The organism is Serratia sp. CY44782, from assembly GCF_052168715.1.
Lineage (GTDB): Bacteria > Pseudomonadota > Gammaproteobacteria > Enterobacterales > Enterobacteriaceae > Serratia > Serratia nevei.
This window is the reverse complement of sequence record NZ_JBJNME010000011.1, coordinates 1-223981: the sequence shown is the minus strand read 5'-3', so window position 1 is coordinate 223981 and position 223981 is coordinate 1. Positions and strand designations below refer to the sequence as shown.

At 59.9% G+C, this 223981-nt stretch carries 205 protein-coding genes, 1 other RNA gene, 2 pseudogenes and 1 riboswitch; of the genes and pseudogenes, 94 read left to right on the top strand and 114 right to left on the bottom strand.

Translation table 11 applies throughout. From position 1 onward, the window contains the following. Positions 1–77: pseudogene (locus ACJ8HT_RS21095) on the top strand (transketolase-like TK C-terminal-containing protein); the annotation flags it as partial. Positions 78–127: 50 nt separating this feature from the next. On the opposite strand, the gene nudK reads toward ACJ8HT_RS21095, so the two are convergent. Further along, positions 128–703: a GDP-mannose pyrophosphatase NudK gene (gene nudK / locus ACJ8HT_RS21090; protein WP_049272608.1), complete on the bottom strand. Its 576-nt coding sequence runs from the start codon at positions 701–703 to the stop codon at positions 128–130. Between the two features lie 316 nt (positions 704–1019). On the opposite strand from nudK, the gene narQ reads away from it, so the two are divergent. Both narQ and ACJ8HT_RS21080 read left to right on the top strand, forming a co-directional pair. Continuing rightward, positions 1020–2696 (top strand): nitrate/nitrite two-component system sensor histidine kinase NarQ, encoded by a 1677-nt coding sequence (narQ, locus tag ACJ8HT_RS21085; RefSeq protein ID WP_197653253.1) that lies wholly within the window; start codon positions 1020–1022, stop codon positions 2694–2696. 161 nt (positions 2697–2857) lie between these two features. Beyond that, the gene (locus ACJ8HT_RS21080; RefSeq protein WP_049197963.1) at positions 2858–3490 is read left to right on the top strand and encodes a response regulator; all 633 of its coding nucleotides are present in this window, start codon (positions 2858–2860) and stop codon (positions 3488–3490) included. Positions 3491–3521: 31 nt separating this feature from the next. On the opposite strand, the gene ACJ8HT_RS21075 is transcribed toward ACJ8HT_RS21080, so the two are convergent. Then, entirely contained in the window at positions 3522–3800 is a 279-nt protein-coding gene (locus tag ACJ8HT_RS21075; protein WP_004941750.1) for a winged helix-turn-helix domain-containing protein, read from the bottom strand. Positions 3801–4093: 293 nt separating this feature from the next. On the opposite strand from ACJ8HT_RS21075, the gene acrD reads away from it, so the two are divergent. After that, positions 4094–7231 carry a multidrug efflux RND transporter permease AcrD gene (gene acrD, locus ACJ8HT_RS21070; protein ID WP_197653254.1) on the top strand — a complete coding sequence of 1046 codons (3138 nt, stop codon included), beginning with the start codon at positions 4094–4096 and terminating at the stop codon, positions 7229–7231. A 126-nt stretch (positions 7232–7357) separates the two neighbouring features. On the opposite strand, the gene ypfM is transcribed toward acrD, so the two are convergent. Continuing rightward, positions 7358–7417 (bottom strand): protein YpfM, encoded by a 60-nt coding sequence (ypfM, locus tag ACJ8HT_RS21065; protein ID WP_100396732.1) that lies wholly within the window; start codon positions 7415–7417, stop codon positions 7358–7360. Between the two features lie 216 nt (positions 7418–7633). On the opposite strand from ypfM, the pseudogene ACJ8HT_RS21060 reads away from it, so the two are divergent. Together ACJ8HT_RS21060 and ACJ8HT_RS21055 are read left to right on the top strand one after the other, a co-directional pair. Next, positions 7634–8114 (top strand): annotated as a pseudogene (locus ACJ8HT_RS21060) (tetratricopeptide repeat protein). Between the two features lie 9 nt (positions 8115–8123). Next, positions 8124–8555 carry a GNAT family N-acetyltransferase gene (locus ACJ8HT_RS21055; protein ID WP_197653255.1) on the top strand — a complete coding sequence of 144 codons (432 nt, stop codon included), beginning with the start codon at positions 8124–8126 and terminating at the stop codon, positions 8553–8555. Positions 8556–8562: 7 nt separating this feature from the next. On the opposite strand, the gene ACJ8HT_RS21050 is transcribed toward ACJ8HT_RS21055, so the two are convergent. Next, on the bottom strand, positions 8563–8988 hold the full coding sequence (locus ACJ8HT_RS21050) for a GNAT family N-acetyltransferase (RefSeq protein ID WP_194572592.1): 426 nt from the start codon (positions 8986–8988) through the stop codon (positions 8563–8565). A gap of 528 nt (positions 8989–9516) precedes the next feature. Between ACJ8HT_RS21050 and ACJ8HT_RS21045 the strand changes: the two genes are divergently transcribed. The 5 genes from ACJ8HT_RS21045 (at position 9517) to ACJ8HT_RS21025 (ending at position 12693) form a co-directional block, all read left to right on the top strand. Next, the gene (locus ACJ8HT_RS21045; RefSeq protein ID WP_123892316.1) at positions 9517–10068 is read left to right on the top strand and encodes a helix-turn-helix transcriptional regulator; all 552 of its coding nucleotides are present in this window, start codon (positions 9517–9519) and stop codon (positions 10066–10068) included. A 255-nt stretch (positions 10069–10323) separates the two neighbouring features. Continuing rightward, positions 10324–10710, top strand: a complete 387-nt coding sequence (locus ACJ8HT_RS21040; protein WP_197653256.1) for an ArsC family reductase — start codon at positions 10324–10326, stop codon at positions 10708–10710. Next, complete coding sequence (dapE, locus tag ACJ8HT_RS21035; protein ID WP_047730121.1) at positions 10707–11834, top strand: succinyl-diaminopimelate desuccinylase; 1128 nt, start codon at positions 10707–10709, stop codon at positions 11832–11834. Before ACJ8HT_RS21040 ends, dapE begins: the two co-directional genes overlap by 4 nt. Next, positions 11831–12505, top strand: a complete 675-nt coding sequence (locus ACJ8HT_RS21030) for a M15 family metallopeptidase (RefSeq protein ID WP_197653257.1) — start codon at positions 11831–11833, stop codon at positions 12503–12505. The genes dapE and ACJ8HT_RS21030 overlap by 4 nt, the downstream gene beginning before the upstream one ends. 2 nt (positions 12506–12507) lie before the next feature. Next, entirely contained in the window at positions 12508–12693 is a 186-nt protein-coding gene (locus tag ACJ8HT_RS21025) for a YpfN family protein (protein WP_004941720.1), read from the top strand. Between the two features lie 30 nt (positions 12694–12723). Here ACJ8HT_RS21025 and ypfH read toward each other — a convergent pair whose 3' ends face one another. From ypfH to dapA, 6 genes are all read right to left on the bottom strand, one after another. Continuing rightward, positions 12724–13413, bottom strand: coding sequence for an esterase (gene ypfH / locus ACJ8HT_RS21020; RefSeq protein ID WP_070914511.1), 690 nt, complete (start codon positions 13411–13413; stop codon positions 12724–12726). Between the two features lie 120 nt (positions 13414–13533). After that, a complete protein-coding gene (locus tag ACJ8HT_RS21015) occupies positions 13534–15546 on the bottom strand; it encodes a tRNA(Met) cytidine acetyltransferase TmcA (RefSeq protein ID WP_197653258.1) in 2013 nt (670 codons plus the stop codon). 56 nt (positions 15547–15602) lie between these two features. Then, positions 15603–16472 (bottom strand): KPN_02809 family neutral zinc metallopeptidase, encoded by an 870-nt coding sequence (gene ypfJ / locus ACJ8HT_RS21010; RefSeq protein WP_047730119.1) that lies wholly within the window; start codon positions 16470–16472, stop codon positions 15603–15605. Between the two features lie 209 nt (positions 16473–16681). After that, positions 16682–17395, bottom strand: coding sequence for a phosphoribosylaminoimidazolesuccinocarboxamide synthase (gene purC, locus ACJ8HT_RS21005; RefSeq protein ID WP_049200504.1), 714 nt, complete (start codon positions 17393–17395; stop codon positions 16682–16684). 170 nt (positions 17396–17565) lie between these two features. Further along, positions 17566–18618 (bottom strand): outer membrane protein assembly factor BamC, encoded by a 1053-nt coding sequence (gene bamC, locus ACJ8HT_RS21000; protein ID WP_019453890.1) that lies wholly within the window; start codon positions 18616–18618, stop codon positions 17566–17568. A 16-nt stretch (positions 18619–18634) separates the two neighbouring features. Beyond that, a complete protein-coding gene (gene dapA, locus ACJ8HT_RS20995) occupies positions 18635–19516 on the bottom strand; it encodes a 4-hydroxy-tetrahydrodipicolinate synthase (RefSeq protein ID WP_004941701.1) in 882 nt (293 codons plus the stop codon). A gap of 110 nt (positions 19517–19626) precedes the next feature. On the opposite strand from dapA, the gene ACJ8HT_RS20990 reads away from it, so the two are divergent. Both ACJ8HT_RS20990 and bcp read left to right on the top strand, forming a co-directional pair. Next, positions 19627–20232: a glycine cleavage system transcriptional repressor gene (locus tag ACJ8HT_RS20990; RefSeq protein WP_369783268.1), complete on the top strand. Its 606-nt coding sequence runs from the start codon at positions 19627–19629 to the stop codon at positions 20230–20232. A 2-nt stretch (positions 20233–20234) separates the two neighbouring features. After that, a complete protein-coding gene (bcp, locus tag ACJ8HT_RS20985) occupies positions 20235–20699 on the top strand; it encodes a thioredoxin-dependent thiol peroxidase (RefSeq protein WP_142110342.1) in 465 nt (154 codons plus the stop codon). 44 nt (positions 20700–20743) lie between these two features. Here bcp and ACJ8HT_RS20980 read toward each other — a convergent pair whose 3' ends face one another. Continuing rightward, positions 20744–21820, bottom strand: coding sequence for an AI-2E family transporter (locus ACJ8HT_RS20980; RefSeq protein ID WP_004941690.1), 1077 nt, complete (start codon positions 21818–21820; stop codon positions 20744–20746). An 855-nt stretch (positions 21821–22675) separates the two neighbouring features. Between ACJ8HT_RS20980 and ACJ8HT_RS20975 the strand changes: the two genes are divergently transcribed. Then, entirely contained in the window at positions 22676–22891 is a 216-nt protein-coding gene (locus tag ACJ8HT_RS20975; RefSeq protein ID WP_049200497.1) for a hypothetical protein, read from the top strand. A 6-nt stretch (positions 22892–22897) separates the two neighbouring features. Here ACJ8HT_RS20975 and ACJ8HT_RS20970 read toward each other — a convergent pair whose 3' ends face one another. After that, entirely contained in the window at positions 22898–23590 is a 693-nt protein-coding gene (locus tag ACJ8HT_RS20970) for a B3/B4 domain-containing protein (protein WP_194571741.1), read from the bottom strand. A gap of 43 nt (positions 23591–23633) precedes the next feature. Between ACJ8HT_RS20970 and ACJ8HT_RS20965 the strand changes: the two genes are divergently transcribed. The 3 genes from ACJ8HT_RS20965 (at position 23634) to ACJ8HT_RS20955 (ending at position 25275) form a co-directional block, all read left to right on the top strand. After that, on the top strand, positions 23634–24236 hold the full coding sequence (locus ACJ8HT_RS20965; RefSeq protein ID WP_197653259.1) for an XRE family transcriptional regulator: 603 nt from the start codon (positions 23634–23636) through the stop codon (positions 24234–24236). 43 nt (positions 24237–24279) lie between these two features. After that, the gene (locus ACJ8HT_RS20960; RefSeq protein WP_197653260.1) at positions 24280–24732 is read left to right on the top strand and encodes a GNAT family N-acetyltransferase; all 453 of its coding nucleotides are present in this window, start codon (positions 24280–24282) and stop codon (positions 24730–24732) included. A 114-nt stretch (positions 24733–24846) separates the two neighbouring features. Beyond that, complete coding sequence (locus tag ACJ8HT_RS20955) at positions 24847–25275, top strand: TOBE domain-containing protein (protein WP_038873689.1); 429 nt, start codon at positions 24847–24849, stop codon at positions 25273–25275. A gap of 36 nt (positions 25276–25311) precedes the next feature. On the opposite strand, the gene ACJ8HT_RS20950 is transcribed toward ACJ8HT_RS20955, so the two are convergent. After that, positions 25312–25929 carry a LysE family translocator gene (locus tag ACJ8HT_RS20950; RefSeq protein ID WP_004941674.1) on the bottom strand — a complete coding sequence of 206 codons (618 nt, stop codon included), beginning with the start codon at positions 25927–25929 and terminating at the stop codon, positions 25312–25314. Between the two features lie 194 nt (positions 25930–26123). On the opposite strand from ACJ8HT_RS20950, the gene ACJ8HT_RS20945 reads away from it, so the two are divergent. Further along, a complete protein-coding gene (locus ACJ8HT_RS20945) occupies positions 26124–26585 on the top strand; it encodes an Lrp/AsnC family transcriptional regulator (protein ID WP_033635506.1) in 462 nt (153 codons plus the stop codon). A 34-nt stretch (positions 26586–26619) separates the two neighbouring features. Here ACJ8HT_RS20945 and ACJ8HT_RS20940 read toward each other — a convergent pair whose 3' ends face one another. Further along, complete coding sequence (locus ACJ8HT_RS20940) at positions 26620–27828, bottom strand: NAD(P)/FAD-dependent oxidoreductase (protein ID WP_197653261.1); 1209 nt, start codon at positions 27826–27828, stop codon at positions 26620–26622. A 160-nt stretch (positions 27829–27988) separates the two neighbouring features. After that, entirely contained in the window at positions 27989–28528 is a 540-nt protein-coding gene (locus tag ACJ8HT_RS20935; protein ID WP_038873797.1) for an RrF2 family transcriptional regulator, read from the bottom strand. A 340-nt stretch (positions 28529–28868) separates the two neighbouring features. On the opposite strand from ACJ8HT_RS20935, the gene ACJ8HT_RS20930 reads away from it, so the two are divergent. From ACJ8HT_RS20930 to ACJ8HT_RS20915, 4 genes are all read left to right on the top strand, one after another. After that, entirely contained in the window at positions 28869–30338 is a 1470-nt protein-coding gene (locus ACJ8HT_RS20930) for a beta-barrel assembly-enhancing protease (RefSeq protein WP_197653262.1), read from the top strand. A 20-nt stretch (positions 30339–30358) separates the two neighbouring features. Continuing rightward, complete coding sequence (arsC, locus tag ACJ8HT_RS20925; RefSeq protein ID WP_194571323.1) at positions 30359–30712, top strand: arsenate reductase (glutaredoxin); 354 nt, start codon at positions 30359–30361, stop codon at positions 30710–30712. Between the two features lie 200 nt (positions 30713–30912). After that, a complete protein-coding gene (locus ACJ8HT_RS20920) occupies positions 30913–31143 on the top strand; it encodes a hypothetical protein (RefSeq protein WP_074181238.1) in 231 nt (76 codons plus the stop codon). A gap of 13 nt (positions 31144–31156) precedes the next feature. Then, entirely contained in the window at positions 31157–31702 is a 546-nt protein-coding gene (locus tag ACJ8HT_RS20915; protein ID WP_141967336.1) for a helix-turn-helix transcriptional regulator, read from the top strand. A gap of 7 nt (positions 31703–31709) precedes the next feature. On the opposite strand, the gene hda is transcribed toward ACJ8HT_RS20915, so the two are convergent. Next, entirely contained in the window at positions 31710–32411 is a 702-nt protein-coding gene (gene hda, locus ACJ8HT_RS20910) for a DnaA inactivator Hda (RefSeq protein ID WP_048325292.1), read from the bottom strand. A gap of 272 nt (positions 32412–32683) precedes the next feature. Here hda and ACJ8HT_RS20905 point away from each other — a divergent pair, with 272 nt between their 5' ends. Both ACJ8HT_RS20905 and ACJ8HT_RS20900 read left to right on the top strand, forming a co-directional pair. Next, complete coding sequence (locus ACJ8HT_RS20905) at positions 32684–33199, top strand: E3 ubiquitin--protein ligase (protein ID WP_197653263.1); 516 nt, start codon at positions 32684–32686, stop codon at positions 33197–33199. A gap of 33 nt (positions 33200–33232) precedes the next feature. Beyond that, positions 33233–33481 carry a GlsB/YeaQ/YmgE family stress response membrane protein gene (locus ACJ8HT_RS20900; protein WP_016926728.1) on the top strand — a complete coding sequence of 83 codons (249 nt, stop codon included), beginning with the start codon at positions 33233–33235 and terminating at the stop codon, positions 33479–33481. Between the two features lie 34 nt (positions 33482–33515). On the opposite strand, the gene ACJ8HT_RS20895 is transcribed toward ACJ8HT_RS20900, so the two are convergent. The 3 genes from ACJ8HT_RS20895 to upp all read right to left on the bottom strand — a co-directional run bounded on the left by ACJ8HT_RS20895 (position 33516) and on the right by upp (position 36267). After that, positions 33516–34166, bottom strand: coding sequence for a DUF421 domain-containing protein (locus ACJ8HT_RS20895; RefSeq protein ID WP_019452427.1), 651 nt, complete (start codon positions 34164–34166; stop codon positions 33516–33518). A gap of 108 nt (positions 34167–34274) precedes the next feature. Next, the gene (uraA, locus tag ACJ8HT_RS20890; RefSeq protein WP_187322664.1) at positions 34275–35564 is read right to left on the bottom strand and encodes a uracil permease; all 1290 of its coding nucleotides are present in this window, start codon (positions 35562–35564) and stop codon (positions 34275–34277) included. 76 nt (positions 35565–35640) lie between these two features. Next, complete coding sequence (gene upp / locus ACJ8HT_RS20885; RefSeq protein ID WP_004941642.1) at positions 35641–36267, bottom strand: uracil phosphoribosyltransferase; 627 nt, start codon at positions 36265–36267, stop codon at positions 35641–35643. A gap of 255 nt (positions 36268–36522) precedes the next feature. On the opposite strand from upp, the gene purM reads away from it, so the two are divergent. From purM to ACJ8HT_RS20865, 4 genes are all read left to right on the top strand, one after another. After that, positions 36523–37560: a phosphoribosylformylglycinamidine cyclo-ligase gene (gene purM / locus ACJ8HT_RS20880; RefSeq protein ID WP_194571199.1), complete on the top strand. Its 1038-nt coding sequence runs from the start codon at positions 36523–36525 to the stop codon at positions 37558–37560. Continuing rightward, complete coding sequence (purN, locus tag ACJ8HT_RS20875) at positions 37560–38198, top strand: phosphoribosylglycinamide formyltransferase (protein ID WP_197653264.1); 639 nt, start codon at positions 37560–37562, stop codon at positions 38196–38198. Before purM ends, purN begins: the two co-directional genes overlap by 1 nt. Before the next feature lie 113 nt (positions 38199–38311). After that, positions 38312–38863: a spermidine N1-acetyltransferase gene (gene speG / locus ACJ8HT_RS20870; protein ID WP_004941631.1), complete on the top strand. Its 552-nt coding sequence runs from the start codon at positions 38312–38314 to the stop codon at positions 38861–38863. Between the two features lie 201 nt (positions 38864–39064). After that, entirely contained in the window at positions 39065–39280 is a 216-nt protein-coding gene (locus ACJ8HT_RS20865) for a hypothetical protein (RefSeq protein WP_197653265.1), read from the top strand. Positions 39281–39365: 85 nt separating this feature from the next. Here the strand turns inward: ACJ8HT_RS20865 and ACJ8HT_RS20860 are convergent, their stop codons facing one another. From ACJ8HT_RS20860 to ACJ8HT_RS20835, 6 genes are all read right to left on the bottom strand, one after another. Continuing rightward, positions 39366–39665: a hypothetical protein gene (locus ACJ8HT_RS20860; protein WP_244664511.1), complete on the bottom strand. Its 300-nt coding sequence runs from the start codon at positions 39663–39665 to the stop codon at positions 39366–39368. Positions 39666–39673: 8 nt separating this feature from the next. Next, entirely contained in the window at positions 39674–45517 is a 5844-nt protein-coding gene (locus tag ACJ8HT_RS20855; protein WP_197653267.1) for a DUF637 domain-containing protein, read from the bottom strand. Positions 45518–45577: 60 nt separating this feature from the next. Then, a complete protein-coding gene (locus ACJ8HT_RS20850) occupies positions 45578–47245 on the bottom strand; it encodes a ShlB/FhaC/HecB family hemolysin secretion/activation protein (protein WP_194571878.1) in 1668 nt (555 codons plus the stop codon). Between the two features lie 190 nt (positions 47246–47435). Then, positions 47436–48248, bottom strand: a complete 813-nt coding sequence (gene pstB / locus ACJ8HT_RS20845; protein WP_004941613.1) for a phosphate ABC transporter ATP-binding protein PstB — start codon at positions 48246–48248, stop codon at positions 47436–47438. Positions 48249–48276: 28 nt separating this feature from the next. Then, positions 48277–49926 carry a phosphate ABC transporter permease PstA gene (pstA, locus tag ACJ8HT_RS20840; protein ID WP_197653268.1) on the bottom strand — a complete coding sequence of 550 codons (1650 nt, stop codon included), beginning with the start codon at positions 49924–49926 and terminating at the stop codon, positions 48277–48279. Then, a complete protein-coding gene (locus ACJ8HT_RS20835; protein WP_197653269.1) occupies positions 49923–52094 on the bottom strand; it encodes an ABC transporter permease subunit in 2172 nt (723 codons plus the stop codon). Before ACJ8HT_RS20835 ends, pstA begins: the two co-directional genes overlap by 4 nt. A gap of 396 nt (positions 52095–52490) precedes the next feature. On the opposite strand from ACJ8HT_RS20835, the gene ppk1 reads away from it, so the two are divergent. From ppk1 to ACJ8HT_RS20805, 6 genes are all read left to right on the top strand, one after another. Then, positions 52491–54554 carry a polyphosphate kinase 1 gene (gene ppk1 / locus ACJ8HT_RS20830; protein WP_048234529.1) on the top strand — a complete coding sequence of 688 codons (2064 nt, stop codon included), beginning with the start codon at positions 52491–52493 and terminating at the stop codon, positions 54552–54554. Positions 54555–54564: 10 nt separating this feature from the next. Then, on the top strand, positions 54565–56115 hold the full coding sequence (gene ppx, locus ACJ8HT_RS20825; RefSeq protein ID WP_049200673.1) for an exopolyphosphatase: 1551 nt from the start codon (positions 54565–54567) through the stop codon (positions 56113–56115). Between the two features lie 182 nt (positions 56116–56297). Beyond that, positions 56298–56480, top strand: a complete 183-nt coding sequence (locus ACJ8HT_RS20820) for a YfgG family protein (RefSeq protein WP_004941600.1) — start codon at positions 56298–56300, stop codon at positions 56478–56480. A gap of 103 nt (positions 56481–56583) precedes the next feature. Further along, positions 56584–58017 (top strand): magnesium transporter, encoded by a 1434-nt coding sequence (gene mgtE, locus ACJ8HT_RS20815; protein ID WP_194571876.1) that lies wholly within the window; start codon positions 56584–56586, stop codon positions 58015–58017. A 185-nt stretch (positions 58018–58202) separates the two neighbouring features. Further along, entirely contained in the window at positions 58203–61529 is a 3327-nt protein-coding gene (locus tag ACJ8HT_RS20810) for a diguanylate cyclase (protein WP_197653270.1), read from the top strand. A 193-nt stretch (positions 61530–61722) separates the two neighbouring features. Further along, positions 61723–62076, top strand: coding sequence for a DNA-binding protein (locus ACJ8HT_RS20805; RefSeq protein ID WP_049200678.1), 354 nt, complete (start codon positions 61723–61725; stop codon positions 62074–62076). Positions 62077–62088: 12 nt separating this feature from the next. On the opposite strand, the gene alkA is transcribed toward ACJ8HT_RS20805, so the two are convergent. Beyond that, on the bottom strand, positions 62089–63579 hold the full coding sequence (gene alkA, locus ACJ8HT_RS20800) for a DNA-3-methyladenine glycosylase 2 (protein ID WP_087762429.1): 1491 nt from the start codon (positions 63577–63579) through the stop codon (positions 62089–62091). A 164-nt stretch (positions 63580–63743) separates the two neighbouring features. Between alkA and yegD the strand changes: the two genes are divergently transcribed. Next, positions 63744–65096 (top strand): molecular chaperone, encoded by a 1353-nt coding sequence (gene yegD / locus ACJ8HT_RS20795; protein ID WP_194572040.1) that lies wholly within the window; start codon positions 63744–63746, stop codon positions 65094–65096. Between the two features lie 51 nt (positions 65097–65147). After that, positions 65148–65714, top strand: coding sequence for a GNAT family N-acetyltransferase (locus tag ACJ8HT_RS20790; protein WP_197653271.1), 567 nt, complete (start codon positions 65148–65150; stop codon positions 65712–65714). On the opposite strand, the gene ACJ8HT_RS20785 is transcribed toward ACJ8HT_RS20790, so the two are convergent. Beyond that, on the bottom strand, positions 65711–66328 hold the full coding sequence (locus ACJ8HT_RS20785) for a pyridoxamine 5'-phosphate oxidase family protein (protein ID WP_197653272.1): 618 nt from the start codon (positions 66326–66328) through the stop codon (positions 65711–65713). The genes ACJ8HT_RS20790 and ACJ8HT_RS20785 overlap by 4 nt on opposite strands. A gap of 68 nt (positions 66329–66396) precedes the next feature. After that, positions 66397–67350, bottom strand: a complete 954-nt coding sequence (locus tag ACJ8HT_RS20780) for an aldo/keto reductase (RefSeq protein ID WP_197653273.1) — start codon at positions 67348–67350, stop codon at positions 66397–66399. A 273-nt stretch (positions 67351–67623) separates the two neighbouring features. Here ACJ8HT_RS20780 and ACJ8HT_RS20775 point away from each other — a divergent pair, with 273 nt between their 5' ends. The 6 genes from ACJ8HT_RS20775 to baeR are packed head-to-tail and all read left to right on the top strand — an operon-like array spanning position 67624 to position 78597. Next, on the top strand, positions 67624–68865 hold the full coding sequence (locus tag ACJ8HT_RS20775) for an MdtA/MuxA family multidrug efflux RND transporter periplasmic adaptor subunit (RefSeq protein WP_197653274.1): 1242 nt from the start codon (positions 67624–67626) through the stop codon (positions 68863–68865). Beyond that, positions 68865–71984: an MdtB/MuxB family multidrug efflux RND transporter permease subunit gene (locus ACJ8HT_RS20770; RefSeq protein WP_197653275.1), complete on the top strand. Its 3120-nt coding sequence runs from the start codon at positions 68865–68867 to the stop codon at positions 71982–71984. The genes ACJ8HT_RS20775 and ACJ8HT_RS20770 overlap by 1 nt, the downstream gene beginning before the upstream one ends. After that, positions 71981–75061, top strand: coding sequence for a multidrug efflux RND transporter permease subunit MdtC (mdtC, locus tag ACJ8HT_RS20765; protein WP_197653276.1), 3081 nt, complete (start codon positions 71981–71983; stop codon positions 75059–75061). Before ACJ8HT_RS20770 ends, mdtC begins: the two co-directional genes overlap by 4 nt. A gap of 10 nt (positions 75062–75071) precedes the next feature. Beyond that, positions 75072–76502 (top strand): MFS transporter, encoded by a 1431-nt coding sequence (locus ACJ8HT_RS20760; protein ID WP_197653277.1) that lies wholly within the window; start codon positions 75072–75074, stop codon positions 76500–76502. Then, complete coding sequence (gene baeS, locus ACJ8HT_RS20755; RefSeq protein WP_049202687.1) at positions 76499–77881, top strand: two-component system sensor histidine kinase BaeS; 1383 nt, start codon at positions 76499–76501, stop codon at positions 77879–77881. Before ACJ8HT_RS20760 ends, baeS begins: the two co-directional genes overlap by 4 nt. Further along, positions 77881–78597, top strand: coding sequence for a two-component system response regulator BaeR (gene baeR, locus ACJ8HT_RS20750; protein WP_060441150.1), 717 nt, complete (start codon positions 77881–77883; stop codon positions 78595–78597). The genes baeS and baeR overlap by 1 nt, the downstream gene beginning before the upstream one ends. Before the next feature lie 7 nt (positions 78598–78604). On the opposite strand, the gene ACJ8HT_RS20745 is transcribed toward baeR, so the two are convergent. Beyond that, complete coding sequence (locus ACJ8HT_RS20745) at positions 78605–78994, bottom strand: type II toxin-antitoxin system VapC family toxin (protein ID WP_060441149.1); 390 nt, start codon at positions 78992–78994, stop codon at positions 78605–78607. Positions 78995–78997: 3 nt separating this feature from the next. Further along, positions 78998–79261 (bottom strand): antitoxin, encoded by a 264-nt coding sequence (locus ACJ8HT_RS20740; RefSeq protein WP_049204860.1) that lies wholly within the window; start codon positions 79259–79261, stop codon positions 78998–79000. A gap of 337 nt (positions 79262–79598) precedes the next feature. Here ACJ8HT_RS20740 and ACJ8HT_RS20735 point away from each other — a divergent pair, with 337 nt between their 5' ends. From ACJ8HT_RS20735 to gutQ, 17 genes are all read left to right on the top strand, one after another. After that, positions 79599–79937, top strand: a complete 339-nt coding sequence (locus ACJ8HT_RS20735; RefSeq protein ID WP_038873760.1) for a YegP family protein — start codon at positions 79599–79601, stop codon at positions 79935–79937. A 178-nt stretch (positions 79938–80115) separates the two neighbouring features. Then, entirely contained in the window at positions 80116–81468 is a 1353-nt protein-coding gene (gene trhP, locus ACJ8HT_RS20730) for a prephenate-dependent tRNA uridine(34) hydroxylase TrhP (RefSeq protein ID WP_060424878.1), read from the top strand. Positions 81469–81934: 466 nt separating this feature from the next. Next, positions 81935–82840 carry a lipid kinase YegS gene (gene yegS / locus ACJ8HT_RS20725; RefSeq protein WP_194572044.1) on the top strand — a complete coding sequence of 302 codons (906 nt, stop codon included), beginning with the start codon at positions 81935–81937 and terminating at the stop codon, positions 82838–82840. Between the two features lie 170 nt (positions 82841–83010). Continuing rightward, positions 83011–84225 (top strand): D-mannonate dehydratase ManD, encoded by a 1215-nt coding sequence (manD, locus tag ACJ8HT_RS20720; protein ID WP_033635547.1) that lies wholly within the window; start codon positions 83011–83013, stop codon positions 84223–84225. A gap of 5 nt (positions 84226–84230) precedes the next feature. Next, positions 84231–85247, top strand: coding sequence for a Zn-dependent oxidoreductase (locus ACJ8HT_RS20715; RefSeq protein ID WP_197653311.1), 1017 nt, complete (start codon positions 84231–84233; stop codon positions 85245–85247). A gap of 91 nt (positions 85248–85338) precedes the next feature. Beyond that, complete coding sequence (locus tag ACJ8HT_RS20710) at positions 85339–86628, top strand: MFS transporter (RefSeq protein WP_197653278.1); 1290 nt, start codon at positions 85339–85341, stop codon at positions 86626–86628. Between the two features lie 52 nt (positions 86629–86680). Next, positions 86681–88186, top strand: coding sequence for a mannitol dehydrogenase family protein (locus tag ACJ8HT_RS20705; RefSeq protein ID WP_197653279.1), 1506 nt, complete (start codon positions 86681–86683; stop codon positions 88184–88186). Beyond that, positions 88167–89498 (top strand): MFS transporter, encoded by a 1332-nt coding sequence (locus ACJ8HT_RS20700; RefSeq protein WP_197653280.1) that lies wholly within the window; start codon positions 88167–88169, stop codon positions 89496–89498. The genes ACJ8HT_RS20705 and ACJ8HT_RS20700 overlap by 20 nt, the downstream gene beginning before the upstream one ends. A gap of 98 nt (positions 89499–89596) precedes the next feature. After that, on the top strand, positions 89597–90283 hold the full coding sequence (locus ACJ8HT_RS20695) for a GntR family transcriptional regulator (RefSeq protein ID WP_025303872.1): 687 nt from the start codon (positions 89597–89599) through the stop codon (positions 90281–90283). 206 nt (positions 90284–90489) lie between these two features. Next, positions 90490–91539: a class I fructose-bisphosphate aldolase gene (gene fbaB, locus ACJ8HT_RS20690; RefSeq protein WP_033644067.1), complete on the top strand. Its 1050-nt coding sequence runs from the start codon at positions 90490–90492 to the stop codon at positions 91537–91539. Positions 91540–91774: 235 nt separating this feature from the next. After that, on the top strand, positions 91775–92323 hold the full coding sequence (gene srlA / locus ACJ8HT_RS20685; RefSeq protein ID WP_004941528.1) for a PTS glucitol/sorbitol transporter subunit IIC: 549 nt from the start codon (positions 91775–91777) through the stop codon (positions 92321–92323). A gap of 15 nt (positions 92324–92338) precedes the next feature. Then, positions 92339–93319: a PTS glucitol/sorbitol transporter subunit IIB gene (srlE, locus tag ACJ8HT_RS20680; RefSeq protein WP_159318410.1), complete on the top strand. Its 981-nt coding sequence runs from the start codon at positions 92339–92341 to the stop codon at positions 93317–93319. A gap of 22 nt (positions 93320–93341) precedes the next feature. Further along, complete coding sequence (gene srlB / locus ACJ8HT_RS20675; RefSeq protein WP_194571392.1) at positions 93342–93704, top strand: PTS glucitol/sorbitol transporter subunit IIA; 363 nt, start codon at positions 93342–93344, stop codon at positions 93702–93704. Positions 93705–93714: 10 nt separating this feature from the next. Next, positions 93715–94494, top strand: a complete 780-nt coding sequence (gene srlD / locus ACJ8HT_RS20670; RefSeq protein ID WP_060424894.1) for a sorbitol-6-phosphate dehydrogenase — start codon at positions 93715–93717, stop codon at positions 94492–94494. Between the two features lie 47 nt (positions 94495–94541). Beyond that, positions 94542–94898 (top strand): transcriptional regulator GutM, encoded by a 357-nt coding sequence (gene gutM, locus ACJ8HT_RS20665; protein ID WP_033648849.1) that lies wholly within the window; start codon positions 94542–94544, stop codon positions 94896–94898. A gap of 83 nt (positions 94899–94981) precedes the next feature. After that, positions 94982–95755, top strand: coding sequence for a glucitol operon DNA-binding transcriptional repressor SrlR (gene srlR, locus ACJ8HT_RS20660; RefSeq protein ID WP_033635559.1), 774 nt, complete (start codon positions 94982–94984; stop codon positions 95753–95755). Then, positions 95748–96719 carry an arabinose-5-phosphate isomerase GutQ gene (gutQ, locus tag ACJ8HT_RS20655; protein ID WP_049270680.1) on the top strand — a complete coding sequence of 324 codons (972 nt, stop codon included), beginning with the start codon at positions 95748–95750 and terminating at the stop codon, positions 96717–96719. The genes srlR and gutQ overlap by 8 nt, the downstream gene beginning before the upstream one ends. Before the next feature lie 39 nt (positions 96720–96758). Here gutQ and ACJ8HT_RS20650 read toward each other — a convergent pair whose 3' ends face one another. The 4 genes from ACJ8HT_RS20650 to ACJ8HT_RS20635 form a co-directional block, all read right to left on the bottom strand. Beyond that, a complete protein-coding gene (locus ACJ8HT_RS20650; protein WP_084827272.1) occupies positions 96759–97217 on the bottom strand; it encodes an inhibitor of vertebrate lysozyme family protein in 459 nt (152 codons plus the stop codon). Between the two features lie 84 nt (positions 97218–97301). Continuing rightward, on the bottom strand, positions 97302–98102 hold the full coding sequence (gene thiD / locus ACJ8HT_RS20645) for a bifunctional hydroxymethylpyrimidine kinase/phosphomethylpyrimidine kinase (RefSeq protein WP_033648851.1): 801 nt from the start codon (positions 98100–98102) through the stop codon (positions 97302–97304). Further along, entirely contained in the window at positions 98102–98893 is a 792-nt protein-coding gene (gene thiM, locus ACJ8HT_RS20640; RefSeq protein ID WP_060423150.1) for a hydroxyethylthiazole kinase, read from the bottom strand. The genes thiD and thiM overlap by 1 nt, the downstream gene beginning before the upstream one ends. A gap of 35 nt (positions 98894–98928) precedes the next feature. Beyond that, positions 98929–99025: riboswitch (TPP riboswitch) on the bottom strand. 91 nt (positions 99026–99116) lie between these two features. Next, entirely contained in the window at positions 99117–99731 is a 615-nt protein-coding gene (locus ACJ8HT_RS20635) for a TetR/AcrR family transcriptional regulator (protein WP_049194890.1), read from the bottom strand. Between the two features lie 217 nt (positions 99732–99948). On the opposite strand from ACJ8HT_RS20635, the gene ACJ8HT_RS20630 reads away from it, so the two are divergent. The 5 genes from ACJ8HT_RS20630 (at position 99949) to ACJ8HT_RS20610 (ending at position 104505) form a co-directional block, all read left to right on the top strand. Next, complete coding sequence (locus ACJ8HT_RS20630) at positions 99949–100212, top strand: YtcA family lipoprotein (RefSeq protein WP_060439440.1); 264 nt, start codon at positions 99949–99951, stop codon at positions 100210–100212. Positions 100213–100222: 10 nt separating this feature from the next. Then, positions 100223–101260 (top strand): multidrug transporter subunit MdtN, encoded by a 1038-nt coding sequence (gene mdtN, locus ACJ8HT_RS20625; protein ID WP_197653281.1) that lies wholly within the window; start codon positions 100223–100225, stop codon positions 101258–101260. Positions 101261–101264: 4 nt separating this feature from the next. Further along, on the top strand, positions 101265–103229 hold the full coding sequence (locus ACJ8HT_RS20620) for an FUSC family protein (protein WP_197653282.1): 1965 nt from the start codon (positions 101265–101267) through the stop codon (positions 103227–103229). A gap of 70 nt (positions 103230–103299) precedes the next feature. Beyond that, complete coding sequence (locus tag ACJ8HT_RS20615; protein ID WP_197653283.1) at positions 103300–103725, top strand: GNAT family N-acetyltransferase; 426 nt, start codon at positions 103300–103302, stop codon at positions 103723–103725. A 99-nt stretch (positions 103726–103824) separates the two neighbouring features. Next, the gene (locus ACJ8HT_RS20610; RefSeq protein WP_197653284.1) at positions 103825–104505 is read left to right on the top strand and encodes a methyltransferase; all 681 of its coding nucleotides are present in this window, start codon (positions 103825–103827) and stop codon (positions 104503–104505) included. Here ACJ8HT_RS20610 and ACJ8HT_RS20605 read toward each other — a convergent pair. Beyond that, positions 104482–105711 carry an MFS transporter gene (locus ACJ8HT_RS20605; protein ID WP_197653285.1) on the bottom strand — a complete coding sequence of 410 codons (1230 nt, stop codon included), beginning with the start codon at positions 105709–105711 and terminating at the stop codon, positions 104482–104484. The two genes, ACJ8HT_RS20610 and ACJ8HT_RS20605, sit on opposite strands and share 24 nt — an antisense overlap. 95 nt (positions 105712–105806) lie before the next feature. Here ACJ8HT_RS20605 and ACJ8HT_RS20600 point away from each other — a divergent pair, with 95 nt between their 5' ends. Further along, positions 105807–106265 carry a winged helix-turn-helix transcriptional regulator gene (locus ACJ8HT_RS20600; protein ID WP_142110374.1) on the top strand — a complete coding sequence of 153 codons (459 nt, stop codon included), beginning with the start codon at positions 105807–105809 and terminating at the stop codon, positions 106263–106265. Here ACJ8HT_RS20600 and ACJ8HT_RS20595 read toward each other — a convergent pair. From ACJ8HT_RS20595 to ACJ8HT_RS20585, 3 genes are read right to left on the bottom strand one after another with little or no spacing between them, the layout of a single operon-like run. Continuing rightward, positions 106262–106522 carry a DUF1158 family protein gene (locus tag ACJ8HT_RS20595; protein ID WP_033655345.1) on the bottom strand — a complete coding sequence of 87 codons (261 nt, stop codon included), beginning with the start codon at positions 106520–106522 and terminating at the stop codon, positions 106262–106264. The genes ACJ8HT_RS20600 and ACJ8HT_RS20595 overlap by 4 nt on opposite strands. 55 nt (positions 106523–106577) lie before the next feature. After that, a complete protein-coding gene (locus ACJ8HT_RS20590) occupies positions 106578–106958 on the bottom strand; it encodes a putative T6SS immunity periplasmic lipoprotein (protein ID WP_197653286.1) in 381 nt (126 codons plus the stop codon). A 7-nt stretch (positions 106959–106965) separates the two neighbouring features. Further along, entirely contained in the window at positions 106966–107499 is a 534-nt protein-coding gene (locus ACJ8HT_RS20585; protein ID WP_197653287.1) for a type IV secretion protein Rhs, read from the bottom strand. A gap of 274 nt (positions 107500–107773) precedes the next feature. Between ACJ8HT_RS20585 and rluF the strand changes: the two genes are divergently transcribed. Next, positions 107774–108643 carry a 23S rRNA pseudouridine(2604) synthase RluF gene (gene rluF / locus ACJ8HT_RS20580; protein WP_021504493.1) on the top strand — a complete coding sequence of 290 codons (870 nt, stop codon included), beginning with the start codon at positions 107774–107776 and terminating at the stop codon, positions 108641–108643. Positions 108644–108787: 144 nt separating this feature from the next. Here the strand turns inward: rluF and ACJ8HT_RS20575 are convergent, their stop codons facing one another. Continuing rightward, a complete protein-coding gene (locus ACJ8HT_RS20575) occupies positions 108788–111865 on the bottom strand; it encodes an autotransporter outer membrane beta-barrel domain-containing protein (protein WP_197819207.1) in 3078 nt (1025 codons plus the stop codon). A gap of 195 nt (positions 111866–112060) precedes the next feature. Next, a complete protein-coding gene (locus ACJ8HT_RS20570) occupies positions 112061–112375 on the bottom strand; it encodes a hypothetical protein (RefSeq protein WP_025303891.1) in 315 nt (104 codons plus the stop codon). A 175-nt stretch (positions 112376–112550) separates the two neighbouring features. Between ACJ8HT_RS20570 and ACJ8HT_RS20565 the strand changes: the two genes are divergently transcribed. Together ACJ8HT_RS20565 and ACJ8HT_RS20560 are read left to right on the top strand one after the other, a co-directional pair. Continuing rightward, positions 112551–113183, top strand: coding sequence for a response regulator transcription factor (locus ACJ8HT_RS20565; RefSeq protein ID WP_197653289.1), 633 nt, complete (start codon positions 112551–112553; stop codon positions 113181–113183). Continuing rightward, complete coding sequence (locus ACJ8HT_RS20560) at positions 113180–114964, top strand: hybrid sensor histidine kinase/response regulator (protein WP_197653290.1); 1785 nt, start codon at positions 113180–113182, stop codon at positions 114962–114964. Before ACJ8HT_RS20565 ends, ACJ8HT_RS20560 begins: the two co-directional genes overlap by 4 nt. Here the strand turns inward: ACJ8HT_RS20560 and ACJ8HT_RS20555 are convergent. Next, positions 114961–115794, bottom strand: a complete 834-nt coding sequence (locus ACJ8HT_RS20555) for an enoyl-CoA hydratase/isomerase family protein (RefSeq protein ID WP_197653291.1) — start codon at positions 115792–115794, stop codon at positions 114961–114963. The two genes, ACJ8HT_RS20560 and ACJ8HT_RS20555, sit on opposite strands and share 4 nt — an antisense overlap. A gap of 122 nt (positions 115795–115916) precedes the next feature. On the opposite strand from ACJ8HT_RS20555, the gene ACJ8HT_RS20550 reads away from it, so the two are divergent. Beyond that, the gene (locus ACJ8HT_RS20550; protein ID WP_195873743.1) at positions 115917–116291 is read left to right on the top strand and encodes a winged helix-turn-helix transcriptional regulator; all 375 of its coding nucleotides are present in this window, start codon (positions 115917–115919) and stop codon (positions 116289–116291) included. 10 nt (positions 116292–116301) lie between these two features. On the opposite strand, the gene ACJ8HT_RS20545 is transcribed toward ACJ8HT_RS20550, so the two are convergent. The 4 genes from ACJ8HT_RS20545 to ACJ8HT_RS20530 form a co-directional block, all read right to left on the bottom strand. After that, positions 116302–116580: a GNAT family N-acetyltransferase gene (locus ACJ8HT_RS20545; protein WP_341534901.1), complete on the bottom strand. Its 279-nt coding sequence runs from the start codon at positions 116578–116580 to the stop codon at positions 116302–116304. Between the two features lie 122 nt (positions 116581–116702). After that, entirely contained in the window at positions 116703–116897 is a 195-nt protein-coding gene (locus ACJ8HT_RS20540; RefSeq protein ID WP_126186674.1) for a hypothetical protein, read from the bottom strand. 159 nt (positions 116898–117056) lie between these two features. Then, complete coding sequence (locus tag ACJ8HT_RS20535; RefSeq protein WP_341534900.1) at positions 117057–119171, bottom strand: peptidase domain-containing ABC transporter; 2115 nt, start codon at positions 119169–119171, stop codon at positions 117057–117059. Then, complete coding sequence (locus tag ACJ8HT_RS20530; protein WP_197653293.1) at positions 119164–120441, bottom strand: HlyD family secretion protein; 1278 nt, start codon at positions 120439–120441, stop codon at positions 119164–119166. The genes ACJ8HT_RS20535 and ACJ8HT_RS20530 overlap by 8 nt, the downstream gene beginning before the upstream one ends. A gap of 318 nt (positions 120442–120759) precedes the next feature. Between ACJ8HT_RS20530 and ACJ8HT_RS20525 the strand changes: the two genes are divergently transcribed. Next, positions 120760–121077 (top strand): hypothetical protein, encoded by a 318-nt coding sequence (locus ACJ8HT_RS20525; protein WP_197653294.1) that lies wholly within the window; start codon positions 120760–120762, stop codon positions 121075–121077. A 77-nt stretch (positions 121078–121154) separates the two neighbouring features. Here ACJ8HT_RS20525 and ACJ8HT_RS20520 read toward each other — a convergent pair whose 3' ends face one another. The 4 genes from ACJ8HT_RS20520 to guaB all read right to left on the bottom strand — a co-directional run bounded on the left by ACJ8HT_RS20520 (position 121155) and on the right by guaB (position 127946). After that, positions 121155–122780, bottom strand: a complete 1626-nt coding sequence (locus tag ACJ8HT_RS20520; RefSeq protein WP_244664509.1) for a cholesterol oxidase substrate-binding domain-containing protein — start codon at positions 122778–122780, stop codon at positions 121155–121157. A 127-nt stretch (positions 122781–122907) separates the two neighbouring features. Then, on the bottom strand, positions 122908–123711 hold the full coding sequence (locus tag ACJ8HT_RS20515) for a helix-turn-helix domain-containing protein (protein WP_197653295.1): 804 nt from the start codon (positions 123709–123711) through the stop codon (positions 122908–122910). Between the two features lie 1092 nt (positions 123712–124803). After that, positions 124804–126381, bottom strand: coding sequence for a glutamine-hydrolyzing GMP synthase (gene guaA, locus ACJ8HT_RS20510; protein ID WP_025303899.1), 1578 nt, complete (start codon positions 126379–126381; stop codon positions 124804–124806). Positions 126382–126482: 101 nt separating this feature from the next. Next, the gene (guaB, locus tag ACJ8HT_RS20505) at positions 126483–127946 is read right to left on the bottom strand and encodes an IMP dehydrogenase (protein WP_004941460.1); all 1464 of its coding nucleotides are present in this window, start codon (positions 127944–127946) and stop codon (positions 126483–126485) included. 170 nt (positions 127947–128116) lie between these two features. Here guaB and xseA point away from each other — a divergent pair, with 170 nt between their 5' ends. Beyond that, the gene (gene xseA / locus ACJ8HT_RS20500; RefSeq protein ID WP_197653296.1) at positions 128117–129493 is read left to right on the top strand and encodes an exodeoxyribonuclease VII large subunit; all 1377 of its coding nucleotides are present in this window, start codon (positions 128117–128119) and stop codon (positions 129491–129493) included. Between the two features lie 3 nt (positions 129494–129496). Here xseA and ACJ8HT_RS20495 read toward each other — a convergent pair whose 3' ends face one another. Beyond that, positions 129497–131863: a glycoside hydrolase family 31 protein gene (locus tag ACJ8HT_RS20495; protein ID WP_197653297.1), complete on the bottom strand. Its 2367-nt coding sequence runs from the start codon at positions 131861–131863 to the stop codon at positions 129497–129499. Positions 131864–131874: 11 nt separating this feature from the next. Continuing rightward, on the bottom strand, positions 131875–133185 hold the full coding sequence (locus tag ACJ8HT_RS20490) for an MFS transporter (protein WP_197653298.1): 1311 nt from the start codon (positions 133183–133185) through the stop codon (positions 131875–131877). 358 nt (positions 133186–133543) lie between these two features. On the opposite strand from ACJ8HT_RS20490, the gene ACJ8HT_RS20485 reads away from it, so the two are divergent. From ACJ8HT_RS20485 to ACJ8HT_RS20475, 3 genes are all read left to right on the top strand, one after another. After that, a complete protein-coding gene (locus ACJ8HT_RS20485) occupies positions 133544–134626 on the top strand; it encodes a LacI family DNA-binding transcriptional regulator (protein ID WP_194573056.1) in 1083 nt (360 codons plus the stop codon). A 62-nt stretch (positions 134627–134688) separates the two neighbouring features. Then, positions 134689–135714, top strand: a complete 1026-nt coding sequence (locus ACJ8HT_RS20480; protein WP_142110383.1) for a M4 family metallopeptidase — start codon at positions 134689–134691, stop codon at positions 135712–135714. Next, on the top strand, positions 135714–136055 hold the full coding sequence (locus ACJ8HT_RS20475) for a protealysin inhibitor emfourin (RefSeq protein ID WP_033635587.1): 342 nt from the start codon (positions 135714–135716) through the stop codon (positions 136053–136055). The genes ACJ8HT_RS20480 and ACJ8HT_RS20475 overlap by 1 nt, the downstream gene beginning before the upstream one ends. 4 nt (positions 136056–136059) lie before the next feature. On the opposite strand, the gene ACJ8HT_RS20470 is transcribed toward ACJ8HT_RS20475, so the two are convergent. The 22 genes from ACJ8HT_RS20470 to trmJ all read right to left on the bottom strand — a co-directional run bounded on the left by ACJ8HT_RS20470 (position 136060) and on the right by trmJ (position 156033). After that, on the bottom strand, positions 136060–136281 hold the full coding sequence (locus ACJ8HT_RS20470) for a zinc ribbon domain-containing protein (protein WP_194573055.1): 222 nt from the start codon (positions 136279–136281) through the stop codon (positions 136060–136062). A 12-nt stretch (positions 136282–136293) separates the two neighbouring features. Beyond that, on the bottom strand, positions 136294–137250 hold the full coding sequence (locus ACJ8HT_RS20465) for an AEC family transporter (protein ID WP_047730075.1): 957 nt from the start codon (positions 137248–137250) through the stop codon (positions 136294–136296). 99 nt (positions 137251–137349) lie between these two features. After that, positions 137350–138840 carry a ribosome biogenesis GTPase Der gene (gene der, locus ACJ8HT_RS20460; protein ID WP_019452357.1) on the bottom strand — a complete coding sequence of 497 codons (1491 nt, stop codon included), beginning with the start codon at positions 138838–138840 and terminating at the stop codon, positions 137350–137352. Positions 138841–138971: 131 nt separating this feature from the next. After that, positions 138972–140153 (bottom strand): outer membrane protein assembly factor BamB, encoded by a 1182-nt coding sequence (gene bamB, locus ACJ8HT_RS20455; RefSeq protein ID WP_049288130.1) that lies wholly within the window; start codon positions 140151–140153, stop codon positions 138972–138974. Positions 140154–140164: 11 nt separating this feature from the next. Continuing rightward, positions 140165–140785: a YfgM family protein gene (locus ACJ8HT_RS20450; protein ID WP_033635592.1), complete on the bottom strand. Its 621-nt coding sequence runs from the start codon at positions 140783–140785 to the stop codon at positions 140165–140167. Between the two features lie 13 nt (positions 140786–140798). Next, complete coding sequence (hisS, locus tag ACJ8HT_RS20445) at positions 140799–142073, bottom strand: histidine--tRNA ligase (protein ID WP_060424931.1); 1275 nt, start codon at positions 142071–142073, stop codon at positions 140799–140801. Between the two features lie 139 nt (positions 142074–142212). Continuing rightward, positions 142213–143334 (bottom strand): flavodoxin-dependent (E)-4-hydroxy-3-methylbut-2-enyl-diphosphate synthase, encoded by a 1122-nt coding sequence (gene ispG, locus ACJ8HT_RS20440; protein ID WP_016929756.1) that lies wholly within the window; start codon positions 143332–143334, stop codon positions 142213–142215. A 47-nt stretch (positions 143335–143381) separates the two neighbouring features. After that, positions 143382–144356 carry a cytoskeleton protein RodZ gene (gene rodZ / locus ACJ8HT_RS20435; protein ID WP_038874539.1) on the bottom strand — a complete coding sequence of 325 codons (975 nt, stop codon included), beginning with the start codon at positions 144354–144356 and terminating at the stop codon, positions 143382–143384. Beyond that, on the bottom strand, positions 144346–145095 hold the full coding sequence (gene pilW, locus ACJ8HT_RS20430; protein ID WP_197653299.1) for a type IV pilus biogenesis/stability protein PilW: 750 nt from the start codon (positions 145093–145095) through the stop codon (positions 144346–144348). The genes rodZ and pilW overlap by 11 nt, the downstream gene beginning before the upstream one ends. A 98-nt stretch (positions 145096–145193) precedes the next feature. Then, positions 145194–146390, bottom strand: a complete 1197-nt coding sequence (locus tag ACJ8HT_RS20425) for a bifunctional tRNA (adenosine(37)-C2)-methyltransferase TrmG/ribosomal RNA large subunit methyltransferase RlmN (protein WP_004941426.1) — start codon at positions 146388–146390, stop codon at positions 145194–145196. Positions 146391–146627: 237 nt separating this feature from the next. Continuing rightward, complete coding sequence (gene ndk / locus ACJ8HT_RS20420) at positions 146628–147053, bottom strand: nucleoside-diphosphate kinase (RefSeq protein ID WP_004941424.1); 426 nt, start codon at positions 147051–147053, stop codon at positions 146628–146630. Between the two features lie 162 nt (positions 147054–147215). Continuing rightward, positions 147216–148046, bottom strand: coding sequence for an enhanced serine sensitivity protein SseB (gene sseB, locus ACJ8HT_RS20415; protein ID WP_038874537.1), 831 nt, complete (start codon positions 148044–148046; stop codon positions 147216–147218). Between the two features lie 89 nt (positions 148047–148135). Next, complete coding sequence (gene pepB, locus ACJ8HT_RS20410) at positions 148136–149431, bottom strand: aminopeptidase PepB (protein WP_033635597.1); 1296 nt, start codon at positions 149429–149431, stop codon at positions 148136–148138. Between the two features lie 83 nt (positions 149432–149514). Then, positions 149515–149715, bottom strand: a complete 201-nt coding sequence (iscX, locus tag ACJ8HT_RS20405) for a Fe-S cluster assembly protein IscX (RefSeq protein WP_006327336.1) — start codon at positions 149713–149715, stop codon at positions 149515–149517. A gap of 32 nt (positions 149716–149747) precedes the next feature. Beyond that, positions 149748–150083 carry an ISC system 2Fe-2S type ferredoxin gene (gene fdx / locus ACJ8HT_RS20400; protein WP_004941417.1) on the bottom strand — a complete coding sequence of 112 codons (336 nt, stop codon included), beginning with the start codon at positions 150081–150083 and terminating at the stop codon, positions 149748–149750. Between the two features lie 2 nt (positions 150084–150085). Next, entirely contained in the window at positions 150086–151936 is a 1851-nt protein-coding gene (gene hscA / locus ACJ8HT_RS20395) for a Fe-S protein assembly chaperone HscA (RefSeq protein WP_197653300.1), read from the bottom strand. Between the two features lie 32 nt (positions 151937–151968). After that, positions 151969–152490, bottom strand: coding sequence for a co-chaperone HscB (gene hscB, locus ACJ8HT_RS20390; protein WP_194573051.1), 522 nt, complete (start codon positions 152488–152490; stop codon positions 151969–151971). A 62-nt stretch (positions 152491–152552) separates the two neighbouring features. Next, entirely contained in the window at positions 152553–152876 is a 324-nt protein-coding gene (gene iscA / locus ACJ8HT_RS20385) for an iron-sulfur cluster assembly protein IscA (protein ID WP_004941410.1), read from the bottom strand. Positions 152877–152930: 54 nt separating this feature from the next. Further along, positions 152931–153317: a Fe-S cluster assembly scaffold IscU gene (gene iscU, locus ACJ8HT_RS20380; RefSeq protein ID WP_004941408.1), complete on the bottom strand. Its 387-nt coding sequence runs from the start codon at positions 153315–153317 to the stop codon at positions 152931–152933. Between the two features lie 24 nt (positions 153318–153341). Next, positions 153342–154556, bottom strand: coding sequence for a cysteine desulfurase (gene iscS, locus ACJ8HT_RS20375; protein WP_015378780.1), 1215 nt, complete (start codon positions 154554–154556; stop codon positions 153342–153344). A gap of 54 nt (positions 154557–154610) precedes the next feature. After that, positions 154611–155105, bottom strand: coding sequence for a Fe-S cluster assembly transcriptional regulator IscR (gene iscR / locus ACJ8HT_RS20370; protein ID WP_004941404.1), 495 nt, complete (start codon positions 155103–155105; stop codon positions 154611–154613). 193 nt (positions 155106–155298) lie between these two features. Then, a complete protein-coding gene (gene trmJ, locus ACJ8HT_RS20365) occupies positions 155299–156033 on the bottom strand; it encodes a tRNA (cytosine(32)/uridine(32)-2'-O)-methyltransferase TrmJ (protein ID WP_025303916.1) in 735 nt (244 codons plus the stop codon). A 119-nt stretch (positions 156034–156152) separates the two neighbouring features. Between trmJ and suhB the strand changes: the two genes are divergently transcribed. Further along, positions 156153–156956, top strand: coding sequence for an inositol-1-monophosphatase (suhB, locus tag ACJ8HT_RS20360; RefSeq protein WP_004941400.1), 804 nt, complete (start codon positions 156153–156155; stop codon positions 156954–156956). A gap of 57 nt (positions 156957–157013) precedes the next feature. Here suhB and ACJ8HT_RS20355 read toward each other — a convergent pair whose 3' ends face one another. Next, a complete protein-coding gene (locus tag ACJ8HT_RS20355; protein WP_060425023.1) occupies positions 157014–158036 on the bottom strand; it encodes a nickel/cobalt transporter in 1023 nt (340 codons plus the stop codon). Beyond that, the gene (locus ACJ8HT_RS20350; RefSeq protein WP_033651572.1) at positions 158027–158662 is read right to left on the bottom strand and encodes a DUF1007 family protein; all 636 of its coding nucleotides are present in this window, start codon (positions 158660–158662) and stop codon (positions 158027–158029) included. The genes ACJ8HT_RS20355 and ACJ8HT_RS20350 overlap by 10 nt, the downstream gene beginning before the upstream one ends. Positions 158663–158844: 182 nt before the next feature. Here ACJ8HT_RS20350 and csiE point away from each other — a divergent pair, with 182 nt between their 5' ends. Next, complete coding sequence (gene csiE / locus ACJ8HT_RS20345; protein ID WP_195873739.1) at positions 158845–160110, top strand: stationary phase inducible protein CsiE; 1266 nt, start codon at positions 158845–158847, stop codon at positions 160108–160110. Here the strand turns inward: csiE and ACJ8HT_RS20340 are convergent, their stop codons facing one another. Further along, the gene (locus tag ACJ8HT_RS20340) at positions 160111–161256 is read right to left on the bottom strand and encodes a 3-phenylpropionate MFS transporter (protein ID WP_038874523.1); all 1146 of its coding nucleotides are present in this window, start codon (positions 161254–161256) and stop codon (positions 160111–160113) included. A 156-nt stretch (positions 161257–161412) separates the two neighbouring features. Further along, positions 161413–162666 carry a serine hydroxymethyltransferase gene (glyA, locus tag ACJ8HT_RS20335; RefSeq protein WP_197653301.1) on the bottom strand — a complete coding sequence of 418 codons (1254 nt, stop codon included), beginning with the start codon at positions 162664–162666 and terminating at the stop codon, positions 161413–161415. A 357-nt stretch (positions 162667–163023) separates the two neighbouring features. Between glyA and hmpA the strand changes: the two genes are divergently transcribed. After that, the gene (hmpA, locus tag ACJ8HT_RS20330) at positions 163024–164214 is read left to right on the top strand and encodes an NO-inducible flavohemoprotein (protein WP_149571717.1); all 1191 of its coding nucleotides are present in this window, start codon (positions 163024–163026) and stop codon (positions 164212–164214) included. Positions 164215–164251: 37 nt separating this feature from the next. On the opposite strand, the gene ACJ8HT_RS20325 is transcribed toward hmpA, so the two are convergent. The 15 genes from ACJ8HT_RS20325 to purL form a co-directional block, all read right to left on the bottom strand. After that, complete coding sequence (locus tag ACJ8HT_RS20325; protein WP_197653302.1) at positions 164252–165436, bottom strand: c-type cytochrome; 1185 nt, start codon at positions 165434–165436, stop codon at positions 164252–164254. After that, the gene (locus ACJ8HT_RS20320; RefSeq protein ID WP_060425032.1) at positions 165433–167343 is read right to left on the bottom strand and encodes an NAD(P)/FAD-dependent oxidoreductase; all 1911 of its coding nucleotides are present in this window, start codon (positions 167341–167343) and stop codon (positions 165433–165435) included. Before ACJ8HT_RS20320 ends, ACJ8HT_RS20325 begins: the two co-directional genes overlap by 4 nt. A gap of 85 nt (positions 167344–167428) precedes the next feature. Next, on the bottom strand, positions 167429–168853 hold the full coding sequence (patD, locus tag ACJ8HT_RS20315) for an aminobutyraldehyde dehydrogenase (RefSeq protein WP_197653303.1): 1425 nt from the start codon (positions 168851–168853) through the stop codon (positions 167429–167431). Positions 168854–168888: 35 nt separating this feature from the next. After that, a complete protein-coding gene (locus ACJ8HT_RS20310) occupies positions 168889–169695 on the bottom strand; it encodes an ABC transporter permease (RefSeq protein WP_194573046.1) in 807 nt (268 codons plus the stop codon). Continuing rightward, positions 169685–170629 (bottom strand): ABC transporter permease, encoded by a 945-nt coding sequence (locus ACJ8HT_RS20305; RefSeq protein ID WP_033644105.1) that lies wholly within the window; start codon positions 170627–170629, stop codon positions 169685–169687. Before ACJ8HT_RS20305 ends, ACJ8HT_RS20310 begins: the two co-directional genes overlap by 11 nt. Before the next feature lies 1 nt (position 170630). Beyond that, positions 170631–171659: an ABC transporter ATP-binding protein gene (locus ACJ8HT_RS20300; RefSeq protein WP_033651579.1), complete on the bottom strand. Its 1029-nt coding sequence runs from the start codon at positions 171657–171659 to the stop codon at positions 170631–170633. A 53-nt stretch (positions 171660–171712) separates the two neighbouring features. Next, on the bottom strand, positions 171713–172867 hold the full coding sequence (gene ydcS / locus ACJ8HT_RS20295; protein ID WP_033644107.1) for a putative ABC transporter substrate-binding protein YdcS: 1155 nt from the start codon (positions 172865–172867) through the stop codon (positions 171713–171715). Positions 172868–172940: 73 nt separating this feature from the next. Beyond that, entirely contained in the window at positions 172941–174404 is a 1464-nt protein-coding gene (locus tag ACJ8HT_RS20290; RefSeq protein WP_047730064.1) for a gamma-aminobutyraldehyde dehydrogenase, read from the bottom strand. 115 nt (positions 174405–174519) lie between these two features. Further along, on the bottom strand, positions 174520–175443 hold the full coding sequence (locus ACJ8HT_RS20285; RefSeq protein WP_194573044.1) for a LysR substrate-binding domain-containing protein: 924 nt from the start codon (positions 175441–175443) through the stop codon (positions 174520–174522). Between the two features lie 215 nt (positions 175444–175658). Then, a complete protein-coding gene (glnB, locus tag ACJ8HT_RS20280) occupies positions 175659–175997 on the bottom strand; it encodes a nitrogen regulatory protein P-II (RefSeq protein WP_004847623.1) in 339 nt (112 codons plus the stop codon). Positions 175998–176008: 11 nt separating this feature from the next. After that, positions 176009–177631 carry an NAD+ synthase gene (locus ACJ8HT_RS20275; RefSeq protein WP_025303930.1) on the bottom strand — a complete coding sequence of 541 codons (1623 nt, stop codon included), beginning with the start codon at positions 177629–177631 and terminating at the stop codon, positions 176009–176011. Between the two features lie 130 nt (positions 177632–177761). Continuing rightward, a complete protein-coding gene (glrR, locus tag ACJ8HT_RS20270; protein ID WP_025303931.1) occupies positions 177762–179102 on the bottom strand; it encodes a two-component system response regulator GlrR in 1341 nt (446 codons plus the stop codon). Continuing rightward, entirely contained in the window at positions 179099–179971 is an 873-nt protein-coding gene (gene qseG, locus ACJ8HT_RS20265; RefSeq protein ID WP_197653304.1) for a two-component system QseEF-associated lipoprotein QseG, read from the bottom strand. The genes glrR and qseG overlap by 4 nt, the downstream gene beginning before the upstream one ends. A gap of 3 nt (positions 179972–179974) precedes the next feature. Further along, positions 179975–181411, bottom strand: coding sequence for a sensor histidine kinase (locus ACJ8HT_RS20260; RefSeq protein WP_049200747.1), 1437 nt, complete (start codon positions 181409–181411; stop codon positions 179975–179977). Between the two features lie 886 nt (positions 181412–182297). Beyond that, positions 182298–186191, bottom strand: a complete 3894-nt coding sequence (gene purL / locus ACJ8HT_RS20255; RefSeq protein ID WP_197653313.1) for a phosphoribosylformylglycinamidine synthase — start codon at positions 186189–186191, stop codon at positions 182298–182300. Between the two features lie 275 nt (positions 186192–186466). Here purL and mltF point away from each other — a divergent pair, with 275 nt between their 5' ends. Then, positions 186467–187927, top strand: coding sequence for a membrane-bound lytic murein transglycosylase MltF (gene mltF / locus ACJ8HT_RS20250; RefSeq protein WP_033644113.1), 1461 nt, complete (start codon positions 186467–186469; stop codon positions 187925–187927). Here mltF and tadA read toward each other — a convergent pair whose 3' ends face one another. Further along, positions 187928–188434, bottom strand: coding sequence for a tRNA adenosine(34) deaminase TadA (gene tadA, locus ACJ8HT_RS20245; protein ID WP_015378796.1), 507 nt, complete (start codon positions 188432–188434; stop codon positions 187928–187930). A gap of 117 nt (positions 188435–188551) precedes the next feature. Between tadA and ACJ8HT_RS20240 the strand changes: the two genes are divergently transcribed. Continuing rightward, positions 188552–189604, top strand: coding sequence for a DUF2157 domain-containing protein (locus tag ACJ8HT_RS20240; protein WP_100396633.1), 1053 nt, complete (start codon positions 188552–188554; stop codon positions 189602–189604). Between the two features lie 48 nt (positions 189605–189652). On the opposite strand, the gene yfhb is transcribed toward ACJ8HT_RS20240, so the two are convergent. From yfhb to murQ, 3 genes are read right to left on the bottom strand one after another with little or no spacing between them, the layout of a single operon-like run. Then, entirely contained in the window at positions 189653–190309 is a 657-nt protein-coding gene (gene yfhb, locus ACJ8HT_RS20235; protein ID WP_049272836.1) for a phosphatidylglycerophosphatase C, read from the bottom strand. Between the two features lie 3 nt (positions 190310–190312). Next, complete coding sequence (locus tag ACJ8HT_RS20230) at positions 190313–191680, bottom strand: PTS transporter subunit EIIC (RefSeq protein ID WP_197653305.1); 1368 nt, start codon at positions 191678–191680, stop codon at positions 190313–190315. 18 nt (positions 191681–191698) lie between these two features. Continuing rightward, a complete protein-coding gene (gene murQ, locus ACJ8HT_RS20225; protein ID WP_197653306.1) occupies positions 191699–192592 on the bottom strand; it encodes an N-acetylmuramic acid 6-phosphate etherase in 894 nt (297 codons plus the stop codon). Between the two features lie 167 nt (positions 192593–192759). On the opposite strand from murQ, the gene ACJ8HT_RS20220 reads away from it, so the two are divergent. From ACJ8HT_RS20220 to ACJ8HT_RS20210, 3 genes are all read left to right on the top strand, one after another. Then, positions 192760–193608: a MurR/RpiR family transcriptional regulator gene (locus ACJ8HT_RS20220; RefSeq protein WP_142110400.1), complete on the top strand. Its 849-nt coding sequence runs from the start codon at positions 192760–192762 to the stop codon at positions 193606–193608. Positions 193609–193751: 143 nt separating this feature from the next. After that, positions 193752–195296: a phosphoethanolamine transferase gene (locus ACJ8HT_RS20215; protein ID WP_197653307.1), complete on the top strand. Its 1545-nt coding sequence runs from the start codon at positions 193752–193754 to the stop codon at positions 195294–195296. A gap of 91 nt (positions 195297–195387) precedes the next feature. Then, positions 195388–195648 carry a YfhL family 4Fe-4S dicluster ferredoxin gene (locus ACJ8HT_RS20210; protein WP_025303942.1) on the top strand — a complete coding sequence of 87 codons (261 nt, stop codon included), beginning with the start codon at positions 195388–195390 and terminating at the stop codon, positions 195646–195648. A gap of 45 nt (positions 195649–195693) precedes the next feature. On the opposite strand, the gene acpS is transcribed toward ACJ8HT_RS20210, so the two are convergent. From acpS to lepA, 7 genes are all read right to left on the bottom strand, one after another. Continuing rightward, positions 195694–196074 (bottom strand): holo-ACP synthase, encoded by a 381-nt coding sequence (gene acpS / locus ACJ8HT_RS20205; protein WP_019452319.1) that lies wholly within the window; start codon positions 196072–196074, stop codon positions 195694–195696. Then, entirely contained in the window at positions 196074–196805 is a 732-nt protein-coding gene (gene pdxJ, locus ACJ8HT_RS20200) for a pyridoxine 5'-phosphate synthase (protein ID WP_025303943.1), read from the bottom strand. Before pdxJ ends, acpS begins: the two co-directional genes overlap by 1 nt. Positions 196806–196876: 71 nt before the next feature. Beyond that, entirely contained in the window at positions 196877–197608 is a 732-nt protein-coding gene (gene recO / locus ACJ8HT_RS20195) for a DNA repair protein RecO (protein ID WP_004929165.1), read from the bottom strand. A gap of 6 nt (positions 197609–197614) precedes the next feature. Next, complete coding sequence (gene era, locus ACJ8HT_RS20190; protein ID WP_004929162.1) at positions 197615–198523, bottom strand: GTPase Era; 909 nt, start codon at positions 198521–198523, stop codon at positions 197615–197617. Beyond that, complete coding sequence (gene rnc, locus ACJ8HT_RS20185) at positions 198520–199200, bottom strand: ribonuclease III (RefSeq protein WP_004929158.1); 681 nt, start codon at positions 199198–199200, stop codon at positions 198520–198522. The genes era and rnc overlap by 4 nt, the downstream gene beginning before the upstream one ends. Positions 199201–199435: 235 nt before the next feature. After that, on the bottom strand, positions 199436–200413 hold the full coding sequence (lepB, locus tag ACJ8HT_RS20180; protein WP_033644122.1) for a signal peptidase I: 978 nt from the start codon (positions 200411–200413) through the stop codon (positions 199436–199438). A 32-nt stretch (positions 200414–200445) separates the two neighbouring features. Continuing rightward, positions 200446–202245, bottom strand: a complete 1800-nt coding sequence (lepA, locus tag ACJ8HT_RS20175; protein ID WP_033635625.1) for a translation elongation factor 4 — start codon at positions 202243–202245, stop codon at positions 200446–200448. A gap of 518 nt (positions 202246–202763) precedes the next feature. Here lepA and ACJ8HT_RS20170 point away from each other — a divergent pair. Continuing rightward, a complete protein-coding gene (locus ACJ8HT_RS20170) occupies positions 202764–203600 on the top strand; it encodes a hypothetical protein (protein WP_087762397.1) in 837 nt (278 codons plus the stop codon). On the opposite strand, the gene rseC is transcribed toward ACJ8HT_RS20170, so the two are convergent. From rseC to rpoE, 4 genes are read right to left on the bottom strand one after another with little or no spacing between them, the layout of a single operon-like run. Further along, on the bottom strand, positions 203597–204073 hold the full coding sequence (gene rseC, locus ACJ8HT_RS20165) for a SoxR-reducing system protein RseC (protein ID WP_049200768.1): 477 nt from the start codon (positions 204071–204073) through the stop codon (positions 203597–203599). The genes ACJ8HT_RS20170 and rseC overlap by 4 nt on opposite strands. Next, positions 204073–205029 (bottom strand): sigma-E factor regulatory protein RseB, encoded by a 957-nt coding sequence (gene rseB / locus ACJ8HT_RS20160; RefSeq protein ID WP_194573034.1) that lies wholly within the window; start codon positions 205027–205029, stop codon positions 204073–204075. The genes rseC and rseB overlap by 1 nt, the downstream gene beginning before the upstream one ends. Next, entirely contained in the window at positions 205029–205682 is a 654-nt protein-coding gene (gene rseA / locus ACJ8HT_RS20155; RefSeq protein WP_060441113.1) for an anti-sigma-E factor RseA, read from the bottom strand. Before rseA ends, rseB begins: the two co-directional genes overlap by 1 nt. Positions 205683–205712: 30 nt before the next feature. After that, positions 205713–206288, bottom strand: coding sequence for an RNA polymerase sigma factor RpoE (rpoE, locus tag ACJ8HT_RS20150; protein WP_004929136.1), 576 nt, complete (start codon positions 206286–206288; stop codon positions 205713–205715). A 214-nt stretch (positions 206289–206502) separates the two neighbouring features. Here rpoE and nadB point away from each other — a divergent pair, with 214 nt between their 5' ends. Continuing rightward, positions 206503–208104 (top strand): L-aspartate oxidase, encoded by a 1602-nt coding sequence (gene nadB / locus ACJ8HT_RS20145; protein WP_197653308.1) that lies wholly within the window; start codon positions 206503–206505, stop codon positions 208102–208104. 38 nt (positions 208105–208142) lie between these two features. Here the strand turns inward: nadB and trmN are convergent, their stop codons facing one another. Next, a complete protein-coding gene (gene trmN, locus ACJ8HT_RS20140) occupies positions 208143–208922 on the bottom strand; it encodes a tRNA(1)(Val) (adenine(37)-N(6))-methyltransferase TrmN (protein WP_060441112.1) in 780 nt (259 codons plus the stop codon). A gap of 99 nt (positions 208923–209021) precedes the next feature. On the opposite strand from trmN, the gene srmB reads away from it, so the two are divergent. Continuing rightward, on the top strand, positions 209022–210344 hold the full coding sequence (gene srmB, locus ACJ8HT_RS20135; protein WP_016929798.1) for an ATP-dependent RNA helicase SrmB: 1323 nt from the start codon (positions 209022–209024) through the stop codon (positions 210342–210344). Between the two features lie 52 nt (positions 210345–210396). Here the strand turns inward: srmB and ACJ8HT_RS20130 are convergent, their stop codons facing one another. The 3 genes from ACJ8HT_RS20130 to grcA all read right to left on the bottom strand — a co-directional run bounded on the left by ACJ8HT_RS20130 (position 210397) and on the right by grcA (position 212674). Then, a complete protein-coding gene (locus ACJ8HT_RS20130) occupies positions 210397–211152 on the bottom strand; it encodes an ankyrin repeat domain-containing protein (RefSeq protein ID WP_194573032.1) in 756 nt (251 codons plus the stop codon). Further along, the gene (locus ACJ8HT_RS20125) at positions 211145–212107 is read right to left on the bottom strand and encodes a DUF2974 domain-containing protein (RefSeq protein WP_159318514.1); all 963 of its coding nucleotides are present in this window, start codon (positions 212105–212107) and stop codon (positions 211145–211147) included. Before ACJ8HT_RS20125 ends, ACJ8HT_RS20130 begins: the two co-directional genes overlap by 8 nt. A gap of 183 nt (positions 212108–212290) precedes the next feature. Beyond that, positions 212291–212674, bottom strand: a complete 384-nt coding sequence (grcA, locus tag ACJ8HT_RS20120; protein ID WP_004929114.1) for an autonomous glycyl radical cofactor GrcA — start codon at positions 212672–212674, stop codon at positions 212291–212293. A 346-nt stretch (positions 212675–213020) separates the two neighbouring features. Between grcA and ung the strand changes: the two genes are divergently transcribed. Then, on the top strand, positions 213021–213704 hold the full coding sequence (gene ung / locus ACJ8HT_RS20115; protein WP_033635636.1) for a uracil-DNA glycosylase: 684 nt from the start codon (positions 213021–213023) through the stop codon (positions 213702–213704). Between the two features lie 55 nt (positions 213705–213759). On the opposite strand, the gene grpE is transcribed toward ung, so the two are convergent. After that, a complete protein-coding gene (grpE, locus tag ACJ8HT_RS20110) occupies positions 213760–214344 on the bottom strand; it encodes a nucleotide exchange factor GrpE (protein ID WP_025303955.1) in 585 nt (194 codons plus the stop codon). A 125-nt stretch (positions 214345–214469) separates the two neighbouring features. On the opposite strand from grpE, the gene nadK reads away from it, so the two are divergent. The 3 genes from nadK (at position 214470) to bamE (ending at position 217675) form a co-directional block, all read left to right on the top strand. Further along, complete coding sequence (gene nadK, locus ACJ8HT_RS20105) at positions 214470–215348, top strand: NAD(+) kinase (protein ID WP_019452304.1); 879 nt, start codon at positions 214470–214472, stop codon at positions 215346–215348. 86 nt (positions 215349–215434) lie between these two features. After that, on the top strand, positions 215435–217096 hold the full coding sequence (gene recN, locus ACJ8HT_RS20100; RefSeq protein WP_060425057.1) for a DNA repair protein RecN: 1662 nt from the start codon (positions 215435–215437) through the stop codon (positions 217094–217096). A 240-nt stretch (positions 217097–217336) separates the two neighbouring features. Further along, positions 217337–217675: an outer membrane protein assembly factor BamE gene (gene bamE / locus ACJ8HT_RS20095; protein ID WP_004929101.1), complete on the top strand. Its 339-nt coding sequence runs from the start codon at positions 217337–217339 to the stop codon at positions 217673–217675. 115 nt (positions 217676–217790) lie between these two features. Here the strand turns inward: bamE and ACJ8HT_RS20090 are convergent, their stop codons facing one another. Then, entirely contained in the window at positions 217791–218075 is a 285-nt protein-coding gene (locus ACJ8HT_RS20090) for an RnfH family protein (protein WP_004929098.1), read from the bottom strand. Further along, complete coding sequence (locus ACJ8HT_RS20085) at positions 218068–218502, bottom strand: type II toxin-antitoxin system RatA family toxin (protein ID WP_004929096.1); 435 nt, start codon at positions 218500–218502, stop codon at positions 218068–218070. The genes ACJ8HT_RS20090 and ACJ8HT_RS20085 overlap by 8 nt, the downstream gene beginning before the upstream one ends. A 161-nt stretch (positions 218503–218663) precedes the next feature. Between ACJ8HT_RS20085 and smpB the strand changes: the two genes are divergently transcribed. The 5 genes from smpB (at position 218664) to ACJ8HT_RS20060 (ending at position 223331) form a co-directional block, all read left to right on the top strand. Next, positions 218664–219146 (top strand): SsrA-binding protein SmpB, encoded by a 483-nt coding sequence (gene smpB / locus ACJ8HT_RS20080; protein WP_016929804.1) that lies wholly within the window; start codon positions 218664–218666, stop codon positions 219144–219146. A gap of 49 nt (positions 219147–219195) precedes the next feature. Next, positions 219196–219559: a transfer-messenger RNA gene (gene ssrA, locus ACJ8HT_RS20075) on the top strand. 174 nt (positions 219560–219733) lie between these two features. Next, positions 219734–220948 carry an integrase domain-containing protein gene (locus tag ACJ8HT_RS20070; RefSeq protein WP_197653314.1) on the top strand — a complete coding sequence of 405 codons (1215 nt, stop codon included), beginning with the start codon at positions 219734–219736 and terminating at the stop codon, positions 220946–220948. Further along, on the top strand, positions 220945–222594 hold the full coding sequence (locus tag ACJ8HT_RS20065; protein ID WP_197653309.1) for an RNA-directed DNA polymerase: 1650 nt from the start codon (positions 220945–220947) through the stop codon (positions 222592–222594). Before ACJ8HT_RS20070 ends, ACJ8HT_RS20065 begins: the two co-directional genes overlap by 4 nt. Beyond that, the gene (locus ACJ8HT_RS20060) at positions 222591–223331 is read left to right on the top strand and encodes a hypothetical protein (protein WP_197653310.1); all 741 of its coding nucleotides are present in this window, start codon (positions 222591–222593) and stop codon (positions 223329–223331) included. The genes ACJ8HT_RS20065 and ACJ8HT_RS20060 overlap by 4 nt, the downstream gene beginning before the upstream one ends. The last annotated feature ends 650 nt before the right edge of the window (positions 223332–223981 follow it).

The window sequence follows — 223981 nt, the reverse complement described above, 5'->3', positions numbered from 1 at the left end:
CGGCGGAGCAGCTGTTCGCCGAGTTCGGCTTCACCGTGGACAACGTGGTGGCCAAGGCGCAGGCGCTGCTGAAGTAAGCGGCCTGGCGCAAGCCGATAAAAAAGCCGGTCATCGTGACCGGCTTTTTTTATGCCATCACCCGATGAATCTGCAAATATTGCAGCAGCATGATGGTCTTGCCGTCTTTAATGCGGCCGTCGGCGATCATCGCCACCGCTTCGCTGAACGGCAGTTCGATCACTTCAATATCTTCATCTTCAATGCCGCCGCCGGCCGCGCGCCGCTCATCGTCATGGTATTCGGCGATAAAGAAGTGCACGATCTCGGTCACGCCGCCCGGCGACATGTAGGCTTCGAAGATTTTCTTGACCTCGCCCACCTGAAAACCGGTCTCTTCCACCGCTTCGCGCCGCGCGCACTGCTCCGGCGAATCGGCGTCCAACAGGCCGGCGCAGGCCTCAAGCAGCATGCCGCTTTCGTTGCCGTTGACATAGGTCGGCATGCGGAACTGGTTGGTCAGCACCACCGTACCCTTGGCGCGGTTGTACAGCAAAATGGTGGCGCCGTTGCCGCGATCGTAGACCTCGCGCACCTGTTGCACCGAACCGCCGTTTTTGCGTTTCAGATCGAACGTGTACTTGTGCAGCACATACCAGTTGTCCGACAGCAGCTCTTTCTTCACATTCTCAATTTTCGACGACATGCCCTTTTCCCTTGAGTAGCAACCTGAAGATCATACCGCGATTGCACCGCGCCACGGCAGACGATTTGCAACAAAAATCACACGCACCCACCGGGCGAGCCAGAACGAAGCGCCCCCCAAAGGCAAATCGTCAGCGGAAATTAGCCTGCCGCTGAACATCGGCGGGCATTTCGCTATTCATTTGATTATACGACGACAATTGTTCCCGTTTTGTTGACAACTTGATACAAATCGCGGTGCATTTTAGTTGCAAAAGTTATAGTTTTGCTTTCGAATGAAACTGGCGAAGCGCCTCACCTGAGAGAAGGATCCGTGATTGCTTGTTAAACGTTCCGTGACCGGCAGCCTGGCCAGAGCGCTGTTCGGCATCGTGATACTGTCGGTGCTCGCCACCGGGTTGGCGTTGACCACCGTCGCCGGCAGCCAGAGCGACGCCGAAGCGATCAATATCGCCGGTTCGCTGCGCATGCAAAGCTACCGGCTGGCCTTCGATCTCGACCAGCAGAGCCCGGAGCTGGAGCTGCACCTGCAGCAGTACCGGCAATCTTTACAGGCGCCGGTGCTGCAAAAGCTGGCGCGGTTTTACGTACCGGCCGAGGTGCGGAATCACTATCTGGCGCTGCAACGGGCATGGCAAACGATGGAGCGCCAGATCCGCGGCGGGCAGGCGGCTGCCTACCGGGCGGAGGTCGCCGGCTACGTCAACCGCGTCGATCATTTCGTTTCTGCCCTGCAGCGCTATTCCGAGCTGAAACTCACCCTGGTGGCCGCCGTCAGCGTGATCGGTTACGCCGCCATCATTGGCCTGGTGCTGTTCTGCATTCGCTTTATGCGCCGCCAGGTGGTCACGCCGCTGCAGCATCTGGTCGACGCCAGCCAGCGCGTGCAGCAGCGCGACTTCAGCCACCCGCAGCTGGACGTGGCGCTGCCGAACGAGCTCGGCGTGCTGTCGCAAACCTTCAGCGCCATGTCGGACGAGCTGGCCCGGCTCTATCAGTCGCTGGAGCTGAAAGTGCAGGAAAAAACCCGGCGCCTGCAGCAGGCCAACGAAACGCTGGAGGTACTGTATCGCTGTTCGCAGGCGCTGAGCGTGCGCCAGATCGATCAGCAGGCGTTCGAGAATGTGCTGCGCATTGTGCGCCAAAGCGAACGGCTGCGCTGCATCCGGCTGAACGTGGCGGACGACCACGGCCAATGGCAACTGAACGAAGGGGAAGCGGCGCCGACGCAAGCCTGGAACACGCTGCCGATCACCCAGAGCGACAAACCGCTTGGCGAGCTGCGTTGGCAGCCCGAGGCGCACCCGCCGCATCCTCATCTTATGCAGAGCCTGGCCAACATGCTGGGCCGCGGCGTCTACTTCAACCGGGCGCAAAAGCAGCACCAATATTTGCTGTTGATGGAAGAGCGCGCGACCATCGCCCGCGAGCTGCACGATTCGCTGGCGCAGACGCTGTCGTTCCTGCGCATTCAGCTTACGCTGCTCAGGCGCGCCACCGATGCGCCGGCGGCGCAGGTGATTATCGACGATTTCGATCGCACGCTGGCCGATGCCTATCGCCAACTGAGAGAATTACTGGCCACCTTCCGTCTCAATATTCAGGAGGCGGACCTGAACGCCGCGCTGGAGCAGCTGTTGCAGCCATTAAAGGCTCTAACCCCCGCGCGGATTCAGTTACACTGTCGGCTACCTTCGCAGGCGCTCAATGCCCAGCAGCAGGTGCACGCGCTGCAGATCGTGCGCGAGGCGGTGCTCAATGCCGTCAAGCACGCCGGGGCGAACGAGATAACCCTGCGTTGCGAAGTCAACGCCGCAGGCGACAACGTATTCAGCATTATCGACGACGGTTGCGGCATCGCCAGTCTGGAGGAACCGGAAGGGCACTACGGCTTGACCATCATGAGCGAACGCGCGGCGCGATTGGGGGGAACGCTGCACATTCGGCGCAGAAACGGCGGCGGCACGGCGGTCTGCCTGACATTCCCGCCCTGACCTCGCCGCTGTTCACTTTGCGTTACGGCTGCCGCCGGGCAGAAGGCCGCCCGGGGAGGTTTGCGGCGAAGATTGCCGCTATTTTTGAAGAGACAGTCCCACTGTGAAGCACGCCCCAGGGCGCGTTTGAGTGGCTTTACTTGCTACAGGGAGCATATTTCATGGTGATGAAGCAATACCGAGTCATGATCGTTGACGATCATCCGTTGATGCGGCGCGGCATCAAACAACTGCTGGGACTGGATGCGCGATTTGGCGTGGTGGCAGAGGCCGGCAACGGCAGTGAGGCGGTTGCGCTGGCACTGCAGCACACGCCGGACGTGATCTTGTTGGATCTGAACATGAAGGGCATGTCCGGGCTGGACACGCTGCGGGCCCTGCGCGACGAAGGCGTGGATGCGCGCATCATCGTGCTGACGGTTTCCGACGCGCGCAGCGATCTGTATGCGCTGATCGACGCCGGCGCAGACGGCTACCTGCTGAAGGACAGCGAGCCGGAACAGCTGCTGGAACACATCAGCGCCGCCGCCGAAGGGCAGAACGTGATCAGCGACGCCATGGCCGACTATTTGTTGGCGCGCGGCGAGCAACGCGATCCCTTCGCCGCCTTGACCGAACGCGAGCTGGACGTCTTGCAAGAGGTGGCGCGCGGCCTGTCCAACAAGCAGGTGGCGGCGCAGTTGCATATCTCTGAAGAAACCGTGAAGGTGCACATCCGCAACATACTGCGCAAGCTGGACGTGCGTTCTCGCGTGGCGGCGACGGTGATGTACCTGGAGCACAAAAGTCAATGATCGCCCCGCCCCGGCAATGCGCCGGGGCAGCTTACTCGATGGCGCTGAGCAGCGCCTGATGATGCTGGTGCACCCAGCTCTTGTTGAACGGCCCCCAGCTTTCCAACTGATAAAAACCGTCGTTGTTGCGCACGCCCTGCTGCACGAACTGCAGCTCGACGCCCATGCCGGGCAGCGCCTTCAGCACATCCTGCAACGTGCGGCGCGGCCAGCCGGTCAGCGCCATCAACCGCGGCACATTGGGCCGCTCACTGTGGCTGATCAGCCAGCACAAATAAAGCCGACGGGCAAATACCGGGTTAATTCCCATGCCAAGCTCCTGCTGTAAGGTAAGTCCAGTTTTTACTTTCCGGTTCCCTGCGGCGAAGAGATGCGCAAGGCCTTTGATAGTAATAAAAATGTCTTAATAGCGTACAATTACCGACGCCAGTACACCCACGCCGTTTTCCGCTACCGTTATTTACACTATCTCCTTTTTTTCTCCACGCTTTCCTCGGCTATCCCGAGTAAAGTGCAATAGCGCCGGAATCCTTCCCTGCCGCTGAAATGCATAATTCTGATGCGTTTTAAAGATAGAACAAGTCATAACGAGGTTCGCGCTGCATGGCCAATTTTTTTATTAATCGCCCGATTTTTGCCTGGGTGCTGGCAATTATTCTTTGCCTGACCGGGGCGTTGGCGATTTCTTCCCTACCGGTAGAACAATACCCGAATTTGGCGCCGCCGAACGTGCGCATCAGCGCAACTTACCCAGGTGCTTCGGCGCAAACGCTGGAAAACACCGTTACCCAAATCATTGAACAGAATATGACCGGCCTCGACAACATGATGTATATGTCGTCGCAGAGCACCAATACCGGCCAGGCCACCGTCACGCTGACGTTCGAAGCCGGCACCGATCCCAACGAGGCGATGCAGCAGGTGCAAAACCAGCTGCAGGCGGCGATCAAACGTCTGCCGCAGGCGGTGCAGAATCAGGGAGTCACGGTGTCGAAATCCGGCGACACCACGCTGATGATGGTGGCGTTCGTCTCCACCGACAACAGCATGGACAAGCAGGACATTGCCGATTACATCGTCTCCAACCTGCAGGATCCGCTCAGCCGCATCAACGGCGTCGGCAGCATGGACGTGTACGGCTCGCAATACGCCATGCGCATCTGGCTCGATCCCAACAAGCTCAACAGCTACCAGCTCACGACCCAGGACGTGGTCAAGGCCATTCAGTCGCAGAACGCCCAGGTGGCGGTCGGCCAGCTGGGCGGCACGCCGTCGGTCGACAAGCAGGCGCTGAACGCCACCATTAACGCCCAGTCGCAGCTCCAGACGCCGGAACAGTTCCGCCAGATCACGCTGCGGGTCAATCAGGACGGCTCGCTGGTGACGCTGGGCAACGTCGCCACCGTCGAACTGGGCGGCGAGAACTACAACTACCTCAGCCGCTACAACGGCATGCAGGCCGCAGGCATGAACATCAAGCTGGCCTCCGGCGCCAACGAACTGCAGACCGACCAGCTGGTGAAGGACAAGATCGCCGAGCTGTCGCAGTACTTCCCGCATGGGCTGGAAGCCAAGGTGGCCTATGAAACCACCCCGTTCGTCAAAGCCTCGATCAAGGACGTGGTGAAAACGCTGCTGGAAGCCATCCTGCTGGTGTTCCTGGTGATGTACCTGTTCCTGCAGAACTTCCGCGCCACGCTGATCCCCACCATCGCCGTGCCGGTCGTGCTGATGGGCACCTTCGCCATCCTTTCCGCCTGCGGTTTCAGTATCAATACCCTCACCATGTTCGCCATGGTGCTGGCGATCGGCCTGCTGGTGGACGACGCCATCGTGGTGGTGGAAAACGTCGAACGCGTGATGAGCGAGGAAGGCCTGCCGCCGCGTGAGGCCACGCGCAAATCCATGGGGCAAATCCAGAGCGCGCTGGTCGGCATCGCGCTGGTGCTGTCGGCGGTGTTTGTACCGATGGCGTTCTTCGGTGGCACCACCGGCGCCATCTATCGCCAGTTCTCCATCACCATCGTTTCCGCCATGGTGCTGTCGGTGCTGGTGGCGATGATCCTGACCCCGGCCCTGTGCGCCACGCTGCTCAAACCGATCGCCAAGGGGCACCATCACGGCAAGCGCGGCTTCTTCGGCTGGTTCAACCGCATGTTCAACCGCAACGCCGAACGCTATGAGCGCGGCGTGGGGCGTATCCTGCACGCCAGCGGCCGCTACATGGTGATTTATCTACTGTTGCTCGGCGGCATGGCGCTGCTGTTCATCAAGCTGCCGACCTCGTTCCTGCCGCAGGAAGACCGCGGCATCTTCACCGTGCAGGTGCAGCTGCCGGCGGGCTCGACCCTGCAGCAAACCTCTAAAGTGGTGGAAAAGGTCGAGCAGTACTTCCTGACCGAAGAGAAACAGGACGTGGTGTCGGTGTTCGCCATCATCGGTTCCGGCCCGGGCGGCAACGGCCAAAACGTGGCGCGCCTGTTCGTCCGGCTGAAAGACTGGGATCTGCGCACCTCTGGCGCCAACAGTTCGTTCGACATCATCGATCGCGCCACGCTGGCATTCAACAAGATTAACGAAGCGCGGGTGATCGCCAGCAGCCCGCCGGCGATCACCGGCCTCGGCAACTCTTCCGGCTTCGATATGGAGTTGGAAGACCACGCCGGGCTCGGCCACGCCAAGCTGATGGCGGCGCGCGATCAGCTGCTGCAGCTGGCCGGGCAAAACCCGCTGCTGTCGCGCGTGCGCCACAACGGCCTGGACGACAGTCCACAGCTGCAAATCGACATCGATCAACGCAAGGCGCAAGCGCTGGGCGTGTCGATCGACGACATCAACAATACCCTCTCCACCGCCTGGGGCTCGACCTACGTCAACGATTTCGTCGACCGCGGCCGGGTGAAAAAAGTCTATGTGCAGGCCGCGGCGCCGTTCCGCATGCTGCCGGATGACATCAACAAATGGTATGTACGCAACAGCGCGGGTGGCATGGTGCCGTTCTCGGCCTTCGCCACCTCACACTGGGAGTACGGCTCGCCGCGGCTGGAGCGCTATAACGGCAGCTCGGCGCTGGAGATCGTCGGCGAGGCGGCCAACGGCGTCAGCACCGGCACCGCCATGGCGGAAATGGAGAAACTGGTCAGCCAACTGCCGACCGGCTTTGGCCTGGAATGGACCGCGATGTCCTATCAGGAACGGCTGTCCGGCTCGCAGGCGCCGGCGCTGTACGCCATCTCGCTGCTGGTGGTGTTCCTGTGCCTGGCGGCGCTGTATGAGAGCTGGTCGATCCCGTTCTCGGTGATGCTGGTGGTGCCGCTGGGGGTGATCGGCGCGGTCGCCGCCACCTGGATGCGCGGCCTGGAGAACGACGTCTATTTCCAGGTCGGCCTGTTGACCATCATTGGGCTGTCGGCGAAAAACGCCATTCTGATCGTCGAGTTCGCCAATGAGCTGAACCATAAAGGGCAGGATCTGATGTCCGCCACGCTCGATGCGTCACGCATGCGTCTGCGGCCAATCCTGATGACCTCGCTGGCGTTTATCTTCGGCGTGCTGCCGATGGCCACCAGCAGCGGCGCCGGTTCCGGCAGCCAGCATGCGGTCGGCACCGGGGTCATGGGCGGCATGATCTCCGCCACTCTGCTGGCTATTTTCTTCGTGCCGCTGTTCTTCGTGCTGGTACGGCGCCGTTTCCCGGGCAAAGCGCATCCTGCAGGCAATACGACGGCCGCCGGGGAGTGATCGACAGGGCATAAAAAAGCAGCGTCGGGTGAACCGATGCTGCTTTATTTCGAACGATAATCTCGTTCCCAAGGTGTTTCAGTGACGTTCCAATGACTCAACCTTGCCACCTGCTTCAACGCTGTGTCAGTTGCCCAACATCTCATCAATGAAGTCTTTCCAGTTTCCTAATTCACGATCAACCATAATACTTTACAACCTCAATTATTTGACGAAGCGGATTCTACGCCTGTTTTTTGACCATGTGAAGGGAAACGGGAACGATGCCGGGCCCGGAAACCGGGGTTAGCGCACATTTTCGTATTTATCTGATCAATACTCAGTGCAGCTATTCCCTTGTGATATCAATTTCTCCACGATAGCGTGTAAAAGGTATAAAAATACGCCAATGGAGCGCCGATCATGCCCACCTCTTTGTCTCTTTCACAGCTGAAAACGCAGGGCCGCTATCAGGAAGCTACTGCGCTGGCGTTACGGCAGCTGGCAGCAGAGCCGGAAGCGGCGATGCTACACTTTCAGCTGGCCTGCCTTTACGACGTACAGGGCCTGGAGCAGCAGGCTATTCCCTGCTACCTCGCGGCGTTGGCTCGCGATTTGCCGCCCGCACAGCGCCGCGAGGCCTGGCTGGGTCTCGGTAGCACTTACCGCGCCCTGGGAGAATATCCGGCGTCGCTGCGCGCTTTCGACGCGGGTCTTGACCGAGTTCCCGCAGGCCAATGAGCTAATGCTGTTTCGCGCCATGACGCTGTACAACCTGGGTGAAAGCAAACGGGCCGTATCCGATCTGTTGCTGCTGCTGGCGGAAACCTCGTCAGACCCCGACATCCGCGGCTATCAGCGCGCCATTCGGCACTATGCCGCCGATCTCAGTCTCATTGGTTAGAGGAAGACGATGGAAATTATCACCGACCTGACACGCCGCGCCATCGACTGGCAGCGGCTGTGTGAGTTGCTCGAGGCAGCCGGGCTGGGCAAACGCGATCCGCACACGCTGCAGCGCGTTTACCAACACAGTCAGTTTTGCTATTGGGGGTTTATCGGCGATGAGCTGATAGCGACCGCACATGCCATCAGCGATCTGACCTCGGTCGCCTATCTGGCCGACGTGGTGATCGATCCGCGTTATCAGGGGCAGGGATTGGGGCGCAGGTTGATGGATCGGGTGATGCAAGATTTGGCGCCGCTCGGCAAGATTTTCATCTATTCCGTGCCGGAAAAACTGGCCTTTTATAAAAAGTACGGCTTTCACGATTTAACCACCGGCATGGTGTATGCGGACGGTGCCTCACTGCTGCGCCTGCAACAGGGAGGCTACGTACGTTAATCGCACATCACAAGGTTTTGCTCATAAAGACGCGGCTGGTTCCCGGCGGCAAGCAAGGCACCTCCCCCATACGCTGCCAGCCATGCCGCTGATAAAAGTCCGGCGCCTGGAAGCTGATGGTATACAACACGGCGGAAAGGCAACCGCGTCGGCGCCCCTCCTGCTCAAAGCGGCGCAACAGCTCGCTGCCCAGCCCTGCGCCGCGCAGCGCTTCCGGCAGATAAAAAAGATCGAGAAACAGCAGCCCTAGTGATGAGCGCCCGGTAATTCCCCCCAGAACTTTCCCGCTGTCGAGATCTTTTACCACCACCGCCAGCGGCTGACGATCGCCATAGCCGATATGTTCATCATTAAAACGGTCCAACCCTTCCGCGATACAGGACGTTATTTCCGGTGTTACCCGATCGGAAATTTCGATATGACATTCTTTCACGCTAGCTCTCCGTATCAATCACCCACATTTATGCGCTGTTTGTAGCTAAAAACATCGCATTTTCTTTGTTTAGATTTATCTTTACATCCATTTCCACGCTAATTTCCACACCGCTTCATAACCGGTTCTATCACCGATTGAAATAAAACCGCCGAACGTAACAAAACTAAGAAATATCTTAATAATTAATTCATTAGCCCCAAAAGCCGCCAACAAACGATCGACAAAAACGATCGAACTTAAAAATTTAATAGCTATAAACTATGTTAATTCCTTTTAATAACCACGGTATTAATAGAGGATTTCTATTTTATCGATCTCACATTGCTTAGGGCGTCGGTTAAAAAAAATTTTACTCGTTATAAATCATGCTAGTATATGACTCCCCCGCGAAACTCGCGCCCAGCTACCGCTCATTGGCTTGCGGCGCAAGATAAGTTCAACATGAAATTATTTATATTATTTCTTTTTTTATGTTTTAAGATATCAATCCTCACCGGGAAATAGAAAGCAAAGGACTATAATAAAATGGAAATTGATATTTTCAGCGAGTGTGCCTATACCACTGTCGGCATCCGACAACTCATTAAGCAAACCTGGGCGGAAAAACGCGCACCGGCCGGTTTTAGCCGCAAAAGAGTCTGCTTTATCGATGTCACCATCGCCAATTTTGAAGCGCGTTATCGTGTTGAATATGCTAACCCCAATACCTACAAAATAGTCATTATCACCGACTGCCCGCATGAAATGGTGATTGTCGACAGCAAGACCATTATATTATCAAACCTTATATCATTGAGCCGTTTCAGCCGCCTTATCGACGATCTCTATAAGCGTTACAATCATTATACCGAACCGCCGCAACTGTCCCAGCGCGAGTCGCTTTTCCTCTCGGAATGGTCGACGGGGAAATCGCTGACCGACATCAGTAGTGCCATGAATATCAGAAATAAAACAGCCAATCATTACAAGTCAAGAATAATGAAAAAACTCGGCGCCAGCCGGATAAAACCGCTATTACACATTACCCGCGTGCGCTGTTTAACCGATCGTTTAAACATAAGAATAAATAAAGAGTAACGCCCTCTTCTTCAGATTCGCATTTGCGGCTGAACGCCTTCGCCGGCATCTCTTCGAGAGCACCGCCGGCGAAGGCCGCCGCTCAATCACGTCGCCTCTCCCTCTCTCTGGCACCCAATCGCGCCTCGCCCGCATCGTTGTCTGGATCTCGCCGCCGCTTTACTGGCATTATCTCTGCTATCGCCGGGCGGCGAGAGGGCCAAAGATCGCGCCCGCCGCTCAGTATCGACTCGACGAGACAGGTAGCTTTACGCCATGGCAAACAAACCGCAACAGACAACGCTGACGATGTACGGCATCAAAAACTGCGACACCATCAAAAAAGCCCGCCGCTGGCTGGAAGATCAGGGCGTGACCTATCATTTTCACGACTACCGCGCCGACGGCCTGACCGAACAGCAGTTGCGCGGTTTCATCGCGCAACTGGGTTGGGAGCCGCTGCTCAATACTCGCGGCACCACCTGGCGCAAGCTGGATGAAGCGCAACGCAACGCCTGCGATAACGCCGACGCCGCCATCGCGCTGATGCTGGCGCAGCCGGCGATCATCAAACGCCCGCTGCTGGACGACGGCAACGGCCACGCCCTGCTCGGTTTCAACGCCGACGCTTACCAGCAATTTATCGCCGAGGTCGCCGTATGACTTGCCCGGTTATCGAACTGGCCCAGCAGCTGATTAAACGCCCTTCCCTCAGCCCAAATGACGAAGGCTGCCAGCAGCTGATGATCGATCGCCTGCAGGCGATCGGCTTCACCGTCGAGGCGATGGACTTCGAAGATACCCAAAACTTCTGGGCCTGGCGCGGCGAAGGGCAAACCCTGGCGTTTGCCGGGCATACCGACGTGGTGCCGACCGGCGATGAAAAGCGTTGGGATAACCCGCCGTTTGAACCGGCGATCCGCGACGGCATGCTGTATGGCCGTGGTGCGGCAGACATGAAAGGCTCGTTGGCCGCGATGGTGGTGGCCGCAGAGCGCTTTGTCGCCGCCAACCCGAATCACCAGGGCCGCCTGGCTTTTCTGATCACCTCAGACGAAGAGGCCAGCGCCACCCACGGCACGGTTAAAGTGGTCGAAACGCTGATGGCGCGCAATGAGCGCCTGGATTACTGCCTGGTCGGCGAGCCGTCCAGCACCGAGCGCGTCGGCGACGTGGTGAAAAACGGCCGACGGGGCTCCATCACCGCCAACCTGCACATTCACGGCGTGCAGGGGCACGTCGCCTATCCGCACCTGGCGGACAACCCGGTGCACCGCGCCATGCCGGCGCTGAATGAACTGGTGGCGATCGAATGGGATCGCGGCAACGAGTTCTTCCCGCCGACCAGCATGCAGATCGCCAACGTGCAGGCCGGTACCGGCAGCAACAACGTGATCCCAGGCGATCTTTACGTGCAGTTCAACTTCCGTTTCAGCACCGAACTCACCGACGCGATGATCAAGCAGCGCGTGGAAGAGCTGCTGGAACGCCACCAGTTGAATTACAGCATCGAGTGGCGGCTGTCCGGCCAGCCGTTCCTCACCTCGCGCGGCGCACTGGTGGATGCGGTGGTCAACGCCGTCGAGCACTATTCTGAATTGACGCCGCAGCTGCTGACCACCGGCGGTACCTCCGACGGCCGCTTCATCGCGCAGATGGGCGCGCAGGTGGTGGAACTGGGGCCGGTCAACGCCACCATCCACAAGGTCAACGAATGTGTCAACGCCGCGGATCTGCAGCTGCTGAGCCGCATGTATCAACGCATCATGGAGCAATTGGTCGCATGATCAACGCAGAGATGCTCACCGGCCGCTCAACCGAACACCTGGCGCCGCTGAGCGGGAATCATCGGCTGCAGCCGCAGGCGGCCAACGCCTTCTTGGCGATGCAGCTGGCGGCGCGTGAGGCGGGATTCGATCTCCAGCCCGCCAGCACCTTCCGCGATTTTGACCGGCAGTTGGCTATCTGGAATGGCAAATTCTGCGGCCAGCGGCCAGTATTAGATAAGGACAGCCGCCCGATAGACGTTGCGCCGCTGTCCGCCGCCGAGCGCTGTGAAGCGATCCTGCGCTGGTCGGCCCTGCCGGGCGCCAGCCGCCATCACTGGGGCAGCGATCTCGACGTGTACGACCCGTCGCTGCTGCCGGAAGGGCAAAAGCTGCAGCTGGAGCCGTGGGAATACGAAGAAGGCGGTTACTTTGCGCCGCTCAACCAGTGGCTGACGGCACATATGGCCGAGTTCGGTTTCTATCGCCCCTTTACCGAAGACAGCGGTGGCGTGGCGGTAGAGCCGTGGCATCTGAGCTACCGGCCGCTGGCGCAAGAGGCCGAACATTTGCTGACCCCGGCGCTGTTGCTGGCGGCCTGGCAAGATAAGGAGGTCGCCGGTGCCGAATGGCTCGAACGCCATCTGCCATCGATTTTTTCGCGTTTTATACGCAGTGAAGGAAAGGAGTAGCTATGCAATGGTTAGCTGATTACTGGTGGATTATCCTGCTGGTTCTGGTGGGAATGGTCGTCAGCGGCATTAAGGAACTGCGCCGCGTCGACGTGAAAAGCTATCTGGCCAACAAGCCGGAGATACCGCCGCACCGCGACAACAACGCCCAGTGGGATGACGAAGACGACTGGCCGAAAAAGAAATAACATCAGGGCGCTCATCGGCGCCCTGAATTTTTAGCGGAAGGCGATCAGCTCGCCGCGCTTGCCGGACAATGCCTCGTCCCAGTAGCGCTGCGGCACATAATAATGCAGCCTTTCCAGCGCGGCGTTCATCATGCCCTGGTTGATCGCGTGCCCGACGTTTTCCTCCACGTCCAGCGTAAAATCGGCGCCGCCGGCCCGTAGGGCTTCTGCCGCCGCGTGAGCGTGCTGCACCGCGATCACCGCATCCTCTTCCCCGTGGATCAAATGCACCACGCTGTCGCCGAAAGCCTGCTCAGGCAGCTGGGCGAAACGCCCGCTGAACGCGACCACGCGCCCGGCCAGCCGGGTTTCCGCTTTTAGCGCCTCAAGCGCCATGATCGCCCCCTGCGAGAACCCCACCAGCGCCGTGCCGGCATAGCCTACGCCGCTCAGCTGCTGCCAATGGCGTACCACCGCCACAAACTGCGGCATCACGTCTGCGATACGGGCAGCGCGATTCTCTTCGGTCACGTCCTGCACCGAAAACCACTGGCGCCCGGCGCCGTTGCCGAACGCTTCTGGGCCACCGATGCTCACCACCTGCGCCTGAGGAAAGTCTTTGGCGAAGTAGCTGCCGATCTCCCCCATCGCCACCGGGTTGTCGCCGACACCGTGAAACAGCAAGATCAGCTGCGCCGCCGGGGTCGCCGGGCTTTGGACAACGAAATGCTCATGTTTCATCGATGACTCCTTAATAGTAACCCAACCTGATGCGGCGACAGTCGTCGCCTCACCGCTGACAGTGACTATACGCCGTTGAGAAATCGGGAAAATCGGGTTTTATTGAGCGAGTTATTCAATTTATTGCAATGACTGCGCCCAGTCGCGCCAGTAGCGGCAGTGCTGCGCATTCAGCTGTTCCAGCGCCTGCGCCGCTTCGTGCCGCCAGTGGCGCAGCAAGGCTTTCTGCCCGCTGACGCCCGCCAGCTCCGCGCAGGCCGCCGGGGATTGCCGCCGTTGCAGATGGCCGCGCAGCGCGGGCAGCGGCAGATTGCTGGCCAACAGCAAACGCTGCAGTGCCCCCAGGCTGGCCTCCAGCGGCCGATGGGCGAAAGCGAACCCGGCCAGCTCGCGCCAATCCTCTTCGCCCAGCGGCGTGTCGCCGTCGTCGCCCGGGATCGCCAGCGCGAGTTCAATGCGCTGCCGTAGCCAGGGCCAGTCGCGCGCCAGATGCTTGTGCGCCGCGTGCCGCAGCGCCTCTCCTTGCTCGCTCAGGGGCAAGATAGCCATCGCGGTATAGCAGCCGCTGCTGGCCTCCGGCTTGCTGCCGATGCGCACCAGCTCGAAACCGCAGGATTGCCAAAAGCGCCACAGCGGCTCGGTATAGCCAAAGCTGACGGACAGAAAATCCAGCCCCTGCGCCTGGCGGCGTTGCCGCTCGACCAGCTGACGCGCGATACCCTGCCGCCGCAACGCCGGCAGCGTCGCGATGCGGGTAATACGCCGTGACCGCAGCGTCGGCGCCCACCACTGGCCGCCATGCGCCGCCAGCGACTGCGCCACCAGGTTGCCGCGCGGCCGGCGGCGGCCGGCCCACACATCGTGCGCCAACTCGGCGCTCAAGCCGCCTTCGTCCACCAGCCACACGGCGCCGACCACCTCCTGCCCGGCCTGCGCCAGCCCGAAGTGCACGCCGGGCGCATCCATCAGCCTGCGCAAATCCAGCGGCGAAGTGCGGTAATGCGCGCTGCTCAGCAGAGCATAGAAACGCGCCAGCCGCTGCGGTTCGGCGCACAGTTCGCGCGGCTCCGCCTGGCTGTAATCGATCGTCTGGCCATCCGCCGGCCAGGCGGGCAGCTCGTTGAACAACAGCGCATTGTCCGTTATCCGCTCCAGCGCATCCCCCTGCGCCCAGCGCATCGGCTGCTGCAGACTCAACGCCTGATAGGAAGGCAGCCCGGCGCAAAACTTCAGCAGAAAACCGCGGCCGGTGCCCTCATAGCCCTGCACCGTGGTGGTCAGCAGCACGCGCGGGAAATAACCGATCAGCTGCTGCAGCAGCGGCGCGGGGATCGCCGCCGCTTCATCCACCAGCAGCCACCCCACGGCGCTGACGTCCCCCTCCCGGCACTGCGCCAGCAAGGCATCGGGCGCCCAAAACTGCGCGCGCCCCTGCGCCCATTCCCCGGCCACCTCAGTGGCGGCGCGGCTCGGCCCGGTGATCCAACAGGTCAGCGGCGACTGCGCCACCAGCATGCCGGCCAGCGTCGATTTGCCGCGGCCGCGGGCGGCGGTCAGCACCCACACGCCGGATTCGGCCTGCAGCAGCGCCGTCAAGATCGTCTGTTGTTCCTCGGTCGGCCGGCCATCCGGAGGTTGCCAATCCTCACGCGCCGGCAGCGCGGCCAGCGTCAGGGGCTCATCCTGCCGCCAGATCGTCACTTCTCGGTCATCGGCCAGATGCTGCTGCAGGTGGTGGATGAAATGCGGGGTGGTAATTGGCTGCGGGCAATCGCTCCAGCGCAGGCTGTCGCCGTCCGGCTGCTGCGGCCATTGCCGCCAGGGCGGCGTCAGCAACAGCAGCCAGCTGCCGGCACGCAATGCGCCGCTCAGCGCCGCCAACGCCTCCACGTCCAGCGACTGACCGGCGTCGAACACCGCGTGCAGCCGCTCCTGCCCCAGCAGTTGGCGCACTGCGCCGCTCGCCAATGCCGTCAGGCCGGACGGCGGGTTTTCTCCCACCCACGGCCAGTCGCCCGGCAGCGTCGCCGCCAGCCGCTGCGCCTGTTCGCGACACCAGTCGGGCTCACCGCTGAGCACCAGCAGGCGCCGGATGCCCTGCCGCCGCATGAGTTGTTGCGCTGCCTGTAACATAAGGCTGTACCTCAATCCGAAAAAAATGCCGGAGTCAGGCTCCGGCACTTGAGGCGTTAACGGGATGCGAAGGTGTTGCAGGTATTGGGATCGCCGCTGTCGAAGCCCTGTTTAAACCAGGTGTAGCGCTGCTGCGAGGTGCCGTGGGTGAAGCTGTCCGGCACGACGCGGCCCTGGCTCTGCTGCTGCAACCGATCGTCGCCAATCGCCTGCGCGGCGTTCAGCGCCGCCTGCAGGTCGCCCTCTTCCAGCATCTGCTGCTTCTCGGCGTATTTGCCCCACACGCCGGCGAAGCAGTCCGCCTGCAGCTCCATTTTCACCGACAGACGGTTCACTTCCGCCTGGCTGGCGCCCTGCTGCATCTGGCGCACCTTAGGCTCGATGCCCAGCAGGTTCTGCACGTGGTGGCCGACTTCATGCGCCACCACATAGGCCTGGGCGAAATCACCGCCGGCGCCCAGCTTGGTTTTCATGTCCTGATAGAAAGACAGATCGATATACACCGTTCTGTCACCCGGGCAGTAGAACGGCCCCATCGCCGCCTGGCCGGTGCCGCAGCTGGTGCGCGTGACGCCGCGATACATCACCAGCTTCGGCGGTTGATAGGTTTTGCCCATGCGCTGGAAAATCTCTTTCCAGTTATCCTCGGTGGAGGCCAGTACCACCGAAGTGAATTTGGCCAGCTCATCGTCTTTCGGACTGATGTTGGCGCTCTGCTGTTGACCCTGCGGTGCAACGTTACCGCCGTTCAATAGCGGCGACAGATCGATGCCGTAATAGCCGGCCACCAGCACCACCACTAAAATGACGATGCCGCCCTTGCCGCGCACCGGCACACGGAAACCGCCGCCACCGCCGCCCAAACCTGAAGACTGCCCGCGACGATCCTCAACATTGTCACTTTCCCGACGCCCTTGCCAACGCATAAATATACTCCAGATATTTCCCCTGCTCGTTGAAGTTGCGCCGCGATCGTAAGCGCAAAGGCAGCTTCAAGCCTGAGTGGGATAGGTTTTAGTCATCTCGCATCCATCATTATAAATGGTCTGCCGCGGAGGAAATGTAGAAATTTTCTGGAAAAACGCAGAATAGCGGGACGATCCGGCCGGATCGCCCCGAATGGCGGTGCCAATGCTTAGTCGAGCTTCACGCCGATGCGGCGCGCCACTTCTTCATAGGCTTCGATCAGGCCGCCCAGGCTTTGACGGAAACGGTCTTTGTCCATCTTGTCCAGGGTGTTTTTGTCCCACAGGCGGCTGCCGTCCGGCGAGAACTCATCGCCCAGCACCACTTCACCGTTGAACAGGCCGAACTCCAGCTTGAAGTCGACCAGGATCAGGCCCGCGTCGTCAAACAGCTTGGTCAACACGTCGTTGGCGCGGTAGCTCAGCTCGCGCATGCGCGCCAGATGCTCTTTGCTCACCCAGCCGAAGGTTTCGCAGTAGGATTCGTTGACCATCGGATCGTGCATGGCGTCGTTTTTCAGGAATAGATCGAACAGCGGCGGATTCAGCACCAGGCCTTCTTCGATGCCCAGACGCTTCACCAGCGAACCGGCGGCGCGGTTGCGGATCACGCACTCCACCGGCACCATGTCCAGCTTCTTCACCAGCACTTCGTTGTCGGACAGCAGACGCTCCATCTGGGTCGGGATGCCGGCTTCTTCCAGTTTGCTCATGATGAAATGGTTGAACTTGTTGTTCACCATGCCTTTGCGATCGAACTGCTCAATGCGCTGACCATCCAGTGCTGACGTATCGTTGCGGAACTCCAACACCAGTAGATCGGGATTCTCGGTGGTGTAAACGGTTTTTGCCTTTCCGCGATACAGCTCAGCTAGCTTTTGCATCTTACTTACTCCAGTGATGTATCCCCGTTGTCTCCCGAGCGCGGCCCGAAATTAGGGGGTATAGAATTGACCTAATGAATTCTTTGGCGTGCCGGACACTATTGTGCCAAACCTGCGACGCAAACGATACCGTATCGACAAAACAAAAAGGGGCCGAAGCCCCTTTTTGGTTATTTAACGCTGGTTTTACTGAAGGCAGACTGGAATGCCGCCACCAGCGCGTCGTTTTTCGACTGGGTCAGCGGTTTGCCTTTCGGATCGATAAATTGCAGGCTGGTGCGGTTGTTGAGATCGCCGACCTGCAGTTTGTAATCGCCTTCCGCCAGTTCAGGATCCTTGACGCCCAACGCATCCCAATCGCTGCTGCTCAGGGACTTGTAGGTCACGGCGACGGTGCCCTGCGGACGGCTGCGGTCACCCACTTTCATCCCCAGTTTTTCGAGCGCCGCCGGCAGGCGATCCCACACCACGGTGTACGGGCCGCGCACCACCAGCATCGGCAGGCCGGTGTCATCGGCACCGCTCTGCACGTCCAGCGCGCCGAAACGGCTGGCCGTCTGGCTGCTCGCCAGGTTGTCCTGTTTGTCCAGGCCTTCGATCAGGGTGTTGATCATCATGCCGTTGTAGCGCTGAATCTCAGACTGGTCGGTCACCTGCTCGGTCTTGCCCTGCTGCTGCAGGCCAACGCTTTTCACCACCAGCGCCTGCTGGTAGCCCTGCTGCTGCACGCTGATCTGATAGCGGCCTTCGTACTGGTTGTCTTCGTCCAGACGGTTCCACTTCACCCAGTCGGTGGTCAGGGTCTGACCGGCGTCCTGACGGGAAGCAATCGCGATGTTCTTCGCCTGCAGCAGGCTGACCACGCGTGACCACAGGTTCTGGTTCTGCGGGCTGTTTTCCAGCAGCAGCGTGCCGCTGTCGCCGGCGTACTGCGCGCGTGAACCGCTCAGCAGCGCCAACGGCTGCACCGGCGGACGAATGTCCAGTTGCTTGCCGACGTTGCCTTGCAGCGTCGTGGCGGGAACGTCATAGTTGCCGCTCTGGACCGGCAGGATCATGCCGGACGGTGCGTTCAGCGCCTTGAGCGGAGCCGCGTCGAGGTAAGCCTCGTCGCCGCTGACCTGGCGCTTGTAACGCTGATCGCTGCTGCAGGCTGCCAGCATCATCACCAAAGAGATGCCCACTACTTTTGCTACCGTCGACTTTTGCAATGAATAAGCCATCAAATTTCCCTTAGAGTTACAGCAAACCGACGCTTTTCAGCGCGCGCTCCACCACCGGGCGGGCGGCTTCGCTCAACGGCGTCATCGGCAGACGCAGCGTATCGGTTGCCATCAATCCCAACGCCTTACAGGCCCACTTCACCGGAATTGGGTTTGCTTCTACAAATAGATCCTGATGCAACGGCATCAAGCGCTGATTTAAGCGGCGCGCTTCGGCAAACTTGCCCTGCGCCGCCAGCGCGCAAAGTTCCGCCATCTCGCGCGCGGCCACGTTGGCCGTCACGGAAATCACCCCTTTGCCGCCCAGTTGCATGAAGTCCAGCCCGCTGGCGTCGTCGCCGCTCAGCAAAATGAAGTCTTCATCGTCAACCAGCACTTGGATCTGACTAACGCGACTTAAGTTCCCCGTCGCTTCTTTTACAGCAACAATATTCTTGATTTTCGCCAGCCGAGCGATGGTCGGCGGCAGCATGTCGCAGCCGGTGCGCGAAGGCACGTTATACAGGATCTGCGGCAGCTCGGTGCTCTCGGCGATCGCCTTGAAGTGCTGGTACAGCCCTTCCTGCGTCGGCTTATTGTAGTACGGCGTCACCGTCAGGCAGCCCACTACGCCGGTATTGGCGAAGCGGGTGGTGAGCGCGATGGCTTCGGCGGTGGCGTTGGCGCCGGTGCCGGCGATCACCGGGATGCGGCCGTCGGCCAGCTCCAGCGTCTGCAGCACCACGTCAACGTGCTCGTCATGGGCAAGCGTTGCGGACTCGCCGGTGGTCCCTACGGAAACGATCGCCGCGGTGCCACTGGCTACATGATAATCGATCAATTTTTTTAGGCTCGCGCGATCGACAGCACCTTTGTCGTCCATCGGCGTAACCAGTGCAACAATACTTCCCGTAAACATTGGCCGTCCCCTCCACAAACAGGTCACTCATGGTACTTTTGCTGCCTATCCAAAAGCAAGCGCACAACCGCGTTGTAAGCGCTTGGCAGGCGGTTTTTTTTATGTTTACCATGGTAACCCCATTAAGCACGACAGGAAGCGCTATTTTGCCTCAGTCAGACGAACACTATCTCGTGATTACCGCGCTCGGCGCCGACCGCCCCGGAATCGTCAATACCATCACCCGCCACGTCAGCAGTTGCGGATGCAATATCGAAGATAGCCGTCTGGCCATGCTGGGAGAGGAGTTCACGTTCATCATGCTGCTGTCCGGCAGCTGGAACGCCATCACCCTGATCGAATCCACCCTGCCGCAAAAAGGCGCGGAGCTGGATCTGCTGATCGTGATGAAGCGCACAAACTCGCACGAAAGGCCGCCGATGCCGGCCACGGTGTGGGTGCAGGTGGAAGTGAAGGACTCGCCGCACATCATCGAACGCTTTACCGATCTGTTCGACTCCAGCCAGATGAATATCGCCGAACTGGTCTCACGCACGCAGCCGGCGGACGGCGACCTGCCGCCGCAGCTGTATATCCAAATCACCGCCCATAGCTCCGGCGATCGGGACGCCTCAAATATTGAGCAAGCCTTCCATCGCCTATGTACAGAATTGAACGCGCAAGGCAGTATTAGCGTGGTGAACTATCCACAGCATGATGAGAAAGATGGAGAGTAGTGATGAGCCCATTGAAAGCCGGTGACACAGCGCCGAAATTTAGTTTGCCTGACCAGGACGGTGAGGAAATTAATTTGGCCGACTTCCAGGGACAGCGAGTATTAGTCTATTTCTATCCGAAGGCGATGACGCCGGGCTGCACCGTGCAAGCCTGCGGCCTGCGGGACAACATGGAAGAATTGAAAAAGGTCGGCGTCGAAGTGTTGGGCATCAGCACCGACAAACCGGAAAAACTGTCGCGCTTCGCTGAAAAGGAGCTGCTCAACTTCACGCTGTTGTCTGATGAAGATCATCAGGTAGCGCAACAGTTTGGCGTATGGGGCGAGAAAACCTTCATGGGCAAGACCTACGACGGTATTCACCGCATCAGTTTCCTGATCGATGGCAAAGGCAAGATTGAAAAAGTGTTTGATGATTTCAAAACCACCAATCACCACGACATCGTTCTGAGCTACCTGCAGCAGTAATTCTCACGAAGCGCAGCGGCCTGCTGCGCTTCGTTTCTTCCCTGTCAGTCGGCCTTGTCTTCCACTTCGACCCGCAGTTCATCCGGCCAGGCATGGATCACCGCCTTCACCAGCGTCGCCAGCGGTATGGCGAAAAACACGCCCCAAAAGCCCCACATCCCGCCGAATACGATCACCGACAGGATAATCACCAGCGGATGCAGGTTGACCGCTTCGGAGAACAAAATGGGCACCAGCAGGTTGCCGTCCAGCCCCTGCACCACCAGGTAGGCAACGATCAGCGTCCAGAAATCGGCGCCGACGCCCCACTGGAACAGCGCCACCACCACCACCGGTATGGTGACCAGCACCGCGCCAATGTAGGGGATCAACACCGAGAAGCCCACCAGCACCGCCAGCAACAGCGAGTAGCGCATGTCCAGCACGGCGAACACCAGGTAGGTCGCCACGCCGACAATCACCATCTCCAGCACCTTGCCGCGAATGTAGTTGGTGATCTGCTGATTCATCTCGTTCCAAACCTGCCCCGCCAGGCCACGATTGCGCGGCAGCACGCGGCGCACTGCGTTTAGCAGCTGCTCTTTGTCCTTCAACAGGAAGAACATCATCATCGGCACCAGGATCAGGTAGATGGCCAGCGTCAACAGGCCGACCAGCGACGCCAGTGAGAATTTCACCACCGACTCGCCCATGCCGGACAGCCGGCTGCGCAGGTTCTCCGCCATCATGTCGATGATGCCGGCATCCACCAGCGCCGGGTAACGCTTCGGCAGCGTCGCGGCAAAGTTATAGAACTGATTGAGCATGCCAGGCAGATCGCTCATCAGATTGATGCCCTGCTGCCAGGCGGTTGGCGCAACGACGAACACCAGCAGCATGGCGACGCCCGCGAACACCAGCAGCATGATGCTCGCCGCCCAGGTGCGCGAACAGCCGATGCGCTGCAGGCGCGCGGTCGGCCACTCCAGCAGATAGGCCAGCACGATGGCGACCAGCAACGGGGTCAGAATGCCGTGCAGAAAATAGAGAATGAGGAAGCCGGCGACCAGGATCACCAGCAGCGCGATAGCCTGCGGATCGGTGAAGCGGCGGCGGTACCACTGTAATAACATCTCCAGCATCAGAGCGGGCTCCTCGAGATTTGGCGGGCGGGCATGGCGATTCCTGTGATGGGCCTGATTAAAGCATAGATAGAACGGGCGCACGCGGGGTGTGCAACGCACTCAGAGTACTCAAAGTTGGCCATACATCAACAGCGATTTGGCTGAATTTATCGCGCCGGCGAGCGATTGGCGCAAAAACCCGCAGACGCGGCGACAGACTGGGTGAACGGCCCCGGATGGGGCCGCGGCAGATTACAGCGAGGCGCTGATGGAGAGGGGCGAACCGACCGCCAGTGCGAACAACAGCACACAGCCAATCGCGATCGCCGCCGCCAAATCATTTTTCATTGTCCCGTCCCCTGATGCTTAAAGTTGATTATCGTCACGAACTCTGTCGGTTCTACGTTGACGGCCTTTGCCGATGCACATCATTAAAAACCCCCGCCTAAGCGGGGGAGAAGACGTTCTGGTGCATCAAGTATTACAAGGAGGTCATGAGGGATTGCTAACCCTAAATGACTATTTCAAGCTAGGATTATTCCCAGAACATGGCAAGCGATCGCGTCGAGGTTATCCGCACTTTGAGATAAACCTCATAAAAAAATCCCGCACGGCAGCGGGATGAAGGGATGATAACGTCATAAATTTTTTATGCGGACAATGAGGCGGTATTGTCGTCATTTGGCGACAATACCGCGCCGCCACGGCGGTCACAAGGGAAATCTGACTGCCGTAAGGAAATCAGAATTTCCCCAATACACGCGATCGTACGCCCGTAAGCATCAACGAAAAGAAATGGGATTTTCGTCAGACCGTCGCCGGCCAAAAACCGGTAGCATAACCGGCATAATCCCAAACGCCGTAGGGGGAGAGATGAACAACAAGCCGTTTGAATTTGATGAAGCCATCTGCCTGGCCATTGGGCGCGGCGTCTGCGAAGTCGTGAAGATAGGAGACGAAATCAGCGTTTTCTCCCTGCTGGAAGCCATCGAGAGCTTTATCGAACGGCAGGCGCTCAGCGAGAGCGAAGTCGCGGCGGCGGACGACGCGCTGGATCTGATCACCGGTTTGGTCCGCCGCCAGTGCTGAGGCCGGTTACGAGGCGCAGCCGATGAGCCGTTGCTCTATCGCAACGCCGGGCATCATTTGTCGTAAACCGGCAGTCAATTCGTCGCCCGCCGCATGCAGCGCCACCAACGGCATTGCCGGCAGGCTCTCCAGGATGAACCACATCCGTTCGGCCTCGGCGCTCAGCCGGGTTCTGACGCCCTGACGCCAGTTCCAGCGGCGGCAGGTCACGCCGCGATCGTCGCGCCAGACCACCTCCCCCGCCTCCGGCGATTCATGGATCACCGCGCCCTCCTTGACGGTATCGAACAGCTCGCTGCCTTCCGCGACGATCAGCCGCGGCTCGCCGACATAAGCCGCGATATTCTCGCCCCCCACCGGCACCGCATAACGAATGCTGACGGCGTTGTAAAGATCGACCACCGGATCGATGCTGGGCATCGTGCCGTCGCGCAGCGCGCGCTTGCGCAAGGCATCGGCGGAACAGGGCGTACGCTTGGGTTTGGCGCCAAACCGCATGAAGACATCGCGCCAGGCCGAGAGATGCGCCTCAGCCCAGGGCGCGTCCTCCTCGCCGAGGGCGCGACAGGCCTGCGCCAACGCCAACGCCCCCACGTCCGGGTTGGTTATGGGAGCCGCAGCCACGGTAATGCTTAACGCCCGGAATCCGGGCGCCAGCGCAGCGACGGCCGGATCGATTGACGGATCGACTAAAATCATTGAATAATCCTATATTGACCATTTTATTCCATGATATTGACCGATGAGCGAAAAAGTCAACAGACCGACCGAGTTCGGCGCCGACGTGCAAACCGTCAGCGAAGCGGTGTCGCACCGCATCAAACAGCAGCGAAAAAGCCAAAAGCTGTCGCTGGACGAACTGTCGCGCCGGGCGGGCGTCAGCAAGGGCATGCTGGTGGAGATCGAGAAAGGCAGCGCCAATCCCAGCATCGCCATCCTGTGCAAGCTCGCGGCAGCGCTGGGCCTGTCGGTGGCGGACATCGTCAACGTGACCCGCGCCCCCGCAGCCTACCTGATTGAAAGCCAAGACATTCCCACGCTGTGGCACGGCGATCGCGGCGGTTCGGCCCGCTTGCTGGCAGGCACCCGCGGCCCAAACATGATAGAACTGTGGCACTGGGAAATGGCGCCGGGGGAAGCCTATGCATCGAGCGGCCATCCAGCGGGCACCTTCGAGCTGCTGCACGTTGAACAAGGCGTCTTGAGCCTTGCCGTCGAACAAACAGAGCTCAGGATTACGCCAGGCTGTTCGGCGGTCGCCAGAACGGACGGCCCTCACCGTTACGCCAACGAGGGCGAAGACACGCTGATTTTCACCATGACGGTCGCCGAACTGCACGCCTGAACGGCGGCCCAGACCTTAACGCTTGCACAGGAGAAGAACCCTCATGACAATCCCTGCCCCACGGGAGTGGCGGCGTGCTGACTATCTCGTCAGCACCGAGCCCAGCCTGCTGGATATTGACGCCATTCATGCATTTCTGACCCGTTCGTCATGGGCGGAGGGCATTGATAAAGAGACCGTTCGCCAGTCCCTCTCCCACAGCCTGTGCTTCGGCTTGTATCACGGCACCAGACAAATCGGTTTCGCCCGGCTGGTCACCGATTACGCCACCTTCGGCTATCTGTGCGACGTTTACGTGCTGGAGACGCATCAAAAAGGCGGGCTGGGCCTGTGGCTGGCGGAATGCTGCCAGGCCCATCCGCTGATGGCGACGCTGCGGCGAATCATGCTGGTCACCAGCACCGCCCCCTGGCTCTATGAAAAAGTGGGGTATAGTGCCATCAACTGCCCCGATTTTGTCTGGCAGATCGCCCGACCGGACATCTACCGACGTTAACTTTTCAGCAAGGCCGCCCCAGTTCACACTCTTCCCCCGCGACATTGGCAATCGCGGCGGTTAGGGCCCATGCTGGCGACAAATTTTACCGTTTGCCCCTTTCAAGGAGAATCTATGCCCGTTTCAGCCCGTAACCAGTTAGCCGGTACCGTGTCTGCCGTCGCCAAAGGCGCCGTCAATGACGAAGTGGAGATCACCCTGCAGGGCGGTGAAAAACTGGTGGCCATCGTCACGGTACAAAGCCAACAGTCGCTGGGGTTAACCATCGGTAAAGAGGCCGTCGCGCTGATTAAAGCGCCGTGGGTGATCCTGGCGACGGAGGATTGCGGTTTGCGTTTTTCCGCCCGCAACCAGTTTGCCGGGGAAGTGATTGCGGTTGAGCACGGCGCGGTCAACAGCACAGTGCACCTCAAAGCGGATGCCGGTTTTGTGCTGACGTCGGTGATCACCAATGAAAGCCTGCAGGAGATGGCGCTGAAGAACGGTTCGCGCGCCATCGCCCTGATTAAAGCCTCATCGGTGCTGCTCGCCGTCAAAGCCTGATACCGCCAGGCCCGCACCAGCGGGCCTTTCAAGGCGCTATTTCAGCGCCTGCTCGGCCAGCAGCCCGAGGGCGATGACGATCATCGCCGCGCCGGAGATGCGCCCCACCACCTTCGCAGCCTGCGGGCGCGTGCGCAGCACCGACTGCGAACCGAATCCCACCAGTAGGTACACCAGGCCGCAGCTGATCAAATGCACCACGCCCAACGCCAGCATCTGCATCGGCACCGACCATTCGGCCCGGGCGTCGGTAAACTGCGGCAGCAGCGCCAGAAACAGCAGAAACACCTTGGGGTTCAGCCCGCTGACGCACACGCCCTTGCCGGCCCAGCGCAGCCAGGAATCGGAACGCTGATCTTCACCGGCGCCGGGCACCGGCGGGTGCAGCAGCATGTTGAAACCGATCCACAACAGATAAGCCGCTCCCAGCAAGGTGAGCGCCGTCAGCGCCAACGGGTTGCCGACCAGCAGCGCACCGACGCCCGCCACCACGATCGCAATCATCAGCAGGTGGCCGAACAGCAAACCGGCGACGGCGGGCACCACGACCCGCCCGCGAATGCCCGCCGAGATCACATAGGCCCAATCCATACCCGGCGTGATCACCAACAAAATCGACACCGCCCAAAAAGCGGCGAACAGAGCGAGCGTCATGCCGGCGCCCTCTCAAACGCGCCGCGCCATTCCGAACAAAGAACCATTGCGCTTTCCTCTTGGAAGAAGAACGGCCTCCGCCTGCCGCGGCGGCCGTCAAAACCGTTCAACAGATGGCAAGAATATCCTCAAGGCGTTAAAATGTGCTTTCAATTACTTGCCTGAAACCGGCATAAGCGGGGAAATTTTTCCAAATGGATAAGATTGATCGCAAGATTCTTGCTGAACTGCAGGCCGACGGGCGTTTGTCGGTGACCGAGCTGGCCGAGCGGATCGGGTTGAGCGTCTCTCCCTGCCACCGCCGGGTGCGGGCGTTAGAGGAGTCCGGGGTGATCAGGGGTTACCGCGCCCAGCTCGATCCCGGCAGCCTGGGCTATAACTTTTCCGCCCTGGTGTTCGTCACCATGCGCGAAGGCGATCGCCGCGCCGTTGAAACCTTCGAAAACGCCATGATGGACATTCCACAGGTGGTGCAGGCGCAGCGGCTGTTTGGCGATCCGGACTATCTGCTGCACGTGATCGCCCGCGATCTGCCCGCCTTTCAACAGCTTTACGACGAGAAACTCTCCGCTCTGCCAGGCGTGCAGCGCCTGAGCTCCACGCTGGTGATGAAAACCGTGGTGCCGGAGCGTTCGTTCCTGCCGCTGGGAAAATGACGACGGGAGCGTTGCCGCTCCCGTTTTGACTTCCTTAAGGCACAATCACAAAATCCGGATTGGCGACGGCAAACAGCGCCTCGCGATCCGCCGCCGGTGGATAAATCCACTGCGTGTTGATCTCCTGCTTAATCTTTTTGCCTTCCTGACGGGTAAAGCGCACCTGGCGCTCCCAGCCTTCGGTATACAGCGCGCCCCAGGGCCCCAGGTCCAGGCAGGTCACATACTTCGGCTGGCTGTACGGGTGAGTCGGCAACCCCGCCAGCTCCGCCGCCGCATTGTGGCCGGCCACGCGGCCAAGGCTCATCGCATGCTGGCAGGTCATCAGGTTGTGATTGCCGAGATCGTCGGTCGCCGCCTTCACCGTATCGCCGGTCACGAAAATGCCCGCCGCCGCCGGTGCGCGCAGGAAGGCGTCGCCGATCACCCGACCGCTGCCGTCGCGCTCGCCGGGGATCTGCTCGGTCAGCGGATGCGCCCGCACGCCCGCTGCCAGGATCACCGTGTTGGCGGCGATACGCTCACCGTTAGACAGCATCACCCCCTCAGCGTCGATAGCCGAGACGCGCAGGCCGGCTCGTGCTTCCACGCCGCACTCCGCCAGCGCCTGGCGAATCACCGCCCCCGGCTCCGCGCCCATTCCGGCGCCCACTTCCGGGGCGCTATCGACGATCACCACACGCACGTTCTCGTCTTTGCCCAGCGCATCCCGCAGCCGCTGCGGCATCTCCGCCGCGCTCTCCAGCCCGGTCAGCCCCGCGCCCACCACCACGGCGGTGTTGCGCGCCGGCGTCGAGGGTTTGGCCGCCAGCGCTTTGATATGGGCATCCAAACGCTGCGCGCTTTCCAGCGTATCGACGTTGAAACCGTATTCGGCAAAGCCCGGCACCGCAGGCACGGAGAGCCGACTGCCGGTGGCCCACACCAGGCGGTCGTAGGCCAGCTCAAGGGATCCCCCCGTCGCCTGCGCCACCGTGAGCGTCTTGGCGGCGGCATCGATGCGCGCTACCGCCCCGGCCAGGTGGCGCACGCCGACGGCGGCGAGCTGCGCGGAAATATCCGGATTCATGTTTTCCAGCACCGCTTCATACAGGCGTGGCCGGATGGTGACCGTTGGCGTCGGCGAAACCATGAGCACCTCGATATCGTCATGCTTACCGGCGAGGGTAATGGCGCGCATGGCGGACACGGCGGCCCAAAAACCGGCAAAACCGGAACCGGCAATCACTATTTTCTGCGTCATGGGATGACTCCTTCATACAGGGTTAACCGGGCGATAAGGCCGCCCGCAGTTTTTTCGGATGAACGATGCCGTTCCGCTCCCGTAGCAGGGTGCAGAAGGCCCGCCCGCCCCTTCCGAAGAGGCGGGAAAAAGTGTGTTTGGCTTTAAGGAAAGGCGGTGGTTAGGTTTTGGCCCGCGCCGTTTTGCCGCTGCGCGCGGTGCGTTCCGTCATGCGCTCATCGAGCCAGAGGTTGACCTCACCAAAGAAGCCCTGCGGCGCCTTGCGGCCAAAGCGGGCCGCGACGGCGCCGAGGGTCTGCGCCGCCAGCGCATCGCGCATCGCCTTCTCCGCCTGCAGCATCACCGCGTGGATGGCGCATTTGCCGGAGACCGCCCAATCCGGCGGGGAATCGTCGAACACTGCGCAGCGCCCGCGCACCTCCTGGCAATCGAACAGCGGCTTGTGCCCTTCGATGGCGTCGATGATCGCCAGAAAACTGATCTCATCCGCCGGGCGCGCCAGCCGGTAGCCGCCGCGCACCCCTTCGCTGGCGACGACGATCCCCGCCTTTTCCAGCTTGGGGAAAATCTTGGCCAGAAAGCTGGGGGAGATGCCTTGCAGCTCGGCGAGTTCGCGGCTGCTGAGCGCGCGCTGGTTATCGCCGACCAGCCACAGCAGGCAGTGGATGCCATATTCAACGCTGGTTGTGATGTACGCCATATGTCTGTTTTCGACCGTCAATGAACTTTCAATAACGCAGACTATATGAGTCTGCGTTTATCTTGTCAATAAAACACGGATCAACTTTGTCCGCGTTTTATTGACAATGCACGCCGCCGGCGACGCAGAAAGCGCCCTTCAAAATGAAAAATAAAACTTTTTTGCCCGATTCGCGCCCGGCTAACGTTTCCTTGTCGCCTGCGGCTGACTATGATGTGATGGGTGCCGCCGCCGCGGTTTGTGAGCCGCCGCACTTTCGCGCGGATTGCGCCGTGGGAATAAAGAACTCTTGTCTGCTGCTGACGTCTTAGAAATGATTATTTAAGGGAAACGCCTGACTATGACCAACCGGTTGACCAAAACCGCGTTAGCGGTGCTGCTGCTCGGCACGCTGAACGCCACCGCCCTGGCTCCAGCACAGGCGGAAAGCCAGGACCAGTTGCCGGATATGGGCACCTCCGCCGGCGGCACCCTGAGCATCGGACAAGAGCTGGCGATGGGTGATTTCTACGTGCGCCAACTGCGCGCCAGCGCCCCGCTGATCAACGATCCGCTGCTGAGCCAGTACATCAACCAACTGGGCAACCGGCTGGTGGCCAGCGCCTATTCAGTGCGCACGCCGTTCCATTTCTATCTGGTGCGCAACGACGAGATCAACGCCTTCGCCTTCTTCGGCGGCAACGTGGTGCTGCATTCCGCGCTGTTTCGCGTCAGCGACAACGAAAGCCAACTGGCTTCGGTGCTGGCGCACGAAATCTCGCACGTCACCCAGCGCCACCTGGCGCGCGCAATGGAAGATCAGCAGCGCAACGCTCCGCTGACCTGGGTGGGCGCACTCGGCTCCATCCTGCTGGCGATGGCCAACCCGACCATGGGCATGGCGGCGCTGAGCGGCACCCTGGCCGGCACCCAGCAGGGCATGATCAGCTTTACCCAGTCGAACGAACAGGAAGCCGACCGTATCGGCATTCAGGTGCTGCAGCGCGCCGGTTTCGATCCCGAAGCGATGCCCGACTTCCTGCAAAAACTCTCGGATCAGTCGCGCTACGCCTCCAAGCCGCCGGAAATGCTGCTGACGCACCCGTTGCCGGACAGCCGCCTTTCCGATGCGCGCAACCGCGCCAACCAGATGCCGAAACACATCGTGCAGTCTTCGCAGGACTACCTGATGGCCAAGGTGCGCGCACTGGGCATGTACAGTTCGGAAGGCTATGGCCTGAACGAAGAGCTGCTCGGCTCACTCAGCAAGGGCAACGTGCGCGAACAGGCGGCCGCCAAATACGGTCGCGCCATCCTGTTCTATGAAGCGAAAAAATACGACGACGCACGCAACATCATTCAACCAATGCTGGCGCAGGATGCGAAAAACGTCTGGCTGATTGACCTGATGACCGACATCGATCTCGGCCAGAAACGCGCGCCGCAGGCCATCGCCCGCCTGCAGGCGGCCAACGCGGCCCAGAACAACAACTCGGTGCTGCAGCTCAATCTGGCCAACGCCTATGTCGAAGGCAACCAGCCGGCGCAGGCCTCGAAGATCCTGAACCGCTACACCTTTGCCCATCCGGACGATCCGAACGGCTGGGATCTGCTGGCGCAGGCCAGCGCCGCCCAGGGGCTGCGCGATGAAGAGCTGTCGGCCCGCGCCGAAAGCCTGGCGCTGACCGGCCGGCTCGATCAGGCCATCGGCCTGCTCAGCAATGCCAGCTCGCTGCAGAAACTCGGCAGCCTGAAACAGGCGCGCTACGATGCGCGCATCGACCAACTGCGCCAACTGCAACAGCGCTTCCGCCAATACCAGCGCAGCTGATTCAACAAGGAATGAACGCCATGAAAAACGTCACGATTTACCACAACCCGCGCTGCTCCAAGAGCCGTGAAACCCTGGCTCTGCTGGAGCAGCACGGTGTCGCTCCCAAGGTGGTGCTGTACCTTGAAACGCCCCCGTCGGCCGATGAGCTGAAAAAGCTGTTGAAAGAATTAGGCTTCACATCCGCGCGCGATCTGATGCGCAAAAAAGAAGATCTGTACAAGGAATTGAAGCTGGCGGACGACAGCCTGAGCGAAGAACAGCTGCTGGCAGCGATGACGGCGAACCCGAAACTGATCGAACGCCCGATCGTGGTGAAAGGCAGCAAGGCGCGTATCGGCCGGCCGCCGGAGCAGGTGCTGGAGATTTTGTAATCGTCCGGCAAGTCTCTTATTGAACCGCAAAATACCAATAGCCCTGAACAGGGCTATTTTTAATTGTTTGTTATATAAATACTTTTCATCATCCCCCGCTTCTCCTGTTGCTATGCTGCACAAATGCCGAGCCTTACGGCAAGACAAGCGTTGACAACCATCAACACCCCATCTACTCTGATCGCATCACTGGACGAGCGATGAAAAAACACCCAGACAAGCACATCCAGGCGGCGTTAGATTACGCCCTTTCTCAGGGCTGGCATTTTCGTCCCAGCAAGGGGCATGCTTTTGGCCGACTTCATTGCGCCTTTGTCGGTCATCAAGAACATATGATGAGCATCTGGAGCACGCCGAAAAATCCCGAGCTGCATGCCAAACAGATCCGGCGCAAAGTCGATCACTGCCTGGCGCTGTCGCAGAAAAAATAACCGGAGAATCACCATGACGCTCTATCATTTCGCATTGACGCTGGGCGGGGTCACCGCCGATACCACCGGATTGGAGGATGCGCTGTATGCGGCGGGATGCGATGACGCACTGATCTGTTTCTACGGTAAAGCCGTCTACCTCGAGTTTGATCGAGAAAGCGAAAACTTTGCCCACGCAATTTGCAGCGCCATCAGCGATATCGAGTCTGCAAATATTGGCGCCAAGGTGATATCGGTAGACTCCAGCCTGGTGGGATTAAGCGATATTGCCGAGCTCACTGAACTGTCGCGTCAGGCGATCGCCATGCTAAAAGACGGGACTCGCGGCCCCGGCGGCTTCCCTTCCCCTATTCAGCGGCTCGGCGGCACCTCACCGTTATGGCGCTGGGCTGACGTGGCGGCCTGGTTGGCACAGCAGGGGAAAATCGACCCACGTCTTGCAGACAATGCGCAGTGTCTGGAACATATCAATCTCGCTTTGCAACTGCGAAGCGATCGGCAACGCCAGCAGGTTGAGCACTACTGCTCCCTGCTGGAACACGCGGAAAAACAGACTTGATGGCTCGCTACAGCCCCAGAATCTCTTTAACGAACGGGATGGTCAGCTTGCGCTGGGCGGTGATCGAGGCGCGATCGAGCTGATCGAGGGTCATAAACAGCGTGCGCATCTCGCGATCCAGCCGTTTCAACAGGAAGCGGCCCACGTCTTCCGGCAGCTCGAAGCCGCGCAGTTTGCCGCGCAGCTGCAGCGCCAGCAGTTTCTCTTCGTCCGACAGCGGCTGCAGCTTGTAGATCTGCCCCCAGTCCAGGCGCGAAGCCAGATCCGGTAAGCGCAGGTTCAGCTGGCGCGGCGGACGATCCCCGGTGATGAACAAGCGGGTGCGGCCGGTCTCCAGGATGCGGTTGTAGAGGTTGAAGATCGCCATCTCCCACTCTTCGTCGCCGGCGATGCATTCGATATTGTCGATGCAAACCAGCGCCAGCTGCTCCATGCCGTCCAACACTTCAGGCACGAAGTAAGCGCGTTTGTCGAGCGGCACATAGCCCACCGCTTCCCCCTGCTGCGAAAGCTCGGCGCAGGCCGCATGCAGCAGATGGCTGCGCCCGCCGCCTTCACGCGACCAAAAATAGATATAGCTGCCATGTTCCTGACGGACGGCGGATTGGATCGCGGCTAATAGGGATGGGTTCTCGCCCGGATAAAAACTGGCGAAAGTTTCATCATCGGGAAGATAAAGTGGCAGTGAAAGCTGTGCCGGCGTATTCAGAGAAGCACCTCAACCAAAACTGGCAGAAAAACGCGGGCAGTTTAACACAGAAAACGGGCGCTGTTGAACCGGCAGGATCTTATGCCGCAATAGTGAGCAATGCCTTAGCGCCGTTTAATCGATTGCGGCCTCCTCACCGGCAAGAATAGTCTGATATCAAACCCTAACCCCATGCCTACGCAGGTTAAATTTGTAATTTAAGTAAAACCTGACCTAGTATAGGTAGGCAAAACGCAATCACCATCAACAAGGTTTCTGCAAGGATATAGACGATGAAAGTATGGAATAAAGTGCTGTTAGCCTCCTTTATCGGGTTGTTGGTTGCCGGCTGTGATGACTCTTCCAAGGTTGACGCCAACCTGGATAACGCCAAAGACAGCGCCGAGCAAATGAAAGACGCCGCCCAGAAAAAAGCGGACGATCTGACGGACAAAGCGAAAGCGACGGCGGATGAAATCAAAAAAGAGGCCGCCACGCAGGCTGACCAGCTGAAGGACAAAGCCTCGGCGATTAAAGATGAAGCCGCCAAGCAGGCCGACGCCATCACCAACGACGCCAAGGCCAAGGCCGCCGCGATCAAGGATGACGCCGGCAAACAAAGCCAGCAGCTGGTGGATCAGGCCAAGGCAATCAAAAACGACGCCATCAACGGCGCTAACGATCTGACCGAGCAGGCCAAGGCGAAGACCGAAGCCATCAAGAACAGCGCCGAAAACAAAGCGCAAGAGTTGAAACAAGAGACCGATGCGGCGGTGAACGGCAATACGCAGCCGGCCACCCAGCAGTAAGCTATTCTCAGCCACAAAAGAAAGGAGCAGTAAATGGGGATTATTTCCTGGATTATCTTCGGCCTGATCGCCGGTATTTTGGCTAAGTGGATCATGCCCGGCAAAGACGGCGGCGGCTTTATCCTGACCGTTGTGCTGGGGATCATCGGCGCCGTAGTCGGCGGCTATATCAGCACCTTCTTCGGCTACGGCAAGGTTGACGGCTTCAACTTCGGCAGCTTCGTGGTAGCGGTTATCGGCGCCATCGTGGTGCTGTTCGTGTACCGCAAAATTCGCAGCTAATATGACATTGGGGAGCTGAGGCTCCCCTTTTTCACTATTTAACTATACGTCCGTCATTAAGAATGAATGCTGTCCTACCGTCCCAAAACTCAGCAATAAAAATATCTTTCGGCTCTATGCCATGTTCACGGATAGTTTGGTTCAACCACTCCTCATCTTTACTAATCTCCTGCAGCTCATAAGGCCTGGCCCTGCCATTTTTCATAATGATAACTGAAGGCAGTTCATTTCCCTCGCATACCGCAGTTATCTGACCGCCCGGCTCAATTTGCGCATAGACAATCTCCTGAAAGGCGTGAATCCCCTGCGCATGCAGCTGTGAGGAAACGTTCAAGATGTCGATTTTATTTTTCTTGGCTAAAATATTTTCCATCAAAAAGCGGCCGTTTTTTATAATTGGTATCGGGTTGCCTATAGTGACCGAACGAAAGAAGTTGCAATGTTTACTGATTGCATTCAACAGAGAAATTAGCCCTACACCGATAAGTAATACAACGACATACTGGTACAAAGGGATGCTGTCGCTATAGATAACGCCCCCAATAATGCCCCCGAGCACAAAGTTACCGATAAAATCCACTGGGGTCATCTGCGATAGCTGGGTCTTTCCCGACAGGTTCAGGTGGGTGATAACAATGACAAAGCCAATCACAAATTTGAGCAAAATATATCCGTAGTACTCCATACCCTCTTTCCTTTTAACCGATGTTGTTAATGCTATCAGCTACTTTATCCCAACGGATATAATGCAGAAACACGAATAAAAAGGGCAGCCCCTGGGCTGCCCTTTTCGTTACTTCTGCCCCGCCGGTTCGTCCGGCGCGTCGAGCACCTCTTCTTCCTTGCGGAACAGGCTGATGACCTTGAACAGCAGGCTCAGGCCAATGCCGACGATGGTCGCCAGCGCCATGCCTTTCAGCTCCGCCGCGCCGATATGCACCTTGGCGCCGCTCACGCCGATGATCAGGATCACCGAGGTCAGAATCAGGTTTTGCGCCTTGTTGTAATCCACTTTGGACTCGATCAGCACGCGAATGCCCGAGGCGCCGATCACGCCGTACAGCAGCAGCGAAACGCCGCCCATCACCGGCACCGGCACCGCCTGGATCGCCGCCGCCAGCTTGCCGATGCAGGACAGCAGGATAGCCAGCACCGCCGCGCCACCGATCACCCAGGTGCTGTAGACCTTGGTGATGGCCATCACGCCGATGTTCTCGCCGTAGGTGGTGTTCGGCGTAGAGCCGAAGAAGCCGGAGAACACCGTCGAGATGCCGTTGGCGAACATTGAACGGTGCAGCCCCGGATCGCGGATCAGGTCTTTTTTCACGATGTTGGCGGTCACCACCAGGTGGCCGACGTGCTCGGCGATCACCACCAGCGCCGCCGGCAGAATGGTGAAGATGGCGAACCACTCAAAACGCGGGGTGTAGAAGGTCGGCAGCGCGAACCAGTGCGCCTCGCGGATCGGGGTCAAATCCACCACGCCCATGAAGAACGACAGCGCATAGCCCACCAGCACGCCGATCAGGATCGGGATAATTGCCAGAAAGCCGCGGAACAGCACCGAGCCGAGCACCGTGACCGCCAGCGTCACCAGCGAAATGGTGATGGTGGTCGAGTCGGCGCTGGTACCTTCCGCCGGCAGTAGCCCCGCCATGTTGGCCGCCACGCCCGCCAGCTCCAGCCCGATGACGGCGACGATCGCCCCCATCGCCGCCGGCGGGAACATCACGTCCAGCCAGCCGGTGCCGGCCTTTTTCACGATCAGCGCCACCAGGCAGAACAGCACGCCGCACATGATGAAACCGCCCAACGCCACTTCATAACCGAGCGGCAACAGCAGCAGCACCGGCGAGATAAACGCGAAGCTGGAACCGAGATAGGCCGGGATCTTGCCTTTACAGATGAACAGATACAGCAGCGTGCCGATGCCGTTGAACAGCAGCACGGTCGCCGGGTTGATCTTGAACAGAATAGGCACCAGCACGGTGGCGCCGAACATGGCGAACAGGTGCTGGAAGCTGAGCGGAATGGTCTGGAGCAGCGGCGGGCGCTCGCTGACGCCGATGGCGCGACGGGTCATGTGTGCTTTTCCTCGGTTTATTGGTTTTATAGGTTTTAGTCAAAAAAAAGCCGACTCGTTAAGTCGGCTCAAATGTTTACTTAGTACCAAATATCTTGTCGCCCGCATCACCCAGGCCAGGCACGATGTAGCCCTTGTCGTTCAGGCACTGATCGATGGAGGCGGTGTACAGCTCAACGTCCGGGTGCGCTTTCTCCAGCGCGGCGATGCCTTCCGGCGCCGCCACCAGGACCAGCACCTTGATGCTGTGGCAGCCGGCTTTCTTCAGCAGATCGATAGTGGCGATCATCGAACCGCCGGTGGCCAGCATCGGGTCAACGACCAACGCCATGCGCTCTTCGATGTTGGAAACCAGCTTCTGGAAGTACGGCACCGGCTCCAGGGTTTCTTCATCACGGTAAACGCCCACCACGCTGATGCGTGCGCTCGGCACGTGCTCCAGCACCCCTTCCATCATGCCCAGGCCAGCGCGCAGGATAGGCACTACGGTAATCTTTTTCCCTTTGATCTGATCCACTTCAACTGGCCCGCACCAGCCTTCGATGGTGACTTTTTCCGTCTCCAGATCGGCGGTCGCTTCATAGGTCAGTAAACTACCCACTTCTGAGGCCAGCTCACGGAAGCGTTTGGTGCTGATGTCATTTTCGCGCATCAGGCCAAGCTTGTGTTTTACCAGCGGGTGTTTCACCTCAACGATCTTCATCATTTTTCTCCTATTAAGGTGGTTGCGGCCAAAAAAATCGCGGGATTATACCTCCTTTTTTTCGCCGCGCCACCCACAATAGCCCGATCGGGATCAACAAAAGTTTGAATATCAGTATAGATGACGAAAAAGCGGAGCCGGTTCACAAGCCGCTCGCAAACGTTTGCCTGCGCTGTTAGAATTGCCGCGCCTTATTCCGGAATCAACATCGGAAGCACAGTTTTCAAACCGCAAACCGTCGTGGGGAATCGCGCAGTGACCGACAAAACCTCTCTCAGCTATAAAGACGCAGGTGTCGATATCGATGCAGGCAACGCATTGGTAGACCGCATCAAAGGTGTAGTTAAACAGACCCGTCGCCCGGAAGTGATGGGCGGTCTGGGCGGGTTTGGCGCCCTGTGTGCGTTGCCGCAGAAATACCGCGAGCCGGTGCTGGTTTCCGGTACCGACGGCGTGGGCACCAAGCTGCGTCTGGCGATGGATCTGAAACGCCACGACACCATCGGCATCGATCTGGTGGCGATGTGCGTCAACGATCTGGTGGTTCAGGGCGCCGAGCCGCTGTTCTTCCTCGACTACTACGCCACCGGCAAGCTGGATGTGGACACCGCGGCCAGCGTGATCACCGGCATCGCCGAGGGCTGCAAACAGTCCGGCTGTGCGCTGGTGGGCGGCGAAACCGCTGAAATGCCGGGTATGTACCACGGCGAAGACTACGACGTGGCCGGTTTCTGCGTCGGCGTGGTCGAAAAATCCGAGATCATCGACGGCAGCAAAGTGCAGTCCGGCGACGCGCTGATCGCCCTGGGCGCTTCCGGCCCGCACTCCAACGGCTACTCGCTGGTGCGTAAAATCCTGGAAGTGAGCGACACCGATCCGACCGCCACCCAGCTGGAAGGCAAACCGCTGGCCGACCACCTGCTGGCGCCGACCAAGATTTACGTGAAGTCCGTGCTGGAGCTGATCGAGAAGGCGGACGTACACGCCATCGCTCACCTCACCGGCGGCGGCTTCTGGGAAAACATTCCACGCGTGCTGCCGGAAGGCATGCAGGCGGTGATCGACGAAGCCAGCTGGCAGTGGCCGGCGGTGTTCACCTGGCTGCAGCAGGCTGGCAACGTCAGCCGTCATGAAATGTACCGCACCTTCAACTGCGGCGTAGGCATGGTCATCGCCCTGCCGGAAGCCGAAGTGGAAGCGGCCATCGCGCTGCTGACCGCGGCAGGTGAAAAAGCGTGGAAAATCGGTAAACTGACCGCCTCTTCCGACGAACAACAAGTGGTCATCAACTGATGAAAAAGATCGTGGTGTTGGTCTCCGGCCAGGGGAGCAATCTCCAGGCGCTGATTGACGCCTGCCAGCAGGGCCGCATCGCCGCCGAGATCGTGGCGGTGTTCAGCAACAAGGCGCAGGCTTACGGCCTGCAACGCGCCGAGGCCGCGGGCATCGCCGCTCAGGCGCTGGATGCCAAGGCTTACGCCGATCGCGCGGCGTTCGACGCCGCGTTGGCGGACGCTATCGACCAGTACCAGCCCGATCTGGTGGTGCTGGCCGGCTACATGCGCATACTCAGCCCGCAGTTCGTACAGCGTTATGCCGGCCGCCTGCTGAACATCCACCCTTCCCTGCTGCCGAAATACCCGGGGCTGCATACTCACCGTCAGGCCATCGACAACGGCGACAGCGAACACGGCACCTCGGTGCACTTCGTGACCGAACAGCTCGACGGCGGCCCGGTGATTTTGCAGGCCAAGGTGCCGATTTTCGCTGACGACGAAGAGGATGACGTGGTTGAACGGGTGCAAACCCAGGAACACACGATCTATCCGCTGGTGGTGAGCTGGTTCATCGACGGCCGCCTGGCAATGCGCGATGGCGCCGCCTGGCTGGACGGCGAACGCCTGCCTGAGCAGGGTCACGCCGCCGACTGATGCGCGCAGCCTGAACCTTGCCTAAACGGTGCCCATGCGGCGCCGTTTTTTTTCGCCTTCATCCATTCTGTGAAGTTATACTTTGCACAATTTCACGGCACAGAGGAGCCCACATGTCCAGCACTGCCAGCGTCAGGTTACGCCCATTGGAACGGGACGATCTGTCGTTCGTCCACCAGATGGACAACAACGCCAGCGTTATGCGCTATTGGTTTGAAGAACCCTACGAAGCCTTTGTCGAGCTTTCCGATCTCTACGATAAACACATCCACGATCAGAGCGAGCGCCGCTTTATCATCGAGCACGAAGGCGCCAAGGTCGGCCTGGTGGAGCTGGTGGAGATCGATCACATCCACCGCCGCGCAGAGTTCCAGATCATCATCGATCCCGCCCACCAGGGCAAAGGCTACGCCAGCACCGCCGCCCGTCTGGCAATGGACTATGGCTTCTCGGTGCTGAACCTGTACAAGCTGTACCTGATCGTCGACAAGGAGAACCCGAAGGCGATCCACATCTACAGCAAGCTGGGATTCAACGTGGAAGGCGAGCTGATCGACGAGTTCTTCGTCAACGGCGAATACCGTACCGTGCTGCGCATGTGCATCTTCCAGCCGCAATATCTGGCGAAGTTCAAAACGCCCAATGATAAGCCGCTGGTGAAGTGACGATCAGCAAGAAAAAGAGAAAACCCGCGAAAGCGGGTTTTTTATTGGGAAATAAGTGGCTAGTATTAAGGCATGCTATTTTATCGCCAGGAAATAGCCTGATGAATACGGAAATAAATAATATTCCCCGAGATAATTAATCGAACAATAATTAATAGTGATAGTAAGAGTTACCCTCTGCCTCTACAAAGGAAAAATACCATGACAACCGTTTCAAACCTGCTGCTTTTTATCGGCCTGGCGATGCTCGCCATCGCCGCCGGCCTGAATACCTATAGCGGCTACGCGCCTGCAGATCCCAATAACACCCCGCTGTTTTCCCCACTCTGGTGGACGCGCTGGTTCCCGCTCTACGCCTCGGGTGCTGCATTGTTGTTGGTAGGGCTGGTATTGCGGGTTTCGGGGCGGGGACGATAAAAACAGAAAACGGCTCCGAAGAGCCGTTCTCATTAAATTTCACATTTTCACCGAAAAATCTGTAGCCTGACAAAGGTGGTTTTTCTCAGTAAAAATCTTGGTCTATAAGCCCTTCTGATTTCAAAATAGATAAGAACCGAACATATGCTTTCTCATCATATTCAAGCACATCATCCAATAGACTCTCGTCAATAAGAGAATGATGAAAAACCCCATGATCATAATAAACAAACTGCCCCTCCAATCGAGGATCAACAACAGTTACTGAATCCATATTAATTGCCGTCAACCCACCACTATTTCTCGGCAAACCCAAAACTACTGTTTGTGAGTTGAACTCGACCCAGTAAATAGCAAACACATTGATCTCTTTACCATCTTTCATTTGAACTATCATGGCTTTTTACCTTCATTCAATGAGGGGCCGGGTTGAATAGTACTACGTTTGGGTGAGGTTATCTTCATATCATACGCCTTGCCTGTGTTCGAGTTGAACTGATAATGAATGCTTATTGTACTTCCATCAGGCAAATAATGTGTTGCATCCATTTTCTGGAATCCTGCTTCAACCGGGAAACGAGAGTCATTATTCAATCCTTTCAGTGGGGTTCCGTGCTCTGGGTTGTTTCTCACTATATTCCAAAGAACTTGCTCATTTAAATCGCGTGGTGAAGTAACTTGTATCCCTTTCGCCGTAGATATCCCCTCAGCATCTTTGATTAACTTCTGCGTCTGTTGGCTTAGACCAACGAGATTGGGCGATTTAAATGCAGCCTTCTCAGCTGCCTTAATGGTGTTGGTGGTCACCTTAACACCCAGCTTACCTGCGCCGGCGGCCCCAGCAAACAGCTCTAGCCCAGCCATCGTCAGTTTACCGAACTCTAGACCTGCACCATAAGCGCCATCCACGCCCGCGTTTTCATATTTTGTCTTGAATGCTTCGACCCGCCCCAGGTATTCCTGTTTTACACTTTCGCCGATAATCGAGAAGCGGTCATCGTTCTTTATCAGAGTTATTAATGCATCCGCGGCCTCACGTGGATTGCTGGCCACGGCGACTAAACCATCCACCGTATCGCTGATTTCAACCGGGATCCCCGAGACTACACCCGCCGCAAAGGCGCCATCCTGGGTATGGCTCGTTATTCCCCAACTAGCCAACACCACCGCTTTATCAAGCGGCGATTTCGCGGCCGCCAAATCCTTCTCCATCAATTCTTGCTGTTTGTGGCTGAGATAGTTGTATCGGAACGCATTCTCACCACCGGTGGCACCGCTGTAAGCACCATCAGACTTGCTGGTGAAGACTGCGCCTGCGGCAGCGCCCAGCACTCGTGCCATCTGTGCCTGCTGTTCCGATTTCTTCTGCCACTCCTCCGGCTTGATGATATTGTCGCCCAATATCACCCCGGCCAGCTCCGCCGCCAGCGCCCCGGCCGCCGCCCCCTTGGCATTGCCTTTGCCGATTTCTGCGGCCACGCCCGCCAGAACGGCATGGCTTACGGCCCGGCCCGGTATATCGAGAACCTGACCGTTATCCCCAATCAGGTTGGCGCCCTCGGCCTGAACCTGGCTGCCGATGTTCGCCAGCAGCGCATTGGTCAAGTTGTCTTTGAAGCTGCCACCATTGATGGCGGTATTCAGGCTGGAGCTGATAACCGATTGCCCGGCCACCCGCTGCGCCACCTTGCTCCAGTCACCGTTGCTCAGCTGCGGCAGTTTGATGTTGTTCGGGTTAAGCGGTTTGCCTGCCGCATCCTTGCTCCAGCCCATAGCGCTGTCGAAGCCGTTGAGCGCGCCGCCGATCGCCATCGCCGTGGCGGTCGCCTTGACGTTTTCATTGCTGCCCAGCGCCTGCAGGGTTTTTGACAGGTTGCCCTGGTTCTCCACCAACGCCACCGCCGCTTGGGAGGCCAGCGAAGACATCCCGGCCGTGACCGCGCCGCTGGTTATCGCCCCGCCGCCCACGGCGCCGGAAACGCTGGAAGCCGCCGTAGCCGCCAGTGAACTGCCTGCGGTCACCGCCGCGGCCGCAATGGCGATCACCGCCGCCACCGCCGGGTTCAGGTGCTGGCTCTTGTAATCCCAGCTGTCGTAAGCGTCTTTGACCTTGCTCCACTGCACGTCGTTGCGCTTGTTCAGATCTTTGACCCAGGTGGTGCCCGGCGTATTGCCCAGGGCGTCGATGGCGCTTTGCAACGCCTGGCCGTTTTTCACCTTCACATCGGCGCTGACGCCCTTGGCGGCCTCTACGGTCAAGGCGCCACCGGTATGGATGCTCGGCAGCACCCACTTATTGTCTTCGTACCCTTTATTGGCCTGCTTGATAAAGAAGCCTTTCGAATTGCTGACGGTCTGTTCGAAAGAGGTGTTTTTCACCGCGCGGAAGTTAACCTGTCCACGGGAGCTGGTCAGGCGCGCGTTTTGCCCGGCGGCGATTTTGCTGGCTTCATAGGTGCTGTCGTCGCGGCTCATCAGCGTGATATTGCCGGCGGCGGTAAACTCGGTAACCTTGTTGGTCACGTCATGGCGGGTCTGCTTAACCTCGGTTTTCTTGCCCCACCATTTGCGCTTGGTTTCCTTTTTCTCGTAGTGGCTGGACTCCTCCATCGCCTGGGCGTAGAGATAGCCACCCTTGGCGGCAATATCCATATTGCCGACACGCATAGCTTCGGCCTGATTATGGGCGTCGACCTGAGCTTTTTGTTTGGCTTCGTTCGCATTTTGGGTTTGAGCTTGCTGACGAATAGCAGCTAACTCTCGCTCTGCGTTTGCTTTTTCACCTGACGCAGAAGATAGCGCTTGCTGTGCTGCAGTTATCTCATTATTTTTGTTAATTATACGTTGTCTCAGGTTTTCGTATGCTTCTATCTGCTTTTTCTGAAGAGCCAGGGCAATTTCATAGCCATCACCGGAGGTCTCGGCCGGATCGACGCCGTCAGGGAATGGGTCAAATGCCTTCCCTCCCCCATTAATTAATTTTTCCAAATCTGCACGGTTGTTTACTTCAATATTTCCCCAGTCATAATGGAAAGACGTGTTGCCCGCTACCGTCATCACGCCAGCAAGTTTCTCTGACAGAGGATGCCTAGCCGGATCGTCTAACAATAAACCTTCTGGGGAACTTTTAACGTTGTTCAGTGCACCCTGTCTTTGATTAACATTTTGCTCTGCATTTCTAACCGCCTGCTCCGCCGCCGCAATACGACTGCCCCAGTCCGTCACCGCTACCGGCGGTTTCCAGTTAGCTCCCAACCCTTTAACCACCAGCTTGGTCGCCTGGAACAGAATGCTGCCGCCGGAAATCACCGTCATCAGGCCACCGGCATTCAGCTCGGTACCTTGCTGGGTACGGGTTTCGGTGAACTCGTTGCCGCCCTCGCGGTAGGTGTGGTTCTGCACCGCCTCAAAGCGCATGTCGCCACCGGAGGTCAGCGCCATGTTGGCGCCGGAAGTCAACCTGGCACCGTAAGTCAGCAGTTGGTTATTCGCCGCCGCGGTCAGGTTTTTCCCGGCGCTGAGGGTAGTGACCACATGGCGATCGTCTTTGTTGTTGTCGTTGCCGGCATCGATGGCGGAATAGGCCACGTTCGACAGCCACAGGTTCTGCCCGGCCAGTAGCGTGATGTTGCCGTTGGCGGACAGCGTGCCTCCCTGGGTGCCGATGTCGCGGGCCGAGTTAATCAGTAAATTGCCGCCGGCGTGCACCCGGCTACCCAGCTCAGGCGTGCGAGAAGAGGGGAAGAAGCGACTAAATTGCCCCCCCAATTCGCGATAGTTCAGATCGGCATTATGGCCGGCCAACAGCGTGACATCTTTGCCTGCTTTAATGTGCGTCCCGCGCAGCGCCAGATAACCGCCGCTGTTGAGCAGCACTGAACCACTGGCGTTCAACTGTCCAGCATTTAGCAGTTGGTTGAACTGCGTTTGTCGTTGTTCAGGAGATAAATTCTGCGCTAAACGATCGTTATTCAACGCCTCGTCATTTCTGACAATCGAAACCGTGCCGTTCGCCGTCATTGCAATATTTTGGCTTTGCGGCGCGAAGTGCGTGTTACGTAGATAAATGCCTTGCCCGGCATTTAAGGTTAAGTCCCCGGCAGCATTCAATTGGCTCAGCCAGCGGGCACCATCGACGCCGAAATAGCGCGGGCTAGGTACAGTGTGCACTTTGACGTTGCCGTTGCGGCTGGTCAAAGTGACATTATGCCCCTTCAGATAGCTTTGACGGGCATCCAGCTCATTCACTGCTGCAACGTTCAGACTCTTGCCAGCAGTCAGCTCAGCACCGTCGGTGTAAAACAGATCGTCGGCAACCACAGTCAGGTCGTTACGCGCGTTTATTTTATCGGTACTGATGACGCGTCCCGCATGCAGCACAATATTGTGAGCTGCCAGCGAGTCAGGCCGCCCCGAAGCCACCACTTCACTAAGCTGATTTTCCACCGGCGTCGAAGTTTTAATTTCTATCTGATTTTTAAAATCCGCGACCAAACTGCCACCGGCCAACATGGCTGAGAAAGGATAGCCAGAAGCCGACCAGCTCTTTTGCCCACCTTTTCTGACATAAATGACATATTCCGGGATCGACGATTTCTGATCCTGCCATTTATGTCCCAGAACAACTTTAGGATTCGGCACCTTCGGTTCGAACAGTGCATAGTCGTTCATGTCCCCCGTCATTTCACTGCGCACGCCCAGATTATTGCCAGTTAAAATCAGGTCGTTAGTCGCTTTTATTGTGCTGACGTGATTCCAAAGCTCCGACGCATTAATGTAGGCATTCTTCCCTGAAATGATTTCTGCGGGACGGCTGTCGGTCACTACGGTAAAACGCACGCGTTCACTGTTAACCCAGGGCGTTTTTTTGAAATCAACATGTCCCAACCAGGTGAAATTTTTATCTTCAAAGTCCGCCAAATAATCAAAAAATTGGTAATCGAATTGCCCCTCGTACACACCATCAGCCAACCAACGATCGATATCCTTGTTGTCCTTCGGCGCGTTAGTAGAGGAAATGGCGAACTGCTGGCGAACGTTATTTAAACTCTCCGTGCGTATCACCAAATCGCCACTGTTGGTCAGGATTTTCGCCGAACGGTTCTCGACGGATTTAGCCTTGTTGCCCTGCGCATCCTTTTGGATCCACATATTTTTATTGGCGTGCAACTTGGCGTTTTCCCCCGCGTTACGGATATGGTCGCCAAAGATACGCATATCGCCGCTGGTGCTGGTTTGCCCGTCATTCACCAGCGTCGTCGTCGCCAACGTGGCGTTGCCGTCCGCCTGCACGACAGCGCCCGGCGTAATGTGCAATCCCTTGGCGCTGACATTAAGATCACCCTTGCTGTGCGTGGTGCCGTTAAGCACCAGGTTACCGTTAACGCTCAGCGTAATATCCCGCTGTTTGCTGGTGAGGTCTTTCAGGTTCACCCCCACCCCATCCTCGTTGGCCACCAGGCGGATTTTGTTGGCGTACATGCCGCCCAGCGCTTTGGTATCCACCGCCAGCACAGGTTTTGCGCCTTCACCGGCGATCGGTTTGATGCTGCCGTCTTTGAAGCTAATGCGGTTGGCGCCCTGGGTCAGCGACAGATTTTGCGCGTTGATTTTGCCGTTCAGCTCGGTGGCGCGGCTGATGATATCGACATAGTCGGCGCCGCTGCCGTCCAGCCCTTTGCCGCCGATGGTGACGCCGCCTTTTTTCACTTCCAGCGCTTCCAGCGCGCCCTGCTTGTCGAACTGCGGTTTGCCGGTGGTCAGCGTTACGCCCGGCGCATTGATAAAGCCGCAGCCGTCGCAGGTGATGCCATTCGGGTTGGCGATCATCACGTTGGCCTTGTTGCCGAACACCTCGAGCTTGCCCTGAAGCTCGGAACGACTGCCGCCGATCACCTCATTGATGATCAACTCCGCCGGTTTTCCCTTCAGGTAGGTGTTGCCCTGCGCGCTGGAGATCTCCACGCCCAGCTGCGTTTTGCCGCCGTGTGTGGCGTTATTCAACACGGCGCCCTGTGGCCCAACGTTGAAATCTTTATAGGTGTTGTGCGAGATGCCTGCACCGTTCGGCGTGGCGATATTCACCACCGGCACGTCGCCCGGCTTGATAACCACCTGCGTATTGCCGTTGGCGGCGGTAATGCCGGCGGCGAACGCCGGGTGCAACGGCTGGAAAGCCGTCAGGTAGATCAGCAAATAGCTGGCACCGCGCGCCAACGGAGGGTTGAGCTTATCCATATTCATTCCTTCGAAAGGATGTTGTTTTGAACGCCGAGGCGCTCCTGCTGTGTGCTGGCGTTATAAGGTGACGGTGGCTTGCCAGTAGGCCACCCAACGATCCGGTTGCAGGCTGTCTGGGTGCGTCAGCGGTTTACCGACGGTGATCGCCTGATTGAACCAACGGCCGCTTAACGTGGCGCCCAGCGCCGCGCCGGCGACGTTGCCACCGTCGATCTGCCCGGCGCGCCCCTGCAGCCAGCCGGCGTCTAACGCACCGGTCAAAGAGAGCGCCCCCAGCCCCGGCAACGTCCGCCATTGCCAGTTGAGTTCATTGCGCCAGTACGCACCGCGATTACCGGTCAGGTACTGCTCCTTGAAGCCGCGCACCGAGTATTGCCCGCCGATGGAAATGCGCTCGCCGGAATACAGGTTGTCTGCGCTGGTTTGCCCGTAGGCCGAGGTCAGGTAATAGAGGGAGGGTGCGAGCGGATAGAAATAGCTGGCACTGAGGCCAAGCTTACGGAACTCGCTGCGCGGCGCCCCGTTGCGCTCAGGATCGTCGACGGTAGCGCCCAGCATGCGCAGCCCGCGGCTTACCGTCGGGTTCAGCGTCATATAGCCGCCGCCCGTAACCGCACTGTAATTAAGGCCCAGGCTGGCGATGCTGAGCGTCGGGCTGCTGACGCCCAACCGTTCCCCCGCCAGCTTATTTTCCGTGGTGCGTCGCGCCAGCCCGATATCGACGGCCAGCTTGCGTTTGCCATCCCGCAGCAACGTGCGGTTGGCGCCCAGACGCTGGGTCTGGTTATTGCCCTGATAGCGGTAAGCGGCACCGTTGAACGGCACCTGCTGGAAAAAATCGTTCCAGGCGTACTGGTAGCTGAACAGCCAATAGCCATAGGGCAAGGTGACGCTGCCGTTCAGGCTGCGGCTGCGATGATGCGGGCTGAAATCGTTATTGCGCGCTGCGGAAAGCGACCATTGATCGGCGAGACGCAGCGGATTATCCAGCGAGAAGGCGGCGTTCATCTGCCCGGTGCCGGTGCTTTTCTGGCCGCTGTTATCGGCGCCGAAAGAGAAAGAGACCGGTGCACGCGTGGCGCCACGCAGCAAAACCACTTTGGAAAAGCCGGGTTGCTCGCCAGGTTGAATATCGATAGTCACCTGTTGCGACGGCAGGCGGTTGAGCTGCTCCATGCCCTGCTCAATATCGCGCAGATTCAATACGTCACCAACCAGACCGGGAAACGCCATCTTCAACGCCAGCGTCTGCTCACCGTTTTGCGTGATGGACTCGATTCGCCCTTCGCTGGCGCTGACGGTCAACACGCCGCGGGAGATATCCTGCTCCTGCAGCCAGGCCTGCGAAGTGACATAGCCGCGTTGCAGATAAGCATTGGTGGTTTCGCGCACCAGACGGTTGATGTGTTCCAGCGTCAGGCAGCGCCCCTGATACGGGCGGGCCAGGCTTTCTTTTACCGACCAGGAAAGATGTTCGGCGCCCTGAAAAACGATCTGCCGCACCGGTTGGCAAACCGCCCCTGCGCTGGCCGGCTCAGGCAGCGGTAGCGCCGGCAGTTCAACGTTATTTTGCAGCGCCTCGCGTTGCTGCTGCGCCTGTTCCAGCAACGATTTCTGCTGTTGGGTAATGCTGTCGCGATCGGCAGGGCTGGTGATTTCCGCGCACCACGCCGAGCTGCAAAACGCTAATAATAGCGACCAGGCGCCAAGCCTCCATGCACACATTAAAACACATCCATTTACACTGATTTACACAGATTGGCGAATTATAAACAATTCCCTGGCTCCGTCCATGCAAATGAGAATTATTTTTATTAATGTAGCCAGTGAAAAGACGTGCTTGGCGTGTTAGCGAGAATAATCGGAGGAAACACAAAGACGGGAAAAGGGGCGCCGTATGCAACGCCCCCAGAACTCAACCATACCGCCCGGTAATATAATCCTCGGTGCGGCGCTGGCGCGGCGAGGTGAAAATGGCGTCGGTGTCGTTGTACTCCACCAGCCGGCCTTGATGAATAAAGGCGGTGTAGTCGGAGACGCGCGCCGCCTGCTGCATATTGTGCGTCACCAGCACCACGCTATAGCGCTGTTTCAGTGCGGAAATCAGCTCTTCGATAGTCAGCGTAGAGATCGGATCCAGCGCCGAGGTCGGCTCGTCGAGCAGCAATACCTCAGGCTCGATGGCGATGGCGCGCGCGATCACCAGGCGCTGCTGCTGGCCGCTGGACAAGCGGAACGCATTTTCGCGCAGCCGGTCCTTCACCTCATGCCACAGCGCGGCGGCGCGCAGCGAGCGCTCCACCGCCTCATCCAGCAAACGCCGGTCGCGCACGCCCTGCAGCCGCAGGCCGTACACCACGTTTTCATAGATCGATTTCGGGAACGGGTTCGGCCGCTGGAATACCATGCCCACCCGCCGCCGCAGCGCCGCCACGTCGATCTGCGCGCCGGAGATCGCCGCGCCGTTCAGCTGCAGCTCGCCCTCGATGCGGCAGTTGTCCACCAGATCGTTCATGCGGTTGAAACAGCGCAGCAGCGTCGATTTACCGCAGCCCGAAGGGCCGATCAGGGCCGTCACCCGGTGCTTCGGGATACGCAGCGAAATATCGTGCAGCACCTGTTTGTCGCCATAAAACAGGTTCAGGCCGTTGACCGCCAGCGCGGTCTGTTCATCGTCGAGATGCTGGACATCCAGCCGGGGCAAACTGCCTGGCGTCATCAAACCCATTACGCACTCCCCAAAAATAGCGTCATTGTTACTGCGACCATGCTCGGTACCGCTCCCTCAACGAATGGCGGATACCCATCGCCGCCAGATTCAAACTCACCACGATCGTCACCAGCAGGAAGGCGGTGGCGAACACCAGCGGCCGCGCCGCCTCTACGCTCGGGCTCTGGAATGCCATATCGTAGATCTGGAAGCTCAAATGCATAAACTTCCGCTCCAGGTGCAGATACGGGAAAATCTCGTCCACCGGCAGTACCGGCACCGATTTCACTACCCCCACCAGCATCAGCGGCGCGGTCTCCCCGGCGGCGCGCGCCACCGCCAGAATCAGGCCGGTCATCATCGCCGGCGCCGCCATCGGCAGCACGATGCGCCACAGCGTCTCGGCCCGGCTGGCACCCAGCGCCATCGAGCCCTGCCGCAGTGAGGTGGGAATGCGCGACAGCCCTTCCTCGGTGGCGACTATCACCACCGGCAGCGTCAGCAGCGCCAGCGTCAGCGCCGCCCACAGCACGCCGGGCGTGCCGAAGGTCGGGTTGGGCAAGGATTCAGGATAGAACAGCTGGTCGAGCGTGCCGCCTATCATATAAACGAAAAAGCCGAGGCCGAAGACGCCATAGACGATCGAGGGCACGCCGGCCAGGTTGACCACCGCAATGCGGATCACCCGCGTCAGCAGATTGTTGCCGGCATACTCGTGCAGATATACCGCCGCGATCACGCCAAACGGCATCACTACGATCGACATCAGGATCACCATCAACACCGTGCCAAAAATGGCCGGGAACACCCCGCCTTCGGTGTTCGCCTCACGCGGGCTGTCGGTGAGGAACTTCTTCACCTGCTCGCCCCAGTGCGCCAGCTTCTCGCTGGTGTTCATGGCGTTCGGGTACCAGGCATCGCGCACCTGGCTAAGCGGAATGGTCAACGTCTGGCCGTGCATGTCGCGCAGCAGCAGCGCATCGCGCTGGCGATCGCGGTTCAGCCCCGCCAGGCGTTCGGACAGCAGCTGGTATTGCCGCTGTAACTCCAGCCGCTCGGCCTTGATGGCATCCTGCGCACGGGCGTCCAGCTTATCGTCGCGCTGCAGGCGCTTTTCCCTCAGCCGCAGCGCGTCAAACTGCTGATTGATGCGCGCCATATCGCGGAATTGAATATCGTGCGCCTGGCGCGAGAGCGCGGCGATTTGCGGCAGCCGCTGCTGCAACGCCTGCCCCAGATTGCGGCCGGTCAGCGGTTGCCCATCCTCCAGCAGCCCCGCCAGATAACCGTAGGCGGTACCGTGGCTGTCGCGCTCCAGCACCAGCAGGCCGCGTGGCGTGCTTTGGCTGCGGATGTCGCTGGCCAGCAGCGTGCGAAAATCCTGCCCCTCGCGCTCGCGGTTACCGACCTTGATCAGATAGCGTTCGACGCTTTGCGCCTCGCCCGGCGGCGTCACGCCCGCTTCCGTCAGCTGGCGGCGCGAAATGCTTTGCTGCTGATACAGCTCGCCGATCACCGTCACTGGCCCGGCGCCGTTCTGATTCAGCTCAAACTGATAAACCGGGCTCGGCCAGAAATAACGCATCCCTTGCCCAGCCAGCAGCAACAGAATGCCGATCAGCGCCAACAGGCTGACGGCCACCGAACCGGCGGTCAGCCAAATCCACGGCGAGCCGCTCTTCACCCAGTTCTTCATGGTGCCTCCTGATTCGGCGTGTAGCGCTTGCGCAGCCGCAGGCGCACCGCCTCCGCCAGCGTGTTGAACACGAAGGTGAAGACAAACAGCACCAGCGCGGTCAGGAACAGCACGCGGTAATGGCTGCTGCCGGAGACCGCCTCCGGCATCTCGATGGCGATGTTGGCCGCCAGCGCCCGCAGCCCCTGGAACAGGCTGCCGTCGATAATCGGCGTATTGCCGGTGGCCATCAGCACGATCATGGTTTCCCCCACCGCGCGGCCAAAGCCGATCATCAGCGCGGAGAAAATGCCGGCGCTGGCGGAAGGCAGCACCACCTTGATCACCGTCTGCCATTGGGTGGCGCCCAGCGCCAAAGAGCCCTGGCTCAGGGTGGCCGGCACGCTGAACAACGCGTCCTCCGCCAGCGAGAAGATGATCGGCACCAGCGCGAAGCCCATCGCCACGCCCACCACCAGCGCATTGCGCTGGTCGTAATTATCCCCCAGCCAGAAATGCAGCGGCTCACCGAACAGCGCCACCTCCAGCCGCGGCCCCAGGCTGAGCGCCAGCCACACCGTCAACGCCAGCAGCGGCAGCAGCAACAGCAGATCGACACCCGGCCGGCAACGCGGCATAAAGCGATGGGTCAACGCGCCGCACAGCAGTACCGCCGCCGCCAGCAGCAGCGGCAACGCCAGCACCGCCAACAGATACTGCTCGATGATCGGCGCCAGCCAAATGCCGGCCACCAGCCCGATCACCACCGTCGGCAGCGCGCCCATCACTTCGATAGCCGGTTTGATCACCCGCCGTAGCCCCGGCGTCATAAAGTAAGCGGTATAGATGGCGCCGGCCAGCGCCAGGGGAATGGCGAACAGCATCGCGTAAGCCGCCGCCTTGAAGGTGCCGAAGATCACCGGCATCAGGCTGAATTTGGGTTGGTAACTGTCTTCGCCGGAGGTGGACTGCCAAACATAGGCCGGCTGCGGGTAGTTCTCATACCACACCTTGCCCCACAGTGAACGCCAGGTAACGTCCGGATACGGGTTGTCGAGCGCATAGCGCTGCCAGCCCTGTGCGCTCTCCAGCAGCAGGCCATCGCCGCGCGGCGCGAACGCCATCTGTTGCACCTCGGCGCCCAAACGGGTATTCAGCAGCGGCTGCGGTTGAATGGTGGAGAACAGCGAGAAGCCGCCATCGGGCCGCAGGGTGGCGAACACCCGGCGATAGGGCTCAGCCACCGTCAGCTCCTGCCCGTCGGCGCCATGGTCGAAATGCTGCACCGGCGTCAGGCGCCAGCGCTGCTCTTTTTCTACTTCGAACCACTCGCGCAGATTGCCGTCGGCGCCCTTGATCAGCAGCGCGCTGCCGCCGGGCAGCGCCGTCATCTGATACGGGGTATGTTCGCCAAGGGTGCGCGTTTCACGCAGCTGCAGCTGCGCGCCGTCGATCTGATAACGCGCCAGCCGGTTACCGGTCAGCAGGTAAAGCTGGCGGCCATCCGGCGTCAGCACCAGTTGTTCTGCATCCTGTTCCAGCGGCCGCTCGCTGAACTGCGGCGGCCGGTCAGGGCTGAAGCGGCCGAACACCAGCCGCCGATCGTCAGTCACCCCAGCCAGCAGATACTGTTCGCGATGGGCATCCGCCAGCGACAGCAGTTTCAGCGGCTTGCGCTGCGGATCCAGCGCCAACGGCTGCTGCCCGAGCGGGAACAACCACTGCGGCCGGCCGTTTTCCGCCGTCGCGAAATCCGCGCGCGCCACCACCAACCGGCCGTCGGCCTGCGCCAGCGCAAACAGATCGCGCTCTCCGGCGGCCTGGGCAAGCAGCGCCGGTTTGGCCAGCAGCGTCTGCTGCGCCAGCGGCGCCTGGGGCTGGCCGTTCGGTGCCGGCGTCAGGCGATAAAACTGCCCCGCGCCCTGCGCGTCGATGCGGTAACCGACGCGCTGCTGCACGTCCATGCCCAGCGCCAGCGCCGGGGCCGACGCCGCGATCGGCAGCGGCTGCGCCTGGCCGAGCGAGGCCGGTTTAAACAGCGGCAGCACGGCAAACAGCAAATAGACGAAGATCAGCATCAACGTCATCAGCACCATCAGCCCGCTGGCGGTTACTGCCGCCTGCACGCCGCGGTCGATGCGCCCGCGCATGCGATCTCGGGGATGTTGATTGGCCGTCGTCTGTGTCATGTGTCTCGCTGTCGCTGATGTAATCGGGCTTGCGCCGTAAGATAACCGGGCATCTTATGTCAGTTTTATGACGTTTGCATGACAAAGTTACCCGCCACACTCCAGGTTTTTTACATTGCAGACAGACAATATGGCGTTGATATATTGCTGAAAAATGAACGCAAATACGTCTAATACCACCAAGAATAAGCCTGCTAACCTTCATTTCATGCTGCTCATTCCACCACCCTGCGCCCTGCATCGGCGAAAATTTATTGCCGCCAAAAAACGCCGCGTGCCAACGCAATGGATATGTTGGACTTTCCTGTCAATCTCTCGCAATAATGATGAAGGACACTAGAGCGGCATCCGGGCGCTGCGTCCCGGATCCTATTCTAAATTTGAACTGGAGTGGCAATGGGTCAGGAAAAGCTCTACATCGAAAAAGAACTAAGCTGGTTATCCTTTAATGAACGCGTGTTGCAGGAAGCCGCAGATAAGAGCAATCCCCTGATTGAACGTATGCGTTTTCTGGGCATTTACTCCAACAACCTCGACGAGTTCTATAAAGTCCGCTTCGCCGATCTCAAACGGCGCATCCTGATCAGCGAAGAGCAAGGCTCCGCCGGCGCCTCGCGCCACCTTCTGAAAAAGATCCAGGCCAAGGTGCTGAAAACCGATCAGGAGTTCGACGGCCTGTACAACGATCTGCTGCTGGAAATGGCGCGCAATCAGATCTTCCTGATCAACGAACGCCAGGTGTCCGAGAACCAGCAAATCTGGCTGCGGCAATATTTCAAACAGCATCTGCGCCAGCACATCACGCCGATCCTGATCAACCACGACACCAACCTGGTGCAGTTCCTGAAAGACGATTACACCTACCTGGCGGTGGAGATCATTCGCGGCGCGCGCATCGACTATGCGCTGCTGGAGATCCCGTCCGACAAGGTGCCGCGCTTCGTCAATCTGCCGCCGGAAGCGCCTCGCCGCCGTAAGCCGATGATCCTGCTGGACAACATTCTGCGCTACTGCCTGGACGATATCTTCAAGGGCTTCTTCGACTACGACGCGCTCAACGCCTACTCGATGAAAATGACCCGCGACGCGGAGTACGATCTGGTCACCGAAATGGAATCCAGCCTGCTGGAACTGATGTCCTCCAGCCTGAAACAGCGCCTGACCGCCGAACCGGTGCGCTTCGTGTATCAGCGCGACATGCCGAACGAAATGGTGGAACTGCTGCGCGGCAAGCTGGGCATCTCCAACTACGATTCGGTGATCGCTGGCGGCCGCTACCACAACTTCAAAGATTTCATCAGTTTCCCGAACGTCGGCAAGGCCAACCTGGTCAACAAGCCGCTGCCGCGCCTGCGCCACATCTGGTTCGACGGTTTCCGCAACGGCTTCGACGCCATTCGCGAAAAAGACGTGCTGCTCTACTACCCGTACCACACCTTCGAGCACGTGCTGGAGCTGCTGCGCCAGGCGTCGTTCGATCCGAGCGTGCTGGCTATCAAGATCAACATCTACCGGGTGGCGAAAGATTCGCGCATCATCGAATCGATGATCCACGCCGCGCACAACGGCAAGAAGGTCACGGTGGTGGTCGAGCTGCAGGCGCGCTTCGACGAAGAGGCCAACATTCACTGGGCGAAGCGCCTGACCGAAGCCGGCGTGCACGTGATCTTCTCGGCGCCGGGCCTGAAAATCCACGCCAAGCTGTTCCTGATTTCGCGCCGTGAAGGCGATGACATTGTGCGCTATGCTCATATCGGTACCGGCAACTTTAACGAAAAAACCGCGCGCATCTACACCGACTATTCGCTGTTGACCGCCGACTCACGCATCACCAACGAGGTGCGCCGGGTATTCAACTTTATCGAGAACCCCTACCGGCCGGTCACCTTCGACAACCTGATGGTATCGCCGCAGAACTCGCGCCTGAAGCTGTATGAGCTGATCGACAACGAAATCGCCAACGCCCAGGCCGGGGAACAGGCCGGCATTATGTTGAAAATAAATAATCTGGTGGATAAAGGGCTGGTAGATCGGTTATATACCGCGTCCGGCGCCGGCGTGAAAATCCGCCTGCTGGTGCGGGGCATGTGTTCCCTGATTCCCAACCTGCCGGGGATCAGCGACAATATTCAGGTGATCAGCATCGTCGATCGCTTTTTGGAACACGATCGGGTTTACGTTTTCGACAATAAAGGTGACAAACGGGTATATCTGTCCTCCGCCGACTGGATGACCCGCAACATAGATTACCGTATCGAAGTGGCGGTATCGCTGCTGGATCCGGCGCTGAAACAGCGCGTTCTGGACATCCTGGAGATCCTGTTCAGCGATACGGTCAAGGCCCGTTATGTGGATAAAGAACTGAGCAACCAGTACGTGCCGCGCGGCAACCGCCGCAAAGTGCGTGCTCAGGTGGCTATTTACGAGTATTTAAAAGCTCTGGAACAACCAGGACAGTAGGCCAGCAACTATGCCGCTAAAAAACACTGCAACGAACAAACCGCAGGAAATCGCCGCCATCGACCTCGGGTCGAACAGTTTCCACATGGTGATCGCCCGCGTCGTCAACGGCGCCTTACAGGTATTGGGCCGTTTAAAACAGCGGGTGCATCTCGCCGACGGATTGGACAGCAACAACGTACTCAGTGAAGAGGCGATAGAGCGCGGCCTGGCCTGCCTGGCCTTGTTTGCCGAACGGCTGCAGGGCTTTCCGGCGGATAACGTCACCATCGTCGGGACTCACACCCTGCGTCAGGCGGTGAACGCCGAAGTGTTCCTCAAGCGCGCCGCCAAAGTGATTCCCTACCCGATCGAAATCATCGCCGGTCAGGAAGAAGCGCGCCTGATTTTCATGGGCGTGGAGCACACTCAGCCGGAGAAAGGCCGCAAGCTGGTGATCGACATCGGCGGCGGATCCACCGAGCTGGTGATCGGCGAAGACTTCGAGCCGCTGCTGGCGGAAAGCCGCCGCATGGGCTGCGTCAGCTTCGCCCAGCTGTTCTTCCCGGGCGGCGAGATCAGCAAAAACAACTTCCGCCGCGCGCGGCTGGCGGCGGCGCAGAAGCTGGAAACGCTGGCCTGGCAGTACCGCATTCAGGGCTGGCAGTATGCGCTGGGCGCTTCGGGCACCATCAAGGCCGCCCACGAAGTGCTGGTGGCGATGGGGGAAAAAGACGGTCTCATCACCTTGGATCGCCTGGAAATGCTCGCCGAGCAGGTGCTGCAGTTCAAAAGCTTCAGTTCACTGAGCCTGCCGGGGCTGTCGGAAGATCGCCAATCGGTGTTCGTGCCGGGGCTGGCTATCCTGTGCGGCGTGTTCGATGCGCTGGCGATCCGCGATCTGCGCCTGTCCGACGGCGCGCTGCGCGAAGGCGTGCTGTATGAAATGGAAGGCCGTTTCCGCCACCAGGACATCCGCAGCCGCACCGCCAAGAGCCTGGCCGATCACTACAACATCGATCGCGAGCAGGCCAAGCGGGTGCTGGAAACCACCGAGCTGCTCTATTCGCAGTGGATGGCGCAGAACACCAAGCTGGCGCATCCGCAGCTGGAAGCCCTGCTGAAATGGGCCGCCATGCTGCACGAGGTGGGGCTGAGCATCAACCACAGCGGCATGCACCGCCATTCGGCCTACATTCTGCAAAACTCCAACCTGCCTGGCTTCAACCAGGAACAGCAACTGCTGCTGGCGGCGCTGGTGCGCTTCCACCGCAAGGCGATCAAGCTGGAAGAGCTGCCTCGCCTCAACCTGTTCAAGAAGAAACACTACCTGCCGCTGATCCAGCTGCTGCGTCTGAGCACCCTGCTCAACAACCAGCGTCAGTCGACCACCACGCCGGAAACGCTGCGCCTGACCACCGACGACAACCACTGGACGCTGCGCTTCCCGGCCGGCTACCTGGCGCAGAACAACCTGGTGCAGCTCGATTTCGAACGCGAGCAGGCCTACTGGAACGACGTCGTCGGCTGGAAGCTGCTGATCGACGAAGAAGGCTCGCAAGACGAACAGCGCTCCGCCTGATCCCCCCGCCCCCTGCCAGACAGGGGGTTTTTCTTTCCGCCCTCGCCCCGACAACCTAAACGAAACCCTAATGCGCCGTGCCGCACGCCGGAAAAAAATGGACAACTTTTGTCATCAGCGCCTAAAATCCGGTTACAAATTCTCGAGCGAATAACACAGGATACCGGCATACCGGGTGATATATGCGCAAGAAAACCACCGGACAGATGACGAAGATAGTGTTGTTTATCAGCTTTATCATTTTAGTCGGCCGACTGCTGTACGCCGCCGTGGTGGCGGTGCCTCATCATCAGGAAAAAAAGCAGGCCGCTGCGCAAAACGCCGCCGAAGTCAGCGCGCCGCAACAGGACGCCTCCTCTGAATAACCGCCGCGCCCCGTCCGTTTCATAAAAATGACTCCGGCACTCGCTATGCTCTATCTTTTAATGAGCCTGCGTCAGGAACGCCGAGCGCCCGTTAAGGAACACCATGTCAGCCGCAACCCATAACGTCAAAAAAGTCGCTGAACACCGCCAGCGCATTCTCACTCTGTTGTTGAACAATAAGGAATTGGTCGACGGCATTCTCGGCCGGCCAGGGGATGAGCACGCCCTCAGCCAAAGCGAACTGCTGAACCAGACGGCGGAAATCACCGGCCTGTTGGACGACATGCACGCCGCCGACCTGGCGGACCTGCTGGAAGCGCTGCCGCAGGATGAACGTATGGCGCTGTGGCGGCTGGTGGGCAACAGCAAGCGCGGCCAGACGCTGGTGGAGGTCGCCGAGCCAGTCTGGGACAGCCTGATCGAGGAAATGAGCGACAAAGACCTGCTCAAAGCGATCAAAACGCTGGACGTCGACGAACAGGCCTACCTGGCACAATACCTGCCGCGTAACCTGATGGGCCGGTTGCTGACCTCGCTGGAGCCGGAGCAGCGCGCCCAGGTGCGCGAGATGAGCCAGTACGCCAAAGACAGCGTCGGCTGGATGATGGATTTCGAACTGGTGACGGTGCGGCCGGACGTCACGCTCGGCGCAGTGCACCGCTTTTTGCGCATGCGCAAAACCATTCCCGATGCCACCGATAAACTGTTCGTCACCGACCGCAAAAACACCCTGCTGGGCGAGCTGCCGCTGACCGCGGTGCTGCTGAACGATCCGGAGATCCCGGTGCGCGACGTGATGGACAGCGATCCCGCCACCTTTCAGCCCGAAGACAAGGCCGATGAAGCGGCCGGCGCGTTCGAGCGTTACGACCTGATCAGCGCCCCGGTGGTTGACGCCAAGGGCAAACTGATGGGCCGCCTGACCATCGAAGAGATCGTCGACGCCGTCAACGAAGAGAGCGACACCAACCTGCGCCGCATGGGCGGTTTAAGCCCGGAAGAAGACGTGTTCGCCCCGGTCAGCAAGGCGGTCAAGACCCGCTGGGCCTGGTTGGCGATCAACCTCTGCACCGCGTTCGTCGCCTCGCGCGTGATCGGCCTGTTCGAACACACCATTTCCCAGCTGGTGGCGCTGGCGGCGCTGATGCCGATCGTCGCCGGTATCGGCGGCAACACCGGCAACCAGACCATCACCATGATCGTGCGCGCGCTGGCGCTGCACCAGATCGAAGTCGGCAACATCTCGCGCCTGATGCTCAGAGAGCTGGGGGTGGCCATCATCAACGGCGTGGTGTGGGGCGGCATCATGGGCGTGATCACCTGGCTGCTGTACGGCGACGCGGCGATGGGCGGCGTGATGACGCTGGCGATGCTGCTCAACCTGCTGCTGGCGGCACTGATGGGCGTGGTGATCCCGATGACCATGCTCAAAATGGGCCGCGATCCGGCGGTCGGCTCGAGCGTGCTCATCACCGCGCTGACCGACACCGGCGGCTTTTTCATCTTCCTCGGCCTCGCCACCCTGTTCCTGCTGTAATACGCCAAAAGCCGGCCCCGCGCCGGCTTTTTCGTCATTCTGTCGCCGGGCTTGCGTTAACGCAGCAAAGTCGGCCTTCCCGGTAGGTTTTCCTCTCGCGCTGTACTACCCTTTGCCAATAAATCGTCTTAATTCATCCACGTCATGAATCCAATCACTGACAGAGGCCATCGGTAAGGGTGTCTATGGAGATCAGCGCGCCGAACACGTTCGGCACCCACAAAGGCGTCATGCTGACGCATTCCCTGTTAGTGGCGTTGGCGACGTTTCTGCTCGCCTTGCTGAGCCTGTCGCTGTCCAGCGAAGCCCGCCACTTCACGCCACTGTGGTTCCCGACCGCCGCCGCGATCGCCGTGCTGTACCGCCACGCCCCGCGCCACTGGGGCCTGCCGCTGCTGGCCAGCGGCCTCGGCATCGTGCTCGCCAGCTTCTTGCTGTTCGGCGTCAGCGCCACTCCCGTCAAGCTGGCCGCCATCAACCTGCTGGAAGCGGCGGTTTGCGCCCTGCTGCTGCGCCGCACGCTGCCGGCGAACGATCCGCTGAGCGATCTGGGCTGCTGGCTGCGCTTTGTGGTGTGCGCGGTGATCTTCACCCCGCTGTTCAGCGCGCTGCTGGCCGCCGGGCTCTCGCCCACGCCGGATCAAACGTTCTGGCAATCGTTCGGCATCTGGTTCATCTCCGAAGCGATAGGGGTGCTGTCGCTGGCACCGCTCGGCCTCACCTATCACCGCCGCACCTTGGCGGCGCTGAACCCCTACCCGCTGCTACTCACGCTGATGGGCTCCCTGGCCTTCAGCTACCTGGCGCTGACCTATCTGCCGTTCCCGTTCACCTTCGTCATCCTGCCGCTGCTGTGGGCCGCCATCGCGCTGCCGCGCTTCGAAGCCTTCGCCGTCTGTTTCTGCACCCTGCTGCTGATCACGGTGCTGATCTCGCTGGGCGTGCTGCATCTGCAGGCCTCTGCACACGTCTTCGGTGAGCTTGGCCTGTACTTACCGATGCTGCTGATCCTGATCCCGGCACACGCGATGGCGATGGTGATGCACACCTTTCGGGTGGAGAAACAGCACATCGTCGAGAGCGAAAGCCGCTTTCGCAGCGCGCTGGAGTATTCCGCCATCGGCATGGCGCTGGTGTCGCCGGAGGGCAAATGGCTGCAGGTCAATCAGGCGCTGTGTAAACTGCTAGGCTATACGCCAGAAGGGCTGCACCGCCTGACGTTCCAGGCCATCACCCACCCGGACGACCTCAACGCCGATCTCAGCCAGTTGCACGATCTGCTCGACGGCCACATCAGCAGCTACACCATGGAGAAACGCTATATCCGCAGCGACGGCCAGACCGTTTGGGCGCTGTTGGCCGTCTCGCTGGTGCGCGACGCCGAAGGGCAACCGCTGTACTTCATCTCTCAGGTCGAGGACATCAGCGGCCTCAAACACAGCGAGGCGGAGAACAACCGGCTGGTGGAGCGCATTACGCTGGCCAACCAGGTGGGCGGCGTCGGCATTTGGGAATGGGTGATGAGCCAGGAAAACTTCACCTGGGATCAGCGCATGTTCGAACTCTACGATCTCAACCCCGACCAAACGCCGACGCTGGCGCTGTGGCGCACCCTGCTGGTGCCGGAAGATCGCGAGCGCACCGATCGCGAGCTGGCTGCGCTGCTGGCCGATCCCAAGCCTTTCGTTATGGAATTTCGCATTACCACGCGCGGCGGCAAGCTGCGCCATATTCGCGGCCAGGGCAACGTGATCCTCGACGACCACGGCCAGCCACTGCGCATGATCGGCACCAATATCGACATGACCGAGCTCAAGATCCTCGCCGAGGCGCTGCACGAAGAAAAAGAGCGCCTGCACATCACCCTCGACGCCATCGGCGAAGGGGTGATCTCCACCGACAGCCACCTGCGCATCACCTTTATGAACCCGGTGGCCGAGCAGATGTGCGGCTGGCCGCTCGAGCTAGCGATCGGCATGCCGGTCGCCGGAGTGGTGCGCCTGACCAATGGCAAAGACGGCCCGGAAATCGAAAACCTCACGCAATACCCGCGGCAGTGGCCGGCGGATTACGCGCTGGTGCTGCACAGCCGCGACGGACGTTATTTCGACGTGCAGCAGTCGGTCTCACCGCTGAAAACCCTCGATGGCGAAACCATGGGCGCGGTGATGGTGCTGCAGGACGTCACCGCCTCGCGCGAACTGATGAAAAAACTCAGCTATAGCGCCTCGCACGACGCGCTAACCGGCCTGCCGAACCGCACCCGCTTCGAGAAGCAGCTGAAGGCGGCGATCGCCGCCGGCGGGGAACTATCGTCGCCGCATTCGCTGGTGTTCCTCGATCTGGATCGGTTCAAAGCGGTAAACGACACCGCCGGCCACGCGGCGGGTGATGCCTTGCTGCGGGACATCGCCCAGCTGATGCGGCACCAGCTGCGCAACAGCGACTGCCTGGCTCGGCTGGGTGGCGACGAGTTCGGTTTGATCCTGTTCGACTGCCGGCTGGAGCAGGCGAAATCGCTGATGCAGCAGGTAGTCAACCAAATCAGCCAGCATCCGTTCTACTGGGAAGGGAAAATTTATCGCGTCGGCGCCAGCGCCGGCATCACGCGCATCGGCGGCGACGCCAAAAGCAGCGAACTGCTGGCCCAGGCCGACATCGCCTGCTACACCGCCAAGCACCACGGCCGCGGCCAGGTTTATCTGTACGAAACGCGGCAAAAACAGCTGCTGGAACGGCAGCATGAATTGCTGAACCCACAGGAGGTACAGACGATCATCAGCGAGGGGCAGCTGCGGCTGCTGACCCGCGCGGTCGCGCCGCCGGCGACGCCGCTGTCGGCCGCGTTCCACCAGGTGAAACTGCAGGTGATGGCACCGGACGATCGGCCGCTGCCGCACGAGGCGTTCATCGCCGCAGCGCAGCTGTACGGCCTGATGCCGGATATCGACCGCTGGGCGGTGACGCAGCTACTGGTATCGTGCGCCGACGATATCAAGCGCAAGGGGCTGTCGCTCGCGTTGCCGCTGGCTACCGACAGCCTGCTGAACAACGACTTCCAACGCTTCCTGACGGAAACGGTGCGCGCTTCCTCGCTGCCGCCGCGGGCACTGCTGTTCAGCGTTGATGAAGCCGTAGTGCTGGAACACGCCGCGCAGTGCCGAGCGTGTCTGCGCGAACTGCAGCAGCTGGGTTGCCGACTGATCGTCAATGGCTTTGGGCATAACATCAATGCCTTCGATGAGCTGGGCGATCAGAAGATAGACATCATTCGCATCGATGAACGCTTTATCACCAACGTGCACTGCAACCAGATGGATGAGCTGATGGTCTCGATGCTCAACGGCGCGGCGCATCGGATCAAGGCGCAAACGCTCGCCGGGCCGGCCCACCAGCCGGTGACGCTGCAGGCGCTGCGCGATGTCGGCATCGATCTGGCAGACGGCGATCAGGTGGCGCTGGAGCAGCCGTTGGCGGTTCTGCTCAGCGACGGCTACTTCGGCATCCGCTAACGCCTTCCCTCGCCGGCGCCGTCTCACGGGCGGCGCCGCACCTCTCGTCTTTCACATTATGTTAACCAATACGAGATTAGTGATATAAATAACACCTGAAGCTTAAACGATTAAGTAAGATGAAGCTCCCATGCGGACATCGACGTATCCGTTGATTTTCCTCGACATGTGTATAGCTCAGGGATTAGGGACTATGGAAAAGAAATGGTTTTCCGCCAGGGAACTGATGGGGAAGGCGGGGTTGCCCTCAACCCCGCAAGGGGTCAATCTGATGGCCCGGCGCGAAGGCTGGGTCAGCCGCCGCCGTAGCGGCGTACAGGGTAAAGCGCTGGAATACCATATCGACAGCCTGCCGTTCGGCGCGCGCAGCCTGTCGGCCTTGCGCGAGGCCGACCATCCGGACTACGACATCAAACGCCAGGATCCGATTCGGGTCTGGATCGAATATTACTACCATCTGACGCCGGCCGAGCGGGAAAAGCTGCTGGCGTTCCTGATGCGCGAAGGCATGAGCCGCCTGCTGCAGCTGATCGACGCCCCGCGCTAGCCCGAATGCGCCTCACTCCTCCCCTTCCGGCGCCCAACCGTCGTTGTGCCACAGGTGCAGCGTGGCGTAAGAACGCCACGGGCGCCAACGTTCGGCATAGCGTTCGATCTGGCGCGGCGTCATGCCGGGGAAACGCTGTTTGATCAGGTAGTCGCCGGCCAGAAACACGTCCGGCCAAGACCAGGCGCGCATCGCGATATAGCTGGCGGTCCAGCTGCCGATGCCCGGCAGCGCGGTCAGCGCCTTGATGCCCTGTTCGATATCCAGCACATTGTCGAGCTGCAGCCGCCCTTCGCCCAGCGCGCGGGCGATCTCGATCAGCGCCGCCGCGCGCTTCAGCTGTACCCCGAGCGGACGCAGTGCTTCGGGCTGCAGCTGCGCCACCCGTTCGGCGCTAGGGAAAACGTGGGTGATGCCCTCGTGCGGCGCTGCCAGCGGTTCTCCCCAACGTTCGGCCATCCGTCCGGCGAAGGTTGCCGCCATTTTCACGCTGACCAATTGCCCCAGCACCGCACGCGCCGCCTGCTCGAAGCTGTTTACGCAGCCCGGCAAGCGCAGCCCCGGCGCATCGGCCGCCAGCGAACCCAGCGCCTCATTGATGCGATCCGGCGCGGCGTCCAAATCGAACAGCAAGCGTACGCGGCGCAGCACCTCCGTCGTCACCAAACTGAGCGCCGGCGCGATCTCTACCCTGACCCGGTTGCGCGCTTCTTCCGGCTGCACGCTGAGCCAGCCGCAATACTCCGTACCGCCCTGGCTGACGGCGATCGAACGCAGATAGCGGCGGCCCTCGACCCGCTCGACGCCCTGCACGGCGCGCGCCTGCAAGAAGTTCAACATGCGATCCCAGTCATAGGGCGGCCGATAGCCCAGGTGGAACACCAGGCCGCTGGCGGCGGCCCGTTCACCGCGCGCGCCGCCGCTGCGCAGCGCCGACGGAATCAGGCGATAGCGCGCCTTGAACAGCTCGTTGAAACGCCGCAGGCTGCCGAAACCGGCGGCGAACGCCACCTCGCTGAGCGGCAGATCGGTGTCCGCCAACAGGCGTTTGGCCTGCAGCAGCCGGTGCGACTGCGCGTAATCGATCGGCGAAGCGCCAAACTGCTCGGCGAAGATACGCCGCAGGTGGCGATCGGAAATGCCGAGCCGCGCCGCCAACGCTTCGCAGCTGTGTTCGGACAGATAGCCCTGCTCGATGAGCTGCACCGCCACCTGCGCATAGCGGTTGCCCAGATCGATCAGCGCCAGACCGGGCGCCAGTTCCGGCCGGCATTTAAGACAGGGGCGAAAGCCCGCCAGCTCGGCCGCCGCCGCGCTCGGATAGAAGGTGCAATTTTCCAGCTTCGGCGTGCGGGCGCTGCACACCGGGCGGCAATAAATGCCGGTGGAAGAGACGCCGACGAAAAAGCGGCCGTCGAATTTGCGGTCACGCGCGCGCAGCGCGTCGTACAACGCTTGCTGTTGGGTATTCATGGCAACGCTCGGGTTCGGTTTTTTCTGCATTATGGGGCTCGGCTGGCGCGCTGACGTGCGGAATTCGGACATTAAGTTAAGCATGCCGATGCCGCGCCCGCTAAATTTTTCAACACTCGCGCATCAGCGCATTGCCCACCGGCCCCGTCTCGGGTAAAGTCGCCCCCCTTCATTGGCATGGGGACAAAAAAGAGATGTTTATTGGATTCGACTATGGGACAGCCAACTGTTCCGTCGCGGTGATGCGCGACCACGGCCCCGAGCTGCTGACGCTGGAAAACAACGAGCCGTATCTGCCTTCAATGCTGTGCGCGCCGACCCGCGAAGCGGTGAGCGAGTGCCTGCATCGCCACTGGCAGGTGCCGACCGGCAGCGAAGAAAGCCAGCAGCTGCTGCGCCGCGCCATCAGTTACAACCGCGAAGAGGACATTCCGGTCGGCGGCGACAGCGTGCTGTTCGGCCTGCAGGCGCTGGCGCACTACATGGAAGATCCGGAAGAGGTGTACTTCGTGCGCTCGCCGAAGTCCTTCCTCGGCGCCAACGGCCTGAAGCCACAGCAGATCGCCCTGTTCGAAGACCTGGTCTGCGCCATGATGTTCCACATCAAACGCCAGGCGGAAAACGTGCTGCAGGCCGGTATCGATCAGGCGGTGATCGGCCGACCGATCAACTTCCAGGGCATCGGCGGCGAAGAGGCCAACCGGCAGGCGCAGGGCATTTTGCAGCGCGCCGCCGAACGCGCCGGTTTCAAAGAGATTGAATTCCAGTTCGAGCCGGTGGCGGCGGGGCTGGACTTCGAAGCGACGCTGAGCGAAGAGCAAACCGTGCTGGTAGTGGACATCGGCGGCGGCACCACCGACTGCTCGGTGCTGCTGATGGGGCCGCAGTGGCGCGACCGCGCCGATCGTCAGCAGAGCCTGCTGGGCCACAGCGGCTGCCGGGTCGGCGGTAACGATCTGGACATCATGCTGGCCTTCAAACAGCTGATGCCGCTGTTCGGCCTGGGCGGCGAAACCGGGAAAGGCATCGCCCTGCCGGCACTGCCTTACTGGAATGCGGTGGCGACCAACGACGTACCGGCGCAAAACGACTTCTACAGCGCCGCCAACGGCCGCGTGCTGCGCGATCTGATCCTCGACGCGGCGGAGCCGGAAAAGGTCAAACGCCTGCTGAAAGTGTACCAGCAGCGCCTGAGCTACCGGCTGGTGCGCGCGGCCGAAGAGAGTAAGATAGCCCTGTCCGGCCAAACGGCCATCAGCGCGCCGCTCAGCTTCGTGCAGGCCGATCTGGCGGAAAGCATCAGCCAGGATCAGCTCGCCGACGCCATCTCGCAGCCGTTGATGCGCATCCAGGAGCAGGTCAGCGCCGCGTTGGCCAGCAGCCAGACCGCGCCGCAGGTGATCTACCTGACCGGCGGCAGCGCGCGTTCGCCGCTGCTGCGCGCCGCGCTGCAACAGCAGCTGCCGGGCATTCCGATCGTCGGCGGCAACGACTTCGGCTCGGTCACCGCCGGGCTGGCGCGCTGGGCGCAAACGCTGTTCCGTTGACGGCCCAAGGGCGCGGCTCGCCGCGCCCTTGCTCATTGGAGGCTATGCATCATGTCCACCATCCTTACCCTCGACAGCGACAGGCTGCGGCTGCGCCCCTGGCGCGACGACGATCTGCCGGCCTTCGCCGCGCTTAACGCCGATCCGCAGGTGATGCGCTATTTCCCGGCGACGATGACGGCCGAGGAAAGCCGCGCGCAGGCCGAACGTATCCGCGCCTTTCTGCAGCAACACGGCTGGGGGCTGTGGGCGGTAGAAGTGAAAAACGGTGCGCCCTTTATCGGGTTTGTCGGGCTGGCGCGGCCGGGCGACGATCTACCTTGCTCCCCCTGCGTGGAGATTGGCTGGCGGCTGGCGGCGGCCCACTGGGGCAACGGCTACGCCGCTGAAGCGGCGCGCGCGGCGCTGGCGTGTGCCTTCGACACGCTGCAATTGCCGGAAGTGGTGTCCTTCACCGCCGAAGATAACCAGCCGTCGCGCCGGGTGATGGCGCGCATCGGCATGCACTTTGACGGCGAAACCTTCCTGCACCCGCGCCTGCCGGCGGGGCACCCGCTGCAAAAACATGTCTTGTACCGGCTGAACCGGCAAACGTGGCGCGAACGCCGCGGCGATTAATACAGCGTATCCTTCAGCCGCTGCGGCAGCGCCTGGTCGTACTCCTCACCGTCGAAGCGCGTTTGGCTCACCGCGGCCAAAATATGGCCGGGGCTGGGCAGCGCCGAACGTTCGAGGCGGCTGCCCTCTTCCCAAAGTCCCGAACGCAAGATCGCCCGGCTGCACTGGAAGAACACCGCCTCCACCCGAATGCGCAACACCGAACGCGGCAGCTGATTGCGGTGGGCGAAGCGCTGCAGCACCGCCGGCGCCACCACGATCTCCGCCCGCCCGTTAATCCGCAGCGTTTCGCCGATGCCAGGGATCAGCAGCAGCAGCGCCACCCGGTTGTCGTGCAGAATATTGCGCAGGCTATCGATACGGTTATTGCCGCGCCTATCCGGCAGCAGCAGGGTTTTCTCGTCTTCGATGTGGAGAAAACCGGCCGGATCGCCGCGCGCCGAGACATCCATGCCGTCCGGCCCGACCGTCGAGAGGGCGGCAAACGGCGCCGCCTCGATAAACGGGCGGTACGCCGGGTGGATATAGCTGACTTCTTTAAAAACCGAGGGGGCGCCGGGTTTGCCGTACAGCTGTTCCAGCGTCGCGAGGTCGTTGATGGTATCACCAGACATTGCGGTTTCCTGAATGGGCCATGTTGACCCCTTCAGCATAGAGCAAAATCGCCGCCGGGTAACGCGTCTTACCCGGCGCTGGCGTGGTTCAGCGCCTGGATGTCGTCCGCATCCAGCGTCAGGTGCGTGGCGCTGACCAACTCATCCAGCTGCGGCAACGAGGTGGCGCTGACGATCGGCGCGGTGATGCTCGGGCGCGCAATCAGCCAGGCCAGCGAGACCTGCGCCGGGGAGGTGCCATGCTTGCCGGCCACCTGATCCAGCGCCGCCAGAATGCGGAAGCCGCGCGAGTTAAGATAGCGTTCGACGATGCGATCGCCGCGCTGGCTTTTGCCCTCATCCGCTTTGCTGCGGTATTTGCCGGTCAGGAAGCCGCTGGCCAGCGCGAAGAAGTTGATCACCCCGAGACCATGGCGCTGCGCCACGCCTTCCAGCTCGGCTTCATACCCTTCGCGCGCATACAGATTGTATTCCGGCTGCAGGGTTTCGTAGCGCGCCAATCCGTTGCTTTCGCTCACCCGCAGCGCTTCTTCCAGGCGATCCGCCTGATAGTTGGAGGCGCCAATCGCCCTCACCTTGCCGGCCTTGATCAGCGCATCGAACGCCGCCAGCGTCTCTTCCAACGGCGTATCGCGGTCATCGTCGTGCGATTGGTAAAGATCGATATAATCGGTTTGCAGGCGGCGCAGCGAATCCTCCACCGCCTGCTGAATATAGCGCGGCGATAGCCCCTGTTTGCCTTCGCCCATCGGTTTGCCCACCTTGGTGGCGATGATCACCTGGTCGCGCTTGCCGCTCTTCTTGAGCCATTCGCCGATGACGGTTTCCGATTCGCCGCCCCGATTGCCCGGTGCCCAGCTGGAATAGACGTCGGCGGTGTCGATAAAGTTAAGCTGATTGTCCACCAGCGCATCCAACAGGCTGAAAGAGGTCGCTTGATCCGCCGTCCAGCCGAACACGTTGCCGCCGAAGGTCAACGCCGGCACCTGAATGCCCGAACGGCCCAGTTGTTTTTTGCTCATTGATAGAGGCTCCATGGGTTAAATAATTCGCTCGTTAATTATTAGCGCCAAATACAGAAAGTCGTTAAAACGCATTGGCTATAAGTTAAAACCCAACGCTTATAAACAGAGTAGGCAACAATCGTTAACTTATTCGGAAAATGCTGACGGTTCCTCCTTATTTCCTTCATTTTTATGCCGCTTTGGCTGGCTAAACTAGTATTCTGTAAGGAGTGTCACTTTTGTGGCAATGCGTGCCCGCACGGTTGTCCTCTGGAGAGAATTTTCGCCGCCATGAATGCAAAACCCCAACGTCGTTCCCTGATGCTGCGCCTGCTGGTTGCCGCCATCGTGGCCATTGTCGCCGTGCTGATTTGGCGTCATTTCAACGCCGCGCCGCCGGCCGCTGAAACACAGGCGGCAGCCCGCCCTGCCGGCGGTGCCAAAGGTGCGGCCGCCGGTGGCAAACGCCGCGGCAATCTGTCGCCGGTTCAGGTGGCTACGGCCACGCAGCAATCCGTGCCGAGCTATCTGATCGGGCTGGGCACCGTCACCGCCGCCAATACCGTTACCGTCACCAGCCGGGTCGACGGCCAGCTGATGACGTTACACTTCACCGAAGGGCAGCAGGTGAAAGCCGGCGATCTGCTGGCGGAAATCGACCCCCGGCCATTCCAGGTCCAGTTGACCCAGGCTCAGGGGCAGCTGGCGAAGGATCAAGCGACGCTGGCCAACGCCCGGCGCGATCTGGCCCGCTACCAGCAACTGGTGAAAACCAATCTGGTCTCTCGCCAGGAGCTGGACACGCAGGCCTCGCTGGTGCAGCAGACCGAAGGGTCCATCAAGGCCGATCAGGGCGCGGTGGACAGCGCTCAGCTGCAGCTGACCTACAGCAAAATCATCGCCCCGATCTCCGGCCGCGTGGGCCTCAAACAGGTCGATATGGGCAACTACATCACCAGCGGCTCCACCGCCATCGTGGTGATCACGCAAACGCATCCGATCGACGTGGTGTTCACGCTGCCGGAAAGCACCATCAGCGACATCATGAAGGCGCAAAAGGCCGGCCCGGTCAGCGTCGAAGCCTGGGGGCGCACCAACAAGACCCTGTTGGCGCAGGGCAATCTGCTCAGCCTGGATAACCAGATAGACACCACCACCGGCACCATCAAGCTGAAGGCGCAGTACGCCAACCAGGACGACGCGCTGTTCCCCAATCAGTTCGTCAATGCGCGGCTGAAAGTCGCCACGTTGCAAAACGCCATCGTGGTGCCGACCGCCGCCGTGCAGATGGGCTACGAAGGCAACTTCGTCTGGACGATGGACGATGAGAATAAAGTCAGCAAACGCCTGGTCACCGTCGGCATTGAAGACAGCCAGAACGTGGTCATCGCCAGCGGCCTGAACGCCGGGCAACGCGTGGTGACTGACGGCATCGACCAACTGACGGAGGGCATGAAGGTTGAGGTGGTGACGCCGCAAACCAAAGCGGCCGGCGGCAACGCCGCACCGCACGCCAAGCGGGAGAAAGCCTGATGCAGGTGATGACGCCGACCCCCGGCGGCGGCCCGTCCCGCCTGTTTATTCTGCGCCCGGTCGCCACCACGCTGCTGATGGTGGCGATCCTGCTGGCGGGGATCATCGGCTACCGCGCGCTGCCGGTTTCCGCCTTGCCGGAAGTGGACTACCCGACCATTCAGGTGGTGACGCTGTACCCCGGCGCCAGCCCGGACGTGGTGACCTCTGCCATCACCGCGCCGCTGGAGCGCCAGTTCGGCCAGATGTCCGGCCTCAAACAGATGCTGTCACAGAACTCCGGCGGCGCCTCGGTGATCACCCTGCAGTTCCAGCTGGCGCTGTCGCTGGATATTGCCGAGCAGGAGGTGCAGGCGGCGATCAACTCCGCCACCAACCTGCTGCCGACCGATCTGCCCTATCCGCCAATCTACAGCAAGGTTAACCCCGCCGATCCGCCGATCCTGACGCTGGCCGTCACCTCCACCGCCATGCCGATGACGCAGGTGGAAGACATGGTGGAAACCCGCGTGGCGCAAAAAATTTCCCAGGTGACCGGCGTCGGTCTGGTCACCCTTTCCGGCGGCCAGCGCCCGGCGGTACGCGTGAAGCTCAACGCGCCGGCCATGGCGGCCAACGGGCTCGACAGCGAAACCGTGCGCACCGCCATCACGGCCGCCAACGTCAACTCAGCCAAAGGCAGCCTGGACGGCCCGACCCGCTCGGTCACCCTGTCCGCTAACGATCAGATGAAGTCCGCCGATGAGTACCGGCGGCTGATCGTCGCCTACAAAAACGGCGCGCCGATCCGCCTGCAGGACATCGCCACCGTCGAACAGGGTGCGGAAAACACCCGGCTGGCGGCCTGGGCCAACAAGCAGCCGGCGATCGTGCTGAACATTCAGCGCCAGCCCGGCGTCAACGTCATCACCACCGCCGACAGCATTCGCGAAATGCTGCCGACGCTGATTAAAAGCCTGCCCAAGTCGGTCGACGTCAAAGTGCTGACCGATCGCACCACCACCATTCGCGCCTCGGTCAGCGACGTGCAGTTCGAGCTGCTGCTGGCGATCGCGCTGGTGGTGATGGTGATTTACGTGTTCCTGCGCAACGTGCCGGCAACCATTATCCCCAGCGTGGCGGTGCCGCTGTCGCTGGTCGGCACCTTCGCCGCCATGTACTTCCTCGGTTTCTCCATCAACAACCTGACGCTGATGGCGCTGACCATCGCCACCGGCTTCGTGGTGGACGACGCCATCGTGGTGATCGAGAACATCTCGCGCTACATCGAGAAAGGCGAAAAACCGCTCGACGCCGCGCTGAAAGGGGCCGGCGAAATCGGCTTCACCATCATCTCGCTGACCTTCTCGCTGGTGGCGGTGCTGATCCCGCTGCTGTTCATGGGCGACATCGTCGGCCGCCTGTTCCGCGAGTTCGCCGTGACGCTGGCGGTGGCGATTCTGATCTCCGCCGTGGTGTCGCTGACGCTGACGCCGATGATGTGCGCCCGCTTGTTGAGCCATGAGTCGCTGCGCAAGCAGAACCGTTTCTCCGCTGCCTCGGAACGTTTCTTCGAACGCGTGATCGCCGGCTACGGCCGCTGGCTGAAAGTCGTACTCGCCCACCAGTGGCTGACGCTGTGCGTGGCGTTGAGCACCCTGGCCGTCACCGTGCTGCTCTACCTGTTCATCCCCAAAGGCTTCTTCCCGATTCAGGACAACGGCCTGATCCAGGGCACGCTGGAAGCGCCGCAGTCGGTGTCGTTCAGCAAAATGGCGGTGTTGCAACAACAGGTCGCCGCGCAGGTGCTGCAAGATCCGGCAGTAGAGAGCCTGACCTCGTTTATCGGCGTCGACGGCACCAACGCCGCCCTCAACAGCGGCCGGCTGCAGATCAACCTGAAGCCGCTGAGCGAACGCAGCGACAGCCTGCAGACCATCATCGACCGGATGCAGGAGAAGGCGGCAGCGCTGCCCGGCCTGAAGCTCTATCTGCAACCGGTGCAGGATCTGACCATCGACACCCAGGTCAGCCGCACGCAGTACCAGTTCACCCTGCAGGCGATGTCCCTTGAGCAGCTCAGCCAATGGGTGCCGCAGCTGATCGACGAACTGCGGCAGACGCCCGAGCTGCAGGACGTCAGCAGCGACTGGCAGGATCAGGGGCTGGAGGCCTATATCAACGTCGATCGCGACTCGGCGTCGCGCCTCGGCATCCAGATGAGCGACGTGGACAGCGCGCTGTACAACGCCTTCGGCCAGCGCCTGATCTCCACCATCTACACCCAGGCCAACCAGTACCGCGTGGTACTGGAGCATGACGTGCAGGCGACGCCGGGGCTGGCGGCGCTGAACGATATCCGCCTCACCAGCAGTACCGGCGCCGTGGTGCCGCTGAATACCCTCGCCAAAATCGAACAGCGCAACGGGCCGCTGGCGATCAACCACCTCGATCAGTTCCCGGCGACCACCGTCTCCTTCAACGTGGCGGAGGGCTACTCGCTGGAAGAAGCGGTCAACGCCATTACCCAGGTCGAGAAGACTCTGGCGATGCCGAAAGACATCACCACCAAGTTCCAGGGCGCGACCCTGGCCTTCCAGGCGGCGCTCGGCAGCACGCTGTGGCTGATCCTGGCGGCGGTGGTGGCGATGTATATCGTGCTGGGCGTGCTGTATGAAAGCTTCATCCATCCGGTCACCATCCTCTCCACCCTGCCGACCGCCGGGGTCGGCGCGCTGCTGGCGCTGATGCTGGCGGGCAGCGAGCTGGACGTGATCGCCATCATCGGTATTATCCTGCTGATCGGCATCGTGAAGAAAAACGCCATCATGATGATCGACTTCGCCCTGGCCGCCGAACGCGAGCAGGGCATGAAGCCCTATGACGCCATCTATCAGGCCTGCCTGCTGCGTTTTAGGCCGATCCTGATGACCACGCTCGCCGCCCTACTCGGCGCGCTGCCGCTGATGCTCAGCACCGGCGTCGGCGCGGAGCTGCGCCGGCCGCTCGGCATCTGCATGGTCGGCGGCCTGATCATGAGCCAGATCCTGACGCTGTTCACCACCCCGGTGATTTACCTGCTGTTTGATAAACTGGCGCGCAACACCCACGCCAAAGAAGAAGCGCGGGAGACACCGTGAAATTCTTCTCGCTGTTTATCTTCCGGCCGGTGGCCACCACCCTGCTGACGCTGGCTATCGCGCTGGCGGGCGCGCTGGGCTTCAGCCTGCTGCCCGTCGCGCCGCTGCCGCAGGTGGACTACCCGGTGATCTCCGTCACCGCAACCTTGCCGGGCGCCGATCCGGAAACCATGGCGACCTCGGTCGCCACCCCACTGGAGCGCGCACTCAGCCGCATCGCCGGGGTTAACGAAATGACCTCGATGAGCTCGCTCGGCAGCACCCGCGTAATCCTGCAGTTCGATCTCAGCCGCGACATCAACGGCGCGGCGCGCGACGTGCAGGCGGCGATCAACGCCGCGCAAAGCCTGCTGCCCTCCGGCATGCCGAGCCGCCCAACCTATCGGCAGATGAACCCGTCGGACGCGCCGATCATGATCCTGACGCTCACCTCAGACACCTACAGCCAGGGGCAACTTTACGACTTCGCCTCCACCCAGCTGGCGCAGAAAATCGCCCAGACCGAGGGCGTCGGCGACGTCACCGTCGGCGGCAGCTCGCTGCCTGCGGTGCGGGTGGAGCTGAATCCTTCCGCGCTGTTTAACCAGGGCGTATCGCTGGACAGCGTGCGCCAGGCCATCAGCAACGCCAACCTGCGCACGCCGCTCGGCTCGGCCGAAAGCCAGGACAAGCGCTGGCAGATCCAGAGCAACGACCAGATCAAGAAGGCCGAGGGCTACAAGCCGCTGATCGTGCATTACAACAACGGCTCCGCCGTCCGGCTGAGCGACGTCGCCAACGTCATCGACTCGGTGCAGGACGTGCGCAACGCCGGGATGACCAACGCCCAACCGGCGATCCTGCTGGTGGTCAGCCGCTCGCCGGACGCCAACATCATCGCCACCGTCGATCGCATCCGCGCCGAGCTGCCCGATCTGCAGGCCAGCATTCCGGCCTCGATCAAGCTGAACATCGCGCAGGATCGCTCGCCGACCATTCGCGCCTCGCTGGCGGAAGTGGAGCAATCGCTGGTCATCGCCATCGCGCTGGTGATCCTGGTGGTGTTCGCCTTCCTGCGCTCCGGCCGCGCCACGCTGATCCCCGCCGTCGCGGTGCCGGTGTCGTTGATCGGCACCTTCGCCGCCATGTATCTGTGCGGTTTCAGCCTCAACAACCTGTCGTTGATGGCGCTGACCATCGCCACCGGCTTCGTGGTGGACGACGCCATCGTGGTGCTGGAAAACATTTCCCGCCACGTGGAAGCCGGTATCAAGCCGCTGCAGGCGGCGCTGCAAGGGATACGCGAGGTCGGTTTTACCGTGCTTTCGATGAGCATGTCGCTGGTGGCGGTATTCATTCCGCTGCTGCTGATGGAGGGGCTGCCGGGGCGCCTGTTCCGCGAGTTCGCCGTTACCCTGTCGGTGTCTATCGGGCTGTCGCTCATCATCTCGCTGACGCTCACGCCGATGATGTGCGCCTACCTGCTGCGCCCGCAAACGGAACGCGCGCAGCAGCGCGTGCGCGGCTTCGGCAAGCTGCTGCTGAAACTGCAGCAGGGCTACGGCCGCTCGCTGCACTGGGTGCTCGACCATGCCCGCTGGGTGCTGGCGATCCTGCTGGCGACGGTGGCGCTCAACGTCTGGCTGTATATCAGCATCCCGAAAACCTTCTTCCCGGAACAGGATACCGGCCGTCTGATGGGCTCCATTCAGGCCGATCAGAGCATTTCGTTCCAGGCGATGCGCCAAAAACTGCAGGATTTCATGACCATCGTGCGCGACGATCCGGCAGTGGATAACGTCACCGGCTTTACCGGCGGTTCGCGCACCAACAGCGGCTCGATGTTCATCTCGCTCAAACCGCTGTCCGAACGTAAGGACAGCGCGCAACAGGTGATCGCCCGCCTGCGCACCAAGCTGGCCAAAGAGCCCGGCGCCAGTCTGTTCCTGATGGCGGTGCAGGATATCCGCGTCGGCGGCCGGCAGGCCAACGCCAGCTACCAGTACACGCTGCTGTCGGACGATTTGAGCGCCCTGCGCACCTGGGAGCCGAAAATCCGCACCGCGCTGGCCGCCCTGCCGGAGCTGGCGGACGTCAACTCGGATCAGCAGGATAAAGGCTCGGAGATGGATCTGATTTACGATCGCGACACCATGTCGCGCCTCGGCATCTCGGTGTCCGACGCCAACAACCTGTTGAACAACGCCTTCGGCCAACGGCAGATCTCGACCATCTATCAGCCGCTCAACCAATACAAGGTGGTGATGGAAGTGGCGCCACCCTACACCCAGGACGTGAGTTCGCTGGACAAAATGTTCATCATCAACAGCGAAGGCAAGGCGATACCGCTCTCCTACTTCGCGCACTGGCAGCCGGCCAATACGCCGCTGGCGGTCAACCACCAGGGGCTGTCCGCCGCCTCCACCATCTCGTTCAACCTGCCGCTCGGGGCCAGCCTGGGCGACGCCACCGACGCCGTCACCCGCGCCATGACCCAGCTCGGCGTACCGCCTACGGTGCGCGGCGCCTTCGCCGGCACCGCCCAAGTGTTCCAGGACACCCTGAAATCGCAGGTGATCCTGATCCTGGCGGCGATCGCCACGGTGTACATCGTGCTCGGCGTGCTGTACGAGAGCTATATCCATCCGCTGACCATCCTCTCCACGCTGCCTTCCGCCGGCGTGGGCGCGCTGCTGGCGCTCGAGCTGTTCGGCGCGCCGTTCAGCCTGATTGCGCTGATCGGCATCATGCTGCTGATCGGCATCGTGAAGAAAAACGCTATCATGATGGTCGACTTCGCGCTCGAGGCGCAGCGCAACGGCGGCATCAGCGCCCGAGAGGCGATTTTCCAGGCCAGCCTGCTGCGTTTCCGGCCGATCATGATGACCACGCTGGCGGCGCTGTTCGGCGCGCTGCCGCTGGTGCTGGCCAGCGGCGACGGCGCGGAGCTGCGCCAGCCGCTCGGCATCACCATCGCCGGCGGCCTGGTGATGAGCCAGTTGCTGACGCTGTACACCACGCCGGTGGTCTATCTTTACTTCGACCGGCTGCAGGCGAAGTTCCGCCGCAACAAGCAACTGGCCCCGCTGCCACACTAATGGCCGACCGATGCTGATGAAACACGCCGCCACGGTACGCTGGCAACTCTGGATAGTGGCATTCGGCTTCTTTATGCAGACGCTGGATACCACTATCGTCAACACCGCCCTGCCCTCGATGGCCGCCAGTCTGGGGGAGAACCCGCTGCGCATGCAGTCGGTGATCGTCTCCTATGTGCTGACGGTGGCGGTAACGCTGCCGGCCAGCGGCTGGCTGGCGGACAAGGTCGGCGTACAGCGGGTGTTTTTCAGCGCTATCGTGCTGTTCACACTCGGCTCCATTCTCTGCGCCCGCTCGGAAACCCTGAACGAACTAATCGCCTCGCGCGTGATTCAGGGCATCGGCGGCGCGATGATGGTGCCGGTCGGCCGCCTGACGGTGATGAAGATCGTGCCGCGCGAGCAGTACATGGCGGCGATGACCTTCGTGACGCTGCCGGGCCAGATCGGCCCGCTGATGGGGCCGGCGCTGGGCGGCTTTCTGGTGCAATACGCCAGCTGGCACTGGATTTTCCTGATCAATATTCCGGTAGGCATCGTGGGCGCCATCGCCACGCTGCTGCTGATGCCCAACTACCAAATGCAAACCCGACGCTTCGACCTCAGCGGCTTTATCCTGCTGGCGATCGGCATGGCGTCGCTGACGCTGGCGCTCGACGGCCACAAGGGCATGGGGCTCTCCGGCAGCGCCATCGCCGGCCTGGTGGCGCTGGGCGTAGCGGCGCTGTTGGGGTATGTTTGGCATGCCTACGGCAATAGCCGCGCCCTGTTCTCGCTGCGGCTGCTGCGCACCCCGACTTACAAGATCGGGCTGCTGGCCAGCCTGCTGGGGCGCATCGGCAGCGGCATGCTGCCGTTCATGACGCCGCTGTTCCTGCAGGTGGGCATGGGTTTCACGCCGTTCCACGCCGGGCTGATGATGATCCCGATGATCATCGGCAGCATGGGCATGAAACGCATCGTGGTGCAGGTGGTCAACCGCTTCGGCTACCGCAACGTGCTGGTGGCCGCCACGCTGCTGCTGTCGCTGGTCAGCCTGAGCTTCCTGTTGGCGGCGATGCTCGGCTGGCTGTGGCTGCTGCCGGTGGTACTGTTCTTCCAGGGGATGGTCAACTCGCTGCGCTTCTCGGCGATGAACACCCTGACGCTGAAAGATCTGCCGGATCGGCTGGCCAGCAGCGGCAATAGCCTGTTGTCGATGGTCATGCAGCTGTCGATGAGCCTTGGCGTCAGCGTCGCCGGCATCTTGATCGGCAGCTTCGCCCATCACCAGGTGGTGGCCGACAGCCCGGCTATCCACAGCGCATTTATTTACAGCTACTGCTGTATGGCGTTGATTATCGCTCTGCCCGCGCTGGCCTTCGCGCGCGTGCCGGCCGATAGCACGCCCAACCGCACGCTGACCAAAGAGCCGGGTACCGGTTCAACGAGGTTGCAATGAAGATAGGCATTACCGGGAAACTGTTCCTGGCCATTTTCGCCACCTGCATGCTGGTGCTGATCACCATGCATTGGGGGGTGCGCGTCAGCTTTGAACGCGGCTTTATCGACTACATCAAGCACAGCAACGAGCAGCGCATCAATATGCTGAGCGAAGCGCTGGAGGAACAGTACAGCCACCACGGCAACTGGGTGTTCCTGCGCAACAACGATCAGGTGATCTACCAGATCATGCGCTCGTTCGAACAGAACAGCGACAGCAGCCACAACCTGCCGCCCAAGGGCTGGCGCACCCAGTTTTGGGTGGTGGACAGCCAGTTCAATCGCCTGGTTGGCCACTCCGGGCCGGTACCGAAAGAGGGCCCGCGCCACCCGATCCGCTACAACAACGAGATCGTCGGCTGGGTGATCACCACCCCGGTCGAGCGCCTGACGCGCAACACCGACATCAACTTCGATCGCCAGCAGCGGCGCACCAGCTGGATCATCGTCGCGCTCTCTACCCTGCTGGCGGCGGCGGTGACCTGGCTGCTGTCGCGCGGCATGCTAGCCCCGGTCAAGCGCCTGGTGGCGGGCACCCATCGCCTGGCGGCGGGCGATTTCACCACCCGCGTGGCGGTCAGCAGCCAGGATGAACTGGGCCGGCTGGCGCACGACTTCAACCAGTTGGCCACCTCGCTGGAGAAAAACGAACAGATGCGCCGCGCTTTTATGGCCGACGTCTCGCACGAGCTGCGCACGCCGCTGGCGGTGCTGCGCGGCGAGCTGGAGGCGCTGCAGGACGGCGTGCGGCAGCCGACGCCGGCGTCGCTCAGTTCGCTGCAGGCCGAGGTGTCTACCCTGACCAAACTGGTCGACGATCTGCACCAGCTGTCGCTCTCCGATCTTGGCGCGCTGGCCTATCGCAAATCGTCGGTGGACTGCGTGCACCTGCTGCAGATCGCCGTCGCCGCCTTCCGCGAACGCTTCCGCGCCAAAGGACTGGAGATCGTCACCCATCTGCCGGCCCAGGCGCCGCTGTTCGGCGATCCCGACCGTTTGAACCAGTTGTTCAATAACCTGCTGGAAAACAGCCTGCGCTACACCGACGCCGGTGGCCGATTGGAAATCAGCGCCGAGCTGCAGCCGGGGCGGCTGTTCCTCTACTGGCAGGACAGCGCGCCGGGCATCAGCGATCAGCAGCTGACGCGCATTTTCGAACGTTTCTACCGGGCGGAAGGTTCACGCAACCGTGCCAGCGGCGGTTCCGGGCTGGGGCTGGCGATCTGCCACAACATCGTGGAAGCCCACGACGGGAAAATCCGCGCCGAGCATTCGCCTTTAGGCGGCGTGCGCATTACAGTAGAATTTGCTACCCCGATAAAAAATAAGGCGCCCTGATGGACATCCAGAATCACCCCGTGCAGATCATGATTGTTGAAGATGAGCCCAAGCTGGGCCAGCTGCTGGTGGACTATCTGCAGGCGGCGGGTTACGCCACCCGCTGGCTGACCAACGGCAACGAAGTGGTGCCGACCGTGCACCAGCATCCGCCGGCGCTGATTTTGCTCGACCTGATGTTGCCGGGCGCCGACGGCCTGACGGTGTGCCGCGAGCTGCGCCGCTTCAGCGACGTGCCTATCGTGATGGTGACGGCGAAAATCGAAGAGATCGATCGCCTGCTGGGGCTGGAGATCGGCGCCGACGATTACATCTGCAAACCCTACAGCCCGCGCGAAGTGGTGGCGCGGGTGAAAACCATTCTGCGCCGCAGCTATCGGCCGCAGGAGAGCGCGCGGGAAGATGACCTGCTGCACATCGATGAGCCGCGTTTCCAGGCCAGCTATCAGGGGCAGTTGCTGGATCTGACGCCGGCGGAATTCCGCCTGCTGAAAACGCTGGCCAGCCAGCCGGGCAACGTGTTTTCACGCGAGCAGCTGCTGAACAACCTGTATGACGACTATCGGGTGGTCACCGATCGCACCATCGACAGCCACATCAAAAACCTGCGCCGCAAGCTGGAACTGATCGACGGGGAAAAATCCTTTATTCGCTCGGTATACGGCGTGGGCTACCGCTGGGAAGCCGAGCCCTGCCGGCTGGTGAATGGGGTTTAGGGGGAAATCAGCGCGTCCAGTCTTCAACCGCCAACCCGGGCACCATGGCGAATGCGCGATCGTTGGTCACCAGCGTCGCGCCACGGCTCTGCGCGTGAGCGGCGATCAGTTGATCCAGCGCGCCCATGATTTTTCCCTTTCTCTCCATGTTCGCGCGCATTTCACCGTAGCAGCGGGCGGCCTCGCTATCCCATGCATAGACCGTCACTGCGGCAAGAAAGGCCTCGACACTGCTTTGCAACGCCTTGTTCCGCCGCTTAGCGACACCGTAAAGCAGTTCCGCCTCCGTGACGCTGGAAATGCACACGGCAGAAGGCGGCAGCTTTTCCATGATGCTTAGCACCTGCGGATGCTGCCGAAACAGGTGGCTGACGGTATTGGTATCAAACATGTACATCGCCTACTCTTCCTCTGAGAAAGGATCGCGCTCTGCAACCCCTTGCTGACGATCTTCCGCGCCAAGAAACTCTTGCGGCACTGGCGTTTGGGCGATAATGCTCAGCAGCGGTGCCCAGCTGTCCGGCTTTGCCGGATATTTGGATAAAATCACGTTTCCCTCCCGATCGCGACGGATATACACACGATCCGTATCAAATTCAAATTCCACCGGTAACCTCACCGCCTGATTTCTACCGTTTTTAAACAGCTTTGCGATTCTTTCCATCTCAACACTCCACAGCAGGCATAGGCCAAAGCATATGCCTGCAGCGCGTCGATGCCAAGATCTATCGCTCACTTTTCACTCACCTTTACGTAGCGGGCAAACGGTAACGCGCAATGCTGCTCGATGAAACCACGTAATTGTCATTATGCGGCGCGCTGCGCAATCACCGCGCCTTCCCTTAGCTTCCCGTGCGGCGGCGTGATTTTCGGATGAAAACTCCGCGCCGGCGCAAGAAAGCTGCGCATTTTTTAGACTAATCTGCTGTGAGGTTTAGCCGCCGATTTTCAAGCGATTGGCTACACTTACATCACGAATCGGAACCTACAGGAGAAGAACCATGGCAATCGGTCATTACGAGCTGAAAAAAGCAAAGAACGGACAGTACCACTTCAACCTGAAAGCCAGTAACGGCGAGATCATTCTGGCCAGCGAGATGTATGCCAGCAAAGCGTCGGCGGAGAACGGCATCGCCTCGGTGCAGACCAATGCGCCGCACGAAGCGCAGTTTGAACTGAAGCACAGCACCAGCAATCAGCCCTATTTTGTGCTGAAGGCCAAGAACCATCAGGTGATCGGCGTCAGCGAAATGTACAGCTCCGAAAGCGCAGCCAAAAACGGTATCCAGTCGGTGATGAAAAACGGCCCAACCACCGATATCCGCGATTTGAGTGCCTGATCCCCCGTGTCGCCCGCGCGGTGGCCGCCATCGCGCGTTTTCCGTTTGACCGGGATCAATCTCCCTTGAATAAATCCGGTTAACTGCTGATTTCTTGCCGCGCTGCGGCTACAATCCCCCGCTTTTACTGCGCCATCAGGTGGCGCGGTGCTGACCTGAAATCAGACCGAGACACACTATGTTTACACCGGAACTTCTCTCCCCGGCCGGAACGCTGAAAAACATGCGTTACGCCTTCGCCTATGGCGCCGATGCGGTTTACGCCGGCCAGCCGCGCTACAGCCTGCGGGTGCGCAACAACGAGTTCAACCACGAGAATCTGGCGCAGGGCATCAACGAAGCCCATGCGCTGGGCAAAAAATTCTACGTGGTGGTGAACATCGCCCCGCACAACGCCAAGTTGAAAACCTTCCTGCGCGATCTGAAGCCGGTTATCGATATGGGCCCGGATGCGCTGATCATGTCCGATCCCGGCCTTATCATGATGGTGCGCGAAGCCTTCCCGCAGATGGACATCCACCTGTCGGTGCAGGCCAACGCCGTTAACTGGGCGACGGTGAAGTTCTGGAAACAAATGGGCCTGACCCGCGTGATCCTCTCGCGCGAGCTGTCGCTGGAAGAGATCGCTGAGATCCGCGCCGAAGTGCCGGACATGGAGCTGGAAATCTTCGTCCACGGCGCGCTGTGCATGGCCTACTCCGGCCGCTGCCTGCTGTCCGGCTATATCAACAAGCGCGATCCTAACCAGGGCACCTGCACCAACGCCTGCCGCTGGCAGTATAAGGCTGAAGAAGGCAAAGAGGACGACACCGGCAATATCGTGCACCTGCACGAGCCGATCCCGGTGCAAACCGTCGAGCCGACGCTGGGCATCGGCGCGCCGACCGACAAGGTGTTCATGCTGTCTGAAGCGCAAAAACCAGGCGAATATATGAGCGCTTTCGAAGACGAGCACGGCACCTATATCATGAACTCCAAGGATCTGCGCGCCATCCAGCACGTGGAGCGTCTGACGCAGCTCGGCGTGCACTCGCTGAAGATCGAAGGCCGCACCAAGTCCTTCTACTACTGCGCCCGCACCGCCCAGGTCTACCGCCGCGCCATCGACGACGCGGCCGCCGGCAAACCCTTCGATCCGACCCTGCTTACCACGCTGGAAGGCCTGGCGCACCGCGGCTACACCGAAGGCTTCCTGCGCCGCCACGTGCACGAAGCGCAACAGAATTACGACTACGGCTCCTCGCTCTCTGAGCGCCAGCAGTTCGTCGGCGAATTCACCGGCGTGCGCCGCGATGGCTGGGCGGAGGTCGACGTGAAGAATAAGTTCTCACTCGGCGACAGCGTCGAGATGATGACGCCGGGCGGCAACGTGGTCTTCACCCTCGAAAGCATGCAAAATAAGAAAGGCGAACCGATTGAGGTGGCGCCGGGCAACGGCCATATCGTTTATTTACCGATCCCGCAGGATATCGATCTCAATTATGCTTTGCTGATCCGCAATTTGGCGGAAGAAAATAGCGCCGGCGCATAAAAACAAATCGCCGTCATTCGGCGGCGATTTTTAGCAAATATTAGAATTGGATCACATCAATGTGCGTGCAGCTTGGTTACTATCACGCTGCTTAAAACGAACAACGAAAATATTTGCATAGCAATACTAGGAACCACCTCCTTAGCCGGCCCAATCTCCCTTGGGCTGGCTTTTTCTTTATGGGCTCGCCTATTTTTTTCGCTACGCCTATTTCCACAACTTATTCCCGTTATCCGTTTTAATAATAATAATCACGCCGCTTCGATATATAAATAACACTACAGCGATTAATCCTCTCGTCTTTAAAACCTGGCTTATTTCCGCGTAAAATTCAGATAAATTCGCCTTGCTTCATATTCACTGAACGCCGGGGAATAACCAGAATTAGCTGAATATTCTGATGGCCTGGTGGCGGCAGCTGGTTTATCTTGAGGCATTCTTGGTTTTCCGCCGGAGGAGATCGGCAATGCCTCAACACTCACATGCGCCTGCCCTGCTTATTCTCAACGGCAAAGGCGCCGGTAACGAAGAGCTGCGTCAGGCGGTCAAACGCCTGCGCGAAGAACGCATCACGCTGCACGTGCGCGTCACCTGGGAACACGGCGACGCCGCGCGCTACGTCGCGGAAGCCGCGCAGCTCGGCGTCGGCACCGTCGTCGCCGGCGGCGGTGACGGCACCATCAACGAAGTGGCCGCCGCGCTGGTGCAACTGCCGGCGCACAACCGACCGGTGCTGGGCATCCTGCCGCTCGGCACCGCCAACGATTTCGCCATGGCCTGCAATATTCCCCCGTCGCCGGAACAGGCGCTGCAGCTGGCAATCAAGGGCCGCTCGGTGCCGATCGATCTGGCCAAGGTCAACGGCGAGCGCTACTTCATCAACATGGCCACCGGCGGCTTCGGCACCCGCATCACCACCGAAACGCCGGAGAAACTGAAGGCGGCGTTGGGCGGCGTGTCCTACTTCGTGCACGGCTTGCTGCGCATGGATACGCTGCAGGCCGACCGCTGTGAAATTCGCGGGCCGGACTTCCGTTGGGCCGGCGAGGCGCTGGTGATCGGCATCGGCAACGGCAAACAGGCCGGCGGCGGCCAGGAGCTGTGCCCCAGCGCGCTGATCAACGACGGCCTGCTGCAGCTGCGCCTGCTGATCGCCGATGAACTGCTACCGGCGCTGGTCGCCGCCCTGTTCAACGACGAAGAGAGCAACAGCATCCTCAGCGCAGCGCTGCCGTGGCTCGAGATCGACGCGCCGCATGAGATGACTTTCAACCTCGACGGCGAGCCGCTCAAAGGCCGTCATTTCCGCATCGAAGTGTTGCCACAGGCCATCGAATGCCGCCTGCCGCCTAACTGCGCCCTGCTGGGCTGACCTTGTCGGGCGCAGCCGCTGCGCCCCGCTTCTTCCCCCCTCCGCTTACCCGCTTCCGCTCGCGATCAAATGTGATCCTCTCCGGCAAATTCATTAATTCATACTTGTATGGTAGTTAGTTCATGGCGTATTTTCGCGCTATCTCTCCGTAGCTACAGGATGTGAAGGTTATGAAAATCGTCAACGCCGAGGTGTTCGTCACCTGCCCGGGGCGCAACTTTGTCACGCTGAAGATCACCACCGATGACGGCATCATCGGCCTCGGTGACGCCACGCTGAATGGGCGTGAACTGTCGGTGGCCTCTTACCTGAAAGATCACCTCTGCCCGCAGCTGATCGGCCGCGACGCGCAGCGGATCGAAGACCTCTGGCAATTCTTCTACAAAGGCGCTTACTGGCGGCGCGGCCCGGTGACCATGTCAGCCATTTCCGCCGTCGACATGGCGCTGTGGGACATCAAGGCCAAGGCCGCCAACATGCCGCTGTATCAGCTGTTGGGCGGCGCGTCGCGCTCGGGGGTGATGGTGTATTGCCACACCACCGGCCACTCGATCGACGAGGTACTCGACGACTACGCCAAGCACAAAGAACAAGGCTTCAAGGCGATCCGCGTCCAATGCGGCGTGCCGGGCATGAAAACCACCTACGGCATGGCCAAAGGCAAAGGCCAGGCCTATGAGCCGGCCACCAAGGGCGACTGGCCAGAAGAGCAGCTGTGGTCGACGGAAAAATACCTCGATTTCACCCCCAAACTGTTCGACGCGGTGCGCAACAGGTTCGGTTTCAACGAGCACCTGCTGCACGACATGCACCACCGCCTGACGCCGATCGAAGCGGCGCGCTTCGGCAAAAGCGCCGAGCCGTATCGCCTGTTCTGGATGGAAGATCCGACGCCGGCGGAAAACCAGGCCTGTTTCCGCCTGATCCGCCAGCATACCGTCACGCCGATCGCCGTCGGCGAGGTGTTCAACAGCATCTGGGATTGCAAACAGCTGATTGAAGAGCAGCTGATCGACTACATCCGCACCACCCTGACGCACGCGGGCGGCATTACCGGCATGCGGCGCATCGCCGACTTCGCCTCGCTGTATCAGGTGCGCACCGGCTCCCACGGCCCTTCCGATCTGTCGCCGATCTGCATGGCGGCGGCGCTGCATTTCGATCTGTGGGTGCCGAATTTCGGCGTGCAGGAATACATGGGCTATTCCGAGCAGATGCTCGAGGTGTTCCCGCACAGCTGGACGTTCGACGACGGCTATATGCATCCGGGCGACAAGCCGGGCATCGGCATCGAGTTCGATGAGAAGCTGGCGGCCCGTTACCCGTATGAACCGGCCTACCTGCCGGTCGCACGTCTGGAGGATGGCACCTTATGGAACTGGTAAACACCATGCGCAGCGTTGTGATCGAACAGCCCGGGCGCCTGGCGCTCCAGACGCGCGCGCTGCCGCAGCCGGCGGCCGGCGAGGTGCGGGTCAAGGTGAAATTCGCCGGCATCTGCGGCTCCGACGTCCATATCTATCACGGCCATAACCCGTTCGCCCGCTATCCGCGGGTGATCGGCCACGAGTTCTTCGGCCTGATCGATGCGCTGGGCGAAGGCGTCGATCCGGCGCGCCTCGGCGAACGCGTCTCGGTAGATCCGGTGGTGAGCTGCGGCCACTGCTATCCCTGTTCGGTCGGCCGGCCCAACGTCTGCACCTCGCTGCAGGTGATCGGCGTGCACCGCGACGGCGGCTTCAGCGACTACGCCTGCGTACCGGCGCGCAACGCCTATCCGGTTCCGCCCGCCATCAGCGATCGCCACGCCGCGATGATCGAACCCTTCAGCATCGCCGCCAACATCACCGCCCATCTGCAACCGCGCCCTGACGACATCGCGCTGATCTACGGCGCCGGGCCGATGGGGCTCACGGTGATCCAGACGCTGAAAGGCGTGTACGGCGTCAAGCAGGTGTGGGTCGTCGATCGCATCGCCGAGCGGCTGGACATGGCGCGCGTCAACGGCGCCGACGAAGTGTTCAACAACGCCGAGGCCGCATTGCCGCAGGCGCTGCAGCAGCGCGGCATTCAGCCGACGCTGATCGTCGATGCCGCCTGCCACCCCGCCATTTTGCCGGAGGCGATCGCGCTGGCCTCGCCGGCGGCGCGCATCGGCATCATGGGCTTTTCCGGCGACGCCTGCACCCTGACCCAGCAGAGCATCACCAGCAAGGAGCTGTCGATCTTCTCCTCGCGCCTGAACAGCGCGCGCTTCCCGCAGGTGATCGCCTGGATGGCGGACGGCAAGCTAGACCCGCAGCGGCTGCTCACCCACTGCATGCCCGCCGGCGACGTCGAACGGGCGATGCTGATGTTCGAGCGGGATCAGCGCACCTGCTGCAAGGTGCTGCTGCAGTTCGAGTAACGCCAAGGCCGCATCGGGGCATTGGGCGGCCCCCGCCGCCCGTGCAAACAACGAAGCATCACGATTAAAACGACACCCAGTGGAGTGCTTTATGTTTAAAAACCTGCGTTGGACCATCGTGTTCCTGCTGTTCATGGTCTACATGATCAACTACCTCGATCGCGTGGCGCTGTCGATCACCGTGCCGATGATCGAACAGAATCTGATGCTGAACGCCGAACAGTTCGGCCTGATCTTCGGCAGCTTCTTCTTCGGCTACGCCATCTTCAACTTCGTCGGCGGGCTGGCGGTCGACCGTTTCGGCCCGACGCTGGTGCTGGGCGTGGCGGTCGGCCTGTGGTCCATTTTCTGCGGCATGACGGCAATCGCCACCGGTTTTTACTCGATGCTGATCCTGCGCGTCCTGTTCGGCATGGCCGAAGGGCCGATCTGCGCCTCGGCCAACAAGATGATCAACGGCTGGTTCCCGAAGAAGCAGGCGGCGACCGCCATGGGCCTGCTCAGCGCCGGTTCGCCGTTGGGCGGCGCGGTGGCCGGGCCGATCGTCGGCTATCTGGCGCTGGCGTTCGGCTGGCGGCCGGCGTTTATGATCATCTGCGCTATCGGCATCGTCTGGATGCTGCTGTGGTTCTTCGTGGTGGCGGATAATCCGGCGAAAAGCCAGCGCGTCAGCGCCGAAGAACGGGCGCTGATCGCGCGGTTGAAACAGGAAAACCTCGGCGAGGAAAGCGCGCTGAGCGACGCCGCGCACGGGCTGGGTTACTACCTGAAGCAGCCGATCATTCTGGTCACCGCCTTCGCCTTCTTCTGCTACAACTACATTCTGTTCTTCTTCCTGAGCTGGTTCCCCTCATATCTGGTGCAGGCGCACAACCTGAACATCAAGGAGATGAGCCTGACCACGATGATCCCGTGGATCGTCGGCTTCGTCGGGCTGGCGCTCGGCGGCTATATTTCCGACAAAATCTTCAACATCACCGGCAAATTGCTGCTGTCGCGCAAGATCGTGTTGGTCACCAGCCTGCTGGCGGCGGCGGTGTGTGTGGCGTTGGCAGGCACCGTCAGCAGCGTGGTGCCGGCGGTGATGCTAATGTCGGTGTCAATCTTCTTCCTTTACATCACCGGCGCCCTCTACTGGGCGATCATCCAGGACGTGGTGCATAAATCCCGGGTCGGCGGCGCCAGTGGGTTCATTCATTTGATCGGCAGCGTCTCCGGCATCATCGGGCCGATCGTCACCGGCTACATCGTGCAGAACACCGGCAAATTCGACAGCGCCTTTATGCTGGCGGGCGGCGTCGCCGCGCTGGGCGCGCTGCTGGTGCTGCTGGTGATCAAGGCACCGCGCGCAACGGCGGGCGTGCAAATCTTAAAACCATAACGCCAGGCGGGGCGGCTTCGCCCCTTTGCTTACCTCTCCAGGGACATTGAACATGAGACTTTCCGACCACCGCGTGCTGCCGGCCGCCATTATTCGGCCCGGCTACGCACGTGAGCGCGTGAAACCGCGCATGGTGCATATCGGCTTCGGCGCGTTTCACCGCGCGCACCAGGCGATGTACGCCGACAGGCTGGCCAGCGAGCACGGCAGCGACTGGGGCTACTGCGAAATCAGCATGCAGCACGGCCAGCAAAAGATCGCCGACCTACGGCAACAAGATCTGCTGTTCTCGGTGGCGGAGATGGACGACGACGGCTGGCGGGGCCGGGTCATCGGCGTGGTGCGCCAGGCGCTGCACCTGCAAACCGACGGGCTGGCGGCGGTGCTGGCGGCCCTGACGCAGCCTGAGATCGCCATCGTCTCGCTGACCATCAGCGAAAAGGGCTATTGCCACCATCCCGCCAGCGGTCGGCTGATGGCGGAACACCCGGCAATCGCGCATGATATCGCCCACCCGGCACAGCCGCAGTCGGCGCCGGGGCTGCTGCTGGCGGCGCTGCGCCTGCGCCGTGAACGCGGGTTGCCGCCGTTCGCCGTGATGTCCTGCGACAATATGCCGGCCAACGGCCGGGTCACGCGCCAGGTGCTGCTCGACCTGGCGCAGCGGCAGGATCCGGCGCTGGCCGACTGGGTGCGTCAAGAGGTCGCCTTCCCTTCCACCATGGTGGATCGCATCGTGCCGGCGATGACGCAGGAAGCCCGCGGGCAGCTGCTTGCCTGGCTGGGCGGCGTCGAGGATAAGGTCGGCGTGGCCTGCGAGCCGTTCAGCCAGTGGGTCATTGAGGACCGCTTTCCCCAGGGGCGACCGGCTTGGGAAAAGGTCGGCGCCGAACTGGTGAGCGACGTGCTGCCGTTTGAGGAGATGAAGCTGCGCATGCTGAACGGCAGCCATTCGTTCCTCGCCTACCTCGGCTATCTGGCCGGTTATCAGCACGTCGGTGACTGCATGCAGGACGCGGATTTTGTCCGCGCCGCCCGTCACCTGATGCTGGCGGAACAGGCACCGACCCTGCAGGTGCCGAACGTCGATTTGGCGCAGTATGCCGACTCGCTGCTGCGGCGTTTCCGCAACCGCGCGCTGAAGCACCGCACCGCGCAGATCGCCATGGACGGCACGCAAAAGCTGCCGCAGCGGCTGCTGGACGCGATCCGCTGGCATCTGGCGCGCGGCAGCCGCTTCGACTGCCTGGCACTGGGCGTCGCCGGCTGGATGCGCTACGTCGGCGGCCGCGATGAGCAAGGCGCGCCGATCGACATCAGCGATCCGCTGCGCGACCCCATCGCCGCGTTGGTCGCCGGCAGCGAGGAAGGCCAGCCCCGCGTCCTGGCGCTGCTGCAGCTCGACAGCGTCTTCGGCCAGGATCTGCCCGACTCGCCTGACTTCGTCCGCGCCGTCAGCCACGCTTATCATCAACTGCTGAGCCTGGGGGCCAAAGCCGCCGTCGCCGCTCTGCCGCTTACCGACCGGGAGGTTTCCGATGACCGTCACCACGCATAACGCCGTCAATACCGGCAATCAACCGCTGCTGCGGCGCGTCGCCAGCGCTTCGGCCATCGGCACCGCCGCCGAATATTATGATTTCTTCGCTTACGGCACCGCTGCGGTGCTGTTCTTCGGCCAGCTGTTTTTCCCCAGCGCCGATCCGCTGATCAGCACGCTGGCGGCCTTCGCCACCTACGCGGTCGGTTTCCTGGCACGCCCGCTGGGCGGCATCGTGTTCGGCCACATCGGCGACAAGGTCGGCCGCAAGAAGGCGCTGGTGATCACCATCCTGATCGTCGGCCTCGGCACCTTCTGCATCGGCCTGCTGCCCACCTATGAGCAGATCGGCATCTGGGCGCCGCTCGCGCTGATCTTTATCCGCGTGCTGCAGGGCTTCGGCGTCGGCGGCGAACAGGCCGGCGCGGTGCTGATGACCGCCGAATACGCGCCGCCGCTGCGGCGCGGTTTCTACGCCAGCTGGGTACAGATCGGCGCGCCCGCCGGTTTCCTGCTGCCATCGGGGCTGTTCGCGCTGCTGACCGCCGTGCTGTCGCCGGCGCAAATGCTGGACTGGGGCTGGCGCATTCCATTCCTGCTCAGCCTGCTGCTGGTGATCGTCGGGCTGTTTATTCGCCTGAAGATCGACGAGTCGCCGGTGTTTACCCAGATCCGCGCCACCAAGGCGGTGGAGAGCCGGCCGGTGGTGGAAGTGGCCCGCCGCTACCCCGGCCTTATCGGCAAAGGGGTGTGCGCCAAGCTGATTGAAGCCTGCGCCTTCGCCATGTTCACGGTGATCGTGCTGGCCTACGGCAAGGCCAACCACCTCAACGAGACCATTCTGCTGGAGGCGATGATCGTGGCGGTGCTGCTGGAGATTTTCGCCATTCCGCTGATGGGCCGCCTCTCCGATCGGCTGGGGCGAAAACCGGTGTACATCGCCGGCGCGCTGCTGCAGGTGGTGTGCATCGTGCCGTTCTTTATGGCGATCAACCTCGATAGTTTCTGGGTGACGCAGATCGCCATGATCGTGGTGCTGACCTTCGGCCACAGCATGTGCTACGCGCCGCAGGCCTCCTACTTCCCGGAGCTGTTCCCCACCCGCGTACGCTGCAGCGGCATCGCGCTGATCTGGCAGATAGGATCGCTGATCGGCAGCGGCATTCTGGGGCTGCTGGCGGTGAAGATCCTGCAGGTGACCGGCGGCCACTACTACGGGCTGGCGGGTTACATGATGGTGCTGGGCGTGGTGTCGGCCATCGGCCTGAGCCTGATGCCGGAAACCGCGCCGGGGCGGCGCAAGCAGGAATATCAGGATTGGCATCACTGAGTTACCCTACCCGGCGGGTGGATTTATCCCCCCGCCCTCAATCAATAATCTGCTAGTATGGTGGCATTCGAATTCCAGCCAGATGCCTGATTGTCGCCATGTCTGAAACGTACAGTCTCACCAACAACGTCCCGGTCAACCAGCAGATCTATCGCTTCCTGCGCAAGGATATCGTCGACTGCACCATCCCCCCCGGCACCCTGTTGTCCGAGAAAGAGATTTCCACGCGCTTTTGCGTTTCGCGCCAGCCGGTGCGCGAAGCCTTCATCAAGCTGGCGGAGGCCGGTCTGGTGCAGATCCTGCCGCAGCGCGGCACTTTCGTGATGAAAATCTCCGCCAAGCGCGTGGCCGACGGGCGCTTTATTCGTCAGGCGGTGGAATGTGCCATCGTGCGCCGTGCGGCCGAGCGCGCCACCCCGGCGCAGCTGATGACGCTGGAGCATAACCTGCACCGTCAGGCGCTGGCGGCGCAGAACGGGCAGACGCGCGAGTTTCTGGCGCTGGACGATGAATTCCACCAGCTGCTGACCCAGTTCGCCGACTGCCCGCTGGCGTGGGAGACCATCGAAACCATCAAGGCCACCATGGATCGGGTGCGTTTCCTCAGCCTGAGCGAAGTCTCGCCGCCGGAGAGCCTGATCAAGCAGCACTACCGCATCTACGAGGCGCTGAAAGCGCGCGATGCCGAGGCGGCGGAACGCGCCATCCACGATCACCTGCAGGAGATGATCTACTCCATCACCCCGATCGCCCTGCAGAACACCGAGTGGTTCGAGATCGAATAATCAATCGCTTAGCGCGCCGGGGGCGATCGTCCCCGCGTATTTGGCCTCGCAAATGGCATTTCCTCTCAATCGCATCTATTGTTTGTCCTTGCCGGATCAAGTTCGGTAGTATCGCTTTACAGCTTCAATCACCGCTTTTTTACTTCGCCGGTGGTCAAAAACCCTTGCATTGCCGGTGTATGAAGAAGCTTAATCGGGAGTGAATCATGACTGATATTGTGCAGTTGCTAGGAAAGGAAGCGGAAGATCTGCTGCAACACCGCTGTACCACTATCCCCGCCGAGAATCTCTACCTGCCGGGCGCCGACTTCGTCGACCGCGTAATGATCGATAACAACCGTCCCAACAGCGTGCTGCGTTCGATGCAAACCCTGTTCAACCACGGCCGCCTGGCCGGCACCGGCTACCTATCGATCCTGCCGGTCGATCAGGGCATCGAGCACTCCGCCGCCGCCTCGTTCGCCGCCAACCCGCTGTATTTCGATCCGAAGAACATCGTCGAGCTGGCGATTGAAGCCGGCTGTAACTGCGTCGCCTCCACTTACGGCGTGCTGGCGTCGGTATCGCGCCGCTACGCGCACAAGATCCCGTTCCTGGTCAAACTCAACCACAACGAAACGCTGAGCTACCCGACCCAGTACGACCAGACCCTATACGCCAGCGTCGAGCAGGCGTTCAACATGGGCGCGGTGGCGGTCGGTGCCACCATTTACTTCGGCTCCGAGCAGTCGCGCCGCCAGATCGAAGAGATCTCGATCGCCTTCGAGCGCGCGCATGAGCTGGGCATGGTCACCGTGTTGTGGGCCTATCTGCGCAACCCGGCGTTCAACAAGGATGGCGTGGACTACCACTCCAGCGCCGATCTGACCGGCCAGGCCAACCACATCGCCGCCACCATCGGCGCCGACATCGTCAAACAGAAAATGGCGGAAAACAACGGCGGCTACCGCGCGGTGAAATTCGGCTATACCGACGATCGCGTCTACACCAAGCTGACCACCGATCACCCGATCGATCTGGTGCGCTACCAGCTGGCCAACTGCTACATGGGCCGCGCCGGGCTGATCAACTCCGGCGGCGCCGCCGGTGAGAACGACCTGCAGGAGTCGGTGCGCACCGCGGTGATCAACAAACGCGCCGGCGGCATGGGCCTGATCCTGGGGCGCAAGGCGTTCAAGAAATCGATGAAAGACGGCGTGGCGCTGATCAACGCCGTGCAAGACGCCTACCTGGACAAGAAGGTCACCATCGCCTGATGTGACGGACCACCTGTCCTCAAGCCCGGCTAGCCGGGCTTTTTTGTGCCCGCTTTCTCCCCCTCATGCCACAGACCTTCTCTTTCTTTCACTTTAAACTTTCATAATAAAATATTTATCTTTCAAATTGTGATCTATTTAAAACAAATAGCCCAACAAAGTGACTACTGTAAGGCCCATGGCGACAGAGCCGCCGTTCGCTCCAGGCCATATCAGTCCATTACAGGAGAACATAATGATTGAGCTAATCACCCACGGCGCCGAGTGGTTTATCGGCCTGTTTCAGAAAGGCGGTGAAGTGTTTGTCGGCATGGTGACCGGCATTTTACCTTTGTTGATCAGCCTGTTGGTTATCATGAACGCGCTGATCAAATTTGTTGGCCAGGAACGTATCGAACGATTGGCGCAGCGCTGCGCGGGCAACCCCGTCTCGCGTTATCTGCTGCTGCCGCTGATCGGCACCTTTGTCTTCTGCAACCCGATGACCCTCAGCCTGGGGCGCTTCATGCCGGAGAAATACAAGCCGAGCTACTACGCGGCGGCCTCCTACAGCTGCCACTCGATGAACGGCCTGTTCCCGCACATCAACCCCGGCGAGCTGTTCGTTTACCTCGGCATCGCCAGCGGCCTGACCACCCTCGGCCTGCCGCTCGGCCCGCTGGCGGTGAGCTATTTCCTGGTGGGGCTGTTCACCAACTTCTTCCGCGGCTGGGTCACCGATCTGACCACCAGCCTGTTCGAACGCAAGATGGGCATCCGTCTGGATCGCCAGGTGCAACTTTAATTCGTGGAGTGCAGCATGAGTGCTTATATCCGTATTGAAAAAGGCGCCAGCGGCTGGGGTGGCCCCCTGGAGCTGCCGATAGAGCCCGGCAAGAAAGTGGTGTACATCACCGCCGGCACCCGGCCTTCGATCGTCGATCGCCTCAGCGAATTGACCGGCTGGCCGGCCGTCGACGGTTTCAAAGAGGGCGAGCCGCCGGCGGAAGAGATCGGTGTGGCGGTGATCGACTGCGGCGGCACCCTGCGCTGCGGCCTGTACCCGAAACGCCGCATTCCGACGGTCAACATCCACGCCACCGGCCAGTCCGGCCCGCTGGCGCAGTTTATCCTCGAAGACATCTATGTCTCCGGCGTGCGCGACCACAACATCAGCCGAATCGAAGCGGCAGATAGCCAGCCCGCCACCGCCGTTGCAGCGTCGCCCAAGGCGCGCGACTACGACACCAGCAAGAAGATCACCGAGCAAAGCGACGGGCTGCTGGCGAAGGTCGGCATGGGCATGGGATCGGTGGTGGCGGTGTTCTTCCAGGCCGGGCGCGACACCATCGACACCGTGCTGAAGACCATCCTGCCGTTTATGGCGTTCGTCTCGGCCTTGATCGGCATCATCATGGCCTCCGGCCTCGGGGACTTTATCGCTCACGGCCTGACGCCGCTCGCCAACAGCCCGATCGGCCTGGTGACGCTGGCGCTGATCTGCTCATTCCCGCTGCTGTCGCCGTTCCTCGGCCCCGGCGCGGTCATCGCCCAGGTGATCGGCGTGCTGGTCGGGGTACAGATCGGCCTCGGCCATATTCCGCCGCAGCTGGCGCTGCCCGCGCTGTTCGCCATCAACGCGCAGGCCGCCTGCGACTTCATTCCGGTCGGCCTGTCGCTGGCGGAAGCCAAACAGGACACCGTGCGGGTCGGCGTGCCTTCAGTACTGGTCGGCCGCTTCCTGACCGGCGCGCCGACGGTGTTGATCGCCTGGGCCGCCTCGGCCTTCATTTATCAATAAGCTGATTTCCAGGGAGACGTTTATGCACACCATTTTTCATACCACCATCACGCAGATCGGTGGCTGCGCCCGCGACGCGTTGCTGGACAACATGCTGATCACCTTCCGTGAAGGCGCGCCGGCGGATATCGAAGAGTTCTGCTTCATCCACCGCCACGGCGCGACCGCCGGTGAGCTGCAGGTCGGCGGCGTGATGGAGCTGGCGCAGCAGCGCTACGCCATCACCGCCGTCGGCAGCGTTGCCACGCAGAACCTGCGCGAACTGGGCCACATCACCGTGCGCTTCGACGGCGAAGCCGAAGCCGAATTCCCCGGCTCGATCCACGTATCCGGCCCGACGCCGACCGAGATCCCGTTGGGCAGCACGCTGTCATTTATCGCATAAGGAGTAGACCATGTCTGAAGTAGCTGTAGTGATTGGCGGCGGCCAAACGTTAGGCGCCTTTTTGTCCCACGGGCTGGCGCAGGCCGGTTATCGGGTGGCGGTGGCCGATCTGAACGCCGACAACGCCAATCTGGTGGCACAGCAGATCAACGAAGCGTTTGGCGCAGGCAGCGCCTGCGGTTTTCAGGCCGACGCCACCGACGAGCAGAGCGTGATCGCGCTGGCGGCGGCGGTTGACCGGGCATTCGGCCAGGCCAACCTGCTGGTGTACAGCGCCGGCATCGCCAAGGCGGCGCCGATCACCGATTTCCCGCTGGGCGACTTCGATCGCTCGCTGCAGGTGAACCTGGTGGGTTATTTCCTCTGCGCCCGCGAGTTCTCGCGCCTGATGATCCGCGACGGCATCGCCGGGCGCATCATTCAGATCAACTCCAAGTCCGGCAAGGTCGGCAGCAAGCACAACTCCGGCTACAGCGCCGCCAAGTTCGGCGGCGTGGGGCTGACGCAGTCGCTGGCGCTCGATCTGGCGGAGTACGGCATTACCGTGCATTCGCTGATGCTCGGCAACCTGCTGAAGTCGCCGATGTTCCAGTCGCTGCTGCCGCAGTACGCGCAAAAACTGGGCATCGCGCCGGACCAGGTGGAACAGTACTACATCGACAAAGTGCCGCTGAAGCGCGGCTGCGACTACCAGGACGTGCTGAACACCCTGCTGTTCTATGCCAGCGACAAGGCCTCTTACTGCACCGGCCAATCGATCAACATCACCGGCGGCCAGGTGATGTTCTGACGCCATCGACGCCCCCCTTCCGCGGAAGGGGGCCTAAGGAGAACCCCATGACTCAAGCTCTGATCGCCTTCGCGCTGCTGGCCTGGCTGCTGCAAATCGCCTTCGGCTGGTGGCAACTGCAGCGCTTCAACCGCGCCTTCGACGGCCTGTGCCGGCTGGGCGCCGTCGGCGTCGGCCGTTCCGGCGGCCGCTTCCGCCCGCGAGTGGTGCTGGCGCTGGCCTTCGACGCCGATCGGCGGGTGTGCGGCAGTCTGTTGCTGCGCGGCCTGACCGTTTTCGCCCGGCCCCGCCCGCTGCCTCGATTGCACGGTTTGCATCAGCGGGATTTGCGCCCGGATGTGATCTTCCCCGAGGATCGCGCATGCCAGTCTGCACTATCGTTAGCGATTGAACCCAAATCGTGATATTTTCACATTAAAAGACATTACCTTTCATAGTGAATTATTCAGCGAGGGGAAATGCCCAACTCTTGTGAACGGGAATCGCGATGAAACCAAAGCAGCGGCAGGCCGCTATCCTTGAATATCTGCAGCGGCATGGCAAAACGGCAGTGGACGCCCTGGCCGAGCATTTCTCCACCACCGGCACCACCATCCGCAAGGATCTCACCCTGCTGGAAGAAGAAGGCGAGGTGATCCGTACCTACGGCGGCGTAGTGCTCAGCCGCGACGACGGCGATCAGCCGATCGACCGCAAAACCCATATCAATACCGAGAAAAAACGCCACATTGCCAGCGCCGCCGTGGCGCTGATCGCCGACGGCGACTCGCTGATCTTCGATGCCGGCAGCACGGTGCTGCAGATGGTGCCGCACCTGGCGCAGTTCAATAACATCACGGTGATGACCAACAGCCTGACTATCGTCAACGCGCTGGTGGAGCTGGACAACGATCAGACCATCCTGATGCCCGGCGGCACCTACCGCAAGAAATCGGCCTCGTTCCACGGCAGCCTGGCCGAATCGGCGTTCCAGCAGTTCAGCTTCGACAAGCTGTTTATCGGCGCGGACGGCGTCGATCTCAACGCCGGCGTCACCACCTTCAACGAAGTGCACAACGTCAGCAAAGCGATGTGCGAAGCCGCCGGCCGCATTATTCTGTTGGTAGACTCCTCGAAATTCGGCCGCAAGAGCCCGAACGTGGTGTGCGAACTCAGCGCCGTCGACACGCTGATCACCGACCGAGACATCAACCCCGATTACCTCGCCGCCCTGCAGGCGAAAGGCATCAATATCCTTCTGGTAGGAGACCCCGATGAGTAACGCCAACGCCCTGCTCGCCTTCGCCCGCGAAACGCTGGAGATCGAGCTGACCGAAGCGCAACGCCTGCTGGCGCGCCTGGACGACAACTTCGTCTGCGCCTGCGAACTGCTGCTGAACTGCCGTGGCAAAGCGGTGATTTCCGGCATCGGCAAATCCGGCCACATCGGCAAGAAAATCGCCGCCTCGCTGGCCAGCACCGGCACGCCGTCGTTCTTCGTGCATCCGGCGGAAGCGCTGCACGGCGATCTCGGCATGATCGGCGCCGACGACGTGGTGGTGTTTATCTCCTACTCCGGCCGCGCCAAAGAGCTGGATCTGATCCTGCCGCTGCTGGCGGAGAACGGCATTCCGGTGATCGCCATCACCGGCGGCAAAGAGTCGCCGCTGGCGCAGGCCGCGGCTTGCGTGCTGGATATCGGCGTCGAGCGCGAAGCCTGCCCGATGGGGCTGGCGCCGACCTCCAGCGCGGTCAACACGCTGATGATGGGCGATGCCCTGGCGATGGCGCTGATGCGCCAGCGCGGTTTCAACGCGGAAGATTTCGCCCGCTCGCACCCGGGCGGCAGCCTGGGGGCGCGCCTGTTGAACCGCGTGCATCACCTGATGCGCACCGGCGATCGCCTGCCGCGCGTGAGCGAAAGCGCCAACGTGATGGAAGCGATGCTGGAGCTGAGCCGCACCGGGCTCGGGTTAGTGGCGGTCTGCGACGCGCAGCAGCGGGTGGTGGGCGTGTTTACCGACGGCGACCTGCGCCGCTGGCTGGTGAAGGGCAACAGCCTGCAGGATCCGCTCAGCCCGGCGATCACCCGCCCCGGCTATCGGCTGCCGGAGCAGTGGCGCGCCGGCGAGGCGCTGGAAGCGCTGCACGAACAGCACATCAGCGCGGCCCCGGTGGTCGATATGGACGGCGTGCTGGTGGGGGCGCTCAACCTGCACGATCTGCATCAGGCCGGCATCGGCTGATCAACGCCGGGGGCGCCATCACCGGCGCCCCCAGTCTGATCATTTCCAATCAGGATTGTTCTCGAACTGCTGCTTCAGCAGCGCCTTCATGTCGTCATTCGGCTTGCCGAGCCACTGGTACTTGGCATACTTCTTCGGATGATCGACGGCTTCCGGCCGATCTTCCACTGCCACCCGCACGCCCCAGGCCTGGGATTTGTCCGCGCTGAACGCCACGATCAAAAAGTTGTTGCCGCAGTCGTGCGGCTTGCACAGGTTGCCGACCAGATACTCTTTGCCCTTCCAGTTCAGATTCTGCGCCGGCGTAGAGGTGCCGACGCCCTTGCGCGCCCAGCCCGGCATCCGCGCCTGGCCTTTCACCATGTTTTGCCAGCTGGCCTGATACCCCGGCTGCTGAATCAAATCCGACGTGGTGACGATCTGCTGGGCAAAGCTGCCCGCGCTGAAGCTGAGCAGTGCGCCGAAGAGGGCGCAACGCAGCGCCTGGTGTCCCGTCATAGTCCTTCTCCCTAGGTTAAATCAGGTTTCGCCCGTCAAACCGGGCCTGAACTAGTCAGACCACGGTTGCGGCAAAAAGTTGACTCACCACCAGGCATGGAAATGATGCACCGGCCCGATGCCGTGCCCCACCTCCAGCGTGTCCGCCTGTTGCAGCGCTTGTTGCAGGTAGTCCTTGGCGGCGGCCACCGTCGCCGCCCAGTCGGCATGGCGCGGGCGCAGCGCCGCCAGCGCGGCCGAGAGCGTGCAACCGGTGCCGTGGGTGTGGCGGGTGGCGACGCGCGGCGCGGTAAAGCGCTGCTCGCCTTCAGCGGTAAACAGCCAGTCCGGGCTCTCGCTCTCGCTCAGGTGGCCGCCCTTCATCAGCACCGCCCGGCAGCCCATCGCGAGCAGCGCCCGCCCCTGCTCGCGCATCTGCGCTTCATCTTCCGCCGGCGCGCACGCCAGCAGCGCCGCCGCTTCCGGCAGGTTCGGCGTAATGATCGACACCAGCGGCAACAGCTCGCGCCGAATAGACGCCACCGCCTCCGGTGCCAGCAACGGATCGCCGCTTTTCGCCAGCATCACGGTGTCCAGCACCACGAACTCCGGCCGGTAATGGCGCAGCCGTTCGGCCACCGCCTGCACAATGTCGGCGTTGGCCAGCATGCCGATCTTGACGCTGTCGATGCGCACGTCGCTGAACACCGAGTCCAGCTGCGCGGCGACGAACGCCGGATCGATGTAATACACCGACTGCACGCCGCGAGTATTCTGCGCCACCAGCGCGGTGATCACCGAGGTGCCGTAGGCGCCGAGCGCCGAGAAGGCCTTCAAATCGGCCTGAATACCGGCGCCGCCGCTGGGATCGGTGCCGGCGATGGTCAGCGCGTTAATGCGTTTCATCACAGATCCTCCCCGCGCAGTTGATACAGGGCGTCGAGGAACGCCGGCGTAAAGCTGCCCGGCCCGCCGGCCTGTCTGGCCGCGAGACCGCCGCAGTGGGACATCACCCGGCAGGCGGTCGCCACGTTGTCCAGGCGATCGCCCGGCAGGGCGCAAAACGCCGCCACGACCGCCGACAGCGCGCAGCCGGTGCCCACCACCCGCGTCATCAGCGGGGAACCGCCTTCGATCGCCCAATCGCGTTGGCCGTCGGTGACGTAATCCACCGCGCCGGTGACCGCCACCACAGCGCCGCTGCGCTGCGCCAGCTCACGCGCGGCGGGCAAGGCCGCCAGCGAATCGTCGCCGCTGTCCACGCCGCGGCCGCTGGCCAGCAACCCGCTGAGTGCCATGATTTCCGAGGCGTTGCCGCGTATCGCCGCCGGTTTCTCGTCCAGCAGCTGTTTAGCAAAGGCGGTCCGGTAGGAGAGCGCGCCGACCGCCACCGGATCCAGCGTCCAGGGCTTGCCGGCCTGATTGGCGGCGGCCACCGCCGCCCGCATCGATTCAGCGCGCAGCGCATTGAGGGTACCGACGTTGATCAGCAGGCCGTCGGCCAGCGCGCTGAACTGCGCCGCCTCTTGCGGCTCCACCACCATCGCCGGGGAGGCGCCGAGCGCCAATAGCACGTTGGCGGTCAGCGATTGCACCACTTCGTTGGTCAGGCAGTGGATCAGCGGAGGCCGCTGTTGGAATTGGGTCAGACAGGCCGCGGCGCGCGCGCCGGGTAGTGCATCAGGTCGAGCGATCATATTCCTCCCAACCGGCGTTCAAGAAGGCGGCGCCGGCTGGGCGGCCGTGACTTCCCTACGCTGGCATTATCCAGATCAGGTAATACGGGTATTTCTCAGCCTTCATGTAGAAGGGCACCCCGAGTCATGAAAATCAATAGGTTGTGATCAACGTTGCGTTAATCCCTGCAGGGGATCATGCCAGTGGCGGCGCGGACAAACAAGCGAATAAATTGGCTCGCGCCTAAGCGATGTTCCCCTCTTTCCCCGCCAGATACAGGCTCAGCACGCCGGGCAGCTCCGCCAGCGTGAACGCCACGCTCTGCGGCGCCGTCTTGAAGATATGGTGCAACGTGCCGGCCACCAGGCTTTGCAACAGCCGGGTTTGCTGCAAGATCTCCGCTTCGGCGGTCTCGGGGCGACGCAGCTGCAGCACTCTGGCGATCAGCGCCAGGAAGCTGGACTTTTCGTCCGGGAGGTTCATCTCCCGCATTACCGGCAGGTAATCGGTGTGCTCGCGCAAATATTGCGCATAGGGTGAAAACAGCCGCTGGATCACCTCTTCAGCGGAGAGGCGCCGCCACTCGTCGTCACTGGCCAACGCCATGTCACGGATCAGCGCCTCGACCGACTCGGTATGCCGATCCGCCAGCGCCTTGATCACTGCGTGACGATCGGGAAAGAAGTGATACATCGAGCCGATGGAGGTTTTGGCGTGCTTGGCGAGCCGCTGCATGCTGAGCGCCGCCAGCCCGTCCTGCGCCACGATTGCCGCCGCCGAATCCAGAATGGTTTGTACGCGTTGCCGCCCTCTTTCCTGCTGCGGCTCTCGCCCGGTGATGTGTTCGTCGATTTGCATATTCGTTTCTGCCCGCTGTCATCAACGCATTATACCCATTTGCCGCCGCGAAGGCAGGGCGACACAAAAAACTAGATTAACCCCTCTAGTTTAGAGTAGAGTATTTATTCTAGTTTACCCTGACGCAAGCGTGGGGAAGACAAACAGTGACCTCACTCACTGAAAAAGAGTCATTTCATTCGGCCCGTCGCCCAAGCCAATCGCCAGAGAACGCCCTATGCCCGACAAAAAACTGCTTATCACCTGCCTGACCGCGCTATTGCTCACCGGGTGCTCGCCGGCACCGTCGATAGTGGTCTTCGGCGCTTCGTTTCCCGACTGGCTGTTTTGCCTGTGCGGCGGCGTGGCGGGCATGGTGGCGATCCACCTGCTGCTGCGCACCCCGGAAAAACGCGTCTGGCTGGCGCCGCAGCTGCTGACGTATCCGGCGCTGACCGCGCTGATCGCCATGCTGATCTGGTTACTGGTTTTCCCCCACTGAGACTGACGCCATGACCCAACCACAAATCTCCAACAAGCGCAGACTGCTGGTGCTTGCCATCCTGGCGTTGACGCTCATCGTGGCCGCCGTCGTCGTCTGGCGGGTGGAAAACGCCCCCACTACCGACGATGCCTACGCCTATGCCGACACCATCGACGTAGTACCGGAGGTGAACGGCCGCATCGTCGAGATGCCGATCCGCGACAACCAGGAAGTGCAGCAAGGCGATCTGCTGTTCCGCATCGATCCGCGCCCTTACCAGGATGCGCTGGCGGCCAGCGAGGCGCGCCTGATCACGCTAAATGAGCAGATCAAGCTGACGCAGCGCTCGGTCAACGCGCAGCAGTACAACGCCGAATCGATGAACGCCATCGTCAAACGCTCGCAGGCGCTGGTGGCGCAGGCGACCGACACCCTTAACCGCCGGCAGAAGCTGCTCGGCAAGAACTACGTTTCGGCGGAAGAAGTGGAAACCGCCCGCACCTCCCAGCGCTCGGCGCAGGCGGAGCTGCAGGCCGCATTGCTGCAGGCGAAACAGGCGGAAGCCGCCGTCAGCGGCGTCGAAGCCCTGGTCGCGCAGCGCGCCGAAGTGCAGGCCGACATCGCCATCGCCAAGCTGAATCTGGAATTTACCGAGGTGCGAGCGCCGTTCGACGGCCGCATCGCCTCGCTGAAAACCACCGTCGGCCAATATGCCTCCAGTGCCAAACCGGTGTTCACGCTGATCGACACCCGCCGCTGGTACGTAATCGCCAACTTCCGCGAAACCGATCTGAAAGGCGTGCATCCCGGCGTGCCGGCCACGCTGTATTTAATGAGCGACGCCGGCCAGACATTCAGCGGCAAGGTAGAGTCGGTCAGCTACGGCGTACAGCCCGACGACGGCGGCACCGTGCTGGGCGGGCTGCCCAACGTGTCGCGCAACATCAACTGGGTGCACGTTTCGCAGCGCTTCCCGGTCAAGATCGCGGTAGAGGCCCCCAACCCGGCGCTGTTCCGCGTGGGCGCTTCGGCAGTGGCGAAGCTGAACCTGCGCCATGAAGAATAAAACGATGTCTCGCGGCTGGTTGTCTCAGTTGATCGACGAGCTGCGCCCCTCGGACAGCCGCATCAACCTGGTGATCCGCGCCCTGCTCTCCAGCGCGATCGCCATCGTGATCTCGCAGACGCTGCAGGTGCCGTGGCTGGCGCTATCGCTGATCGCTGTCTTCTTTATCACGCAGTCCAATATCGTGATCACCCGCGCGATCGGTATCCTGTTTTTCGTCAGCTCCACGCTGGCAATCGGCGCCGCTATCCTGGTGCTGAAGTTCACCTACGACTACCCGATGCTGCGCATTCTGCTCTCCAGCGCGCTGTTTTTCCTCAGCGTGTTCCTGATGCGGGTGACCAAGGTCGGAGTGCTGTTCTTTCTGATGGCGCTGGTGGTGATCTACACGCAAAGCTTTGTCGATCTCACTCCGCAGGCGGAAGTGGTGATACGGCTGGTGCTGTGGGTATGGGTGGCGATCAACTACGCCATTCTGCTCACCCTGATCGTCAATACCCTACTGCTGCCGGCCGAACCGCTGAAGCAGCTAAAGGGCCGGATGATCGCGGTGTTGGACGAAACCCGCGCTATGTTGGCCCACGGCGGCGAGACGCGCGATCTGAGCGCCATCTCGCAGCACGCCACCGAGCTGCATAAGCTACTGCGCTTCTCGGTGATGCGCAGCGATCGCTGCCGCGCCAACGAGCCCGGTTATCTGGCGCTGATCACCCTGGTATTGCAGCTCAATATCCTGGCCTACCAGCTGCCGCCGGCTTTCGGCACGGCCGCACGTAAATTGGCGCAAGAGATAGATGCCGCCTGCCGAGCACTGCAAACCGCGATAAGCCACGACAGCGCGCTGCGATTTTCCGTCGCGATCGCCGGCAGTGACGATCCGCAGGTGCCGGCGCCGCTCAATGAAATGGCCGGCCTCCTGCAGGTCTACGCCAACCGCAGCGACTACGCCGACGCCCTGCAGGCCGCGCCGCCGCCGAAAGTGCCCTTCTTTACCCCCGACGCCCTGACCAACCCGGTTTACATCCAGTTTTCGTTGAAGACGCTGCTGACCGTGCTGGTGGCCTACGTGTTTTATACCGCCGTCGATTGGTCCGGCATTCATACCATCATGCTGAGCTGCCTGATCGTGGCGCAGCCCAGCCTCGGAGCCACGCAGCGGCGGGCGCGGCTGCGTCTCGGCGGCGCGGCGATCGGCAGCCTGCTGGCGCTGATCTCGGTGGTGTGGATCATGCCTCACCTCGACAGCCTCGTCGGGCTGCTGCTGCTGACGCTGCCGGTGATCGCCCTCTCCGCCTGGATCGCCGCCGGTTCCGAGAAGATAAGCTATGCCGGGGTACAGATCCTGTTCACCTTTTCCCTGGCACTGCTGGAAAGCTTCGGCCCGGTCACCGAGTTGACCGAGATCCGCGATCGCCTGATCGGCATCGTGCTGGGGGTGGGGTTCGCCACCTTCATTCACGCCACGCTGTGGCCGGAATACGAAGGGGAGTCGCTGCGGCAGCAGGTCGCTAACCTGCTGCGGGAATTGTCGCGCTTCCTCGGCGGCAAGAACACAAACGCCATCGGCATCTGGCAAAAGATCGAGGGCTGCGAAGCGGTGGTGGCCCGGGTGACGCTGGAGCCTACCTGGCAGTTGGCGGATGATAACCATGAAAGCTTCACCCGGCATATCCAACTGATCTTCAACCAGACGCGCAGCCTGTTGCTGACCAGCGAAAAGCTCAACACCTATCTGGCAGGCAGCGGCGCCGCGCTGTCCGTGCAGGAACACGAGGCGCTGCTAGAGGTCCAACGCCAGGGCGGGCACGTTCTCGCCGAGTATGCGGCGCAGCTTGCCAGCGCACCGCAAGCGCTGCGGGCGCCCGACTTTCATCCACCGCTGGCCGCCCTGCATGCCGACACCGTGCGCCACCTGGCTCAGGAGTTAAGCGACGGGCTCAATCGCCTGCCCGCCTGGGGTGACGCCTAGCATTTTCCGTTTGTGGCCGTGCACGCCCGGCGCAATGCGCTATAGTGAGCACAAACCACCGGGAGATGCCATGCAGATAAGACCCTACCAAGAGACCGATCGCCCCTTCCTGCGCACGCTGTACCTGGCGTCGCGCAAGGCGGCGTTCGGCTGGCGCGATACCTCAAACTATCAGTTGGAAGATTTCGACGGCGCGACGCTGGGCGAAGCGATTTGGGTGGCGGAAGACGGCGGCGTGCTGCTGGGATTCGTCTCCGTCTACCGCGAAGACAACTTCATTCATAACCTGTATGTCGATCCCCATCAGCCGCCGCGCGGCGTCGGCAGTGCGCTGCTGCAGGCGGCGGAAGCTACCTTCACCGCCACCGGCTCGCTGAAATGCCTGGCGAAGAATGAAAAGGCGCTGGCGTTCTACCGCAAACACGGCTGGCGCATCATCTCTACCGGCAACGACGGCGAAGAAGATTATTACCTGATGCATTCGCCGGCCCGCTAACGCCGCCTTTCCCGTCACAGAACCCATTACTGATAATGGATTTCATTATCATTTAAGCATACCCTTCCTTGTCTCTCAATGAACTCTGCAAGGAAGGTTATGCAACACCAAACGGATACTCGCTTCCCCGATGCCGCGGCGGCGGACTACGATCGCCGTATTCTGACCCTGGTGCCCGGCTATCAGTTTGCCCAGGCGCTGCTGACGGCGACGCTCGCGCAGACGCTGCCGAATGACGCCACGCTGTTGCTGGCCGGCTGCGGCACCGGCAGTGAACTGGAGGCGCTGGCCGCCGCCAACGCCAGCTGGCATTTCAGCGCCGTGGAACCCTCCGCCGGCATGCTGGCGGCCGCGCGCGCCAAGGCCGAAGCCGCGGGTTACGCACAACGGGTGAGCTTCCAGCCCACCTTGCTGCAACAAGCGCCGCAAACCCGCCACGACGCGGCGGTGTGTTCATTGGTGCTGCACTTTATCGCCGACGATGGCGCCAAACTGGATTTCCTGCAGCAGTTGGCGCAGCGCCTCTCCCCCGCAGCACCGCTGCTGCTATTCGACTATCAGCCGGAGGGTCTGCCCGTCAGCCACTACCAACATTGGCTGCAAAGCGCCGGGCACTCGGCGGCGCAAGCGCAGGAGGTGATCGAACGCACCCGCCGCAACTGGCACCCGATGGCGGCGGCGCGCAGCCGTCTCCTCTTGGCGGAAAGCGGCTTCACCGCGCCTCAGCAGTTGTGCGGTGCGCTGGGCTTCCAGCTTTCACTGCTCCACCGCCGTCGCTGAGGGCGGCATGCCGCGCAGCGTCAGCCGCCAAAACAGCAACGCGCTCAGGCTGACGCCCGCCCCCAGCCAGCAGACGCCGCTCCAGCCCGCCCAGGCGTACATATGGGTGCCCGCCCAGGCGCCCAGCCCGCTGCCGACGGCGTAAAACAGCATGTAGCAGCCCACCAGCCGGCTGTGCGACTGCGGGTGCGCGCTGAAGATCATGCTCTGGTTCAGCACGTGGATCGCCTGACCCGCCAGATCCAGCAGCACGATGCCCGCCACCAGCCAAACCAGGCCGCTGCCGAGCAAACCGAGCGGCAGCCAGGCCAGCGTCAACAGCAGCAGACACACGCCGCTGGCCGCCTGCCCCAGCCCGCGATCCGCCAGATGCCCGGCGCGCACCGCCGCCAGCGCGCCCACCGTGCCGACCAGGCCGAACACCCCCACCGCAGCATGGCTGAAGTTGAACGGCGCCTGGCTCAGCGGCAACACCAGCGAACTCCAAAAGAGGCTGAAAGCGCCGAACATCAGCAACGCCAACATGCCGCGAATTTGCAGCGTGCGGTCATGCAGCAACAGGCTCAGCATCGAACGCAGCAGCGCGGGATAGCTCAGCGTACTGAGAGCGGTGCGCGGCGCAGGCAGCAGGCGCGACAGGATCGGCAGCAATATCAGCGTCACTCCGGCAGAGAAGAAATACACCGTGCGCCAGCCGCCAACGTCAGCCAGCGTGCCGGACAGGGTGCGCGCCAGCAGCAATCCCAGCACCACTCCGCCCTGCGCCGCACCAACCACCCGCCCGCGCTCCTGCGGCGCCGCCAGGGCTGCGGCGTAAGCGATCAGCCCCTGCGTCATGGCAGTGCCCAATAAGCCTACCAGCAACATCCCTACCAGCAGCCAGGGCGCGCTGTGCGCCCAGCCCACCAATAGCAGCGCGCCGATCAGCCCCAGCTGTTGCCCCGCCAGCAACCGATGCCGATTCAGCCGATCCCCCAGCGGCACCACCAACAGCAGCGCCAGCGCGCAGCCCAGCTGAGTCACGCTGATCACCATGCCGACCGCCGCCAGGCTGATGGAAAAATCATGGGCGATGGCGTCCAGCAGCGGCTGCGCATAGTAAACGTTGGCCACGCTGAAGGCGCTGGCGGCGGCCAACAGCAGCACCAGGGGGGCCGGCAGGCGCCCCTGCACCGCACAGGGGGGATCCAGCAGTTTGTCGCTCATTGCACACCTCAATCTGGTTTCATTATTAAACCCAATGAACTTTAGGCGTGGAGGTTTTATAATGCAACCAGAATATGCCGCTGGAGATAACCGTCGTGAAACGTAAAAGCCTGGAAGACGCGCCGTGCCCGGTGGCGCGCACGCTGGATGTGATTGGCGACTGGTGGTCGCTGCTGATCGTGCGCGACGCCTTCGACGGCGTCACCCGCTTCAGCGAATTTCAAAAAGGGCTGGGAATGGCGAAGAACATCCTTGCCACCCGCCTGCGCGCGCTGGTGACGCACGGCGTGCTGGAGATCGTGCCCGCCGCAGACGGCAGCGCGTATCAGGAATATGTGCTGACCGAGAAAGGCCGCGCGCTGTTTCCGGTGATCGTCGGCCTGCGCCAGTGGGGGGAAGATCATCTGTTCGCCGAGGGAGAGGCGCACTCAACGCTGGTGGAAAGCGACAGCGGCCGCCCCGTCCCGCGCCTGACGCCGATCGGCAGCGCCGGGCAGACGCTCACCCCGCTGAATACCCGGGTGGTGAAGGTGGGGAACGGTGATGAGAGTTAGTGGCGGTGCCCGCAGCTCACCCGCTGAAAAACCTGGCGGATAAAGAGCCATTCCAGACACCCGGCCAGCAGATAAACCGCGCCAAAAACGAGCGCACCAAACCATTCCGTATCGTTAAAATGGAAAAACCCACTGGCGTCAATCAGCCAAGCGGTTTGATTCTGGTTTAGCCTGGGTACAGGAAAAAGCTTTATTGTCAGCACAGCCAGCCCAACAACAGCCAATGCGTTAGCGAGCAACAAGGCAAGTTTTTTCATAGCCTTTCATTCTACAACCTAACGCAGTCCAACAAACTAAACCTAAGAACATGCGTTAATGGTTAACCCTCAGGTTGCCCCGTTCGTCGGAGACAACCATGAATGCGGCGGTAATCAAATGCGAACCTTCGGGTGTCTGTATATCGTAGGCGACGGAATAACGCTTCCCTGGCCGAAAAGCATAGTCGAATACCGGCATGCACTTCCCCGGCTCAACGAAGAAAACGTCATTATCGATAGCTTTAATGAGCTTATCGCCTGATTCGCTATAAATCTGAACGAAGCGAATATTATCTCCCGCCTTCATAGAAGAAAGAATGCAGACATGGTTATCTTTGGCAGTGACGACGGCGGGGAAGCGTGGAGTCAGCTTATCGCCAGGCCCCGGACAGCCGACCAGGAGGCAGGCCGTGAATAGAACCAAATATTTTTTCATGCTCCTCTCATCCCTTAATAATTTTTTGATAAAGTGCATGAATGTCACGCAAACTATCGGTTCCCCTGTACTTGCCCACTCGTCCAGGACGTTGATAATAACGCCACGTTTCAATACCATAAACCAACAGCAGCCAGTAATCAGCAAAAATCGAAGCTTGTTGCTCCAGCGAGTAATCAGTAATTTTATTCTTATCAAGACGATAGTTGTACTCAGCCGCCCAACTAAACAACCCACGCATTCTTACCCATTGTCCATGCTGATGCTGCCATACATGCCCCAACTCATGGATGAAAAGATGTTTTTCTTCTATCAGAACCGTGTTATCAGAAAAATCGTCTTTATAGAGTTCCCTCCGTAACCATAACTCGCCATTAGGTGCCATGGCATAACTTCTGTTTTGTAAGCCAAACGGGAAATAGCTATCACAGTGTATCCATACACGACCATATATAATTGAGCTTCCATATATATGGCGAGCCAATTTAATTTCCCCCATGGTCATACGTCGTAACGTCCCTTCCTCGGCTAATGCGCTCATTTATCCCTCCTTGAATTTATCAATATCCTAATGCTTTTCTAAAATGAATCTATACATGAACGCTTAAATGGTTTAATTTGGCACAATCCATTTATAACTTGAATAAGTTGCAGAAAAACCCTCATCGATTTTCTATAATTAATTAAACGAAAAAAACATATTGCAAATACCTTTGTAGTAGCCGCGGTCAGGATACCCTTATCCAGCTCCCCCTGCATGATTCGCTTCGCAGCGTCATCCGGGTAATGTATAGTCCGCGTTTTACGGAGATCCCATGCTGACCAACTCATCCATTCGTCTGAACAAATACATTAGCGAGAGCGGTATCTGCTCACGCCGCGATGCCGATCGATACATCGAACAGGGCAACGTTTTCATCAACGGTAAGCGCGCCACCGTTGGCGCTCAGGTATTTGCCGGGGATGTCGTGAAGGTTAACGGTCAGCTGATCGAACCGCGCAATGAAGAAGATCTGGTGCTGATCGCGCTGAACAAGCCGGTCGGCATCGTCACCACCACTGAAGACGGCGAACGCGATAACATCGCCGACTTCGTCAACCACAGCAAACGCATCTTCCCGATCGGCCGTTTGGACAAGGATTCGCAGGGGCTAATCTTTCTGACCAACCACGGTGACCTGGTCAACAAGATCCTGCGCGCCGGCAATAATCACGAGAAAGAGTATCTGGTGACGGTCAACAAGCCAGTGACCGACGAGTTTATTCGCGGCATGGGCGCCGGCGTGCCGATGCTGGGCACGGTGACCAAAAAGTGCAAGGTAAAAAAAGAGGCGCCGTTCGTGTTCCGCATCACGCTGGTGCAGGGGCTGAACCGCCAGATCCGCCGCATGTGCGAACACTTCGGCTACGAGGTCACCAAGCTGGAACGCACGCGCATCATGAACGTCAGCCTGAAAGGCTTGCCGCTGGGCGAATGGCGCGATCTGACCGATGACGAGCTGATCGAGCTGTTCAAACTGATTGAAGGCTCCTCGTCCGAGGCCAAGCCGGCGAAGAAGGCCCCGGCCAAATCCGCCGCGGCGAAAAAACCGAGCGCCGGCGGCCCCAAAAGCGCCGACAAAGCCGCTGCGCCGGCCGGCCGCAAGCGCTTTACCCAGCCAGGGCGCAAGAAAAAAGGGCGTTAACCCCCGCTAGCGCTTCTCGCCAAGCCCGCCGTTGCGCGGGTTTTTTCATCATAAAAGTCAGCCACAGGCCGCCACTGAGCCCTCACCATAAAAAAGGCCCGCATCAAGCGGGCCTGCAAGTACCAGAGAAGTCTAGAGGAAAAATCAGAACGACCAGCGCAGGTTGGCGTTGACCGAATTCACGCGGGTATCGGCGCCGAATTGCCCCTGATAGCCGACATCCAGCGTCGCGGCGCGCGACAGTTTCACGCTCACGCCGATATCGCCCACCATCACGTTGTCATCCACGGCCTGGCCCTGAGTGACGAACGCGTCACTGCCGGCAAACGCCATGCGCGATGAGGTGTTCTTATCGCCGTAGGCATGCTGCCAACCGAGCGAGCCATAGAGGCTGACGTTCTTCGGCAGCTCGGTCACGCCGCGCACCCCGAGCGTGGAGTAGAAGGTGTTCATCGTTTCATTGCGCACGCTCAGCGCCGCCGCGCCACCCGACTCCTGGAAGCTGTCGGTATGCAGGCGGATGTAGCTCAGGTTGATGAACGGTTCGACGTTCATCTCCGGCTGGCCGAAACGGTAACCCGCTTCGGTGAACGCCAGCAATGAGTTGGCATCGTAGTCCGACTTCAGCCGATCCGAGAAGCCGCTGAAATCGACGTTGCGCTTGCCTTCAATCTTGTGCCAGGTGTAACCCAGCGCGCCGCGCAGCGAGAACGCATCCTGCTGCCCCGCCGCATACAGGCCGAGGTGGTAGTTGTCGGTATCGGCCTTGGAACGGCGGCTGTCGACATCGTAGTCGCCGCGGCTGTAACCGAAGTAGCCGCCGATGCGCACGTTATGGTCCGCCAGCTTGCGATCCGCCCCCAACAGGAAGCCGGTGGTGTTACCATCCAGCTTGCCCACGTTACCGTTGCCGCTGTTTCTGCCCCAGGAACTGAAGGTCTGCCCCCAGACGCCGCTGTTTTGCGCCTGCGCCGGTTGCACCAGCGACATCGCCAACGGCGGTATCGGCAGGCTGTCGTTGTCGAACAGGCGCAGCATGCGCTGGTTCAGCACGTTGAACAGCTGGGTGCTGCCGGCGATCAGGTTAGACTGCATCGACGGATAGACTTCGCCGGACAGCTGGTTGAACGCCTCGCGCGCTTCCGGCGCACTCAGCAGCAGCAGCGAGTTGTACAGCGCCAGCGAAGGGCCGCTCTGCACCAACGTCGAGAGCGCACCGGCGGTATTCCACTGGTTGCCGCTCTCGGCCACCGTTTGGAAAATGCCCGGCTTGCCGCTGCCTGGGTTCTCGCCCCCCGGATTTTCACCGCCTGGGTTTTCCCCACCCGGATTCTCGCCCCCCGGATTTTCACCACCTGGGTTTTCACCGCCCGGATTCTCGCCCCCTGGATTCTCACCGCCTGGATTCTCACCGCCTGGGTTTTCCCCACCCGGATTCTCGCCCCCTGGATTTTCACCGCCCGTGTCTTTCTGCGCGATGGTCAGATCCACGGCGTTGGGGCTGTGGTTCAACGCCACATCGAGGAAGGCAGACTTAGAGACCGCCGCCGCGAATTGGCCGTCAATGCCGCCGTCCGAGGTCAGAATGCGGTAGCTTTGGCCGGTTTTATAGCTGGTTTGCGGATCCAGCGCCGTGACCTGCACCTTGGCCTGATCGCTAATGGTGGTTTTGCCCGCCACCAGCAACTGGTCGCTGCGGCCGTCACCGGCGATATCGACGTCATAGAAGGATTCGCCGATAAAATTCAGGTAGCGTTTCAGCGTCAGCGTGCCGATATTGCCGTCGCCGGGCGAGATATGGCCGCCGGACTGGATCTCGGTCTGGCCCAGCGTGCCGTTGCCGCCCAGCGTGCCGCCGGCCTTGATCGAAGCGGCGCTGCTGTAGCCCTGCCCGTTATTGACGTCGGAACCCGCCGTCGCGTTGAGGATCAGCGTGCCGCCGTTTTCGGCGCTGAGGGTTTGGATCTCGAAGATATCGTCTTCTTTCTGGGTATTGATGTCGCTGGCGATGATGAGCTTACCGCCGCGCGCGGTGACGTTGGCCTGCAGCCCAGTGAGATCGCCGTTTAGCGTCGTGTGCCCGGCGCTGTTGATCACCTCGCCTTCGCCGCTCATCTTGTTGCTGAAGACGTAATTGCCGTCGGTATGGTTAAAGTACACATAGCTGCGGAACAGCCCGCCCCGCAGGGCGATCGCCGTCTGAGCATCGATAGTGCCTGCGGCGCCCGCCGCGCCGAGCGTCGGCTCGGTCAACCCGGTGCCGGTATCCATATTGCCGCGGCTGCCGATAATCAGCGCGCCGCGGTTAGAACCGGAACCGGTCTTGCCCAGCACCACTTCGTTGCCGCCGGCGGAGAATGTCCCGCCGTCCATGACCGCCAACACGCCATTGCCGTAATCGCCGACGTTGACGCTGCTGCCGCTGGTAAACCGTGAGCCGTTGCCGGCGATCGTCAGCTCGGCGGTTTTACGCGCGCCGGAGACGCCCGCCACCTGAATATTACCGACGTTGACCGCGCCGCCGTTCAGCACGTCCAGATCGCCGTAAAGCGTGAGCGCGCGGCCAACGTTCCATTGGGAATTGGCCCCCGTGACCGTGGCCTTCGGGCTCAGCGTATCGGTCTCGCCCGGCCCGCTGCCATTGCCGATGCGCGCGTCAAAGGCGGTGTTCAGCACCGCGCCGTCTTCAATCGCCAGCGTGGATCGTGCCCCTAAGTCGGTGCCGACGCTGAGAAAATTGCTGGTGACGCGAGAACCAGCGCCGGTGGCGATCAGGTGGCTGTCGTAGCCGCGGGTGGTGCCGACCACGATCTCTTTCGCGCTGGCCAACGCGCCGTCTTCAACCCGCAAGGTGCCCCGCCCCAGATTCAGGCCGCCGCGCAGCACGAACTGATCGTTCACCGCGTTCAGCTCAGCGTTCGGCCCGCGAACCGTGACCAGGCTGTCATGAATTTGGCCGTTGAACATCCGGCCGATATTGATGTTATAGGCGCTGATCTTGCCATTCTCGATCAGCAGGTTGCCGCTTTGATTGCGGCCGACGTAAACGTCCCCGGTGTAGGCCAATGATTCGGTAATTTTTGAGTCGCCGTCAAAAATAGCATCGTCTGCGCGAGCGATATCGGCGGGCGCCAGCATCAACAGCGGCGCGGAAAATAGAGCGAGGTAAAGTTTGGAAAGCGGTGTTTTAACCGCTAAAGGGTGCGATGTCTTGTCATTCACGGGCTATCTCCGTACTCGTTGGCATGATGGCGCGAAATTTATTGTTATGGGTAAACTCACTGCGCTAGAGGAAGTGTGAGGCGTTATTTCGCGCACGCCGGTTTAATGATCGTCGAAGCAAAAGCTTATTGCCCCCCGGCGCTGACGCTCCGACGATGGAAAACCAGGAAGCGGAAATACCGCCCCCAAAGCGAATTATTTATGCGTGACCACCGGCGTACAGGTCGGCGCGCTCAGCGACGGCGACGAACCTAAAATTCCCGGCATCATCAGCGACGAGCAATCGAAAATACGGCCTTTTTCCGTGGTGGCGCGATATGAAAGTTTTTGGCCGCCCAGCGCATCCGGCTGCGCGCCATTGACGTTGGTCACGGTAATTTCGTCCGATGAGCCCAGGCCCAGCATTTTGGCGGTTTCCGCCTGCAGCAATGGAATGGCCTGATCGGTTTTCAGGGTGGAACAACCGGCTATCATCATCGTCACGGTTAAAGCGATAAGTGGTTTCTTCATAAATTATCCTTTATAACCAATCAGTTAAAATTATAGATTGGCTTTATGTTTTCTCTTATCCAAATCCTCGAATAATATATTTCCCTTTCCTAAACGAAAAAACCCTCCTAAAGTAGGGAGGGTTGATAATAATTCATCAGACCTATCTGAACTGTGAAAGAGAAAGGAGAATCCTTTGGGGCAGGATTATGCGTTGGTCGTTGATGACCATCCATTGGTAGCAAGCGGCATCGCTAATTTTCTCAGCACGCATTGCCGATTCAAACAGGCGCATGTGGTGACCAATGAAGAGAATTGCTACCGTCATATTAGGGAAAATGGCCCACCGCGTTTACTGGTGATTGATTTTTGGCTCTCTTCCGGTACGGCGTTGAAATTACTCAAAGAAGTAAAACAACGTTATCCGCAGGTACGGATTTTAGTGGTCAGCGGCGACGAGAATAATGATATCTGGCAGAAAGTACACAATGCCGGCGGGCACGGATTCGTATTAAAAAACGAGCCACCTGAATTATTCGCCAGGGCGGTTTTTGCGCTAAATAATAATCAAGAGTGGTTCCCGGAAGGAAATGAACCCGCTATTAAAAGCAGCCATGACCATTTAAATAAATTCAATTTAACGCCGAGGCAAATCGACGTATTAACCATGATGTTGCGCGGCCTGCCAAATAAAAGAATCGCGACGCAGCTTTCTATTTCCGAACCTACCGTCAAAGAGCATATCAGCAATATATTGAAAAAGATCGGCGTCAACAGCCGGGTGGAAGCCATCACGCTGTTGCACGGCAAACGGGATCCGTCGTCATGAGGTTTTTCCAGAATTTACAAAATGATGGTATCTCCCCACGCGCACAGATCCGCCTGCTGGACAACACCTTCATGCGGCTGGTATTCAGTTTCACCGCCGTACCTTTCGTCGGCATCCCGTTCGCCATCTGGATTTATTTGCTGGGTGATGAACTCGGCCCAACCATTACCTGGATCATCGTTTACCTGCTATGCGCCGTGGCGATCCGAATATGGCACCGCCGTTACCTGCATGAGGCCAAAGAAAATGATGAAGACGCCGTGCTGCGCCGCTGGCTGCCGCGCATTAATAAGGTGGCGTTTATTCACGGGTTGGGGATCTCATCACTCTATTTAATTACGCCGCAGACCCATAACTTTGACTTTTTTCTGCTGCTCAATATCAGCATCGCCGCGATCGTCGCCGCCAACGCAACGCATCTGACGCCGGTTATCAGCACCTTTACCCGCTTTTTCTTCGCTTCCTGGGGGCTGCTGAACCTCGGCATCATCTGGCGGCTGGAAGACGTGATGTTCATCGTGCTGATGCTGAACTTGCTGTACGGCTTCGCCATTTACCGCCACGCCTTAACCTCGCATGCGTTCTTTATCCAGCAGGCGTTGCTCGAGGAACAAAGCTCGCGCCTGGCGGAGCAGTTCCGCCAGGCTAAAGAGGAGGCGGAACAGGCGCTGCTGGACAAGAACCAGTTCCTGACCACCGCCAGCCACGATCTGCGCCAGCCGGTGCACGCCATGGGCTTTCTGATCGAAGCCATCATCCACAAAAACCGCGACGACAGCCTGACGCCGCAGCTGCTGGATCTGCAGCAGAGCGTGCGTTCGGTGCATTTGATGTTTAATTCGCTGCTCGATCTCAGCAAGATCGAATCAGGCAACGTGCGCACCGCCGCCACCCATGTGGATATCGGCGCCCTGCTCGACTCGGTGATCACCCTATTCCGCGAAGAGGCCAACAGCCGCGCCCTGGCGCTGCGCACCTGGCGGCCCAAACGGCGCATCAGCGTGATGGGCGATCCGCTGCTGGTGCGGCAATCGCTGATTAACCTGATCCAAAACGCCCTGCGCTACACGCAGCAGGGCGGCGTGTTGATCGCTATCCGCCCGCGCGGCGCCGAGTGCCTGGTGGAAGTGTGGGACACCGGCGTGGGCATCGCCGACGAAGAGAAAAGCAAAATCTTCTCCCCTTACTACCGCCCCGAGCTGGCGTGGAAAATCGACAGCGCCGGCCACGGGCTGGGGCTGGCGGTGGTGGCGCGCTGCGCCAAGCTGATGAAGGTGAAGTACGGCATGCACTCCGTCGAAGGCAAAGGCTCGCGCTTCTGGATGCGCTTCACGCAATACATCGGCGAAGACAAAGCGCCGGAAACCCCGGCCGCCTACGACAACACCACAACGCCTACCCGCTATGCGCCGCTGCGCGGCGCCTGCCTGGTGGTGGACGACGATCCCTTGGTGACCTCCGCCTGGGAGAGCCTGATGAGCACCTGGGGCATCACCGTGCGCTGCGCGGCCTCCGCCGAGGAAGCCTTCGCCATTGTCGACGACGGTTTTACGCCGTTCGCCGTGCTGTGCGACCAGCGCCTGCGCTCCGGCGAGAGCGGTTTTGACATCCTGAAAGCGCTGTTCGAACGCCTGCCGGACGTGAGCGGCGCGATGGTCAGCGGCGAGTTTAACTCGCAGATATTGCAAGAGGCTGAGCAGGAAGGCTATCTGGTGCTGCGCAAACCGCTGGAGCCGGCCAGGCTGCATGCGCTGCTGACGCAGTGGGGGGCGGCATCTTAGCGGGCAAGATGACGCAGCAGGCCTTCAAGGTTACGCTCCCCCTTCGGGGTTTGCGCACCGGCCTTCAGCCCGCCGCGAATCAACCGCTCCGCGGCCGGGCGTGCGCACAATCCCGCCCAGGCGTCGTGCTCGCGATAAAAACCGGCCTGCAGATCCGGCGCAGGCATCGCCTGTTTGGCCGCCGCAATCACGCCCTCTGGCAATGCCGCGATGTTGCGCGCTAACCGATCGACGAAATCATCAAGTTCGGCGGCAGGCAAGGCGCGGTTAATCCAGCCGTAGCGTTCTGCGGTAGCGGCATCAATGAGATCGGCACCCAGGATCGCCTCCAGAGCGCGGCCGCGCGTCATTCGGCTCGTCAGATACTGCGTCGCGCCACCGCCGGGCGTAATGCCCATCAAGGCTTCGCACTGTGCCAACCCCGCCGCTTCCCGTGCAGCGAAAGCCATATCGGCCGCCGCCACAAACTCGGCGCCGCCGCCGCGCGCCAGCCCAGCCAGTTTAACGAGAGTGACCTGCGGCTGGCTGCGCAGCAGTTCGCCAAACGCCTGGAACGGATTAAGCCCCTCCGGCGCGTTGCTCCCCAGTTCGTCGAAAGCGTGCGGCTCATCGATCAAGGTCATGTCGACGTGAGCAATGAAAAACTCTGGGTTCGCGCTCTGGAACACCAACACGCGCGTATCCGGATCGTCACGCACCGCGAGCAATAAACGGCTGATTTCCGACATCAGCGCCACATCAAGCACGTTTACCGGTGGGTTATCGATAGCGATCGTCATCACGCCGTGCGCATGAGACAGCCGGAGTTTGCTGAAATTTGTATCTGTCATCTCAATGTCCTTTTACCTGGGGTACAAGTGCGGGTTATTCGCGCCGTGTTTCGAATGGTATACTTTGCATACCTGGCGTCAATTACGCACCTTAAGCATCCCAGGGATGCAGGAGGATACCGATGGATAAGACCGATGTTGTTTACCGCGCTGACTGCCCTAGCCGCATCGTGCTCGATCAGATTGCCGATAAATGGTCCATGATGGTGCTGGAAGTGCTGCGCGAGCCGCAGCGTTTCAACGCCATCAAGCGCCGTCTGGATGGCGTTACGCAACGCGTGCTGACCCAGACCCTGCGCAAGCTGGAACGCAACGGTATGGTGCATCGCAAAGTCTTGGATGGGCGGGTGCTTGGCGTCGAGTATTCGCTGACGCCGCTCGGCAAATCCCTGCAGGGGCCGTTCTCGATACTGTTCGACTGGACGTTAGGGAATATTGAGGCGATTCAGGAATGTCAAAAAAGATACGACGAGCAAAACCTACAGGGTGAAAATTGAGGCTCGCGCCTCAATGCTCTGCGCGCAAAATGGCCGCGTACATCCAGTAATCACGGGCCTGACCACGCACTCGGCGATATTGACGGATTAAGCCCTCACGCTGCATGCCTACGTGCTCCAGGACGGCAATCGACAGGAGATTGCTATCAAGAACCGTAGCCTGAACGCGTTGCAGGCCCTGCGCAGTCTGCGCCCAGTGTACGACGGCCCTTGCCGCGGCCGTCGCCAGCCCTCTGCCGCAGTGGCGCGGGTCAAGATCGTAAGCAAGAACCAGCCAGGCTGCATACACTGCTGACACAGTGGGGGCAAGTTGACTACGTCGATGGCGCACGTTATCCGCCAGCAATAAGACAGGCTTAATAAATAAAATATTAAGCCTGCCGCATATTACGCTGCGTTATCTAAATACGATTAATCGCATTTAGGCGGTTTTGGTTTGCAGACCGGCGGCTCAGGTTTACATACCGGCGGTTTTGGCGTGCAACCACCCCAGGCATTATTCCACGCGTTGCCCCAGCTATTAACAACCTTGCCGATAATAGCCAGACCCAGGCCAATCGTTGCGCCGTTCACCTGCTGAACCTCTGTTGAGTTTAATTCTCTCATTTTTCATCTCCATTCACTAAAAATAATAAATTAAAAAGGACTGCTTTTTATGAACCGTCGGTTCACGCTTTAGATATAAGACGCCAAACACATTAACTCAATAATGAAAATCTTAATTAACGGTAAAATAAATATAAAATTTTATATTTCATCAAGAAATTACACCATTGCATTTACGGGTCGCAATGTAATTACACGATCTGCCGATGCAATCGTCGATGGCCGATGCGCAATGATAACGCGGGTCATTTTCAACGAGGATATAGCTTCGTTCACCCTCTTTTCATTGTCCAGATCCAAATGACTGGTCGCTTCGTCCATAAACAGAATGCTGGGTCTTCGGTATAACGCGCGGGCGATAAGAACCCGTTGTTTTTGCCCGCCGGAAAGGCTGCCTCCCAATTCGCCCACCAACGTTTCATATCCCATCGGCATTTTCATAATATCGTCGTGAATATTGCAATGTTTGGCGCATTCAACGATAAGTTCCGTATCGGGATGAGCGTCAAAACTGCATATGTTCTCGGCAATTGAACCGGCAAGCAGTTTATCTTCTTGCAATACACACGCTATGCACTCCCGATAATTATTAATGCCGATGTCATGAATGTTAATGCCGTTGATAAACAAGCGCCCTTCCGTCGGTTCCAACAACCCGCACATCAGCTTCATCAACGTGGTTTTGCCAACGCCTGAAGGCCCGACGATCGCCACGCTTTCTCCCGCCGCGATCTGCAGGCTGAGCCCAGGGATCACTGGGCGTGAAAGGCTGTCATATTGATAAAGCAGATCGCGCACTTCAAAAGTCACCGCCTCGTTGGGATTGCATATCTTACGATAGGGCTTTTCTTCTTCTGTCGTAGAAAGCACGATGTCCGCCAGCCTTTCATTATGCAAATTCAGCATTCGCAGCCGAATTACCATATCGATAAGATTTGACGCGCGATCGGAGAATTGTCCCCGATAGGCATTAAAGGCGACAAACATGCCTAATGTCATTTGACTGTCGATCACTAAAGACGCGCCTAACCACAAGATAACGATTTGATCGCAGGCAGCAAGAAACGCATTCACGCCGCCAAAGAACATATCGAGCTTCGTCACCCGAATATTGGCGTTTGCCGTATCGATATTTAGATTTAGCCAGAACTGCGAACGCGTTCCCGCCAACCCCAACGACTTCAGCGTCGCGATGCTGTACAGCGTCTCCATAAAATGTGAACTGGCTTTCGCCGACTTCACCAATTGCTCCTCGGACGCTTGCCGATAATAGCGATAGGTCGAAAGGCGCAGCAGAACATATAAGACCGTAAAGCCGGAGGCTACCCACACCAGCCAGCCGCCGTACATGAACATCATGATAAATACGCCGACCGACATGATGCCATCAATGATGCTGGAAACGATACTGGTAGTAAACGTGGTGCGAATGGCATCTAACGAGCCAAAGCGCGATTGAATATCCCCCAACTTGCGCTTTTCAAAATAGGCGAGAGGGAGCTTCATCAGATGATCAAACAGCCCTGATTTCCACTGTATATCGATCAACGCGCCCATCACGATGGAGATCCACGAGCGAAACATCGAAACACAGGTGCGGAACAAGATAAAAAACAGTAAACCGACGCAAATAATGACCAATAAATTATGGTCGCCAGCCTGGATGACGTGGTCCATCACCAACTGAGTCCCGACGGGCATCAGCAGGTTGACGGCCTCAATGACCAGCGACAGAGCGAAAATTTTTACCAGCGCGCTTTTAAGACCGGTGACATTGTTGAGCAGTTTTCTAAAGTGCAGGCGGTTTTTCTGCACCACAGGCGTGAATTCACTGCTTGGCCATACCTCTAAAGCTATTCCGGTAAAATGAAGGGAAAACTCCTGCAGGCCGATAACGCGGCGGCCAAATGCCGGATCGTGCAAGGTTATCCGCCCACCGCGAATGTTGACCAGGACCACAAAATGATTCATATCCCAGTGCAAAATGCAGGGCCTTTTCACCTGGTGAATCTCATCCAGGCTCAAGGATAAAGCCCGCGTTTTCAAATTGAGATTCTCGGCGATCGCGATCAGCGAGCTCAGGGTGGCACCGCGGGCCGAGATATCAAACTTCTGGCGCATCGACAGCATATCGATGTGCATGCCGTAATAGCCGCACACCATCGCTAAACTGGCCAGCCCGCATTCGGCGGCCTCCGTTTGCAAGACCTGCGGCACTTTTCTTCTGAGCGACAGATTCAGCTTGCCAACGATATTCTCATAAACTTTATTCACGAAGTGGCCCCGACACACTGTTTTTCATGTCATAAAATGGCGCGAACATCCATTGGTAGATGGGTCTTTTCTCGAGGAAAAGCGTGGCTTGCGCCTTCATGCCGCTTGAAAGGTTCAGCTTCTTTCCCTGATAGCCGAACTGCGTGTTATCGATAGCCACCAGCACTTTGTAGTACGACTCAACCAGTTCAGCCGATTGTCGAGTTGGCGAACTGCTGTAAGTGGACATTTCCTGAATCGATGCGGGAACATAAGCGATGCTTTCGATCACACCGGGAAACTGACCGAATTTTTCATACGGAAAGGCGTCATAACGAACGTTAATATGATCGCCTCGGCTCACGTAAGGCACGCTGCTGTTGGGCAGCCATAAAACCAAATAATAGATGGCATGATTACTGGGGATTAATTGCGCCAGGCTGTCCCCCGTATTGACCATTTGCCCAGGCGTCACACTGAGCGATTCAACGCGCCCGTCCGCCGGCGCATTGACAATCAACGAGCCGCTGGCGTCCGCTTCGGCCAGCTGCCGCAGGAGATCATTGCGCTGAAATTGATATTGCGAGATTTGATTATCGAAATCGGACGCTCTTGTCGCGAGATCGCTATTCAGGTTAGTTATCTGCAAAGACTCTTGAATGCTTTGGTTGTAGAGACTGTGGAACGTGCTCTGCTGCTGATAGTAAAGGTAAACCTGGTTATTTAGCTGATCCCGATTAATGAGTCCCTTACTGCGATACTCATCGTAATTTTTCATGGTTTCGCGCATGAAGTTAACGCCGTTGCGTGAATTCTCGACCATCTGTTTGGACTGGCTGTTCGCCAGTTTATATTGGTCAATCTGCGCTTGCAGATTGACCAAGGTCGTTTTCTTGTTCGCCTCCAATTTGGCGATGATGCTATCGACCTGCGCCAGTTGATTCTCTATCGCCTGCCGCGTGCTTGCGCTGACGGTGCCGGAATCCGTCACCCTGCTGACGTCTATCTGATAAAGATGCTGCCCTTTTTTTACCTGATCGCCCACATTGACAAAGCGTTGTGCAATAAATCCCTGCTGAGTAGCAAATATGTTGACCGATCTTGGCAGCGTCGTGACCTCTCCGCCCACGCTGATACGCCGGGTATAACCACCATAGGTCACGAAAATGATCAGCACAGAAACGAATGAAAGTGAAATGCCCGCGATGACCCAGGCCGGCAACCCTGCAATTAACAATGCTTTTCCAGCCCATTTAGAACGACTGTGCGATAAGGCCTCTTCCCTAAACAAATTCTGACCTCTCCATATATAGCGACACCGTTCATTCTTATCTATCCATGGCCCAACACCGCGCTTATTTAGATTTAGTCTTTGTTGGTAAAATCCACAAGTAATAATAATCTTAAAAAATCACAAAACTGCTAAAACATCACAAAAAGTGCGACCCTAATTTAGCAACGGCGTTATGAGTTGCATATTCCAACGCCGACCTCTTTAATCTAAGCGTATTCTCATCAAGCCGTCACTCACAGAGGCTGCGAGAATTAAGCGGCGAAACGCTTTACGTTTCGCTCCTGAGGTATAGGGATAGAGTTGAAAGGATTTACTATGAAAGAGCTAAATATTGCAGAGATCGAAATCGTTTCTGGTGCGGGGATTATTTCCGATACGGCAAGCTTTGTATCAGGATTTGCCGGCGATGTTATCATTGATACCGTAAAATTGGCCAATGATGCGCTTAATACCCGATTGATCTCTTCCGTAGGCCAAGGATTCAACGCGATCGGTTTTGGCTTGGGCGCCGTTCATAATGTCGCGGACTCGCTTGGCTATGCGGCATTTAAAAGCGTGGCAGCCGTAGGCTCCCTGCTGGGCGGGGATGCAAGCCGTATCGAATATCATTACGAGAAAGAATGGGGGGCTTGAAAACAAGCGGCTCCTTCTGAAAGGTTAATGATGCTAACCACCTGCCCAATCAGGTGGTTATTTTAATTACGCACTCACTAACTCTTCTGTTTGAAAACCGCTTTGGTCAATGGAGAGGAGAACACGTTGTGCGGATCGTACTTATTCAGCACGTTGCAGGCATGATTCCAGCTGTCATTTTTCCCTGCCCCGGCATTAAAGCTGCGCGGAATGTTTTCTTCGAGTACGGTTTTATCCTGCCATGCTGCCTGTGAAGTATAACCCCAGCCTTTACTCCACTCTACGCGAACCGTCGCATAGTCGCCCGCATAGTGGCTAAAAATCCATTTTTCCATTTCACTGTAGAATTTATTGGCATCCGGCGTATCGGGCATGGTCAGAATATCCAACCAGATCGCGACATCCCATTCCGGATGCGATTCAACGGGGCGAATGGCCGAAAGATCGGGAACAATAGCATTGGCCACTGCGCTCTCTTTTGCACTGTCCAATCCGGTGACGCGAATTTCAATCGGGCCATTCATCGGAAATGAATTCTTGCGCTGGTAATCGGCCACCATTTCTTCATATTTTTTCGTGAAATCGTGCAATACGTTTTGAATATTGCTCCGTTTCGTAATTATTGCGTAACCATTGGCCGTCACGCGCAGCGTTGTCGGCTTCACATACAACAGCAGATCCTTGCTCCACCCCCACAGATCCGCCGACACGGTGGCCCCTAAACCAATGCTGACCAACTCCATCTGCGCCTTGCCGAGTGTCGGGGTCAGCTCCGGGTGGCCATTATTGATTTTTTTAATGATATCGGAAATTTTAACCGGCAAATTATCCGAGAACGGATAGTTAAATGGACCGTTAACCGGTTTTGACACTTTTGGGAAGCTGTCTTCTTGCTTCCACACTTTCAGCCATGGTTTTTCCGTGAACGGAAACCAGATGACTTCAACGCGCCCGCACAGATCCAAGAAATGGCTGAAGGTATTTTTTGTCGTGCTCGCAGTGGAAAAAAGATCCGCCGCGGTGACATTGACATAACTTTGACAGCGTAAACGCCTGTTGCGCGGCACCTGCAGCGTCACTTCGCTGATAAAAGCCCGCCCGACATGCACCAGAAATGCCGAGCTCTCCGCATTATCACGCGTAAACTCCTTTAATTCATACTTCGACCGCGCCAGATCCCAGACGACAGCTTTTAGCGACACCACGCTATTGCTCACGGAACCAAAGCTGGCAAACTCAGCCAGACGCTCATCTTTTGCCGGGATGCAGGTTCCATGGCCGCCGATGGCAAGCACGCCACCCAGGGTCAGATCGCCAGGCGCCGGCGTCGCGTAAAAGCCGAGTTTCTTTTTTTCTAATTCAGTGAGCAAAGCCTGCATTGTCACTCCCGTTTGCGCGGTGACGTATCCATGCTCTCCCACTTTATTGATTGAGATGTTTTTGAATTTCCTAGTGAGGTCGATCAGCACGACATTGCTGTTATCCTCCCCGTTTGCAATAACGAGCGGGGACCAGTTGTGCTTGATGCCAACCGGACGCACGCAATATTTATTCTCATGCGCCCAGTTAATCACGGCCAAGAGCTCATCCGTATTTTGTGGATAGCAGGTCAGAATATGATTGCCGGAGATTTCTTTTGACCAATTAACAAAATTGACATACTCATAGCCTACAGGGAACGTGTTCAAACTAGAACTAGTCATAACTGACTTCCTTTAAAATTAAAATCGATAGAGATAAAAACGACAACAGCCCGAGCGCTAATTAATCACCCTGATAAGCACCTCCTTTTCCTTGGGATAACCCCTATTTTTTACTGCCCGAATAACGTCAAGACTTGCCGATATAAATCAACACCTTGACGTTAAGTTCCGCGTATTTAAAATTCTTTTCTTTATGCAATTCAATTAAAAAGCCGTTTCTTATTCGCACACCGAGCAAAGGAAGATAGGCATCATAGATGCTGTCAAAAAAAATCAGGTATTCGTTTAACCTGCCGTTAAACTCGAACAACAAATACTGCCCTCTTATCAACGTCAGATTGCGTGTCTCGTAGTACCCTTTGCTGAGCGTGACTTCCCAACCGGATGAAGCCAACTTTACCGTGCGCATTGACGTATCGGTATTTTTCCCTGTGCGACTGCTGTATTTCTGTCGTTCCTCTCCTCCAGAACTGGAAGCATTCATCGAATGATAGAGAAAAAACTTATATCCCTTAAGCAGGTATATGTTCTTGGGCATTTCGATAAAATGATATGCTGACGGATTTTGTATTAAAAAGGGAGGGAGATGTTTGGAAAAGTCCCATTCCTGGCTCGCTCTAAAGTCCTTTGGGCTTTCACCGAAAAAGCGTTGAAAGGCGCGACTAAAAGCCTGCTGGGAGCTAAAGCCGATAGCAGTAGCCACTTCCAATACTTTTAAATCAGACTGTTTGAGCATGACGGCAGACTTGCTCAGACGCCTATTTCTGATATACGTCGCTATTTTCATTCCCGTATAACGCTGAAACATTCTTTGCAAGTGCCATTTCGAATAACCAGACAAATCCGATAACTTTTCTATCGAGAGATCATGCTGTATATTCATCTCGATCAAATTAACTAGCTCGACTACGATACTATGCTGGTAACTCATAATGACATCCATGCCCTAACAAAACCCGCCCTCAGACAACCTGCTCATTGGGCTTTTATCCATTAAAATGAAAAACAAAGCGCTGCCGCAATCATGCAATTAGGATTAGAATGTGAAAAACGATGAACCTTTCATAGTTGATTGACAGAGAGACACTTCTTTTTGGGTAGGCGTCCTCCTTGTGACGTTATTGGTATAATTCTTATAAACCTTTTCCCTGGTGAAGGTTTTTCCTGTCTCTTTCATCTTGACCAAGATCCATCCTGAAGTTGTGCAACTAGACAGTCAAAAGAAAGCATCTCCTAGCATCCGTTGATAAATCGCTTGCCTCCCTCTCGGCGGTGCATTTTAATACCATTACATTTAGAGTAGCCTATGTAGATAGCTTAGAAAATATCAAATACCAGATAATTACATAGTTCGCACTTTATGTTACGATGAAAATTAAAAGATAAGAAAAATCATATAATTAGAATTTCAATTCCAAGCAATGAATGCCGATAAAACTTAGAGCTCGCCATTTAGAAGGGCTATTAAATACAATGAAACCGCTGATTTCCCTAATAAAAACAGAAAGAAAGATTTATAAAATAAGAAATAGACTAATTCACCGCATCCTTCTGATATATTTATTCGCCAGACCAAGTCTTTCAGAAAAATCCCATAAAAAGGCTCACGAAGCCCTTTAATTTTCGCAGAGGATTAATTAGTCACACCATAACTCGATGCCAATGAGTCGACGCTCCTCAATACGACACGGCAATTCATTTTAGTGCCGGCAGCCCAGCAGATACGGTGAATAAAGACCCGTTATCAGTCGATTTCGTCGCGCCGGTTAAGTGCGCGTGGTTGCAGAATACCGTTCTGCGGATAGGAGCAAAGCCGAGATGAAAAACGCCGCGTCTAAGGAAATGAGCCGTAAGCAAAGCGCATGCGGCTCCGCGCGGGCTGTCCTCTCCGTTCGCCCCTCTCTCAACCCACCCCTTCTTTCGGATCGGATTCCGCCAAACATCAGGCATAAAAAAACCCGCCGTTAAGCGGGTTTGGTTCTCATGTGCGGTTCACTGACGCCAGCCTACGCCGGACGCGGGATCATTCCCACTCGATCGTCGCCGGCGGCTTGCCGCTGATGTCGTACACCACGCGGGAGATGCCGTCCACTTCGTTGATGATGCGGTTGGAGACGCGGCCGAGGAAGTCATACGGCAGGTGCGCCCAGTGCGCGGTCATGAAGTCGATGGTTTCTACCGCACGCAGGGAGACCACCCAGTCGTATTTGCGGCCGTCGCCCATCACGCCGACCGAACGCACCGGCAGGAACACGGTGAACGCCTGGCTGACTTTGTTGTACAGGTCGGCTTTGTGCAGCTCTTCGATGAAGATGGCGTCGGCGCGGCGCAGCAGATCGCAGTACTCTTTCTTCACTTCGCCCAGCACGCGCACGCCCAGACCCGGGCCCGGGAACGGGTGACGGAACAGCATGTCGTACGGCAGGCCCAGCTCCAGGCCGATCTTGCGCACTTCGTCTTTGAACAGCTCTTTCAGCGGCTCGACCAGGCCCAGCTTCATCTCTTTCGGCAGGCCGCCCACGTTGTGGTGCGATTTGATCACGTGCGCTTTGCCGGTGGCGGAAGCGGCGGATTCGATCACGTCCGGGTAGATGGTGCCCTGTGCCAGCCATTTCACCTGCTCTTGCTTGCAGGCTTCTTCGTCGAACACTTCAACGAACACGCGGCCGATGATTTTACGCTTGGCTTCCGGCTCGTCCACGCCCGCCAGCGCGGTCAGGAAGCGATTTTCCGCTTCGACGTGCACGATGTTCAGGCCGAAGTGGTCGCCGAACATTTCCATCACCTGCTTGGCTTCGTTCAGGCGCAGCAGGCCGTTGTCGACGAATACGCAGGTCAGGCGTTTGCCGATGGCGCGGTGCAGCAGCATCGCGGTCACGGAGGAGTCTACGCCGCCGGACAGGCCGAGGATCACGTGGTCTTCACCCACCTGCTCGCGGATGCGCTCGACCGCATCTTCGATGATGGTGGCCGGGGTCCACAGGGCTTCACACTGGCAGATGTCCAGTACGAAACGCTCCAGCATGCGCTGGCCCTGACGGGTGTGGGTCACTTCCGGGTGGAACTGCACGCCGTAGAAGCGTTTTTCTTCGTTGGCCATAATGGCGAACGGACAGGTGTCGGTGCTGGCGATGGTCACGAAGTCGGACGGGATCGCGGTCACTTTGTCGCCGTGGCTCATCCACACGTCCAGCAGCGGTTTGCCGGCCGGGCTGATGGCGTCTTCGATGTCGCGCAGCAGCGCGCTCTCTTTGACGATTTCCACCTGCGCGTAGCCGAACTCGCGCTCGTTGGAACCCTGCACATGGCCACCCAGCTGCATCGCCATGGTCTGCATGCCGTAGCACACGCCCAGCACCGGCACGCCGGCGTTGAACACGTAGTCCGGGGCGCGCGGGCTGCCGGCTTCGGTGGTGCTTTCCGGGCCGCCGGACAGGATGATGCCGCTTGGGTTGAATTCGCGGATCTGCTCTTCGCTAACGTCCCAGGCCCACAGTTCGCAGTAAACGCCGATTTCGCGCACGCGGCGGGCGACCAGTTGGGTGTATTGCGAACCGAAGTCCAGTATGAGGATGCGATGCTTATGGATATTTTGTGTCATTGAGGCGAATTCCAGCAACAAGAGAAAAAGAGCGAAAATGTGTGTTTCGGGATGGGGCTTGGCGCCCCACCCCGGCCTCTCACTCAGGAGAGGTTAAGGCATTAGCCCATGCGGTAGTTCGGCGACTCTTTGGTGATGGTCACGTCGTGCACGTGGCTTTCCTGAATGCCGGCGCCGCTGATGCGCACGAACTCCGCCTTGGTGCGCAGATCGTCGATGGTGGCGCAGCCGGTCAGGCCCATGCAGGAGCGCAGGCCGCCCATCTGCTGGTGCACGATGGCTTTCAGCATGCCTTTATAGGCCACGCGGCCTTCGATACCTTCCGGCACCAGTTTGTCGGCGGCGTTATCGGTCTGGAAGTAACGGTCGGAGGAGCCTTTGGACATCGCGCCCAGCGAGCCCATGCCGCGATAAGATTTGAACGAACGGCCCTGATACAGCTCGATTTCGCCCGGGGATTCTTCGGTGCCCGCCAGCATGGAGCCGACCATCACGCAGGATGCGCCCGCGGCGATCGCTTTGGCGATGTCGCCGGAGAAGCGGATGCCGCCGTCGGCGATAACCGGGATGCCGGTGCCTTCCAGCGCTTCCACCGCGTCGGCGATGGCGGTGATCTGCGGTACGCCCACGCCGGTCACGATGCGGGTGGTACAGATAGAGCCAGGGCCGATACCGACTTTCACCGCGCTCACGCCAGCTTCAGCCAGCGCTTTGGCGCCCGCTGCGGTCGCGACGTTGCCGCCGACGATCTGCAGATCCGGGTATTTGGCGCGGGTTTCGCGGATGCGCTGCAGCACGCCCTCGGAGTGGCCGTGCGAGGAGTCGATCAGCAGGACGTCAACGCCTGCCGCCACCAGCGCGTCAACGCGCTCTTCGTTGCCGGCGCCGGCGCCGACCGCCGCGCCCACGCGCAGACGGCCGTGCTCGTCTTTACAGGCGTTCGGTTTACGTTCCGCTTTCTGGAAGTCTTTAACGGTGATCATGCCCAGCAGGTGGAAGCTGTCGTCCACCACCAGCGCTTTTTCTACGCGCTTTTCGTGCATCTTCTGCAGCACCACGTCGCGCGCTTCACCTTCTTTCACGGTGACCAGGCGATCTTTCGGCGTCATGACCGCGGTGACCGGCTGGGTCAGATCGGTCACGAAGCGCACGTCGCGGCCGGTGATGATGCCGACCAGCTCGTTGTCTTCGGTGACGACCGGGTAACCGGCGAAGCCGTTGCGCGCGGTCAGCTCTTTCACTTCCTGCAGCGTGGTGGCCGGGGTAACGGTCTGCGGGTCGGTAACTACGCCGCTTTCATGCTTCTTCACGCGGCTGACTTCTTCAGCCTGGCGCTCGATAGACATGTTTTTGTGGATGAAGCCCAGGCCGCCTTCCTGCGCCAGCGCGATGGCCAGGCCGGATTCGGTAACGGTATCCATGGCTGCGGACAGCATAGGGATGTTCAGGCGGATGGTTTTGGTCAGTTGAGTGCCGAGCTCTGCGGTGTTAGGCAGAACCGTGGAGTGGGCTGGAACCAGGAGGACGTCGTCAAACGTCAGAGCTTCTTTAGCGATACGTAGCATGGGCAATATCTCACCAGGGTGGGCTGTGAAAAAGATAAAATATTGCCGCGGCATTATACAGAGCGGAATCGGTTGCCTCCAGCACTTTCTTGCAAAAAGTCTTGATTACCTTTTTCAGCCATGTAGTATCGACCAATTAAGTGATTGTTTTGAAATTTGATCTGGGTCACATGTCGCTACCTGTTTCGCCTTCCATTTTTACCGTAAGCCGCCTCAATCAGACGGTTCGCCAACTGCTGGAAATGGAAATGGGGCAGATTTGGCTCTCCGCCGAGATCTCCAACCTCTCCCAGCCCGCCTCCGGCCACTGGTATTTCACGCTGAAAGACGACCGCGCCCAGGTGCGCTGCGCGATGTTCCGCAACAGCAACCGCCGCGTCACCTTCCGGCCGCAAAACGGCCAGCAGGTCCTGGTGCGCGCCAGCATCACGCTGTATGAACCGCGCGGCGACTACCAGCTGATCGCCGAGAGCATGCAGCCCGCCGGCGACGGCCTGCTGCAGCAACAGTTCGAGCAGCTGAAACAGCGCCTGAGCGCCGAAGGGCTGTTCGATCAGCAATTCAAGCAGCCGCTGCCCGCCCCGGCCAAACGCGTCGGGGTGATCACCTCCGCCAGCGGCGCGGCGCTGCACGATATTCTGCAGGTATTGCAGCGGCGCGATCCGTCGCTGCCGATCGTCATCTACCCCACCTCGGTGCAGGGCGCAGAAGCGCCGATGCAGATCGTGCGCGCCATCGAGACCGCCAACCGCCGCGACGAATGCGACGTGCTGATCGTCGGCCGCGGTGGCGGTTCGCTGGAAGATCTGTGGAGCTTCAACGACGAACGCGTGGCACGGGCGATCTTCGCCAGCCGCATTCCGATCGTCAGCGCCGTCGGCCATGAAACCGACGTCACCATCGCCGATTTCGTCGCCGATCTGCGCGCGCCGACCCCTTCCGCCGCCGCCGAACAGGTCAGCCGCAATCAGCTTGAACTGTTGCGCCAGCTGCAGTCGCAGCAGCAGCGGCTGGAGATGGCGATGGATTACTATCTGGCGCAGCGCCAGCAGCAGTTCACCCGCATTCACCACCGTTTACAGCAGCAGCATCCGCATCTGCGCCTGGCGCGCCAGCAGACGCTGCTGTTCAAGCTGCAGCGCCGGATGGAAGACGGCATGCAGCAACAGCTGCGCCTGGCCGCCCGCCGCAGCGAACGCGCCCAGCAGCGGCTGGCGCAGGTGCAGCCGCAGGGCCGCATTCACCGCTACCAACAGCGCGTACAGCAGCAGGAATACCGCCTGCAGCAGGCGATGGAGCGGCAGCTCAACGCCTACCGCCAGCGCTTCGGCGTGGCCTGCAGCCAACTGGAAACCGTCAGCCCGCTGGCGACGCTGGCGCGCGGCTACAGCGTGACGCAAACCCCGCGCGGCGAGCTGCTGAAAACCACCAAGCAGGCGCAGGTCGGCGAACTGCTGAAAACCCGCCTGCAGGACGGCTGGGTGGAAAGCGAGGTGAAAACCATCACCGTCGCCAAGAAGCCGCGCAAGAAACGCGCGGCCGAGTAACCCCTACTCCAGCGTAAAACGCTCGCCCGGTTCGCCGTTCACCCACAGTGCGCGCGTTTCGCCTTCCGGCAGGCTGAGCGCCAACGTGCGCCAGGCCGGGCGGAAACGCCCTTCCGTCGTGATATCCAGCATGATGCGCTGATTGTCGCAGCGCATTTCCCAGCGCAGCCACAGCGCATCGCCCTGCCGCCAGCCGTCGCTTTCACCGTCGTCCTCAAACAGCAGCCCGCCGCTTGCGCCGCGGCCCTTGAGCGGAAACAGCCGCAGCTCGCGCCGATCGTCGGCAGCCACGTCCACATGCGCCAACCGCTGCGACAGCGGCAACGCCGCCCCGGCGCGCACCAGCAGCGGCAGACGCTCCAGCGGCGCCGCCAACGTCACCGCTTGGCCGCCGCCGAACCACTGGCCGCTGTAGAAGCAGTACCAGCCTTCGCCGTTGTCCGGCAGATACACCGAACGCCGGCGCTGCCCCGGCTCCACCACGCTGGCCACCAGCAGATCGCGGCCGATCAGAAAATCGTCGTTCTCGCCGAAGGTGCGCGCATCCTGTTCATGATCGAGAAAGGTCGGGCGCAGCATCGGCTCATCGTCGGCGCAGGCCTGCCACAACAGGGTGTAGAAATACGGCAGCAGCCGGTAACGCAGGTTGATCGCCTCGCGCACCGCCGGGGTGGCGGCCGGGTACATCCAGGGCTCGTTGACCGTGGCGTCGTCGTTCCAGGAGTGGATAGTGAAACGCGGATGCATCACGCCGTTTTGCACCCAGCGCACCAGCAGCTCCGCGTCCGGCTTGTCGCCGGAGAAGCCGCCGACGTCGTGGCCGAGGTTATACAGCCCGGACAGGCTCATGCCCAGCCCCATGCGGATGTTGTAGCGCAGCGTCTGCCAGCTGGTGCGGTTGTCGCCGCTCCAGGTCTGCACGTAGCGCTGCATGCCGGCGCAGCCGGAGCGCGAGATCAGGTACGGCCGCTTCTGCGGCGCGAAGCGCTGCTGGGCCTCCATCGAGGCGCGCATCATCAGCAGCGGCATCACCGGGCGGATGTGCTTGATGGCGATCGGCCGCCCGAAGCCGTGGCAGCGCGCTTCGCCGTCCCACACTTCGTACTCGTTGTTGTCGTTCCAGGTCGAGTCGATGCCCATCTCCAGCAGCTGCTGCGTGACGCCCTGCTGCCACCAGCGCACCGCCGCCGGGTTGGTGAAGTCGAGGTGCGATCCCTCATCGTCCCAGAAGCTGGAGCGCTCGGGCGCGTCGCTTTGCGAATCGCGGATAAACAGCCCCTGCTGCGCCACCGCCTGATACTGCGGGTGATCCTGCAGCAGGCACGGCTTGATGTTGGCCGCCAGCCTGAGACCGGCGTCGTGAAACGCCTGGCTCAACTGCCTGGGCTGCGGCACCTTGTCGTAATTCCAGTTGAACACGTAGCGCTTGTTGTTGATCGAGGTGTAGCCCGACGACAGCTGGAAGGAGTCGCAGGGAATGGCGTGTTGACGGCACAACGCGATGAACTGCTGCAGCTGCTGCTGGGCGTCCGGCGCGTCGGTGTAGTGCATGGTCGAACCGCTGTAGCCGAGGCTCCACTTCGGCCCGAAGTGAGTGCGGCCGGTCAGGCGCACGAAGGCCTTGGTGACGTCCACTACCTTCGGCCCGAGGAACAGGTAGTAATCCAGATCGCCCGCTTCGGCCTGATAGCGGCGATAGGCCGCGTGGTAGTTGTCGATCTCGTTGCCCAGATCCAGCCAGCAGCTGCTCAGGTTGTCGTAGAACAGGCCGAAGCTCGCCTCCGGCCCGCGGGTGATGGTAAACGGAATGTGCTTGTACAGCGGATCGGTGCTCGCGGCGTTGTAGCCCATCGCGTCCAGATTGCGCATCTCGAAGCGGCGGCCGGTGCGCTCCAGATCGCCGGTTTTTTCCCCCAGGCCGTAATAGCGCTCATCGGCGAAACGGCGCTGGTAGTGCGCCACGCCGTCGCCGTGCGCATTGAGCAGGTAGGCGCTGGTCGGCCGGTCCGCCGCCAGCGGCCGCCACTCGCCGGCGGCGTTGCAGTACTCCCATTCCAGCCACAGCGGCTGATGCACCGTCACGCGCAGCCGCGGCGTGCTGACCACCAGCCGATCGCCCTCCTGGCGCAGCTGATAGCCCGGCAGGCTGAAGCCGGCGACGCTGAGCCGATCGCGCCCCTCCCAGGGCACATCCTCCTGCGGCGTGATGCTCCAGGTGCGATCCAGCGCCAGCCCGCCCTCACGTTTGATCAACACGCGGAACAGATCGTTTTCCAGCACGTACAGGCAGAAACGGTGGCGTTCATCGACCAGCAGCTCAACGTGGTCGGCATGCTGCGCCGCCAACGTCCAGTTTTTCAAGGTTTTCATAAGCATTCCACTTAGCTGTGTGAAGGTGTTTTCTTACCGCCGCGTTCGGCGATCAGGGCAATCAGGAACAGGGCGCCGATCAGGTCGAAGAAACCCATGGCGATGAACAGCGGGTTGAAGCCGATGGTGTCGGATACCGCGCCGATCAGCAGCGTGAACAGGAAGCTGGCGATCCAGGCGCTGGAGCCGCGCATACCGTTGACCGTCGCCATCTGGTTTTTATCGAACGACTCCACCACCAGCGCACTGAGCATGCAGGAGATCACCTGGTGGCCGAAGCCGCCGATCGAGATCAGCGCGATCGCCACATAGGGATCTTGAGCGATCGCCACGAACGCCAGCGACACCATCAGGAAAGCACCGGTCACCGAGCTGGCGACCACCGAGTTGACGCGGCTGCAGCCGAACCATTTGCGGTACAGGGTGGTGAGATAGCCGCTGGCGACGCTGCCGATATCCGCCGCCAGGAACGGCAGCCAGGCAAACATCGCGATCTGTTTCAGATCCATGCCGCGTTCGGTAGCCAGGTACAGCGGCACCCAGAAGCTGAAGACCGCCCAGGCCGGTTCGGCGAGAAAGGCCGGGATGGCGATGCCGTAGAACTTCTTGTTCTTGCACAGGCTGGCCAGCGAGGTGAGGAACGGCAGCTTCGGCAGCACCGGCTCGTTGTCTTCGCGGATCAGATCCAGCTCTTGCTGGCTGAGGTTCGGGTGCTGCTGCGGCGAGTGGTAGAACAGCCACCACAGCACCACCCAGATCAGCGCCAGCCCGCCGGAGAACAGGAAGGCGCCCTGCCAGCCGAAGGAGACGTGAGCGATGACGATGATCGGCGGGGCCAGCATGGCGCCGATGGAGAAACCGACGCCCGCCCAGCCGGCGGCGATCGGCCGCTCCTTCTTCGGGAACCAGTCGGAGATCGCCTTGGCGTTGGCCGGGGTGGCCGCCGCCTCCGCGCCCCCCATGAAGAAGCGCAGAATGGCCAGTTGCAGCCAGCTGCCGGCGCCGGCGTGCAGCATGCATACCACCGCCCAAATGCCGGCGCAGATCAGAAAGCCCATCTTCAGGCCGATAACGTCGATCAGCCAGCCGCAGATCGGCTGAAACACCGTGTAGGCCAGCTGGAACGACGCCACCACCCAGGCATATTGCTCGGTGCTCATGTTCAGGCTGGTTTTCAGCTCCGGCGCCAAAATGCCCAGCGAGTTGCGGGTGATGTAGTTGACAGTGACGCCCAGCAAGAACAGCGCCAGCATCCACCAGCGCAGCGATTTGAACTTGCGCCGGCCGCGCTGCGCGACCGCCTGATTGATCTCCACACTCATCGGTTCTCTCCCCGCGGCCGCCGGCGACGGCAACGCGCGTTTTGGTAGGGTACGTTGTGCTATCAAACAAGGGACGGTGAAAACGGGTCGGCGCCGTATCATTGGCCGACAGACAATCACAACCCCATGATTTATTTTTGTTTTATTTTTCGCACACCGTTAAAATTGGACTGACAGGTCACTAAAATTGGTGTACCAATGCAGACTACTCAGCGAGAGCGCGTAGCGAAACGGGGTTTTTTGCAAAGATTTTCACAGGTGGGTGAAAAAATAGTCATAATGGGCATGAAAGCCGGTCAATACGCTGAAAATCCGCGGTGAAAATATTCTCATGGACGAATTTGAAGGAGATCACAGAATGAACGGAAAGCTGAAAATTCAGGAGATCGCTCGCCAAACCGGGTTGTCGATCAGCACCGTTTCCCGCGTGCTGGCGGGCAAGGCCAACACCAGCGCCGAGGCGCGCCGCAAGGTGCTGGACTGTGCGCAGCAAAACGGCATTCTGCAGGGTATTTCCAGCGGCCGGCTGATGCTGAACAACGTGATGGTGTTCGCGCCGCAGCGCGCGTTCGACGTGCGCACCGACATCTTCTACTACAAGGTCATTCAGGGTATCGCCGCCGCGCTGATGGAGCACGAGGTGCGCATCCGCTACTGCGGGCTGGAAGAGCAACACAGCGACGGCGCGCTGTTTCTGGAAAAGATGAGCGACCCGCACACCGAAGCGGCGCTGATCATCGGCATCGACGACGAGCATATCCACACCCTGGCCGCCGATCTGCACAAGCCCTGCGTGCTGATCAACTGCAGCGATCGGCAGATGCGGCTGGACAGCGTCTCACCGGATCATCAGCTGATCGGGGATTACTCCGCCAGCTACCTGTTCCAGCAGGGGCACAGCCATATCCTCAATCTGCAGTGTCTGCGCCGCCACACCATGGAGCTGCGGCTGGCGGGCATCCGGCAGGCCTACGCCCGGCATCATTTGTCGTTCGACGACGGCCGCCATCTGGTCACCACCTCGGGCTTCGGCGGCGAAGAGGCCGAGCAGGCGCTGACCACCTATCTCGACGGCCTCCTCGGCCACTCCCCGCTGCCGACGGCGATCCTGGCCGGCGGCGACTACATGGCGGTCGGGGCGGTCAAGGCGCTCAACAAGCGGGGCCTGAGCGTGCCGGGCGACGTCTCGGTGATGAGCACCGACGGCTTCAACCTGGCGGAAATCCACGATGTGCCGCTGACCTCGGTGCAGGTTCCGCGCGATGAGCTGGGCTACGAGGCGATCCAACTGCTGCAGCGGCGCATGCTGCGCGCCGACGCGCCGCCGTGCAATCTGCTGCTGCACGGCCGGCTGGCGGTGCGCGCCTCGGTGCGGCGCATCAGCCCGCACAAGACCGCGCCGGCGGTGAGCACGCATGACCACAGGCTTTATGACGAGTAGGCTACACTTAGGCACAGTGCATTCATTCGATGAGGTAAAATTTTTGCCTAAGGAGAGCCACTATGCCAGCCCAGCGCATGCGTTCCGTCATTCCTCCCTACATGCTGCGCCGCATCATTGAACACGGCAACGCCCCGCAGCGCGACTGCGCGCTGCACACGCTGAACCACGTGCAAAGCCTGCTCGGCAACAAGCCGCTGCGTTCGCCGACCGAGAAAAACGCCCGAGCCGGCGAAGCGCTCCGCGATATCTACGATGCCCAGAACGGTACCCAGCTGCCCGGCAAACAGGTGCGCAAAGAGGGCCAGCCCAGCAACCACGACGTGGCGGTGGACGAGGCCTACGACTATCTCGGCGTCACCTACGATTTCTTCTGGCAGGCCTACCGCCGCAATTCACTGGATAACCAGGGGCTGCCGCTGGTTGGCAGCGTGCACTACGGCAAGGAGTACCAGAACGCCTTCTGGAACGGCCAGCAGATGGTGTTCGGCGACGGCGACGGCGAGATCTTCAACCGCTTCACCATCGCCATCGACGTGGTCGGCCACGAGCTGGCGCACGGCGTGACCGAGAGCGAAGCCGGGCTGATCTACTACCAGCAGTCCGGGGCGCTCAACGAGTCGTTGTCCGACGTATTCGGCTCGTTGGTCAAGCAGTTCCACCTGCAGCAAACCGCCGATAAAGCCGACTGGCTGATAGGCGCCGGGCTGCTCGCCAAGGGCATCAAAGGCAAAGGGCTGCGCTCGATGTCGGCACCCGGCACCGCCTACGACGATCCACTGCTGGGTAAAGACCCGCAGCCCGCCAACATGAAAGATTATATCCAGACCAAGGAAGACAACGGCGGCGTGCACCTCAATTCCGGCATCCCCAACCGCGCCTTCTACCTGGCGGCGACGGCGCTGGGCGGCTTCGCCTGGGAGAAAGCCGGCTACGTCTGGTATGACACGGTGTGCGACAAAGCGCTGCCGCAAAACGCCGACTTCGCCACCTTCGCCCGCGCCACGGTGAAACATGCGCTAGCGCGTTTCGACCAGAGCGTGGCGGACAAGGTGCAGCAAGCCTGGCATCAGGTGGGGGTGGAATAATGAAACCGCTGCCGACGCTCAATCAGGATACGGTCATTGAGCTGGCGCGCGAGGGGGGCTTCGCCTACATTCCCAAACTGGCGGGCCAGCGCCGCATCGCGCTGGCCGATATCACGCCGGAGCAGCGGCAGCGCCTGAATCAGTTGCTGAACCAGACGCTGCCCTATGCGCAGGAAGAAGGCCAGCCCACCTCCCCCGGCTGCGGCGACCAGCGCTACTACCGCGTGCAAATCAACTACACCAGCCCCACCCTGAGCACTGAGATCGTGCTGTTAATCCCGGAAAGCAGCGCGCCGCAGGCGCTGGTGGATCTGTGGAAAACCGGCCAGGTGGATGAGTGAGGGCTTACAGCGGCTGATAGCTGAAATTCACCCGTTTTTTGGAGATCAGCCCGTGCCCATTCTGGCACAGGTAATCCACCGCCCCGCAGGCTTTCAATTCTTGCAGCGGCTGCCCGCACTCCGGGCAGCTCGCCAGCTGCCGATAATCGTGCTGACAGGCTTCACAATGGTAGTGACCCGCTACCCACTTCATGGTCTGACTGCATTGCGGACAGTGCGCTTCCATAACGACTCCTGGTTAAATCGCGCCCCATGAGCGCAAGAAATAGATCCCCAACGCGGTGGTGAAGAACGAACCGACGGTGGTGATGGCGATAATGTTGGCCGCCAGCGTGGCGTTGCCGCCCATCGCGCGCGTCATCACATAGCTGCCCGAAGCGGTCGGCGTGGCGGAAAACAGGAAGATAATGCCCAGCGCCGCCCCCTGAAACCCGCACAGCCAGCCGGCCAGCGTCATCAGGCACGGCACCAGAAACAGCTTGGCCGCCGACGACAGCGCCGCCACGTTGGACGAGCGGAACATGGCGCGAAAATCCAGGCTGGCGCCGGTGCACAGCAGCGCCAGCGGCAACGACAGCGCGGAGATATAGCTGCCGGTCTGGCGGATCACGGTCGGGATGCCCAGTCCGGTTTGCGCATACAGCAGCCCGCACACCAGGCCAATGATCAGCGGGTTGGTAACGATGCTGCGCAGCAAAGACAGGTGGCTGATTTTCTTGCCCTGCCCGCCCTGCAGGCTGCGCGTGAGGGTGATGACCGACAGCACGTTGAACAGGATCACCGTCACCGTCAGGTACAGCGAGGCGAGCGCAATGCCTTCGCTGCCGTAGGCGGTCATGGCGTAGGCCAGGCCGACGATGGCGGTATTGGCGCGGAAACCGCCCTGTACGAACACCCCGCGCTCACGCGGCTCTTTCACCAGCCACTTGGCGGCCAGCTCCAAGAGCAGGAAGGTCGCCAGCGTGCCGACCGCGCCAAACAGCACTAGCGGCAGGTTGCCGAGCAGCTGCGGGTGGTTGGTGGCGATGCTGAAAAACAGCAGGCACGGCAGCGCCAGATTGAACACCAGGCGGGTCGCGCCGTCGACAAAGCGGTCATCCATCAGGCGCCAATGGCGCAGCAGGATCCCCAGCAGCATCATCAACAGATTCGGCACGGTGACGTTAAACGCAAAACTCCAGGTTTCCCAGGACATGGTGTTCCTTCAGGCAGGCGAGGTAATCTTCAGATAATAAAACGATTTCGGGCCAATAAAAAAGGGGCGCGGCATCACTGCCGCGCCCCACACGAGCGATTACTTGCTCTTTTTCAGGTGGCTCATCAGGCGCTTGCGCTTACGCATCTGGGTCGGCGTCAGCAGGTTGCGTTTGCCGGCGAACGGGTTGTCCCCCTCTTTGAACTGGATGCGGATCGGCGTCCCCATCACGTTCAGCGAGCGGCGGAAGTAGTTCATCAGATAGCGTTTGTACGAATCGGCCAGATCGCTGACCTGGTTGCCGTGGATCACCACGATCGGCGGGTTGTAACCGCCGGCGTGGGCATATTTCAGCTTCACGCGGCGGCCGCGCACCAACGGCGGCTGGTGATCGTCAACCGCCATCTGCATGATTTTGGTCAGCATCGAGGTATTTACGCGGCGGGTTGCGCACTCGTAGGCTTCCTGCACCGATTCGAACAGGTTGCCGACGCCGCTGCCGTGCAGCGCGGAAATGAAGTGCACGCGCGCGAAGTCGACGAAGCCCAGACGCAGGTCGAGCATCTCTTTCACGTGCTCGCGATCTTCTTCGCTCATACCGTCCCACTTGTTGACCGCAATCACCAGTGAGCGCCCACTATTGAGGATAAAGCCGAGCAGCGAGAGATCCTGATCGGAGATGCCTTCACGCGCGTCGATCACCAGCAGCACCACGTTGGCGTCTTCAATCGCCTGCAGGGTTTTGATCACCGAGAACTTCTCGACGGTTTCGGTCACCTTGCCGCGTTTACGCACCCCGGCGGTGTCGATCAGCACGTATTCGCGTTCGTCGCGCACCATCGGAATGTAGATGCTGTCGCGGGTGGTGCCCGGCATGTCGTACACCACCACGCGCTCCTCGCCGAGGATGCGGTTAGTCAGCGTAGACTTACCAACGTTCGGACGACCGACGATCGCCAGTTTGATCGGCAGATCCTGCGGGTTGAACTCTTCTTCCGGCTCTTCGTCTTCTTCGCCTTCCAGCGTTTCGCCGTTTTGCTCGGCCCAGTAAGCGGCGTTGGCCTCTTCCTCGGTCAGCTCGACGTCTTCCGGTTTTTCCGGCACGAACGGCACCAGCACGTGTTCGATCAGTTGGGTCACGCCACGGCCGTGGGAAGCGGCGATAGCGAACACTTCACCCAGGCCGAGCGAGTAGAAATCGGCGGTGGCTGTGTCCGGATCCAGACCGTCGGTCTTGTTGGCCACCAGGAAGGTCGCCTTCTGGCGGCTGCGCAGGTGCTGGGCGATGCCCTGATCCGCCGGCATCAGGCCGGCGCGGGCGTCGACCATGAACAGCACGATGTCCGCTTCTTCGATCGCCAGCAGCGACTGACCGGCCATGCGCGTTTCGACGCCGTCTTCGGTGCCGTCGATACCGCCGGTATCGACGATGATGAATTCATTGCCTTCGATTTCAGCACGACCATACTTGCGGTCACGCGTCAGCCCCGGGAAATCCGCCACCAGCGCATCGCGCGTATGGGTTAAACGGTTGAACAAGGTGGATTTACCCACATTCGGGCGCCCGACCAGCGCGACGACAGGTATCATTGTTGAAGCCTCATTACTTAATAATCAATGCGTTACTGCACTGTGGATAGACACCAGCGGTGCAGCTTGTAAAAATACGAAACGGCCCCTGAACATTCAGGAGCCGTTTTCAAGCCTTGCGACGAGCGGCGTTAGCGGGTGAAAGCGTAAACTTTCCCACCGCGGGCCTGGATGATCAGCTTGTCGCCGGCCACCATCGGCGCAGACAGGAAGCCGGAGCTGTCCACTTCCTGCTGGGCGACAAAACGGCCATCGGTGGTGTTGATCCAGTGCAGATAGCCTTCGGCGTCACCGGTCACCAGATAACCATTATACATCACCGGCGGCGTCAGGTTACGGTGCAGCAGATCGCTCTGCGTCCACACGGTCACGCCGCCTTCGGTGCTGAGCGCGACTACGCGATCGTTCTGGTCGATCAGGTAGATGCGGCCCGCGTCGACGATGAAATCGTTCACCGACCCCAGCTCGCGTTTCCAGATGATCTGGCCGGAACGCAGATCCAGCGCCGTCAGGTTACCGTTGTAACCCAACGCGTAGACCACGCCATCAACGATCACCGGCGTGGTGTCCACGTCGTTCAGGCGATCGATTTCGGTTGCGCCGCTCGGCTGAGAAATACGCTGTTGCCAGATAATCTGGCCCTGCTGCATCAGCACTGCACTGACGCGGCCGTTGTCACCGCCGACGATGGCGGCGCCAAAAGCGACGGCCGGCGCGGATTCACCGCGCAGCGACAGCGAAGGCATATCCAGGTTAACCGTCCACTTCACCGCGCCGTCGGCTTCGTTCAGCGCCTGCAGCATGCCGTTAGAGGTGTGCACCAACACCATGCCGTCGCTGACAACCGGACGAGAGATCGCTTCGCCGGCCACTTTGGTCTGCCAGGCGATAGCGCCGTCGGCGGTGTTCAATGCGTAAACCACCGCTTTTTCGCTGCCGACGTAAACCTTGTCACCCGCGACAGTCAGGCCGCCCGACAGCAGCGCAGACAGGTTGCTGGAGAAGAAGCCGGTCTTCTCAGAGAGATTGACCTTCCACTTCTCGTTGCCGCTGTCGGCATCCATCGCTTTCACGATGCCAAAGCGATCGGCGGCGTAAATGGTGCTGTCTTGATAGGCCGGACGCAGGTGGGAGTAATACTCACCGATACCGTCGCCCACCGAGGTGCTCCACGCCTTGCTCGGCGTAAACTGATTTTCAACTTTCGGCAACGGCGACATGGTAACCACGTCTTCTTCGCTGTTAAACAGCGAGCAACCACTCAGCAAGGCAGCGGAAACCAGTCCGACCAAGAGTGTTTTACGCAATTGCATGGGAATTCCCCTTAGCTGGACAAGTTATTCAATTTCATGCGCAGCAGAACCTGCAGCGCCTGAGAAGCGTTGGACTCAATGCCTTTGCTGTAAGCTTCGCGCGCGCCCTTGGCGTCGCCCTTGGCCAGCAGCACATCGCCGCGCACATCCTGCATCATCGCCGCCCAGCCTTCGCCTTTCACGCCATCCAGCGTTTTCAGCGCTTCATCCAGCTTTTTCTCCTGCAGCTGAACGCGCGCCAGACGCAGATCGATCATCGCCAACAGGTTGTCGTCTTTGGTCTGGCCCTGCGCCAGCGCCAGTTGTTGTTCCGCCTTGGCGAAATCATTCTGTTCGACAAAGTGCTTGGCCAACTGCAGCGCGGCCAATACGCCGTAGCTGTTACCGTTAGCCTGGACAAATTTCTCCGCGGCGGCCACGTCATCCGGCTTGCCGGCCGCCAGACGATCGCTGGCTTCCTGATAGGATTGCGACGCAGCCATCATGTTGGAGTTTTCATGGCTCTGCCAGTAACGCCAGCCAACCAGGGCACCAATTCCGAGCACCACGCCCACCGCCAGCGCTTTGCCGTTCTCGGCAAAGAACCGACGCAGTGCGTCGACTTGTTCGTTTTCAGTGGTATAGACTTCCACGGTGTCCTTCTCCTTAACCTAACATCAAAGCCAGACGCGCAGCGACTTCGCCTTGCGCCAGCGTTTCTTGTTCACCACTGCGCAGGTCTTTCACCACCACCTGCTGCGCCGCCACTTCGCTCTCACCCAGGATCAGCGCGATGCGCGCGCCCCATTTGTCCGCACGGGTGATCTGCTTCTTGAAGTTGCCGCCGCCGTAATTGGTCATCAGCTTCAGCTGCGGCGCCGCGTCGCGCACCTGTTCAGCCAGCTGCATCGCCGCGCTCTGGGTGCCCGCGCCGGAAGAGATGACGTACACGTCGATAGCCGACGGCGCCTTGAATTCCGGGTTAACCGCCTGCACCAGCAACACCAGGCGCTCGAGGCCCATGGCGAAACCGACCGCCGGGGTGGCACGGCCGCCCAATTGCTCGACCAAGCCGTCGTAACGGCCGCCCGCGCAGACGGTGCCCTGCGCGCCCAGGCTGGTGGTTACCCACTCAAACACGGTGCGGTTGTAGTAATCCAGACCGCGCACCAGGCGCTCGTTAACGGTATATGGGATACCTGCCTGCGCCAAAAGTTCACACAGACCGGCGAAGTGAGCACGGGATTCTTCGTCCAGGTACTCGGACAGGCGCGGCGCGTCGTTCAACAGCGCCTGCACCTCAGGATTCTTGGAGTCCAGCACGCGCAGCGGGTTGCTATACATGCGGCGTTTGCAGTCTTCGTCCAGCACCTCGACGTGCTGCTCCAGGAATGCCACCAGCGCGTCGCGGTAGTTGGCGCGCGCCTCCAGCGAACCGATGGAGTTCAGCTCCAGCTTGACGTGCTCGGCGATGCCCAGCGCTTTCCACCAGCGGGCCGTCAGCAAGATCAGCTCGGCGTCGATGTCCGGGCCTTGCAGGCCGAACACTTCCGCGCCCAGCTGATGGAACTGACGGTAGCGGCCCTTCTGCGGGCGCTCATAGCGGAACATCGGGCCGATGTACCACAGACGCTGTTCCTGATTGTACAGCAGACCATGTTCGATGCCGGCGCGCACGCAGCCAGCCGTCCCTTCCGGACGCAGCGTCAGGCTTTCGCCGTTGCGGTCTTCGAAGGTATACATCTCTTTTTCCACGACGTCGGTCACTTCGCCGATCGCGCGTTTGAATAACGGGGTCTGCTCTACAATCGGCAACCGGATTTCGCTGTAACCGTAGCTGCCCAGCACCTGCTTGAGGGTGCCTTCAATACGCTGCCATAATGCCGTTTCTTCCGGCAGGTAGTCGTTCATGCCGCGAATGGCTTGAATGTTCTTTGCCACGTGAGTTCTCTGTCCGTTGTCTGTAAAAATGAACCCGATTATAGGGACTTTGCCGCCCGGTATTCAACGCGGATGCGGTTTTCTGCCCTTCAGGTTCATAAACAAGCGGGCCAACAGGCCCGCCGTGTAGCGATAACGCTTATTTTTCCAGCAGGTTGACCGTGATGCGGTTGCTTTCGTCCATCATCGCGGCCTTGGCGCGAATTTTCGCTTCCAGCTGGTCGATCATCTGTTCGTTGTCGAAACGCTCTTTCTGGCGCACGCCGTCTTCATAGAAGCCGCTCTTCTTGTGGCCGCCGGTCACGCCCATGGTGGACACCAGCGCTTCGCCCGGGCCGTTTACCACGCAGCCGATAATCGAAACGTCCATCGGCGTGATGATGTCTTCCAGGCGCTGCTCCAGCGCGTTCACCGTGCCGATCACGTCGAACTCCTGACGAGAACAGGTCGGGCAGGCGATGAAGTTGATGCCGCGCGCGCGGATGCGCAGCGACTTCAGGATATCGAAACCGACCTTCACCTCTTCAACCGGGTCTGCCGCCAGCGAGATGCGCAGGGTGTCGCCGATGCCTTCAGACAGCAGCATGCCCAGGCCGATGGCCGATTTGACCGACCCGCTGCGCGCGCCGCCGGCTTCGGTGATGCCCAGGTGCAGCGGCTGATCGATGCGCGACGCCAGCAGACGGTAGGATTGCACCGCCAGGAACACGTCCGACGCCTTGACGCTGACCTTGAACTGGTCGAAGTTGAGGCGATCGAGAATGTCCACGTGGCGCATGGCAGATTCCAGCAGCGCTTCCGGCGTAGGTTCGCCGTACTTTTCCTGCAGATCTTTCTCCAGCGAGCCGCCGTTGACGCCGATGCGAATCGGGATGTTCTTGTCGCGGGCGCAGTCCACCACCGAGCGAATGCGCGATTCGTTACCGATGTTGCCCGGGTTGATGCGCAGGCAGTCTACGCCGTATTCGGCAACCTGCAGCGCGATGCGATAATCGAAGTGGATATCAGCGACCAGCGGCACGTTGACCTGCTGCTTGATCAGCTTGAACGCCTCGGCAGCGTCCATGGTAGGAACCGAAACGCGGACGATGTCGACGCCCACGCGCTCCAGCGCTTTGATCTGATTAACCGTTGCTTCAACATCGGTGGTACGGGTGTTGGTCATCGACTGCACGGCAATCGGCGCGCCATCACCAATAGGCACCTTGCCGACGTAAATGCGTGTAGATTTTCGACGGTTGATGGGCGCTTGGTTATGCATTACTTACTCTCCATTGCTGCTCTGACATCACGACCGGGGCCGCGCGATTACTGCGCGGCGACGGTCAGGCGAGCAACACGGTTTGACTTAACGAACCGGCTTAAATCAACCGGTTTACCCTGATACTGGATCTGTACTGCCGCCGGCGCGCCGATGGTCAGTTTATACGGCGCAGTGCCGGCCAGGTTCAGCTTGCCGCCCTTCTTCTGGGTGCCGCTGAACAGCGTTTTACCGCTCGCGTCGCTCACCTGCAGCCAGCAGTCGGCGGAGAAGTCCATTACCAGCGCGTTCGGATCGGCTGCCGGCGCAGCCACGCCCGCATCGGCGGTCGGCAGCGGCGCTTGTGCCGCCGGGGTGGTTTCCGGCAGGGTAGTCTGGCTTGGCGACACCACGGCAGGCTGCTGCTGAGCCGTACCCGGCACCTGAGCGGTAGCCGCCGGTGCCTGAGCCGCTGCGCCGGCATCGGCCGGCGCAGCGCTGTTGTCGGTCAACGGCACGTTGGTGCCGGCGTCGGCGTTGCCGTCGGTCAGCGGCACGGACTGCCCTTCGTTATTCTGTGAAAGCTGCGCGGAGGACTGATCGGCCATGGTGGCGATCTCTTCCTGCTGGGCCTTGTGGTTTTGCCACCACCAGGCGCCGGTCAGGCCGATCACCACGAACACGATAAGCCAGGTGAAGCTCATCAGCCAGCCGTCGCGTTTCTTGCGGCGCTTGCCCAGCGAGAAGCTTTGCATCGGCGCCACTTTCGCCATCTTCAACGGCGCCTGCTTGGCCAGCATCGGCAGCAGTTCGTCTTCCGGCAAATGCACCAGCTTGGCGTAGGAACGGATGTAGCCGCGCACGAAGGTGGACGCGAGGTCAGCAGACACGCTGTCTTCCTCGATATCGCGCACGGTGGACATTTTGAGACACAGGCGTTCTGCAACGGTCTGTTGGCTCAGCCCGAGTTGCTCACGGGCCTGACGCAGGCGCTGGCCCGTCGTCATGGATACGGTTTTATCTTGGGAGGCTTCAGTATTCATTAGCTAAGAACTGCTGGTACTGTTTGGATTGTGGAAAACTTCGCGCTAGCTGCTTGCCATAGCGTTGAACGCTATCCTGACGGCCGGCTAACGCGGCGAAACGAATCTGTAACCATAAGCTGCTGGCGCTGGCCGGCAGAACATGCTGATAAACATCCAATAAAAGTTGCGACTGGGCGCGCTTCCCTTCTCCAAATTGCTTTTCGGCCTCCGCCAACAGCGGAGTGCCTTTGTCCGGATCGACCTTCAGCGCGCGGCTCAACAGCGTGCGCGCCTCATCGTTTTGTCCGGCCTTGAGAAAACAGTAACCTGCGTTTTCCAGGCTGTCGGCGACCTGGCCATAATCGGGCGCCAGCGCCGCAGCGCTAAACTGCTGTTGCGCCGGTACATACTGCCCTAAACCGCAAAGAAACGCACCGTAATTATTCAATACGGTGCCATTGCCTGGCGCAAGTTTGAGCGCTTGCCGATAACGCTGTTCGGCCGCGATATTTTCACCGATCCGCTGCTCATAGAGCGCCATGCCCAACTGCGTGCGGTAATCCTGCGGGGCCGCGTCCAGCGCCTTTTCCAGGTTCTGGCGCGCGGCGTCCATATCGCCTTGCTGCAGGTACTCCAGGCCCAGCTGCAACCGCGTCTGGCCCGCCTCAGAGACTTGTGCATCCTTTTCCGGCGCTGAACCGGAACACCCGGCCAACAACCCGGCCGCCAGCCACACACCCCACAGTTTCAGCTTCATGCCCGCATTCATTTCCTTATCGGCCGTCAGCCAACGCCCGCCAGCGACACGCTTGCGCATAACAGGCTGTTAGATAACAAAAAATGGTGCTATAGGATTCAGACCGCCCGTACGTTGATAGGTTCCCCGGCCATTTTCTTCTTCAGGGTACGCTTGGTACGATCGATCACTTCACCCGCCAGTTGCCCGCAGGCGGCGTCGATGTCGTCACCACGGGTTTTACGAACAATAGTCGTAAAGCCGTATTCCATCAACACCTTGGAGAAACGATCCACCCGGCTGTTGGAGCTGCGGCCGTACGGAGCCCCCGGGAACGGGTTCCATGGGATCAGGTTGATCTTGCACGGCGTGTCTTTCAGCACTTCCGCCAGCTGATGCGCATCGTCGGTGCTGTCGTTGATATGATCCAGCATCACGTACTCGACGGTCACGCGGCCCTGATTGGCGTTGGATTTCTCCAGATAGCGACGCACCGCGGACAGGAAGGTCTCGATGTTGTACTTGCGGTTGATCGGCACGATCTCATCGCGGATGGTGTCGTTCGGCGCATGCAGCGAGATCGCCAGCGCCACGTCGATCATGTCGCCCAGTTTGTCCAGCGCCGGCACCACGCCGGAGGTAGACAGGGTCACGCGGCGTTTGGACAGGCCAAAGCCGAAGTCGTCCAGCATGATTTCCATCGCCGGCACCACGTTGTTCAGGTTGAGCAGCGGCTCACCCATGCCCATCATCACCACGTTGGTGATCGGACGTTGGCCGGTCACCTTCAGCGCGCCGATAATTTTCGCCGCGCGCCACACCTGGCCAATGATTTCCGACACGCGCAGGTTGCGGTTGAAGCCCTGCTGCGCCGTCGAACAGAATTTACACTCCAGCGCGCAGCCTACCTGCGAGGAGACGCACAGCGTCGCGCGGTCGGCTTCCGGGATGTACACGGTTTCGACCTGCTGATCGCCAACTTTAATCGCCCACTTGATGGTGCCGTCGGCCGAACGCTGTTCTTCCGCCACTTCCGGCGCGCGGATCTCCGCCACGCGCTGCAGCTTGCCGCGCAGGACTTTGTTGATGTCGGTCATCTGCTCGAAATCGTCGCAGCAGTAGTGGTAAATCCACTTCATCACCTGATCGGCGCGGAACGGTTTCTCGCCCATTTCGGCGAAGAACTCGCGCATTTGCTGGCGGTTCAGATCCAGCAGGTTGATTTTGGCCGCAGCCGGTTGCTCCACGTTAACGGAGGGGGTAGTCAGCGAATTATTTTCAGACACGGTGTGCTCGGACGTGATGGGTTCTAACATAATGATCTCTGGCCTCGTTATTACACGTTATGGCGCTAAAGAATGGACAGTAAGTTGTGCATTTCAGCCCGCATGATTCGGGTGGCGGCACTAAAAACACGCCCCTGACAAGTCGTCTTATCAGGGGCGCGGCATTGTACAAATTTTAGTAGCGGGTGGCTACGGCTGAAAGGCATTCAAGGCATTTTTATTGTTTCAGCCGGTGAATGCCTGGTTATCAGCCAAGAAACGGCACGATTAACGTGCGCAGATTTCGCTTTCGTTGAAGAAGTAAGCGATTTCGCGCTGTGCGGATTCAACGGAGTCGGAACCGTGAACGGCGTTAGCGGTGAAGCTGTCCGCGTAGTCGGCACGCAGGGTACCGGCCAGCGCGTTGTCCGGGTTGGTTGCGCCCATGATGTCACGGTTGCGCTGCACGGCGTTTTCAGATTCCAGAACCTGCACCATGATTGGGCCGGAGGTCATGAACTCAACCAGACCGTCGAAGAATGGACGGCCTTTGTGCTCAGCGTAGAAGCCTTCAGCTTGTTCGCGAGTCAGACGCAGCATTTTAGCAGCGATGATTTTGAAACCGGCGCGCTCGAAACGAGCATAGATAGCGCCGATGTCGTTGTTGGCTACAGCGTTTGGTTTAACGATGGAAAAGGTACGTTCTACGGTCATGATGGCCTCTGTATGACTTCCAAAACAGGCCGGTCTGCAATGTTGCCGGCCTTCTCAAGTGGCGCAGATTATATGTGCGCCGTTAACGCTTGCCTACGGGAAAATCAACATTTCATTAAAAAAATATGATCTTCATGGGCCATTTTCGACAACGCGGCGGCGCTACTGGGTCTTGTCGGTAGACGGGATCAAATTGCGCAGCCAGCTGCCCCAGCGGCGCTGATAAAACGGCTGCGTATGGGAGATCAGATAGTGGCTGATGCCGCGCTCTTTCTCCGACACCAGGCAGAAATCCACCGGTTCGTCGTTCGGCGCCGTTTCGCTGGCGACGCTGCCGGCCTCGTTGATCAACGCCTCGATCTCCGCCGGCTCGGCGTCCACTTCCAGCCCGATCAGCAAATTCGGCTTCTCGTCCGCCGCCTGGTCGTGCATCAGCGCCAGAAACGCGCGGCGCACCGGCTTGCGCTGGCTGAACAGCGTGGTCAACGCGTCCACCATCGCCGACGGGTACTCTTCGGGCTGCCCCAGCAGGATTTGGGTCTCTTTGTCGACGTAATGCTCCACCGGTTTGACGACGCCGCCGGTCGCCAGCAGCATCGCCACCTCTTCCGGATAGAACTCCTTGCCGTACTCCGCCTTCGGGTTGAGGAACAGATCCGCGCCCTGGGTGATTTCGAACAGCACCCGCGCCGGCATGGCGATAAATGGCTGTTCGTCCTCAACGGCCTTCTGCAGCGCTTCCAGCGAGGTGAAGAACGGAATGATGCTGCCGCCGTCCTGCTTCTCCCAATGCTGGATATTGACCGGCGTATCCGCGTTCAGCGCGATGTCGCCGTCCTGCTGCACCTGCTCGCTGTCACCGAGGATCAGCACCGTGGCGTCGAGCAGTTCACGGAAGAACGCCGGGCGGTGGGCCGGCTCCGTCACCGCCAGCTTCAGCAGGCGTTCAAGTTCGTTCTCGCTCGGGGCGGCATCGTGATGATGGGCACTCATGGCAAACTCCAGGGATCAAATAGCGAGGCCCAGCATGCTGGGCCCCGAAGATAATGCGCATTCTAGCGCCCGACGCGGCGGGCGTTCAATTATTTGGCTTTGCTCAGCAGCAGATTGGCCAGGGTACGCACGCCCAAACCGGTCGCGCCGGCCGACCACTGCTCCACCGCGCCTTTGCGGTAGGTGGCGGAACAGTCGATGTGCAGCCAGCCTTGCTGGTAATTCTTGACGAAGTGCGACAGGAAGGCCGCCGCGGTGCTGGCGCCGGCGGTGTAGGCCGGGCCGGCCACGTTGTTCAACTCAGCGAAGTTGGACGGCAGCTGGCTGCGGTGGAACTCGGCCAGCGGCAGACGCCAGAACGGCTCTTGTTCGGCGGCGGCGCTGCTCAGCAGCTCCTGCGCCAGCGCGTCGTCGAAGCTGAACAGGGCGTGGTAGTCGTTGCCGACCGCGGTTTTGGCCGCGCCGGTCAGGGTGGCGCAGTCGATAATCAGCTGCGGGTTCTGCTCAGAAGCGTCGATCAGGCCGTCGGCCAGCACCAGGCGCCCTTCCGCATCGGTGTTCATCACCTCAACGGTTTTGCCGTTGCGGTAGCGAATGATGTCGCCCAGTTTGAAAGCGTTGCCGCTGACCATGTTGTCGGCGCAGCACAGGTACAGCTTCACGCGCTGCTTCAGGCCGCGCGCCGCCGCCAGCGCCAGGGCGCCGGTGATGGTGGCCGCACCGCCCATGTCAGCCTTCATCGAGTCCATAAAGGCGCTCTGTTTCAGGCTATAACCGCCGGTATCGAAGGTGATGCCCTTGCCGACCAGGCAGGCGAACACCGGCGCGTCCGGGTTACCGGTCGGGTTGAAGTCGAGCGCCAGCAGCACCGGTGGGCGCTCGGAGCCGCGGCCGACGGTGTGGATGCCGGCATAGTTCTGCTCGCGCAGATCTTCGCCCTTGGTGATGCGGTAGCTGACGGCATCGCAGCCGACGTCGCACATCAGATCGACGGCTCGGGTCGCCAGTTGCTCTGGCCCCAGCTCTTCCGCCGGCATATTGATGGTGTCGCGCACCCAGTCTACGATCTTCAGGCGCTTATCCAGCTCCTGACGCGCGGCTTCCGGCAGCTCGGCCCATTCGACGTTGCGCTGCCCTTTCGGCCCGCGGTAGCCCTGCCAGAACGCCCAGCTGTTTTCCAAGTCCCAACCGTCGCCGGCGAGTTTGACGTTTTTGATGCCCTGACCGTCAATTTTGCGGCCCGCACGCTGGATCGCGCCCAGTTTGTCGGCGCCGGTCAGGTGGATGGTCATCCCTTCGCCGTTGGTGCTGAGCAGCGCTTTTTCGCCCCAACGGGCGTCGGCAGGTTGTTGCGACAGCGTGACCTGCATGAATTCTGTTGTCATAGCCTTCTTACTCCGGATTATTCTTTTATTAATCTTGTCGGATACAAAATAAACGGGCCGCCCATGGCAGCCCGTTACGCTATTTACTCCGCTTCATCTAACCAGACCAGCAGGATCGCTTCCAGTATTTTTTCGTTGGAAGCCTGCGGATCGTCGTCGAACTCTTCGAGATCGCAGATCCACTGATGCATGTCGGTAAAACGCACGGTTTTCGGATCGGTGTCCGGGTATTGGTCGTACAGGGCTTCGCCGATTTCTCGGCTGTCGGTCCACTTCAGTCCCATTATGATCTCCGGGTTGGCGCTGCGGCTAACAATTAATGCTCACGCGCGTGGTTGACGGTGTAGCGCGGCATTTCGACCACCAGATCTTCGTCGGCGACCAGCGCCTGGCAGCTCAGACGGCTTTCCGGCTCCAGGCCCCACGCTTTGTCCAGCATGTCGTCTTCCAGCTCGCTGCTCTCTTCCAGCGAATCGAAGCCTTCACGCACGATGCAGTGGCAGGTGGTGCAGGCGCAGGATTTCTCGCAGGCGTGCTCGATTTCAATGCCGTTGCGCAGCGCAACGTTGAGGATCGACTCCCCTTTTTCGGCTTCCAGAACCGCCCCTTCCGGGCAAAGATCTTGATGGGGCAGGAAAACAATTTTAGGCATGGTTAAACCTCATCCACAGAATGGCCAGCCAGCGCGCGGCGAATGGAAGCGTCCATGCGGCGCGCGGCAAAATCTTGCGTTTGTGCATCTAATGTTTTGATGGCGTCTTCGATAGCGGCGGGATCTTCCCCCTGCACCGCCTGCTGCAACGCCTGGGTCGCGGCGGCGATCGCCTGGCTTTCCGTCTCGCTCAGCAGCGCGGCGTCGGTGGCCAGCGCGCCCTGCAGGCTTTCCAGCACCCGCGCGGCTTCCACGCGTTGCTCCGCCAGCTTGCGCGCGCCCACGTCGCTTTGCGCGTTGGCCATCGAATCCTTGATCATGCCGGCGATTTCGCTGTCCGACAGGCCGTACGACGGCTTGACCTGGATCGACGCTTCAACGCCGGTGGATTTCTCCATTGCGGTGACGCTCAGCAGACCGTCGGCATCCACCTGGAAGGTAACGCGAATGTGCGCCCCCCCGGCAGGCAGCGGCGGCAGGCCGCGCAGCGTGAAGCGCGCCAGCGAACGGCAATCCTGCACCAGCTCACGCTCGCCCTGCAGCACGTGGATCATCATCGCGCTCTGGCCGTCTTTGAAGGTGGTGAACTCCTGCGCGCGCGCCACCGGAATGGTGGTGTTGCGCGGGATCACTTTCTCCACCAGGCCGCCCATGGTTTCGAGGCCCAGCGACAGCGGGATCACGTCCAGCAGCAGCATGTCGCTGTCCGGCTTGTTGCCCACCAGGATGTCGGCCTGGATCGCGGCGCCGATGGCGACCACTTTATCCGGATCGATCGACGTCAGCGGCGTGCGGCCGAAGAAGGCCCCCACCTGCTCACGCACCAGCGGCACGCGGGTGGAACCGCCGACCATCACCACTTCCAGCACCTCGTCGGCGGCGACGCCGGCGTCTTTCAGCGCGCGGCGGCAGACCATCAGCGTACGTTTCACCAGCGGAGCGATCAGCGCTTCGAACTGGGCGCGGGTCACCTCGCCCTGCCAGCCGGCCACCTCGACGCGCACGCTGTCGGCATCGCTCAACGCGATTTTGGCGGCGATAGCGGCGTCCAGCAGCTGGCGCTGCACGCCGTGGTCGCTGCGATCGGCCACGCCGGCCTGCTCGCGCAGCCAGTCGGCCAGCAGGTGATCGAAGTCGTCGCCGCCCAACGCGGAATCGCCGCCGGTGGCCAGCACTTCGAACACGCCGCGGCTGAGGCGCAAAATGGAGATATCAAAAGTGCCGCCGCCCAGATCGTAAACCGCGATCACCCCTTCCTGGCCGGAATCCAGCCCGTAGGCGATCGCCGCCGCGGTCGGTTCATTCAGCAGGCGCAGGACGTGCAGGCCGGCCAGACGCGCCGCGTCTTTGGTGCCCTGGCGCTGCGCGTCGTCGAAGTAGGCAGGAACGGTGATCACCACGCCATCCAGCTCGCCTTCCAGCGCCGCTTGCGCGCGCGCGGACAGGGCCCGCAGGATATCGGCGGAGACGCCGACCGGGTTAACCGGGCCGGCGGCGGTGACGATCAGCGGCAGGCCGTTGTCGCTGGCCTGGAATTGATAAGGCAGGTTCGGGTAACGTTGCTGCACGTCCGCCAACGAGCGGCCCATCATGCGTTTGATGGAGCTGACGGTATTGGCCGGATCCTGCGCCGCCTGTTGGCGCGCCTCCCAGCCGACGCGCTGCGCGTCCGCCTGATAATGCACCACCGAAGGCAGCAAATGGCGGCCCTGTTCGTCGGCCAGCGTTTCCGCTTGCCCGCTGCGCACCGTGGCGACCAGCGAGTTGGTGGTGCCTAAGTCGATGCCGGCGGCCAGACGTCGCTGGTGCGGCGCGGCGCTGAGGCCAGGCTCACTAATTTGTAATAAGGCCATGTTGAAGCTTCCACAATCAGAATCAGAAGGTGTTACTCAAAACCCAGCAGTTTTTCTTCGAGTTGTTCAACCTGTTGCTGGAGTTTGTCCAAAAAGCGCAGCTTGCGCACGGTGTCGGCGGCGTCCGCCCATTGCTCGCCATCCAGCTGCTGCAGCATCAGCGCGCTGCGCTGCTTGATGGAGGAGGCCAGCCGCGCGCCGAAATCGACCAGCAGGCTTTCCGCCTCCGGCTTGCGCTCAATGGCGTCGAGCTCTTCGCGCAGTTCCAGCTGTTCCATCAGGAACGCGGTATCGCGCATCGTATGCTGTTCGTTGCCCAGATCGAAGCCGTGCAAAGATAGCATATACTCCGCGCGTTTTAACGGGTGCTTCAGCGCCTGGTAGGCTTCGTTGATGGTCGCCGCTTGCTGCAACGCCATCAGGCGTTCGCGCTCCGGCTGGTTGGCGAAACGATCGGGGTGGAATTGGCGCTGCAGATCCTGGAAGCGGGACGCAAGCAGGCTGCCGTCCACGGTGTAGCGAACTGGCAGCCCGAATAAAGTAAAGTAATCCATAGCGTGCTCTGGGCGTTAGCGGATGAAGTTCCCCCGCCGAAACGGGGGAGCACGATGGACTGTCAGACGTTGAAACTCTCGCCGCAGCCGCATTCGCTTGAGACGTTCGGGTTGTTGAACTTGAAGCCTTCGTTCAGGCCTTCCTTAACGAAATCAAGCTCGGTGCCGTCAAGGTAGACCAGGCTCTTGCCGTCGATGATCACCTTGATGCCTTTGTCTTCAAACACGATGTCGTCATCGTTGGCTTCGTCAACAAATTCCAGCACGTACGCCATCCCGGAGCAGCCGGAAGTTCGCACTCCCAGACGCAGGCCGAGACCTTTGCCGCGGTTCGTCAAAAACGCCTGAACACGCTGCGCAGCGCTGTCGCTCATGGTAATAGACATCACAACCTCACACTTCACATCAAAGCCCGGCGCAGCCGGGCCGACTCAGACAAATTACTTGGCGCTATGCTTGCTCTTATAATCGGCAATCGCTGCTTTGATGGCGTCTTCAGCCAGGATCGAGCAGTGAATTTTGACCGGCGGCAATTCCAGCTCTTCGGCGATCTGGGTATTTTTGATCGCTTCAGCCTGATCCAGCGACTTGCCTTTCATCCATTCGGTCACCAGCGAGCTGGAGGCGATGGCAGAACCGCAGCCGTAAGTTTTAAAGCGCGCGTCTTCGATGATGCCTTCATCGTTAACCTTGATCTGCAGCTTCATGACGTCGCCGCAAGCCGGCGCCCCTACCATGCCGCTGCCGACGGTAGGATCTTCGTTGTCGAAAGAACCCACGTTGCGCGGGTTTTCATAATGATCGATTACTTTTTCGCTGTAAGCCATGACCTTGCTCCTGAAACCTGAGAATTAATGATGCGCCCATTCGATGCTGTTGATGTCCACGCCCTGCTTGAACATCTCCCACAGCGGGGACAGATCGCGCAGACGGCCGATGGATTTACGCACCAGTTGAATGGTGTAGTCGATCTCTTCTTCCGTGGTGAAACGCCCCAGGGAGAAACGGATCGAGCTGTGCGCCAATTCATCGCTCATGCCCAGCGCGCGCAGCACGTAGGACGGCTCGAGGCTGGCGGAGGTACAGGCTGAACCGGAAGAAACGGCCAGGTCTTTCAGCGCCATGATCAGCGACTCGCCTTCAACATAGTTGAAGCTGACGTTCAGGATGTTCGGTGCGCCATGCTCCAGATCGCCGTTCAGATACACTTCTTCCATATCTTTCACGCCGTTCCACAGACGATCGCGCAGGGTGCGCAGACGCGCCATCTCTTCGGTCATCTCTTCTTTGGCGATGCGGTAAGCTTCGCCCATGCCGACGATCTGGTGGACAGGCAGGGTGCCGGAACGCATGCCGCGCTCGTGACCGCCGCCGTGTACCTGCGCTTCGATGCGGATGCGCGGCTTGCGGCGCACGTACAGCGCGCCGATGCCTTTCGGGCCATAGATTTTGTGGCCGGAGAACGACATCAGGTCGACTTTCAGCTTGCTCAGATCGATAGGCAGTTTGCCCACGCTCTGGGTGGCGTCAACGTGGTAGATGATACCGCGCGCGCGGCACATTTCGCCGATCGCTTCGATATCCTGCACCACGCCGATTTCGTTATTGACGTGCATGATGGAGACCAGAATGGTGTCATCGCGCATCGCCGCTTCGAGATCCTGCAGGCTGATGATGCCGTTGCTCTGCGGCGCCAGGTAGGTCACTTCAAACCCTTCGCGCTCCAGCTGACGGCAGGTGTCCAGCACGGCTTTGTGTTCGGTTTTGCTGGTGATGATGTGCTTGCCTTTTTTCTGGTAGAAATTGGCAGCGCCTTTGATCGCCAGGTTGTCGGATTCGGTCGCCCCGGAGGTGAAGACGATTTCGCGTGGGTCGGCACCCACCAGTTCGGCGATTTGGTTACGGGCGATGTCTACCGCCTCTTCCGCCTGCCAACCGAAACGGTGGGAACGGGAAGCCGGGTTGCCGAAAGTGCCGTCCAGGGTCAAAAACTGCATCATCTTCTCAGCAACGCGCGGATCGACCGGCGTCGTTGCTGAGTAATCCAGATAAATCGGTAATTTCATTGCTCTTGTGCTCCGTACATCACTTCCAAAAACTAAAAAAATTTCGCCAGCTGCTTATGCGCGCAGATTAACGTTGATAGTTTCTTGCGGACGACCGTTGGCCGTGCGGCGCGTATCGTTGTTTTGACGATCCGCCACCACCAGCACTTCCTGGTTATTGACCAGTTCTGCCAGCGTAATGTTGTTCAGGAACCCGCTGATGCGCTCGCTCAGATCGCGCCACAGGGCGTGGGTCAAGCAGCGATCGCCGCCCTGACAGCCTTCTTTGCCCTGGCAACGGGTTGCATCTACCGATTCATCGACGGCAGTGATGACAGCGCCAACGGCGATCTCACCCGCGTCTTTACCCAGCAGATAACCACCGCCCGGACCGCGCACGCTGGCCACCAGGCCATTCTTGCGCAGACGGGAGAATAATTGTTCCAGATAAGAGAGCGAAATACCCTGGCGTTCGGAAATGTCCGCCAGTGGCACCGGCCCTTCCTGGGAATGCAGCGCTACGTCGAGCATAGCGGTTACGGCATAACGGCCTTTGGATGTCAGTCTCATAGCTCAATGGTTACCTGTTGGTCAAATATGGCCGAAAGTCTGACATTCCTGAGTAAAACAGTCAACTATTTAACCTAGTAATTGACTCAAGTATTAGCACGTTTTGAACTTAGCAATAACAAAGGTATATAAAATACATGTTATAACCTTTGGATAACTAATACTATTGTCGCCCACCGTTATGCCACATCAATTAATTACCTTGATGTTTATCCTGTTTCTCGATCGACGTCAGCATGCCGCGCAGGATATTCAGCTCCTGCCCTTCCGGGCGCGCGCGGGTGAACAGCCGACGCAGGCGGCTCATCACCTGCCCCGGATGGGACGGGCGAATAAAGCCGGTGCGCTGCAGCGTCTGCTCCAGGTGCTGATAGAAACGCTCGAGGTCGTCCACCAGCGGATACGGCGTCTCTTCCAGCTGCGGCGCGCCCGCCTGTTGGCGATCGAGGTAAGCCACGCGCACTTCGTACGCCAGGATCTGCACCGCCATCGCCAGGTTCAGCGAGCTGTAGTCCGGGTTGGCCGGAATGGCGACGTGATAGTGGCACTTCTGCAGTTCATCGTTGGTCAACCCGACGCGTTCGCGGCCGAACACCAGCGCCACCGGCGCGTGTTCGCCTTCGTGTACCGCGCGCACGCCGCATTCACGCGGCTCCAGCATCGGCCACGGCAAGGTGCGAGAACGTGCGCTGGTGCCCACCACCAGGCTACAGCCGGCAATGGCGTCATCGAGGGTGTCGACGATAGTGGCGTTGCCGATCACGTCGCTGGCACCGGCGGCCAGGGCGATGGCCTGAGAATCGGGTTTGATCAGCGGATTAACCAGATAAAGGTTGGTTAAACCCATGGTTTTCATGGCTCTGGCGGTCGAGCCCATGTTGCCGGTATGTGAAGTCTCTACCAGAACAATGCGGATATTGTGCAGCATACAAACTCTGAGCGTGGCGGAAAATCGCAGCATCTTAACACAGCCATAGGCAATTTGCCGAACAGCTGCTATACTTCGCGCCGTTTCCTGTTCTTTAACATCCTAGTTGGAAGATACCCATGCATCCGATGCTGACTATCGCCGTGCGCGCTGCGCGCAAGGCCGGTAACCTGATTGCCAAAAACTACGAAACCCCGGACGCTGTAGAAGCGAGCCAGAAAGGGACCAATGACTTCGTCACCAACGTCGATCGCGATGCAGAGCATCTGATCATCGACGTCATCCGCAAGTCTTATCCGCAACACAGTATCGTGAGCGAAGAACGCGGTGAGCTGATCGGCGAAGATCGCGATGTGCAATGGGTGATCGATCCACTGGATGGCACTGCAAACTTCATCAAACGTTTCCCTCATTTCTCCGTTTCCATCGCCGTACGCATCAAAGGCCGTACTGAAGTGGCCGTGGTCTACGATCCGATGCGCAACGAACTGTTCACCGCCACTCGCGGCCAGGGCGCACAGCTCAACGGTTACCGCCTGCGCGGCACCAACGCCAAAGATCTGGATGGCACCATCCTGGCGACCGGCTTCCCGTTCAAGGTCAAGCAGCACGCAACGCCTTACATCAACATCGTCGGCAAACTGTTCACCCAGTGTGCAGACTTCCGCCGCACCGGTTCCGCCGCGCTTGATCTGGCCTATGTGGCCGCCGGCCGCGTAGACGGGTTCTTCGAAATCGGCCTGAAGCCGTGGGATTTCGCCGCGGGCGAACTGCTGGTGCGTGAAGCCGGCGGCCTGGTGACCGACTTCGTCGGTGGCCACAACCACTTCAGCTCCGGCAACGTGGTTGCAGGCAACCCGCGCGTAGTGAAAGCCATGCTGGCCACCATGCGTGAAGAACTGAGCGAAGCGCTGAAGCGTTAATCGCCAGAAGCGAATCGAAAAAAAAGCGCTGCCGATGCAGCGCTTTTTTTATGCCCGTTAGCGGGAGAAGGGCCGGATGCCGCCGCCGAATTCCGGCTGCGCGCTGACGTACAGCAACAGCCCCGCAGCCAACAGGATCAGGCCGCCGGCCAGCGCCAATGCCCCCCAGGCCACCGCGCTCCAGGCGGCGGGCGCGCGCGAACGGCTGAGACGCACCGCCAGCCGGCGGCTGTAATGCACCAGCAGTGCCAGCATCGAGATGGTCAACGAGGTGCCGAACGCCATCGCCAGCGCGGAGATCACTCCCCAGCCGAACACGCCGATCACCTTGGAGAACAGCAGCACCAAAATCGCCCCCGAACAGGGGCGCATGCCCATCGCCAGCACGATGGCGGCCTGAGTGCGCCAGTCGCTTCCCGCCTGCAGCTCGCTGTCGCTCGGCAGATGCCGGTGGCCGCAGCCGCAGTGGGCGCTGTGCACATGATCCGCCGCCAGCGGCGCCAGGCTGTTGATTCGCAGCGCCGGTGCCGGGCGCATCGCCTTGATCGCCGCAAACAGGCGTTTCAGCGCGCGCCAACTCAGCAGCACGCCAAGCAGCATCACCAGAATAAAACTGCCTTTTTCCAGCCAGAAGCTGCTTTGGTGCAGCTGGCGCGAAGAGAGCTGCAATACCACCAGCATCAGCGTGACCAGCGCGATCGCTACCCCGCCCTGTACCAGCGAGGCGGCGAAGGTCAGCTTCAGGCTGCTTTTCAGCCGCGCCGGATGGGTAGCCAGGTAGGTGGCGATCACCACTTTGCCGTGGCCGGGGCCGAGCGCATGCAAGACGCCATAGCCGAGGCTGAACAGCATCAGCGCCAGCCCGGCCTGCTGCGGCGCGGCCTTCACCTGCTGCAACAGCCCCGCCATCTGCTGGTGCAGCGCTTTTTGCCATACCACGCTCTGCATCAGCAGCTGCGGCCAATAGTGCCACGCCAGCAGCGCGGCGGCCGCCAACGCCAGCGTGAACGGCAGCAGCGGCCACAGGCCGAAGGCCCAGTGGCGTCGGCTCGTCGTCGGAGGTGAGAAATTTAACGACATTGCAGCGTCACCCGCTGGGCGAACTGCTGCCCCAGCGCCAGGTCTTCACCGGGCGAGTCGTTCTTGTCGAGCGACAGCGCATAGGCCTGCAGCGACGCATTCGGCTTCGGCGTCATCAGCTTGTAGCTACACAGCTGCGCCATCTCCGGCGGCAGATGCAGCGCATTTTGGTCTTTATAGGTCATATCCACGAAATAAGTCGGATCGTAAGTAGAAAGTTCGAACGGCTTGCCCGCCAGCGGCTGTGGCTCGGCCAACGGCAGCACGAACTCCAGCACCGCCTGATTGCCCTGGCGCGACAGGTGATATTCGCTGGGCAAGTTCAGGTATTTCACCGGCTTGCCGTCGCGGTAAAGATCGGTGAAATAGTGCTGCCCCAGCACGTTGGCCATCACTTCCGCCGCCAGCTTTTTCCACACTTCCGAATCGCTCTTGGCGTTTTTCGCATCGTAGAGCAGATCCGCCGAGGTGATTTCATCCATCACCCACACCATTTTCAGGCCGACCAGCCGCTGGTCTTTGGCGACGAAGGTGGTATTCATGTCGATAAAGCTGTGCGGATGCGCGATCGCACCGGCGCTGAACACGGCGCCGAAGGCAGCCAACAGACGACGTAACTTCATCATTATCCTGTCTTACCTGCATTTGTTATAACGTAACACAAATAAATACCGAACGGCCCGCCTCTCCCGGCGATATTTGTGACGAAAGTTGTAAGCCGAAGTAAAAGCCGCGCGGTAACCCTGCCATTACAAAGCCTTTTGCTATGCTTAGGCATAATCGCAACCTTTTATGCCGGAAGGTGATAATGAGCCTGGACACCTCTCCCGTGCCCGAGCTCTCCGGACAACAACGGCGCTGCCATCTGCTGCTGATGCTGTACACGCCGGAGCCCGAGTTACAGCTGGAGACCCTGAGCCGAATCAACGGCGTCGCCCCCCCGATAACCCGGCAAGATATAGCCGAGGTGGCCAGTGAAATCCAGCGTTTCCACCACCTGGAGATCGCCGTCGATCCCGATCGTGGTTACCTGCTGCGGGGCAGCGCGCTCGACCAGCGCCTGTGCCTGATCCATTGGCTGCGGCGGGCCCTGCGCTGCAGCCCGCAATTCGTTGAAGGCGATTTCGCCCCGCGCCTGCGGCACGCGCTGGCGGCCGATGCCGCCCCGGCGTCTGCGCTGGCAGAGGCGATCGATGCCTGCGAGCCGCTGCTCAACCGCCGCTTCGATGCACGCGACCGCCAATTCCTGCAGCATTATCTGCTCTACTGCGCCTGGCAAAATCGCCTGCGGCAGCATCCGCGTTTCGACGCCGTTCAGCGTGACTGGCTGCGGCAAAAACCGGAGCAGCAGGCCGCCGCCTGGCTGCATCAGGCCTGCAACCGGCTGTTTAACCAGCCGCCGCAGGCAGACGAGCGCGATTTTTTGGCGCTGACGTTTACCATGTTGAAAAATCACAGCTACCACAGCAACGACTCCGCGCAGGAACAGCGGCTGATGACGGCCATCGACAGCATGGTCGAGCGCTTCCAGCAACTTTCCGGCATGGCCTTCAGCAGCAAAACTGAGCTGGTCAGCCAGCTGTTTGCCCATCTGGCGCCGGCGCTGGAGCGCTGCCGTTTCGCCATCGGCATCGACAATATGCTGCTGGAAGAAGTGGTGCGCAAATACCCGCGGCTGATGCGCACCACGCAGGAAGCGCTGAAACCGCTGGAGCAGGAGTACGGCGTGCATTTTTCCAACGAGGAGGCGGGCCTGGTGGCCATCAGCTTCGGCGCCTGGCTGATGCAGGACAACGCGCTGCAGGAAAAACAGGTGCTGCTGCTGACGCTGGACAACCCGCAGTTGGAAGAAGAAGTGGAATACCAGATTCGCGAGCTCACGCTGCTGCCGCTGAACATCAAGTACCTGCCGCTGAACGACTATCTGCGCGGCGGCGCGCCGCAGGGCGTCATGCTGGTGATCACCCCTTATGCGGCGGTGCACAGCGATCCGCACCCGCCGCTGATCTATACCGAACTGCCGCTGGAAACCCGGCAGCGCCAGGCGATCCGCGCGCTGCTGGAAGCCCCTTAATCAGCGGCTGACGCTGACCGCCGGCGGCCGGATGAACAAGGCTGGCACCGCGACCGCCGCCATCACCCAGAATACCCCACCCTGCCAATGTTCGAACAGGAACCCGGCAATGACCGTCATGACGGCGATGCCGCCGCCCATCGCCAGCGCCGAATACACCGCCTGCAGCCGAATCACCTCTTGCCCCTGGCGTGCGGCGATAAAGCGCATCGCCGCCAGATGGCAGACGGTGAAGGTGCCGCAGTGCAGGATCTGGATCAGCAGCAGCCAGCCCAGCTCGGTGCTGTAGGCCATCAGGCTCCAGCGCAGCACGCCACAGCAGGCGGAGAGCAACAGCAGGTTGCGCGCATTCCAGCGGCGGAAAAGCACGTTGCTGCTGGCGAAAATAATCACCTCCGCCACTACGCCGAGCGACCACAGATAGCCGATGGTCGAGGCCGAATAGCCCGCCTCCTGCCAGTAAATGGAGCCGAAGCTGTAGTAGCCGGCATGCGCCCCCTGTAGCAGCGTGACGCACAACAGGAATCGCCAGACCGGCCCTTCTTTCAGCAGTGCCCACAGCGAGCGCTCGGCTCCGCTGTGCGTGCGCGCTTCGCCCTGCGGCATGACGCTCGGCTTCAGCAACATACCCAGCAGCATCGCCAACACGCTGAAGATCAGGCTGTAAAGAATGGCGTTATGGCCCCACACCGCCACCAGCTGCCCGGTCAGCGCCGAGCCGATGACGAACGCCAGCGAGCCCCACAGCCTTACCCGGCCGTAGTCCATGCGGATCTGCTTTTGCCAGGTGCCGGCCAGCGCGTCGGTCAGCGGCACCAGCGGCGAGAAGAACAGGTTGAACCCCGCTATCACCAGCATCAGCCAGCCCCAGCCGTTGCCAAAGCAAAAGCCGACCGCGAAGGCCAGGGTCAGCAGCGCCAGCAGGCGCAGGGCGGAGACTAAATGAGAGGGATCTTTAACGCGGGGTGCAATCAGTAAACTGCCGAGGAAGCGGGCCACCAAGCCGGCGCCAAGCAACATGCCGATGGTTTCGGGCGCGATGCCCTCGCCTTTCAGCCACACGCCCCAGAACGGTAAGAAAATGCCATAGGAAAAGAAGTAGGTGAAATAACTGAGAGCGAGCCAACGCGTTGATTGCAGAACCATGATCCCTCCGGAGTGAGGGCAATACTTTGACAGAGCTCACACTGCCCCGCAATCATCATTCCACTTCAATGCTTTAGAGTGCCAGACAGTTCACAGTTTGCTGCTGGCGGGCATAAAAAAACCCGCCGCAGCGGGTTTTGTCGGGCGAAAGCAGGATTATGCGTAAACCGGCAGGCGGGCGCAGATATCCAGCACTTTCTTCTTGGTGCGTTCGATGGTGGCTTCATCGTTGATGTTGTCCAGCACATCGCAGATCCAACCGGCCAGTTCGCGCACGTCGGCCTCTTTGAAGCCGCGACGGGTCACGGCCGGGGTGCCGATACGCACGCCGGAGGTAACGAACGGGCTCTTCGGATCGTTCGGCACGCTGTTTTTGTTGACGGTGATGTTGGCGCGGCCCAGGGCAGCGTCCGCTTCTTTACCGGTCAGGTTTTTGTCGACCAGATCCAGCAGGAACAGGTGGTTATGGGTGCCGCCGGAGACCACTTTGTAGCCGCGCTGCAGGAACACTTCCACCATCGCCTTGGCGTTGACCGCCACTTGCTGCTGGTAAACCTTGAACTCAGGCTCCATCGCTTCTTTCAGCGCCACCGCCTTGCCGGCGATCACGTGCATCAGCGGGCCGCCCTGGCCGCCAGGGAACACGGCGGAGTTCAGCTTTTTGTACAGATCTTCGTCGCCGCCCTTCGCCAGGATCAGGCCGCCGCGCGGGCCCGCCAGGGTTTTGTGGGTGGTGGTGGTGACGATGTGCGCGTGCGGTACCGGGTTCGGGTACACGCCGGCGGCGATCAGGCCGGCCACGTGCGCCATGTCGACGAACAGGTAAGCGCCGATGCTGTCGGCGATTTCGCGCATTTTGGCCCAGTCAACCACGCCGGAGTAAGCGGAGAAGCCGCCGATGATCATTTTCGGCTTGTGGGTTTGCGCCTGCTTGGCCAGGTCGTCATAGTCGATTTGGCCTTTGTCGTCGATGCCGTAAGGCACTACGTTATACAGTTTGCCGGACAGGTTGACCGGGGAACCGTGGGTCAGATGGCCGCCGTGCGCCAGGTTCATGCCCAGAATGGTGTCGCCCGGCTGCAGCACCGCGGTGTACACGGCGAAGTTAGCCTGGGAGCCGGAGTGCGGCTGCACGTTGGCGTAATCGGCGCCGAACAATTCTTTGGCGCGATCGATAGCCAGCTGCTCAACGATATCCACGTATTCGCAGCCGCCGTAGTAACGCTTGCCCGGATAGCCTTCAGCGTATTTGTTGGTCAGCTGGGAACCCTGAGCCTGCATCACGCGCGGGCTGGTGTAGTTCTCAGACGCGATCAGCTCGATGTGCTCTTCCTGACGCACCACTTCCTGCTCCATGGCACGCCACAGTTCCGCATCGTAATCGGCAATGTTCATTTCACGCTTTAACATCCGGCATCTCCTGACTTAAATCAGCTAACTAAAAAATCACCAAATAACTACCCGTTTGGGTTCTGGGCCACAGTGTAAACCGTTTCGCCCTACCGAAGATAGGTCTTGACAGAGGTTTTTACGCAAACGATTGGCATAAGGTGGCGCAAGGCTTTGATCCGCTAAATGCCGCCGTTTATCAACGGACATTTCCTCATGCGAATCCCGCGCTTTTTTCATGTTCTGTGAACCCGATCGACGCCCGAAGAACACCGCAACGAAAACAAGGGTATTTACAAGCGACGCAGAACCCAATAAGATGCATTTAAAATACATCATTAGAATTCTCGTCAAGAGCCTAACCCAAGGAGCGCTTCCATGCTGGATAGCCAAACCATCGCCACCGTGAAATCTACCATTCCCCTGCTGGCTGCGACCGGGCCGAAGCTGACCGCCCACTTTTACGATCGCATGTTCGCGCACAACCCGGAATTGAAAGACATTTTCAACATGAGCAACCAGCGCAACGGCGATCAGCGTCAGGCGCTGTTCGACGCCATCTGCGCCTATGCCGCCAACATCGAGAACCTGGCAGCGCTGCTGCCGGCGGTTGAGCGCATCGCGCAGAAGCACACCAGCTTCAATATCCAGCCGGAGCAGTACAACATCGTCGGCGGTCACCTGCTGGCGACGCTAGACGAAATGTTCAGCCCGGGTCAGGAAGTCCTGGACGCCTGGGGCAAGGCCTACGGCGTGCTGGCCAACGTATTTATCCAGCGTGAAGAGCAGATTTATCAGCAGAGCGAAACCGACAACGGCGGCTGGCGCGATCTGCGCGCATTCCGCATCCTGAAGAAACAGCCGCAGAGCGACGTGATCTGCAGCTTCGTGCTGGCGCCGGTGGACGGCGGCCGGGTGGCGGACTTCAAACCGGGGCAATACCTGGCGGTCTACATCAAGCACGACAGCCTGGAGCATCAGGAAATTCGCCAGTACTCGCTGACCACCTCGCCGAACGGCGAATTCTACCGCATCGCGGTGAAGCGCGAAGATCAGGGGAAAGTGTCCAACTACCTGCACCAGCAGGCGCAGGAAGGCGACGTGATCTACATCGCCCCGCCGCACGGCGATTTCTTCCTCGACGTGGCGCCGACCACGCCGGTGGCGCTGATCTCCGCCGGCGTCGGCCAAACCCCGATGCTCGGCATGCTCAACACCCTGCACGACAACCAGCATCAGGCGCAGGTCCACTGGCTGCACGCGGCGGAAAACGGCAGCGTGCACGCCTTTGCCGATGAGGTAGCGGATATTGCCGGGCGTATGCCGAATCTGAGCCGCCATGTGTGGTACCGCGAGCCGGCTGCCGATGACGTGGAAGGCCGCGACTACCACAGCCGCGGATTGATGGATTTGAGCGCGCTGCAAGGCAGCCTGGCCGATCCGCAAATGCACTATTACTTCTGCGGCCCGGTGGCCTTCATGCAGTTCGTGGGCAAACAGCTGCTGGAGATGGGCGTAGAGGCCGAACGCATCCACTACGAATGTTTCGGCCCGCATAAGGTGCTGTAATGCTTGCGGAGCGCGGCCGTCAGACCGCGCTCCCCTCTTATTTCGCCTGCAGCTGGCGCGCGTCCTGCACCTGCTGCACCGTCACCGGCGCCGCCTGGTTGCCCCAGCTTCCCCGCAGATAGCTCATCAGATCCGCCGCCTGCCGATCGTTCAACGCCCAGCCATAAGCCGGCATGTCGAACGCCATCGCGTGCTGCGTGGCCGGAGTATGCGCCCCTTCCAGCACTACCCGCAGCGCGGTCAGCGGATTGTCCGCCGTTACCGTGGCATTGCCCGCCAGCGCCGGAATGGCAAAATCGCTGCCCTCGCCCTTGTTGCCATGGCAGGTCGAGCAGTACATCGCGTAGGTCGCCTTGCCGCCCGGATTATTCGCCTGCACGGCAGGCGCAGCGGCTTTGGCGGCGGTTTCCGGCGCCAGGCTGCGCAGGTACACCGCGATGGCGTTCAAATCGCCGTCGCTGAGATACTGCGTACTGTGGGTCACCACCTCGCTCATCGGCCCGGCGACCGCCGCATGGCGGCTGCGGCCGGTTTTCAGCAGCGCCGTCACCTCTTCCGGCGGCAGGCCGCGCAGATTGGAGGCGTACCAGCCGTCCAGCTCGGCGCCGCTCAGGAACACCGGCTCCTTACCGTCCAGCCCCTTCTCCTGCATCGCCCAGCCGCGCGGCGTGTGGCAGCTGCCGCAATGACCCGCGCCCTGCACCAGGTAGGCGCCGCGGTTCCACTCGGCGCTTTGCTGCGGATCTGCCTGATACGGCTGGTCGTCGTGGAACAGCTGGTTCCACACCGCCAGCGGCCAGCGCATCGACAGCGGCCAGCTGATGTCGCTGTCCCGGTTGGCGACGTTCTGCGCCGGCACCTCGTTCATCAGATAGTCATACAGCGCGCGCATGTCTTCCGCGCTCATTTTGGCGTACGAGGTGTACGGCATCGCCGGGTAGAGCCGGTGACCGTCTTTAGCTACCCCCTGGCGCATGGCGCGATCGAACTCCTCGAACGAATAGGCACCGATGCCGTGCAGCTTGTCCGGCGTGATGTTGGTGGCGTAGATAGCCCCGAGCGGTGTCGGGAACTTCATGCCGCCCGCCAGTTCAGCGCCGCCCGGCGCGGTGTGGCAGGCGGTGCAGTCGCCGGCTTTGGCGACATATTCCCCGGCCGACATCGCCTGGGCCGAGCCGCCGGCCGCCAGCAGGCTCAACAGGTAAAGCGAACGCAGACTCATGCTCCCTCCTTGGCGGCAACCTTGCCGTAGGCCAGTTCGTTCACCGCGCGCCACGCCTGATCGATCGCCGAGTTGGCGTACGGGCTCCAGTCAGAATCGGAGTTGGCGATAACGATCTTACCGATCGGCTGCCGCGCCGTTTCGATGATTTTCTTGGCTTCTTCTTCATCGTCAAACAGCCCGTTGAGGAAGTAGGAATAACCGTGCGACCAGCGGTTGACGGTGATCGCCTGAATGTCGCGCTGATGGTCGAAACCCGCCTCGCCCAGCATGCCCTGCAGCTGTTCGCGGATCATCTGCTCGTGCACCTCGAACGGCGTGCCCAGCAGCAGCGCGCGCCCTTTGCGCGACTGCTCGCGCGGGCTGAGGCCGCTGCCCGGCAGCGTCGGCACGTACACCATATGCAGGCCGATTGGCCGATCCGGATCGCGCGGGTGCTGATACCCACCCATGCTCACCGGGTAGTCCAGCTTCACGCGGCTGTACGGCGCGGCCGGCGAATAAATTTCGTGCACGCCCAGCTTGATGAACGGCTGCCAGTTGCGGATCACCACTTTGCTGTACACCAACGGCGCCTTGACGTTCTGCTTCAGCGCCTCCTGCTGCTCGTGCGACATCTCCGGCACCAGGTACGGGATCATCATGTTATAGCCGGCCATCACCACCTGCCCGGCGCGCACCTTGGTCATCTTCTCGCCGGTCATATAGGTGACTTCCACCTTGTCGCCGACGTTGGCCGCGTGCAGCCCGGTGCTGTTCAAACGCAGCTTCACCGGCGATTCCGGCCGATCGAGCTGGCTGTAGTCGAATTTGGCCAGTACCACGTCGTTCATGTCTTTGCCGGCCGGCGCCACCGCCGGGATCAGCTTGCGCACCATCAGGCGCGTCAGCGTGGCGTTGCCGTCCGGGAAGTGGAACACGTAAGGATCGTCGAGATCAGCCTGCGACTCTTCGTCCAGCGGCGGCAGATTCATGCCGCCGAGGCCCGGCAGATCGCAGATGCGCGCATCGCTGCACGACGTGCCGTCGATGCCCACCGCCTGGAAGTCGTTGGTGGTCTGCTGGAAATAACGGATCGCCAGCTCGCTCAGGCCCACTTTTTCACGCAGGAACTGGGTGTAGCTGTGGGTATCGAGCCATTCGACCTTCTGCTCCAGCGTCATCTCCGGCAGATAATCTTTCTCCACCGTATGCAGCGCGATCAACGCCTGACGATCGCTTTCCGGCAGCGGGAAATCGCCGATGAACGCTTCATAAGAGCGGCCGTTGAGGCGATCGCGCGGAATGTCGTCCGCCACCGTACGGCCCGGATCGCCGCTCACCACCTTGTCGACGCCGAAGTTCTTGCGATCGAAGTAAACCCCGCGGCTCAGGTTCAGATCCGGGTAGAAGGTGGTGTCAAACGCCTGCTCCAGTTGGTCGATATCGACACCGAGCTTGCGCAGCAGCCCCATCGCCACCGGGCTGAAGTTGGAGCGCGGCGACTGCAGCGATTCGCTGCCGCCGTAGCCGAGCAGCATGCCGTCGTCGGTGTTGAATTCGTTGCGCTTGGCGTGGCCGCCGAAGTCGTCATGGTTGTCGATCAGCAAAATGCGCTGCTGCTCGCCTTTCAGCTGCTGCCAGAAACAGGCGGCCGCCAGCCCGCTGATGCCGGCGCCCACCACCACCAGATCGAACTCTTCAACGGCGGGCACGCTGCCGAAATCAAAGGTTTTACCGTCGCGCCCCAGCTGGTGCGCATGCTCGAACGAGCCCGGATGGTTGCCCCGCAGCCCGGTCAGCGCCGGCGGATAGTACAGGGTTTGATTGGCGGTTTGCGGCGACGCGCGCAAGATTTGCAGCGGCGTCAACCCGGCGGCGATGGTGATCGCCACCCCGTTGAGAAAATCGCGTCTGGTGATACCCATATAGGCTTCCTTTCAATTTTTATTATCATCGGCCGGCCGGGGCCGGCCCGAAGGCCGCGCTATTGTGCGGATAATTATTGTAAAATCAATGTTTGAACATCACATGACGAATGGCAGTGTAATCCTCCAGCCCGTACATCGACATGTCCTTGCCGTAGCCGGACAGTTTCTGGCCACCGTGCGGCATTTCACTCACCAACATGAAGTGGGTGTTCACCCAGGTGCAGCCGTATTGCAGGCGGGCGCTTAAGCGATGCGCGCGGCCCACGTCGCGGGTCCACACGGACGACGCCAGCCCGTAGTTGGATTCGTTCGCCCAGGCCAGCACCTGCTCTTCGTCGTCGAACGGCGTCACCGTCACCACCGGGCCGAACACCTCGCGCTGCACGATCTCATCCTCCTGGCGCGCGCCGGCCAGCAGCGTCGGCTGGAAGTAGTAACCCGGCCCTTTCACCTTCTCGCCGCCGGTCACCACCTGCACGTGCGGCAACGCTTTGGCGCGCTCGACAAAACCGGCGACCCGCTCCAGGTGCTGGGCGGTGATCAATGGCCCCAGCTCGGTGCTCTCGTCGTCCGGCGCACCAATCTTCAGGCTGGCCACCGCCTCGCCCAGCCGCTTCACCAGCTCGGGATAAATGCTTTTCTGCGCGTAAATGCGGCAGGCGGCGGTGCAATCCTGCCCAGCGTTGTAGAAACCGAAGCCGCGAATGCCGTCCACCACCTGCTGTAGATCGGCGTCGTCAAACACCAGCACCGGCGCCTTACCGCCCAGCTCCATATGGGTGCGCTTAATGCCGGCGGCGGTGTGGGCGATGATGTGCTCGCCGGTGGCGATCGAGCCGGTCAGCGACACCATGCGCACCTTGTCATGCCCGGTCAGCCGATCGCCGACGCTTGCGCCGCGGCCGAACAGCATGTTGAGCACGCCCGGCGGGAACAGCCCGGCGGCCAGTTCGGCCAGTTTGAAAGTGGTCAGCGGCGTCTGCTCCGACGGCTTGATCACCACGCAGTTGCCCGCCGCCAACGCCGGCGCCAGTTTCCAGGCCGCCATCATCAGCGGGTAGTTCCACGGCGCGATCGAGGCCACCACGCCGAGCGGATCGCGGCGGATCATCGAGGTATGCCCGGCCAGATACTCGCCGGCCGCCATGCCGGTCAGGCAGCGGCTGGCCCCGGCGAAGAAGCGAAACACGTCGGCCACCGCCGGCAGTTCGTCGTTCAACACGCAGTGATAAGGTTTGCCGCAGTTGAGCGACTCCAGCCTGGCGAAAGTCTCGGCATGCTCGTCGATCAGATCCGCCAGCTTGAGCAGATGCTCGGCGCGCGCCTTCGGCGTGGTTTGCCCCCAGGCGGCGAACGCGGCGTCCGCCGCCAGCACCGCGCGATCGACCTGCTCCGGGCTGGCCTCCGCCACCTGCGCAATCACTTCGCCGGTCGCCGGGTTATACACCGGCTGGGTCGCGCCCTGGCCATTCACCAGGTGGCCGTCAATCAACAGTTGGCTTTGCATAGGGTTATCCTTTTATCAGAGGTCGGGTAAGGAAATTATTTGCCGCTGCCGGCGACGCTTTCCCCACCTTTGGTCAGGTAGTAAGCGCCGAGGATCGGCAGCATGGTCAACAGCATTACCGACAGCGCCACCACGTTGGTGATCGGCACGTCGCGCGGGCGACCGAGTTGGTTCAGCAGCCACAGCGGCAGCGTGCGCTCGTGGCCGGCGGTAAAGGTGGTCACGATGATTTCATCGAACGACAGCGCGAACGCCAGCATGCCCCCGGCCAGCAGCGCCGAGCCGAGGTTCGGCAGGATCACGTAGCGGAAGGTTTGCCAGCCGTCGGCGCCGAGATCCATCGACGCTTCGATCAGGCTGTACGAGGTGCGGCGGAACCGGGCGATGACGTTGTTGAACACGATCACCACGCAGAACGTCGCATGGCCGACGACGATAGTCAGGATGCCCGGCTCGATATTCAGCGCTTTGAACGCCGCCAGCAGCGCCAGACCGGTGACGATCCCCGGCAGCGCGATCGGCAGCAGCAACAGCAGCGAAATGCTGTCCTTGCCGAAGAAATCGCGCCGATACAGCGCCGCCGCAGCCAGGGTGCCGAGCACCAGCGCGATGGCAGTCGCCAGGCAGGCGATCTGCGCCGACAGCAGCACCGCATCGATGATGTCCTGCCGCCCGGCGGCAACCTTGAACCAGTGCAGCGTGAACCCCTTCGGCGGGAAACTGAAGGCGGCATCCTCGGTGTTGAAGGCGTAGATGGCGATGATCGCCAACGGGAAATGCAGGAAGATCAGTCCGCCCCAGGCGGCCAGCTTCAGCCCTAAGGGCGCGCGTTCAGAGTGCATCGAAAGCCCCCAGACGTTTGACGATGGAAAGGTAAATGGCGATCAGGACGATCGGCACCAGCGTAAAGGCCGCGGCCATCGGCATATTGCCGATCGCGCCCTGCTGGGCGTACACCATGCTGCCGATGAAATAGCCCGGCGGCCCCACCAGCTGCGGCACGATAAAGTCGCCCAGCGTCAGCGAGAAGGTGAAGATCGATCCGGCGGCGATGCCCGGTACCGCCAGCGGCAAAATGACGTGGCGGAAGGTCTGCGCCGGTCGCGCGCCCAGATCCGCCGAGGCATGCAGCAGCGAGGGCGGCAGGCGCTCCAGCGCCGCCTGGATCGGCAGGATCATGAACGGCAGCCAGATATAGACGAACACCAGAAAACGCCCCAGCCCCGAGGTCGACAGCGTGTTGCCGCCGACGCCGGGCACCGTCAGCAGCGAAGCCAACAGCGGCTCCAGCCCCAGGTGCTGCAGGAACCACTGCGCCACGCCGTCTTTCGCCAGCAGCAGGGTCCAGGCATAGGCTTTAACGATATAGCTGGCCCACATCGGCATCATCACCGCAATGTAAAAGAACGCCTTGACGCGGCCGCTGGTGTAACGCGCCATGTAATAGGCGATCGGGAACGCCAGCGCCGCGCTGGCCAGCGACACCAGCACCGCCATGGTCAGCGTGCGCAGGATGATGTCGTAGTTGGCCGGGTTGAACAGCGCCGCCAGGTTGGCGAAGGTCAGATCCGGCGTCACCGCCATGGTGAAATCGTCGAAGGTGTAAAACCCTTGCCACAGCAGCGTCAGCAGCGAACCGAGGTACACCGCGCCGAACCACAGCAGCGGCGGCACCAGCAGCAAAAGCAGATACAGCGTCGGCCGGCGATAAAGCCAGGTCGACAGCGCGCGCACGGTACCGCCGCGCGCCGAGGGGGAATCGATGCTCATGTCCATCTCACCTCTCCTCCAGCAACGGTACCATCGCCGCGCGCGGCCAGCAGGCGACGATCGGCTGGCCGATCTGCCGCTGTTGCCCTTCGGCGATCCACTGCGGATTGGCCTGGCTGACCAGCAGCTTTTCGCCGCCGTTCAGCGCGATTTCATACCGCGTGGCCGCACCCTGGTAATGGATTTCCTGCAGCGTGCCCTGCACCTGGATCTCGTCCTGCGCCGCGCCGCCGTGCTCCAGCAGGCGGATATGTTCCGGCCGGATCGAGAACGTCCGGCTTTCGCCGAGCAGGCGCTGCGCCAGCTCGCTGCGCACCACGTTGGAGGTGCCGACGAACTCGGCGACGAACGGCGTCTTCGGCCGCATGTAAAGCTCGCGCGGCGTATCCACCTGTTCGATGCGGCCGTTATTGAACACCGCCACCCGATCGGACATCGACAACGCTTCGCTTTGATCGTGGGTAACGAAGATAAAGGTGATGCCCAGCTGGCGCTGCAGCTTCTTCAGCTCGCCCTGCATCTGCTCGCGCAGCTTGAGATCCAGCGCGCCGAGCGGTTCGTCCAGCAGCAGCACCCGCGGCCGATTGACCAGCGCGCGCGCCAACGCCACGCGCTGCCGCTGGCCGCCCGACAGGTGTGCCGGCTTGCGTTCGGCAACGAAACCGAGCGCCACGCTCTCCAGCGCCTCTTGCGCCCGCGCCAGCCGCTCGCGTTTGGCGACGCCCTTCACCATCAGGCCGTAGGCGACGTTTTCCAGCACCGACATGTGCGGGAACAGTGCGTAATCCTGAAACACGGTGTTCACGTCGCGCTGATACGGCGGCAGGTTGGCGGCTTCCTGGCCGTGGATGCGAATCGAGCCGGAAGTGAGCTGTTCAAAGCCGGCGATCAGGCGCAGGCAGGTGGTTTTGCCCGAGCCGGATGGCCCGAGCATGGAGAAAAATTCCCCGTCCTGAATGTCGATGGATACCCGATCCACGGCGCGAACATCGCCGAAAGTCCGCGAAACATCGATGAATTGCACGGCAATGGTCATTTTCTGTGCTCCATACTGATGTAGTTCGGGCGCAGCGGGCTGCGCCCCGCGGCTTAGCGGCCGCCCATGATGGCGATGTAATCCTGGGTCCAGCGGCTGTACGGCACGAACTTGCCGCCCTGCGCCTGCGGCGTTTTCCAGAAGGCGATTTTGTCGAACTGGTTGAAGCCGTTGGTTTCGCAGCCCTTCTCACCCAGCAGCGCGCTGGCCTTGCAGCCCGCCGGTGAAGCCGGCACCGACCCGAACCAGGCCGCCACGTCGCCCTGCACCTTCGGCTCCAGCGACCAGTTCATCCACTGGTAGGCGCAGCTCGGGTGCTTGGCATCGGTATGCAGCATGGTGGTGTCCGCCCAGCCGGTCACGCCCTCTTTCGGGAACACGGTGGCGATCGGCTGCCCCTCGCCCTTCAGGGCGTTGGCCTGATACGGCCAGGCGCTGGAGGCCACCACGCCTTCGTTTTTAAAGTCGCTCATCTGCACCGAGGTGTCGTGCCAGTAGCGGTGGATCAGCGCGTGCTGGCTGCGCAGCAGCTTCAACGCCGCCTGATACTGTTCTTCGTTGAGCTGATAAGGATCGCTGATGCCGAGCTGCGGCTGGGTGGCCTTCAGGAACAGCGCCGCGTCGGCGATGTAGATCGGGCCGTCGTAAGCCTGCACCCGGCCCTGGTTGCTCTTGCCGTCCGGCAGGTTCTGCTGCTGGAAGATCACCGCCCAGCTGTCCGGCGGCGTCGGGAAGGTTTTGGTGTTGTACATCAGCAGGTTCGGCCCCCACTGGTACGGCGTGCCGTAGGTTTTGCCGTCCACGGTGTACCAGGCACCGTTCAGCAGGCGCGGATCGATGTTCTTCCAGTTCGGGATCAGCGCGGTGTTGATCGGCTGCACCCGCTTGCCGAAGATCAGACGCAGCGAGGCGTCGCCGGAGGCGGTCACCAGATCGTAGCCGCCCTTGGCCATCAGGCTGACCATTTCATCGGAGGTGGCGGCGGTCTTCACGTTCACCGCGCAGCCGGTTTGCTTTTCAAACTGGGTGACCCAGTCGTAGTTTTTGTCGGACTGGCCGCGTTCGATGTAGCCGGGCCAGGCGATGATATCCAGCCGGCCTTCGCCTTTGCCCAGCGACTGCGGCAGATCGGCCGCCTGAGCCAGGCCGCACAGCACGGTGAGACAGAGCGCGGAGACGGTGGTGGTGACTGCGGTAGTTTTTCTCATCGTAATTACCCCTGTGTTGCGTATCTGTGTGCGGCAGGGAACGGCTGCCGCCTGATTTTGCTTTATAGAACCGCTAGAAGCTGGCTTTGAACTTCGCCATTACGTGCCTGACAACGCTGTAATCCTGCAGCGAATCGCTGGACAGATCCTTGCCGTAGCCGGAGCGTTTCAGGCCGCCGTGCGGCATCTCGCTCGCCAAGGTGAAATGGGTGTTGATCCAGGTGCTGCCGTACTGCAGATGGGCGGCAATGTGCAGCGCCCGATCGATATTTTGCGTCCACACCGACGAAGCCAGCCCGTATTCCGAGTCGTTGGCCCACTCGACCGCCTGCTCCAGGTGTTCGAAGCGCGTGATGCTGACCACCGGGCCAAACACCTCGCGCTGCACGATTTCATCGCTTTGCAGGCAGCCCGCCAGCAGGGTCGGCTGGTAATAAAATCCCGGCCCAGAGTGGGCCGCGGCGCCGGTGATCAATTCGATATGCGGTTGGCTGAGCGCCCGCTCGACGAAGCTGGCGACGCGATCGCGCTGGCGGCTACTTATCAACGGGCCGATCTCATTGTCCTGATCGCGCTTGCGGGCGAAGCGCAGGCTGGCAACCGCCTCACCCAGCGCGTCCACCAGCTTGGGATAGATACCCGCCTGCGCGTAGATGCGGCAGGCGGCGGTGCAGTCCTGGCCGGCGTTGTAATAGCCGTAGGTGCGAATGCCGTTGACCACCTCGTCGAGATCGGCGTCGTCGCAGACGATCACCGGCGCCTTGCCCCCCAGTTCCAGGTGGGTACGCTTGACGCTTTTGGCCGCCGCCTGAAGAATTTTTTGCCCGGTGACGATATCGCCGGTGACCGACACCAGCCGCACCTGCGGGTGCCCCACCAGCTGGCTGCCGACCCCTTCCCCGCCGCCGTAGACGATATTCAGCACGCCCGGCGGCAGGATCTCCTGCAGCGCCGGCACCAACGCCAGAATGGTCAGCGGCGTATGTTCGGAGGGTTTAAACACCACGGTATTGCCCGCCGCCAACGCCGGCGCAATCTTCCACGCCGCCATCATCAGCGGATAGTTCCAGGGGGCGATCGAGGCCACCACGCCGATCGGATCGCGGCGGATCATCGAGGTGTGGCCCGGCACATACTCGCCGGCCAGCTGCCCTTGCTGCGTGCGCACCGCGCCGGCGAAGAAGCGGAACACGTCGACCGCCGCCGGCAGATCGTCATTGAGCGCCTGATGCAGCGGCTTACCGCAGTTGAGGGCTTCCAGCTGCGCCAGCTGCGGCGCCTGCCGCTCGATGGCGTCGGCGATGCGCAGCAACAGAGCGGCGCGCTGGGCCGGCGTGGTGCGCGACCAGTGGCCGAACGCCTGCTGCGCGGCTTTCACCGCGCCGCCGACCTGCGCCGAAGAGGCTTCGGTCAGGGCGATCAGCGTCTCGCCGTTGGCCGGATTGACGATGCACTCCTGCTGGCCTTCGCCGTCGACCAACTGACCGTTAATGAACTGCTGACAGGACAAACCTGAGAGAACCTGCACATCTGCCATCGCCTGACGCCCCTAAGTGACAAAAACGTTAACCAAATGTGAATAAGTTAGTTTTAATCAGCCTAAGCGAGCCTCTGGCGGGCAACAAATTCTAAATACTGAACGCCGCGTTCGATTAAATCGAATGCTTAAGCCCGGCGGCATGTTTGCTGCCGTTCTCGCGCGCGATGGTAAGGAACGGCGTCACCAGCTCCGGCCGCGCGCTGCCGCGCCGCCACGCCAGCCCGATATCCAGCGGCTCCAGCAGATCGTCCAGCTTGCGCGCTTCGATCATGTTGCCCTCGAGCGACCAGGCGCGGTACGCCATGTCCGGCTGGATGGAGACCCCCATCCCCGCCGCCACCAGGCTGCGCACCGCCTCGGTCGAGGCGGTCTTCATGGCGATCTCCGGCTTCAGCCCAGCGCGCGACCAGATGCGCCGCGCGTGCACGTCCATTTCATCGGCGTTGAGCTGGATCAGCGGCTGTTTGGCCACGTCCGCCAGGCTGATGCTCTCGTGCTCCAGCAGCGGGTGCAGCGGCGGCAGCCAAAGGCGATACGGCGAGTGCATCAGCACCTCGGTCTGCAGCGCGTCGCGGTCTTCGATGTTCGACAGGATCAGCACGCCGATGTCGATCTCGCCGCTGACCAGCAGATGCTCGATATACGGGCGCTCGTCTTCAACCACCTGCACGGTGACGTTGGGATAGGCCGATTTAAAGCGCGTGAGCAGCTCCACCAGAAAGTAGCCGGCCACCAGGCTGGTGACGCCGACGGTCAGCTTGCCGGTCAGGCTTTCGGTGCCGATCTGCAGGCTGCGCTTGGCGTTGTCCACCGTCGCCAGGATCAGATACGACTGGCGCAGAAACTGATGCCCCTGATGGGTCAGCGTCATGCCCTTGGCGTGGCGATCGAACAGCCGCACGCCGATCTCGGTTTCCAACTGCTGGATCGCCAGTGTCAGCGAAGACTGGGAGACAAACACCGTCTGGGCGCCGGCGGAGATCGACCCGGTTTCCGCCACCGCGATGAAGTGGCGGATTTGGCGTAACGTCATCATGGGGATGATTCCTCAAGCAAAAACATTGCGTTGAGTGTAGCCGCCGGCCGCGAAGCGATCGGGAAAAGTATCAAAAACGCGATAGCGTTCGCTTTTTTAGAATGCCGACGAGCAAAAAGAGGGAAACGGCGAGGCGAGGAAGCATGATGCGCGGGGGGCAGAAATGACAAGGGCGCAGCACGCTGCGCCCTGATGGCCGATGATCCTGCGGAGGATCAGATCGCTTCTTCGTCCTGCTCGCCGGTACGGATACGCACCACGCGCGCCACGTCGAAGACGAAGATTTTGCCGTCGCCGATCTTGCCGGTCTGCGCGGTCTGCATGATGGTTTCCACGCAGGTGTCGACGATATCGTCGGCAACCACGATCTCGATCTTCACCTTAGGCAAAAAGTCGACCATGTACTCGGCACCGCGGTACAGCTCGGTGTGGCCCTTCTGGCGGCCGAAGCCTTTCACTTCGGTAACCGTCATGCCGGTGATGCCCACTTCGGCCAGCGCTTCGCGGACGTCATCCAGTTTGAACGGCTTGATAATCGCGTCGATCTTTTTCATCTTCTTTCCTTTTACCAATTTTTGCGGCCAAAACCGGATGTGATGGGGTAGCGGCGGTCTTTGCCGAAGTTACGGGCGGTGATGCGCGGCCCGACGGCGGCCTGACGCCGCTTGTATTCGTTGATGTCCACCAGGCGGATCACCTTGCGCACGATCGCTTCGTCGAACCCTTCGGCCACCAGATCGGCAACCGACTTGTCGCGTTCAACGTAGCCTTCCAGGATCGCATCCAGGATATCGTACGGCGGCAGGCTGTCCTGATCGACCTGATCCGGCGCCAGCTCGGCGGACGGCGGACGATCGATCACCCGCTGCGGGATCACGTAGGAGACGGTGTTACGGTATTCGGACAGCTTGAACACCAGCGTTTTCGGCACGTCCTTCAGCACGTCGAAACCGCCGGCCATATCGCCATACAGCGTGGCGTAACCCACCGCCATTTCGCTCTTGTTGCCGGTGGTCAGCACGATGCTGCGGCGTTTGTTGGACAGCGCCATCAGCACTACCCCGCGGCAACGCGCCTGCAGGTTCTCTTCGGTGGTATCGCGCTCAGTGCCGGCGAACATCGGCGACAGCTGGCCCATAAAGGCGTCGAACATCGGTTCGATGGAGACGATATCGAACTCCACGCCGAGGATTTCCGCCTCTTCCTTGGCGTCGGCGATGCTGATATCCGCGGTATAGCGGAACGGCATCATCAGCGCCTGCACCTTGTCTTTACCCAGCGCATCCACGGCGATCGCCAGCGTCAGCGCCGAGTCGATGCCGCCGGACAGGCCCAGCACAGCACCCTTAAAGCCGTTTTTGGTCACGTAGTCGCGCACCGCCAGCACCAGCGCCTGGTACACCTGCGCCAGCTGCGGCAGCTCAGCGGCCGGATCGGCCATCGGCACCACGGCCAGCTCGTTGAATTCCAGGCGAGTCACCTGCTCGTCGAAGGCCGCCAGACGGTGGGTCATGGTGCCGGCGGCGTCGAATACCTTGGAGCAGCCGTCGAAGATCAGCTCATCCTGGCCACCGACCTGGTTGAGGTACACCAACGGCAGCTGGGTGCGCTGGCAGTGGCCGGCCATCAGCGTTTTGCGGATATACGGCTTTTCGCGGTTATACGGCGAGGCGTTGATCGACAGGATAATCTCCGCGCCGGCCGCCTTGGCGGCGTCGATCGGCTCAGGGAACCACAGATCTTCGCAAATCAGCAGCCCCAGACGGTAGCCTTTCAGCTCCACCACGCAGGTGTCGTTGCCGGCGTGGAAATAGCGCTTCTCATCGAACACGCCGTAGTTCGGCAGCTGCTGCTTGAAGTAGCGGGTCAGCAGGCGGCCTTCGGCAAACAGCGACAGCGCGTTATACAGCTTGTCTCCTTCACGCCACGGGTGGCCGACCAGGATCGCCGTCTCGGCGGAGGCCTGCTGCAGGCGCAGCAGCTGCGCGTCGCAGCGCTGATAGAAGTCATTGCGATACAGCAGATCTTCCGGCGGGTAGCCGGACAGCGCCAGTTCGCTGAACATGACCAGATCGGCTCCCGCCTTCTGCTGCTCCTGCACGATTTGCAACATGCGTTCGGTGTTGCCTTCAATGTCGCCGACCAGCAGGTTCAGCTGGGCCAGGGCGATGGAAAGTGATCTGCTCATTTGTGTACGATCCCGCTTAATACGTTCCATGGTGCTCTACGCCGGGGCGCGCCGCGGCAAAGAGAACGGAGTGTAAATCATTCCGCCGGATTTGTTGAGAACCTGCGTGGCAGGCGCCGGCGGGAAACTGTCATTCTTTAAAATCGTTGGCGTCCAGCTCGTGGCGCGACAGCAATTTGTAAAACTCGGTGCGGTTACGACCCGCCATGCGTGCGGCCTGGGTCACGTTGCCCTTGGTGATCTGCAGCAGCTTGCGCAGGTAGTGCAACTCAAACTGGTTGCGCGCTTCGGCAAAGGTCGGCAGCGCGGTGTTTTCCCCTTCCAGCGCCTGCTCCACCAGCGCTTCGCTGATCACCGGCGCCGAGGTCAGCGCCACGCACTGCTCGATGACGTTGACCAGCTGACGCACGTTACCCGGCCAGCTGGCGGTCATCAGCCGCTTCATGGCGTCGGTCGAGAAGCTGCGCACGAACGGCTTGTGCCGCTGAGCCGCTTCGCGCAACAGGTGGTTGGCCAGCAACGGGATATCTTCGGCGCGTTCGTTGAGCGCCGGGATCTTCAGGTTTACCACGTTGAGGCGGTAGTAGAGATCCTCGCGGAACTCGTTCTTCGCCATCGCCTTTTGCAGATCGCGGTGGGTGGCGGAAATGATGCGCACGTCAATGTCCAGATCGCGGTTACTGCCCAGCGGCCGCACCTTGCGCTCCTGCAGTACGCGCAGCAACTTCACCTGCAGCGACAGCGGCATATCGCCGATCTCGTCGAGGAACAGCGTGCCGCCCGCCGCCGCCTGGAACAGCCCTTCGCGACTGCTGACCGCGCCGGTAAAGGCGCCCTTGGCGTGGCCGAACAGTTCGGACTCCAGCAGCTGCTCCGGCAGCGCGCCGCAGTTGATGGCGATGAACGCCTTGCCAGCGCGCGGGCTGGCGGCGTGGATCGCCTGCGCCACCACCTCTTTACCTGTGCCGCTCTGGCCGTTGATCAAGACGCTGACGTCGGACTGCGCCACCATTTTCACCTGCTCCAGCAGGCGCAGCATCAGTGGGCTGCGGGTGACGATGTCTTCGCGCCAGGCCTCGTCGCCGGCCGGGGTGGCCGACAGCGCGAGCGCTTCGTCGATGGCCTTATACAGCGCATCGCGATCCACCGGTTTGGTGAGGAAGCTGAACACCCCCTGCTGGGTGGCAGCCACCGCATCGGGAATCGAACCGTGCGCGGTGAGGATGATCACCGGCATGCCCGGCTGATGCTTTTGGATCTCGGCGAACAGCGCCATGCCGTCCATCTCGTCCATACGCAGATCGCTGATCACCAGATCGATCTGTTCGCGCGCCAGCAGGCGCAGCGCTTCCTGGCCGCTTTCGGCGGTGGTGACGTGAAAACCTTCGCTGGTCAGACGCATGCCCAGCAGCTTCAGCAGGCTGGGATCGTCATCAACCAATAACAGGTTGGCCGGTTTGCGTGCGGTCATTGCGCGTGGGACTCCTTATTGGCAGGGTGCGGCGTATAGGTGTCTTCCGGTTCAACCGGCAGCGCGGTGCCTTTTTCCGGTTCGTCCTGCGATTCAGCCCCTTTGGCGGCCGCGCCGCTTTTACCGGCGGATTCGCCCTTTTGCGAGCCTGCGCTGTTTTCCGGGATTTCCCCTTGCAGCTGCTTGCGCGAAGAGAGCTGGCGCTCGATATCGGTCAGGTTCTCCAGCTTGCGCGAGGTGTCCTGCAGCTGCGATTGCAGACGCGCCTGGCTCTGGCGCAGCGAATCGATCTGGCTGTCGCTGCTCTCCTGCAGATGCTGATAGCGCGCTTTCTCATCGAACAGCGTGATCTGCAGCAATTGCTGCTGGCGCCACAGCTGCGTCAGCGGACGCAGTGAACCGGGGAATTCCATCCGGTAGCTGTTGATCCGATCGATGATCTGGCGGCGTTCGCCGGAGGTCGGCTGTGCGCTGCCCAGCAGGATGCTCTGTTTGAAAACGCCGGACCAGCTGTCGCCAGGCACCGTTTTCGCCAGCGCACGCGCCTGGGTCGACCCGATGCGATCGGCGCAGTCCATCGCACGCAGCCAGTAGAGCGAGTTATCCAGCGCGTCCTTGTCGTCCAACTGCCACAGGGTATCGCAAGCCGCGGTGCGGTAATCGATCACCTTGGTATCCGGGATCGCCTCTTGCTGCTGAGGGTTCAAGCCGCCGCTGACGGCGCGATCGACGCAGCCCGCCAGCAACAGCGGCATAAAGAAGACGGCGCCCAACCAGCTGATCGGGCGTTTGCCGAGCGGCGCTCTGTGCGTGGCACGCGGTGAACGTTCGGTCTGTGAAAGACGAAGGCGTTTAGACCATGTGTACATTATTTATTCATTCTCGGCGGTTAACGGCAGTTCAATGCGGAAGCAGACGTCTGCACCGGCGACCGTCGCCAGTTGCAGCTCACCGCGCATGCGACGGATACAGTCCTGAGCGATGCTCAACCCCAGTCCGCTTCCTTTTACCGCCCCTTTTCGCTGGTGACTACCCTGGAAAAAAGGCTCGAAAATCATGGCTCTTTCAGCCTCGGGGATCGGCGTGCCGGTATTGGCGACGTCGATTTGCACCCGTTGTCCAACCTGACGGCTGCGGATCCAAATGTTACCGGATTCCTTGCCGTAGTGCACCGCATTGGAGTAGAGATTATCCAGCACGCGCATTAATAGCGTAGGCTCTGCCCAGCAGATTTCCGCCTCCAGCGTAATTTCGGTGGAAATCATCTTCGCCCGCGCCGGCAAACTGTGCGCGGCGACCACCAAATCGACCATTTCGCGCAGCTCGACGTTCTCGTGTTCCGCCGGGCCATCGGCCAGTTTGCGGTTGTAATCCAACAGCTGTTCAATCAGCTGCTGCAGATGGCGGCTGCTGTTGTCGAGGATCGCCACCACCTCTTTCTGATCGGAAGTCAGCGGCCCCGCCACCTCGTCGGCCAGCAGTTCGGTGCCTTCACGCATGCTGGCCAACGGCGTTTTCAGCTCGTGTGAAATATGGCGCAAGAACTCGTGGCGCTGCGACTCCAGCCACGCCAGCCGCTCGCTCAGCCAGATGATGCGCTGCGCCAGCGAACGCAGCTCGCGCGGCCCTTTGAACGACGCGGTGCTGCCCAGCGCGCGCCCTTCCCCCAGGCGGTTGATCATCCGCTCCACGGCCTTGACCGGCCCGATGATCATGCGGGTGAACAGCACCACCAGCAGCACGCTGACCAGGAACAGCAGCAGCGCCTGCCAGCCGAAGAACTGGCCGCGCTCGGCAATGGCCTGCTGCAGCTGCTGGCCGCGCGAGAACACCACCGCGCGCGTGGCCTGCACCATTTCGGCGTTGGAACGGGAGAACGACTCGAGCAAGGCGGAAGCCTCTTGGTCCGGCCCGCTGTTATGGCATTTGATCGCCGCCAGCTGGGTCAGCAACTGGCGCAGCGTTTGGTAGTAGCGCTCGTCCGGCAGGATCGGCGCGTGGGCGTCCAGCATCTGCGAATACTGCTTGCGCTGGTTCTGGTACAGCTTCTGCAGCGTAGGATCGACCAGCACGCAGTACTGACGATAACTGCGCTCCATCTCCAGCGCCACGCTGGTCATCGCCTCGCTGCGCCGCGCGTCCACCAGCGTGGTGCGGTTGATGTCCGCCGCCTGCGCGCTGAGGTGATCCAGACTCTGGTAGGCCTGATAGGCCAGCACCAGCAGCGGCAACAGCACCAACAGGAACGCCAGCAGCACCAATTGCCGCAGCGAACGGGGGAATAAACGCCATTTTTTCAACGAAATCATCTCATTCTCTCAGCTCTGTCACGATGCTAACTGACTCGCCGGAAAGAGAAAAGCCCGGCAAGGGAGAATCCTGAACGCGCCAGGAAAAAGCCGTGGGATCGGTGAACCGCGCCCATAGGCCTGGCCTGCCGACGACATGCGGCCCCGGCAGCATCAACCGGTGCGAAAGCGAGAGTATGGGGAAAACGTCTGCGTTCGAGGGCATAGGCAACGAAACAGGGATAAGCGCAGCGTTGAGAATTGACATCGGGGCAAGAAACTTGCCCCAACGCAAGGAAAGTGTGGATGCCCTTGAACCTCGTCCCCAGGGTGATGTAGCGCAGCGGCTGGCATCGAACAGGACGAATAGCATCCGTAAGTATCCAGGATTGATGAACCCTTCATCACAGTTGGATACAGGCGGTGCCTCACTCCACGTGTCGCCCGATGCTTGATAAAGCCGTTTGCACGGTCTGTTATCGGTTTGGTTGGACGATAGGCACCATTTCTTTGGCATCATTCGGAGGCTTATGAGGCGATTTGCCGTCTAATTACGGCGCCGTCATAAAAAGTTGAATGAGCAACTGACGAGAATAATGCACGTTGCATGCCAACTTTGCAATTAAAACTATAAATTGATGATTTTATTAAAAATAAAATTATATCAGCAAATTTCTTTGCGCATCACGCCCCGATGAACGATGAAAAAAACGCCGCGCTGTCGCCAAATGCAGACAACTAAAGCCAAACCCGCTTACCACCAATAAAATCAAACAGTTAAATGTCTCCATTTAGCGACAGGGAAAATAGCGCCTGTCGCAAAATGCAGACACTGCCGCCAGTCGGCGAACGCCGGCCATAAAAAAGGGCGCAATTGCTTGCGCCCTCTGTACGGTGGTGGCCGTTTTTAGCCCAGCTGCTTACGGGCGTTGCGGAACATGCGCATCCACGGGCTGTCCTCGCCCCACTCTTCCGGGTGCCAGGAGTTGCTGACCGTGCGGAACACGCGTTCCGGGTGCGGCATCATCACCGTGGCACGCCCGCTGGCGCTGGTCACGGCGGTAATGCCGTTCGGCGAACCGTTCGGGTTAGCCGGGTAAGCTTCCGTTACCTGGCCGGCGTTGTTGACGAAACGCAGCGCCACCAAACCGTGGCTTTCCAGCGCCGCCAGATGCGCCGCATCGCGCACTTCGACATGCCCTTCACCGTGGGAAACGGCGATCGGCATACGCGAACCGGTCATGCCCTGCAGGAACAGCGACGGGCTGGCCGCCACTTCCACCAGGCTGAAGCGCGCTTCGAAACGATCCGACAGGTTGCGCACAAAGCGCGGCCAGTGCTCTGCGCCCGGGATCAGCTCGCGCAGGTTAGACATCATCTGACAACCGTTGCACACGCCCAGCGCCAGCGTCTGCGGACGGTGGAAGAACGCTTCGAACTCGTCGCGCACCCGCTCGTTGAACAAGATAGACTTCGCCCAACCTTCGCCGGCGCCCAGGACGTCGCCGTAAGAGAAGCCGCCGCAGGCCACCAGCGTATGGAAGTCCTGCAGATCGCGGCGCCCTGCCAGCAGATCGCTCATGTGTACGTCCACCGCGTCAAAGCCGGCGCGGTGGAACGCCGCCGCCATTTCAACGTGGGAGTTCACCCCCTGTTCGCGCAGCACCGCCACTTTCGGGCGAGCGCCCTTGGCGATATACGGCGCGGCGATGTCTTCCTCCGGTGCGAAGGTCAGCTTCACGTTCAGGCCGGGATCTTGTTCATCCTGCTTGGCCTGATGCTCCTGATCGGCGCACGCCGGGTTGTCGCGCAGGCGCTGCATCTGCCAGGTGGTTTCCGCCCACCAGGTGCGCAGCGTATTGCGGCTTTCGCTGTACAGCGCCTTGCCGTGTTGGGTGATGACGAAACGATCGCCGGCCTGCACGCTGCCGATGTGATGCACGTTGTCGGTCAGTCCGTGCTGCGCGAACGCCTGTTTCACGTCGTCGAGACGTTCGGCGCTCACCTGGATCACCGCGCCCAGCTCTTCGTTGAACAGCACCGCCAGTGCATCGTCGCCGAGACCGTCGAGATTGACGTCCACGCCGCAGTGACCGGCGAAGGCCATCTCCGCCAGCGTCACCAGCAGGCCGCCGTCGGCGCGGTCGTGGTAAGCCAACAGCGCTTGATCGGCCACCAGCTGCTGCATGGCGTTGAAGAAGCCCGCCAGCTGCGCAACGTTGCGCACGTCGGCCGGTTTGTCGCCCAGTTGGCGGTAAACCTGTGCCAGCGCGGTGGCACCCAGTGCGTTATGGCCGTTGCCCAGATCGATCAACAGTAGCGCGCTGTCGCCCTTATCGGTGCGCAGCTGCGGCGTCACGGTGTGGCGCACGTCCTCCACGCGGGCGAAGGCGGTGATGACCAGCGACAGCGGCGATGTCATTTCGCGCTGTTCGTTGCCTTCCTGCCAGCGGGTTTTCATCGACATGGAGTCTTTACCCACCGGGATGGTGATGCCCAGCGCCGGGCACAGCTCTTCGCCCACCGCTTTCACCGCTTCGTACAGGCCGGCATCTTCGCCCGGGTGGCCGGCGGCGGCCATCCAGTTGGCGGACAGCTTCACGCGCTTCAGGCTGCCGATCTCGGTGGCAGCCAGGTTGGTCAGCGCTTCCCCGACTGCCAGGCGGCCGGAAGCGGCGAAGTCCAACAGCGCCACCGGCGCACGTTCGCCGAGCGACATTGCTTCGCCGTAGTAGCTGTCCAGGCTGGCGGTGGTGACCGCGCAGTCGGCTACCGGGATCTGCCACGGGCCGACCATCTGGTCACGCGCCACCATGCCGGTAACGGTGCGATCGCCGATGGTGATCAGGAAGGTTTTCTCCGCAACGGCCGGCAGATGCAGCACGCGTTTCACCGCGTCGGCCAGCGTGATGTTCTCACGCTGCACCGCCTCGCCACTTGCCTGCAGGCGGGTAACGTCGCGGGTCATTTTCGGCGTCTTGCCGAGCAGCACGTCCAGCGGCATGTCGATCGGCTGGTTGTCGAAGTGGCGGTCGTTCAACGTCAGGTGCTGTTCTTCGGTCGCTTCGCCGATCACCGCATAAGGTGCGCGCTCGCGGCGGCAGATCTCGTCGAACTGCGCCATCTGCGCCGGGGCAATCGCCATCACGTAACGCTCCTGCGATTCGTTGCACCACACTTCCAGCGGGCTCATGCCCGGCTCGTCGTTGAGGATATCACGCAGCTCGAAGCGGCCGCCGCGGCCACCGTCGCTCACCAGCTCCGGCATGGCGTTGGACAGGCCGCCGGCGCCGACGTCATGAATAAACAGGATCGGGTTCTGGTCGCCCAGCTGCCAGCAGCGGTCGATCACTTCCTGACAGCGGCGCTCCATTTCCGGGTTGTCGCGCTGCACCGAAGCGAAGTCCAGATCGGCATCGGACTGGCCGGACGCCATCGACGAGGCCGCACCGCCGCCCAGGCCGATATTCATCGCCGGGCCGCCCAGCACCACCAGCTTGGCGCCGACGGTGATTTCCCCTTTCTGCACGTGATCGGCGCGGATGTTGCCGATGCCGCCCGCCAGCATGATCGGTTTGTGGTAGCCGCGCAGCTCGACGCCGTTGTGGCTGTTGACGCGCTCTTCATAGGTACGGAAGTAGCCCAGCAGCGCCGGACGACCGAATTCGTTGTTGAACGCCGCGCCGCCCAGCGGGCCTTCGGTCATGATATCCAGTGCGGTGACGATGCGTTCCGGCTTGCCGAAATCCTGCTCCCACGGCTGTTCAAAGCCGGGAATACGCAGGTTGGATACCGAGAAGCCCACCAGGCCGGCTTTCGGCTTGGCGCCGCGGCCGGTTGCCCCCTCGTCGCGGATCTCGCCGCCGGAGCCGGTCGCGGCGCCCGGCCACGGCGAGATCGCCGTCGGGTGGTTGTGGGTTTCCACCTTCATCAGGATATGCGCTTCTTCCTGATGGTAATCGTACTGGCCGTTCTCCGGCGCGGCGAAGAAGCGGCCAACCTGCGAGCCTTCCATCACGGCGGCGTTGTCTTTATACGCCGACAGCACGTAGTCCGGCGTCTGCTCATAGGTGTTCTTGATCATCTTGAACAGCGATTTAGGCTGCTGTTCGCCGTCGATGATCCAATCGGCGTTGAAAATCTTGTGGCGGCAGTGCTCGGAGTTGGCCTGCGCGAACATATAAAGTTCGATATCCGTCGGGTTGCGCCCCAAACCGGTAAAGGCATTCAGCAGGTAGTCGATCTCATCCTGCGCCAGCGCCAGGCCGAGCCGGACGTTAGCCTGCTCCAGCGCGGTGCGCCCTGCGCCCAGCACGTCGACCGACTGATACGGCGCCGGCTGATGGTGCGCGAACAGCTGTTCGGCCTGTTGCAACTCGCTGAAGACGGTTTCCATCATGCGATCGTGCAGCAGCGCGGCGAGCTGGCGCCACTGGGTTTCCGTCAGCTCGGGCGCCTTGACGTAGAACGCCAGGCCGCGCTCCAGGCGCACCACCTGTTGCAGACCGCAGTTATGGGCGATGTCTGTCGCTTTGGAAGACCAGGGAGAAATGGTGCCCGGACGCGGCGTGACCAGCAGCAACCGGCCTTCAGGGGCATGTTCGGCGAGAGAAGGACCGTACTTGAGCAGCCGCTGAAGTTTGGCGTGTTCTTCGGCACTTAGCGGTGCGCTAACATCGGCAAAGTGGACGTACTCGGCGTAGATATAACTGACGGGCAGGTGGGCGTCCTGGCAGCGGGACAGCAGTTTGGTAATGCGAAAAGCCGATAAAGCGGGCGAACCACGCAGAATTTCCATAATCAAAGTTCTCTCGTCTTCGAAGCGGCGGATAAGACGCTTCATTGGGCGCAACAGGGGAAAACGCGCGCCATTATAGAGAATCCTCGCCGCCGACGAAACCGTTTGCGTAGGGATTATTGATAAAAGCGTGCCGCACCGTCGAATTGTCATAACGTGTCAATAAAGTTGCACACTGGCGTTTTGTTGCGCAAAATGCCCCCCGCACTGGTGATTTAACCATGAGAAAAGTCGCGGTTGTCGTCGCCGGTGTACCTGTGCCACCACTGGATAACTATTTGAAACGTCTTAAAATAAACTACATCCTCATCGGCGTTGTCACCCTGCTTCTGGCTCTCGCGCTGTGGCCCAATATCACCTGGCGCAGCGGCCAGGGCGGGCAACTCCAGGAGATCATCTCCCGCGGCGAGTTGCGTATCAGCACGCTGAACTCCCCGCTGACCTATTTCAACACCAAGCAAGGGCCGGGTGGGCTCGACTACGAACTGGCCAAGCGCTTCGCCAACTACCTCGGGGTGAAGCTGGTGGTGATCCCCCATCAGAACATCAATGACCTGTTCGACGATCTGGACGATGACGACGCTGACCTGCTGGCGGCCGGCCTTATCTACAACCAGGAGCGCCTCAGCCGCGCGCGCACCGGCCCGGCCTACTACTCCGTTTCCCAACAGCTGGTGTACCGGCTGGGTACCCCGCGGCCAAAAGGCTTCGCCGACATTAAAGGCAAGCTGGCGGTCGCCTCCGGTTCCGCGCACGTCAGCACGCTAAAGCAGCTCAAGCAGGATAAATACCCGGATCTCGCCTGGGAGTCCTCCAGCGATCTCACCTCCAAAGAGCTGCTGGAGCGAGTGGCCGACGGCAAGCTGGACTACACCCTCGGCGATTCGGTAACCATCGCGCTGCTGCAGCGCATCCATCCGCAGCTGGCGGTGGCGTTCGACGTCACCGACGAAGAGCCGGTCACCTGGTACCTCAAACGCGACGGCGACGACAGCCTGTACGCGGCGATGCTGGACTTCTACAGCCAGATGGTGGATGACGGCACCTTGGCGCGGCTGGAAGAGAAGTACCTCGGCCACGTCGGCAGCTTCGACTATGTGGACACCAAAACCTTCCTGTCAGCCATCGACTCGGTGCTGCCCAACTTCCGCCCGCTGTTTGAGAAGCACGCCAACGAGATCGACTGGAAGCTGCTGGCGGCCATCGCCTATCAGGAATCGCATTGGAATCCGCAGGCTACTTCGCCCACCGGCGTGCGCGGCCTGATGATGCTGACCCGCGCCACCGCCGACGGCCTGGGGGTCAACGACCGCCTCGATCCGGAAGAGAGCATTCAGGGCGGCGCCCTTTACCTGCAACGGCTGATGGCCAAGGTGCCGGACAGCGTGCCGGAAGACGAGCGCATCTGGTTCTCGCTGGCGGCCTACAACATGGGCTGGGGCCACATGCTGGACGCGCGCAAGCTGACCAAGACGCAAAAAGGCAACCCGGACAGCTGGGTCGACGTCAAACAGCGCCTGCCGATGCTCAGCCAGAAGCGCTACTATCCGCAGCTGACCTACGGCTATGCGCGCGGGCGTGAAGCCTACAACTATGTAGAAAACATCCGCCGCTACCAGGTCAGTCTGGTGGGCTATCTGCAGGAAAAAGAGAGAAAGGCGGCGCAAGCGGCCGCCGAGCAGGAGGCGTTGGGGAAAGGCTACCCGACGGTGATGCCGGAACTGGCGCTCAACTACTGATTATTCCGGCTTATCCGCCGCCCGCTGCGCCAGCCTGAGCGCTTTTTTCTGTTCGCGGCGCAGGCGGAAGAAATTGCTCAGGGTGGCGGCGCATTCGTCCGCCAGCACGCCCGAGACGATCTCCACCTGATGGTTCATGCCCGGATGGCGCAAAATATCCACCAGTGAACCGGCCGCGCCGGTTTTCTCGTCGGCGGCGCCATACACCAGCCGGCGGATGCGGCTGTGCACCATCGCTCCGGCACACATCACGCACGGCTCCAGCGTGACGTACAGCGTGGCGTTCAGCAAACGGTAGTTTTGCAGCACCGCGCCGCCCTGGCGCAGCGCCATGATCTCGGCGTGTGCGGTAGGATCGTGTCGGCCGATCGGTCGGTTCCAGCCCTCGCCGATGACCTGATTGTCCAGCACCAGCAGCGCACCCACCGGCACCTCGCCCTCTTCCTGCGCGCGCAGGGCCAGCTGCAATGCCTGACGCATCCAGTACTCATCGTTATATTCAGTCATCGCATAATTCCTCGTGCGCTTTTGCGGCGGGCATTATACACACTAGCCTCCCTTTGTCGTAGCCGCCCGCCAATGGCTATACTGGCCGAATCAGCGTGTGATTCAGGGACCAGAAGCATGAAACTCAGTAAAAAGAACGCCGTCGTGGTGCGCAAGGCGCTGGACGGCTGGGTGGGAGAAGGCGCCTTGACGCCCGAACAACGGCAGCAACTGCTGCAGCATGTGGCCGTGCAGCCTTTCGACTGGCGGCGGCTGGCGCGCTATGCGTTTCTCGCCGCGCTGGCCTCGCTGCTGATCGCCGTCACCAGCCTGTTCGCCGACAGCGAACTGCTTGCATGGCTCAGCGGACTGTTCCGCTTCGACGCGCCGGTGCGCATGGCGATCGCCGGCGTACTGGCGGCACTGGCCTACGTCTGGGCGCTGCGTCGCCGCCGGCGCCACCCGGAAAAACGCTACGGCAATGAGGCGGCGCTGTTTGTCGCCGTGTTGCTCACCGCCTGCGCCTTATGGCAGCTGGGGGTCTGGCTGGATAACGGCAGCGGCCGGGTTTCCGTGCTGCTGCTGTTCGCCGCGCTGCTGTACGGCGCGATCGGCTGGTTCAGCCGATCCGGGCTGGTGTGGTGGTTTGCCCTGCTGTCGCTCGGCAACGCCTTCGGCGCCGAGACCGGCTACCTGTCCGGCTGGGGCGCCTACTGGCTCGGCATGAGCTACCCGATTCGCTTTATCGCCTTTGGTGCGGTGCTGATCGCCGCCGCGCTGCTGTTGCGGCCGCTGTTGGCGCAGCGCGGCCTGCAGCGGGTGTCGCTGGCGATGGGCCTGCTGTACCTGTTTATTGCCCTGTGGCTGCTGTCTATCTTCGGCAACTACGGCGATCTCGACAGCTGGTACAGCGCGCGCCAGATCGAGCTGTTCCACTGGAGCCTGCTGTTCGGGCTGGCTGCCCTCGCCGCCATCTGGCTGGGGTTGAAGCATGACGACGCCATGCTGCGCGGCTTCGGGCTGACCTTCCTCGGCATTAACCTGTATACCCGTCTGTTCGAGTTTTTCTGGGACAGCATGCCGAAGGCGGTTTTCTTCGTGCTGCTCGGCCTGAGCCTGTGGGCGCTGGGGCATTATGCGGAGAAGATTTGGCAGCTGGGGCGCAAGCCGCACGACGTGACCGACGACTGATCGCGCTGCCGATATAAAGCAGAAAGGGCGGAATCTTCCGCCCTTGGTTTATTCCAGCTGCTGCAGCTCACCTTGCTTGCTTACCCGCCAGCGGTGCTCACAAAAGAACAGCAGCGGATTATCCTGCTTGCTGTCGCTGTAACCGCTGTACAGCTTCAGCGGCGCACCGAGCCGCTGCTCCAGCTGCACCACTTTCTGAGCCCCCAGGCAGCGCAGAGTCAAGACCCAGCCGCCGCAGCGGCGTGTGATGCGGCTGCCGATCAACCGCACCCGCGGCAGAAACGCCGAATCGCGATACACCTGCTCCACCAGCCGCTCCGGCGATCCGGTAATCAGCCACACTTCGGCATCGTGCTCCTCCAGGTACTGCCGCAGCCGCATTTGCACCACCGGAAATGCGGTCACCTTCTGGCGAAAGGCCTCGATAAACTGCCGCTCCAGCGCCTTTAGCGTCGTTTCGGAACGCCCGAAAGTGATCGCCCACAGCAGCAGGCTCATCGGCCAACGCGCGGCGCGCCCCAGCAGCAGCAGCGCCAGACCGATCGGCAGCAGCAGCGGTATCACCAGCAACAGGTTCAGCGGTAAGCGGCGCAGCAGAAAACGCAAGAAACTGCCGAACATATCCTCCTGATGCAGGGTGCCGTCCAGATCGAAAAAGACCACGCGGCGCCCCTCTGCGGCCGGTTGTTGCTGCTTGTCGCTCAAACGCTACTCCTCGGGATCGTTGAACCCCATCATCCAGGTGAAGAGAAAACCGGCGATAATCGTAATCAGCATCCCCGCCAGATACAACATCACCTTACCTGAGACGATGGTCAACGCCAAAGGCAGCCCCGAAATGCCGAAGGTGATCACCGTCGCCACCTTCCAGTAGCTGATGAGCGCTCCACCGACCGCACCGCCGAGGCAGGCGCCGATAAACGGCCGGCCCAGCGGCAGCGTCACCCCAAAGATCAGCGGCTCGCCGATGCCGAGAATGCCGACCGGCAACGCCCCTTTGATCACCTTTTTCAGCCGCGCATTGCGGGTTTTCAACAGCACCGCCAGCGCCGCCCCCACCTGCCCGACGCCGGCCATCGCCAGGATCGGCAGCAGCGGGTTGGAACCGTGCGCCTGCACCAGCTCGACGTGGATCGGTACCAGCCCCTGATGCAGACCGGAGAGCACCAGCGGCAGGAACAGCCCCGAGAGCAGCGCTCCCACCAGCAGCCCGCCCTTGTCGATCGCCAGATTGGCGCCGTGGGCGATGGCGTCGGAGATAATGCCGCCGATCGGCTGCAGAATCAGGATCGCCAGCGAGGCGGTGACCAGCGTGGTCAGCAGTGGGTTAAGGATCAGTTCGACCGATTCCGGCAGCAGCGTGCGCAGGCGTTTCTCCACCCAGCACATTAACGCTACCACCAGCAGCACGGCGATCACCCCGCCTCGCCCCGGCTGCAACGCCTCGCCGAACAAGGTAATCTGCGCCAGCGCTGGGCTGGAGAGAATGCCGGCCATCACGCCGCCCATTGCCTGAGAGCCGCCGAATACCCGCGCGGCGTTGACCCCGACCAAAATGTTCATGATGGCGAACACCGCGCTGCCGAAGATCGCCAACAGCCCCAGCACGTTCGGGTAGTCCACCGCCAGCTGGCCGGCGATGTCAGGCCGTTTCAGCAGGTTGATGATGCCAGTGATCAGGCCCGAGGCGATAAACGCCGGGATCAGCGGAATAAAGACATCGGCCAGTTTTTTCAGCGCGCCGCTCATCGGCGCAGCATATTTCTGTTTGGCCTGCGCTTTGGTGCGGGCGGCGTCACCGACGGCGACGACGGGCTGCGCGCTTCCGCTCAGCAATTCGCGCATGGCATCCACCACCTTGGCGGCGGCGCCCGGGCCGACGATAAACTGATGCTGCTCACCTTGCTTGATATAGCCCTTCACGCCGGGCAGGTGCCTGAGGGCGGCCAGATCCAGGCGCTGCTCGTCGCTGACCTCGACGCGCACTCGCGTCATGCAGTTCTCCAGTTTGAGGATATTGCCCTCGCCCCCCACGCCCGCCAGGATCTGTGTCGCCAATGCCGTTGTCTTGTCCATCGCCGCCCCCACCGTGAATTAACGCGCCAGCGCCGCGCGCAGGTAGCCGTCGTGCCGCTGCAGCCGCTGCTGCGCCTCTTCGGCGCTGACGCCGGCCAAAAGCATCAGGATCGCCGGTTTGACTTCGAAGCCGGTCTGCGCCAGCGCCGCCTCCGCCTGAGCGCGTTCGGCGCCGGTCGCCTCTACCACTATGCGGCAGGCGCGATCCACCAGTTTGACGTTGGTGGCCTTCACGTCCACCATCAGGTTCTGGTAAACCTTGCCCAGCTTGACCATCGCGCCGGTCGACAGCATGTTGAGCACCAGCTTCTGTGCGGTGCCGGATTTCAGGCGCGTCGAGCCGGTCAGAGCCTCCGGCCCCACCACCGGCGAGATCGCCACCTGCGCTTCGTGCGCGATCGGCGAATCCGGGTTGCAGGAGATGGCCGCCGTCGGGCAGCCCAGCCCGCGCGCATAGCGCAGCGCACCGATCACATAAGGCGTGCGCCCGGAGGCCGCCAGCCCCACCACCATATCGACGGCGGTGAGGTTCAGCGCCCGGAGATCGGCTTCGCCCAGGGCCTCATCGTCTTCCGCCCCTTCCACCGCTTTAAGCAACGCGCCCGGCCCGCCGGCGATCAGCCCCACCACCACGCCGTGCGGCACGCCGAAGGTCGGCGGGCACTCGGAGGCATCCAGCACGCCCAGGCGGCCGCTGGTGCCGGCGCCCAAATAAATCAGCCGCCCACCGGCCTTCAACGCCGCCGCCGCCAAATCGACCGCCTGCGCAATCGCCGGCAGCACCTTTTCGATCGCCTCCGGCACCTTGCGGTCTTCCTGGTTAAAGCAGCAGACCATCTCCAGCGTCGACATCTCATCCAGACTCATGGTGGCCGGGTTGCGGGTTTCCGATACCAGTGCGCCTAAGTTCATCTGTTCACCTTTGAATTTTTAATTCACAAAATTAAATCAATATTTGAATATTTTATTCAACAAAGCGAGCGCTATTTGCTATTTTAACGGCGAGCTCACAAAAATTTTCACCGCGCGTTTTCGCCGCCTGCGTGGCAAAATGGCCGCTGGTTTCCAGGGAAAGATCAATGAGTACCCTTCTGCGCATTCGCCAGATGTATCCGACACTGGCGCAAAACGACCGCAAGCTGGCGGATTTTTTGCTGAACAACGCCGAGCAGGCGCGCCATCTCAGCTCGCAAAAGCTGGCCCAGCTGGCCGGCATCAGCCAGTCGAGCGTGGTGAAGTTCGCCCAAAAGCTGGGCTATAAAGGTTTCCCGGCGCTGAAGCTGGCGTTGAGCGAGACGCTGGCCCAGCCGCAGGCCGAACCGGTCGTGACCGTTCACAACCACATCCTCAGCAGCGACACGCTGAAAACCGTCGGTGAAAAGCTATTGGCGGAAAAGCACGCGGCGCTGCGCGCGACGCTGGACATCAACAGCGAAGAGCGGCTGCATCAGGCGCTGGACATGCTGCGCCAGGCGCGCCGGGTGATGCTGATCGGCATCGGCGCTTCCGGGCTGGTGGCCAAGGATTTTTCCTTCAAGCTGCTGAAAATCGGCGTGATGGCGGTGGCCGAAGCGGACATGCACGTTCAGCTGGCGGCAGTGCAGGCGCTGGACAAACGCGATCTGCTGCTGGCTATCTCCTTCAGCGGCGAACGACGTGAAATCAATCTGGCAGCGGAAGAGGCGCGCCAGGCCGGCGCCAGGGTATTGGCGCTGACCAGCTTCTCTCCCAACGGCCTGCAGCAGCGCGCGGATCACTGCCTCTATACCATCGCCGAAGAGCCCCACACCCGCAGCGCGGCCATCTCCTCCAGCACGGCCCAGTACGCCCTCACCGATCTGCTGTTTATGGCGCTGATCCAACACGATCTCGATCATGCCCGCGACCGCATCAAGCACAGCGAACAATTGATGAAAAAGTTGGTTTGAGGCGTATAATGGCGGCCGATAAAACGCCGCCAGCTCAATTATTTCCATTCTATGCATTCGAAAAATAATGTGCGGGCGGTGACCTGCTTAATTATCAATCAATAATTAAGCATGCATGGACAGCATTATTTAACGATACCATTATGAATACACACACAGTCATTTTAGATAGATTACGGCATTCCGTTACTCATCCGCTCCTGCGCGCCTTTTTGTTTTATGCCATTACTGCATTGATACTCATCAAGGCGATGGGATACGGCGGTAGCAAAGGCATTGATATTCTTTTTATTGCGCTTATCCTACTATTATTATCTGCCCACTCGCTTACCCGTTACGGCCTGATTATTCCGTTTATTCTACTGTGCGCCTTGTATGCGCCGGTCGGGGCCATTTACGGTTCCCCGTCAGCAGCCGTGGTGTCCGCCCTGCTGCAAACCAACCGTACAGAAGCGGGTGAGTTTCTGCATACCCTTCCGGCCAGCTGTTATTTGCTGCCTGCCGTAATATTTACCATGCTTATTATTTTAAAAAGGTTTATTTGGCGACAAGCGCTACCCAAAAAAGTCATATTGCCTTTGCTGGCGTTATTTGCGGTTATCGTCATCGCCAGAATATTCAGCGGTGGCTTGGTTAAGCTTAAATTACCTGACTTCTTTTTATCCACTTACTCCGCTTACGATCAATATCAACAGCAGATTGATGAATTAAACACCGGCGTTTCAGAGCCGGACTCTTGGTCGATCACCGCCGGCGCGCCGAATAATGAAAACTATGTCATTATCGTCGGAGAAAGTATGCGCAGGGATCATATGTCTTTATTTGGTTATCCGGTCTCCACGACGCCTTTTTTGGATAATGCCAAGGGACGGTTTTACAGCAATTATATTTCTACCGCGCCGAATACGTTCGAATCGCTCCCCCGCACGTTGGCTTTAAGCAACGGCCACAACATTGCCATCGGGGATAATATCATCACCTTGGCAAAAGCCGCCGGCCTCAATACCCACTGGCTGTCCAATCAGGGCATGTTCGGGCAATTCGATACGCCGGTATCAAAAATCGCCATGTTCAGCGATAACCATTACTTCCTGAAGAAAGGTGACTTCCAATCGCGCAGTACCGATGATGACGCGCTGCTGCCAATATTTGACCAATTATTGCGTCGCCAGGGGCAAGGCAACCTGTATGTGTTGCATCTGATGGGCTCACACGCCGACTTCTGTGAAAGGCTTAACGGTGAGCCACCCAGCATCGAGTCACAGGATCATGAGTTAGCCTGTTATCTCTCCACCTACCGTAAGACCGACCGTTTTATCGAGCAGGCGTATCAGATGCTCACTAAAAATGGCGCACCGTTTAAGCTGTTCTATTTCTCCGATCACGGTCTTTCCCATAAGGATATCGGCGGCCTACGCTCTCTGCGCCACGGCGGCGATACCCGACAAAATTATCAGGTGCCGTTGCTGGTGCTGAGCGATCGTGACCAACAGCATCAGGTTATTGATGCCCCCTTGAGCGCTTTTGACTTTATCGGTTTATTTGCTCAAGAAGCGGGAATACGGATTGCCCATCCGGAGGTGATGCCCACGATGCGTATGGCGGATACCGATAAGCGCTGGGTGTTTGACGGGCAGAGAATGGTTGATTTCGATCAGTTGGCTGACGACCCACCTGAGTTACCCTAAGCGGTAAGATGACGAAAAAACGCCCGCCGCGCGGCGATTCTGTGATAGATTGCGCGCCAGCCCGAGCACACCGATGGAAAGATAACTGACAATGGCACTGCTGATTACCAAGAAATGCATCAACTGCGACATGTGCGAGCCGGAATGCCCGAACCAGGCGATTTCGATGGGCGATGAGATTTATCAGATCGATACCGATCGCTGCACCGAGTGCGTCGGCCATTATGATACGCCGACCTGTCAGCAGGTTTGCCCGATCGACAACACCATCATCACCGATCCGCAGCATCGCGAGAGCAACGAACAGCTGTGGGACAAGTTCGTGGTGCTGCACCACGCCGATCGCATTTAATCCGCCGCAGGACTGACAAGGGCGCCACAGGCGCCCTTTCTATTTTCAGCTTTCGACGATCACCGTCGCGCAGGCGTAGCGCCGTTCGTCGGCCAGCGAAACGTGGATCGCGGCGACCCCCATCTCCCCGGCCAGCTCGGCGGCGCGGCCGTGCAAACGAATATTCGGCTTGCCCAACGCATCGTTGAACACTTCGAACTGATTGAACGCCAGACCGTTGCGAATGCCGGTGCCGAACGCCTTGGCGGCGGCCTCTTTCACGGCGAAACGTTTGGCCAGAAAGCGAATCGGCTGCTGGTGCTGCTGATACAGCGCCCACTCGGCGTCGCTCAGCACGCGGCGCGCCAGACGATCGCCGCTGCGCTCCACCACCGCCTCGATACGCGCCATCTCGACGATGTCGGTACCCAGCCCGAGCACCGCCATTACCGGCGCGCTTCCCGCATCAGCACTTTCATGTCGGCAACCGCGGCCGGCAGCCCGCTCATCACCGCCTGGCCGATAATCGCATGGCCGATGTTCAGCTCGTGCATTTCCGGCAGCGCGGCGATCGGCTGCACGTTGTGATAGGTCAGGCCGTGGCCGGCGTTGACCTTCAGCCCCTTCTCGGCCGCGTAGGCGGCGGCTACCGCGATGCGCCGCAGCTCGGCCTGTACCGCCAGCTCGCCCTGCGCTTCGGCGTAGGCGCCGGTGTGGATCTCGATATAAGGAGCGCCCACCGCCACCGCCGCGTCGATCTGGCGATGATCGGGATCGATGAACAGCGAGACCAAAATGCCCGCCTGCGCCAGGCGCTCAACCGCCACGCTCATTTTGTCCAGCTGGCCGGCGACGTCCAGGCCGCCTTCGGTGGTCACTTCTTCGCGTTTTTCCGGCACCAGGCAGCAGAAATGCGGCTTCAGCTCAATGGCGATGTCCAGCATCTCGTCGGTCACCGCCATCTCCAGATTCATGCGCGTCTGGATGGTCTGGCGCAGCAAGCGCACGTCGCGGTCGGTGATGTGGCGGCGGTCTTCGCGCAAATGCACGGTAATGCCGTCGGCCCCCGCCTGTTCGGCAATGAATGCCGCCTGAACCGGATCCGGGTATTGGGTTCCGCGCGCGTTACGTAACGTGGCGATGTGATCGATATTGACGCCCAGCAGCAAATCAGCCATGACAACCTCTAAATACGATTTTCAGTGCCAGCAGTTTACACGCGGGCGCAGGGCGGCAAAAGGGGAAAAGGTCAGGCGTCGTCGACCGGCGTATTCGGCTGTTTGCGCACGAACTGGCGGAACAGTTCGCGGCTCTTCAACGGCTTGCCGCCGAGGTAGGGTTTCAGCGCCATACGGGTGAAACGCTTGGCGGCGCGCAGCGTCTCGGCATCGGGAAACTGCCGCTCCGCCAGCGCGCGCAGTTCGCGCCCGGTGAAGCTGTAGTGATCCACCACCAGGCTGGCGATAAAGCCTTTCTCTTCGCGGTAGCGGTAGGTCATGGCGTCATCCACCGGCAGGCCGCTGCCGGCGCAGTGCAGGAAATCGAGGCCGTAGCCCAGGTGGTGCAGCAAGGCCAGTTCGAACTGACGCAGCGCCTGCTCCGGCGAGCTGTCTTCCGCCGCCAGCGCCTGCAGGCATTGCAGATAGTCGAAAAACAATACCGAGTAGTTGGTTTCCTGCTCCAGCACGCGCGCCAGCAGTTCGTTCACGTACAGGCCGCTGTAAAGCATCATGCCGCTGAGAGGTAAACCGAGGGAAACCGCTTCGGCGTTGCGCAGCGTTTTCACTTCGCCGCGGCCGCCCCAGCGCACTAACAGGGGGGTAAAGGGTTGCAGGCAACCCTTCAGATTGGAACGGCGGCTGCGCGCACCTTTCGCCAGCAAGCGCACCCGCCCATGACCTTCGGTAAACAGATCCAGCATCAGACTGGTTTCACTGTACGGCCGCCCATGCAGGACGAAAGCGCGCTCCCAGCCGTCCACGGATCGTTACTTCAGATCGTCAACATAGCCCAGGCTGCGCAGCGCACGTTCGTCGTCCGCCCAACCGGATTTCACTTTCACCCACAGCTCGAGATGCACTTTGGCGTCGAACATCTGTTCCATGTCCTGGCGCGCTTCGATGCCGATGGTTTTGATCTTGGCGCCTTTGTTGCCGATGACCATTTTCTTCTGGCCTTCGCGCTCGACCAGGATCAGGCCGTGCACATCGTAGCCGCCGCGATCGTTAGCCACGAACTGTTCGATTTCCACCGTCACCGAATACGGCAGCTCTTCGCCCAGGAAACGCATCAGCTTCTCGCGGATGATCTCAGACGCCATAAAGCGCTGGGAGCGATCGGTGATGTAGTCTTCCGGGAAGTGGTGTTCCGCTTCCGGCAGCAGCTTGCGCACGATGCCGGCGATGGTGTCGACGTTCATCCCTTTCTCGGCGGAGATAGGCACCACGTCGAGGAAGTTCATCTGCTGGCTGAGGAACGCGATGTGCGGCAACAGCTTGGATTTGTCGGTGACGTTATCAACCTTGTTGATCGCCAGCAATACCGGGCAACGCAGGCTGCGCAGCTTGTTGACCACCATTTCGTCGTCGGCGGTCCAGTTGGTGCCTTCGACCACGAAGATCACCAGTTCGACGTCGCCGATCGAGCTGCTGGCCGCGCGGTTCATCAAGCGGTTGATGGCGCGTTTTTCTTCGATGTGCAGCCCTGGGGTATCGACGTAGATCGCCTGATAGGCGCCATCGGTATCGATGCCCATGATGCGGTGACGGGTCGTCTGCGGCTTACGCGACGTAATGGAAACCTTCTGCCCCAGCAGTTGGTTCAGCAACGTCGATTTGCCCACGTTCGGGCGGCCGACGATGGCGATAAACCCGCAGTGTTGTTTTACTTCGCTCATTCAAGCTCCAGCTTTTTCAGCGCTTGTTCCGCTGCCGCCTGCTCGGCTTTACGGCGGCTCGAGCCGGTGCCCACCACGGGCTCGCTCAAACCACTCACCTGGCAGTGGATGGTAAACTCTTGGTCGTGCGCTTCACCGCGAACCTGCACCACCAAATAAGAAGGCAACGGCAGATGACGCCCCTGCAAAAATTCCTGCAAACGGGTTTTCGGGTCTTTCTGCTTATCACCGGGGCTGATTTCGTCCAACCGGCTGCGATACCAGTCCAAAATCAGACGCTCGACGGTCTGGATGTCGCTGTCCAGGAACACGCCGCCGATCAATGCCTCCACCGTATCCGCCAGGATTGACTCGCGGCGGAACCCACCACTTTTCAATTCGCCTGGCCCAAGCCGCAGACATTCGCCCAGGTCAAACTCGCGCGCCATCTCCGCCAGCGTGTTGCCGCGCACCAGCGTGGCACGCATGCGGCTCATATCGCCCTCGTCTACGCGAGGAAAGCGGTGATAGAGCGCATTGGCGATGACAAAGCTCAGAATCGAGTCACCCAGAAACTCAAGACGTTCATTGTGTTTACTGCTGGCGCTGCGGTGAGTCAAAGCCTGCAGTAAAAGCTCCTGCTGTTGAAAAGTGTAGCCCAGCTTCCGCTGCAGCCTGTTTATTACGATGGGGTTCATGAGTTACCAATAGATCAAGAATGCGTCAAAAACTTGCAGCATACGGAACAGGCCTGCTTCGCCGAAAGCCGATCCAAAGCTGTTTCGTTTGCAGTGGCTCCCAGCAGGAGCCAACTTTTTATCGCTCGAGAAAGTATTCTACAACGAGTGGAAACATAATGCTGTGTTTATATCCCCTTAATCTTTCACGCCGCAGTAGGCTGCGGCGTGAAATAGACAGAGAATAAGTCAGCGATTAATGAATGCCGCCGATCCGGCTGAAACGCACGCCGGTAGGCCACTCACCTTCCTGCTTTTCAAAGCTCATCCAGATGGCCGTGGCTTTACCCACCAGATTCTTCTCCGGCACAAAGCCCCAGTAGCGGCTGTCCGCGCTGTTATCGCGGTTGTCGCCCATCATGAAGTAATGCCCGGCCGGCACCACCCACTCCGCCAGCGGTTTGCCCGGCTGTTGGTAGTAAGCGCCCACCTGATCCTGCGTGCCCGGCACGGTCAGGATGCGGTGGGTCACGTTGCCCAGGCTCTCCTGACGCTCGCGCAGACGAATGCCGCCCTGCGGCACGTTGTCGTTCAGCGGGATTTGGTAGAAGCCGTTGCTGGCCTCACCCATGCCGCTGCGGCTGAACAGCTGCACGAAGTCGCTCGGCTGGGCGTCCGCGTAGGTCACCGCCAGCGCGGTATCGCAGGACTGCCCGCTGTTGCAGGACGGCTGCACCGTAACGCGCTTATTCACCGGATCGTAAGTAATACGATCGCCCGGCAGGCCAATTACGCGCTTGATATAATCCAGTTTCGGATCCAGCGGATATTTAAATACCGCAATATCGCCGCGCTTCGGATGGCCGGTTTCAATGAGCGTGGTCTGGGTAATCGGATCTTTAATGCCGTAGGCATATTTCTCCACCAGAATGAAATCGCCAATCAACAGCGTCGGCATCATTGAGCCGGACGGGATCTGGAACGGTTCGTAAATAAACGAACGCACCACAAAGACCAGCAACAGCACCGGGAACACCGATGCGCCAGTCTCTACCCAACCAGGCTGCTTTGCCACTTTCGCCAGCGTTTTATCGTCTACGGCGCCCGCGGTCTGCTCGTTGACCGCCGCGATCTTCGCGCGGCGGGCCGGCGCCCATTTAAAGCGCTCGAAGCACCAGATGATCCCGGTGACCAGGGTGGCCAACGCCAGGATCAGGGCAAACATATTCGCCATGCAAACTCCCTCGTTTCGCGAACTCGTCGCGGTTACTTGCCGTCTTTACCGACGTGCAGAATGGCCAGGAACGCTTCCTGCGGCAGCTCGACGTTGCCGACCTGCTTCATGCGTTTCTTACCGTCTTTCTGTTTCTGCAGCAGCTTTTTCTTACGGCTGACGTCACCGCCGTAGCATTTCGCCAGCACGTTTTTACGCAACTGCTTCACGGTGGAACGCGCGATGATGTGCGTGCCGATCGCCGCCTGAATCGCGATGTCGAACTGCTGACGCGGGATCAGATCTTTCATCTTCTCCACCAGTTCACGGCCGCGATACTGCGAGTTGTCGCGGTGGGTGATCAGCGCCAGCGCATCCACGCGCTCGTTGTTGATCAGCACGTCCACGCGCACCATGTCGGAAGCCTGGAAGCGCTTGAAGTTGTAATCCAGCGACGCATAGCCGCGCGACGTGGACTTCAGGCGGTCGAAGAAGTCGAGCACCACTTCCGCCATCGGAATTTCATAGGTCAACGCCACCTGGTTGCCGTGGTAGACCATGTTGGTCTGCACGCCGCGTTTCTCAACGCACAGGGTGATGACGTTGCCCAGGTATTCCTGCGGCATCAGCATGTGGCATTCGGCGATCGGCTCGCGCAGTTCCTGGATATTGTTCAACGGCGGCAGCTTGGACGGGCTGTCGACGTAGATCACTTCTTTGCCGGTGGTTTCCACTTCGTAGACTACCGTCGGCGCGGTGGTGATCAGATCCAGATCGTATTCACGCTCCAGACGCTCCTGAATGATCTCCATGTGCAGCAGGCCGAGGAAGCCGCAGCGGAAGCCGAAGCCCAGCGCGGTGGAGCTTTCCGGCTCGTAGAACAGGGAGGCGTCGTTGAGGCTCAGTTTGCCCAGCGCATCGCGGAAGGATTCATAGTCGTCGGAGCTGATCGGGAACAGACCGGCGTACACCTGCGGCTTCACTTTCTTGAAGCCCGGCAGCGCTTTATCCGCCGGCTGACGCGCCTGCGTCAGGGTATCGCCCACCGGCGCACCGAGGATGTCTTTGATCGCGCAGACCAGCCAGCCCACTTCGCCGCAGTTCAGCACGTCGCGATCGACCTGCTTCGGCGTGAAGATGCCCAGGCGATCGGCGTTGTACACCTGGCCGGTGCTCATGACCTTGATCTTGTCGCCCTTGCGCAGCGTGCCGTTCTTGACGCGCACCAGAGAGACGACGCCCAGGTAGTTATCGAACCAAGAGTCGATGATCAGCGCCTGCAGCGGCGCATCCGGATCGCCCTGCGGCGGTGGGATGTCGCGCACCAGGCGCTCCAGCACCTCGGGCACGCCGACGCCGGTTTTGGCCGAGCAGCGCACCGCATCGGTAGCGTCGATGCCGACGATGTCTTCGATTTCCTGTGCGGCGCGATCCGGATCGGCGGCCGGCAGGTCAATCTTGTTCAGTACCGGCACCACTTCCAGATCCATTTCGATCGCGGTGTAGCAGTTGGCCAGCGTCTGGGCTTCTACGCCCTGACCGGCATCCACCACCAGCAGCGCGCCTTCGCAGGCCGCCAGCGAGCGGGAAACTTCATAGGAGAAGTCAACGTGGCCGGGGGTGTCGATAAAGTTGAGTTGATAGGTCTGCCCATCCAGCGCCTTATAATCCAGCGTCACGCTCTGCGCTTTGATGGTGATGCCGCGCTCGCGCTCCAGATCCATGGAATCGAGCACCTGCGCGGCCATTTCACGGTCGGACAAGCCACCGCAGATTTGGATAATGCGGTCAGACAGCGTCGACTTACCGTGGTCAATATGGGCAATAATGGAGAAATTTCGTATATGCTTCATTATAAAAGTTTTTCTGCCTTGGTATTTCTGAATTACTCGCCTATAGAAACCCGCATGGACCTAAAGCGACAGTGAATGGGTTAGGCCGTCTTGCACCTGAATCGCTGCATTCTACATGCCACACCACTGAAAACCTAGCGATCGGTGCAGTGAAGGCATTCTATTATGCGCAGCTAAATGTTACAGGGCACCCCGGCGGGTGAAAACAGATGTTAACACGGAAGATACGGCCTGAGCCCGGGGCTTGCAGGTACTCCGTGGCCGTCAAACTCCGGCGCTAATACATAACCGGCCGCAGCGCAATAAACCCTCTCCGAAATTATAAAAAAAGAATATTTGGATCAACCTCTTAGAATTCCATTTCGCCCCTTTGCCTTTAGGAAAAACCCCATATACGCCACCACCGCCCCTCGGATAGAAAGGGCATGAACTCCGCGACAAAACATTATTCCGGGCACTACATCGGCAGCCCACCGGGGTTCAGCAGCATATCTGCGTACGTTGATTGGAAGGTGCATATGATCGATAAAGGGCAAATGCTGAGCCGGCACGATTTTTCGAAGGTCAACTGGGGCATTCTGGCGGCGGCGGCGCTGCTGTTTAGCGTGGGAGCAGCGCTGTTGGTGCTGCCGCTGCTGAGCAGCATTGATGAGAGTGAAGTCATCACGCTGTTGCAGGCCGGCGCGGGCACGGTTTTACTCGGCTGTACGCTGCTGGCGCTGCGGCACTATCTGCGCCCGACGCTGACCTATCGCCTGTACGAGCACGGCGTGCGGGTCTTTGACGGCCACCATCACAAAGAACGCTTCATCCCGTTTGAGAAAATCGGCGACATCTATCGCTTTCGCGGCGGCAAAGCTTTTGGCGGGCTGTTTGACGTCACGGCGTTCCGCGCCGGCGCGGATCAGCCCTGGTGTACGGTTTTCAGCAACGTCGCCCATTCGTGGCGGCTGGCGGACGTGATCGTCGACCAACAGCTGCAGCAGCGCGGGCCGCTGGCATTGAATGCGCTCTATCAGGGGGAGGTGGTGCCGTTTCACACCGTTGAAGGCGACGCACGCTGGCTGTGGCAGCTGCTGCTGGGCAAACGGCAAGGTACGCCGACCGAAACGCTGCGGCTAAGCGCCACTTTGCTGGCCACGGAACGGGGAAACGTGCCGCTCGAGCAGATCCGCGCGGTGGAAAACCATCCGCAGCGCGGCATCCGTTTGCTCGACGGCCAGGGAAATGTGCTGTTCGCGATTAACTACGATTCGCTGCTCAGCGCCGATCTGTTCATCGCGCTGTTGGAGCATATGATCCACAACCGCATCCCCGCCTATCACAACCCGGCGATGACGCGGCCGTCGGTTTAAATCAGCGGGGAGTTTTCCGCCTGCATGCGCATCGCGGTAGGCGGCAACCCAATCTGCAGCACCACCGGCTGGTAATCGGCCTGCTCGCCCAGACGCCGGGCCAACCGGCGCGCCAGCATAAAGGCCGCCCCGCCGCCCAGCACGGCGCCGATCGCCGCCGAGGCGTCGCTACCGAAACAATATTGCAGCAAGGTACCGCCCAACATCATGCCCAGCAGCGGCGTCAGGTAAACCAGCATGGCGGAGCGCAGCAGGCTGCCTTCCGCAATGCCGACCTCGACGCGCTGCCCCGGTTCGAGCGGCTGATCGATATGCACCTGCAGCTGATGCTCGGTTTCCGGCACCAGCTCGTTCAACGCGCGCGCGCCGCAGCCGGAGCGCGCGGTACAGCTGCCGCAACCGGCCTTGGGTTCACAGCGCAGCAGCGCTACGCCCTGTTGCCACGAAACCACCGTGGCCCACTCTTTCATCATTACGGCGATACCTTGAAAGAAATGCTGTCGGCGATGCGTTTGGCCGTAGCCGGCGGCAATTCGCCCACGATAGTGATTTCGTTGCCCGCGCGCACTTCGGTCTGAATGGTGCGGCGCCCCTGACGATAGTATTGCTGCCCGGCTCCGCTGCCCGCCGGGCTGACGTTGACCGAGAAGCTGAACAGACCATCGCTGTAAAGCCGGGATTCGACCGGCACGGCAACGTTCGGCAATTTGCGGCGATTGCGCGCCACCTCGTCCACCCCGGCCGGCAGCCAGCCGGTGCTCCAACTGAGCTGGACGTTTTCCACCGCCGGCAGCGACAGCAGCGGCGGCAGGTTGGCTTTGAGCAGCCCCTGCATCGCGCCCTGCACGTCGGCGCCGACCGCGAAGGAGATCACCCGATATTGCTCCAGCGTTTCGCCGTCGCGGTCGAGCAGATCCACCCGCAGCGGCAGCTTGGTGTCCTCGTCCATCCAGACGATGTAGCTGTAGCGGGAACCGTCGCGCGCCACCACGCGCAGCACTTCACACGGCCGATCGGCGATGCGGGTGCTGCCCACGGAGATGAAGTCGTAGTACTTGGCCAGACGGGTGAAATCGGCATAGACGATCGCCGGCAACGCATCGACGATGTGATCGCCGGTGAGCGTGAACGGCTCCAGGCCAGGCTCGAAGTAGCTGATCCCGCCGCCGCGCTGCAAGACTTCGCGGCGCGGGCCGTCCATATGTAACAGCTGGCCGAGCGGCACGTTGCCTATCACCGCATGGCGATAGCGCAACGACTCGATTCCCTGCTTGCTGATGCTGATGTAGGCGAGCTCGTAATTGAGAGAACGGCTGGCGCTGCTCATCTGTTGCAATAACGCCCCGGACGCAGTTGGCTGCGCCGGGGCGGTGCTGGAATAGAGCAGGCTGCCCGTCAATAAACAAACGGAGAACCAGATTTGCTTCATTACTGCTGTTGCATTCCTAAAGACTGAGTTCCGGGAACCTGAATGGCAGCCTGTTGCGGGTTGCTTTGTTCAAGCTGCAGCTGATCCGAATGCAGGCGACGTTGCAGTTCATAGTCCTGCAGCATGGCGTTGATACGCTTGCGCTGTTCCTGCACCTGCTGCTGTTGGCCGCTGCCGGTGGAGAAGCTGTCGGCCGGGACGCCCAGGCTGACCGGTGAGGCCTGGCCCATGATCGGCAGCGTGGTGAAGGCCGGCGATTCGGACGCGTTCGATGTCGCAGCAGGTTGGTTATAGTGCTGTACGCCGACGATCACCGCCAGCGACACGCAGGCCGCCATACCGATTTGCGTAATCTGGCTCGCCCAAGGACGCACTTTGTCCCAGAACGGCATTTTCTGCCAGGTATGAGGCTGCGGCTGAGATTCCTGAACGGCGGAAGGCACCAGCCGGGCGGGTTCTTTCTCAAGTGCAGCGGCTACGCGATCGGCGATGTCGAGATGCATCACTTGCCCGACATCACCTCGCAGTGTGTCACGTATCAGGTGATAGCTCTGCCAGCTTTGTTGAAGCGTTCGATCTTGCGACAGAGAACTCAACAGCTCGCTGTCGAACGATTCACCATCCATCAGAGCGGAAAGCTTTTCTTTCTGCATGCCTAAGTACCCTTCCTGTGCCCGCCATTGCTAACGCTGGATCAGCGGTTGAACTTTATTATCGATAGCTTCCCGGGCGCGGAAAATACGCGAACGTACGGTTCCGACCGGGCAATCCATGATGGCGGCTATCTCTTCGTAGCTTAGACCATCCAACTCCCGCAGGGTAATCGCCATGCGAAGATCCTCAGGGAGCGACTCAATGGTACGGAAAACTATCTGTCTCAGCTCTTCTGACAACATTAAGTTCTCAGGGTTCGAAATTTCTTTCAGTGCGCCCGCACTTTCGTAATTTTCCGCATCGTTGGCGTCCACATCACTGGATGGCGGACGGCGCCCCTGAGCAACCAGATAATTCTTTGCCGTGTTCACGGCGATTCGATACAACCAGGTATAAAAAGCGCTGTCGCCACGGAACGATTCCAGTGCGCGATAGGCCTTGATAAACGACTCCTGCACCACATCGGGCACATCGCCCTGCGGCACATAGCGGGAAACGAGACTCGCCACCTTATGCTGATAGCGCACTACCAGTAGGTTAAACGATTTCTGATCGCCCTTTTGGACCCGCTCGACCAGAACTTGATCCGTTAACTGCTCGCTCATCCGAGGTAAACTCTCCCCAAATCCGTCTCCACGCGTAAAATTGTACTGCCAGCCATACATTATTTTCCTGAGCAAGCACTCGCTTGGAGTTCATATAGAACACGAAGTTCCATATCGCCATTGTTTTTTCTGTTGATGTCGCCCTATCCGTGGCTTTTGCCCGGACAGTTAGGCTAACATGAAATTCACTCTTCTTCTGCACACATCATACGTTATGCAACCATCATCTGAACATGTTAGCGATGTACTGATCGTCGGCAGCGGCGCTGCGGGCCTGTCACTGGCGCTGCGCCTGGCGCAGCATTGCAAGGTTACCGTTCTCAGCAAGGGGCCGCTCAGCGAGGGGGCCACCTTTTACGCCCAGGGCGGGATCGCCGCGGTGTTCGATGAGACGGACAGCATTGCCTCACACGTTGATGACACTTTGATTGCCGGCGCCGGCCTGTGCGACAAAGAGGCCGTCGAATTCATCGCCGGCAACGCGCGCCACTGCGTGCAGTGGCTGATCGATCAGGGCGTGCTGTTCGACACCGAGGTCAACGCGCAGGGCGAGGAGCATTATCACCTCACGCGCGAAGGCGGCCACAGCCATCGCCGCATTCTGCACGCCGCGGACGCTACCGGTAAGGAAGTAGAGACCACGCTGGTGGGGAAAGCAAGCGCTCACCCCAATATTTACGTGATGGAGCGCCGCAACGCGGTTGACCTGATTACCTCGAACAAAATCGGCCTGCCGGGCACCCGCCGAGTGGTGGGCGCTTACGTCTGGAACCGCGAGCTGGAGCGGGTGGAAACCTACCGCGCCAAAACGGTGGTGTTGGCCACCGGCGGCGCAGCTAAGGTATACCAATACACCACCAACCCCGATATCTCCTCCGGCGACGGCATCGCCATGGCCTGGCGCGCCGGCTGCCGGGTCGCCAACCTGGAGTTCAACCAGTTCCACCCGACCTGCCTGTTCCATCCTCAGGCGCGCAACTTCCTGCTGACCGAAGCGCTGCGCGGCGAAGGGGCTTACCTGAAGCGCCCGGACGGCAGCCGCTTTATGCCCGATTTTGACCCGCGCGGCGAACTGGCCCCGCGCGATATCGTCGCCCGCGCCATCGACCATGAAATGAAGCGCCTGGGCGCCGACTGCATGTACCTGGACATCAGCCACAAGCCGGCGGAGTTCATCACCCAGCACTTCCCAATGATCCAAGAGAAGCTGCTGACGCTGGGCTTCGATCTGACCCGGCAACCGATCCCGATCGTCCCGGCGGCGCACTACACCTGCGGCGGCGTGATGGTCGATCAGCACGGCCGCACCGATCTCGACGGGCTGTACGCCATCGGCGAGGTCAGCTATACCGGCCTGCACGGCGCCAACCGCATGGCGTCGAATTCGCTGCTGGAGTGCCTGGTGTACGGTTGGTCGGCGGCGGAAGACATTCTGCAGCGCCTGCCGTTCATTCAGCAGGCCAAACAGGTGCCGCACTGGGATGAAAGCCGGGTGGACGATGCGGACGAACGGGTGGTGATTCAGCACAACTGGCACGAGCTGCGGCTGTTCATGTGGGATTACGTCGGCATCGTGCGCACCACCAAGCGGTTGGAACGCGCCCTGCGCCGCATCAACACGCTGCAGGCGGAAATCGACGAGTACTACGCTCACTTCCGCATCTCCAACAACCTGCTGGAGCTGCGCAATCTGGTGCAGGTGGCCGAGCTTATCGTGCGCAGCGCCATGGCGCGCAAAGAGAGCCGCGGCCTGCACTACACGCTGGACTATCCGGATCTGCTGCCGGAAGCGCTGCCGACCATTTTGCAGCCTTAAACTCTGCGACAGGGCGCCTAATCGGTGCCCTTTTCTTTTCAGTAGAACAGATAGAAGTCGGCGATCAACCGGCGGAAATCGTCGGTATAGCTGCCATCGGCCTGCTTGATCGCCAGCGCCTGCTCCCGCAGCGGCGTTTCCCGCCGCGTCAGCGCCAGCAGCACCCGGTGCAGCGGCGTATCGGCCCGATCGCTGACGTTCACTTTCGCCGCCGTCTGCCAGCCGCTTTGCTGCGCCAGACGTTCGAATTCGGCGCCGATGTCGTGCGGCAGCACCACGCAGAACGTTCCCTGTTCCGCCAGCAGCTGTGCCGCACAGGCCAACAGCGCATCGTGCGTCAGGGTTTCGGTGTAACGCGCGTTGTGGCGCGCCTGGTCGCGGCAGGCCACCGCCGGCTCGAAATAAGGCGGATTACTGACGATCAGATCATACTCAGCGGCATGCTGCTGCGCATAATGGTGAATATCCTGCGCATGCACGCGGATGCGCTGCGGCCACGGTGACTCCGCCGCGTTTTCGCGCGCCTGGCCGGCGGCGGCTTCATCCAGCTCCACCGCGTCAATGGTCACTTCGTCGCCGCTGCGCTGCGCCAGCATCAGCGCGATCAGCCCGCTGCCGCTGCCGATGTCCAGCACCCGGCGCGCCTGCCCCAGCGGCGCCCAGGCGCCGAGCAGCACCCCGTCGGTGCCCACTTTCATGGCGCAACGATCGTGGGCGACAAAGAATTGTTTAAAGGTAAAACCCCCGCGGCGCGGGGTAAAATCGGCTTTCGATCGCTTGCTCACACTCACCACCTGGCTATAAAACTGGCGTAGCATAAGGCAATCTGATCGACGGGAAAAGAGCGGCTTTCCGCTTAAATAGGTGAAGATCGCGGCCAACCCGTCTATAATCGGCGCCCCAAGTAGAGGTAGACCATGACAGCAACCACTTTTTCCGAACTCGAACTCGATGATCGCCTGATCGACGCGCTGCGCGACAAAGGCTACGATCGCCCCACCGCCATTCAGGCCGCTGCGATCCCGCCGGCGATGGACGGGCGCGACGTCTTAGGTTCGGCTCCGACCGGCACCGGCAAAACCGCCGCCTTCCTGCTGCCCGTGCTGCAGCACCTGCTGGACTTTCCACGCAAAAAATCCGGCCCGCCGCGCGTACTGATCCTGACGCCAACGCGTGAACTGGCGATGCAGGTCGCCGATCAGGCACGTGAATTGGCTGCTCATACCTCGCTGGATATCGCCACCATCACCGGCGGCGTCGCTTACATGAACCACGCGGAAGTGTTCAGCGAAAACCAGGACGTGGTGGTCGCCACCACCGGCCGTTTGCTGCAATACATTAAAGAAGAGAACTTCGACTGCCGCGCGGTGGAAACCCTGATCCTCGACGAAGCCGACCGCATGCTCGACATGGGCTTCGCGCAGGACATCGAAACCATCTCCGCCGAAACCCGCTGGCGCAACCAGACGCTGCTGTTCTCCGCCACGCTGGAAGGCGAAGCAATTCGCGAATTCGCCGAGCGCATCCTGAAAGAGCCGGTGGAAGTGGAAGCCGATCCGTCGCGCCGCGAACGCAAAAAGATCCTGCAGTGGTACTACCGTGCCGATGACGTGCAGCACAAAACCGCGCTGCTGATCCACCTGCTGAAGCAGCCGGACGTGCAGAAATCGGTGATCTTCGTGCGCAAACGCGAGCGCGTGCACGAGCTGGCCACCTGGCTGCGCGAAGCAGGCATCAACACCTGCTATCTCGAAGGCGAAATGGTGCAGGCCAAACGCAACGAAGCGGTCAAACGCATGATGGATGGCCGGGTTAACGTGCTGGTCGCCACCGACGTTGCCGCACGCGGTCTGGATATCCTCGATATCACCCACGTGTTCAACTTCGACATGCCGCGCACGGCGGACACCTACCTGCACCGCATCGGCCGTACCGGCCGCGCCGGGCGCAAAGGCACCGCCATTTCGCTGGTGGAAGCGCACGACCATCTGCTGCTGGGCAAAGTGGGCCGTTACCTGAACGAGCCGCTGAAAGCGCGCGTGATCGACGAACTGCGGCCGAAAACCAAGGTGCCGAACGAGAAGAGCAACGGCAAGCCATCGAAGAAAGTGCTGGCCAAACGCGCGGAAGATAAAGCGAAGAACAAAGAAAAGGCCAAGGTGAAAGTGCGCCATCGCGACGCCAAAAACGTCGGCAAACGCCGTCAGGCGAAGGCCAAACCGGCCGGCGACGCGGAATAACCACCGCTGCCTAAGAAAAAACCGCCTGTACAGGCGGTTTTTTTATGGGCGTTTACTGCTGCGCGTAGTGCGTGGCCAGGCGGTGCCCCTGCAGCCATTTATCCAGTTCGCGGAACTGCGCCTTCAGTTCGTCATTCTGCAAATGCGCCGGCGTTTGCGAGAAATAAAACTGGAACGCGACGCCCTGCTGGTTGCGCGCCCGGGCATCGGCCCCGGCCTGCAACAGCAGCAGCGCCAGGTGCGGCGCGTTAATCTTCGCCGCCAGATGCAGCGGAGTATCCCCCAGCCGGTCGCTCAAGGTGGTGTCCGCCCCGGCCGCCAGCAACATCCGCAGTTGCTCTTCACGCCCGGCCAGCACCGCCGCCGCAAGCGGCGTGGCGCCGGTAACGGCATTACGCACGTTCACCTGCGCCCCTTTGGCCAGCAGCAACCGCAGGTACTGCGCGTCTTGCAGCATCGCCGCGGTGTGCAGCGCACTGTTGCCGTCCAGCCCTGCCGCCGCCGGGTCGGCGCCGAGATCCAGCAACGCCTGCACGCTATCCGGCTGCTGCGAAAGCACCGCCCACTGCAACAGCGTGACCTGCCGATCGCCCCGCTCGCGCAAACGATCCTGCGTGGCCTGCGCATGGATACCCTGCGTATCGCCGCGCGCCACCGCCTGAGCCAGCGCCAGATTGCTGCGGCCGTCAAACGGCGAAATCTCCTGCCCCATCTGTTGCTCCTTAGCCATCATCAGTAAACCGGTCACCGCGACCAGCGCCAGTAAGGCTATCGCCAGCGCCCGCCGCAAGCGACGCCCTTCAGGCATTGGCCTTCGCCTCCCACGGCTTTTGTTCCGCCATCGAGCTTATCACCTTGTCGATGCCGTGCGCCGTCAGGCTGCGATCCAGATGCTTGCTCGGCCGCCAGTCATCGATGCCGGTCAGGGTATCGTTGTTGGCCAGGGTGATGTTGTGGCCGATGGCGTCCGGGATCAGCGAGGTCGATTCCTGGGTGCTGGTCAGCATGTCATATTGCTCGCTGTAGCGGCGAATGCCGCCGGCTTCGGCATCTTTCTTCGCCGCCGCCGGATCGATACCCAGGCGATTCAGGGTGTAATCCGAGACCCCGGCCGCGTTGAAGGTGACCGCGACGGTGCCGGTCGCCAGCGCGGCGGTGGCCGCCAGACCGCCGCCAAGCGAATGGCCGGCGATCACCAGTGCATCGCCGAAGGCCGCCTTGGCGCTTTTGGCAGCGGCAACCGCCTGATTGTACTGCACATCGTCATAGCCCGTCGCCTGCCGTACGTTGCTCAGCCAGTCGCGCCAGTCGTTAGTGCCGGCGAACGCCAACACATACTGCTTGTCGTTGCTGTAAATCCCGGCCTGGAAACCGCTGCCCGCGTCGTGCAGGCTGGCGGGATCGATGCCGAAACCGAGCAGCGCGCTGTCGCTCAGGCGGTTGAACCCGGCGGCACCCTGGCCAGTGAGTGAGTAAACGTCCTTGGCCAACAGCGCCAACGCATAATCCCCCTCCTGCGATTGCTGCCCCCGCGTCACGCCCGGCGCTGCCGCCGCCGTCGGTGCCGCCGCTGAGATATCGCCGACCAGCGTATTCAACAGATTCTGCGCATTGAGCGTGTTCTGAGAGGGAGAGGCCACCGGCGCCGGATTTGCCGGCGCTGCCGCGGGCTGCGCCGCCGTCGCCGTCTCGGTAGCGGCGCGAGGCGTAGGGATCGCGGCCACCGGGGATACTGCAGAGGTAAAACTTAAAGGCATACTCATGCCGACTCCTTGTCGATAGACTTTTTATTGAGCACCTGAATAGGTGCTGATTTAGCTATCGGCAGGTCGGATGAGTTCTGTATTAGAAATGCTTATCTTTGTACAGAATGTGATCCACGTTCGGTTTTCGGCCGCCAAACGCCAGAAAGGGAGCCGAAGCTCCCTGATTGACTGCGCCGCAAATTACAGGCTTTCGGTAAAGGTGCGGGCGATAACGTCGCGCTGCTGTTCCGGCGTCAGGGAGTTGAAGCGCACCGCATAGCCGGACACGCGGATGGTCAGCTGCGGGTATTTTTCCGGGTGCTTGACCGCGTCTTCCAGGGTTTCGCGACGCAGCACGTTGACGTTCAGGTGCTGACCGCCTTCCACGCGCACGGTCGGCTGCATTTCCAGCGGCACTTCACGGTATTCGATCTGGCCCAGGTCGCTCACCGCGACAACCTGATCTTCCGCGTAGTTGGCCTTGGCGCACACGCAGCGAGCTTCCGCTTTTTCATCGTCCAGCAGCCAGAAAGAATTCACCAGCGCCTGGTCATTCGCTTTGGTAATTTGAATACCGGTAATCATTATGTTGCCTCCGTACAAGGGCGTAAAAATTCACGTCGTGAGAAAACCCAATTCTGGTTTCGGCCATTTGGTAAAACCATTGTTGTCTTGTTGTTCTGTATACCAGCCTGACCAGGCCAGTTCCTTGATTAAAATCAATTTTTACCGGGTAGGCACAGGGCGTGAAGGGGCAAATTTATGTTTTATATCAATTTTCCCACTGCGGCAAAAACCAATTATTTTTGTAAATTTTCAAAAATAATTGCATAAGACACGGCGGTGAGAAATGAAAAGCGGGTTTCGCTGCGCGTGCCGAAACGGTAAGCTATAGCCCATGAATTGCTAAAGAAAACAAAGGAGAGCGTTTATGGCCACCTCCCTCACCTGGCATGACGTGATCGGCAAAGAGAAAGAGCAGCCCTATTTTGTTGAAACGCTCGCCTTTGTTGCCGCTGAACGCCAGGCCGGTAAGACCATTTATCCACCGCAGAAGGACGTGTTCAACGCTTTCCGCTATACCGAGCTGGCGGACGTCAAGGTCGTCATCCTCGGCCAGGATCCGTATCACGGCCCCAATCAGGCGCACGGTCTCTCTTTCTCGGTGCGCCCCGGCGTACCGGCGCCGCCGTCGCTGGTGAATATGTATAAAGAGCTGGCAACCGACATTCCCGGCTTCGAACGCCCGGATCACGGCTACCTGCAAAGCTGGGCCGAACAGGGGGTGCTGCTGCTCAACACCGTGCTGACGGTGGAAGGCGGCCGCGCGCATTCGCACGCCAACCTGGGCTGGGAAACCTTTACCGATAAAGTGATCGCCGCCCTGAACGAGAACCGTGAAGGCGTGGTGTTCCTGCTGTGGGGCTCGCACGCGCAGAAGAAAGGCAACTTTATCGACCGCAACCGCCACCATGTGCTGAAGGCGCCGCACCCGTCGCCGCTCTCCGCGCACCGCGGTTTCCTCGGCTGCCGTCACTTCTCGCAGGCCAATCAGCTGCTGGAGCAGCAGGGGCTCACGCCGATCGACTGGATGCCGCGCCTGCCGCAGGCGTAGCACAGAGACAAAAAAGGCACCCTCGGGTGCCTTTCTTTATGCGTTGCCGGGGCGATTACGCCTTGGCTTTGGAGACTGCAACCATCGCCGGACGCAGCAGGCGGCCGTTCAGCGTATAGCCTTTCTGCATCACCATCATCACGTGGTTCGGTTGATGATCGGCGGATTCCATCATGCTCATCGCCTGATGCACTTCCGGGTTGAACGGCACGTTGACGTCGCCGACGATTTCGATGCCGTACTTGCGCACCACGTCCAGCAGCGATTTCAGCGTCAACTCGATGCCTTCGATCATCGCGGCCAGTTCAGGATTGTTTTTATCCGCCAGATCCAGCGCGCGCTCCAGGTTGTCGATCACCGGCAGCAGATCGCCGGAGAATTTCTCCAGGGCGAACTTGTGCGCTTTCTCGACGTCCAGTTCAGCGCGGCGGCGGATGTTTTCCGCTTCCGCTTTGGCGCGCAGCAGGCTGTCGCGCTCGTGCTGCTGAGCTTCCGCCAGTTGGGCTTCCAGTTCGGCGATACGCGCATCGCGCAGATCGACGCCTTCCGCCGCTTCCGGCAGCGTATCATCGTGATGAGCGTGTTGTTCCATTTCTTCCGAGACTTGCTCGTTTGGCGTCTTCTGTTCTTTACTACTCATGAATATCTCCGCGTTTTAGCATTAATCTCGCAACTTGGCTTATTATGGGGATCAAAACCGGGGTTTCAAGTCAACCGGTCACAATGTGGGGCATAAACGGGTCCCGGTGAGGAAAATCACAACAAATGAATAAAAAATTCGCCTGTATTGGCATTGTTGGCCACCCGCGTCACCCTTCAGCGCTGGCAACCCACGAGATGCTGTTCCACTGGCTGGTCGCCCGCGGCTATTCGGTGATGGTCGAACGCCAGATCGCCCATGATTTGGGGCTGAAAGACGCCGTGACCGGCAGCCTGGCGGATATCGGCCAGCGGGCCGATCTGGCGGTGGTGGTGGGCGGCGACGGCAACATGCTCGGCGCCGCGCGCGTGCTGGCGCGTTACGACATCAAGGTGATCGGGGTCAACCGCGGCAACCTCGGCTTCCTCACCGATCTCGATCCCGACAACGCCCTGCAGCAGCTGGCGGACGTGCTGGAAGGCGAATACATCGACGAACAGCGTTTCCTGCTGGAAACCATCGTGCATAAAGAGCACCAGCAGTGCCGCATCAGCACCGCCATCAACGAAGTGGTGCTGCACCCCGGCAAAGTGGCGCACATGATCGAATTCGAAGTGTACATCGACGATCGCTTCGCCTTCTCGCAGCGCTCCGACGGCCTGATCATCGCCACGCCGACCGGCTCCACCGCCTACTCGCTCTCTGCCGGCGGGCCGATCCTCACCCCGTCGCTGGAGGCGATCGCGCTGGTGCCGATGTTCCCACACACTCTCTCCGCCCGGCCGCTGGTGATCAACGGCGACAGCACCATCCGCCTGAAGTTTTCGCAGATCGGCAGCGATCTGGAGATCAGCTGCGACAGCCAGATCGCACTGCCAATCCAGGAAGGGGAAGAAGTGCTGATCCGCCGCAGCGATTTCCACCTGAATCTGATTCACCCGAAGGACTACAGCTATTTCAACACGTTAAGCACCAAGCTGGGCTGGTCGAAAAAATTGTTCTAAAATCTGCGCTGGCCACTTTACTGTATATAAAACCAGTTTATACTGTATGAAATTACAGTTATGTATTTATACACAGGAAGGTTCCCATGCTGGCGCAATTAACCATCAGCAACTTTGCTATCGTTCGTGAGTTGGAAATCGATTTTCAACCGGGTATGACGGCGATCACCGGTGAAACCGGCGCCGGCAAATCCATCGCCATCGATGCGCTGGGGCTGTGCCTCGGCAACCGCGCCGACGGCAACGTGGTGCGCCTGGGAGCCGCCCGCGCCGACATCTGCGCCCGCTTCTCGCTGGCGGACACCCCGTCCGCGCGCGAGTGGCTGGAACAGAACCAGCTGGACGACAGCAACGAATGCCTGCTGCGCCGGGTGATCAACGCCGACGGCCGTTCACGCGGCTTTATCAACGGCACCGCCGTGCCACTGTCGCAGCTGCGCGAACTGGGGCAACGCCTGATCCAAATCCACGGTCAACACGCCCATCAGTTGCTGCTCAAACCGGAGCACCAAAAAGCGCTGCTCGACGCCTACGCCGACGAACCCGCCCTGCTGGCGGCGATGAGCCAGGCCTACCAACGCTGGCACCAGAGCTGCCGCGAGCTGGCGCACCATCAGCAGCAGTCCATCGAGCGCGAAGCGCGCAAGCAGCTGCTGCAATACCAGTTGAAAGAGCTGAACGAATTCGCGCCGCAGGCCGGCGAGTTCGAACAGACCGACGCCGAGTACAAGCGCCTGGCCAACAGCGGCCAGCTGCTGACCCTCAGCCAGCAGACGCTGCAGCTGCTGGCCGACAGCGACGAGAACAACATGCTCAGCCAACTCTACAGCGCCAAGCACCTGCTGCTCGAGCTGGCCGGGCTGGACGACAAGCTCAGCGGCCTGCTGGACATGCTGGAAGAGGCCTCTATCCAGATTAGCGAAGCCAGCGATGAGCTGCGTCACTACGCCGATCGTATGGATCTCGATCCCAATCGCCTGCACGAGCTGGAACAGCGCCTGTCGCGCCAAATCAGCCTGGCGCGCAAACACCAGGTTGCGCCGGAAGAGCTGCCGCAGCTGCATCAGCAGTTGCTGGATGAACAACAGCTGCTTTCACAGCAGGAAAGCGACCATGAGCACCTGAACGAGGCGGTCACCCTGCATCACCAGCAGGCGCTGGCGCTGGCGGAGCAGCTGCATCAGAAACGCCTGAATTACGCCGCCGAGCTGACCACGCTCATTACCGACAGCATGCAGGCGCTCTCCATGCCGCACGGCAAGTTCAACATCGATGTGCGTTTCGAGCCGCAGCATCTGAGCGCCGAAGGGGCCAGCCGCACCGAGTTCTGCGTCTCCACCAACCCGGGGCAGCCGCTGCAGCCGCTGGCGAAGGTCGCCTCCGGCGGTGAGCTGTCGCGCATCGCGCTGGCCATTCAGGTGATTACCGCCCGCAAGATGGAAACCCCGGCGCTGATCTTCGATGAGGTCGACGTGGGCATCAGCGGCCCGACCGCCGCCATCGTCGGCCGCCTGCTGCGCCAGCTCGGCGAATCCACCCAGGTGATGTGCGTGACCCACCTGCCACAGGTGGCCGGGTGCGGGCATCAGCACCTGTTCGTCAGCAAGCAGACCGACGGCACGGTCACCGAAACCCAGATGGCGCCGCTGGATAAGCGCGCCCGGCTGCAGGAGCTGGCGCGCCTGCTCGGCGGCAGCGAAGTCACCCGCAATACGCTGGCGAACGCCAAAGAACTGCTGGCGGCATAAAAAAGCTCAACTTTTTCACTTTCCTGCGGTCTGACAGTGACGCTGTTGACCCGAAAGATATCTAAAGTGCGGCGCGGCGGCGATTCGAAGCCTCCTCAACGGCCTGAAACAGGCCAAGCGCTTGAGGTGCTGAAAGAAAGCCAACGCGTCGCAACTTGAAAGATGAAGGGTATAAAGGTTTCCAACTGCCGCAAGGTCTATTATCATCGGCATCCTATGCCCTAAAGGAATGTGATTACTATGCGCTGTAAAACGCTGACTGCCGCCGCTGTAGTTCTTGTGATGCTGACTGCAGGCTGTTCTACTTTTGAAAAGGTGGTTTATCGTCCTGACATCAACCAGGGGAACTACCTGACGTCGACCGACGTGGCGAAAATTCAGAAAGGGATGACCCAGCAACAGGTCGCTTACACATTGGGCACCCCAATGCTGCAAGACCCGTTCGGGACTCAGACGTGGTTCTATGTGTTCCGCCAGCAACCTGGCCATGAAGACATCACCCAGCAGACGCTGACGCTGACCTTCGACAGCGCAGGCGTGTTGACCGATATCCAGAACAAACCGGCGCTGACCAAGTAATCGGCGCCGCCCGCTCTTCCGGCCCATGAGGGGCATGATGTTCCTCATGACAGTCGCAGGCTGCAACGCGGAAGAGAAATCAGTTTCAGATAAAAAATAAGGCGCTCATAGCGCCTTATTTTTTTGCCTTTTCTGCCCGTTGCCGGCGCAGCTCTTTCGGATCGGCTATCAAGGGCCGGTAGATCTCCACCCGGTCACCGTCGTTCAGCGTATCGCCCAGCTTGGCCGGGCGGCTGTAGATGCCGATTTTATTGCTCTTGAGATCGATATCCTGGCGCAGCTCCAGCAGGCCCGAAGCCTGGATCGCCTGCTCGACGCTGCTGCCCTCGGCCAGCTTCACCTTGCGCAGGTACTGACGCTCCGGCAAGGCGTACACCACCTCGACCTGGATGTCAGACACTGTAGACCTCTTTCGCCCGCTGGGTAAATGCCTGCACCATGCTACCCGCCAGCTCTTTGAACACCTTGCCGAACGCCAGCTCTATCAGTTTGTTGGTGAACTCGAAGTCCAGGTGCAGCTCCACCTTGCAGGCCTCTTCGCTCAGCGGCGTGAACTGCCAGCCCCCCATCAGCTTGCGGAACGGACCATCGACCAGCTGCATATTGATGCTCTGGTTATCCAGCAGCGTATTGCGCGTGGTGAAGGTCTTGCTGATACCGGCCTTGGCGACGTCCACCGCGGCGGTCATTTCGTTGGAGGTAGCGTTAAGCACCCGGCTGCCGGTGCAGCCTGGCAGAAAATCGGGATAAGAATGAACATCGTTAACCAACTGATACATCTGCTCGGCGCTGAACGGCACTAATGCAGACCGACTGATCTGGGGCATATCATTTCCTGTGAGACATAAAACGTACAGATAATACCATTTATCTGGCGGCAAACAAAAAATCTGCTAAGGGATGGGGGCGCCAAAAATGCGAAAAATTGCGCAGGTGCTGAACGGGAAAGGATTTCTTTCGCTGAAGCATCCAGTATAATGAACGCACTATGACAAAGAAAAAAGCACACAAACCCGGTTCCGCCACCATTGCTCAAAACAAGCGCGCACGTTTCGAATACTTCATTGAAGAAGAGTTCGAGGCGGGCCTGTCGCTGCAAGGGTGGGAAGTTAAATCGCTGCGTGCAGGCAAAGCCAACCTCAGCGACAGCTACGTGACGTTCCGTGACGGTGAAGCCTATCTGTTTGGCGCCACCATCACTCCGCTCAACGTGGCTTCGTCGCATGTGGTGTGCGATCCGACGCGTACCCGTAAACTGCTGCTGAACCGACGCGAGCTGGATACCCTGCTCGGCCGCGTCAACCGCGATGGCTACACCGTGGTGGCCTTGTCCCTGTATTGGAAAAATGCCTGGAGCAAGATCAAGATCGGCGTAGCCAAAGGCAAGAAAGAGCACGACAAACGCGATGACATCAAAGATCGCGAATGGCAGACGGCGAAAGCCCGTATCATGAAGCACGCCAATCGTTAAGCCGCTGGCTTATCGAGGTAAACTTCTGGTATACTGCACAAAGTTACTTGGGGCTGATTCTGGATTCGACGGGATTTGCGAAGCCCTAGGAGCATGCCGAGGGGCGGTTGGCCTCGTAAAAAGCCGCAAAAAAATAGTCGCAAACGACGAAAACTACGCTTTAGCAGCTTAATACCCTGCTTAGAGCCCTCTCTCCCTAGCCTCCGCTCTTAGGACGGGGATCAAGAGAGGTCAAACCCAAAAGAGATCGCGTGGACGTCCTGCCTGGGGCTGAAGCGTTAAACTCAATCAGGCTAGTCTGTCAGTAGCGTGTCCATCCGCAGCTGGCCGGCGAATGTAAAGATTGGACTAAGCATGTAGTGCCGACGGTGTAGTAATTTCGGACGGGGGTTCAAATCCCCCCAGCTCCACCACATTATGTTCCGGATACGTCCGGGAAAGTACGGAAAGCCCGCATCCCACCTAGGTTTGCGGGCTTTTTTGTATCCGTAATCGTCCGAGCGTCTCCGGCTAAATCCGGGATTTATTGGTATACGTTTAGGTATACGTTAAAATGTATGCCATAAACGTATACCAATTATGGAAGAATCCACGCATGGCGCACTACACGCCCCCTCACGCATACCGAAGTACAAAAAGCCAAAGCCACCGATAAAGACCTCACCCTGCATGACGGTGACGGTTTGTTCCTGTTAGTCAAAACCTCCGGAAAGAAACTCTGGCGTTTCCGTTACCTTCGCCCTGGCACCAGCTCACGCACTATGATCGGCATCGGTTCATACCCAGCCATTTCCCTGGCCGATGCTCGGCAGATCCGCGCAGAGAAACTCGCCATACTGGCAAAGGGGATTGACCCACAGGCCAAAGAAGCCGAAGAGATAGAACAGCAACAGATCGCGCAGGAGAGCATTTTCCTTAACGTTGCCAAGCAGTGGTTCGCATTGAAGCAAGCCCACGTAAGCGTGGATCACGCGAAAGATATCTGGCGTTCCATTGAGAAAGATATTTTGCCCTCCCTGGAGAATGTCCCTGTTCAGGAAATTAAGGCCCGTTTGCTAATCCAGGTGCTGGAGCCTATCAAAGCGCGTGGAGCTTTGGAAACAGTTCGCCGATTGGTGCAACGCATCAACGAAATCATGATCTACGCTGTCAACACCGGCTTGATTGAAGCTAACCCGGCCTCAGGTATTGGTGATGCGTTTGAACGCCCCAAAAAGCAGCATATGCCGACGATACGGCCCGAAGAACTGCCTAAGCTGATGCGTACTATTTCGATGAGTAATCTATCTATACCAACGCGCTGTTTGCTGGAATGGCAATTGCTTACGCTGATACGCCCTGCAGAAGCCTCGGCAACAGCGTGGGCCGAGATCGATATCGAGAAAAAGGAGTGGCGCATCCCGGCCGAACGAATGAAAGCGAAGCGAGATCACATTGTTCCACTCTCAGATCAGGCATTATCAATACTTAAGATAATGGAACCAATAAGTGGTAACCGTGTGTACGTATTCCCAAGTCGCAACGACCCACATAATCCTATGAACAGCCAAACTGCGAACGCAGCGCTTAAACGTATCGGATATGGTGGGAAATTAGTTGCGCATGGTTTACGTTCTATCGCCAGTACGGCAATGAATGAGGCTAGCTTTAACCCAGATGTAATTGAAGCAGCATTAGCTCATAGCGATAAGAATGAAGTTCGAAAAGTATACAATCGCTCGACTTATATTGAACAGAGAAAAGAGTTGATGGCTTGGTGGGGAGCATTAATTATTAATAGCAAAAATGGAGTTTACGCATGACAAAGACAACAAAGCCTGTATTTAAATTTAAACAGGAAGATATTGAAAGCTGCTTTAAGCTTGCCTTGAAAAATATAGTTAAGTATGGTGATACGGATATTTTTCCTTTCCCATATGAAACTAGAATGTTTGATGACATGGAAGTTGAAATGTTAGCATCCTTAAAGGATACATATGATAATTTTGATAAAAAAAGAGATATCGCCCCACCGCTAAACATTAGCAGTTGTTCTACAGTCGGATATACTGGATATAGATGGGCAACCCAGATAGACCCATACTGGAATGCTTTTTTCTTAGGCTTGGTAATTAAGCTAAGCAAGGAAATTGAGAATGACAGACTCGACGAAAACACTGTTTATTCCTATAGGTACAGTCCAGACATCTCTGATTTTTCATTATTTGATAAAAAAGTTAATTGGCGAAAATTCCAGCTTGATAGCTTAAAGCTTTGTGAAGAAGGTGATGATGTTAACTTTATTTTGACCTGTGATATTGCAGATTTTTACCCTAGAATATACCATCACCGTTTAGAGAATGCATTAGACCGCCTGGATGAACACAAAAACACATCAAGTAAAATCAAAAAACTTCTACAGCTTTTTTCAGGCACAAACTCTTATGGAGTCCCTGTTGGTTGCCCAGCTTCCCGTATACTTGCTGAATTATCCCTTAGCTCAATAGATCATATTTTAAGCGTGCATGGGTTTAAATTTAAGCGATATGTAGATGACTTTTATATATTTTGTGAGAGTAAAGAATCAGCGCATTCAGCATTAACCTTTTTAAGCAGAAAGCTTATGGAAAATGAAGGACTTACATTACAAAAACACAAAACAAATATAATGTCAAAAGAGGAATTTATAATATTAACAAAATCAAAAGTCAACGGACTAGACGAAGATGAAAAATCCCCAATGAAAGCAAACTTTATGTCACTGCCTATTAGGTATGATCCATATTCTGCAAATGCAGCGGAACAATATGAAGAGATAAAGGACGCTCTCAAGAATTTTGACCTATTGGGAATGTTAAGTGATGAATTACAAAAATCGAAAATCAATCAACCATTTAGTAAACAACTAATCCGCTCTTTTGCTGCGGTAGATGACAGCACGCTTTCCAGTGCTTACAACGTCATCTGCTTAAGTTTTAATGATTTATACCCTATTTTTACGACTATTATGCAGGTTGCTACATCTAACTGGGATAGATTTGACGCTCGTACTAAAGATTATATATTCAACTCAGTGAAGGACTTAATTGATAAAGACTCATTCATTCTTAAGACGGAGTTAAATCTAGCGTATGTTTGCAAACTATTATCTAGACAAAACAGCACAACAAGTCAAATACTATTGACTGAAGTTTATAACAATAACATTAATAGTATTTTAATAACAAACATAGTCACTCAAGCGATGCTTAAATGGAATGTCCATTTTTGGTTATCAGATTTGAAACGTAGCTTCCCAACAATGAATGCATTGCAACGAAGAACTTTTATCATTTCAACATATCAATTAGGGGATGAAGGAGAGCACTGGAGAAATCATAACAAGAGGAATTTAAATTTCATAGAGACAATTTATAAAGAGTGGGGAGCTAAGAGGAAAGCAACTAAGAATATTGGAGATGCTTTATGATTTCCGAACTCACATTTGCAAAAAGATTTACATCCTTCTGGAACCAATTATTGCCAAACGAAAAGCATTATGTGCGTCTTATTAATGACGGGCTTTTCGAGATAGTTGACGCTCCTACTGGCGAGCTAAATAGAAAAGAGAACATTGCTTTAATAAATGAACTGGCGTTTGAGATATACAAACAGATATTATCAAATAAAATAAAAACGCCTAGTTTAGATTCAATCGAGTTTTATAAAAGTGATAAGTTCCTTGAAATATACGCCAATGCTAAAAAAAGATTATCTAAGTTTGCTTACGGTTCTAATTTTTCGTTACCTTTAACATCAAAGGAACTAACCACAACCCGAATGTTAACCCTAAGGTTATATACACGATATTATGACAGTATGAAGGACATCATTATATCGCCTTTCTTTTCAGGTTGTGGTTATATAAACCATTCAAACGGAGACTTATACATTCCAGGTAGATTGATAGAGATAAAGTCAGGTGCTAGGAACTTTGGAGTAGTAGACGTTAGGCAAATATTAATTTATTGTACATTGAACTTTTACTCTAAGAAAAGACTAGTTATTGATGAAGTTGAGCTGTTCAATCCTAGGATGGGTATATCATATTCATGTAAAACAAATGAACTATGCGAAAACCTTGGCTCGCTCAATCAAGAAGATCTTTTCTTCGAAATTAAACAACACATAACTGAGAATAGCTTTATAGAAGGTGCAATATTATAATCCATCGCGGCTGAAGTATTTATTACATCAGCCGACGCCTATTTACCCCATCAAAAAAATAATATTCTTCACGAATTAACCAGTCAAAATAAAATAGACTAATGCATTGAAATTAAAACCTGCAGATTCAACATCCGAATTTCTTGCAAAACTAATGGGTGATCGGTGTGTTTTCTGCTTTCATCTTAACTGCGGCTCCCTTATCCATGCTCTCTGATTTTACCTTGCTCTCGCATTGAACTGCGGATTAACAAGATAACAGACTATTTAGGACAAGGGGTGAAAGGCAAAAGCCTCCCTGCAAAAATCCGTGCCGTAATGGAATATCTAGTATGGCTATGAAATTCACTTTCCGGGTAGAAGAAAAACTTCAACTTTTATTGTTTCGGGTTTCAATGGTTGGCACAGAGCTTCATCCAAGTCTTCAAGCGTTTTAAACATACAACAACACTAAATAATCCGCATATAAGATGCATGACAGTGTAAGCATCCCGGCTTTAGTTCCATGAACTTTTTGAGATATCCGTTGTTTTGACCTTGGCCCAAAATCAGTGCAGTGCTAAATCAGAGATCTTCGTCTTTCCGGAGACTTCGGATGAATTCAGCCGGAGTCATGTCATTTAATGATGAATGCGTCCTTTCGTGGTTGT

Bases quoted from the DNA above. Each gene is read 5' to 3' on its own strand.
- nudK (WP_049272608.1), bottom strand. From the start codon at position 703: ATGTCGTCGAAAATTGAGAATGTGAAGAAAGAGCTGCTGTCGGACAAC.
- ACJ8HT_RS21080 (WP_049197963.1), top strand. From the start codon at position 2,858: ATGGTGATGAAGCAATACCGAGTCATGATCGTTGACGATCATCCGTTG.
- ACJ8HT_RS21075 (WP_004941750.1), bottom strand. From the start codon at position 3,800: ATGGGAATTAACCCGGTATTTGCCCGTCGGCTTTATTTGTGCTGGCTG.
- acrD (WP_197653254.1), top strand. From the start codon at position 4,094: ATGGCCAATTTTTTTATTAATCGCCCGATTTTTGCCTGGGTGCTGGCA.
- ACJ8HT_RS21055 (WP_197653255.1), top strand. From the start codon at position 8,124: ATGGAAATTATCACCGACCTGACACGCCGCGCCATCGACTGGCAGCGG.
- ACJ8HT_RS21045 (WP_123892316.1), top strand. From the start codon at position 9,517: ATGGAAATTGATATTTTCAGCGAGTGTGCCTATACCACTGTCGGCATC.
- ACJ8HT_RS21040 (WP_197653256.1), top strand. From the start codon at position 10,324: ATGGCAAACAAACCGCAACAGACAACGCTGACGATGTACGGCATCAAA.
- dapE (WP_047730121.1), top strand. From the start codon at position 10,707: ATGACTTGCCCGGTTATCGAACTGGCCCAGCAGCTGATTAAACGCCCT.
- ACJ8HT_RS21030 (WP_197653257.1), top strand. From the start codon at position 11,831: ATGATCAACGCAGAGATGCTCACCGGCCGCTCAACCGAACACCTGGCG.
- ACJ8HT_RS21025 (WP_004941720.1), top strand. From the start codon at position 12,508: ATGCAATGGTTAGCTGATTACTGGTGGATTATCCTGCTGGTTCTGGTG.
- ypfH (WP_070914511.1), bottom strand. From the start codon at position 13,413: ATGAAACATGAGCATTTCGTTGTCCAAAGCCCGGCGACCCCGGCGGCG.
- ACJ8HT_RS21015 (WP_197653258.1), bottom strand. From the start codon at position 15,546: ATGTTACAGGCAGCGCAACAACTCATGCGGCGGCAGGGCATCCGGCGC.
- ypfJ (WP_047730119.1), bottom strand. From the start codon at position 16,472: ATGCGTTGGCAAGGGCGTCGGGAAAGTGACAATGTTGAGGATCGTCGC.
- purC (WP_049200504.1), bottom strand. From the start codon at position 17,395: ATGCAAAAGCTAGCTGAGCTGTATCGCGGAAAGGCAAAAACCGTTTAC.
- bamC (WP_019453890.1), bottom strand. From the start codon at position 18,618: ATGGCTTATTCATTGCAAAAGTCGACGGTAGCAAAAGTAGTGGGCATC.
- dapA (WP_004941701.1), bottom strand. From the start codon at position 19,516: ATGTTTACGGGAAGTATTGTTGCACTGGTTACGCCGATGGACGACAAA.
- ACJ8HT_RS20990 (WP_369783268.1), top strand. From the start codon at position 19,627: ATGGTAACCCCATTAAGCACGACAGGAAGCGCTATTTTGCCTCAGTCA.
- bcp (WP_142110342.1), top strand. From the start codon at position 20,235: ATGAGCCCATTGAAAGCCGGTGACACAGCGCCGAAATTTAGTTTGCCT.
- ACJ8HT_RS20980 (WP_004941690.1), bottom strand. From the start codon at position 21,820: ATGCTGGAGATGTTATTACAGTGGTACCGCCGCCGCTTCACCGATCCG.
- ACJ8HT_RS20975 (WP_049200497.1), top strand. From the start codon at position 22,676: ATGAACAACAAGCCGTTTGAATTTGATGAAGCCATCTGCCTGGCCATT.
- ACJ8HT_RS20970 (WP_194571741.1), bottom strand. From the start codon at position 23,590: ATGATTTTAGTCGATCCGTCAATCGATCCGGCCGTCGCTGCGCTGGCG.
- ACJ8HT_RS20965 (WP_197653259.1), top strand. From the start codon at position 23,634: ATGAGCGAAAAAGTCAACAGACCGACCGAGTTCGGCGCCGACGTGCAA.
- ACJ8HT_RS20960 (WP_197653260.1), top strand. From the start codon at position 24,280: ATGACAATCCCTGCCCCACGGGAGTGGCGGCGTGCTGACTATCTCGTC.
- ACJ8HT_RS20955 (WP_038873689.1), top strand. From the start codon at position 24,847: ATGCCCGTTTCAGCCCGTAACCAGTTAGCCGGTACCGTGTCTGCCGTC.
- ACJ8HT_RS20950 (WP_004941674.1), bottom strand. From the start codon at position 25,929: ATGACGCTCGCTCTGTTCGCCGCTTTTTGGGCGGTGTCGATTTTGTTG.
- ACJ8HT_RS20945 (WP_033635506.1), top strand. From the start codon at position 26,124: ATGGATAAGATTGATCGCAAGATTCTTGCTGAACTGCAGGCCGACGGG.
- ACJ8HT_RS20940 (WP_197653261.1), bottom strand. From the start codon at position 27,828: ATGACGCAGAAAATAGTGATTGCCGGTTCCGGTTTTGCCGGTTTTTGG.
- ACJ8HT_RS20935 (WP_038873797.1), bottom strand. From the start codon at position 28,528: ATGGCGTACATCACAACCAGCGTTGAATATGGCATCCACTGCCTGCTG.
- ACJ8HT_RS20930 (WP_197653262.1), top strand. From the start codon at position 28,869: ATGACCAACCGGTTGACCAAAACCGCGTTAGCGGTGCTGCTGCTCGGC.
- arsC (WP_194571323.1), top strand. From the start codon at position 30,359: ATGAAAAACGTCACGATTTACCACAACCCGCGCTGCTCCAAGAGCCGT.
- ACJ8HT_RS20920 (WP_074181238.1), top strand. From the start codon at position 30,913: ATGAAAAAACACCCAGACAAGCACATCCAGGCGGCGTTAGATTACGCC.
- ACJ8HT_RS20915 (WP_141967336.1), top strand. From the start codon at position 31,157: ATGACGCTCTATCATTTCGCATTGACGCTGGGCGGGGTCACCGCCGAT.
- ACJ8HT_RS20905 (WP_197653263.1), top strand. From the start codon at position 32,684: ATGAAAGTATGGAATAAAGTGCTGTTAGCCTCCTTTATCGGGTTGTTG.
- ACJ8HT_RS20900 (WP_016926728.1), top strand. From the start codon at position 33,233: ATGGGGATTATTTCCTGGATTATCTTCGGCCTGATCGCCGGTATTTTG.
- ACJ8HT_RS20895 (WP_019452427.1), bottom strand. From the start codon at position 34,166: ATGGAGTACTACGGATATATTTTGCTCAAATTTGTGATTGGCTTTGTC.
- uraA (WP_187322664.1), bottom strand. From the start codon at position 35,564: ATGACCCGTCGCGCCATCGGCGTCAGCGAGCGCCCGCCGCTGCTCCAG.
- upp (WP_004941642.1), bottom strand. From the start codon at position 36,267: ATGAAGATCGTTGAGGTGAAACACCCGCTGGTAAAACACAAGCTTGGC.
- purN (WP_197653264.1), top strand. From the start codon at position 37,560: ATGAAAAAGATCGTGGTGTTGGTCTCCGGCCAGGGGAGCAATCTCCAG.
- speG (WP_004941631.1), top strand. From the start codon at position 38,312: ATGTCCAGCACTGCCAGCGTCAGGTTACGCCCATTGGAACGGGACGAT.
- ACJ8HT_RS20865 (WP_197653265.1), top strand. From the start codon at position 39,065: ATGACAACCGTTTCAAACCTGCTGCTTTTTATCGGCCTGGCGATGCTC.
- ACJ8HT_RS20860 (WP_244664511.1), bottom strand. From the start codon at position 39,665: ATGAAAGATGGTAAAGAGATCAATGTGTTTGCTATTTACTGGGTCGAG.
- ACJ8HT_RS20855 (WP_197653267.1), bottom strand. From the start codon at position 45,517: ATGGATAAGCTCAACCCTCCGTTGGCGCGCGGTGCCAGCTATTTGCTG.
- ACJ8HT_RS20850 (WP_194571878.1), bottom strand. From the start codon at position 47,245: ATGTGTGCATGGAGGCTTGGCGCCTGGTCGCTATTATTAGCGTTTTGC.
- pstB (WP_004941613.1), bottom strand. From the start codon at position 48,248: ATGGGTTTGATGACGCCAGGCAGTTTGCCCCGGCTGGATGTCCAGCAT.
- pstA (WP_197653268.1), bottom strand. From the start codon at position 49,926: ATGAAGAACTGGGTGAAGAGCGGCTCGCCGTGGATTTGGCTGACCGCC.
- ACJ8HT_RS20835 (WP_197653269.1), bottom strand. From the start codon at position 52,094: ATGACACAGACGACGGCCAATCAACATCCCCGAGATCGCATGCGCGGG.
- ppk1 (WP_048234529.1), top strand. From the start codon at position 52,491: ATGGGTCAGGAAAAGCTCTACATCGAAAAAGAACTAAGCTGGTTATCC.
- ppx (WP_049200673.1), top strand. From the start codon at position 54,565: ATGCCGCTAAAAAACACTGCAACGAACAAACCGCAGGAAATCGCCGCC.
- ACJ8HT_RS20820 (WP_004941600.1), top strand. From the start codon at position 56,298: ATGCGCAAGAAAACCACCGGACAGATGACGAAGATAGTGTTGTTTATC.
- mgtE (WP_194571876.1), top strand. From the start codon at position 56,584: ATGTCAGCCGCAACCCATAACGTCAAAAAAGTCGCTGAACACCGCCAG.
- ACJ8HT_RS20810 (WP_197653270.1), top strand. From the start codon at position 58,203: ATGGAGATCAGCGCGCCGAACACGTTCGGCACCCACAAAGGCGTCATG.
- ACJ8HT_RS20805 (WP_049200678.1), top strand. From the start codon at position 61,723: ATGGAAAAGAAATGGTTTTCCGCCAGGGAACTGATGGGGAAGGCGGGG.
- alkA (WP_087762429.1), bottom strand. From the start codon at position 63,579: ATGCAGAAAAAACCGAACCCGAGCGTTGCCATGAATACCCAACAGCAA.
- yegD (WP_194572040.1), top strand. From the start codon at position 63,744: ATGTTTATTGGATTCGACTATGGGACAGCCAACTGTTCCGTCGCGGTG.
- ACJ8HT_RS20790 (WP_197653271.1), top strand. From the start codon at position 65,148: ATGTCCACCATCCTTACCCTCGACAGCGACAGGCTGCGGCTGCGCCCC.
- ACJ8HT_RS20785 (WP_197653272.1), bottom strand. From the start codon at position 66,328: ATGTCTGGTGATACCATCAACGACCTCGCGACGCTGGAACAGCTGTAC.
- ACJ8HT_RS20780 (WP_197653273.1), bottom strand. From the start codon at position 67,350: ATGAGCAAAAAACAACTGGGCCGTTCGGGCATTCAGGTGCCGGCGTTG.
- ACJ8HT_RS20775 (WP_197653274.1), top strand. From the start codon at position 67,624: ATGAATGCAAAACCCCAACGTCGTTCCCTGATGCTGCGCCTGCTGGTT.
- ACJ8HT_RS20770 (WP_197653275.1), top strand. From the start codon at position 68,865: ATGCAGGTGATGACGCCGACCCCCGGCGGCGGCCCGTCCCGCCTGTTT.
- ACJ8HT_RS20760 (WP_197653277.1), top strand. From the start codon at position 75,072: ATGCTGATGAAACACGCCGCCACGGTACGCTGGCAACTCTGGATAGTG.
- baeS (WP_049202687.1), top strand. From the start codon at position 76,499: ATGAAGATAGGCATTACCGGGAAACTGTTCCTGGCCATTTTCGCCACC.
- baeR (WP_060441150.1), top strand. From the start codon at position 77,881: ATGGACATCCAGAATCACCCCGTGCAGATCATGATTGTTGAAGATGAG.
- ACJ8HT_RS20745 (WP_060441149.1), bottom strand. From the start codon at position 78,994: ATGTACATGTTTGATACCAATACCGTCAGCCACCTGTTTCGGCAGCAT.
- ACJ8HT_RS20740 (WP_049204860.1), bottom strand. From the start codon at position 79,261: ATGGAAAGAATCGCAAAGCTGTTTAAAAACGGTAGAAATCAGGCGGTG.
- ACJ8HT_RS20735 (WP_038873760.1), top strand. From the start codon at position 79,599: ATGGCAATCGGTCATTACGAGCTGAAAAAAGCAAAGAACGGACAGTAC.
- trhP (WP_060424878.1), top strand. From the start codon at position 80,116: ATGTTTACACCGGAACTTCTCTCCCCGGCCGGAACGCTGAAAAACATG.
- yegS (WP_194572044.1), top strand. From the start codon at position 81,935: ATGCCTCAACACTCACATGCGCCTGCCCTGCTTATTCTCAACGGCAAA.
- manD (WP_033635547.1), top strand. From the start codon at position 83,011: ATGAAAATCGTCAACGCCGAGGTGTTCGTCACCTGCCCGGGGCGCAAC.
- ACJ8HT_RS20715 (WP_197653311.1), top strand. From the start codon at position 84,231: ATGCGCAGCGTTGTGATCGAACAGCCCGGGCGCCTGGCGCTCCAGACG.
- ACJ8HT_RS20710 (WP_197653278.1), top strand. From the start codon at position 85,339: ATGTTTAAAAACCTGCGTTGGACCATCGTGTTCCTGCTGTTCATGGTC.
- ACJ8HT_RS20705 (WP_197653279.1), top strand. From the start codon at position 86,681: ATGAGACTTTCCGACCACCGCGTGCTGCCGGCCGCCATTATTCGGCCC.
- ACJ8HT_RS20700 (WP_197653280.1), top strand. From the start codon at position 88,167: ATGACCGTCACCACGCATAACGCCGTCAATACCGGCAATCAACCGCTG.
- ACJ8HT_RS20695 (WP_025303872.1), top strand. From the start codon at position 89,597: ATGTCTGAAACGTACAGTCTCACCAACAACGTCCCGGTCAACCAGCAG.
- fbaB (WP_033644067.1), top strand. From the start codon at position 90,490: ATGACTGATATTGTGCAGTTGCTAGGAAAGGAAGCGGAAGATCTGCTG.
- srlA (WP_004941528.1), top strand. From the start codon at position 91,775: ATGATTGAGCTAATCACCCACGGCGCCGAGTGGTTTATCGGCCTGTTT.
- srlE (WP_159318410.1), top strand. From the start codon at position 92,339: ATGAGTGCTTATATCCGTATTGAAAAAGGCGCCAGCGGCTGGGGTGGC.
- srlB (WP_194571392.1), top strand. From the start codon at position 93,342: ATGCACACCATTTTTCATACCACCATCACGCAGATCGGTGGCTGCGCC.
- srlD (WP_060424894.1), top strand. From the start codon at position 93,715: ATGTCTGAAGTAGCTGTAGTGATTGGCGGCGGCCAAACGTTAGGCGCC.
- gutM (WP_033648849.1), top strand. From the start codon at position 94,542: ATGACTCAAGCTCTGATCGCCTTCGCGCTGCTGGCCTGGCTGCTGCAA.
- srlR (WP_033635559.1), top strand. From the start codon at position 94,982: ATGAAACCAAAGCAGCGGCAGGCCGCTATCCTTGAATATCTGCAGCGG.
- gutQ (WP_049270680.1), top strand. From the start codon at position 95,748: ATGAGTAACGCCAACGCCCTGCTCGCCTTCGCCCGCGAAACGCTGGAG.
- ACJ8HT_RS20650 (WP_084827272.1), bottom strand. From the start codon at position 97,217: ATGACGGGACACCAGGCGCTGCGTTGCGCCCTCTTCGGCGCACTGCTC.
- thiD (WP_033648851.1), bottom strand. From the start codon at position 98,102: ATGAAACGCATTAACGCGCTGACCATCGCCGGCACCGATCCCAGCGGC.
- thiM (WP_060423150.1), bottom strand. From the start codon at position 98,893: ATGATCGCTCGACCTGATGCACTACCCGGCGCGCGCGCCGCGGCCTGT.
- ACJ8HT_RS20635 (WP_049194890.1), bottom strand. From the start codon at position 99,731: ATGCAAATCGACGAACACATCACCGGGCGAGAGCCGCAGCAGGAAAGA.
- ACJ8HT_RS20630 (WP_060439440.1), top strand. From the start codon at position 99,949: ATGCCCGACAAAAAACTGCTTATCACCTGCCTGACCGCGCTATTGCTC.
- mdtN (WP_197653281.1), top strand. From the start codon at position 100,223: ATGACCCAACCACAAATCTCCAACAAGCGCAGACTGCTGGTGCTTGCC.
- ACJ8HT_RS20620 (WP_197653282.1), top strand. From the start codon at position 101,265: ATGTCTCGCGGCTGGTTGTCTCAGTTGATCGACGAGCTGCGCCCCTCG.
- ACJ8HT_RS20615 (WP_197653283.1), top strand. From the start codon at position 103,300: ATGCAGATAAGACCCTACCAAGAGACCGATCGCCCCTTCCTGCGCACG.
- ACJ8HT_RS20610 (WP_197653284.1), top strand. From the start codon at position 103,825: ATGCAACACCAAACGGATACTCGCTTCCCCGATGCCGCGGCGGCGGAC.
- ACJ8HT_RS20605 (WP_197653285.1), bottom strand. From the start codon at position 105,711: ATGAGCGACAAACTGCTGGATCCCCCCTGTGCGGTGCAGGGGCGCCTG.
- ACJ8HT_RS20595 (WP_033655345.1), bottom strand. From the start codon at position 106,522: ATGAAAAAACTTGCCTTGTTGCTCGCTAACGCATTGGCTGTTGTTGGG.
- ACJ8HT_RS20590 (WP_197653286.1), bottom strand. From the start codon at position 106,958: ATGAAAAAATATTTGGTTCTATTCACGGCCTGCCTCCTGGTCGGCTGT.
- ACJ8HT_RS20585 (WP_197653287.1), bottom strand. From the start codon at position 107,499: ATGAGCGCATTAGCCGAGGAAGGGACGTTACGACGTATGACCATGGGG.
- rluF (WP_021504493.1), top strand. From the start codon at position 107,774: ATGCTGACCAACTCATCCATTCGTCTGAACAAATACATTAGCGAGAGC.
- ACJ8HT_RS20570 (WP_025303891.1), bottom strand. From the start codon at position 112,375: ATGAAGAAACCACTTATCGCTTTAACCGTGACGATGATGATAGCCGGT.
- ACJ8HT_RS20560 (WP_197653290.1), top strand. From the start codon at position 113,180: ATGAGGTTTTTCCAGAATTTACAAAATGATGGTATCTCCCCACGCGCA.
- ACJ8HT_RS20555 (WP_197653291.1), bottom strand. From the start codon at position 115,794: ATGACAGATACAAATTTCAGCAAACTCCGGCTGTCTCATGCGCACGGC.
- ACJ8HT_RS20550 (WP_195873743.1), top strand. From the start codon at position 115,917: ATGGATAAGACCGATGTTGTTTACCGCGCTGACTGCCCTAGCCGCATC.
- ACJ8HT_RS20540 (WP_126186674.1), bottom strand. From the start codon at position 116,897: ATGAGAGAATTAAACTCAACAGAGGTTCAGCAGGTGAACGGCGCAACG.
- ACJ8HT_RS20525 (WP_197653294.1), top strand. From the start codon at position 120,760: ATGAAAGAGCTAAATATTGCAGAGATCGAAATCGTTTCTGGTGCGGGG.
- ACJ8HT_RS20520 (WP_244664509.1), bottom strand. From the start codon at position 122,780: ATGACTAGTTCTAGTTTGAACACGTTCCCTGTAGGCTATGAGTATGTC.
- ACJ8HT_RS20515 (WP_197653295.1), bottom strand. From the start codon at position 123,711: ATGAGTTACCAGCATAGTATCGTAGTCGAGCTAGTTAATTTGATCGAG.
- guaA (WP_025303899.1), bottom strand. From the start codon at position 126,381: ATGACACAAAATATCCATAAGCATCGCATCCTCATACTGGACTTCGGT.
- guaB (WP_004941460.1), bottom strand. From the start codon at position 127,946: ATGCTACGTATCGCTAAAGAAGCTCTGACGTTTGACGACGTCCTCCTG.
- xseA (WP_197653296.1), top strand. From the start codon at position 128,117: ATGTCGCTACCTGTTTCGCCTTCCATTTTTACCGTAAGCCGCCTCAAT.
- ACJ8HT_RS20495 (WP_197653297.1), bottom strand. From the start codon at position 131,863: ATGAAAACCTTGAAAAACTGGACGTTGGCGGCGCAGCATGCCGACCAC.
- ACJ8HT_RS20490 (WP_197653298.1), bottom strand. From the start codon at position 133,185: ATGAGTGTGGAGATCAATCAGGCGGTCGCGCAGCGCGGCCGGCGCAAG.
- ACJ8HT_RS20485 (WP_194573056.1), top strand. From the start codon at position 133,544: ATGAACGGAAAGCTGAAAATTCAGGAGATCGCTCGCCAAACCGGGTTG.
- ACJ8HT_RS20480 (WP_142110383.1), top strand. From the start codon at position 134,689: ATGCCAGCCCAGCGCATGCGTTCCGTCATTCCTCCCTACATGCTGCGC.
- ACJ8HT_RS20475 (WP_033635587.1), top strand. From the start codon at position 135,714: ATGAAACCGCTGCCGACGCTCAATCAGGATACGGTCATTGAGCTGGCG.
- ACJ8HT_RS20470 (WP_194573055.1), bottom strand. From the start codon at position 136,281: ATGGAAGCGCACTGTCCGCAATGCAGTCAGACCATGAAGTGGGTAGCG.
- ACJ8HT_RS20465 (WP_047730075.1), bottom strand. From the start codon at position 137,250: ATGTCCTGGGAAACCTGGAGTTTTGCGTTTAACGTCACCGTGCCGAAT.
- der (WP_019452357.1), bottom strand. From the start codon at position 138,840: ATGATACCTGTCGTCGCGCTGGTCGGGCGCCCGAATGTGGGTAAATCC.
- bamB (WP_049288130.1), bottom strand. From the start codon at position 140,153: ATGCAATTGCGTAAAACACTCTTGGTCGGACTGGTTTCCGCTGCCTTG.
- ispG (WP_016929756.1), bottom strand. From the start codon at position 143,334: ATGCATAACCAAGCGCCCATCAACCGTCGAAAATCTACACGCATTTAC.
- rodZ (WP_038874539.1), bottom strand. From the start codon at position 144,356: ATGAATACTGAAGCCTCCCAAGATAAAACCGTATCCATGACGACGGGC.
- pilW (WP_197653299.1), bottom strand. From the start codon at position 145,095: ATGAAGCTGAAACTGTGGGGTGTGTGGCTGGCGGCCGGGTTGTTGGCC.
- ACJ8HT_RS20425 (WP_004941426.1), bottom strand. From the start codon at position 146,390: ATGTTAGAACCCATCACGTCCGAGCACACCGTGTCTGAAAATAATTCG.
- ndk (WP_004941424.1), bottom strand. From the start codon at position 147,053: ATGACCGTAGAACGTACCTTTTCCATCGTTAAACCAAACGCTGTAGCC.
- sseB (WP_038874537.1), bottom strand. From the start codon at position 148,046: ATGAGTGCCCATCATCACGATGCCGCCCCGAGCGAGAACGAACTTGAA.
- pepB (WP_033635597.1), bottom strand. From the start codon at position 149,431: ATGACAACAGAATTCATGCAGGTCACGCTGTCGCAACAACCTGCCGAC.
- iscX (WP_006327336.1), bottom strand. From the start codon at position 149,715: ATGGGACTGAAGTGGACCGACAGCCGAGAAATCGGCGAAGCCCTGTAC.
- fdx (WP_004941417.1), bottom strand. From the start codon at position 150,083: ATGCCTAAAATTGTTTTCCTGCCCCATCAAGATCTTTGCCCGGAAGGG.
- hscA (WP_197653300.1), bottom strand. From the start codon at position 151,936: ATGGCCTTATTACAAATTAGTGAGCCTGGCCTCAGCGCCGCGCCGCAC.
- hscB (WP_194573051.1), bottom strand. From the start codon at position 152,490: ATGGATTACTTTACTTTATTCGGGCTGCCAGTTCGCTACACCGTGGAC.
- iscA (WP_004941410.1), bottom strand. From the start codon at position 152,876: ATGTCTATTACCATGAGCGACAGCGCTGCGCAGCGTGTTCAGGCGTTT.
- iscU (WP_004941408.1), bottom strand. From the start codon at position 153,317: ATGGCTTACAGCGAAAAAGTAATCGATCATTATGAAAACCCGCGCAAC.
- iscS (WP_015378780.1), bottom strand. From the start codon at position 154,556: ATGAAATTACCGATTTATCTGGATTACTCAGCAACGACGCCGGTCGAT.
- iscR (WP_004941404.1), bottom strand. From the start codon at position 155,105: ATGAGACTGACATCCAAAGGCCGTTATGCCGTAACCGCTATGCTCGAC.
- trmJ (WP_025303916.1), bottom strand. From the start codon at position 156,033: ATGCTGCACAATATCCGCATTGTTCTGGTAGAGACTTCACATACCGGC.
- suhB (WP_004941400.1), top strand. From the start codon at position 156,153: ATGCATCCGATGCTGACTATCGCCGTGCGCGCTGCGCGCAAGGCCGGT.
- ACJ8HT_RS20355 (WP_060425023.1), bottom strand. From the start codon at position 158,036: ATGTCGTTAAATTTCTCACCTCCGACGACGAGCCGACGCCACTGGGCC.
- ACJ8HT_RS20350 (WP_033651572.1), bottom strand. From the start codon at position 158,662: ATGATGAAGTTACGTCGTCTGTTGGCTGCCTTCGGCGCCGTGTTCAGC.
- csiE (WP_195873739.1), top strand. From the start codon at position 158,845: ATGAGCCTGGACACCTCTCCCGTGCCCGAGCTCTCCGGACAACAACGG.
- ACJ8HT_RS20340 (WP_038874523.1), bottom strand. From the start codon at position 161,256: ATGGTTCTGCAATCAACGCGTTGGCTCGCTCTCAGTTATTTCACCTAC.
- glyA (WP_197653301.1), bottom strand. From the start codon at position 162,666: ATGTTAAAGCGTGAAATGAACATTGCCGATTACGATGCGGAACTGTGG.
- hmpA (WP_149571717.1), top strand. From the start codon at position 163,024: ATGCTGGATAGCCAAACCATCGCCACCGTGAAATCTACCATTCCCCTG.
- ACJ8HT_RS20325 (WP_197653302.1), bottom strand. From the start codon at position 165,436: ATGAGTCTGCGTTCGCTTTACCTGTTGAGCCTGCTGGCGGCCGGCGGC.
- ACJ8HT_RS20320 (WP_060425032.1), bottom strand. From the start codon at position 167,343: ATGGGTATCACCAGACGCGATTTTCTCAACGGGGTGGCGATCACCATC.
- patD (WP_197653303.1), bottom strand. From the start codon at position 168,853: ATGCAAAGCCAACTGTTGATTGACGGCCACCTGGTGAATGGCCAGGGC.
- ACJ8HT_RS20310 (WP_194573046.1), bottom strand. From the start codon at position 169,695: ATGCACTCTGAACGCGCGCCCTTAGGGCTGAAGCTGGCCGCCTGGGGC.
- ACJ8HT_RS20305 (WP_033644105.1), bottom strand. From the start codon at position 170,629: ATGGACATGAGCATCGATTCCCCCTCGGCGCGCGGCGGTACCGTGCGC.
- ACJ8HT_RS20300 (WP_033651579.1), bottom strand. From the start codon at position 171,659: ATGACCATTGCCGTGCAATTCATCGATGTTTCGCGGACTTTCGGCGAT.
- ydcS (WP_033644107.1), bottom strand. From the start codon at position 172,867: ATGAGAAAAACTACCGCAGTCACCACCACCGTCTCCGCGCTCTGTCTC.
- ACJ8HT_RS20290 (WP_047730064.1), bottom strand. From the start codon at position 174,404: ATGGCAGATGTGCAGGTTCTCTCAGGTTTGTCCTGTCAGCAGTTCATT.
- ACJ8HT_RS20285 (WP_194573044.1), bottom strand. From the start codon at position 175,443: ATGATGACGTTACGCCAAATCCGCCACTTCATCGCGGTGGCGGAAACC.
- glnB (WP_004847623.1), bottom strand. From the start codon at position 175,997: ATGAAAAAGATCGACGCGATTATCAAGCCGTTCAAACTGGATGACGTC.
- ACJ8HT_RS20275 (WP_025303930.1), bottom strand. From the start codon at position 177,631: ATGAGCAGATCACTTTCCATCGCCCTGGCCCAGCTGAACCTGCTGGTC.
- glrR (WP_025303931.1), bottom strand. From the start codon at position 179,102: ATGACCGCACGCAAACCGGCCAACCTGTTATTGGTTGATGACGATCCC.
- qseG (WP_197653304.1), bottom strand. From the start codon at position 179,971: ATGTACACATGGTCTAAACGCCTTCGTCTTTCACAGACCGAACGTTCA.
- ACJ8HT_RS20260 (WP_049200747.1), bottom strand. From the start codon at position 181,411: ATGATTTCGTTGAAAAAATGGCGTTTATTCCCCCGTTCGCTGCGGCAA.
- tadA (WP_015378796.1), bottom strand. From the start codon at position 188,434: ATGACTGAATATAACGATGAGTACTGGATGCGTCAGGCATTGCAGCTG.
- ACJ8HT_RS20240 (WP_100396633.1), top strand. From the start codon at position 188,552: ATGAAACTCAGTAAAAAGAACGCCGTCGTGGTGCGCAAGGCGCTGGAC.
- ACJ8HT_RS20230 (WP_197653305.1), bottom strand. From the start codon at position 191,680: ATGGACAAGACAACGGCATTGGCGACACAGATCCTGGCGGGCGTGGGG.
- murQ (WP_197653306.1), bottom strand. From the start codon at position 192,592: ATGAACTTAGGCGCACTGGTATCGGAAACCCGCAACCCGGCCACCATG.
- ACJ8HT_RS20220 (WP_142110400.1), top strand. From the start codon at position 192,760: ATGAGTACCCTTCTGCGCATTCGCCAGATGTATCCGACACTGGCGCAA.
- ACJ8HT_RS20215 (WP_197653307.1), top strand. From the start codon at position 193,752: ATGAATACACACACAGTCATTTTAGATAGATTACGGCATTCCGTTACT.
- ACJ8HT_RS20210 (WP_025303942.1), top strand. From the start codon at position 195,388: ATGGCACTGCTGATTACCAAGAAATGCATCAACTGCGACATGTGCGAG.
- acpS (WP_019452319.1), bottom strand. From the start codon at position 196,074: ATGGCGGTGCTCGGGCTGGGTACCGACATCGTCGAGATGGCGCGTATC.
- pdxJ (WP_025303943.1), bottom strand. From the start codon at position 196,805: ATGGCTGATTTGCTGCTGGGCGTCAATATCGATCACATCGCCACGTTA.
- era (WP_004929162.1), bottom strand. From the start codon at position 198,523: ATGAGCGAAGTAAAACAACACTGCGGGTTTATCGCCATCGTCGGCCGC.
- rnc (WP_004929158.1), bottom strand. From the start codon at position 199,200: ATGAACCCCATCGTAATAAACAGGCTGCAGCGGAAGCTGGGCTACACT.
- lepB (WP_033644122.1), bottom strand. From the start codon at position 200,413: ATGGCGAATATGTTTGCCCTGATCCTGGCGTTGGCCACCCTGGTCACC.
- lepA (WP_033635625.1), bottom strand. From the start codon at position 202,245: ATGAAGCATATACGAAATTTCTCCATTATTGCCCATATTGACCACGGT.
- ACJ8HT_RS20170 (WP_087762397.1), top strand. From the start codon at position 202,764: ATGATCGATAAAGGGCAAATGCTGAGCCGGCACGATTTTTCGAAGGTC.
- rseC (WP_049200768.1), bottom strand. From the start codon at position 204,073: ATGATGAAAGAGTGGGCCACGGTGGTTTCGTGGCAACAGGGCGTAGCG.
- rseB (WP_194573034.1), bottom strand. From the start codon at position 205,029: ATGAAGCAAATCTGGTTCTCCGTTTGTTTATTGACGGGCAGCCTGCTC.
- rseA (WP_060441113.1), bottom strand. From the start codon at position 205,682: ATGCAGAAAGAAAAGCTTTCCGCTCTGATGGATGGTGAATCGTTCGAC.
- rpoE (WP_004929136.1), bottom strand. From the start codon at position 206,288: ATGAGCGAGCAGTTAACGGATCAAGTTCTGGTCGAGCGGGTCCAAAAG.
- nadB (WP_197653308.1), top strand. From the start codon at position 206,503: ATGCAACCATCATCTGAACATGTTAGCGATGTACTGATCGTCGGCAGC.
- trmN (WP_060441112.1), bottom strand. From the start codon at position 208,922: ATGCTACGCCAGTTTTATAGCCAGGTGGTGAGTGTGAGCAAGCGATCG.
- srmB (WP_016929798.1), top strand. From the start codon at position 209,022: ATGACAGCAACCACTTTTTCCGAACTCGAACTCGATGATCGCCTGATC.
- ACJ8HT_RS20130 (WP_194573032.1), bottom strand. From the start codon at position 211,152: ATGCCTGAAGGGCGTCGCTTGCGGCGGGCGCTGGCGATAGCCTTACTG.
- ACJ8HT_RS20125 (WP_159318514.1), bottom strand. From the start codon at position 212,107: ATGAGTATGCCTTTAAGTTTTACCTCTGCAGTATCCCCGGTGGCCGCG.
- grcA (WP_004929114.1), bottom strand. From the start codon at position 212,674: ATGATTACCGGTATTCAAATTACCAAAGCGAATGACCAGGCGCTGGTG.
- ung (WP_033635636.1), top strand. From the start codon at position 213,021: ATGGCCACCTCCCTCACCTGGCATGACGTGATCGGCAAAGAGAAAGAG.
- grpE (WP_025303955.1), bottom strand. From the start codon at position 214,344: ATGAGTAGTAAAGAACAGAAGACGCCAAACGAGCAAGTCTCGGAAGAA.
- nadK (WP_019452304.1), top strand. From the start codon at position 214,470: ATGAATAAAAAATTCGCCTGTATTGGCATTGTTGGCCACCCGCGTCAC.
- recN (WP_060425057.1), top strand. From the start codon at position 215,435: ATGCTGGCGCAATTAACCATCAGCAACTTTGCTATCGTTCGTGAGTTG.
- bamE (WP_004929101.1), top strand. From the start codon at position 217,337: ATGCGCTGTAAAACGCTGACTGCCGCCGCTGTAGTTCTTGTGATGCTG.
- ACJ8HT_RS20085 (WP_004929096.1), bottom strand. From the start codon at position 218,502: ATGCCCCAGATCAGTCGGTCTGCATTAGTGCCGTTCAGCGCCGAGCAG.
- smpB (WP_016929804.1), top strand. From the start codon at position 218,664: ATGACAAAGAAAAAAGCACACAAACCCGGTTCCGCCACCATTGCTCAA.
- ACJ8HT_RS20065 (WP_197653309.1), top strand. From the start codon at position 220,945: ATGACAAAGACAACAAAGCCTGTATTTAAATTTAAACAGGAAGATATT.
- ACJ8HT_RS20060 (WP_197653310.1), top strand. From the start codon at position 222,591: ATGATTTCCGAACTCACATTTGCAAAAAGATTTACATCCTTCTGGAAC.